213 protein-coding genes and 2 pseudogenes (2 of these 215 cut by a window edge) are annotated in these 226,468 nt (G+C 68.4%); 83 read left to right on the forward strand and 132 right to left on the reverse strand.

Features of this window, described 5'->3' with window-relative positions; translation table 11 throughout:
• The 3 genes from ACEL92_RS25270 to ACEL92_RS25280 all read right to left on the reverse strand — a co-directional run.
• A protein-coding gene (locus ACEL92_RS25270; RefSeq protein WP_374023295.1) for a hypothetical protein crosses the window boundary here: on the reverse strand, nt 1-44 show its 5' end (the start). 1,327 nt of this gene lie to the left of the window's left edge; 44 of the gene's 1,371 nt are visible here — the first part of the coding sequence; the start codon lies at nt 42-44; its stop codon lies beyond the left edge, outside the window.
• Between the two features lie 74 nt (nt 45-118).
• Entirely contained in the window at nt 119-340 is a 222-nt protein-coding gene (locus tag ACEL92_RS25275; RefSeq protein ID WP_374023296.1) for a hypothetical protein, read from the reverse strand.
• Nucleotides 341-368: 28 nt separating this feature from the next.
• Entirely contained in the window at nt 369-1,337 is a 969-nt protein-coding gene (locus ACEL92_RS25280; protein WP_374023297.1) for a sensor domain-containing protein, read from the reverse strand.
• Between the two features lie 160 nt (nt 1,338-1,497).
• Between ACEL92_RS25280 and ACEL92_RS25285 the strand changes: the two genes are divergently transcribed.
• Entirely contained in the window at nt 1,498-2,256 is a 759-nt protein-coding gene (locus ACEL92_RS25285) for a sensor domain-containing protein (RefSeq protein WP_374023298.1), read from the forward strand.
• A gap of 41 nt (nt 2,257-2,297) precedes the next feature.
• Entirely contained in the window at nt 2,298-2,726 is a 429-nt protein-coding gene (locus ACEL92_RS25290; RefSeq protein ID WP_374023299.1) for a hypothetical protein, read from the forward strand.
• Here the strand turns inward: ACEL92_RS25290 and ACEL92_RS25295 are convergent.
• On the reverse strand, nt 2,723-3,856 hold the full coding sequence (locus ACEL92_RS25295; RefSeq protein WP_374023300.1) for an FHA domain-containing protein: 1,134 nt from the start codon (nt 3,854-3,856) through the stop codon (nt 2,723-2,725). The two genes, ACEL92_RS25290 and ACEL92_RS25295, sit on opposite strands and share 4 nt — an antisense overlap.
• A 369-nt stretch (nt 3,857-4,225) precedes the next feature.
• Here ACEL92_RS25295 and ACEL92_RS25300 point away from each other — a divergent pair, with 369 nt between their 5' ends.
• The gene (locus ACEL92_RS25300; protein WP_374023301.1) at nt 4,226-4,702 is read left to right on the forward strand and encodes a DUF4333 domain-containing protein; all 477 of its coding nucleotides are present in this window, start codon (nt 4,226-4,228) and stop codon (nt 4,700-4,702) included.
• 18 nt (nt 4,703-4,720) lie between these two features.
• On the opposite strand, the gene ACEL92_RS25305 is transcribed toward ACEL92_RS25300, so the two are convergent.
• Together ACEL92_RS25305 and ACEL92_RS25310 are read right to left on the reverse strand one after the other, a co-directional pair.
• Entirely contained in the window at nt 4,721-6,298 is a 1,578-nt protein-coding gene (locus tag ACEL92_RS25305) for a PPE domain-containing protein (protein WP_374023302.1), read from the reverse strand.
• 91 nt (nt 6,299-6,389) lie between these two features.
• The gene (locus ACEL92_RS25310; protein ID WP_374023303.1) at nt 6,390-7,307 is read right to left on the reverse strand and encodes an oxygenase MpaB family protein; all 918 of its coding nucleotides are present in this window, start codon (nt 7,305-7,307) and stop codon (nt 6,390-6,392) included.
• Between the two features lie 84 nt (nt 7,308-7,391).
• Here ACEL92_RS25310 and ACEL92_RS25315 point away from each other — a divergent pair, with 84 nt between their 5' ends.
• Complete coding sequence (locus tag ACEL92_RS25315) at nt 7,392-8,054, forward strand: TetR/AcrR family transcriptional regulator (protein ID WP_374023304.1); 663 nt, start codon at nt 7,392-7,394, stop codon at nt 8,052-8,054.
• Between the two features lie 9 nt (nt 8,055-8,063).
• Here the strand turns inward: ACEL92_RS25315 and ACEL92_RS25320 are convergent, their stop codons facing one another.
• From ACEL92_RS25320 to ACEL92_RS25335, 4 genes are all read right to left on the reverse strand, one after another.
• The gene (locus tag ACEL92_RS25320; protein WP_374023305.1) at nt 8,064-9,413 is read right to left on the reverse strand and encodes a hypothetical protein; all 1,350 of its coding nucleotides are present in this window, start codon (nt 9,411-9,413) and stop codon (nt 8,064-8,066) included.
• A 2-nt stretch (nt 9,414-9,415) separates the two neighbouring features.
• Nucleotides 9,416-10,852, reverse strand: a complete 1,437-nt coding sequence (locus tag ACEL92_RS25325) for a condensation domain-containing protein (RefSeq protein WP_374023306.1) — start codon at nt 10,850-10,852, stop codon at nt 9,416-9,418.
• Nucleotides 10,853-11,171: 319 nt separating this feature from the next.
• Nucleotides 11,172-11,720, reverse strand: a complete 549-nt coding sequence (locus tag ACEL92_RS25330) for a hypothetical protein (protein WP_374023307.1) — start codon at nt 11,718-11,720, stop codon at nt 11,172-11,174.
• Nucleotides 11,720-12,301: a VOC family protein gene (locus ACEL92_RS25335; RefSeq protein WP_374023308.1), complete on the reverse strand. Its 582-nt coding sequence runs from the start codon at nt 12,299-12,301 to the stop codon at nt 11,720-11,722. Before ACEL92_RS25335 ends, ACEL92_RS25330 begins: the two co-directional genes overlap by 1 nt.
• A 112-nt stretch (nt 12,302-12,413) precedes the next feature.
• On the opposite strand from ACEL92_RS25335, the gene ACEL92_RS25340 reads away from it, so the two are divergent.
• The 3 genes from ACEL92_RS25340 (at nt 12,414) to ACEL92_RS25350 (ending at nt 17,533) form a co-directional block, all read left to right on the forward strand.
• Nucleotides 12,414-13,547, forward strand: coding sequence for an alpha/beta hydrolase (locus ACEL92_RS25340; protein ID WP_374023309.1), 1,134 nt, complete (start codon nt 12,414-12,416; stop codon nt 13,545-13,547).
• A 451-nt stretch (nt 13,548-13,998) separates the two neighbouring features.
• A complete protein-coding gene (locus ACEL92_RS25345; RefSeq protein ID WP_374023310.1) occupies nt 13,999-15,108 on the forward strand; it encodes an acyltransferase family protein in 1,110 nt (369 codons plus the stop codon).
• Between the two features lie 214 nt (nt 15,109-15,322).
• Nucleotides 15,323-17,533 carry an acyl-CoA dehydrogenase gene (locus tag ACEL92_RS25350; RefSeq protein ID WP_374023311.1) on the forward strand — a complete coding sequence of 737 codons (2,211 nt, stop codon included), beginning with the start codon at nt 15,323-15,325 and terminating at the stop codon, nt 17,531-17,533.
• 146 nt (nt 17,534-17,679) lie between these two features.
• On the opposite strand, the gene ACEL92_RS25355 is transcribed toward ACEL92_RS25350, so the two are convergent.
• The gene (locus ACEL92_RS25355) at nt 17,680-17,994 is read right to left on the reverse strand and encodes a hypothetical protein (protein ID WP_374023312.1); all 315 of its coding nucleotides are present in this window, start codon (nt 17,992-17,994) and stop codon (nt 17,680-17,682) included.
• A gap of 480 nt (nt 17,995-18,474) precedes the next feature.
• On the opposite strand from ACEL92_RS25355, the gene ACEL92_RS25360 reads away from it, so the two are divergent.
• Entirely contained in the window at nt 18,475-18,837 is a 363-nt protein-coding gene (locus ACEL92_RS25360; RefSeq protein ID WP_374023313.1) for an ATPase, read from the forward strand.
• 10 nt (nt 18,838-18,847) lie between these two features.
• On the opposite strand, the gene fadD2 is transcribed toward ACEL92_RS25360, so the two are convergent.
• Entirely contained in the window at nt 18,848-20,527 is a 1,680-nt protein-coding gene (gene fadD2, locus ACEL92_RS25365) for a long-chain-fatty-acid--CoA ligase FadD2 (RefSeq protein ID WP_374023314.1), read from the reverse strand.
• Between the two features lie 58 nt (nt 20,528-20,585).
• On the opposite strand from fadD2, the gene ACEL92_RS25370 reads away from it, so the two are divergent.
• Nucleotides 20,586-21,842 carry a DNA polymerase domain-containing protein gene (locus ACEL92_RS25370; RefSeq protein WP_374023315.1) on the forward strand — a complete coding sequence of 419 codons (1,257 nt, stop codon included), beginning with the start codon at nt 20,586-20,588 and terminating at the stop codon, nt 21,840-21,842.
• A gap of 6 nt (nt 21,843-21,848) precedes the next feature.
• Here ACEL92_RS25370 and ACEL92_RS25375 read toward each other — a convergent pair whose 3' ends face one another.
• On the reverse strand, nt 21,849-23,255 hold the full coding sequence (locus ACEL92_RS25375) for an MFS transporter (protein ID WP_374023316.1): 1,407 nt from the start codon (nt 23,253-23,255) through the stop codon (nt 21,849-21,851).
• Between the two features lie 129 nt (nt 23,256-23,384).
• On the opposite strand from ACEL92_RS25375, the gene ACEL92_RS25380 reads away from it, so the two are divergent.
• The 8 genes from ACEL92_RS25380 (at nt 23,385) to ACEL92_RS25415 (ending at nt 31,062) form a co-directional block, all read left to right on the forward strand.
• Nucleotides 23,385-23,969, forward strand: a complete 585-nt coding sequence (locus ACEL92_RS25380) for a TetR family transcriptional regulator (RefSeq protein ID WP_374023317.1) — start codon at nt 23,385-23,387, stop codon at nt 23,967-23,969.
• Nucleotides 23,970-24,025: 56 nt separating this feature from the next.
• Nucleotides 24,026-25,024 carry an ABC transporter substrate-binding protein gene (locus tag ACEL92_RS25385; RefSeq protein WP_374023318.1) on the forward strand — a complete coding sequence of 333 codons (999 nt, stop codon included), beginning with the start codon at nt 24,026-24,028 and terminating at the stop codon, nt 25,022-25,024.
• A 112-nt stretch (nt 25,025-25,136) separates the two neighbouring features.
• Nucleotides 25,137-25,811 carry an allophanate hydrolase subunit 1 gene (locus ACEL92_RS25390; protein WP_374023319.1) on the forward strand — a complete coding sequence of 225 codons (675 nt, stop codon included), beginning with the start codon at nt 25,137-25,139 and terminating at the stop codon, nt 25,809-25,811.
• Between the two features lie 15 nt (nt 25,812-25,826).
• Nucleotides 25,827-26,744: a 5-oxoprolinase/urea amidolyase family protein gene (locus tag ACEL92_RS25395; protein WP_374023320.1), complete on the forward strand. Its 918-nt coding sequence runs from the start codon at nt 25,827-25,829 to the stop codon at nt 26,742-26,744.
• Between the two features lie 394 nt (nt 26,745-27,138).
• Entirely contained in the window at nt 27,139-28,533 is a 1,395-nt protein-coding gene (locus ACEL92_RS25400) for an MFS transporter (RefSeq protein ID WP_374023321.1), read from the forward strand.
• A 77-nt stretch (nt 28,534-28,610) separates the two neighbouring features.
• On the forward strand, nt 28,611-29,762 hold the full coding sequence (locus ACEL92_RS25405) for a uroporphyrinogen-III synthase (RefSeq protein WP_374023322.1): 1,152 nt from the start codon (nt 28,611-28,613) through the stop codon (nt 29,760-29,762).
• A complete protein-coding gene (locus ACEL92_RS25410; RefSeq protein WP_374023323.1) occupies nt 29,753-30,526 on the forward strand; it encodes a sirohydrochlorin chelatase in 774 nt (257 codons plus the stop codon). The genes ACEL92_RS25405 and ACEL92_RS25410 overlap by 10 nt, the downstream gene beginning before the upstream one ends.
• A gap of 83 nt (nt 30,527-30,609) precedes the next feature.
• The gene (locus tag ACEL92_RS25415; protein ID WP_374023324.1) at nt 30,610-31,062 is read left to right on the forward strand and encodes a hypothetical protein; all 453 of its coding nucleotides are present in this window, start codon (nt 30,610-30,612) and stop codon (nt 31,060-31,062) included.
• Here the strand turns inward: ACEL92_RS25415 and nirD are convergent.
• Both nirD and nirB (ACEL92_RS25425) read right to left on the reverse strand, forming a co-directional pair.
• Nucleotides 31,059-31,415: a nitrite reductase small subunit NirD gene (gene nirD / locus ACEL92_RS25420; RefSeq protein ID WP_374023325.1), complete on the reverse strand. Its 357-nt coding sequence runs from the start codon at nt 31,413-31,415 to the stop codon at nt 31,059-31,061. The two genes, ACEL92_RS25415 and nirD, sit on opposite strands and share 4 nt — an antisense overlap.
• Nucleotides 31,412-33,991 carry a nitrite reductase large subunit NirB gene (nirB, locus tag ACEL92_RS25425; protein WP_374023326.1) on the reverse strand — a complete coding sequence of 860 codons (2,580 nt, stop codon included), beginning with the start codon at nt 33,989-33,991 and terminating at the stop codon, nt 31,412-31,414. The genes nirD and nirB (ACEL92_RS25425) overlap by 4 nt, the downstream gene beginning before the upstream one ends.
• A gap of 227 nt (nt 33,992-34,218) precedes the next feature.
• On the opposite strand from nirB (ACEL92_RS25425), the gene ACEL92_RS25430 reads away from it, so the two are divergent.
• From ACEL92_RS25430 to ACEL92_RS25455, 6 genes are all read left to right on the forward strand, one after another.
• Nucleotides 34,219-34,659 carry an Hsp20/alpha crystallin family protein gene (locus tag ACEL92_RS25430; RefSeq protein WP_374023327.1) on the forward strand — a complete coding sequence of 147 codons (441 nt, stop codon included), beginning with the start codon at nt 34,219-34,221 and terminating at the stop codon, nt 34,657-34,659.
• A gap of 262 nt (nt 34,660-34,921) precedes the next feature.
• Entirely contained in the window at nt 34,922-35,218 is a 297-nt protein-coding gene (locus tag ACEL92_RS25435) for a hypothetical protein (protein ID WP_374023328.1), read from the forward strand.
• A gap of 88 nt (nt 35,219-35,306) precedes the next feature.
• Nucleotides 35,307-36,134, forward strand: a complete 828-nt coding sequence (locus ACEL92_RS25440) for a hypothetical protein (protein WP_374023329.1) — start codon at nt 35,307-35,309, stop codon at nt 36,132-36,134.
• Between the two features lie 46 nt (nt 36,135-36,180).
• On the forward strand, nt 36,181-38,097 hold the full coding sequence (locus ACEL92_RS25445; protein ID WP_374023330.1) for a fumarate reductase/succinate dehydrogenase flavoprotein subunit: 1,917 nt from the start codon (nt 36,181-36,183) through the stop codon (nt 38,095-38,097).
• Nucleotides 38,097-38,843, forward strand: a complete 747-nt coding sequence (locus tag ACEL92_RS25450; RefSeq protein ID WP_374023331.1) for a succinate dehydrogenase/fumarate reductase iron-sulfur subunit — start codon at nt 38,097-38,099, stop codon at nt 38,841-38,843. Before ACEL92_RS25445 ends, ACEL92_RS25450 begins: the two co-directional genes overlap by 1 nt.
• 73 nt (nt 38,844-38,916) lie before the next feature.
• On the forward strand, nt 38,917-39,072 hold the full coding sequence (locus ACEL92_RS25455) for a hypothetical protein (protein WP_167374072.1): 156 nt from the start codon (nt 38,917-38,919) through the stop codon (nt 39,070-39,072).
• A 2-nt stretch (nt 39,073-39,074) separates the two neighbouring features.
• Here ACEL92_RS25455 and ACEL92_RS25460 read toward each other — a convergent pair whose 3' ends face one another.
• Together ACEL92_RS25460 and ACEL92_RS25465 are read right to left on the reverse strand one after the other, a co-directional pair.
• Nucleotides 39,075-39,563 (reverse strand): flavin reductase family protein, encoded by a 489-nt coding sequence (locus tag ACEL92_RS25460; RefSeq protein ID WP_374023332.1) that lies wholly within the window; start codon nt 39,561-39,563, stop codon nt 39,075-39,077.
• Nucleotides 39,564-39,569: 6 nt separating this feature from the next.
• Entirely contained in the window at nt 39,570-40,595 is a 1,026-nt protein-coding gene (locus tag ACEL92_RS25465; RefSeq protein WP_374023333.1) for an isopenicillin N synthase family dioxygenase, read from the reverse strand.
• 201 nt (nt 40,596-40,796) lie between these two features.
• Here ACEL92_RS25465 and ACEL92_RS25470 point away from each other — a divergent pair, with 201 nt between their 5' ends.
• On the forward strand, nt 40,797-42,632 hold the full coding sequence (locus tag ACEL92_RS25470; RefSeq protein WP_374023334.1) for an acyl-CoA dehydrogenase: 1,836 nt from the start codon (nt 40,797-40,799) through the stop codon (nt 42,630-42,632).
• 289 nt (nt 42,633-42,921) lie between these two features.
• Here ACEL92_RS25470 and ACEL92_RS25475 read toward each other — a convergent pair whose 3' ends face one another.
• Nucleotides 42,922-44,259 carry an acetyl-CoA C-acetyltransferase gene (locus ACEL92_RS25475; protein ID WP_073877597.1) on the reverse strand — a complete coding sequence of 446 codons (1,338 nt, stop codon included), beginning with the start codon at nt 44,257-44,259 and terminating at the stop codon, nt 42,922-42,924.
• Nucleotides 44,260-44,419: 160 nt separating this feature from the next.
• On the opposite strand from ACEL92_RS25475, the gene ACEL92_RS25480 reads away from it, so the two are divergent.
• The gene (locus ACEL92_RS25480; protein WP_374023335.1) at nt 44,420-45,784 is read left to right on the forward strand and encodes a 3-oxoacyl-ACP reductase; all 1,365 of its coding nucleotides are present in this window, start codon (nt 44,420-44,422) and stop codon (nt 45,782-45,784) included.
• Between the two features lie 19 nt (nt 45,785-45,803).
• Nucleotides 45,804-46,652, forward strand: coding sequence for a MaoC/PaaZ C-terminal domain-containing protein (locus ACEL92_RS25485; RefSeq protein ID WP_374023336.1), 849 nt, complete (start codon nt 45,804-45,806; stop codon nt 46,650-46,652).
• A gap of 4 nt (nt 46,653-46,656) precedes the next feature.
• Here the strand turns inward: ACEL92_RS25485 and ACEL92_RS25490 are convergent, their stop codons facing one another.
• From ACEL92_RS25490 to ACEL92_RS25500, 3 genes are all read right to left on the reverse strand, one after another.
• Complete coding sequence (locus ACEL92_RS25490) at nt 46,657-47,904, reverse strand: chloride channel protein (RefSeq protein WP_374023337.1); 1,248 nt, start codon at nt 47,902-47,904, stop codon at nt 46,657-46,659.
• Between the two features lie 16 nt (nt 47,905-47,920).
• A complete protein-coding gene (locus ACEL92_RS25495) occupies nt 47,921-48,571 on the reverse strand; it encodes a TetR/AcrR family transcriptional regulator (RefSeq protein WP_374023338.1) in 651 nt (216 codons plus the stop codon).
• A 63-nt stretch (nt 48,572-48,634) separates the two neighbouring features.
• Nucleotides 48,635-49,786 carry a glycoside hydrolase family 3 N-terminal domain-containing protein gene (locus ACEL92_RS25500; protein ID WP_374023339.1) on the reverse strand — a complete coding sequence of 384 codons (1,152 nt, stop codon included), beginning with the start codon at nt 49,784-49,786 and terminating at the stop codon, nt 48,635-48,637.
• A gap of 131 nt (nt 49,787-49,917) precedes the next feature.
• On the opposite strand from ACEL92_RS25500, the gene ACEL92_RS25505 reads away from it, so the two are divergent.
• From ACEL92_RS25505 to ACEL92_RS25520, 4 genes are all read left to right on the forward strand, one after another.
• Nucleotides 49,918-50,118 carry a DUF2613 family protein gene (locus tag ACEL92_RS25505; protein WP_374023340.1) on the forward strand — a complete coding sequence of 67 codons (201 nt, stop codon included), beginning with the start codon at nt 49,918-49,920 and terminating at the stop codon, nt 50,116-50,118.
• Between the two features lie 77 nt (nt 50,119-50,195).
• Nucleotides 50,196-50,369, forward strand: coding sequence for a DUF2613 domain-containing protein (locus ACEL92_RS25510; protein WP_065443914.1), 174 nt, complete (start codon nt 50,196-50,198; stop codon nt 50,367-50,369).
• An 85-nt stretch (nt 50,370-50,454) separates the two neighbouring features.
• The gene (locus ACEL92_RS25515; protein WP_374023341.1) at nt 50,455-54,660 is read left to right on the forward strand and encodes an alpha-(1->3)-arabinofuranosyltransferase family protein; all 4,206 of its coding nucleotides are present in this window, start codon (nt 50,455-50,457) and stop codon (nt 54,658-54,660) included.
• An 87-nt stretch (nt 54,661-54,747) separates the two neighbouring features.
• The gene (locus ACEL92_RS25520) at nt 54,748-56,193 is read left to right on the forward strand and encodes a lipase maturation factor family protein (RefSeq protein ID WP_374023342.1); all 1,446 of its coding nucleotides are present in this window, start codon (nt 54,748-54,750) and stop codon (nt 56,191-56,193) included.
• On the opposite strand, the gene ACEL92_RS25525 is transcribed toward ACEL92_RS25520, so the two are convergent.
• From ACEL92_RS25525 to ACEL92_RS25535, 3 genes are all read right to left on the reverse strand, one after another.
• The gene (locus tag ACEL92_RS25525; protein WP_374023343.1) at nt 56,190-56,690 is read right to left on the reverse strand and encodes a hypothetical protein; all 501 of its coding nucleotides are present in this window, start codon (nt 56,688-56,690) and stop codon (nt 56,190-56,192) included. The two genes, ACEL92_RS25520 and ACEL92_RS25525, sit on opposite strands and share 4 nt — an antisense overlap.
• 89 nt (nt 56,691-56,779) lie before the next feature.
• Nucleotides 56,780-58,150 (reverse strand): HNH endonuclease signature motif containing protein, encoded by a 1,371-nt coding sequence (locus tag ACEL92_RS25530; protein ID WP_374023344.1) that lies wholly within the window; start codon nt 58,148-58,150, stop codon nt 56,780-56,782.
• A 389-nt stretch (nt 58,151-58,539) separates the two neighbouring features.
• Entirely contained in the window at nt 58,540-60,186 is a 1,647-nt protein-coding gene (locus tag ACEL92_RS25535; RefSeq protein WP_374023345.1) for an acetolactate synthase large subunit, read from the reverse strand.
• A gap of 80 nt (nt 60,187-60,266) precedes the next feature.
• Between ACEL92_RS25535 and ACEL92_RS25540 the strand changes: the two genes are divergently transcribed.
• Nucleotides 60,267-61,685, forward strand: coding sequence for an NADP-dependent succinic semialdehyde dehydrogenase (locus ACEL92_RS25540; RefSeq protein WP_374023346.1), 1,419 nt, complete (start codon nt 60,267-60,269; stop codon nt 61,683-61,685).
• A gap of 12 nt (nt 61,686-61,697) precedes the next feature.
• Here the strand turns inward: ACEL92_RS25540 and poxB are convergent, their stop codons facing one another.
• Genes poxB through ACEL92_RS25555 form a run of 3 tightly spaced genes read right to left on the reverse strand, consistent with a single transcriptional unit; the run spans nt 61,698 to nt 64,997 of the window.
• A complete protein-coding gene (gene poxB, locus ACEL92_RS25545; RefSeq protein ID WP_374026385.1) occupies nt 61,698-63,413 on the reverse strand; it encodes a ubiquinone-dependent pyruvate dehydrogenase in 1,716 nt (571 codons plus the stop codon).
• A gap of 51 nt (nt 63,414-63,464) precedes the next feature.
• The gene (locus tag ACEL92_RS25550; protein ID WP_374023347.1) at nt 63,465-64,469 is read right to left on the reverse strand and encodes an alpha/beta fold hydrolase; all 1,005 of its coding nucleotides are present in this window, start codon (nt 64,467-64,469) and stop codon (nt 63,465-63,467) included.
• Nucleotides 64,470-64,478: 9 nt separating this feature from the next.
• Nucleotides 64,479-64,997, reverse strand: coding sequence for a cupin domain-containing protein (locus ACEL92_RS25555; protein ID WP_374023348.1), 519 nt, complete (start codon nt 64,995-64,997; stop codon nt 64,479-64,481).
• A gap of 258 nt (nt 64,998-65,255) precedes the next feature.
• Between ACEL92_RS25555 and ACEL92_RS25560 the strand changes: the two genes are divergently transcribed.
• Genes ACEL92_RS25560 through ACEL92_RS25570 form a run of 3 tightly spaced genes read left to right on the forward strand, consistent with a single transcriptional unit; the run spans nt 65,256 to nt 67,921 of the window.
• Nucleotides 65,256-66,461, forward strand: coding sequence for an alpha/beta hydrolase family protein (locus ACEL92_RS25560; protein WP_374023349.1), 1,206 nt, complete (start codon nt 65,256-65,258; stop codon nt 66,459-66,461).
• Entirely contained in the window at nt 66,458-67,051 is a 594-nt protein-coding gene (locus ACEL92_RS25565) for a carboxymuconolactone decarboxylase family protein (RefSeq protein ID WP_374023350.1), read from the forward strand. Before ACEL92_RS25560 ends, ACEL92_RS25565 begins: the two co-directional genes overlap by 4 nt.
• A gap of 42 nt (nt 67,052-67,093) precedes the next feature.
• Nucleotides 67,094-67,921, forward strand: a complete 828-nt coding sequence (locus ACEL92_RS25570; protein WP_374023351.1) for an MBL fold metallo-hydrolase — start codon at nt 67,094-67,096, stop codon at nt 67,919-67,921.
• An 11-nt stretch (nt 67,922-67,932) separates the two neighbouring features.
• Here ACEL92_RS25570 and ACEL92_RS25575 read toward each other — a convergent pair whose 3' ends face one another.
• From ACEL92_RS25575 to ACEL92_RS25610, 8 genes are all read right to left on the reverse strand, one after another.
• Nucleotides 67,933-68,598 (reverse strand): cupin domain-containing protein, encoded by a 666-nt coding sequence (locus ACEL92_RS25575; protein WP_374023352.1) that lies wholly within the window; start codon nt 68,596-68,598, stop codon nt 67,933-67,935.
• Between the two features lie 34 nt (nt 68,599-68,632).
• Nucleotides 68,633-69,193, reverse strand: coding sequence for a cupin domain-containing protein (locus tag ACEL92_RS25580; protein ID WP_374023353.1), 561 nt, complete (start codon nt 69,191-69,193; stop codon nt 68,633-68,635).
• 172 nt (nt 69,194-69,365) lie between these two features.
• Nucleotides 69,366-70,361, reverse strand: coding sequence for an AraC family transcriptional regulator ligand-binding domain-containing protein (locus ACEL92_RS25585; RefSeq protein WP_374023354.1), 996 nt, complete (start codon nt 70,359-70,361; stop codon nt 69,366-69,368).
• A gap of 261 nt (nt 70,362-70,622) precedes the next feature.
• Nucleotides 70,623-71,495: an alpha/beta fold hydrolase gene (locus ACEL92_RS25590; protein WP_374023355.1), complete on the reverse strand. Its 873-nt coding sequence runs from the start codon at nt 71,493-71,495 to the stop codon at nt 70,623-70,625.
• Nucleotides 71,496-71,667: 172 nt separating this feature from the next.
• Nucleotides 71,668-72,603 (reverse strand): R2-like ligand-binding oxidase, encoded by a 936-nt coding sequence (locus tag ACEL92_RS25595; protein WP_374023356.1) that lies wholly within the window; start codon nt 72,601-72,603, stop codon nt 71,668-71,670.
• The gene (locus tag ACEL92_RS25600; protein WP_374023357.1) at nt 72,600-73,286 is read right to left on the reverse strand and encodes a TetR/AcrR family transcriptional regulator; all 687 of its coding nucleotides are present in this window, start codon (nt 73,284-73,286) and stop codon (nt 72,600-72,602) included. The genes ACEL92_RS25595 and ACEL92_RS25600 overlap by 4 nt, the downstream gene beginning before the upstream one ends.
• 218 nt (nt 73,287-73,504) lie before the next feature.
• On the reverse strand, nt 73,505-75,202 hold the full coding sequence (locus ACEL92_RS25605; RefSeq protein WP_374023358.1) for an acyl-CoA dehydrogenase family protein: 1,698 nt from the start codon (nt 75,200-75,202) through the stop codon (nt 73,505-73,507).
• A 47-nt stretch (nt 75,203-75,249) separates the two neighbouring features.
• Nucleotides 75,250-76,254, reverse strand: a complete 1,005-nt coding sequence (locus tag ACEL92_RS25610) for a hypothetical protein (RefSeq protein WP_374023359.1) — start codon at nt 76,252-76,254, stop codon at nt 75,250-75,252.
• Here ACEL92_RS25610 and ACEL92_RS25615 point away from each other — a divergent pair.
• From ACEL92_RS25615 to ACEL92_RS25625, 3 genes are all read left to right on the forward strand, one after another.
• The gene (locus tag ACEL92_RS25615) at nt 76,253-76,387 is read left to right on the forward strand and encodes a hypothetical protein (protein ID WP_374023360.1); all 135 of its coding nucleotides are present in this window, start codon (nt 76,253-76,255) and stop codon (nt 76,385-76,387) included. The two genes, ACEL92_RS25610 and ACEL92_RS25615, sit on opposite strands and share 2 nt — an antisense overlap.
• Nucleotides 76,388-76,471: 84 nt before the next feature.
• Complete coding sequence (locus ACEL92_RS25620; RefSeq protein ID WP_374023361.1) at nt 76,472-77,452, forward strand: phosphotriesterase-related protein; 981 nt, start codon at nt 76,472-76,474, stop codon at nt 77,450-77,452.
• Nucleotides 77,445-78,917 (forward strand): AMP-binding protein, encoded by a 1,473-nt coding sequence (locus tag ACEL92_RS25625; RefSeq protein WP_374023362.1) that lies wholly within the window; start codon nt 77,445-77,447, stop codon nt 78,915-78,917. The genes ACEL92_RS25620 and ACEL92_RS25625 overlap by 8 nt, the downstream gene beginning before the upstream one ends.
• 49 nt (nt 78,918-78,966) lie before the next feature.
• Here ACEL92_RS25625 and ACEL92_RS25630 read toward each other — a convergent pair whose 3' ends face one another.
• Together ACEL92_RS25630 and ACEL92_RS25635 are read right to left on the reverse strand one after the other, a co-directional pair.
• Entirely contained in the window at nt 78,967-80,304 is a 1,338-nt protein-coding gene (locus ACEL92_RS25630; RefSeq protein WP_374023363.1) for a lipase family protein, read from the reverse strand.
• 130 nt (nt 80,305-80,434) lie between these two features.
• Complete coding sequence (locus ACEL92_RS25635) at nt 80,435-81,625, reverse strand: acyltransferase family protein (RefSeq protein ID WP_374023364.1); 1,191 nt, start codon at nt 81,623-81,625, stop codon at nt 80,435-80,437.
• Nucleotides 81,626-81,796: 171 nt separating this feature from the next.
• Here ACEL92_RS25635 and ACEL92_RS25640 point away from each other — a divergent pair, with 171 nt between their 5' ends.
• Nucleotides 81,797-83,074, forward strand: a complete 1,278-nt coding sequence (locus tag ACEL92_RS25640) for a DUF3068 domain-containing protein (protein WP_374023365.1) — start codon at nt 81,797-81,799, stop codon at nt 83,072-83,074.
• An 8-nt stretch (nt 83,075-83,082) separates the two neighbouring features.
• Complete coding sequence (locus tag ACEL92_RS25645) at nt 83,083-84,816, forward strand: hypothetical protein (protein WP_374023366.1); 1,734 nt, start codon at nt 83,083-83,085, stop codon at nt 84,814-84,816.
• 16 nt (nt 84,817-84,832) lie between these two features.
• Here the strand turns inward: ACEL92_RS25645 and ACEL92_RS25650 are convergent, their stop codons facing one another.
• Nucleotides 84,833-85,999, reverse strand: a complete 1,167-nt coding sequence (locus ACEL92_RS25650; protein WP_374023367.1) for a glycosyltransferase family 4 protein — start codon at nt 85,997-85,999, stop codon at nt 84,833-84,835.
• Nucleotides 86,000-86,218: 219 nt separating this feature from the next.
• Between ACEL92_RS25650 and ACEL92_RS25655 the strand changes: the two genes are divergently transcribed.
• The 4 genes from ACEL92_RS25655 (at nt 86,219) to ACEL92_RS25670 (ending at nt 89,617) form a co-directional block, all read left to right on the forward strand.
• Entirely contained in the window at nt 86,219-86,992 is a 774-nt protein-coding gene (locus ACEL92_RS25655; RefSeq protein ID WP_374026386.1) for a methyltransferase domain-containing protein, read from the forward strand.
• Nucleotides 86,993-87,088: 96 nt separating this feature from the next.
• Nucleotides 87,089-88,558, forward strand: a complete 1,470-nt coding sequence (locus ACEL92_RS25660) for an aldehyde dehydrogenase (RefSeq protein ID WP_374023368.1) — start codon at nt 87,089-87,091, stop codon at nt 88,556-88,558.
• 271 nt (nt 88,559-88,829) lie between these two features.
• Nucleotides 88,830-88,961: a hypothetical protein gene (locus ACEL92_RS25665; RefSeq protein ID WP_255360740.1), complete on the forward strand. Its 132-nt coding sequence runs from the start codon at nt 88,830-88,832 to the stop codon at nt 88,959-88,961.
• Between the two features lie 89 nt (nt 88,962-89,050).
• Complete coding sequence (locus ACEL92_RS25670) at nt 89,051-89,617, forward strand: TetR/AcrR family transcriptional regulator (protein ID WP_374026387.1); 567 nt, start codon at nt 89,051-89,053, stop codon at nt 89,615-89,617.
• Nucleotides 89,618-89,621: 4 nt separating this feature from the next.
• Here ACEL92_RS25670 and ACEL92_RS25675 read toward each other — a convergent pair whose 3' ends face one another.
• The 11 genes from ACEL92_RS25675 to ACEL92_RS25725 all read right to left on the reverse strand — a co-directional run bounded on the left by ACEL92_RS25675 (nt 89,622) and on the right by ACEL92_RS25725 (nt 102,352).
• Nucleotides 89,622-89,918 carry a hypothetical protein gene (locus ACEL92_RS25675; RefSeq protein ID WP_374023369.1) on the reverse strand — a complete coding sequence of 99 codons (297 nt, stop codon included), beginning with the start codon at nt 89,916-89,918 and terminating at the stop codon, nt 89,622-89,624.
• Nucleotides 89,915-91,408, reverse strand: a complete 1,494-nt coding sequence (locus ACEL92_RS25680) for a class I adenylate-forming enzyme family protein (protein WP_374023370.1) — start codon at nt 91,406-91,408, stop codon at nt 89,915-89,917. Before ACEL92_RS25680 ends, ACEL92_RS25675 begins: the two co-directional genes overlap by 4 nt.
• Before the next feature lie 60 nt (nt 91,409-91,468).
• Nucleotides 91,469-92,245, reverse strand: coding sequence for a crotonase/enoyl-CoA hydratase family protein (locus tag ACEL92_RS25685; protein WP_374023371.1), 777 nt, complete (start codon nt 92,243-92,245; stop codon nt 91,469-91,471).
• 107 nt (nt 92,246-92,352) lie between these two features.
• Complete coding sequence (locus ACEL92_RS25690) at nt 92,353-93,762, reverse strand: wax ester/triacylglycerol synthase family O-acyltransferase (protein WP_374023372.1); 1,410 nt, start codon at nt 93,760-93,762, stop codon at nt 92,353-92,355.
• A gap of 44 nt (nt 93,763-93,806) precedes the next feature.
• Nucleotides 93,807-94,988 carry an alpha/beta hydrolase fold domain-containing protein gene (locus tag ACEL92_RS25695; protein WP_374023373.1) on the reverse strand — a complete coding sequence of 394 codons (1,182 nt, stop codon included), beginning with the start codon at nt 94,986-94,988 and terminating at the stop codon, nt 93,807-93,809.
• Nucleotides 94,989-95,176: 188 nt separating this feature from the next.
• A complete protein-coding gene (locus ACEL92_RS25700) occupies nt 95,177-95,845 on the reverse strand; it encodes an SAM-dependent methyltransferase (RefSeq protein ID WP_374023374.1) in 669 nt (222 codons plus the stop codon).
• Between the two features lie 192 nt (nt 95,846-96,037).
• Nucleotides 96,038-96,361, reverse strand: a complete 324-nt coding sequence (locus tag ACEL92_RS25705; protein WP_374023375.1) for a Rieske (2Fe-2S) protein — start codon at nt 96,359-96,361, stop codon at nt 96,038-96,040.
• Nucleotides 96,358-98,871 carry a nitrite reductase large subunit NirB gene (nirB, locus tag ACEL92_RS25710; protein WP_374023376.1) on the reverse strand — a complete coding sequence of 838 codons (2,514 nt, stop codon included), beginning with the start codon at nt 98,869-98,871 and terminating at the stop codon, nt 96,358-96,360. The genes ACEL92_RS25705 and nirB (ACEL92_RS25710) overlap by 4 nt, the downstream gene beginning before the upstream one ends.
• 17 nt (nt 98,872-98,888) lie before the next feature.
• Entirely contained in the window at nt 98,889-99,242 is a 354-nt protein-coding gene (locus ACEL92_RS25715; protein ID WP_374023377.1) for a molybdopterin oxidoreductase, read from the reverse strand.
• A gap of 5 nt (nt 99,243-99,247) precedes the next feature.
• On the reverse strand, nt 99,248-101,359 hold the full coding sequence (locus tag ACEL92_RS25720) for a molybdopterin oxidoreductase family protein (protein ID WP_374023378.1): 2,112 nt from the start codon (nt 101,357-101,359) through the stop codon (nt 99,248-99,250).
• Between the two features lie 156 nt (nt 101,360-101,515).
• Nucleotides 101,516-102,352: an alpha/beta fold hydrolase gene (locus tag ACEL92_RS25725; RefSeq protein ID WP_374023379.1), complete on the reverse strand. Its 837-nt coding sequence runs from the start codon at nt 102,350-102,352 to the stop codon at nt 101,516-101,518.
• Nucleotides 102,353-102,440: 88 nt separating this feature from the next.
• Between ACEL92_RS25725 and ACEL92_RS25730 the strand changes: the two genes are divergently transcribed.
• Nucleotides 102,441-103,340, forward strand: a complete 900-nt coding sequence (locus ACEL92_RS25730) for an alpha/beta hydrolase (protein ID WP_374023380.1) — start codon at nt 102,441-102,443, stop codon at nt 103,338-103,340.
• A 7-nt stretch (nt 103,341-103,347) separates the two neighbouring features.
• Here the strand turns inward: ACEL92_RS25730 and ACEL92_RS25735 are convergent, their stop codons facing one another.
• Genes ACEL92_RS25735 through ACEL92_RS25745 form a run of 3 tightly spaced genes read right to left on the reverse strand, consistent with a single transcriptional unit; the run spans nt 103,348 to nt 106,857 of the window.
• A complete protein-coding gene (locus ACEL92_RS25735) occupies nt 103,348-104,652 on the reverse strand; it encodes an amidohydrolase family protein (RefSeq protein ID WP_374023381.1) in 1,305 nt (434 codons plus the stop codon).
• On the reverse strand, nt 104,646-105,836 hold the full coding sequence (locus ACEL92_RS25740) for a CoA transferase (protein ID WP_374023382.1): 1,191 nt from the start codon (nt 105,834-105,836) through the stop codon (nt 104,646-104,648). The genes ACEL92_RS25735 and ACEL92_RS25740 overlap by 7 nt, the downstream gene beginning before the upstream one ends.
• Nucleotides 105,837-105,852: 16 nt before the next feature.
• Nucleotides 105,853-106,857, reverse strand: a complete 1,005-nt coding sequence (locus ACEL92_RS25745) for a MaoC family dehydratase (protein ID WP_374023383.1) — start codon at nt 106,855-106,857, stop codon at nt 105,853-105,855.
• Nucleotides 106,858-106,866: 9 nt separating this feature from the next.
• Here ACEL92_RS25745 and ACEL92_RS25750 point away from each other — a divergent pair, with 9 nt between their 5' ends.
• Nucleotides 106,867-108,039: an acyl-CoA dehydrogenase family protein gene (locus ACEL92_RS25750; RefSeq protein ID WP_374023384.1), complete on the forward strand. Its 1,173-nt coding sequence runs from the start codon at nt 106,867-106,869 to the stop codon at nt 108,037-108,039.
• Nucleotides 108,040-108,158: 119 nt separating this feature from the next.
• A complete protein-coding gene (locus tag ACEL92_RS25755) occupies nt 108,159-108,644 on the forward strand; it encodes a CD225/dispanin family protein (RefSeq protein ID WP_374023385.1) in 486 nt (161 codons plus the stop codon).
• 18 nt (nt 108,645-108,662) lie between these two features.
• Here the strand turns inward: ACEL92_RS25755 and ACEL92_RS25760 are convergent, their stop codons facing one another.
• Together ACEL92_RS25760 and fadD4 are read right to left on the reverse strand one after the other, a co-directional pair.
• Nucleotides 108,663-109,610: an enoyl-CoA hydratase/isomerase family protein gene (locus ACEL92_RS25760; RefSeq protein WP_374023386.1), complete on the reverse strand. Its 948-nt coding sequence runs from the start codon at nt 109,608-109,610 to the stop codon at nt 108,663-108,665.
• Nucleotides 109,611-109,613: 3 nt separating this feature from the next.
• The gene (gene fadD4, locus ACEL92_RS25765; RefSeq protein ID WP_374023387.1) at nt 109,614-111,143 is read right to left on the reverse strand and encodes a fatty-acid--CoA ligase FadD4; all 1,530 of its coding nucleotides are present in this window, start codon (nt 111,141-111,143) and stop codon (nt 109,614-109,616) included.
• 259 nt (nt 111,144-111,402) lie between these two features.
• On the opposite strand from fadD4, the gene ACEL92_RS25770 reads away from it, so the two are divergent.
• Entirely contained in the window at nt 111,403-112,422 is a 1,020-nt protein-coding gene (locus ACEL92_RS25770; protein WP_374026388.1) for a diguanylate cyclase domain-containing protein, read from the forward strand.
• Nucleotides 112,423-112,438: 16 nt separating this feature from the next.
• Here ACEL92_RS25770 and ACEL92_RS25775 read toward each other — a convergent pair whose 3' ends face one another.
• From ACEL92_RS25775 to ACEL92_RS25785, 3 genes are all read right to left on the reverse strand, one after another.
• Nucleotides 112,439-114,268 carry a phosphoenolpyruvate carboxykinase (GTP) gene (locus tag ACEL92_RS25775; RefSeq protein WP_374023388.1) on the reverse strand — a complete coding sequence of 610 codons (1,830 nt, stop codon included), beginning with the start codon at nt 114,266-114,268 and terminating at the stop codon, nt 112,439-112,441.
• A 144-nt stretch (nt 114,269-114,412) separates the two neighbouring features.
• Nucleotides 114,413-116,002, reverse strand: a complete 1,590-nt coding sequence (locus ACEL92_RS25780) for a hypothetical protein (RefSeq protein ID WP_374023389.1) — start codon at nt 116,000-116,002, stop codon at nt 114,413-114,415.
• On the reverse strand, nt 115,999-117,081 hold the full coding sequence (locus ACEL92_RS25785; protein ID WP_374023390.1) for a hypothetical protein: 1,083 nt from the start codon (nt 117,079-117,081) through the stop codon (nt 115,999-116,001). The genes ACEL92_RS25780 and ACEL92_RS25785 overlap by 4 nt, the downstream gene beginning before the upstream one ends.
• A gap of 170 nt (nt 117,082-117,251) precedes the next feature.
• Between ACEL92_RS25785 and trmB the strand changes: the two genes are divergently transcribed.
• From trmB to ACEL92_RS25800, 3 genes are read left to right on the forward strand one after another with little or no spacing between them, the layout of a single operon-like run.
• On the forward strand, nt 117,252-118,043 hold the full coding sequence (gene trmB, locus ACEL92_RS25790) for a tRNA (guanosine(46)-N7)-methyltransferase TrmB (protein ID WP_374023391.1): 792 nt from the start codon (nt 117,252-117,254) through the stop codon (nt 118,041-118,043).
• A 9-nt stretch (nt 118,044-118,052) separates the two neighbouring features.
• Nucleotides 118,053-118,760: an NYN domain-containing protein gene (locus ACEL92_RS25795; RefSeq protein ID WP_374023392.1), complete on the forward strand. Its 708-nt coding sequence runs from the start codon at nt 118,053-118,055 to the stop codon at nt 118,758-118,760.
• A 60-nt stretch (nt 118,761-118,820) separates the two neighbouring features.
• Nucleotides 118,821-121,661 carry an MMPL family transporter gene (locus ACEL92_RS25800; RefSeq protein ID WP_374023393.1) on the forward strand — a complete coding sequence of 947 codons (2,841 nt, stop codon included), beginning with the start codon at nt 118,821-118,823 and terminating at the stop codon, nt 121,659-121,661.
• A 21-nt stretch (nt 121,662-121,682) separates the two neighbouring features.
• Here the strand turns inward: ACEL92_RS25800 and ACEL92_RS25805 are convergent, their stop codons facing one another.
• Nucleotides 121,683-122,831 (reverse strand): AI-2E family transporter, encoded by a 1,149-nt coding sequence (locus tag ACEL92_RS25805; protein ID WP_374023394.1) that lies wholly within the window; start codon nt 122,829-122,831, stop codon nt 121,683-121,685.
• Between the two features lie 146 nt (nt 122,832-122,977).
• Between ACEL92_RS25805 and ACEL92_RS25810 the strand changes: the two genes are divergently transcribed.
• Nucleotides 122,978-124,150, forward strand: coding sequence for a YbhN family protein (locus ACEL92_RS25810; protein ID WP_374023395.1), 1,173 nt, complete (start codon nt 122,978-122,980; stop codon nt 124,148-124,150).
• Here ACEL92_RS25810 and ACEL92_RS25815 read toward each other — a convergent pair.
• Nucleotides 124,147-124,698, reverse strand: a complete 552-nt coding sequence (locus ACEL92_RS25815) for a hemophore (protein WP_374023396.1) — start codon at nt 124,696-124,698, stop codon at nt 124,147-124,149. The two genes, ACEL92_RS25810 and ACEL92_RS25815, sit on opposite strands and share 4 nt — an antisense overlap.
• A 325-nt stretch (nt 124,699-125,023) precedes the next feature.
• On the opposite strand from ACEL92_RS25815, the gene ACEL92_RS25820 reads away from it, so the two are divergent.
• Nucleotides 125,024-128,065 carry an efflux RND transporter permease subunit gene (locus ACEL92_RS25820; protein WP_374023397.1) on the forward strand — a complete coding sequence of 1,014 codons (3,042 nt, stop codon included), beginning with the start codon at nt 125,024-125,026 and terminating at the stop codon, nt 128,063-128,065.
• The gene (locus ACEL92_RS25825) at nt 128,062-128,586 is read left to right on the forward strand and encodes an XRE family transcriptional regulator (RefSeq protein ID WP_374023398.1); all 525 of its coding nucleotides are present in this window, start codon (nt 128,062-128,064) and stop codon (nt 128,584-128,586) included. The genes ACEL92_RS25820 and ACEL92_RS25825 overlap by 4 nt, the downstream gene beginning before the upstream one ends.
• A 1-nt stretch (nt 128,587) precedes the next feature.
• Here the strand turns inward: ACEL92_RS25825 and ACEL92_RS25830 are convergent, their stop codons facing one another.
• Nucleotides 128,588-129,271, reverse strand: a complete 684-nt coding sequence (locus ACEL92_RS25830; protein ID WP_374023399.1) for a hypothetical protein — start codon at nt 129,269-129,271, stop codon at nt 128,588-128,590.
• A complete protein-coding gene (locus ACEL92_RS25835; protein ID WP_374023400.1) occupies nt 129,268-129,927 on the reverse strand; it encodes a hypothetical protein in 660 nt (219 codons plus the stop codon). The genes ACEL92_RS25830 and ACEL92_RS25835 overlap by 4 nt, the downstream gene beginning before the upstream one ends.
• A gap of 41 nt (nt 129,928-129,968) precedes the next feature.
• On the opposite strand from ACEL92_RS25835, the gene ACEL92_RS25840 reads away from it, so the two are divergent.
• A complete protein-coding gene (locus ACEL92_RS25840) occupies nt 129,969-131,954 on the forward strand; it encodes a M13 family metallopeptidase (RefSeq protein ID WP_374023401.1) in 1,986 nt (661 codons plus the stop codon).
• Here ACEL92_RS25840 and ACEL92_RS25845 read toward each other — a convergent pair.
• From ACEL92_RS25845 to ACEL92_RS25865, 5 genes are all read right to left on the reverse strand, one after another.
• Nucleotides 131,938-134,181 (reverse strand): molybdopterin-dependent oxidoreductase, encoded by a 2,244-nt coding sequence (locus ACEL92_RS25845; RefSeq protein WP_374023402.1) that lies wholly within the window; start codon nt 134,179-134,181, stop codon nt 131,938-131,940. The two genes, ACEL92_RS25840 and ACEL92_RS25845, sit on opposite strands and share 17 nt — an antisense overlap.
• Nucleotides 134,171-134,764, reverse strand: a complete 594-nt coding sequence (locus ACEL92_RS25850) for a TetR/AcrR family transcriptional regulator (RefSeq protein WP_374023403.1) — start codon at nt 134,762-134,764, stop codon at nt 134,171-134,173. The genes ACEL92_RS25845 and ACEL92_RS25850 overlap by 11 nt, the downstream gene beginning before the upstream one ends.
• Nucleotides 134,765-134,845: 81 nt before the next feature.
• Nucleotides 134,846-135,835 (reverse strand): L,D-transpeptidase family protein, encoded by a 990-nt coding sequence (locus tag ACEL92_RS25855; RefSeq protein ID WP_374023404.1) that lies wholly within the window; start codon nt 135,833-135,835, stop codon nt 134,846-134,848.
• 118 nt (nt 135,836-135,953) lie between these two features.
• Nucleotides 135,954-137,186, reverse strand: a complete 1,233-nt coding sequence (locus ACEL92_RS25860) for an MFS transporter (protein WP_374023405.1) — start codon at nt 137,184-137,186, stop codon at nt 135,954-135,956.
• Between the two features lie 134 nt (nt 137,187-137,320).
• Nucleotides 137,321-137,611, reverse strand: coding sequence for a metal-sensitive transcriptional regulator (locus tag ACEL92_RS25865; protein ID WP_374023406.1), 291 nt, complete (start codon nt 137,609-137,611; stop codon nt 137,321-137,323).
• A 125-nt stretch (nt 137,612-137,736) separates the two neighbouring features.
• On the opposite strand from ACEL92_RS25865, the gene ilvD reads away from it, so the two are divergent.
• On the forward strand, nt 137,737-139,452 hold the full coding sequence (gene ilvD, locus ACEL92_RS25870; protein WP_374023407.1) for a dihydroxy-acid dehydratase: 1,716 nt from the start codon (nt 137,737-137,739) through the stop codon (nt 139,450-139,452).
• Nucleotides 139,453-139,486: 34 nt separating this feature from the next.
• On the opposite strand, the gene ACEL92_RS25875 is transcribed toward ilvD, so the two are convergent.
• A complete protein-coding gene (locus ACEL92_RS25875) occupies nt 139,487-139,927 on the reverse strand; it encodes an SPW repeat protein (RefSeq protein WP_374023408.1) in 441 nt (146 codons plus the stop codon).
• A 361-nt stretch (nt 139,928-140,288) separates the two neighbouring features.
• Complete coding sequence (locus ACEL92_RS25880) at nt 140,289-140,945, reverse strand: O-methyltransferase (RefSeq protein ID WP_374023409.1); 657 nt, start codon at nt 140,943-140,945, stop codon at nt 140,289-140,291.
• Between the two features lie 147 nt (nt 140,946-141,092).
• Between ACEL92_RS25880 and mymT the strand changes: the two genes are divergently transcribed.
• On the forward strand, nt 141,093-141,239 hold the full coding sequence (gene mymT / locus ACEL92_RS25885; RefSeq protein WP_073877879.1) for a metallothionein MymT: 147 nt from the start codon (nt 141,093-141,095) through the stop codon (nt 141,237-141,239).
• A gap of 121 nt (nt 141,240-141,360) precedes the next feature.
• Here mymT and ACEL92_RS25890 read toward each other — a convergent pair whose 3' ends face one another.
• The 4 genes from ACEL92_RS25890 to ACEL92_RS25905 all read right to left on the reverse strand — a co-directional run bounded on the left by ACEL92_RS25890 (nt 141,361) and on the right by ACEL92_RS25905 (nt 145,640).
• A complete protein-coding gene (locus ACEL92_RS25890; protein ID WP_374023410.1) occupies nt 141,361-143,490 on the reverse strand; it encodes a glycoside hydrolase family 3 C-terminal domain-containing protein in 2,130 nt (709 codons plus the stop codon).
• Nucleotides 143,487-143,999, reverse strand: a complete 513-nt coding sequence (locus ACEL92_RS25895) for a TIGR04338 family metallohydrolase (protein ID WP_374023411.1) — start codon at nt 143,997-143,999, stop codon at nt 143,487-143,489. Before ACEL92_RS25895 ends, ACEL92_RS25890 begins: the two co-directional genes overlap by 4 nt.
• Nucleotides 143,996-144,745 carry a DUF2786 domain-containing protein gene (locus ACEL92_RS25900; protein WP_374023412.1) on the reverse strand — a complete coding sequence of 250 codons (750 nt, stop codon included), beginning with the start codon at nt 144,743-144,745 and terminating at the stop codon, nt 143,996-143,998. The genes ACEL92_RS25895 and ACEL92_RS25900 overlap by 4 nt, the downstream gene beginning before the upstream one ends.
• Nucleotides 144,746-144,845: 100 nt before the next feature.
• On the reverse strand, nt 144,846-145,640 hold the full coding sequence (locus ACEL92_RS25905) for a lysophospholipase (RefSeq protein ID WP_374023413.1): 795 nt from the start codon (nt 145,638-145,640) through the stop codon (nt 144,846-144,848).
• Between ACEL92_RS25905 and ACEL92_RS25910 the strand changes: the two are divergent.
• Both ACEL92_RS25910 and ACEL92_RS25915 read left to right on the forward strand, forming a co-directional pair.
• Nucleotides 145,633-146,763, forward strand: a pseudogene (locus tag ACEL92_RS25910) (sigma-70 family RNA polymerase sigma factor). The gene ACEL92_RS25905 and the pseudogene ACEL92_RS25910 sit on opposite strands and share 8 nt — an antisense overlap.
• Nucleotides 146,760-148,175: an alpha/beta hydrolase domain-containing protein gene (locus ACEL92_RS25915; protein ID WP_374023414.1), complete on the forward strand. Its 1,416-nt coding sequence runs from the start codon at nt 146,760-146,762 to the stop codon at nt 148,173-148,175. The pseudogene ACEL92_RS25910 and the gene ACEL92_RS25915 overlap by 4 nt, the downstream one beginning before the upstream one ends.
• On the opposite strand, the gene ACEL92_RS25920 is transcribed toward ACEL92_RS25915, so the two are convergent.
• Complete coding sequence (locus ACEL92_RS25920) at nt 148,172-149,305, reverse strand: dihydrodipicolinate reductase (RefSeq protein WP_374023415.1); 1,134 nt, start codon at nt 149,303-149,305, stop codon at nt 148,172-148,174. The genes ACEL92_RS25915 and ACEL92_RS25920 overlap by 4 nt on opposite strands.
• Nucleotides 149,306-149,413: 108 nt before the next feature.
• On the opposite strand from ACEL92_RS25920, the gene ACEL92_RS25925 reads away from it, so the two are divergent.
• The 4 genes from ACEL92_RS25925 to ACEL92_RS25940 all read left to right on the forward strand — a co-directional run bounded on the left by ACEL92_RS25925 (nt 149,414) and on the right by ACEL92_RS25940 (nt 153,612).
• The gene (locus ACEL92_RS25925) at nt 149,414-150,238 is read left to right on the forward strand and encodes a MarR family transcriptional regulator (RefSeq protein ID WP_374023416.1); all 825 of its coding nucleotides are present in this window, start codon (nt 149,414-149,416) and stop codon (nt 150,236-150,238) included.
• A 26-nt stretch (nt 150,239-150,264) separates the two neighbouring features.
• Complete coding sequence (locus ACEL92_RS25930; RefSeq protein WP_374023417.1) at nt 150,265-150,999, forward strand: pirin family protein; 735 nt, start codon at nt 150,265-150,267, stop codon at nt 150,997-150,999.
• A gap of 26 nt (nt 151,000-151,025) precedes the next feature.
• Complete coding sequence (locus tag ACEL92_RS25935; RefSeq protein WP_374023418.1) at nt 151,026-152,423, forward strand: YhgE/Pip domain-containing protein; 1,398 nt, start codon at nt 151,026-151,028, stop codon at nt 152,421-152,423.
• Between the two features lie 79 nt (nt 152,424-152,502).
• Nucleotides 152,503-153,612, forward strand: coding sequence for a phosphodiester glycosidase family protein (locus ACEL92_RS25940; protein WP_374026389.1), 1,110 nt, complete (start codon nt 152,503-152,505; stop codon nt 153,610-153,612).
• Here the strand turns inward: ACEL92_RS25940 and ACEL92_RS25945 are convergent.
• The 14 genes from ACEL92_RS25945 to fadD5 form a co-directional block, all read right to left on the reverse strand.
• Nucleotides 153,609-154,280: a YoaK family protein gene (locus ACEL92_RS25945; RefSeq protein WP_374023419.1), complete on the reverse strand. Its 672-nt coding sequence runs from the start codon at nt 154,278-154,280 to the stop codon at nt 153,609-153,611. The two genes, ACEL92_RS25940 and ACEL92_RS25945, sit on opposite strands and share 4 nt — an antisense overlap.
• Nucleotides 154,281-154,298: 18 nt before the next feature.
• Nucleotides 154,299-155,030: an Mce protein gene (locus ACEL92_RS25950; protein WP_374023420.1), complete on the reverse strand. Its 732-nt coding sequence runs from the start codon at nt 155,028-155,030 to the stop codon at nt 154,299-154,301.
• Complete coding sequence (locus tag ACEL92_RS25955; protein WP_374023421.1) at nt 154,997-155,551, reverse strand: mammalian cell entry protein; 555 nt, start codon at nt 155,549-155,551, stop codon at nt 154,997-154,999. Before ACEL92_RS25955 ends, ACEL92_RS25950 begins: the two co-directional genes overlap by 34 nt.
• Nucleotides 155,548-156,516: an RDD family protein gene (locus tag ACEL92_RS25960; protein ID WP_374023422.1), complete on the reverse strand. Its 969-nt coding sequence runs from the start codon at nt 156,514-156,516 to the stop codon at nt 155,548-155,550. The genes ACEL92_RS25955 and ACEL92_RS25960 overlap by 4 nt, the downstream gene beginning before the upstream one ends.
• Nucleotides 156,513-157,328, reverse strand: a complete 816-nt coding sequence (locus tag ACEL92_RS25965) for an Mce protein (protein ID WP_374023423.1) — start codon at nt 157,326-157,328, stop codon at nt 156,513-156,515. The genes ACEL92_RS25960 and ACEL92_RS25965 overlap by 4 nt, the downstream gene beginning before the upstream one ends.
• A complete protein-coding gene (locus tag ACEL92_RS25970; protein WP_374023424.1) occupies nt 157,298-158,848 on the reverse strand; it encodes an MCE family protein in 1,551 nt (516 codons plus the stop codon). Before ACEL92_RS25970 ends, ACEL92_RS25965 begins: the two co-directional genes overlap by 31 nt.
• Nucleotides 158,842-160,005: a virulence factor Mce family protein gene (locus ACEL92_RS25975; protein ID WP_374023425.1), complete on the reverse strand. Its 1,164-nt coding sequence runs from the start codon at nt 160,003-160,005 to the stop codon at nt 158,842-158,844. The genes ACEL92_RS25970 and ACEL92_RS25975 overlap by 7 nt, the downstream gene beginning before the upstream one ends.
• 23 nt (nt 160,006-160,028) lie before the next feature.
• Nucleotides 160,029-161,642, reverse strand: a complete 1,614-nt coding sequence (locus ACEL92_RS25980) for a virulence factor Mce family protein (RefSeq protein ID WP_374023426.1) — start codon at nt 161,640-161,642, stop codon at nt 160,029-160,031.
• Nucleotides 161,639-163,231 carry an MCE family protein gene (locus ACEL92_RS25985; protein ID WP_374023427.1) on the reverse strand — a complete coding sequence of 531 codons (1,593 nt, stop codon included), beginning with the start codon at nt 163,229-163,231 and terminating at the stop codon, nt 161,639-161,641. The genes ACEL92_RS25980 and ACEL92_RS25985 overlap by 4 nt, the downstream gene beginning before the upstream one ends.
• Nucleotides 163,228-164,268 carry a virulence factor Mce family protein gene (locus tag ACEL92_RS25990; RefSeq protein WP_374023428.1) on the reverse strand — a complete coding sequence of 347 codons (1,041 nt, stop codon included), beginning with the start codon at nt 164,266-164,268 and terminating at the stop codon, nt 163,228-163,230. The genes ACEL92_RS25985 and ACEL92_RS25990 overlap by 4 nt, the downstream gene beginning before the upstream one ends.
• Entirely contained in the window at nt 164,265-165,566 is a 1,302-nt protein-coding gene (locus tag ACEL92_RS25995) for an MCE family protein (RefSeq protein WP_374023429.1), read from the reverse strand. The genes ACEL92_RS25990 and ACEL92_RS25995 overlap by 4 nt, the downstream gene beginning before the upstream one ends.
• Before the next feature lie 2 nt (nt 165,567-165,568).
• The gene (locus tag ACEL92_RS26000; protein WP_374023430.1) at nt 165,569-166,438 is read right to left on the reverse strand and encodes an MlaE family ABC transporter permease; all 870 of its coding nucleotides are present in this window, start codon (nt 166,436-166,438) and stop codon (nt 165,569-165,571) included.
• Nucleotide 166,439: 1 nt separating this feature from the next.
• Complete coding sequence (locus ACEL92_RS26005; RefSeq protein WP_067270001.1) at nt 166,440-167,255, reverse strand: ABC transporter permease; 816 nt, start codon at nt 167,253-167,255, stop codon at nt 166,440-166,442.
• Nucleotides 167,256-167,608: 353 nt separating this feature from the next.
• The gene (gene fadD5 / locus ACEL92_RS26010) at nt 167,609-169,225 is read right to left on the reverse strand and encodes a fatty-acid--CoA ligase FadD5 (RefSeq protein WP_374023431.1); all 1,617 of its coding nucleotides are present in this window, start codon (nt 169,223-169,225) and stop codon (nt 167,609-167,611) included.
• A gap of 160 nt (nt 169,226-169,385) precedes the next feature.
• Between fadD5 and ACEL92_RS26015 the strand changes: the two genes are divergently transcribed.
• A complete protein-coding gene (locus ACEL92_RS26015; RefSeq protein WP_082968199.1) occupies nt 169,386-170,078 on the forward strand; it encodes a GntR family transcriptional regulator in 693 nt (230 codons plus the stop codon).
• A 31-nt stretch (nt 170,079-170,109) separates the two neighbouring features.
• Here the strand turns inward: ACEL92_RS26015 and ACEL92_RS26020 are convergent, their stop codons facing one another.
• From ACEL92_RS26020 to ACEL92_RS26030, 3 genes are all read right to left on the reverse strand, one after another.
• A complete protein-coding gene (locus ACEL92_RS26020) occupies nt 170,110-171,195 on the reverse strand; it encodes an IS630 family transposase (RefSeq protein ID WP_374023432.1) in 1,086 nt (361 codons plus the stop codon).
• Nucleotides 171,196-171,239: 44 nt separating this feature from the next.
• Nucleotides 171,240-171,680 carry an SRPBCC family protein gene (locus ACEL92_RS26025; RefSeq protein ID WP_374023433.1) on the reverse strand — a complete coding sequence of 147 codons (441 nt, stop codon included), beginning with the start codon at nt 171,678-171,680 and terminating at the stop codon, nt 171,240-171,242.
• Nucleotides 171,681-171,774: 94 nt separating this feature from the next.
• Complete coding sequence (locus ACEL92_RS26030; protein ID WP_374023434.1) at nt 171,775-172,266, reverse strand: acyl-CoA thioesterase; 492 nt, start codon at nt 172,264-172,266, stop codon at nt 171,775-171,777.
• A 14-nt stretch (nt 172,267-172,280) separates the two neighbouring features.
• Here ACEL92_RS26030 and ACEL92_RS26035 point away from each other — a divergent pair, with 14 nt between their 5' ends.
• Complete coding sequence (locus tag ACEL92_RS26035; RefSeq protein WP_374023435.1) at nt 172,281-173,390, forward strand: alcohol dehydrogenase catalytic domain-containing protein; 1,110 nt, start codon at nt 172,281-172,283, stop codon at nt 173,388-173,390.
• On the opposite strand, the gene ACEL92_RS26040 is transcribed toward ACEL92_RS26035, so the two are convergent.
• The 11 genes from ACEL92_RS26040 to ACEL92_RS26090 all read right to left on the reverse strand — a co-directional run bounded on the left by ACEL92_RS26040 (nt 173,391) and on the right by ACEL92_RS26090 (nt 183,519).
• The gene (locus ACEL92_RS26040) at nt 173,391-174,584 is read right to left on the reverse strand and encodes an enolase C-terminal domain-like protein (RefSeq protein WP_374023436.1); all 1,194 of its coding nucleotides are present in this window, start codon (nt 174,582-174,584) and stop codon (nt 173,391-173,393) included.
• Between the two features lie 30 nt (nt 174,585-174,614).
• Nucleotides 174,615-175,571 carry an alpha/beta hydrolase gene (locus tag ACEL92_RS26045; RefSeq protein WP_374023437.1) on the reverse strand — a complete coding sequence of 319 codons (957 nt, stop codon included), beginning with the start codon at nt 175,569-175,571 and terminating at the stop codon, nt 174,615-174,617.
• Nucleotides 175,568-177,088, reverse strand: coding sequence for a flavin-containing monooxygenase (locus ACEL92_RS26050; RefSeq protein WP_374023438.1), 1,521 nt, complete (start codon nt 177,086-177,088; stop codon nt 175,568-175,570). Before ACEL92_RS26050 ends, ACEL92_RS26045 begins: the two co-directional genes overlap by 4 nt.
• Nucleotides 177,070-177,798, reverse strand: coding sequence for an SDR family NAD(P)-dependent oxidoreductase (locus tag ACEL92_RS26055; RefSeq protein WP_374023439.1), 729 nt, complete (start codon nt 177,796-177,798; stop codon nt 177,070-177,072). The genes ACEL92_RS26050 and ACEL92_RS26055 overlap by 19 nt, the downstream gene beginning before the upstream one ends.
• Nucleotides 177,795-177,959 carry a hypothetical protein gene (locus tag ACEL92_RS26060; RefSeq protein WP_374023440.1) on the reverse strand — a complete coding sequence of 55 codons (165 nt, stop codon included), beginning with the start codon at nt 177,957-177,959 and terminating at the stop codon, nt 177,795-177,797. Before ACEL92_RS26060 ends, ACEL92_RS26055 begins: the two co-directional genes overlap by 4 nt.
• Nucleotides 177,949-178,713 (reverse strand): HpcH/HpaI aldolase/citrate lyase family protein, encoded by a 765-nt coding sequence (locus ACEL92_RS26065; protein ID WP_374023441.1) that lies wholly within the window; start codon nt 178,711-178,713, stop codon nt 177,949-177,951. Before ACEL92_RS26065 ends, ACEL92_RS26060 begins: the two co-directional genes overlap by 11 nt.
• Nucleotide 178,714: 1 nt before the next feature.
• Nucleotides 178,715-179,683 carry a zinc-binding dehydrogenase gene (locus ACEL92_RS26070; protein ID WP_374023442.1) on the reverse strand — a complete coding sequence of 323 codons (969 nt, stop codon included), beginning with the start codon at nt 179,681-179,683 and terminating at the stop codon, nt 178,715-178,717.
• Between the two features lies 1 nt (nt 179,684).
• On the reverse strand, nt 179,685-180,860 hold the full coding sequence (locus ACEL92_RS26075; RefSeq protein WP_374026390.1) for a cytochrome P450: 1,176 nt from the start codon (nt 180,858-180,860) through the stop codon (nt 179,685-179,687).
• 62 nt (nt 180,861-180,922) lie between these two features.
• On the reverse strand, nt 180,923-181,627 hold the full coding sequence (locus ACEL92_RS26080) for an NIPSNAP family protein (protein ID WP_374023443.1): 705 nt from the start codon (nt 181,625-181,627) through the stop codon (nt 180,923-180,925).
• The gene (locus ACEL92_RS26085; RefSeq protein WP_374023444.1) at nt 181,627-182,220 is read right to left on the reverse strand and encodes a hypothetical protein; all 594 of its coding nucleotides are present in this window, start codon (nt 182,218-182,220) and stop codon (nt 181,627-181,629) included. The genes ACEL92_RS26080 and ACEL92_RS26085 overlap by 1 nt, the downstream gene beginning before the upstream one ends.
• A 129-nt stretch (nt 182,221-182,349) precedes the next feature.
• Nucleotides 182,350-183,519 carry a CaiB/BaiF CoA transferase family protein gene (locus ACEL92_RS26090; protein WP_374023445.1) on the reverse strand — a complete coding sequence of 390 codons (1,170 nt, stop codon included), beginning with the start codon at nt 183,517-183,519 and terminating at the stop codon, nt 182,350-182,352.
• Between the two features lie 246 nt (nt 183,520-183,765).
• Between ACEL92_RS26090 and ACEL92_RS26095 the strand changes: the two genes are divergently transcribed.
• From ACEL92_RS26095 to ACEL92_RS26105, 3 genes are read left to right on the forward strand one after another with little or no spacing between them, the layout of a single operon-like run.
• Entirely contained in the window at nt 183,766-183,915 is a 150-nt protein-coding gene (locus ACEL92_RS26095; RefSeq protein WP_374023446.1) for a hypothetical protein, read from the forward strand.
• Between the two features lie 5 nt (nt 183,916-183,920).
• Nucleotides 183,921-184,487, forward strand: a complete 567-nt coding sequence (locus ACEL92_RS26100; RefSeq protein ID WP_374023447.1) for an SDR family NAD(P)-dependent oxidoreductase — start codon at nt 183,921-183,923, stop codon at nt 184,485-184,487.
• Between the two features lie 47 nt (nt 184,488-184,534).
• On the forward strand, nt 184,535-185,200 hold the full coding sequence (locus ACEL92_RS26105) for a DUF427 domain-containing protein (RefSeq protein WP_374023448.1): 666 nt from the start codon (nt 184,535-184,537) through the stop codon (nt 185,198-185,200).
• 34 nt (nt 185,201-185,234) lie between these two features.
• Here the strand turns inward: ACEL92_RS26105 and ACEL92_RS26110 are convergent, their stop codons facing one another.
• The 3 genes from ACEL92_RS26110 to ACEL92_RS26120 are packed head-to-tail and all read right to left on the reverse strand — an operon-like array spanning nt 185,235 to nt 188,232.
• Entirely contained in the window at nt 185,235-186,416 is a 1,182-nt protein-coding gene (locus tag ACEL92_RS26110; RefSeq protein ID WP_374023449.1) for an acyl-CoA dehydrogenase family protein, read from the reverse strand.
• Complete coding sequence (locus tag ACEL92_RS26115) at nt 186,416-187,336, reverse strand: LLM class F420-dependent oxidoreductase (protein ID WP_374023450.1); 921 nt, start codon at nt 187,334-187,336, stop codon at nt 186,416-186,418. Before ACEL92_RS26115 ends, ACEL92_RS26110 begins: the two co-directional genes overlap by 1 nt.
• A gap of 14 nt (nt 187,337-187,350) precedes the next feature.
• The gene (locus ACEL92_RS26120; RefSeq protein ID WP_374023451.1) at nt 187,351-188,232 is read right to left on the reverse strand and encodes an acyl-CoA thioesterase; all 882 of its coding nucleotides are present in this window, start codon (nt 188,230-188,232) and stop codon (nt 187,351-187,353) included.
• Nucleotides 188,233-188,326: 94 nt separating this feature from the next.
• Here ACEL92_RS26120 and ACEL92_RS26125 point away from each other — a divergent pair.
• The 4 genes and pseudogenes from ACEL92_RS26125 to ACEL92_RS26140 all read left to right on the forward strand — a co-directional run bounded on the left by ACEL92_RS26125 (nt 188,327) and on the right by ACEL92_RS26140 (nt 191,106).
• Nucleotides 188,327-188,802, forward strand: a pseudogene (locus ACEL92_RS26125) (SRPBCC family protein).
• 64 nt (nt 188,803-188,866) lie between these two features.
• On the forward strand, nt 188,867-189,685 hold the full coding sequence (locus ACEL92_RS26130; protein WP_374023452.1) for an SMP-30/gluconolactonase/LRE family protein: 819 nt from the start codon (nt 188,867-188,869) through the stop codon (nt 189,683-189,685).
• A gap of 13 nt (nt 189,686-189,698) precedes the next feature.
• Nucleotides 189,699-190,535 carry a thioesterase family protein gene (locus ACEL92_RS26135; RefSeq protein ID WP_374023453.1) on the forward strand — a complete coding sequence of 279 codons (837 nt, stop codon included), beginning with the start codon at nt 189,699-189,701 and terminating at the stop codon, nt 190,533-190,535.
• A gap of 28 nt (nt 190,536-190,563) precedes the next feature.
• Nucleotides 190,564-191,106 carry a TetR/AcrR family transcriptional regulator gene (locus ACEL92_RS26140; RefSeq protein WP_374023454.1) on the forward strand — a complete coding sequence of 181 codons (543 nt, stop codon included), beginning with the start codon at nt 190,564-190,566 and terminating at the stop codon, nt 191,104-191,106.
• On the opposite strand, the gene ACEL92_RS26145 is transcribed toward ACEL92_RS26140, so the two are convergent.
• From ACEL92_RS26145 to ACEL92_RS26180, 8 genes are all read right to left on the reverse strand, one after another.
• On the reverse strand, nt 191,103-191,453 hold the full coding sequence (locus ACEL92_RS26145) for a hypothetical protein (protein ID WP_374023455.1): 351 nt from the start codon (nt 191,451-191,453) through the stop codon (nt 191,103-191,105). The genes ACEL92_RS26140 and ACEL92_RS26145 overlap by 4 nt on opposite strands.
• Before the next feature lie 34 nt (nt 191,454-191,487).
• Nucleotides 191,488-192,828: an FAD-binding oxidoreductase gene (locus ACEL92_RS26150; protein ID WP_374023456.1), complete on the reverse strand. Its 1,341-nt coding sequence runs from the start codon at nt 192,826-192,828 to the stop codon at nt 191,488-191,490.
• An 18-nt stretch (nt 192,829-192,846) separates the two neighbouring features.
• Nucleotides 192,847-193,440 carry a DNA-3-methyladenine glycosylase I gene (locus ACEL92_RS26155; RefSeq protein ID WP_374026391.1) on the reverse strand — a complete coding sequence of 198 codons (594 nt, stop codon included), beginning with the start codon at nt 193,438-193,440 and terminating at the stop codon, nt 192,847-192,849.
• Nucleotides 193,441-193,458: 18 nt separating this feature from the next.
• Complete coding sequence (locus tag ACEL92_RS26160) at nt 193,459-194,403, reverse strand: aldo/keto reductase (RefSeq protein ID WP_374023457.1); 945 nt, start codon at nt 194,401-194,403, stop codon at nt 193,459-193,461.
• Nucleotides 194,390-195,142 (reverse strand): cysteine hydrolase, encoded by a 753-nt coding sequence (locus tag ACEL92_RS26165; protein ID WP_374023458.1) that lies wholly within the window; start codon nt 195,140-195,142, stop codon nt 194,390-194,392. The genes ACEL92_RS26160 and ACEL92_RS26165 overlap by 14 nt, the downstream gene beginning before the upstream one ends.
• A 99-nt stretch (nt 195,143-195,241) precedes the next feature.
• Entirely contained in the window at nt 195,242-195,832 is a 591-nt protein-coding gene (locus tag ACEL92_RS26170; RefSeq protein WP_068262525.1) for a TetR/AcrR family transcriptional regulator, read from the reverse strand.
• 39 nt (nt 195,833-195,871) lie between these two features.
• Nucleotides 195,872-196,612, reverse strand: a complete 741-nt coding sequence (locus ACEL92_RS26175; protein ID WP_374023459.1) for a glucose 1-dehydrogenase — start codon at nt 196,610-196,612, stop codon at nt 195,872-195,874.
• A gap of 16 nt (nt 196,613-196,628) precedes the next feature.
• Nucleotides 196,629-197,729 (reverse strand): diacylglycerol kinase, encoded by a 1,101-nt coding sequence (locus ACEL92_RS26180; RefSeq protein ID WP_374023460.1) that lies wholly within the window; start codon nt 197,727-197,729, stop codon nt 196,629-196,631.
• 109 nt (nt 197,730-197,838) lie between these two features.
• Between ACEL92_RS26180 and ACEL92_RS26185 the strand changes: the two genes are divergently transcribed.
• Nucleotides 197,839-198,735 (forward strand): alpha/beta hydrolase, encoded by an 897-nt coding sequence (locus ACEL92_RS26185; RefSeq protein ID WP_374023462.1) that lies wholly within the window; start codon nt 197,839-197,841, stop codon nt 198,733-198,735.
• A 10-nt stretch (nt 198,736-198,745) separates the two neighbouring features.
• On the opposite strand, the gene ACEL92_RS26190 is transcribed toward ACEL92_RS26185, so the two are convergent.
• Entirely contained in the window at nt 198,746-199,369 is a 624-nt protein-coding gene (locus tag ACEL92_RS26190) for a TetR/AcrR family transcriptional regulator (RefSeq protein WP_374023463.1), read from the reverse strand.
• Nucleotides 199,370-199,531: 162 nt separating this feature from the next.
• Here ACEL92_RS26190 and ACEL92_RS26195 point away from each other — a divergent pair, with 162 nt between their 5' ends.
• Nucleotides 199,532-199,657 (forward strand): hypothetical protein, encoded by a 126-nt coding sequence (locus ACEL92_RS26195; protein ID WP_007167223.1) that lies wholly within the window; start codon nt 199,532-199,534, stop codon nt 199,655-199,657.
• A gap of 66 nt (nt 199,658-199,723) precedes the next feature.
• On the opposite strand, the gene ACEL92_RS26200 is transcribed toward ACEL92_RS26195, so the two are convergent.
• Genes ACEL92_RS26200 through ACEL92_RS26210 form a run of 3 tightly spaced genes read right to left on the reverse strand, consistent with a single transcriptional unit; the run spans nt 199,724 to nt 202,584 of the window.
• The gene (locus ACEL92_RS26200) at nt 199,724-201,166 is read right to left on the reverse strand and encodes an NAD(P)(+) transhydrogenase (Re/Si-specific) subunit beta (protein WP_374023464.1); all 1,443 of its coding nucleotides are present in this window, start codon (nt 201,164-201,166) and stop codon (nt 199,724-199,726) included.
• Nucleotides 201,163-201,492, reverse strand: coding sequence for an NAD(P) transhydrogenase subunit alpha (locus tag ACEL92_RS26205; RefSeq protein ID WP_066949393.1), 330 nt, complete (start codon nt 201,490-201,492; stop codon nt 201,163-201,165). Before ACEL92_RS26205 ends, ACEL92_RS26200 begins: the two co-directional genes overlap by 4 nt.
• Before the next feature lie 9 nt (nt 201,493-201,501).
• Nucleotides 201,502-202,584, reverse strand: coding sequence for a Re/Si-specific NAD(P)(+) transhydrogenase subunit alpha (locus tag ACEL92_RS26210; protein ID WP_374023465.1), 1,083 nt, complete (start codon nt 202,582-202,584; stop codon nt 201,502-201,504).
• A gap of 414 nt (nt 202,585-202,998) precedes the next feature.
• Here ACEL92_RS26210 and ACEL92_RS26215 point away from each other — a divergent pair, with 414 nt between their 5' ends.
• Both ACEL92_RS26215 and ACEL92_RS26220 read left to right on the forward strand, forming a co-directional pair.
• Nucleotides 202,999-204,219, forward strand: a complete 1,221-nt coding sequence (locus ACEL92_RS26215) for an acyl-CoA dehydrogenase family protein (RefSeq protein ID WP_374026392.1) — start codon at nt 202,999-203,001, stop codon at nt 204,217-204,219.
• Entirely contained in the window at nt 204,212-205,036 is an 825-nt protein-coding gene (locus ACEL92_RS26220; protein ID WP_374023466.1) for a tyrosine-protein phosphatase, read from the forward strand. Before ACEL92_RS26215 ends, ACEL92_RS26220 begins: the two co-directional genes overlap by 8 nt.
• A gap of 3 nt (nt 205,037-205,039) precedes the next feature.
• On the opposite strand, the gene ACEL92_RS26225 is transcribed toward ACEL92_RS26220, so the two are convergent.
• From ACEL92_RS26225 to ACEL92_RS26255, 7 genes are all read right to left on the reverse strand, one after another.
• Nucleotides 205,040-205,900, reverse strand: coding sequence for an SDR family oxidoreductase (locus tag ACEL92_RS26225; protein WP_374023467.1), 861 nt, complete (start codon nt 205,898-205,900; stop codon nt 205,040-205,042).
• A gap of 53 nt (nt 205,901-205,953) precedes the next feature.
• Entirely contained in the window at nt 205,954-207,381 is a 1,428-nt protein-coding gene (locus ACEL92_RS26230) for an aldehyde dehydrogenase family protein (protein WP_374023468.1), read from the reverse strand.
• A 127-nt stretch (nt 207,382-207,508) separates the two neighbouring features.
• The gene (locus ACEL92_RS26235; RefSeq protein WP_374023469.1) at nt 207,509-208,438 is read right to left on the reverse strand and encodes an SAM-dependent methyltransferase; all 930 of its coding nucleotides are present in this window, start codon (nt 208,436-208,438) and stop codon (nt 207,509-207,511) included.
• Complete coding sequence (locus ACEL92_RS26240; RefSeq protein ID WP_374023470.1) at nt 208,438-209,379, reverse strand: class I SAM-dependent methyltransferase; 942 nt, start codon at nt 209,377-209,379, stop codon at nt 208,438-208,440. Before ACEL92_RS26240 ends, ACEL92_RS26235 begins: the two co-directional genes overlap by 1 nt.
• Nucleotides 209,380-209,408: 29 nt before the next feature.
• Complete coding sequence (locus ACEL92_RS26245; protein WP_374023471.1) at nt 209,409-210,350, reverse strand: class I SAM-dependent methyltransferase; 942 nt, start codon at nt 210,348-210,350, stop codon at nt 209,409-209,411.
• 76 nt (nt 210,351-210,426) lie between these two features.
• A complete protein-coding gene (locus ACEL92_RS26250; protein ID WP_374023472.1) occupies nt 210,427-211,062 on the reverse strand; it encodes a TetR/AcrR family transcriptional regulator in 636 nt (211 codons plus the stop codon).
• Nucleotides 211,063-211,064: 2 nt separating this feature from the next.
• Nucleotides 211,065-212,048, reverse strand: coding sequence for a pirin family protein (locus tag ACEL92_RS26255; protein WP_374023473.1), 984 nt, complete (start codon nt 212,046-212,048; stop codon nt 211,065-211,067).
• A 190-nt stretch (nt 212,049-212,238) separates the two neighbouring features.
• Between ACEL92_RS26255 and ACEL92_RS26260 the strand changes: the two genes are divergently transcribed.
• Nucleotides 212,239-213,639, forward strand: a complete 1,401-nt coding sequence (locus ACEL92_RS26260; protein WP_374026393.1) for a chloride channel protein — start codon at nt 212,239-212,241, stop codon at nt 213,637-213,639.
• On the opposite strand, the gene ACEL92_RS26265 is transcribed toward ACEL92_RS26260, so the two are convergent.
• The gene (locus ACEL92_RS26265; protein ID WP_374023474.1) at nt 213,636-214,181 is read right to left on the reverse strand and encodes a Dps family protein; all 546 of its coding nucleotides are present in this window, start codon (nt 214,179-214,181) and stop codon (nt 213,636-213,638) included. The two genes, ACEL92_RS26260 and ACEL92_RS26265, sit on opposite strands and share 4 nt — an antisense overlap.
• A 94-nt stretch (nt 214,182-214,275) precedes the next feature.
• A complete protein-coding gene (locus ACEL92_RS26270) occupies nt 214,276-215,187 on the reverse strand; it encodes a DNA-3-methyladenine glycosylase (RefSeq protein WP_374023475.1) in 912 nt (303 codons plus the stop codon).
• A 54-nt stretch (nt 215,188-215,241) separates the two neighbouring features.
• On the opposite strand from ACEL92_RS26270, the gene ACEL92_RS26275 reads away from it, so the two are divergent.
• Nucleotides 215,242-215,637, forward strand: a complete 396-nt coding sequence (locus ACEL92_RS26275; RefSeq protein ID WP_374023476.1) for a nuclear transport factor 2 family protein — start codon at nt 215,242-215,244, stop codon at nt 215,635-215,637.
• Here ACEL92_RS26275 and ACEL92_RS26280 read toward each other — a convergent pair.
• The 3 genes from ACEL92_RS26280 to ACEL92_RS26290 form a co-directional block, all read right to left on the reverse strand.
• The gene (locus tag ACEL92_RS26280) at nt 215,634-216,014 is read right to left on the reverse strand and encodes a DUF427 domain-containing protein (RefSeq protein ID WP_374023477.1); all 381 of its coding nucleotides are present in this window, start codon (nt 216,012-216,014) and stop codon (nt 215,634-215,636) included. The genes ACEL92_RS26275 and ACEL92_RS26280 overlap by 4 nt on opposite strands.
• A 65-nt stretch (nt 216,015-216,079) precedes the next feature.
• Nucleotides 216,080-217,105, reverse strand: a complete 1,026-nt coding sequence (locus tag ACEL92_RS26285; RefSeq protein WP_374023478.1) for an NAD-dependent epimerase/dehydratase family protein — start codon at nt 217,103-217,105, stop codon at nt 216,080-216,082.
• On the reverse strand, nt 217,102-217,608 hold the full coding sequence (locus ACEL92_RS26290) for a nuclear transport factor 2 family protein (RefSeq protein ID WP_374023480.1): 507 nt from the start codon (nt 217,606-217,608) through the stop codon (nt 217,102-217,104). Before ACEL92_RS26290 ends, ACEL92_RS26285 begins: the two co-directional genes overlap by 4 nt.
• Nucleotides 217,609-217,698: 90 nt before the next feature.
• Here ACEL92_RS26290 and msrA point away from each other — a divergent pair, with 90 nt between their 5' ends.
• Nucleotides 217,699-218,211, forward strand: coding sequence for a peptide-methionine (S)-S-oxide reductase MsrA (gene msrA / locus ACEL92_RS26295; protein ID WP_068079196.1), 513 nt, complete (start codon nt 217,699-217,701; stop codon nt 218,209-218,211).
• Between the two features lie 12 nt (nt 218,212-218,223).
• Here msrA and ACEL92_RS26300 read toward each other — a convergent pair whose 3' ends face one another.
• Complete coding sequence (locus ACEL92_RS26300; protein ID WP_374023481.1) at nt 218,224-219,549, reverse strand: cytochrome P450; 1,326 nt, start codon at nt 219,547-219,549, stop codon at nt 218,224-218,226.
• Between the two features lie 131 nt (nt 219,550-219,680).
• Here ACEL92_RS26300 and ACEL92_RS26305 point away from each other — a divergent pair, with 131 nt between their 5' ends.
• From ACEL92_RS26305 to ACEL92_RS26315, 3 genes are read left to right on the forward strand one after another with little or no spacing between them, the layout of a single operon-like run.
• Nucleotides 219,681-220,292, forward strand: coding sequence for a TetR/AcrR family transcriptional regulator (locus ACEL92_RS26305; protein WP_374023482.1), 612 nt, complete (start codon nt 219,681-219,683; stop codon nt 220,290-220,292).
• 38 nt (nt 220,293-220,330) lie between these two features.
• Nucleotides 220,331-220,543, forward strand: a complete 213-nt coding sequence (locus ACEL92_RS26310) for a molybdopterin-binding protein (protein ID WP_067755312.1) — start codon at nt 220,331-220,333, stop codon at nt 220,541-220,543.
• A gap of 3 nt (nt 220,544-220,546) precedes the next feature.
• Nucleotides 220,547-221,590, forward strand: coding sequence for a zinc-binding dehydrogenase (locus ACEL92_RS26315; RefSeq protein WP_374023483.1), 1,044 nt, complete (start codon nt 220,547-220,549; stop codon nt 221,588-221,590).
• Between the two features lie 3 nt (nt 221,591-221,593).
• Here the strand turns inward: ACEL92_RS26315 and ACEL92_RS26320 are convergent, their stop codons facing one another.
• Together ACEL92_RS26320 and ACEL92_RS26325 are read right to left on the reverse strand one after the other, a co-directional pair.
• On the reverse strand, nt 221,594-222,484 hold the full coding sequence (locus tag ACEL92_RS26320) for an alpha/beta fold hydrolase (protein ID WP_374023484.1): 891 nt from the start codon (nt 222,482-222,484) through the stop codon (nt 221,594-221,596).
• Between the two features lie 29 nt (nt 222,485-222,513).
• Nucleotides 222,514-223,677, reverse strand: a complete 1,164-nt coding sequence (locus ACEL92_RS26325) for a sulfotransferase (protein WP_374026394.1) — start codon at nt 223,675-223,677, stop codon at nt 222,514-222,516.
• A gap of 100 nt (nt 223,678-223,777) precedes the next feature.
• Between ACEL92_RS26325 and ACEL92_RS26330 the strand changes: the two genes are divergently transcribed.
• Together ACEL92_RS26330 and ACEL92_RS26335 are read left to right on the forward strand one after the other, a co-directional pair.
• Nucleotides 223,778-224,353 (forward strand): TetR/AcrR family transcriptional regulator, encoded by a 576-nt coding sequence (locus ACEL92_RS26330; RefSeq protein ID WP_374023485.1) that lies wholly within the window; start codon nt 223,778-223,780, stop codon nt 224,351-224,353.
• Nucleotides 224,350-225,453: a DUF1214 domain-containing protein gene (locus ACEL92_RS26335; RefSeq protein ID WP_374023486.1), complete on the forward strand. Its 1,104-nt coding sequence runs from the start codon at nt 224,350-224,352 to the stop codon at nt 225,451-225,453. Before ACEL92_RS26330 ends, ACEL92_RS26335 begins: the two co-directional genes overlap by 4 nt.
• A 249-nt stretch (nt 225,454-225,702) precedes the next feature.
• Here ACEL92_RS26335 and ACEL92_RS26340 read toward each other — a convergent pair whose 3' ends face one another.
• A protein-coding gene (locus ACEL92_RS26340; RefSeq protein ID WP_374023487.1) for an RND family transporter crosses the window boundary here: on the reverse strand, nt 225,703-226,468 show its final stretch. 2,093 nt of this gene lie beyond the right edge of the window; the window shows 766 of its 2,859 coding nt (coding positions 2,094-2,859); the start codon falls outside the window, past its right edge; its stop codon occupies nt 225,703-225,705.

Genomic DNA, 226,468 nt, shown 5'->3' on the forward strand with positions numbered 1-226,468 from the left:
AGGATCCGCGGGGAGCGGATACGCGGCGCGTGCCGATCCCCCATCCCTATCCCCTCGTTTCGGCGCCCACTGCGGGCCACCCGCGGCGATCCCGACCAGACCAGCAGAATGGTAGTCGCTACCACCAGCGCAGCAGAATCGTTCGCCGATTTTGCCCGTCATCGCCGAGGCGGCGCCGCCCGCGCTCGGGCCCGGCGGCGGGCGCCGATGGCGTTACCCGCGCGAGGGCGGCCTGCACGGACGTCGTGACGGAGGCGCGTCGAGTGTGAACCGATGGCGTCGAGTGTGCGTTCAGGGCGTGGATGCGCACGACGTTGGGAACGAGGCGCATTTTGATCATGATCCCTCCTTCGCGGCGAGTGAGGCGTTCAGCCGGTGGTGACGCGCTCGGCCATCCGCGTGGCGATGGTGATCGCTTGGTCGGTGCGGTTCTCGCCGCAGCTGCGTACGTCGATGACGATGTTGTTGCGCGCCGCCAGGGCCCGCTGGCACTGCCAGCCTCCAGCGCCCTCCTGGGTGTTGGTGATGCTGAGCACGCCGTCGCGGTTGCTGGCGGTGCCCGCTAGCCAGACGCTGGTCGGCTCCCGCCGGGTGGTCAGGTGCAGACTGGCGCCGTTGCACTTCGGCCACGCCTGGGCCTGTTTGGCGGCAAAGTCGTTGGCCGCCTTGGCGGTGGCGAAGTAGATGGCGGCGCTGTGGTTGAGGTGCCGGGAGCCGTCGCGGTCCTGCAGGGACTGCGTACGAACCCCGATCCAGCCGCTGCCGTCGAGTTCCGACTCCAGGGCGGGCGCCTGGATCTCGCCGCATTCGGGCCGGTCGGTCGTCAGCCCGCTGTAGGCGGTGTTGTCGTTGCCCGAGTCGGGCGCCGGTGCGATGTCAGTGGCGCCCTCGATGCTGTTGATGGTCGCGACGTCCAGCAGCAGGCCGGGCAGCGCCGACAACGGCACGGTGGGCGCCTCCGGCGCCGGACCCGGACCGACCGGCGCCGCGGACGTCGTCGACGCCGGCATCGCCGTCGAATTCGCCGCGTCATCCGGGCTGGCGGCCACGTTGATCGCCAACCCCGCGGCGGCCAGAGTGACCACGACCGCGGCCCCCACCGCGATCTGCGCCCAGGTGGGCCAGCGTCGCCGGGGCGCGGCGGCGAACGCCGGCGGGTAGCCGGGCCCCGGGGCCCAGGTGAGTGTTCGCGGCGGCACCGGCAGCATCGGCGGAATTCGCGGCATTGGTGGTGGGCCCGCGATCCCGAACGGCTGGCGGGACAAGACGGCGGTGACCTCCTCGCCGGGGGCTGGCGGAGTCATGTGGGCCATCGGCGGGTGCGGGTGATTCGACATGGGACGTCCTTTGGAATGAGGTGACTGCGCGGGCTGTCCCCGCGGCATGCCTCGAATTGAAACACAGCGGCAGGCGTAGCGCAATGTTTCTAACCGTTGCACTGCTCCGTTTTTATTGCTAGCGTTCCGCCATACCCGGACGATCTGGCAGGAGGGCCCGATGAGCACTGCATCGCTACAACACCACGCCGAACCGAGGCGCGGGCCGCGCCTGGCCCCCGCTGCTCGCTGGGTCCTCCTTGCGACCATCTGCCTGGTCCTCCTCCTGACCGGGTGCACCGCGACCACGACCGGGCACCCGGCGGCCGCCGCGGACCTGGGCCGCTGGCAACCGCCGGCAGTCCTGCCCCAGCACCTTGCCGATCTGCTGCTCAAGGAGAGCGACGTCAACACGATCGCGCATACCACCGGCATGGCGGTACGTAAGCCGGTCTCGCGGATGTGGCACGACGACGAGCTGGTCTCCAACCCCAGCTGCGTGGACGCCTACGCGCCCGCCGAAGCCACCGCGTACCGAGGCAGCAACTGGACGGCGCTGCAAGGGCAGATACTCGACGACGCCTCACCGGTTGTGCGCGAGCACGCGCTCATGCAGGTCCTGATCGGCTTTCGTGACGCCGATTCGGCCCGGCAATTCTTCGGCCAATCAAAAGCACGCTGGTCCGGCTGCGCCAACCGCTCCATCGTCGTCACCGCGCCCGGTCACGCCCCCACCACCTGGGATCTCGGCGAGCTGTCGGCCACTGACGACACCTTGGCCATCCTGCAAACCCAGCCCAGTGGCCGCGGCTCCACCTGCCAGCGCGCGATCGGGCTGGTCAACAACGTCATCGTTGACACGCTGTGGTGCGGGTTCGACACCACCACCCAGGCCAGCGACATCGTCGCCAAGACGACCGCCGTGATCTCCCAAGCGTGACGCACCCGTCGCACACCCAATCCCCCCCTTATGGAGGAATCATGTCCACCCCGCACCCCGACTACCGGCATCCTTACGGCCACCCCCGACCGCACGTGTACCCGCATCCCTATCCGCCGGCGCACTGCGCCTCGCGGCCCGGCTATCCGCCGCCGCCCCCGCCCGGCGACCAGCCGCTCTTCGCGGTGCGGGTCAGGAAACACACCGGCGCGGTGATTCTGATGTTCAACCAGACGTACACGGTCACCGGGACGCTGGCCCAGTGCGAGGCCGCGCTGGACAACGCCCTGCTGCACAACCTGCTGGCCGGGTGGTGGAGCGTGGCCTCCGTACTGATCTGGAACTGGGTTACCTTGCTCGAAAACCACAATGCGCGAAAGCATTTGCGGCGCCAGGCCGCCGCGCGGGCGTACACCGCCCCCGCCGCGCCGCCCTGGGTCCACTCCCCCGCACCGCCGGCGGCGCGTTAGCTGATCGTCAGCTGGGCGATGAGGTTCTCGATGGCCCGTGCGGCCTCGGGAGCGATGGGGCGCTCGGCTTCGGCGTCTTCGAGGACGGATACCGGCAACCCGGCGCCGTTGGCCGCCTCCTCGAGACTCAGCTCCGCCCGGTGGCGGGCGCCATAGAGCCGCTGGCCTAGGGTGGCCGCCGGCGAGCGCGCCGCGCGCATCATCAACTCGTTGTAGCTGCGCCGCACGCCGCTCAACGCCAGGATGACCGACGGGCTGCCTTTGGCATTGCGCGCGGCACTCGACGCCAGCCGCTCCAGCCGGCGTAGGTCAGCAAGGGTTTTGGTGGCCTTGGGGCTGAAGTCGGGATGGCCGGGGTCGGGCAATTCGGCGATGGCGGCGAGGAGGGTGTGCATGGCCAGTTCCACCGTCTCGGCCATCAGCGGCGCCTGAACCGAGTCGGTGAACGACTCGGTTGCCTCGTCGCCGCCGCCCGCAACGGGCCGGCCGGTTTGGACGGGACCGCCGGCGGGCGGCGGAGCCCCGCCCCGCCGGATGCGGGTGATGTGGCCGGTGGGCCAGTCCAGCACCTTCTCCAGCTTCTCCAGCGTGGCGCGCCGCGGCCAGCTGCGGCCCTTCTCGAAGTTGATCAGAGCGCCCGCGTTGATGATGCCGTCGCGGTCCAGGCTGCGCTGGGAGATCCCCAGCTGCTGACGGCGCTCGGCGACCGCGCTGCCCGCGCGGATGACACCGGGGTCGCTTTCGTTGTCCCACCATTGTTCGTCCTCGGCGTCGAAGGGACGCATGACCTGTGTCGACTCTTCGAGCGGTGCGTCCGATCGGCGTTGTGGGGTGAGGGTCACCGCCACCCCGTCGGGCGCCCCGAGACAGATGGTGGTGGCGCCGGTAACCAGAACCGAGCTGCGGCGTACGCCGTCGACGAACAGCCCGTTGGTGCTGGTGTCGAAGGCCTGCCAGCCGTCGCGGTGCGGCTCGAGCCGCACGTGCGACCGCGAGATCCGGTCGTCGTCCACCTCTATCGTGGCCCCCGGGTCGCGGCCGATGACGGCGACGCCCGCCCCGGGCGCCAGCGTGCGCGTCGACTGGCCGATCCGCACGGTGAGCGCGGTCGTCGGTTGATCGAAAGCCACAATCGCTCCTCGGTTGAGTGGGCGCCCCACTGCTGCGGTATGACTCGGTGCACCACTGCTGCATGCTACATCCGATCGGCGTGCACCCGTCTCGGTAAATCCACCCGTGCGGACCGGTGTCGCTGACTCCAGGCGCGCCTGCCACGCTGTTCGCGTTGCGCTGCGGAGTGTCTTCGCTGGTCAAGCAGGTCGGCTTGCGCTCTTCTGCCGCCTCTCCAGGACACCGCGACGCACCGTTTAAAACCGTTGCATTACGCTGACGCTTCGTTTACAGTTCAAGCAGTGGCGCGCGTTCCGCCGCCAGATACGGAGAGGGGCCCCTCGATGCAGCCGCAGCAACCCGTGACGCCACGGCACAGCCTCCAACCGATGCCGCCCGCTCGCTTCCACCAGCGGCTGCCCCTCGCTGGGGTCCCGCAGCAGGGGCCCCTGCCCCAACCGCAGCAGCCCCTCGGTGCGAACCTGTGGACGCCGACCGCCTTCCCTCCCGCCGGTGCAGCGCCGCGCCGCACGCGCCTGCCGCTCTACCTGGGCGCGGCAGCCAGTGTGGCCGCTGCCCTGGCGGCCATCGCCGGTTTCTTAACGCCGGGATTTCTTGTCACCAGGCAACTCGACGTCGCCGCCGTCCAGGCCGGCGTCGCGCACGTCCTGTCCGACCCGGCTGGTTACGGAGCGAGGAACGTCAGCGACGTCTCCTGCAACGACGGACAAAACCCGACCGTCACCAAGGGGGGCACCTTCAGCTGCCAGGTGACCATCGACCACCTCAAGCACGAGTTCGTGGTCACCTTCACCGACGACTCGGGCAGCTATGAAGTCAGCGCCCCGAAGGGCACCAAGGTCTAGCGCCGATCCTCGCGGGCGTTACCGCGCGTCGCCGCCGCCGTCGGCGTCCCAGCCCCCCGGCAACATGGGAATCCTTGGGCCGCCGCCAAACTCGTCATCGTCCAGGGTGGCCAATCCCGTTGCCGCGGCGGTCGTCTCGCGGCGGCCGGCGCCTGCGAACCCCAGCCTTCCGGACCCGCTCTCCGATACGGTCGCCGACGGATCGCCATCCGGGGCTCCCCAGTCGGGATCGACGTCGACGTTCATGTCCGCGAATTCGTCGCCGTAGTCGTGCCGCGTCGCACGCCTGCGCCGTCGCGCCCTGGCCTGTTCGCGTGCCGCCGCGGCCGCCGCGGCGGCCGCGCTATCCGGTTCCGGCGCCTTCCTTTTGGCGCTGGAGCTGGCACCGGCGCTCATCCCCGAGCCGAACCCGATGCCCGGCGGGGCGATGGCGTAGGGCGGCGCGAAACCCGCGGCGTGTGGCGGTGGTGGGGCGGGCGGCGCGGAGCTGGAGACCGTGGTCGCGGTGGGAGCGGGTGCGGACGCCGGGGCGGAGGCGGGAGCCGGCGCGGGCGCGGCGGTGGACGGTGCGATCGCGACGGCGGGCGTCGGGCCGGGTGGTGGCGCGGCCGCCGGCAGCGGCGCCGGCGCGACGGCGGGTGATGGCATGCCCGCCAGCCCCGCCAACCCGGCGAAGCCGCCGACGGCGCCGAAGGGCGCGGCCGCCAGCAGGAGCGCAGGGGCCAGCAATTCCGGCTGGCTGGTGAAGATTTCGAGGATGTGCGTCGGCCAGTCGAACAGCATGAGTTGGACGATGTACTGGAACGCCAGCGCCGGATTATGCACCAAGTAATAGCCGAACTGCTGGAAATCCTCGAGCAGTTCCAGCGCCCGAACCACCCAGAACATCGGGTCTCCCGCGTTCGTATAGGCGTCGTAGGGCAAGCCGTTGACGGTGCCCTGCGCGGGGTCCCAGTTGATGCCGAGGTTTTTCAGGATGTTGGCGATGAAGTCGTCGAGCGGGTTGTCGATCGTGGGGTCGTGTACGTCGCCGCCCGAATCTTGGGCGCTGGCATCGGATTTCACTATCTGCGGCGCTGGGTCGGTCTGCGGCGTGGACTGCACCGCGGCGGTGGACACCGCTTGGTAGGTGGTCATGGTGGTGGCCGCCTGAACCCACATCCGCGCGTAATCGGCCTCGTTGATCGCGATCGGAACCGTATTGATGCCAAAGAAATTCGTCGCTACCAGCGCCCCGTGCACGACGTGGTTGGTGGCGAGTTCCGGCAGCGTCGGCATGGCCGCCAGGGCCGCGGTGTAGGCGACCGCGGCCGTCTCGTGTTGGGCGGCGGCCACCGCGCTGTGCGCGCTGGCCTGCGTCAGCCATGCCAGGTAGGGCGCATGCGCCGCGACATACGACTCCGCGCTTGGGCCCTCCCACGAACCGGCCTGCGTCGCGGCCAGAATGCCGCTGAGTTGCGCTGCGGCCGAAGCGTATTCGGTGCTCAGTTCCGACCATGCCCCCGCCGCCGCAAGCAGCGACGCCGGACCGGGGCCGCTGCTGAGCAAGGCGGAGTGCACTTCCGGTGGCGAGGCCATCCAGATGGGCGCCGTCATAGGTACTCCTCGGGCTGGAGGTCTTACCAGGCAGAGGAGAGCTTAATGAAAATGATTGCCGTTATCAACTCAGGTGAGTTGGTCGGCCTCGCTAGACCAACGGACGCCCCGTCCTGATCCGGCGGTCGACGTCGGCCAGCAGCACGTTGAACGGAAACCGCCGAATGAACCGCGGCAAGCACCGGTTCACCAGCGCGAGCACCCCGATGAGCCGGTCGAACCGCCGTTGCGTGGTGGCGTCCCAGGGCAGCCGCATCTCGTCACGGAACCGCTGCGGCAAGAAGCCAGTGGTGATCAGCAGAGCGAGGCTGTCGGAGGCGCGCTGCAGGCGGCGCGGCAGCGTCAACCCCGGAATCCGGCTCGCGGCGATCGGATAAAGGTACTCACGCACGGCGTCGTCGATATGAACTTCGGCCAGCGACTCGTGCCAATACCGGTCGAACGCCGCGCGGTCCGGCGGCCACATCTCCGTTGGCACCTGCAACGTGGTGGCCAGCGCCATGCCTTCGCGGTAATGGCGGTCGGCGTTCTCGCCCTCCAGCTCGCCGATGAACATCCGATAGATGTCCACCCCGCCCTTGTACAGGCAGGCTCCCACCCACAGCTGCAGGGCGGGGTCGAAAGCGTTGTACTGCACCGGACTTTCGGGCGTGGAGTACACCTGCGCGTGGGCCCGGTTCACCGCGCGGCGAAAGGCGTCCTTCTGGGCGTCGCTGCCGCCGGTCGCCACGGCCAGATAGGTGAACGTGGTCCGCGCCCGCTTGATCGGATGCAGGTCGATCCGGCCGCTTTCGACCCTGCTTTCCATGACGCCGTAGCCGACACCGGGGCGCGCCAGCTGCATGATCACATTGGCCGGGCCGGCCAACAGCGCGACTCCCATCAACCCCTCGTCGATGCCCAACGCCCGCCGACGCCGGCCCCGCCGGGCGGGAGATCGCCGCGGGGCATCGGCGACGGGGCGCTCGACGTGCGGAGGCGGTTCGTGAACAGCCTCGTGTATTGCCATGGCCAGACCCCTCACCGCGGCGCCGCCCGGAAATGTGCGAACGCTCGTTTCCCGATATTGTCGTGGCCTCGGGTCGGTGTCAAGATGGTTGGCATGAACGCGACCTCGGGCGCGCGGCCGTACCGCGGCGTCGAGGCGACGCAGCGCCTGGCCACCCGCCGCAAGCGGCTGCTGGCCGCGGGCCTGGAGCTCCTCGGGGCGGAGCAGCAGAACATCTCCGCGGTCACGGTCCGCGGCGTGTGCCGCCAGGCCGGCCTGGCGGCCCGGTACTTCTATGAAAGCTTCGCCGACAAGGACGAATTCGTGGCCGCCGTATTCGACTCGGTAGTCGCCGAGCTCGCCGCCACCACCCAGGCCGCGGTGGCGGCGGTGCCGGCGCACGAGCAGACGCGCGCGGGGATGGCCAACATCGTGCGCACCATCGCCGACGACGCCCGCCTCGGACGCCTGCTGTTCAGCACGCAACTGGCTGACCCGGTGATCGTGCGCAAGCGCGCCGAATCCAGTGCGCTGTTCGCGATGCTGTCAGGCCAGCACGTCGGAGACATGCTGCGAGTGCCGGCCAATGACCGCATCAAGGCCGCGGCGCACTTCGTGGTCGGCGGCGTCGGGCAGACCATCAGCGCCTGGCTCGCCGGCGACGTCCGCCTCGACCCGGAGCAGCTCGTCGATCACCTGGCCGCCCTGCTCGACGAGCTCGCCGAGCCCAACCTCTACCGGCTCACCGAGTCGCGCGCGGACTCCTGACGCGCGGCCTCACACCGGGCAGGTGCTGCGCCACCCCGCGCTGGCGGTAAGCGAGAAGTCGCCCAGGACGCTCGAAATGTGCTGCCGCAACTGGGCTTCGGAATTATGCCGGCCCAGCTCGTAGGCCAGGAACGAGACGAAGACCCGGCCGTGCACCCTGCCCGACAGCAGCGCCAGCGCGCCGTTGGTGCGGTACATGGTCGCGGTGGTCACGCCCGGGTACACGGTCTTCATCGCGAAGCGGTCGGCCTCGGTGCCGTCCGGCCGGTTGACGGCCGGGTCCATCGACCCGAGGTTGGACGACACGACGGTGACGGCACTGCCGGTGACCACGCCGATCAGTCTGCGCATGACGCGTTGCGGAATCAGGGGAACGAGCGGCAGCAACGCCCAGCGCTCGTCGGGCTCATCCTCGTGGCGGGACAGCGCCTCCTTGATCCTGGCGCGGAGCGAACGCAGGTCGGTGGTCGCGGGCGTGGGGTCGACCGTGATGTCGACGTTGACGACGGCGTTGGCGCGGGTGTCACCCGGGGTGCGCTCGTTGACGGGCATTCCCACGTTGACGCTGCCGTCCACGGCAACCCGGCCCACGCGCCGGGCGAGATGGGCAGCCAATCCGGCCAGCAGCGCGTTACTGGTTCCCCCCAACGCGGTTGCGCGGGCGTCCCATTCGTCCGCATCGATGAAGATGGTCGCCGAGGGCAGGCCGAGGGGTTGGTCCGGCCCGGTGGGCGGCGCGGGCCGCTTGACGGCCGGCGCGGCCGCCGCGGCGTCGCGGCCGGCCCGGGCCATGCGTGCCGCCGCAACGACGGCGCGGCCGACATCGGCTGTGTCCCGCGCGGTTTGGCGTGCGTCCTCCCACACCGCCTGCCACCGGCTCCGCGAAGCGGCCGCGGGCCAGAGCATCGCCTCGTCGCGGCCGCACACCGCGTCCGCCAACGCCTCGCACAGCCCGACTCCGTCGGTGAGGCAGTGGGTCACCACCAGGCTCACCGCCGCGCCACCGTCGGTCAGCGGGAGCACCCCCAGGTGCCAGCCCGGGCCGTGCTCCGCGTCCGGCCGCTTAGCCGCCTGCTGGGTGAGCCAGGCATCGATTTCATCGCGGGCCCAGGGCGTCGCTTCGATCTCGAGGTCCGACGCATCGGTAGGTGCCACCCAGCGATGCCGACCGAACGGCAGGGGGGACCGTTCGATGCGGCGGCGCAAGCGGCCCCGACCGAGATGACGATGGAAGCTGCGTAGCCCGTCGACGTCGATCGGGCGGTCGTATACCCAGATCGCCTGCAACACACTGGTGGTGGCGGTCGCCCGCTCGCCCAGGAACAGGGTCTGGTCGGCCAGGTCCAGCAGGTTGCTCATCGCTAGGCCGCCTCGTCGTCGTTCTTGGTCGGCGCGACGATTCCCCGCTGGCCCCGGCCGGCATCGACGACGCGCGCGAACGTTTCGCCTAACGTCGCGATGTAACGGCCCACGGAGTCGCGCGCCGTCGCATTGTCGGGGAAGGACATCGTCACCGTGGTCTTCTCGGCGTGGCGGTTGATCCACATGTTGATCCCGCCGTGGGACAGGCTGTCGCCGTAGGTGCCGAAATTTGTCTCCGCCCACAACCCGGCCAGCGGGATCTTGCGAAAGTCGAGGAAGGACAGCATCATCGGCAACCGGGTGGGCAGCTTGATGCCGAGCTCGTCGGGTGTCGCCAACTCCAGCAGTCGCTCGACCGGAACACCGGCGAGGTCCTTGGCCGCATCGAAGGACTTCTGGGCGGCCCGGGCGGCCTCGGCGAAGGTGGTTCCCGCGGTCGGCACCGTGACCGGGACCAAACTGGCGAACCAACCCACCGTCATGGTGTCGATGCCAGGTGTCCGGGTGTCCCGGGCCGTGAACCCGTGATAGACGACGCCGCCGGCCAATTGCCGCTCGGCCAACGCGATGCAGGCGAGAACCCCGCCGATGAACCGGGCGCCGGCCGCGCAGCACGCGGCGTCGAAAGCCTCCGTGCCGGCCGCATCCAGCAGATCGACGGTCACCAGGTCGCCCCTGCTGTTGGTCCAGGTGTCTCCCAGCGGCAAAGGAAAGCTGGGCCATTCGCCGTCGGTGTCGCGGGCGAACGCGATCCAGTCCTTGATCTCCGAAGACGACAGGGTCAGCCCGGCGACCTTCTCGCGTTGGCGCGTGGTGTAGTCCTGGTAGCTTCTGACCTCCGGAAGCGCGGCCGTCCGCTGCCCCTGCACGAGTTCCCGATAGGCCAGGTGGATGTCGACGAAGATCACGCCCGCGGACAGGCCGTCGATGTGCAGGTGGTCCACGCTCGCGTAGAAGGTGAAGTAGTCGGCGTGCTGGACGATGCCGTAGGTGAAGCAACCCCATTCGAGCGTTCCGGGGGTGGTGGTCAGCACGTGGCTGCGCACCTGGTCGACTGTCCTGTGCCCGAACGACATCGGAACGAAGTCGATGACGCCGGGGTCCTCGATCACACGGCGCACGATGACACCGTTATCGAATTCATACCAGCTGTGGTAGGTGTCGTGCCGGCGGACGTGCGCGTTGACCGCGGCCGTCATCGCCGGGATGTCACACGCGCCGGGAATGTCCCAGGACACGATCATCAGACGGGGTAGCGCCCGGTTCATTGCCCTGCCATGGTGGGCGGCCCAGAGGTGTTGACACTGTTGGTAACTCGGAGGCAGATCGCTTCGGCGCGCGGCGTGAGCCGCTTGGCATGCGGAAGGTGAAGCCGTCCACATGGTGAGCGGCCCCTGGGCCGGCTGCCATTCGTAGATGTTTCCGAGCGCGACCATCTCCCTAGTCCCCGTTCTACGGTGCCGACGTTGCCTGCGGCATGGGAGGAGCCGGGAAGCCGTGCGGCAACGGATTTTCCGCGTAGCACAACTGGACCATCGTGCTGGGATTCTTGGGCGTGATTCCGTAGGTCGGGCTGAACCTACGGCGCCGCTTGCCCCCCTGTGTCGCTGCTATTGGACGTTAGTCGAGGAACGCGGTGATTCACGCGGATTGACCAAGATTCGCAATTGGCGCGTGTCGGCGCCGGTTCACCAGTATTCTTCTTCCCCTCGGTTGGACTCGGCCGCCGGTCCGGCAAGCCAAACCCCCACCGCCTCACGGCAATAGCGGCAGATCCCATAGCCGCATTCCCGGATCCAGCAACCAAAAGCGCTCCATGGTCAGGCGCATCAGCCGCAGCGCGCTGACGATCATGAACGCCGCCAGCGGCAGCTCGATCAGCAGCGCGGTGGTCAACGACAGCCAGAGATCGTTGGGGCCAGCGGTCATCAGGTCGAACCATGCGTCACACAACAGGAGGACCCCGGTGGTGAACGCGGCCGGAACCAGTACCTGACGACGCAGATAGCCCAGAACGGCCGTCGCCACCATGAACGCCATCAACAACACGTCGAAGCCCACCCAGGTAAGGGGCCAGTTGTGCGCGACGTAGTTCTCCGGCAGCGTCGTGGACAGATATCCCAGCCACGGAATCATCACCGCCGAGCCACCGCCCGTCAGGCTCAGGCGGATGCGTCGCACGCGGGCCAAAAAGAGCGGGTCGATGACGTCGCTCAGGGGCTGTTCCAGTCGGGAGATGAGCTGCCGACGCTGCTCCGGACTCAGGGCCGCGATCTGCGCGTCGGTCAGGATGCCGTCGGTCATCAGCGACCGGCGGCCACCGGAGGTCGGCGGTCCGCCGCGGTGCGGGGCACGGCCTGCGCATCGCTGGGATCGAATTCCTTGACCCAGCAGGCGAATTCGAGGGTGATGCCATCGGGGTCCTGGAAGTAGAAGGACCGGACGTATACCCCGGGGTGCACTGTCGCGGACACCTGCATCGGGCTCTCGTCATGGTTGAGCACCGGCCCGACCCGCACACCCTTGTCCTTGAGTCGCTGGCGGTAGGCGTCGAACTTCTCGGCGGGCACGTGGAATGCCAGGTGGTTCATGGTGCTCACCGCGCTGGTGATGTCGCCGATGCCGGGGATGGCGCCCGGCGACGAGATCCCGGGCACCCGGTCCGGGGCGTCGGCGAACCAGAAGAATGCGATGCAGTCACCGTTGCCGGCGTCGAAGAAAAAGTGCTGGCCGGCGCCGCCGGGCAGGTCGAGCGACTTGATCAACGGCATGCCGAGGACGTTGGTGTAGAAATCCACGGTGCGGGCCATGTCCGCGCAGACCAGCGCGACGTGGTTGATTCCCCCGAGTTCGAATTCCGTGTTGGTGTTTCGCGGTTTGATCATCGCGCGGCTCCCCTCGGGCCCGGGCTGGAAGTCCTGGCCAAGATGTGCTTGTTGAATCTAACATCAGCGGGAGTTTTCTTTCGAGATGTCGATTGCCGACAGGGCCGCTGAAATGACTCCTCACATCGCTGCCAAAGGCGTTGTCCGCGAATTCGTCGGGCTACCGTCGAGTACCGCCGGGCGCGCGGGGGCGGGCGGACATCCTTGCCAGGGGCTCTACCACCGCGGGGTGGGCCGCAAGCCGAAGGTGGCGATGATCGCCACGCATTATCAGATCGACTTCTCCGAGCACTACCTCGCCGACTACATGGCCACCCGCGGCGTGGGCTTCCTCGGCTGGAACACCCGGTTCCGTGGCTTCGAGAGCAGTTTCCTGCTGGACCATGCGCTGGTCGACATCGGCGTCGGGGTGCGCTGGTTGCGCGAGGTGCAGGGAGTGGAAACCGTTGTGTTGCTTGGCAACTCGGGTGGCGGCTCGCTGATGGCAGCGTATCAGTCGCAAGCGGTGGAGCCGAACGTAACCCCGCTGGACGGGATGCGGCCCGCGGCGGGCCTGACCGAGTTGCCGGCCGCGGACGGGTACGTGGCCGCCGCCGCCCACCCCGGCCGACCCGACGTGTTGACGGCCTGGATGGACGCCGCCGTCGTCGACGAGAACGATCCCGTGGCCACCGACGCCGACCTGGACCTGTTCAACGACCGCAACGGACCGCCGTATGCGCCGGAGTTCCTGGACCGCTACCGGCGCGCGCAGGCCGCGCGTAACCACGCCATCACCGACTGGGCCGAGAGGGAACTCAAACGCGTTCGCGCGGCGGGGTTTTCCGACCGCCCGTTCAGCGTCATGCGCACGTGGGCGGATCCCCGCATGGTGGACCCGAGTATCGAACCGACGAGGCGTCAGCCGAACATGTGTTATGCGGGGCACCCGGCGAAGGCGAACCGGTCCGCGCACGGCATCGCGGCGGCCTGCACGCTGCGCAGCTGGCTGGGGATGTGGAGCCTGCGGGTGGCACAGACGCGCGCCGAGCCGCACCTGGCCCGGATCACCTGCCCCGCGCTGGTGATCAACGCCGAGGCGGACACCGGTGTCTTTCCGTCCGACGCCCAGCGGATTTACGCCGCGCTCGCCAGCGAGGACAAGACGCAGGCGTCGGTGGACACCGACCACTACTTCACCACGCCCGGCGCCCGCGGCGAGCAAGCCGACCTGATCAGCGGGTGGATCACCAAGCGGTTTCGCTGAGAGCCCGGTGAAGGTCCCGGCCCTATTGGCTCCCGGCGGCGAAGATCTCGGCGCCTGCGAATCATCGATCGACTGCAGCGCCGCCGCCTAAAAGGGCACGTGGCGGGATGGTGCCCGGCGGAACTATAAGTTTTGCGTTTCGTTTGCAACGCGTCAGAAAGTATGTAAGCTGCCGATTAGCTCAACCCTTGGTATGGACCCGCCCCCGGGGCTCCGCCGCGGTAGCTGTTTACCTACAGATTGGCAGCCGAAACATGACCAGCGATGCACCGGGATATTCAGCCGCGCTGGATGATCGACGTCGATGAGCTCCCGTTCGGCCTCATCGACATCGGTTGATGACCACGTCACCGCGCGTCGAAGATTGCGTGCAAGCCGCGCAGGCGTCATGGTTCGGCCCAGCGACCCGACTGCTGGCGGTGCCGAATTCACCCGGGACAGCAACACGAGAATGAAACTCGGGCAGGTATTCGATCCGCGAAATAACGCACTGAACGCCTTCCGGCTAGCGCTGGCGATCTCGGTGATCCTCTGGCACTCCTTCGAGGTCACGGGCCGCGTCGTGTCGCCCGTGGCGGTTCGGCAGCTTCTTTCCGAGGTAGGAGTTGACGGATTCTTTGCCATCTCCGGGTTCCTCATCACGGCGAGCTGGCTCAGCCACCCGCGACTGCGGGACTATCTCGTTGCCCGCGCTGTTCGCATCCTCCCCGGGCTCTATGTCTGCCTGGTGGTGACCGCGTTCGTCATCGCCCCGATCGGTGTGTGGATTCAGGGCGGCTCGGTCGCGAAACTGCTGCTGTCCGCCGGGCCGATCAAGTACGTCCTGAAAAACAGCGCAGTGGTCTATCTCCAACCCAGTGTCGCCGGAACACCGCGGGGAGTCCCTATGGCGGGCTGGTGGGACGCCTCTCTTTGGTCCCTCGCGTATGAGCTGATGTGCTACCTCGCCGTTGCCGGTCTGGGTGTGGTGGGACTCGCGCGTCGCCGGTGGGTTTCTCCCGTGGCGCTTCTGCTGGCAGTCGTTGCGGCGACGTTCTTTCATTTCCCGCCGGAGAGCATTCGTCAGACGATTGTGCGCTGCGCCATTATGTTTTGCGCCGGAGCGTTGCTATATCACTTCCAAGACCTGATTCCCGCCCGGTGGTCGCTCGTCGCGGTGAGCGTGGTCGTTGTGCTGGCGAGTAGCGTGCTGCCCGATTATCGAGTGGTCGCCGCGCTTCCGCTGGCGTATGCCGTGATCGTTTCAGGCGCCCTGATCCACAACAAGCGCTTGAGGTTACGGACGGATCTGTCCTACGGCGTCTATATCTATGGATGGCCGACTCAGCAGTTGTTGGTCATTTGCGGGCTGGTCAGTCTGAATCCGTCCGTGTTTTTTCTCCTCGCGACGACAGCCACCCTGCCGTTGGCCGCGCTGAGCTGGTTCCTGGTGGAAAAGCGCGCGATTTCTCTGAAATCTCGTCTCAAGCGAAGGTGGTCTGCCCCGGTCCTTCGCGAAACTGGCGGCGACCGTGAGGCTTCTTCGCTGATCGGCTCAGCACGGGTCCCCGATAGCGCCTAGCGAACTTGGGTCGTCCCATGCGGATAGCCGCACCGGCCTACTGAAAGTGTCCCCTCCGGGGCTTGATTTCTCGATTGCGTAACCGCCGAAGGTGTAGACACGAACGGTGTGGCGGTCGGATCGGGCTGCTCAGGAGCGAATATCGTGACTCGGACCCTTCAATGCGACGGGATTTTGGCTGATGGACGCTAAAGCTGCAGGTAGAACGCATTCTGTGCGAGCAGGACATCTCGCGATAACCGCGGAGCACCAAGACCTGGCCGATTCGGTGCGGTCATTGGTCACCCGCATCGCGCCATCCGAGGCGTTGCACGCGGCGATGGAAACGCCGATCGACAATCCACCGCCGTACTGGCGGGCGGCCGCCGAACAAGGCCTGCAGGGTCTGCACCTCGCGGAGTCGGTGGGCGGGCAGGGTTTCGGCATCCTCGAATTGGCCGTCGTGCTGGCCGAGTTCGGCTACGGCGCGGTGCCCGGGCCCTTTGTACCGTCCGCGATCGCCAGTGCCCTGATCGCCGCCGACGACCCGAACGCGAAGGTGCTCTCCGAATTGGCGTCGGGCGCCGCCATCGCCGCCTACGCGTTGGACTGCTGCGGGCTGACCGCCACGCGCCAGGGTGACACGCTGGTGCTGCGCGGCGAGGTCCGCGCGGTTCCCGCGGCGGCGCAGGCCTCCGTGCTGGTCCTGCCGGTCGCGATCGACAGCGGCGAGGAATGGGTGGTGGTGCGCGCCGAGGAGCTCGAGATCGAGCCCGTGAAAAGCATTGACCCGCTGCGCCCCGTCGCCCACGTGCGGGCCAACGCCGTCGAGGTCGACGCGGACGCCGCGTTGTGCAACCTGAGCATGGCCACGGCGCACGCGCTGATGACGACGCTGCTCTCCGCCGAGGCGATCGGGGTGGCGCGCTGGGCGACCGACACGGCGTCGCAATACGCCAAGATCCGCGAGCAGTTCGGCAGGCCGATCGGCCAGTTCCAGGCCATCAAGCACAAGTGCGCGGAGATGATCGCAGACACCGAGCGGGCCACCGCGGCGGTGTGGGACGCAGCCCGCGCCATTGACGAAGCACGCGAAAACGGTTGGGACATCACCGGTTCGCACGTCGAGTTCGCGGCAGCCGTTGCGGCGACGCTGGCGCCGGCCGCCGCGCAACGGTGCGCGCAGGATTGCATCCAGGTACACGGCGGCATCGGCTTCACCTGGGAGCACGACGTAGGCGTGTATTACCGCCGGGCACTGATCCTCGCCGCCTCCTTCGGCCGGGGCTCGGAGTACCCGCAGAAGGTGGTGCACACCGCCACCAGCACCGGCCTGCGGGCGGTCGACATCGACCTCGACCCCGAAACCGAGAAACTGCGCGAGGAGATCCGGGCCGAAGTCGCCGCGCTCAAGGCGATCGAGCGCGAGCAGCGCAAGGTCGCCATCGCCGAGGGCGGCTGGGCGCTGCCGTATCTGCCGAAACCGTGGGGCCGCGCCGCAGGTCCGGTCGAGCAGATCATCATCGCCCAGGAATTCACCACCGGCCGGGTCAAGCGACCGCAGATGGGCATCGCGACCTGGATCATCCCGTCGATCGTCGCCTTCGGGACCGAGGAGCAAAAGCAGCGGTTCCTGCCGCCGACCTTCCGCGGCGAGATGATCTGGTGCCAGCTGTTCTCCGAGCCGGGCGCCGGCTCGGACCTAGCCGGGTTGAGCACCAAAGCGACCCGGACGGACGGCGGCTGGCGTATCACCGGCCAGAAGATCTGGACCACGGCGGCGCAGCTCTCCCAATGGGGAGCGCTGCTGGCGAGAACGGACCCCAGCGCCCCCAAGCACAACGGCATCACCTACTTCCTGCTGGACATGAAGAGCCCGGGCGTCGAGGTGAAGCCGCTGCGCGAGCTCACCGGGAACGCGATGTTCAACACCGTCTACATCGACGACGTGTTCGTGCCCGACGAGTGCGTGCTCGGTGAGGTGAACCGTGGCTGGGAGGTCAGCCGCAACACCCTTACGGCGGAACGGGTTTCGATCGGTAGCAGCGAGGCCAACTTCCTGGCCACCCTGGGCCAGTTCGTCGAGTTCGTTCGCGACGGACAGTTCGACCCGGTCGCCCAACACCGCGCCGGTCAGTTGATCGCCGAGGGCCACGCCGCCAAGGTGCTGAATCTGCGCTCGACGCTGCTGACGCTGGCCGGTGGGGATGCCATGCCGTCGGCGGCCATCTCCAAGCTGTTGTCGATGCGCACCGGCCAAGGGTATGCGGAGTTCGCGGTGTCCTCGTTCGGCACGGACGCCGCCATCGGCGAACCGGGCGAACGGCCCGGCAAATGGGGCGAGTACCTGCTGGCGAGCCGCGCCACCACCATCTACGGCGGCACCTCCGAGGTGCAGCTGAACATCATCGCAGAGCGGCTACTGGGCCTTCCTCGCGATCCCTAACTGCATTTGGGCTTTCGCCACGGGGAGGGGACCATGCCGACCTGAGGGGTGGTCAGGCCGGCATGGTTTTCCCCCCAACCCGTGGGCCGGTCAACCTAGGAGTGGATCGGCACGTCAGGTTGACCGGTAACCACGGGGAGGGTGGTTCACCACCACCAGTTCCACCAGTGACCGGGGGCCCAGAATCCGCGGTTGCCCGAACCCCATCCGGGGTGGCCTCCCCCGCCCCATCCGTAGCCACCCCATCCATGGCCGCCATGACCCCCGCCTGGACGGCCAGGGATGATGCCGGGCCCGCCGGGCCCACCGTGGGGGCCGGCGGTGGTGAAGCTGGTGTCGAAACCTGGTGCCGGGGCGGCCTGGGCCACGGGGCTGGCGCCCAGCAGCAGCGCTACCGCCACCGCCGATGCACCGACCGCGCCCACGGCCCCGCTGCGCAGCGATCGTGTGGAGATCGTCATCGCGAGAGCTCCTTCCAGGTCTGATGCCGACAAGCAAAACGTTAGCCAGATGTTTCCCGGCAAACAACATCGGCACACGCAATTCGGTCTGTGAATTATGTAACAATTCTTTCACAAGCCGCGGTATTCGGTAATTGACTTACGTCAGGATTCGTGGGATTACTGATCCACTGAGATGCGATAGTGCCATGTCAGATGCGATATACTGATATGCTTGTTCGCGCAATTCCGTATCGGCGGAGAACATGAATTCCGCGCGGTTTACGCCGCCATAGTGCGCCCGGGGTCGCACTGTCAGGCCGCGAATGGCGCCTCAATCAGCAACTTTCATAAATTTGCTGGAACTCCCGAGTCGGCGGCGCCCCGCACCGCCAACGGCCCGGCGGCGCGACTTCCGCGGTCGTCGGTGGAAGAATCAGTATTGACACACTCGAGCGCTGATTTACTGATTGGCCACTCATTCGGAGGACGGCAGCCACAGTGAACTTCAACCCCAGCCACATCGGACCCGGCGCCGGAACGTTTCGTCCGGGGCCGTCGGCCAGCCCGGCGGGAGACGCCGCGCCGACCGAGCGCCTCACCGGGCTCGGCGGGCAGAGCCCGCAGCGCATGGTCGGCCAGCCGGCGGGCAACCAGGCGGGACGGGTTCAGCGGACGCGCCGGACCGTCGACCTACCGGCGGCCACCCACCGCGCGCTCGACATCTGGCAGCGCGAAGCGGCCGACCGCCTGGGCGTCGCCAGGGTGACGGGGCAGGAGGTTCTCACCGCGCTCATCGAACAGCTTCTGGTTGACCCGAAGCTCGCGGCGCAGATCACCCGGGCCATCAAGGAGCGGCGCTGACCCCGAGGGGCTAGTCGACCTCCATCTCACGCAGCTCGCGCTTGAGGACCTTGCCCGTCGGGTTGCGCGGCAGCTCCTCGAGGAAGACCACCTCACGCGGCACCTTGTAACGGGCCAGGTGATCGCGCACGTATCCCTTGATGGTGTCCTCGTCGACGTCGGAGCCGTCCTTCTTGACGACGAAGGCGCGCAGCCGGTGGCCCCACTCCTTGTCCTCGACGCCGATCGCGGTCGCCTCGACCACCTCCGGGTGGCCGCTGATCAGGTCCTCGACCTCGGCGGGGAACACGTTCTCGCCGCCGGAGACGATCATCTCGTCGTCGCGGCCGCTGACGTACAGCAGACCGTCCTCGTCGAAGTAACCGACGTCGCCCGACGACATCAGGCCGTCGATGATCTGCTTGTGGCCGCCACCCGTATAGCCCTCGAACGGGAACGCGTTGCCGACGAAGATCCGGCCGACCTCACCCTGTGGACGCTCCTTGCCGTTGTCGTCCAGGATCTTGACCTTCACGCCCTTGACCACCGGGCCGACCGTCGCCGCGTTCTTCTCCAGGTCCTTCGGACCCGCGATCGTCGCGAACGCGATCTCGGTCGACCCGTACATGTTGTAGATGACCGGGCCGAGGTCCTTCAGTGCGCGGCTGGCGAGCTCGGCGCCCAGCTGCGATCCGGAGATGAAGACGATCTTCAGGCTGGACAGGTCCGGCTTCTTGTCCATCTTCTCGACCGCGTCGAGGATGCGCGACAGCATGACCGGCACCACGACCATCGCGGTGACCTTGTACTTCTCGATGTCCTCGAGCACCAGCGGCGGCTTGAACTTCCGGCGCAGCACCAGCGTCGAGCCCAGGAACATCGCGATGGTGCCGTGCAGAAAACCCAGCGCGTGGAACATCGGGGCGGGCAGCGACGTCACCTCGTTGGCCTTGAACGGCACGTGCGACAGGATGCCGCCGACGGGCGCCAGCGTCGGCGGGGTGCTGCGGTTGGCCCCCTTCGGCGTGCCGGTGGTGCCGCTGGTCAGGATGATGATCGACGAGTGCTTGCTCGCCTTGGGGGCGGGTTCTGTGCTGCTGCGCTTGATCAGGTCGGCCAGCGTTTCGTCCTTGCTGCCCGACGGCTCGTCCGCGTCGGGGTTGGTGCCCAGCGCGCGCAGGAAGCCCAGTTCCGGCTCCGCCTTGCTGACGGCCTTGGTGTACTCGTCGTCGTAGATGATCAGCTTGGCGCCCTCGCGCTCAGACACCTCTTTGATCTGCGGGCCGGAGAACTCGCTGTTGAGCAGGATGATGCGGGCACCGACCCGGGCGGCGCCGAAGTAGGCGATGAGGAACCAGCGGGTATTGCGGGCGAGGATCGCGACGCCGTCACCGCCCTTGACGCCCATCTCGATCAGTCCGTTGGCCACGGCGTGGGCTGCCTCGTCGAGCTGCTTGAAGGAGAACTCACCGTCCTCGTCGATGCACGCGGCGCGGTCGGGATGGCGGCGGGCATTCAGCGACGGGAGCATGCCGAACTCGCCCCACTTGTAGATGTCGTTGGCCATCGCGGCGTAGTTCTGCGGCGGCTCCAGCCGGAAAGCGCCCGCTTCGAAGATCTTGCGCACATAGTGCAATTCGGCTGAGCCGCGTTCCAGGTATTGCTGGACCTTGGCAACCGCCTGCCCGGGCAGGCCGATCAGATTAGGCATGGATCCACCCTATGTGACGTCCGTCGCATTCCGAGGGGTAAGTACCCATCCACTTACGATGATGAACATGAGCGGTCCGGCGTCACTCGAAGTGGCCGGCCGCCGGGTCGCCATCACCCATCCCGACAAGGTGGTCTTCGAGGTCCACGCAGGCAAGGGGCCGTTCACCAAGTTGGACCTGGTCCGCTACTACCTGTCGGTGGCCGACGGGGCGCTGCGCGGGGTGGCCGACCGGCCGATGATCCTCAAGCGTTTCGTGAAGGGCATCGCGCAAGAGGCGGTGTTCCAGAAGCGGGCCCCGAAGAATCGGCCCGAGTACGTCGACGTCGCCGAGCTGCACTATGCGCGCGGCACGTCGGCCGCCGAGGCCGTGATCCACGACGCCGCCGGGCTGGTGTGGGCGATCAACCTGGGCTGCGTCGACCTCAATCCGCACCCGGTGCGGGCCGACGACCTCGACCACCCCGACGAGTTGCGGGTCGACCTGGATCCGATGCCCGGGGTGCCCTGGCGGCGGATCGTCGAGGTCGCGCTGGTGGCGCGCGAGGTGCTGGAGGATTACGGCCTGGTCGCCTGGCCCAAGACGTCGGGGTCGCGCGGTTTTCACATCTACGCCCGGATCGCCCCGCGCTGGGAATTCCGGCAGGTGCGGCTGGCCGCGCAGACCGTGGCCCGCGAGGTCGAGCGGCGGGCGCCCGACGCGGCGACCAGCCGCTGGTGGAAGGAGGAGCGCGAGGGGGTGTTCGTCGACTTCAACCAGAACGCCAAGGACCGCACGGTCGCGTCCGCGTACTCGGTGCGCGCGACGCCGGACGCGCGGGTGTCGACGCCGCTGCTGTGGGAGGAAGTCGCCGGCTGCAAGCCCGAGGCCTTCACCATCGAGACCGTGCCGCGCCGACTCGCGGAACTGGGCGATCCGTGGGAGGGAATGGACGACGCGGTCGGGGATCTGAGTCGGCTGCTGATGCTGGCCGAGGAGATGGGGCCGCCCAAGCGGGCGCCCAAAGGCTCGGGCACGCGCACGGAAGGGGGGCGGGTCTCCTCCAAGCCGCTCATCGAGATCGCGCGCACCAAGACCAAGGACGAGGCGCTAGCCGCGCTGGACACCTGGCGCGGCCGGCACCCCGCCGCGTCGCGCCTACTGCAGCCGGCCGACGTCCTCGTCGACGGCATGCGCGGGCCGAGTTCGATCTGGTACCGCGTCCGGATCAACCTGCAGCACGTGCCCGCGGATCAGCGACCGCCGCAGGAGGAGCTGATCGCCGACTACAGCCCCTGGCAGGGGTACGGCGGCAGGCAGCAGCCGTCGAGTTGAACCGGTCTACACGCCGACCCGCGCCAGCGCGTTGGATGCGTTGCCCTTGCGCAGGTAGCAGTACCAGGTGATCACCAGCAGGGCCAGGAAGAACCCCACGTAGAACCGCAGGGCCGGCTCGATGCTGCCGAACTGCGACCTCGACCAGGCGTAGGCCAGCGGCACCACGAACCCGCCGAAGGCGCCCACCGCCGAGATGACGCCCAGCGCGCCCGCAGCCTGGCGGCGCATGTGCACCATGGTGTCCGGGTCGCCGCCGGCGAGCTGGCCCTTGATCACGAAGATCCGCGAGATCATCCGGTACGTCGAGCCGTTGCCGATGCCGGTCGCGACGAACAAGAACATGAAGCTGGCGAAGAACAGCGGCAGGTTCTTAGCGTTCACCGACCACAGCGCCGCCGAGGCGCCCACCGCGAGCATGACGAAGCTGGCCGCGGTGATGCGCGCCCCGCCGACCCGGTCGGCCAGCTTGCCGCCCAGGGGCCGGATGACCGAGCCGATGCCCGCACCGAGGAACGCCCAGGCCAACGCGATATCGCCGCGGCCGAACACCGTCTTGAGCAGGGTCGGGAAGGCCGCCGAGTAGCCGATGAACGATCCGAACGTGCCGATGTAGAGCAGCGAGAGGACCCAGGTGTCGGGGTGCCGCAGCGACTGCCACACCGGCTTCACGTCCGCCTTCGCCTCCGACAAGTTGTTCATGAAGAAGAACGCGCACACGGCGGCCACCACGGCCAGCGGCACGTAGAACAGGCCGGCGCGGGACAGCGCCACCCCGCCGCCGGCGACGACGATGGGCGGGATGATCTTCTGCACCACCGCGACGCCGATGTTGCCGCCGGCCGCGTTCAGGCCCAGCGCCCAGCCCTTGTCCTTCTCCGGGTAGAAGAAGGAGATGTTGGCCATCGACGAGGCGAAGTTGCCGCCGCCGAAGCCCGCGGTCGCCGCGATCGCGACAAGGACACCGAACGAGAGCCCGGGATGCCCGACCGCCCAGGCCAGCAGCGTGCACGGGATCAGCAGCAGGGCCGCCGAGATGGTGGTCCAGTTGCGGCCGCCGAAGATGGGGACCGCGAAGGTGTAGGGCAGGCGCAGCAGCGCGCCGACCCCACTGGGCACGGCGACCAGGCACAGCGCCTGGCTCGCGGTCAGCGCCCAGCCGGACGCGGACGGGTGTCCGTGGGGCCCCGCGGTCATCTGGACCACCACGATGCTCCACAACATCCACACGCTGAACCCGACGTGCTCGGCGAAGATCGAGAAGATCAGGTTGCGCCGGGCGATCGGCTTGCCCGTCGTTTCCCAGAACTCGGGGTCCTCGGGTCGCCAGTCGTCGATCCAGTGCCCGCCCCGGTGGCCGGGACGCGTGGGCGCAAGGCCCGGAACCGTCGGCTCGGCAGAAGTCGTAGTCACGCCCCGACGTTATGGAAGGTCTGTTACCGGTCTGCTTGAGTGCAGTTACGGCGGAGCTACGTGGATGTCGCAACGGCCGTTCCCCGCCTGTCAGATCTTTTTGTGCGCCGGGTGCGGGAGAATTGCCGCATGCCGGCGACTGACCAGCCCCTGGGGCTGCGGGAACGCAAGAAGATCAAGACCCGTCATGCCCTGCGGCGCGAGGCGTTCCGCCTGTTCGACGCGAACGGCTACGCCGCCACCACCGTCGAGCAGATCGCCGAGGCCGCCGAGGTGTCGCCCAGCACGTTCTTCCGGTACTTCGGATCCAAGGAGTCGCTGCTGCTGGCCGACGACCTCGATCCGCTGATCCTGGCCGCGTTCGAAGCCCAGCCGCCCGAGCTGTCGCCGAGCCAGGCCATCCGGCGGGCCTACGCCACCACGATGGCCGGCCTGTCCGCCGAGCAGCTCGAGTTCGAGAACACCCGGCAGCGGCTGATCTTCTCGATTCCGGAGCTCAAAGCCGCCCTCTACGACGAGTACCACCGCACCGTGAACGTCATGGCGGAGGCGATCGGCCGCCGGATCGGCCGTCCCGCAGCGGATTTCGAGGTCCGGGTGTTCGTCGGCGCGATGGTCGGCGCCATGATGACGGCCTACGACAGCGCGCCGAAAACGGCCGACACCATCTATCGGGCGCTGGACTTCCTGGACGCGGGCATGCCGCTGACCTGAGCGGGCAACCGCGCGGCGACGGGCGTTGCCGGCACCGAACGCGCTAATCTCACGCGATGCGACAGGGTTGGAATCGCCGGGGATTCTTGCAGCTCGCAGGGGTTGCGACGGCCGCGGCGGTCGCCGGGGCTCCCGCCGCCTGCTCGTCACGCAAGCCGTCGTCGGACAACTCCGGCGGCAAATCGGTGACCATCAACCACCTCTTCGGCCAGACCGTCATCAAGGAACCGCCCAAGCGGGTGGTCAGCGCCGGCTACACCGAGCAAGACGACCTGCTCGCCGTCGGCGTGGTGCCCGTCGCCGTCACCAACTGGTTCGGTGATCAGCCGTTCGCGGTGTGGCCGTGGGCCCAGCCCAAGCTCGGTGGGGCGCAGCCGTTGGTGCTGAACCTCGACAACGGGATTCCGGTCGACCAGATCGCCGGCCTCAAACCGGACCTGATCGTGGCCACCAACGCCGGGGTGGACGCCGACACCTATCAGAAGCTGTCCGCCATCGCCCCGACCGTGCCGCAGTCGGACGGCGACGCCTTCTTCGAGCCGTGGAAGGAGCAGGCCGCCGCGATCGGCCAGGCGGTGTTCCAGGCCGACCAGATGAAGTCGCTGATCGACGCCGTCGACCAGAGGTTCACCGCCGTCGGCAAGGAACACCCGGCCTGGACGGGCAAGAAGGCGCTGCTGATGCAGGGCACGTTCTGGCAGGGCACCGTGGTCGCGACCATGGCCGGTTGGCGCACGGACTTCCTGAACCAGATGGGGCTCGTAATCGCAGACAGTATCCTGCCTTTCGGCACGGACCACCGCGCCGTCATCCCGCGCGACCACGTCAAGGCGGTGCTCGACTCCGCCGACGTGATCATCTGGACCACCGAGAGCCCCGACGACCAGAAGGCGTTGCTCGCCGACCCCGACGTCGCGGCGTCACAGGCCACCGCGCAGAGCCGGCACATCTTCACCACCAAGGATCAGGCCGGCGCGATCGCCTTCGCCTCGCCGCTGAGCTACCCGCTGGTCGCCGACCAGCTGCCGCCGCTACTCGGCAAGATCCTCGGTTAGCTCCCGGCCGCGCCCGCGGCGTTTGAGCGTTTGCTAAGGCAGCTCTGGCAGTGTTCGAAAATCCCTCGCTCGCCCCTCGCCCGGCCCGAGCCGGCGGGGTTACCGTCGAGTAATGAGCGTGACGGACCTGACGGACAACGTGTCCAAGGAGCTGCCGACCGAACTGGTCGGCAACACGGTGCTGGACTTCGGCGACAGCGCGCTGATGCTGCAATGCGGCAGCACCGCCGAGGTATTGGCGTGGACGGCGCAGCTGCGCGCCGCGGCGTTGCCCGGCGTGGTCGACGTCGTCCCGGCCGCCCGGACGGTTCTGGTCAAGCTTGACGGCCCCCGGTTCCAGGGCGTGGTTCGTCAGCGACTGCGCAAGATGCGGGTCAACGCCGAGGAGGCCACCGAGCCGGATCGCCGCGCCGACGTGGTCATCGACGTCGTCTACGACGGCCCCGACCTCGCCGAGGTCGCCGAGCACACCGGGCTGACCGTCGCGCAGGTGATCGAGGCCCACACCGGCGGCCTGTGGCGCGTCGGATTCAGCGGATTCGCACCGGGTTTCGCGTATCTGGTCGACGGCGACGCGCGCCTGCGGGTGCCGCGCCGCTCGGAGCCCCGCACGTCGGTGCCCGCAGGCTCGGTGGGTTTGGCCGGCGAGTTCAGCGCGGTCTACCCGCGCCGGTCGCCGGGCGGCTGGCAACTCATCGGCCGCACCGACGCGGTCCTGTGGGACCTCGAACGGCCCGAGCCGGCCCTGCTGACGCAGGGCACGTGGGTTCAGTTCCGGGCCGTCTGAGGTAAGGACATCGCCGTGCCAACTTTGGAGATCCTTCGCACCGGACCGCTCGCCGTCGTCCAGGACCTGGGCCGGCCAGGGCTGGCCCACCTGGGGGTGAGCCGGTCAGGGGCCGCCGACCGGCGCGCCCATCAACTGGCTAACCGGCTGGTGGCCAACCCCGGTGACCGCGCCACCGTCGAGGTGACGTTCGGCGGTTTCGCGGCCCGGGTGCGTGGCGGCGCCGTCGACCTCGCGGTGACGGGTGCCGACACCGACCCGACCGTTGACGGAATCAAGTTCGGCACCAACAGCATTCAGCACGTTCGCGACGGGCAGGTGATCGCGCTCGGCACGCCGCGCGCCGGATTGCGGAGCTACCTCGCGGTGCGGGGCGGCATCGCCGTGCAGCCGGTGCTGGGATCGCGCAGCTACGACGTGATGTCGGCCATCGGCCCGGCGCCCCTGCGGGCGGGGGATCGGCTTCCCGTCGGGGAGCACACCCCCGACTACCCCGAACTCGACCAGGCTCCGGTGGCCGCGATCCGCGCAGATGTGATTGAACTGGCCGTGGTGCCCGGCCCGCGCGACGATTGGTTCGTCGACCCCGATGTCCTCGTGCACAACGATTGGGTGGCATCCGACCGCAGCGACCGCGTGGGCATGCGGCTGGTCGGCCGCCCCCTGCAGTACTGCTATCCGGATCGGCAGCTGCCCAGCGAAGGCACCGTACGCGGCGCAATTCAGGTGCCGCCCAACGGTTTACCGGTGATCCTGGGTCCCGACCACCCGGTTACCGGAGGTTACCCGGTGGTCGGCGTGGTGATCGACGAGGACATCGACAAGATCGCCCAAGTGCGACCCGGGCAGTCGGTGCGTCTGCACTGGTCACGCCCAAGGGTGCCGGTGGGCGCCCAGCCGCGATCCGCCCTCACCGGCTGGCCCTTTTCCTGATCGAAATGTATTCCAGCTCACATCAAGCCGTGGATCGGGAGCGAATCACCCGAAATCGGCGGCAATTTCGCGGCTTGACCTCCTACAGGTACTTACCAGAGAACTGGTAAACAACTAACAGGCGATTCCGGGTCGTTTGAGTTGACCCCTTCCCGCCCCGAGTGTGAGCATCGAAATTCACGGCGGGGCATGCCTCTTCATTCTCGGCGCCCATATTTCTCCCCGCTGCGCCAGTGAGCGACGCGGCACCTGGCGCGGGTAAAGCCGGATCCGCCGGTGACTGGACCTGACGAGAGGGAGTGTTATGCACGCCAGGTCGCGCGCCACCATGAGCGCGGGCCCGCCAACCCAACGCGCACAGTGGAATTCATCGTTGACGAAAGGTGACGATCGGATGGCCCGCAATCACCGCATCGCGGACTGGAATCCGGAAGACACGGCGGCCTGGGAGGCCGGCAACTCCAAGATCGCCCGCCGCAACCTGTTGTGCACCGTCGCCGGCGACCACGTCGCCTTCTCGATCTGGACGCTGTGGCCCGTCATGGCGCTGTTCATGCCCGAGCACGTCTACGGCTTCTCCGCCGGTGACAAGCTGCTGCTCGGAGCCGTCGCAACCCTGGTCGGCGGGCTGGTCCGGATCCCCTACACGCTGGGCATCGCCGCCTTCGGCGGTCGCAACTGGACCGCCTTCTCCGCGTTCGTGCTGCTGATTCCGACGGCAGGCACGATCGTGTTGTTGGCCAATCCCGGCCTGCCGCTGTGGCCGTTCGTGGTGTGCGCCGCGCTGACCGGGCTGGGCGGTGGCAACTACGCAGCCTCGCTGGCCAACGTCAACGCCTTCTACCCCCAGCGGCTCAAGGGATCGGCGCTGGCCGTCAATGCCGGCGTCGGCAACCTCGGGGTGGCGGTGATCCAGCTCGTCGGGCTCTTGGTGCTCGCCACGGCGGGACACGAGGCACCGTACTGGGTATGCGCGGTGTACCTGGTGATGCTGGCGGTGGTCGGCGTCGCGGCCGCGCTGCTCATGGACAACGTCGGCCACGGCACCGAGCTCAACACGATGCGCTCGATCCTTTTCGAGCGCGACACCTACGTGATCTCGCTGCTTTACATCTGCACCTTCGGTTCCTGGATCGGGTTCGCATTCGCCTTCGGCCAGGTGATGCAGGTCAACTTCCTGGCTAACGGGGAAGGCGCCAAACACGCGGCGCTGCACGCCGCGCAGGTGGCCTTCGTCGGGCCGCTGCTGGGCTCGCTGGCCCGGATCTACGGCGGCCGGCTGGCCGACCGCAAGGGCGGTACCCGGGTCACGCTCGGCGTGCTCGCCGGCATGACGCTGGCCGCCGGATTGCTCGTTGTCGTCAGCACGTTCGACGATCACGACGGCGGAGGCCGCTCGTCCAGCATGGTCGGTTACGTCGTCGGGTTCATCGTGCTGTTCGTCCTGTCCGGGATGGGCAACGGCTCGGTGTTCAAGTTGATCCCTTCCGTTTACGAGGCGCGCAGCCGGGCGCTCGCGATGGGCGAGTCGGAGCGCCGGCACTGGGCGCGCGCCAGGGCGGGATCGTTGATCGGCGTCTGCTCGGCGGTCGGCGCGCTCGGCGGCGTGGGCATCAACCTCGCGCTGCGCCAGTCCTACCTGGCCACGGGGACAGAGACGTCCGCCTATTGGGCGTTCCTCGGTTCCTACGTCGTGGCCGCGCTCGTCACCTGGCTGGTGTACGCGCGCCGGCCGACGCTGCCCGTCGACGCGGCCAGTGAGACTACAAACGCCCTGGCCCGCGTGTGAGCGTGGCCTCATTGTGGGCAATGCGCAAGCAATTGCCAGGTAACGCAACGGAAATCTGACAGGCATACACAGGAAATATGGCCCAGCCGGACTCCCCGCCGCTGACGGGTTACCGCATCGCGGTGACCTCGAGTCGGCGCTCCGAGGAGCTCTGCGCACTGCTCAGCCGCCAGGGCGCCGAGGTGTGCAGTGCGCCCGCGATCAACATGATCGCGCTGCCCGACGACGACGAATTGCACCGTAACACCGAGGCGTTGATCGCCCAGCCGCCCGACATTTTGGTCGCGCACACCGGCATCGGATTTCGCGGCTGGCTGGCCGCGGCCGAGGGGTGGGGGCTGGTCGGCCCGCTGCTGGACGCCCTATCGTCCGCCCGGATCGTCTCGCGCGGTCCGAAGGCGACCGGCGCGCTGCGCGCCGCCGGCCTGCACGAGGAATGGTCGCCGGATTCCGAATCCTCGCAGGAGGTGCTGGAATACCTGCAAAAGTCCGGGGTGGCCGGGGCGCGGGTTGCGGTCCAACTGCACGGCGCCGCCGATGCGTGGGATCCGTTCCCGGAGTTTCTGGGCGGCCTGCGCCTGGCGGGAGCCGACGTGGTGCCGGTCCGGGTGTACCGGTGGAAGCCAACACCGTTGGGCGGCACGTTCGATCAGCTCGTGCTGGGGGTCGCTGGCCGGCAGTTCGACGCGGTCACCTTCACGTCGGCACCCGCGGCCGCGGCGGTGCTCGAGCGCAGCCGTGAGCTCGACGTCGAGGACCGACTCCTGGGAGCGCTGCGCAGCGACGTGCACGCGATGTGCGTCGGCCCGGTGACCTCCAAGCCGTTGATCCGCAAGGGCGTGCCGACGTCATCACCGGAGCGAATGCGGTTGGGCGCCTTGGCCCGTCATGTCGCCGAGGAACTGCCGCTGCTGGGTTCGTGCACCGTGCAGGCGGCCGGCCACACGGTGGACATCCGTGGCACCTGCGTGCTGGTGGACGGGGCCATCAAGGTACTCTCGCCGTCCGGCATGGGGATATTGCGCGCGCTGGCGAAGCGCCCCGGCGACGTCGTCCCGCGGGCCGACCTGTTACGCGCGTTGCCGGGCAACAGCAACGACCCGCACGCCGTCGACACGGCGGTGCTGCGGCTGCGAACCGCCTTGGGCGACAAGAACATCATCGCGACGGTGGTCAAGCGTGGCTACCGGCTCGCGACCGAGCAACGGGTTAACTCCGCATGGCACTGATCCTGGTGGCGCACGGCACCCGCAGGCCCGAGGGCGTAGCAATGGTCGAAGACCTTGCCGCGCAGGCAAGTTCGCTGATCGGCTGGCCGGTAGAGGTCGCCTTCGTCGACGTGTTAGGGCCTACCCCCAGCGAGGTGCTGTCGCGGGCGCGGGCCACGGGCAGGCCCGCCATCGTCCTGCCGGCGTTCCTGTCGCGCGGCTACCACGTCCGCACCGACCTGCCGGCCCACGTCGAGCTGAGCGGGCACCCCAACACGGTCGTCGCACCGGCGCTGGGTCCCAGCGGCGAGGTCGCCCGTATCGTCGGCGACCAATTGGTCAAATGTGGTTGGCGCCCTGGCGATTCGGTGATCCTCGCGGCAGCGGGCACATCGGACTCCCGGGCCCGCGCGGACCTGCACACCACCGCGACGCTGGTGTCGGCGCTGACCGGCTCACGCGTGAGCCTGGCGTTCGCGGCCATGGGAGATCCGCAGCTACGGGACGCGGTGGACGAGGCGCGGCGCCGGGCCGGCCGCAGCGACGCGCGCGTCGTGGTCGCCTCCTACCTGCTGGCCGACGGCCTGTTCCAGGAACGGCTGCACGGCTGCGGCGCCGACCTGGTCAGCCGGCCGCTGGGCACCCATCCCGGCCTGGCACGCCTGATCGCGCATCGATTCCGCCGGGCCATGCCACCGGCCCTCGCCCGCACCGCTCGGCACGCGTCGCGCCGATCCAGCGCGCAGCGCTTGGTTCACGTCACGCGACCGAATTCCGCGGCCTGAGAAGGCCTGGCGGCGACGGCCGGGGGCGCGCCGACGACCCGGCGACGCTTGATCTTTAGCCCGATACCGGCGATCCTGGCACCATGCCCCGTCGCGAAGAGCCGCCGAGTGGGCTCCTTGACCCGGTCGCCAGAATGCTGCGGTTGCCGTTCGGCACACCGGAATTCATCGACCGGATCGTCACCGGCGGGGTCAACCAGGTGGGCCGTCAGACGTTGCGCATGCTGATCACCACGTGGGACGCCGCGGGTGGCGGCCCCTTCGCCGCCAGTGCGATAGCGTCCACCGGGATGGCCAAGACCGCCGAGACCGTGCAGAGCATGTTCGTCGGCCCGGTCTTCGGACCCCTGCTGAAACTGCTTGGGGCCGACAAGGCCGCCACGCGGGCATCGCTGTGCGCCTCGCAGTTGGTGGGCCTGGGCATCATGCGCTACGGCATCCGCTCCGAGCCGCTGCATTCGATGTCGGTCGACGCGATCGTCGACGCCATCGGCCCGACGATGCAGCGCTACCTCGTCGGCGACATCACGCGCTAGGCGGCGACCCGACCGACTTGAACGAAGCCGTCGGCGGTGACGCGTGCCGGGTACACCGGCACCGAGAAGTTCGGATCATCCAGGCAGGTACCGTCTTCCAGCGAGAAGGCCTGCTTGAGGATCGGCGACTGCACCGCCAGCCGTCCCCCGCGGTCCCCCACGATTCCCCGCGAGAGCACCGCCGCGCCGGAGAACGGGTCGACGTTGCCCACGGCGTACACCTTGCCGTCATCCAGCCGGAACAGCGCCGCCTGGGAGCCGTCGTCGAGCAGCACGCCAACCCCACGACCGGGGATCAGGCGGTCGTACTCGCAGGCCGTCGTCCACACCGCAATGTCGTTGAGAAGTGTCATGATTGTTCTCCAGCTCCCGTACGGATCTTCGGCATCCCAATGGAGACAGGGATTTTGCGTCCGGCGTGCTCGGTGAATTCCACCGTCGAGTCCACGGCGTCCGGGGCGTTGACGAACGAGACGAATCGCGACAGCTTGTCCGGGTCGTCCAGCACGCCCTTCCATTCACACTTGTAGTTCTGTACGTGCCGCTCCATGGCGGCCTCGAACTCGGCAGCCAGCCCCAGCGAGTCCTCGCAGACGACCTCGCGCACGTGGTCGAGTCCGCCCTCGAGCGAATCGACCCACGGCGCCGTTCGTTGCAACCGGTCGGCGGTGCGGATGTAGTACATGACGAACCGGTCGACGTAGCGGACCAGCGTCTCGGTGTCCAAGTCGCTGGCCAGCAGCTGGGCGTGCTTGGGCGTCATGCCGCCGTTGCCCCCGACGTAGAGATTCCAGCCCTTTTCGGTGGCGATAACGCCGACGTCCTTGGAGCGCGCCTCGGCGCACTCCCGAGCGCAACCCGAGACGCCCATCTTGATCTTGTGCGGGGCACGCAGGCCCCGGTACCGCAGCTCCAGGTCGATGGCCAACTGCACCGAATCCTGTTGGCCGTAGCGGCACCAGTCGGTGCCGACGCAGCTCTTCACCGTGCGCAGCGCCTTGCCGTAGGCGTGGCCGGACTCCATGCCACCGTCGACCAGTCGGCGCCAGATCTCCGGCAGCTGGTCCACCCGGGCGCCGAACATGTCGATCCGCTGGCCGCCGGTGATCTTGGTGTAGAGCCCGAAGTCCTGGGCGATCTGGCCGATCAGGATCAGGTGCTCGGGCTTGATGTCACCGCCGGGGACCCGCGGCACCACCGAGTAACTGCCGTTCTTCTGGATGTTGGCCAGGAAGTGGTCGTTGGAGTCCTGCAGCGAGGCCTGCTCGCCCTCGAGGATGTGATCCGAGCCGGTGGACGCCAGGATGGACGCGACCACGGGTTTGCAGATGTCGCAACCCTTTCCGCGGCCGAAGCGCTCCAACAGGCCGGAGAAGGTGCGGATCTCGGTGGCCGAGATGATCTCGAAGAGTTCCGCCCGCGACTGGCTGAAGTGCTCGCACAGCGCCTTGGACTGTTCCACGCCCTCGGCTTCCAGCAGCTGCTTGAGCAGCGGCACACACGAGCCACACGACGTGCCCGCCGCCGTGCACGATTTCAGCGACGGCACGTCGGCGCAGCCGTCGGCGATCGCGCACTTCAGGTCGCCCTTGGTGACGTTGTTGCACGAACAGATCTGCGCCGAATCCGGCAGTGCGCCGACTCCCAGCGCCGGTGCCTCGCCGGAAACCGGCGCGATCAGCGCGAGCGGATCCCCCGGCAGCTCGCTGCCGACCATCGGCCGCAGCACCCCGTACGACGAGGCGTCGCCGACGAGGACGCCGCCGAGCAGGGTCTTCGCGTCGTCGGACAACACCAGCTTGGCGTAGGTCCGCTTGACCGCGTCGTTGATGGTGACCTCGAGGCAGTTCTCGGTGACCCCCATCGCGTCGCCGAAGCTGGCGACGTCGACCCCGAGCAGCTTGAGTTTGGTAGACAGGTCGGCCTCGCCGAACTCCGCGGCACCGTCCAGCAGGCGGTCGGCCACCACTTCGGCGGAGGTGTAGCCGGGGCCCACCAGGCCGTAGCACCGACCCTCGATCGCGGCGACTTCGCCGACCGCGTAGATGTCCGGATCGCTTGTGCGGCAGGCCAAGTCGGTGAGCACCCCGCCGCGTTCGGCGAGCTCGAGGCTCGCCGCCCTGGCCAGCTCGTCGCGCGGGCGGATGCCGGCCGCGAAGATGACCAGTCCGGCGTCGATGACCGCGCCGTCGGTCAGGCGCACCCGCACCGACGAGACGCCGTCGGAGTGATCGATCGCTTCGATCGACTCGGTCCCGGTGCCCACGTGCACCGCGATGCCCAGCTCACCGATCATCTTGGCCAGCAACGCGCCGCCGCCCTCGTCGATCTGCTGGGCCATCAACCGCGGCATCATCTCGACGACGTGCGTCTGCAACCCGAACTGGCGCAGCGCATTAGCGGCTTCCAGGCCGAGCAGGCCGCCGCCGATGACCACGCCCGCGGGGGCGCGACCGGCCTCCACCGTCCGCTGGGCGTCGGCCCGGATGGCGTCGAGGTCGTCCAGCGTGCGGTACACGTGGCACGCCGGCAGGTCGTGGCCCGGCACCGGCGGGACGAACGCATACGACCCGGTGGCCAACACCAGCGTGTCGTAGCCGTGCCGCTGCCCGTCGGCCGTCACCACCGCCTTTGCCTGCCGGTCGATCTCGGTAACGCGCGCGTTCAGTACCAATCGAACCTGTTCGTCACCCGCGTAGTCGTTGCCCGGCAGCGCCAGCAGATTGCGGTCCCAGCTCTCGGTGTACGAGGTCAGCCCGACGCGGTCGTAAGCCGCATCCGCCTCCTCCGCGAAAACCGTGATGCGCCACAATCCCTCGGTGTCGCGCGCGCGAAGCGCCTCGACCAGCCGATGCCCCACCATGCCGTGCCCGACTACGACGATGTGACGGCCCGCACAGTGCGCGCGCGAAATCCCGTCTGCAGCCATGGCTTTGAGGTTAGCGGCCAGAAATTACCGCGGATTCGCCCAATGTGACGGTCCTATGACGAGGATCTCACAACTCACAGGGAGCCTTGTGAATATTCGTTCGCCCACGGCGAACGCCTAGGTGGAACTTTAGCGTGGTCGACTCATGTTTGTGTCTATAGCCGGCCGGAAGGGCGCCGGACACAGCAGATCCACAACAAAGCTCAAGGAAGCACAAGGAGATTGCCATGAGTAACGTCGCATTGTGGTCGCGACCGGCCTGGAACACCGACCGGTGGTTGCGCGACTTCTTCGGCCCGGCCGCAGCTGCGGACTGGTACAAGCCCGCCACCAGCGGTTTTCACCCCGCCGCCGAGATCGTCAAGGACGGCGACGACGCGGTCGTACGGGTTGAACTCCCCGGTGTCGACGTCGAGAAGGACGTCAATGTCGAGGTCGACCGCGGCCGCCTCGTGATCCGTGGCGAACGCCGCGACGAGCACGCCGAGGAGCAGGACGGGCGCACCCTGCGGGAGGTCCGGTACGGCTCCTTCCGTCGCTCCTTCCAGCTGCCGGCCCACGTCACCGGGGACGCCATCACCGCCTCGTACGACGCCGGCGTGCTGACCGTGCGGGTGGCCGGCGCGTACGCCGGAAACCAGGCGCAGCGCATCGAGATCACCAAGTAAGAGACACACAGCGATCCGGCGGCGCCATCGGCGTCGCCGGATTCGACTGTGGCGCAGCGGCTTCGGCCGGATCATGGCCGGCGGGCCAGCAATTCAATGCAGGGCGGGCGCCGGCGGGACGCGCTCAGCGAGGGCCCGACCGCTCGTGAGGTGTTTGGTCCTCGCTCGCCCGAAGCGTTCCGCCTGACACCCGGGCTGCGCCGTGGATAGTATTTGGAAAGCGTACTGTGATCCGTAACACCCGCCTGCCCGAGGAGATCCGTTGAGCACCACGACTGAACTCGCCGAACTTCACGACCTCATCGGCGGCCTGCGGAAGTGCGTCGGCTCGTTGAAGAGCCGCTACGGCGACAGCCCGGCGATGCGGCGGATCGTGATCGACGCCGACCGGATCCTGTCCGACGTCGAACTGCTCGACACCGACCTGTCCGAATTGGACTTGGCGCGCGCCACCGTGCAGCAGTCCGGCGAGAAGGTCGTCATTCCCGACACCCAGTACGACAGCGACTTCTGGCGCGATGTCGACGATGAGGGTGTCGGGGGTCACAACAGGTCCTGACAACCCCGAACAATCCAAGCCCCCCGGAAATGAGGGGGTGCTGTCTGTGTACCCTTCGACCAACAGCCCGTTCGAAGAGGAACACTAGATGAGCGCACCCACGGCGAACCGTCCTGCGTCCGGTGTCTTTTCACCCGCGCGCGCCCGCATCCCACAACGCACCCTACGCACCGACCGGTGGTGGATGTCGCCGCTGCGGATCGACCTGGGCTTCGCCGCGTTCCTCATCTACGCGACCGTGCGCGCGTTCCAGCAGGATTACTTCTTCGTCCCCAAGTACCACTACCTGACGCCGTTCTACTCACCCTGCGTGAGCAAGGCCTGCGGCGAGGCCGGCGACTTCTGGCCACAGATCCTCCCGGACGTGTGGTGGCTGCCGTACGCGGCGTTGACGCTGCCGTTCCTGCTGCTGTTCCGGCTCACCTGCTATTACTACCGCGGCGCCTACTACCGCACGGTGTGGCAGTCGCCCAGCGCCTGCGCGGTGGCCGAGCCACGCGTCCACTACACGGGCGAGACGAAGTTCCCGCTGATCGTGCAGAACACCCACCGGTACTTCTTCTACATCGCCGGCATCATCTCGGTGATCAACACCTACGACGCGATCATCGGTTTCCACTCCGACTCCGGCCCGCACGGCTTCGGGTTCGGCCTGGGCAACCTGATCATGGTCGGCAACGTCGTCATGCTGTGGGTCTACACACTGTCCTGCCATTCCTGCCGGCACGTCACCGGCGGACGGCTCAAGCACTTCTCCAAGCACCCTGTGCGGTATTGGATCTGGACCCAGGTCAGCAAGATCAACACCCGGCACAAGCTGTACGCCTGGGTCACGCTGGGCACCCTGATGCTCACCGACTTCTACATCGCGCTTGTGGCCAGCAACACCATCGGCGACCTGAGATTTGTTGGCTGAGAAGCCATTCGAACAACAATTCCGGACTTAGCTAGCGAGGGTTTTCATGGTTGAGGTCGAGCGGCATGCCTACGACGTAGTCGTCATCGGCGCCGGCGGCGCGGGGCTGCGTGCGGTCATCGAGGCGCGGGAACGCGGCCTCAAGGTCGCGGTGGTGTGCAAGTCGCTGTTCGGCAAGGCCCACACGGTGATGGCCGAGGGCGGCTGCGCGGCGTCGATGGGCAACACCAACCCCAAAGACAACTGGAGGACCCACTTCGGCGACACCATGCGCGGGGGCAAGTTCCTCAACAACTGGCGGATGGCCGAGCTGCACGCCAAGGAGGCGCCGGACCGCGTCTGGGAGCTGGAAACCTATGGGGCGCTGTTCGATCGCCTCAAGGACGGCAAGATCAGCCAGCGCAACTTCGGCGGGCACACCTATCCGCGCCTGGCGCACGTCGGTGACCGCACCGGCCTCGAGCTCATCCGCACCATGCAGCAGAAGATCGTCTCGCTGCAGCAGGAGGACTTCGCCGAGCTCGGCGACTATGAGGCGCGCATCAGGGTGTTCGCCGAGTGCACCATCACCGAACTGATCAAGGACGGTGACGCGATCGCCGGCGCGTTCGGCTACTGGCGCGAGACGGGCCAGTTCGTCCTGTTCGAGGCGCCCGCGGTGGTGCTGGCCACCGGCGGCATCGGCAAGTCGTTCAAGGTCACCTCGAACTCGTGGGAGTACACCGGTGACGGGCACGCGCTGGCGCTTCGGGCGGGCGCGTCGCTGATCAACATGGAGTTCGTCCAGTTCCACCCGACGGGCATGGTGTGGCCGCCCAGCGTGAAGGGGATCCTCGTCACCGAAGGTGTCCGCGGCGACGGCGGGGTCCTGAAGAACTCCGAGGGCAAGCGGTTCATGTTCGACTACATCCCGCCGGTGTTCAAAGGCCAGTACGCCGAGACCGAACAAGAGGCCGACCAGTGGCTCAAGGACAACGACTCGGCCCGCCGCACCCCCGACCTGCTGCCCCGCGATGAGGTCGCGCGCGCGATCAACTCGGAGGTCAAGGCCGGCCGCGGCAGCCCGCACGGCGGCGTGTTCCTCGACATCGCGTCCCGTTTGACGCCCGAGGAGATCAAGCGGCGCCTGCCGTCGATGTACCACCAGTTCAAGGAGCTGGCCGGCGTCGACATCACCAAGGAGCCGATGGAAGTCGGCCCGACCTGCCACTACGTGATGGGCGGCGTCGAGGTGGACGCCGACACCGGCGCGGCCACCGTCCCGGGTCTGTTCGCCGCGGGCGAGTGCTCCGGCGGCATGCACGGCTCCAACCGGCTGGGCGGCAACTCGCTGTCGGACCTGCTGGTCTTCGGGCGGCGCGCCGGCCTGGGCGCGGCCGACTACGTGCGGGCGCTGAGCAGCCGTCCGACGATCTCGGCCGAGGCCGTCGAGACCGCGGCGCAGCGGGCGCTGTCGCCCTTCGAGGCCCCGGCCAACGGCGCCCCGGCGGAGAACCCCTACACGCTGCAGCTCGAGCTGCAGCAGTCGATGAACGACCTGGTGGGCATCATCCGCAAGGCGGACGAGGTCTCCGAGGCGCTGGCCCGGCTGGACAAGCTGCGCGAGCGGTTCAAGAACCTGCACGTGGACGGCGGACGCCGGTACAACCCGGGCTGGAACCTGGCCATCGACCTGCGCAACATGCTGCTGGTCAGCGAGTGCGTCGCCAAGGCGGCGCTGGAGCGCACCGAAAGCCGCGGCGGCCACACCCGCGACGACCATCCGTCGATGGATTCGGGGTGGCGCAAGGTGCTGCTGGTCTGCCAGGCCGCCGGTGGCGACGAGGTGATCCCGGACATCAGCGTCACCCGCAAGGACCAGGTGCCGATGCGACCCGATCTGCTGGAGCTCTTCGAGATCTCCGAGCTGGAGAAGTACTACACCGACGATGAGTTGGCCGAGCATCCAGGACGGAGAGGCTAATGACCTACAACGCGACCATGCGCGTGTGGCGCGGTGACGATGCCGACGGTGCGCTGCAGGACTTCACGGTGGAGGTCAACGAGGGCGAGGTGGTGCTCGACATCATCCATCGCCTGCAGCAGACCCAGACGCCCGACCTCGCTGTGCGGTGGAATTGCAAGGCGGGCAAGTGCGGTTCCTGCTCGGCGGAGATCAACGGGGTGCCGCGATTGTTGTGCATGACCCGGATGTCCACGTTCGCCGAGGACGAGGTGGTGACCGTGACGCCGCTGCGGACGTTCCCGGTGATCCGCGACCTGGTCACCGACGTCTCCTTCAACTACGAGAAGGCGCGCGAGATCCCCGCCTTCGCGCCGCCGAAGGATCTGCAGCCGGGCGAGTACCGGATGGCGCAGGAAGACGTGCAGCGCTCGCAGGAGTTCCGTAAGTGCATCGAGTGCTTCCTGTGCCAGAACGTGTGCCACGTCGTCCGCGACCACGAGGAGAACAAGAAGGCGTTCGCCGGACCGCGCTTCCTGATGCGGATCGCCGAACTCGAGATGCACCCGCTAGACACGATGGACCGGCGCGACCAGGCGCAGGAGCAACACGGCCTGGGCTATTGCAACATCACCAAGTGCTGCACCGAGGTCTGCCCGGAGAACATCAAGATCACCGACAACGCGCTGATCCCGATGAAAGAGCGGGTCGCCGACCGCAAGTACGACCCGGTGGTGTGGTTGGGCAACAAGCTGTTCCGGCGGTGACCAGGCGTTAGCCCGCCCGGGACGCCGGGTACCCGCATATCGACCCAAACTCCGAAGAGGCAGCGTGGGAGATATGCGAGAAACTACCAGCGTCAACGAAATTCGAACCGCGATCCGGGAGTTGTCGGTCCGCGCCGACCTTGCGCGCAAGGAGGGCCGCCACGACGACGCCGCCGAGATCGAACAGCGGATAGCGGGCTTCCGGGCCGAACTCAGCCGCCGCCCGTAGTCTCAGGCGCCGAGGCGCCGAAACACACTGCGATGGAACACGATCGGCGCCACGTCGGCGTCGATGGTGACTTCATGCACCCGGAGCACCACGATCGTGTGATCCCCGGCCGGGATCAGCTGCTCGATGGCGCTCTCCAGCCACAGGCCGGTGCCCTTGATGAACACCGCGCCGCTCTCGCGGGACTCGGTCTCCAGGCCCGCGAACCGGTCCCCGGTCTTGGCGGCCAGCGTGCGCGCGGCCTCGTCGTGCGCCTCGCCGAGCACGCTGATGCCCAGCATGGGCAGGTCTTTGAGCTTGGGCCACGTCGTCGACGTGTTCTGCACGCAGAACGACACGAGCGGCGGATCCAGGGAGACAGGGACGAAGGTGCTGGCCGCCAGGCCTTCCCGCGTGCCCTGGACTTCGGCGGCGATGGCCACCACCCCCGAGGGGAAGTGGCCGAAGGCCTCGCGGAGTGTGGACGGTGTCAGATGCTTGTTCGAGTTCACCGGAATTCATTCGCCCCTTGAGCCGAGAACGGGATTCTCGTTCTCGACCCTACCTGCCGAATATCCGTGCGCCGAAGCCACATCGGGGTGCGCGCGCAACCTGCTCTTCCAGGCGTTGCGGCCGTAGACGGCGAAGATTGGATCCGCCGGATCGGGCACGCGGACGGCGCGCGCCCGCAGTTCGGGGGGCAGCGTCAGCACGGGGATCCGCGCGTCCAGGCGCGGGTTGAAGAAGTAGCGCACCGAGATCCGGTCCGTCGCCTGCCCGTCCAGGGTCACCCGGTGCTCCGTGGCCCGCAGGTAGCCCCCCGTCGCCACCTCCAGCAGCTCACCGATGTTGACGACGAAGGCGCCGTCCCTGGGCGGCACGTCGATCCACTCCTGGGTGTCCGGACGCCGGACCTGCAGCCCGCGGCTTCCCGGCTCGGCCAGCAGCAGCGTCAGCACGCCGGAGTCCTTGTGCGGGCCCACGCCCTGCGACGAGGCCGCGCTGCGCGGGTAGCGCACGATCTTGATCAGGGTGGCCGGCGTCTCGGCGAAGGCGGGGTCGAATACGTCGGGCGGGCTGCCCAGGCTTGCCGCCCAGTGCCGGAGCAGGGTGCGGGCCACCCCGGACAGCGCGTCGTCCCAGTCGGCGATGATCCCGGGCAGCTCGGGCATTGCGGCCGGCCACTGGTTGGGTCCCTGCAGCCACAGGTAGTCGGGCTTGCCGGGTCCCCCGACCGACGCGCGTTCCGGCCCGATGTCGATCTGCTCCCGCCAGTCCACCCGGCCGCGGGTCAGCTCGCCGCCCAGCCGCGTGTAGCCGCGGAAGTGCGGGCTGCGGACCATGGCGACCGCATCCTTCTCGGCATCGGTCAGTCCGAACAGCCTGCGCGCCGCCGCCAGCACCGTGCGGGAGAGCTCCTCGGCCACGCCGTGGCCGGTCAGGTAGAAGAAGCCCACCTCATGCGCGGCCTCGCGCAGCCCCCGCCGTAATTCGGCCCCCGACGTGCGCAGATCGACCACGGGCAGGGTGGTGATGCACGCCATAGTTTGAAATCCGTTTCCTTATCACTGCAGGTCAGAGGCCCCCCGCGGGGTTCCCAACCGGTTGGTTAATTAGATGATGAAATCTAGCTCACATTGACTTGCGTTGAACTGTCCGAGAGCGATATTTTAGCGGTGTTACTGGTGGGTAACTTAGAAGTAGTACCCAACCACAAGTGGCATTCTCAACGAGGAGGAACCGTAGTGAGCCACTACAAGAGCAACGTCCGTGACCAGGTGTTCAACCTGTTCGAGGTTTTGGGCGTTGAGAAGGCTTTGGGCGCCGGCGACTACAGCGATCTGGACGTCGACACCGCGCACGAAATGTTGTCAGAGATCAGCCGGCTGGCCGAGGGACCCGTCGCCGAGTCGTTCGTCGAGGGTGACCGCAACCCGCCGGTCTTCGACCCGAAGACCCACTCGGTGACGCTGCCGGAGTCCTTCAAGAAGTCGGTGCGCGCCGTCACCGAGGCCGGCTGGGACAAGGTCGGCATCGACGAGGTCCTGGGCGGCATGCCGATGCCCCGGGCCCTGGTATGGGCGCTGCACGAGCACCTGCTCGGCGCCAACCCCGCCGTGTGGATGTACGGCGGTGGCGCGGGGTTCGCCAACATCCTCTACCACCTCGGCACCGAAGAGCAGAAGAAGTGGGCCGTGATCTGCGCCGAGCGCGGATGGGGCTCCACCATGGTGCTGACCGAGCCGGACGCCGGTTCCGACGTCGGCGCGGGCCGGACCAAGGCGATCAAGCAGGACGACGGCTCGTGGCACATCGAGGGCGTGAAGCGGTTCATCACCTCGGCCGACTCCGACGACCTGTTCGAGAACATCTTCCACCTGGTGCTGGCCCGCCCCGAGGGCGCGGGTCCGGGCACCAAGGGCCTGTCGCTGTTCTTCGTGCCCAAGTTCCTGTTCGACTTCGAGACCGGCGAGCTGGGTGAGCGCAACGGCGTCTTCGTGACCAACGTCGAGCACAAGATGGGCCTGAAGGTTTCGGCCACCTGTGAGCTGTCCTTCGGCCAGCATGACGTGCCCGCCAAGGGCTGGCTGGTCGGGGAGGTGCACAACGGCATCGCGCAGATGTTCGAGGTCATCGAGCAGGCCCGCATGATGGTCGGCACCAAGGCCATCGCCACCCTGTCGACCGGTTACCTGAACGCGCTGGAGTACGCCAAGTCGCGCGTGCAGGGCGCCGACATGACGCAGATGACCGACAAGACCGCCCCCCGGGTGACCATCACGCACCACCCCGACGTGCGCCGGTCGCTGATGACCCAGAAGGCCTACGCCGAGGGTCTGCGTGCGCTGTACCTCTACACCGCGACCTACCAGGACGCGGCGGTCGCCGAGGCGGTGCACGGCGTCGACGCCGAGCTGGCCGTGAAGGTCAACGACCTGATGCTGCCGGTGGTAAAGGGCGTGGGTTCCGAGCAGGCCTACGCCAAGCTGACCGAGAGCCTGCAGACCTTCGGTGGGTCCGGCTTCCTGCAGGACTACCCGATCGAGCAGTACATCCGGGACGCCAAGATCGACTCCCTCTACGAGGGCACCACGGCCATCCAGGCGCAGGACTTCTTCTTCCGCAAGATCGTCCGCGACAAGGGTGTGGCGCTGGCCCACGTGTCGGGTGAGATCCAGAAGTTCGTGGACAGCGAGTCCGGCAACGGCCGGCTGAAGTCCGAGCGCGAGCTGCTGGCGAAGGCCCTGGCCGACGTCCAGGCGATGGCGGCCACGCTGACCGGTTACCTGATGGCGGCGCAGGAAGACGTGACCAGCCTCTACAAGGTGGGCCTGGGTTCCGTGCGGTTCCTGATGAGCGTCGGCGACCTGGTCATCGGCTGGTTGCTGCAGCGTCAGGCCGCGGTGGCCGTGCAGGCGCTGGACGCCGGCGCCAGCGGCGAGGAGCGGTCCTTCTATGAGGGCAAGGTCGCGGTGGCGTCGTTCTTCGCGAAGAACTTCCTGCCGCTGCTGGCCGGCACCCGTGAGGTGATTGAGACGCTGGACAACGACATCATGGAGCTCGACGAAGCCGCCTTCTGACAGGCAGATCAAAAGCCCCGCTTCCGCATGGGAGCGGGGCTTTTGATTGGGCGCAGGCGGCAGGCGGCACACAAAAAAGGCCGCCGCTGGATCCCCTCACTCCAGCGGCGGCCCTTCTCGTACGCCCGTCCACGCCGACCGGCGGCCGTTCCAGGGATGCCCCGTATTGCCGTCGGGGTCGGGGGGTCAGACCACAACACGGGGCCATCCGCGCACTCGGATACCCGACGGGCGGCGATTCCTAACCCGCTGTGACCGATCTCATGAATCCGCCCGCCCGGCGACGCGGTCAGGCCTCGAGGATCGCGGCCACGCCCTGGCCACCGGCGGCGCAGATGGAGACCAGCGCACGCAGCGGCTTGCCGCCACCCTTCTGCTCCGCCTTCTTCTGGGCCAGCTGCTTGGCCGCCTGGGCCAGAATCCGCCCGCCGGTGGCGGCGAACGGGTGCCCGGCCGCCAGCGACGACCCGTTGACATTGAGTTTGGACCGGTCGATCGAGCCGAGCGCCGCGTCGAGGCCCAGCCGCTCCTTGCAGTAGTCCTCCGACTCCCACGCCTGCAGGTGCGCCAGCACCACCGAGGCGAAGGCTTCGTGGATCTCGTAGAAGTCGAAGTCCTGCAGGCTCAGGCCGTTACGGGCCAACAGCCGCGGCACCGCGTAGGTGGGTGCCATCAGCAGGCCGTCGCGGCCGTTGACGTAGTCCACCGCCGCGGTTTCCGCGTCCACCAGGAAGGCCAGCGGCGTCAGCGAGTGGGCGGAGGCCCACTCCTCGGAGGCCAGCAGCGCGACGGAGGCGCCGTCGGTGAGCGGGGTGGAATTGCCGGCCGTCATCGTCGCGTCCCCGGACTTCACGCCGAACACCGGCTTGAGCTTCGCCAGCTTCTCCGCCGACGAGTCCGGGCGCAGGTTGTCGTCGCGGTACAGCCCGAGGAAGGGGGTGACGAGGTCGTCGAAAAAGCCGCGATCGTAGGCGGCGGCCATGTTGCGGTGGCTGGCCGCGGCCAGCTCGTCCTGGTCGACGCGCTTGATGCCCATCTGCTTGGCGGTGATCGCCTGGTGCTCGCCCATGGACAGCCCGGTGCGCGGCTCGCTGTTGACCGGGATCTGGATGCCCAGGTTCGCGGGCAGCGTGCCCACCAGCCTCAGCCGCTGGACGTTGGACTTGGACCGGCGCAACTTGAGCAGCGTGCGGCGCAGGTTGTCGCCCAGGGCGATCGGCGGGTCCGAGGTGGTGTCCACCCCGCCGGCGGCGGCGACGTCGTAGCGCCCGGACGCGATGCCGTCGGCCGCGGCGATGGCCGCCTGCAGCCCGGTGCCGCACGCCTGCTGCAGGTCGAACGCGGGCGTGTACGACGACAGCTCGGAGCCCAGCACGCACTCGCGGGTGAGGTTGAAGTCACGGCTGTGCTTGAGCACGGCACCGCCGACGACCACGCCCAGCCGCTCGCCGGCCAGGCCGAAACGGTCCACCAGTCCACCCAGAGCGGCGGTGAACATGTCCTGATTCGACGCCTCGGCGTAGGCGCCGTCGGACCGGGCGAACGGAATGCGGTTGCCGCCCAGCACGGCGACGGGTCGCCGCTGCGAACTGCGCTGGTTGCTTGCCTCGGAACTTGCAGGGGCCACTGTCTTCTCCGTGTATCTGCCGTGTATCTGCCGTCTATCGGTTTTGGTATGCCCGTCTGGGGCCATACTACCCACTGTTCTTACTCTGAAGTAAGTTCGTCCCCGATACGGTTGTGCTGTAGGCACACCCGACTTCGCAAGCACATGGAAGGTAGCTCCGGTGGCTCCCAAGGTCTCGTCCGATCTGTTTTCTCAGATTGTCAACTCCGGTCCTGGATCGTTTCTCGCCAAGCAGCTCGGGGTTCCGCAGCCCGAGACGCTGCGCCGCTACCGGCCCGGCGATCCGCCCCTGGCCGGCGCGCTGCTGATCGGCGGTGAGGGGCGAATCGTCGAGCCGCTGCGCGCCGCGCTGGACAAGGACTACGACCTGGTCGGCAACAACCTCGGCGGGCGCTGGGCCGACCAGTTCGGCGGCCTGGTGTTCGACGCCACCGGCATCACCACGCCGGAGGGGCTCCGCGGGCTGTACGAGTTCTTCACGCCGCTGCTGCGCAACCTGGGCCACTCCGCGCGCGTCGCGGTCGTCGGCACCACGCCCGACGCCGCCGCCAGCCCGCACGAGCGGATCGCGCAGCGCGCCCTGGAGGGGTTCACCCGCTCGCTGGGCAAGGAGCTGCGCAACGGCGCGACCGTGGCGCTGGTGTATGTGTCGCCCGACGCCAAACCCGCCGCGACGGGCCTGGAATCGACCATGCGGTTCATCCTGTCCGCCAAGTCGGCCTACGTCGACGGCCAGGTGTTCTACGTCGGCGAGGCCGACTCCACGCCGCCTGCAGACTGGGAGCGGCCGCTGGACGGCAAAGTCGCCATCGTGACCGGCGCGGCCCGCGGCATCGGCGCGACGATCGCAGAGGTGTTCGCCCGCGACGGCGCCCGCGTCGTCGCCATCGACGTCGAATCGGCCGCCGAGACGCTCGCCGAGACGGCGAGCCGGGTCGGGGGTACCGCCTTGTGGCTCGACGTCACCGCGGACGACGCCGTGGACAAGATCACTGAGCACCTGCAAGAGCACCACGGCGGGCACGCCGACGTGCTGGTCAACAACGCCGGCATCACCCGGGACAAGTTGCTGGCCAACATGGACGACGCCCGCTGGGACGCCGTGCTGGCGGTCAATCTCCTCGCCCCGCTTCGGCTTACCGAGGGGTTGGTGGGCAACGGCACCATCGGTGAAGGGGGCCGGATCGTCGGGCTGTCCTCGATGGCCGGCATCGCGGGCAACCGCGGGCAGACCAACTACGCCACCACCAAGGCCGGGATGATCGGCCTCACCCAGGCGCTGGCGCCGGAGCTGTACGCCAGGGGCATCACGATCAACGCCGTCGCGCCGGGTTTCATCGAGACCCAGATGACGGCCGCGATCCCGCTGGCGACCCGCGAGGTGGGCCGGAGGATGAATTCGCTGCTGCAGGGCGGCCAGCCCGTCGACGTCGCCGAGGCCATCGCCTACTTCGCCAGCCCGGCCTCGAACGCGGTGACGGGCAACGTCATTCGCGTCTGCGGCCAGGCGATGCTGGGCGCATAGCTGCGACGAGGAGAACGCGATGAACCAGCCAAGCGGATTGAAGAACATGCTGCGCGCGGCGGCCGGGGCGCTGCCGCTGGTGTCCCGCGGAAACGAGCTGCCCACGCGCACGGTGACCATCGAGGAATTGCCCATCGACCAGGCGAACGTGGCCGAGTACGCGGCGGTCACCGGCCTGCGCTACGGCAACAACGTGCCGCTGACCTATCCGTTCGCGTTGACGTTTCCCACGATGATGTCACTGGTGACCGGGTTCGACTTTCCTTTCGCCGCAATGGGTTCGGTGCACATGGAGAACCACATCACGCAGTACCGGCCGATCGCGGTCACCGACACCGTCGGTGTGCAGGTGCACGCGGAGAACCTGCGTGAGCACCGCAAGGGCCTGCTGGTCGACCTGGTGACCGACGTGAACGTCGGCAACGACACCGCGTGGCATCAGGTGACGACCTTTTTGCACCAGCAACGCACCAGCTTGTCCGACGAGCCCAAGCCGCCGCCGCAGAAGCAGCCCAAGTTGCCGCCGCCCAGCACCGTCGTGCGCGTCAGCCCCGGCCTGATCCGGCGCTACGCCGTGGTCGGCGGCGACCACAACCCGATTCACACCAACCCGATCGCGGCCAAGCTGTTCGGCTTCCCCACCGTCATCGCGCACGGAATGTTCAGCGCCGCGGCGGTCTTGGCCAACATCGAGGCGCGGCTGCCGGAGGCGGTGAAGTACTCCGTGCGGTTCGGCAAGCCGCTGGTACTGCCGGCCACCGCGGGACTCTATGTCGACGAAACCCATGACGGCTGGGACATCTCGCTGCGCAACATCGCCAAGGGCTACCCCTACCTGACCGGCACGGTTCGGGCGCTTCAGCACTGAAGCACTAGCCGGAATGTGTCGGGCCGCGGCCCTTGGCAAGGACTTTCAGCCCGTGGGCTCCCGTCGCCGTGAGCAGGAACACCAGGAACAGCCACAGCGGCGGCCGGGCGAGTTCCCAGACGAAGATCGCCGCCCAGATCGGTGAGCCCTGCGTCACCGCGAGCACGCCGGCGGCGCCGGCCAGCGACACCGCCGGCACGTGCAGGTGCGTCCCGACGGCCCAGTTGATCCCGAGCATCAGCGCCGCCCCGGCGGCCGCGCCGGTGGCCAGTGACGGCGTCAGCATCCCGCCGGCCCCACCGGCGCGCAGGAACAGCGCGGTCAGCAGGGGTTTCAACGCGAGGATCGCGAGCGCCGACACCAGCGTCATGCCGCTGGCCAGGCTGACCGTCAGGATGCTTCGGCCGTTGCCGGGCAGTTCAGGCCACCAGTGCGAGCAGATGCCCATCACCAGCCCGGCACCCGCGAGCGCGGGGACCAGCACCCAGTTCCGCATCGGCTTGGCCGGCCGGGCCGCCGCCATCAATCGGTTGAACGCCAGCCCCACCGCCAGCGCGACCGGCGCCAGCAGCAGCCCGTGGGCGGTCAGCAGGTAGGTCGACTCCCCGATCGGCCACTTTAGATTGGGCTCGTCGCGGGTGATGGCCGAACCCACGGCGACCGCCAGGCTGGAGGAGATGAACGCCGCGCCCACCGCCCGCGGCTGCCAGGTGTTGAGCAGGATCCGCACCGAGAACAGCGCGCCCGCCAGCGGAACGGCGTACACCGCGCCCAGCCCGGCGCCGGCCGCGCAGGCCAGCAGCACCTCGCGGTCGCGCGGGGACAGCCGCCGGAGCCAGCCGGTCCCGAAATCACCGAGGGCCGCGGCGAATTGGCGCGGGGCCCCTTCCCGGCCCAGCGACGCCCCCGATCCCACGAGCAGCACCTGCAGCATGGCATCCAGACTCCAGGGCAGCCGCGGTATCCGCGTGCGGCTCGAGATGGTTTCGGCCAGGGGCGGCACATCCGTCCGGCTCCGCAACAGCCACCACCCGATGCCCGCGAGTGCGCCGCCGATCATCGGTCCGACCGCGCGGCGCACCGGGCTGCTGGCCGCGACCCCGGCGAGCAGCGCGCCGAAGGAGTAGTTGTACGTAACGTGCTGTACGAAGCGCAGCACGAACGTCGTCGCCAATCCGGCCGCGCCGGCCAAAAGCCCGACGATGACCACGGCGCAGAAGAAGTCGACGTTGCGGGCGGGCGGTCGAGCCACATCACGAATGTAGGGGTTAGCGCTTGACGGCGCCGGTTCCGCCCTTCTTCGGCAACGCGGCGGCGGCCTCCCGCTCCTCCGGTGCGCCCCGCAGGCCGTGCCAGAACAGGTTGATCATCAGTTCGGCCGCCTCGTCGGCGTCGATGTCGCCGGTGCTGAGCTGGTTGGCCGTCGCCTCGCCCGCCCCCACCAGCGCCACGGCCATCATCTCGTGTTCGCGCTCGGTCCGCGGGGTGCGGCTGCCGGCCCGCACCAGCCCCGCGACCAGGTCGATGATCTGTTCACGCCCCTCGCGCACGATGTGCGCGAAGGCCTGGGAGCTGGTGGCCTGGGTGTACATCACGATCCACGACGCCCGGTTGGCGTCGATATAGCGCATGAACGCCACGATCGTGTTGCGCAGCAAGTCTTTCGGGCTCTGCGTGAAGTCGATGTCGGCGCGCACGGCGTCGATGAACCGGCCCATCTCCCGGTTCAGGCAGGCGCCGAACAGGTCCTCTTTGGAGCCGTAGTACAGGTACAGCATCGGCTTGGAGATCTGCGCCGCGGCGGCGATCGCGTCCATCGAGGTCTCGTGATAGCCGTTGACCGAAAACATCTGCACGGCGGCGTCGAGCATTTGTTGCTCGCGGACAGCGCGCGGTAACCGCTTGGTGCCACCCGCCATCGCTTGCCTCTCTAGACCGTCTATCTGACTCCAGGGTAAGCACGCCGCGGTGGCCGCACAGCCTTAGTGGCCACAGGCCGGGCTGCGGCCCTTCATGGTCGCGACCCGCCCCAGCGCCTCGTCGACCCGCTGCCCGGGCAGTTCGCCGGCGGCCACCGCCTTCTCCAGCCGGTCCAGGACCGCCGGCACCTCGTCGGTGGTGACCCAGAGCGCGACGTCGGCGCCGGCCTGCAGCGTGCGCAGCACGGCCTCGGCGACGCCGTACCGGTCGGAGATGGCGCCCATGCTGGACAGGTCGTCGGTGAACACCGGCCCGTTGAACGGCGGCGCGCCGTAGCCGACACCGTCGCGCAACAGCCGCACCGCCGCGGGACTCAGGCTCGCCGGGTCATCACCGGTGAGCCCGGGCACCTGCAGGTGGCCCAGCATCACCGCCACCGGGGCGGCCGCGACCAGCGTCCGGTAGGGCACCAGGTCGACGCCCTGCAGGTCGCTCAGCGGCGGGGTGACCACGCCGCCGGTGTGCGAGTCCCCGGAGCCGCGCCCGTGGCCGGGAAAGTGCTTGAGCACCGGCAGCAGCCCCGCGTCGCGCAGGCCTTGCGCGTACGCCCCGGCGTAGGCGGTGACGGTGTTGGGATCGCCGCCGAACGAGCGGTCCCCGATGACGCCGTCGGTGGCGTCGGTGACATCGACGACGGGGGCGAAGTCGATGGTGATGCCCAGGTCGCGCATCTTCTTGCCGCGATCGGCGGCCAAGTCGTGGACCTGGGCGGGCGTCTGGGTCTGGGCCAGTTGCCGAGGTGACGGCGCCGAGCCGATCAGCGACCGCAGCCGCGAGACCCGGCCGCCCTCCTCGTCGACGCTCACGGCCAGCGGGAGCGGTCCGGCCTTCGCCGCGATGTCGGCGAGCGGGCCCTTGAAGATCGACAGGTCCGTCCAGCTTCCGATGAAGATGCCGCCGACGTGGTAGCCGTTGACCACCGAGCGGGCGTCGTCGGCGTTCTTCACCCCCACCATCAGCAGCTGCGCCAGCTTGTCGCGGACCGGCAGCGTGGTGAGGTCACCGCAGGCCGGCGGCGCGGGCGCGGCCGCCGGCTTGCTGGCCGAGGTCGACGGGCCGGGTGGCCGGGCGGCGTGGTGAGCGCAGCCCGCCACCAGAGCCGACACGGCGGCGAGCACAGCCCCGACGACGGTCATGGTGCGCGAGAATGACATCGGGTCATGTTTGCACGGCGGCGTCCCGGCCTCCGGGTCTGGGGAGCGGCGAGGTTTTCTTGTTCGGCCGCGCGGGCATTCGTGGACAGGTGCTAGCTGGGCTAGCGGGGGGCGAGATCAAGGAGCCAGCGATGACCGGTTTCCCCTTGGCGGCTGCCGCCAGCATCGCGGTGGGCCTGACGGTCGGGGTCGCCACCACCCTCGGCGTCACGCCGGCCGTCGCCGACCACGGCGTGACCGCGGTACGGGTCCGTCCGGCCGCGCCGAACCCGCTCGAACCCCATTTGGTGCAATACGGCGACCGCTGCTTCCATGGCCACTGTCTGCCCTGACGAGCGCTGAGCGGGGTTCTGCTAGGTTGGCGCTAGGCCGCCGCCACGTTTGAAAAGATGCTGTTAAGGAGCCGTCGATGAACCGGATCATTGCGCCCGCCGCCGCGAGCGTGGTGGTGGGTCTGTTGCTTGGCGCGGCAGCGATCTTCGGGATCACGTTGATGGTGCAGCAGGACACGAAACCGCCACTCCCCGGGGGCGATCCGCAGTCGTCAGTGCTCAACCGGGTCGAGTACGGCAACCGTAGCTAGCGGCGATCGCAAGCGGGGCGACGCCGGGCGCAGCGGGTCGCCGCCGTTAGCTAGCCCGGCCACCGCGAGGGCCGCCACGCCGGCCTTGGGCTCGCCGGCCGCTCACGTCTCGCGCCGGTGGCTGTGGCTGGTCGGGGTGGTCGCACTGCTGTTGACCTTCGCCCAATCCCCGGGCCGGGTCTCCCCCGATACCAAACTGGACCTCACCGCCAACCCCCTGCGCTTCTTGGCCCGGGCCACCAACCTGTGGAACAGCGAGCTGCCGTTCGGGCAAGCGCAGAACCAGGCCTACGGCTACCTGTTCCCGCACGGCACCTTCTTCGCGATCGGCCACTTGCTCTCGGTGCCCGGGTGGGTCACCCAGCGGCTGTGGTGGGCGTTGCTCCTCACCGTCGGCTTCTGGGGGCTGTTGCGGGTGGCCGAGGCGCTGGGCGTCGGCAGTCCGGCATCGCGGGTGATCGGCGCCGCCGCGTTCGCGCTGTCGCCGCGGGTGCTGACAACCCTGGGGTCCATCTCGTCGGAGACCCTGCCGATGATGCTGGCGCCGTGGGTGTTGCTGCCGACGATCCTGGCACTGCGGGCGTCGGGCAACCGGTCGGTCCGGGCGCTGGCCGCCCAGGCCGGTCTGGCCGTCGCGTTGATGGGGGCGGTCAACGCGATCGCCACGCTGGCCGGCTGCCTGCCGGCAGTGATCTGGTGGGCGTGCCACCGGCCCAACCGGTTGTGGTGGCGCTACACCGGGTGGTGGTTGCTGGCGCTCGCCCTGGCGATGCTGTGGTGGGTGGTCGCGCTGGTGATGCTGCGCGCCATCAGCCCGCCCTTCCTGGACTTCATCGAATCCTCCGGCGTCACCACGCAATGGTCCTCGCTCACCGAAATCCTGCGCGGCACCGACAGCTGGACCCCGTACGTGGCGCCGACCGCGACCGCCGGCGCGCCGCTGGTGACCGGGTCGGCGGCCGTCCTGGCCACCTGCCTGGTCGCGGCGGCCGGGCTGGCGGGGCTGGCAAGTGCGGCGATGCCGGCCCGCGGGCGATTGGTGACGATGTTGTTGGTCGGCGTGGTGTTGATGGCCGCCGGCTACAGCGGCGGGCTCGGCTCGCCGGTCGCGCACGCGGTGCAAATGTTCCTGGACGCCGGCGGGGCGCCGCTACGCAACGTGCACAAGCTGGGGTCGGTGGTGCGCATCCCGATCGTGCTGGGCGTCACGCAGGTGCTGGGCCGCGTCCCGCTCCCCGGCCGGGTTCCCGCCGGGGGTTGGCTACGCGCGTTCGCCCACCCCGAGCGCGACCGCCGGGTGTCCGTCGCGATCGTGGTGCTGACGGCGCTGTTGGTGAGCACCTCCCTGGCGTGGACCGGCCGGCTGACCCCACCCGGCACCTTCAGCGCGATACCCCGGTATTGGCAGGAGACCGCCGACTGGCTCGACCGGCACAACACGGGCACCCCGGCGCCCGGCCGGGTGCTGGTGGCCCCCGGGGCGCCGTTCGCCACGCAGGTGTGGGGCACCAGCCACGACGAGCCGCTGCAGGTGCTCGGCGGCAGCCCGTGGGGCGTTCGCGACTCCATCCCGCTGACGCCGCCGCAAACCATCCGGGCGCTGGATTCGGTGCAGCGCCTCTTCGCCGCCGGACGCCCCTCGGTGGGACTCGCGGATGCCCTTGCACGCCAAGGCATTTCGTACGTGGTGGTGCGCAACGATTTGGATCCGGACACGTCGCGCTCGGCGCGCCCCATCCTGGTGCACCGCGCCGTCGACGGGTCCCCGGGCCTGCAGAAGGTGGCGCAGTTCGGTGAGCCGGTGGGTCCCGGCACCCTCGCGGGCTTCGTCGCCGACAGCGGCCTGCGGCCCCGCTATCCGGCCGTCGAGGTGTACCGGGTCACCGGCGGTTCGGGCGCCCCCTACTTCGCCGACGTCGACCGGATGCCCCGAGTCGAGGGCGGGCCGGAGGTGCTGTTGCGCCTCGACGAGCGGCGCCGGCTGCAGGGCCAGCCGCCGTTGGGTCCGGTGCTGATGTCCGCCGACGCGCGCGCCGCCAATATCCCGACGCCCTCGTTGACCGTCACCGATACCCCCGTCGCTCGCGAGACCGATTACGGCCGGGTGGACCAGCATTCGTCGGCCGTCCGGGCCCCGGGCGACGCGCGGCATACCTACAACCGGGTGCCCGACTATCCCGTCCCCGGCGCCGATCCGGCCGTCGGTGCGTGGACCGGGGGCCGGATCACGGTGTCGAGCTCGTCGTCGGACTCCACGGCGATGCCCGACGTCGCCCCGGCGACCGCGCCCGCCGCCGCCATCGACGGCGACCCGGCGACCGCCTGGGTGTCCAACTCGCTGCAGGCCGCCGTCGGCCAGTGGCTACAGGTCGATTTCGACCACCCGGTGACCAACGCGGCGCTCACCCTGACGCCCAGCGCCACCGCCGTCGGCGCCCAAGTGCGCCGCATCCTGGTCGAGACCGCGACCGGCAGCACCACCCTGCGGTTCGACGAGCCCGGCAAGCCGCTCGCCTCCGCCCTGCCCTACGGCGAGACCCCCTGGGTTCGGATCACCGCCGCGGGCACCGACGACGGCTCGCCGGGCGTGCAGTTCGGCATCACCGACCTTTCGATCACCCAATACGACGCGTCGGGATTCGCCCACCCGGTCGAGCTGCGGCACACGGTGCGGGTCCCCGGGCCGCCGGCCGGGTCCGCGCTCACCGGCTGGGACCTCGGTTCGGAGCTGCTCGGCAGGCCGGGATGCGCCACGGCGCCCGATGGCGTGCGCTGCGCGCCGTCGATGGCCCTGGCGCCCGAGGAACCGGTCAACCTCAGCCGCACGCTGACCGTTCCAGCGCCGATGTCGGTGACGCCGTTGGTGTGGGTGCGGCCACGCCAGGGACCCAAGCTGGCCGACCTGATCGCCGAGCCGGGAACCACGCGGGCGCGCGGCGACTCCGACATGGTCGACGTCCTCGGCTCGACGTATGCGGCGACCGACGGCGACCCGGCCACCGCGTGGACGGCGCCGCAGCGGGTGGTGCAGCACAAGTCCCCGCCCACGCTGACGCTGACCCTGCCGCGGCCAACCGAGGTCACCGGGCTGCGGCTGGTGCCCAGCCGGTCCGCGCTGCCCGCCCACCCGACGATGGTGGCGGTCAACCTGGGCGACGGCCCGCAGGTGCGCTCGTTGAAAGCGGGCGAACCGCAGACCCTTTCGCTGAATCCGCGGGTGACCGACAGCGTCACCGTGAGCCTGCTGAATTGGGACGACGTGATCGACCGCAACGCGCTGGGCTTCGACCAGCTCAAGCCGCCGGGGCTGGCCGAGGTGGCGGCGCTAGGCGCCGACGGCAGCCCGATCGCGCCCGCCGATGCGGCCCGCAACCGCGGGCGCGAGATCACGGTCGACTGCGAGCACGGCCCGGTCATCGCGGTCGCGGGCCGGTTCGTGCACACGTCGATCCGCACCACCGTCCGTGCGCTGCTCGACGACCAGCCCATCGCCGCGCGCGCGTGCGACCCCGACCCGGTCGCGCTGCCGGCGGGCCAGCAGGAGTTGCTGATCAGCCCGGGCGCTCAGTTCGTCGTCGACGGCGCCGAGCTGACCTCCGGGGCGCCCGCCCCGACCCCGCCCGCCGCGGTCGCGGTTCCGGTGTGGCGGGCCTGGGGGCCGGACCGGCGCGAGGTGCAGGCGCCGCCGTCGTCCACTTCGCGGGTGCTGGTCGTCCCCGAAAGCGTCAACCCCGGGTGGGTCGCGCGTACCAGCAGCGGGACTCGGCTGACCCCGGTGGCGGTCAACGGCTGGCAGCAGGGCTGGGTGGTCCCCCCAGGGAATCCCGGCACCATCACGCTGACCTTCCCGTCCAACGCGCCGTACCGCGCCGGGTTGGCGGTGGGGCTGGCCTTGCTACCGCTGTTGGCCATGCTGGCGCTGTGGCGGACGCGGAGCAGGCGGACCGGCGATGCGCCCGCCCAGCCGTGGAACCCGGGGGCGTTGGCGACGGTCGCGGTGGTGGCCGCCGCAGCGGTGATCGCCGGAGCGGCGGGCGTTGCCGTGGTCGGTGCGGCCTTGGGGCTGCGATACGCGCTGCACCGCCGGCGCTTGGACGGCGCCGCGATGGTGCTCAGCGCGGGCGGCCTGATCCTGGCCGGGGCGGTGCTCTCCCGGCATCCCTGGCGATCGGTGGACGGCTACGCCGGCCATTCCGCGAATGTCCAGTTGCTGGCTCTGATTTCGCTCGCGGCGCTCGCCGCGTCCGCGGTTACGCTGCCCGATCGGGCGCGGGCGTCGCGCGACGAATAGCCGCCGCGGGCATTGGCTAGCCGTTTACCGGCTGGTTGACTGGATATGCGGGTATCTGTGACCGCCACCGTCCGAGGAGTAACGGCCATGGGCTGGTTTTCCGCACCCGAATATTGGCTCGGCAGAGAGGTGCTCGAGCGGGGCGCCGCGGTGGTCTACCTGCTCGCGTTCGTCGCGGCCGCGGCGCAGTTCCGGGCGCTCATCGGGGAACACGGATTGCAGCCCATCCCGCGGTTCTTGGCCGGGCAGTCGTTTCGGCGGACCCCCAGCCTCTTTCATCTGCGGTACTCCGATCGCCTGTTCTCGGCGGTGTCGTGGTTCGGGGCGGCGCTGTCGGCGGCAATCGTGGCCGGCGCGGCCGATGCCGTCCCGCTGTGGGCCGCGATGTTGATGTGGCTGACGCTGTGGATGCTCTACCTGTCGATCGTCAACGTCGGCCAGACCTGGTATGCGTTCGGCTGGGAGTCGCTGCTGCTGGAAACCGGCTTTCTGATGATCTTTCTCGGCAATTCGCACGTGGCACCGCCGCTGTTGACGTTGTGGATGGCCCGGTTGCTGCTGTTTCGGGTCGAGTTCGGCGCGGGGTTGATCAAGTTGCGCGGCGACCCGTGCTGGCGCGACCTGACGTGTCTGTACTACCACCACGAAACGCAGCCCATGCCCGGGCCGTTGAGCTGGTTCTTCCACCACCTGCCGAAGCCGCTTCATCGAATCGAGGTGGCGGGCAACCACTTCTCGCAACTGATCGTGCCGTTCGGGTTGTTCGCGCCCCAACCGGTGTCCGGCGTCGCCGCGGCGATCATCGTCGTCACCCAGCTGTGGCTGGTGGCGTCGGGCAACTTCGCCTGGCTCAACTGGGTGACGATCCTGTTGGCGTGCAGTGCCATCGACGACTCATGGGTCGGTTGGGTTGGTGTGCCCCGTCATCCTGCGTTTGCGGCGACGCCGGTGTGGTTCACCGCGCTGGTGATCGTGTTCGCGGCGGCGGTGTTGTTCATGAGTTACTGGCCGGTGCGCAACATGTTGTCCTCTCGGCAGCGGATGAATATGTCGTTCAACTCCTTTCATTTGGTCAACACCTACGGCGCGTTCGGCAGCATCGGCCGCGTCCGCCGCGAGGTGGTGATCGAAGGCACCGACGAAGCTCACCTCACCGAGCAGACTGCCTGGAAGGAATACGAATTCAAGGGCAAGCCCGGCGCCGTGCGCCGACTCCCGCGCCAGTGGGCGCCCTATCACCTGCGGCTGGACTGGCTGATGTGGTTCGCCGCCATCTCCCCCGCCTACGCGCAGCCGTGGCTGACGCCGTTTTTGCAGCGGCTGCTGCGCAACGATCGGCCGACGCTACGTTTGTTGCGGCACAACCCATTTCCGGATGCGCCGCCGCGCTACGTGCGCGCGCTGCTGTACGAATATCGCTTCACGACGCCCGCCGAACTGCGCCGCGAGCGGGCCTGGTGGCATCGGACGCTGGTCGGCGGGTACGTCCGGCCGATGGCGCTGACGGCGGATTCTGGAACAGGACGAGGCTAACCGGGCGCGGGCCGGTCGAGTAATTCCAGGCGCGCGTCGAGCAGACGTGGGTAGTACCAGTAGTAGCCCGCGAGATATGCGAAGGCCACCGCCAACAACAGGCTTCGCAACGTGAAATGGCTTGCGTCGCCGATGAAGCCGATTATTTGCACCGCCACGAGGATCCAACAAGCGGCGATCATCGCTTTGGCGGAGCCCGCGACGGAGTCCCGCGCACGCTCGATCAGTTGCCTCGCCGCCCGACGCCTTGCCGGCTCGTCGGGAAGGGGGCCCGAACGCATCGCCTTGGACATTTGACGACATTCAGCCAATGACAGTGTTTCGAACGACGGGCGCAGCCCCGCCATGCGGCGCACCGAGCCGAGCGCCGTGGCCAGTCCGATGACCAGTGCGACGACCGCGTCGGTGATCCACCACGGTGCGCTGGTCCAGTGCGACGAGGAAGGCCCGCTGGGGTAATCGCCGATCATTACCAGCGGTGTCAGGCCCAGCATCACCACCAGGGCGTAGAGCGGCCACTGCAGCCACCAGGGTCTCAACGACAGCCACAACGACACAGACGAAACCTTATCGAAGCGCGGCCTGGTTATGCCGCGTCGTCATCATCGTTGTCTTCGCCGCGGAGCAGTTCTTCGGGGTGGTGGAAGGTGTTGGTGCGGGGTTGGCCGCGGTCGCGGTGTGGGGGTGGGATCCATTCGGTGTCACCTTTGGTGTTTTTGCGGGTGGTCCAGCCTCCGGGTTTGAGCAGGCGGTGATGGGGTCCGCAGGCGAAGGTGAGGTCGTCGATGTCGGTGCGCCGCGATTTCGCGTAGTCGGTGACGTGGTGGACCTCGGAGAGGTAGCCGGGCACGGTGCAGCCCGGTGCCGAACAGCCCCGGTCCTTCGCGTACAGCACGATGCGTTGCCCGGGGGAGGCCAGTCGCTTGGAGTGATACAGCGCTACGGGTTTGGCGTTGTCGAAGACGGCCAGGTAGTGGTGGGCGTGACGGGCCAAGCGGATCACATCGCTGATCGGCAGGCGGGTGTCCCCGCCGGTGCGGCCGGTGCCGGCGGCGGCCTGCAGGTCGGCCAGGGTGGTGGTGATGATGATCGAGGCGGGTAGGCCGTTGTGTTGGCCGAGTTTCCCGGAGGCCAGCAGGGCCCGGTTGGCTGCCAGCAGTGCGTCGTGGTGGCGTTGGGCCGCCGAGCGGGCGTCGCGTTCGATCGCGTCTTGGCTGGGGGCCCCGTCCACACAGGGGGTGTCGTCGAGCGGGTTGCACATGCCGGGGGCGGCGAGTTTGGCCAGCACGGCTTCCAGGGTGGCGCGGGCTTCGGGGGTGAGCAGGCCACGCAGCTCCGACATGCCATCGGCTTGCTGTTTGCCCAGGGTCAGGCCGCGCCGGCGCGCCCGGTCCTCGTCGCGGTAGGTGCCGTCGGGGTTGAGGCAGTCGGCGAGGTGATCGGCGAGCTGGGCCAATTGTTCGGGCCGGTAGTGGGTTCCGTGCCTGGCCAGGTCGGCCTCCACGGTGGCGCGGGTGGCCGCATCGACCCAGCCGGGTAGGTGGCGGAAGAATTTGCGGATCACCGCCACCTGCCCGCCGCCCAGTTTCCCCTGGCGTTGGGCGGCCGCCGTCGCCGGCAAGATCGGCGCCAGCGGTTCACCGGTCAACCCGCGCCGCGGCCCCAAATCGGTCGCTTCCTTGACCCGCTGTGACGCCTCGGCGCGGCTGATCAACGTGGCCTCGGCGATCGCATGCGCCAACGTGCCGCCCAACTCTTCCGGGCTGGCCTGGTGGGCCAGGTTGTTGATCAGCGGATGCTCGATGGCGGCGATGCGACGGCGGACGCGCTCGCAACGCTCCAAGAAGTCCAAGCATTGCTGGGCGTTGGACGCATCGAACGACAGCTCACAAGCCCGGTCCAAGTCGGCATCCAGCGCGTCGAAAACCTCGACCGCATTGTCAGGACTTGGACTCACACCGCCAAACTAGCCACCGGCACCGACAAAAAACCCGCCGAAAATCGCCACAGACGCACACTCGAAAAATTGGCGTGAAAAATTTTGGGCATTGGTTTGGTGCGAAGAATGAGGGGCCTTGGTCAGGCGCGAAAGATTTTAGGCATTGATGAGGCGCAAGAGATTTGGGAGGCAGACCGCCCACAGATCCTCGAGTGCCTGGTGCACGAAGGCGTCCGTCCGCTCGAGATCCTCCGGGCTCGGCCCGCCAGTGCATGCCAGCGATGAGGTGAGGACGACCACCAGGTTGCTACACCTCCCGCATCTGCAGCCAGATGTGGTGCCCGAACGTGGGCCAGATGCGCCAAATGCCGGACTGGGACCGCTCCTGGCCTGGCTGCGCCCGTGAACTACAGCGTCTCGTCCAGCTCGCCGAGCCGATCGGTCAACCGCAAATTCTCCGAGTAGTCGACCGGGCAGGCGATCACCGAGACACCGTCATCCGCTAACGCGGTCCGCAACGTCGGCAACAGCTCGTCGGCGCTGTTGATGCGATAACCCTTGGCGCCAAAGCTTTCCGCGTACTTCACCACATCGGGGTTGCCGAACTTCACGTAGTAGTGGGCGCCGAGTTCGAGGTCCATCTTCCACTCGATCAGACCGTAGCCGCCGTCCTCCCAGATCAACACCACCAGCGGTATTCGCTCGCGGACGGCGGTCTCGATCTCCTGCGAGTTCATCAGGAACGCACCGTCCCCGACGACCGCCAGCACCTTCGACTCGGGCCGTGCCAGCTTGACACCCAGCGCGCCGGGCAGCGCAAATCCCATGGTGGACAAGCCGTTTGACACCAGGCAGGTGTTGCACTCGTATGTCGGGTAGAGCCGGGCCATCCACATCTTGGTGGCGCCGGTGTCGACCAGGACGACGTCGCTGCGGCCCAGCGCCTCGCGGGTGTCGGCCACCACCCGCGCCGGGGCCAGCGGATAGCGCGAATCCTCTTGGCCGCGGCTGAACTCCTCGGCGAGCAGGCCGTGGCCGGGAACCTCCGGATCGGCCTCGTAGGCGTGGCCGTCCAGCCCGGCCGTCAGCGCATCCAACGAGGCGCTGATGTCGCCGATGATTCCGACGTCCACCGAATAGTGGGCATCGACCTCAGCCGGGAACCGGTGGATGTGGATGATCTTCTTGTCGGCCTGCGGGTTGATCCGGACGGGGTCGAACTCCTGCAGCTCGTACCCGACGGCGATCACCACGTCGGCGTTGTCGAAGCCGAAGTTCACGTAGTCATGCCGCATGAACCCCAGCGTCCCGATGCTGTTGGGGTGGTCATCGGGCATCACGCCCTTGCCGTGGAAGGTGTTGGCGACGGGGATGCCGAATTCCTCGGAGAACCGCACCAGGGCCGCGGTGGCGTTGCCGCGGGCGGCGCCGTGCCCGGCCAACACCACCGGCCGCTTGGCCTGGCGCAGGATGTCGACCGCACGTTCGACTTGCCCGGGTGCGGGCGCATCGGCGCGAACGACGTTGCGTGGCAACGGCACCAGGTCATAGTCGGTCTCGTCGCCGTCGATGTGCTCCGGCACGGCCAAGTACACCGCCGCCGGGCGTTCGGTCTCGGCGACCTTGAACGCCTTGCGGAACATCTCGGGGATGGCGCGCGCGGTCGGCACCCCGGCGGCCCACCGCGTGATGGGCGCGAACATCGACACCAGGTCGACGTACTGGTGCGACTCTTTGAACTCCCGGTCGTGCCCCACTTGGGCGGAGACGGCGACCAACGGGGTGCTGTTGGTGGTCGCGTCGGCCACCCCGAGTTGCATGTTGATGGCGCCGGGGCCCAGTGTGCTCGACACCACCGCCGCCCGCCCGGTGACCCGCCCATACATTTCGGCCATGAAGGCCGCGCCCTGCTCGTGCCGGGTGAGCACGTAGCGGATGCTGGACGAGGCCAGCGCCTGCACGAAGCGGATGTTCTCCTCCCCCGGCAGGCCGAAGACGACGGAAACACCCTCGTTTTCCAGGCACTTGACCATCAGCTCGGCGGCTTTACTCATCCGGCACCTCCCTTGAGGGGAACGATAGTGGCAGGCTGGGTGTTGAACCTCTTATCAACCCCGAAGCGAAGGATTGCAGCGTGCCCATCGCCACGATCAACCCGGCCACCGGCGAGACGGTGAAGACCTTCACCCCGGCGACCGACGAAGAAGTCGACGCGGCCATCGCCCGCGCTTACGCCCGGTTCCAGGACTACCGCCATAACACCACCTTTGCCCAGCGCGCGCAGTGGGCAAACGCGACCGCCGACCTTTTGGAGAAGGAGGCCGACGACGTCGCCGCGATGATGACCCAGGAGATGGGCAAGACGCTGGCCTCGGCCAAGGCCGAGGCGCTCAAGTGCGCCAAGGGCTTTCGCTACTACGCGGAGAACGCCGAGCAGCTGCTGGCCGACGAGCCGGCCGACGCGCAGGCGGTCGGCGCCAAGCGGGCGTACACCCGCTACCAGCCGCTCGGGGTGGTGCTGGCCATCATGCCGTGGAACTTCCCGCTGTGGCAGGCCGTCCGGTTCGCGGCGCCGGCGCTGATGGCGGGCAACGTCGGCATCCTCAAGCACGCCTCGAACGTGCCGCAGTCCGCGCTCTACCTGGCCGACGTCATCGCCCGCGGCGGCTTCCCGGACGGCTGCTTCCAGACGCTGCTGGTCTCGTCCAGCGCCGTCGAGCGCATCCTGCGCGACCCGCGGGTGGCGGCGGCCACCCTGACCGGCAGCGAGCCGGCCGGCCAGTCGGTCGCAGCGATCGCCGGCGACGAGATCAAACCCACCGTGCTCGAGCTCGGCGGCAGCGACCCGTTCATCGTGATGCCGTCGGCGAACCTGGACGAGGCCGCCAAGACCGCGGTCACCGCCCGGGTGCAGAACAACGGCCAGTCCTGCATCGCCGCCAAGCGGTTCATCATCCACACCGACATCTACGACGCGTTTGTCGACAAGTTCACCGAGCGGATGGCCGCGCTCAAGGTGGGCGACCCGAGCGACCCGGACACCGACGTGGGCCCGCTGGCCACCGAGTCCGGCCGCGACGACATCGTCAAGCAGGTCGACGAAGCGGCCGCGGCGGGCGCCACGATCCGCCTCGGCGGCAAGCCCATCGACGGGCCGGGATGGTTCTACCCGCCGACAGTGGTCACCGACATCACCAAGGACATGGCGCTCTACACCGAAGAGGTGTTCGGCCCGGTGGCGTCGATGTACCGGGCTAAGGACATCGACGAAGCGATCGAGATCGCCAACGCCACCACGTTCGGGCTGGGATCCAACGCGTGGACCAACGACGAGGCCGAGCAGCAGCGCTTCATCGACGACATCGAGGCCGGCCAGGTCTTCATCAACGGCATGACGGTGTCCTACCCCGAGCTGGGGTTCGGCGGGGTCAAGCGTTCCGGTTACGGTCGCGAACTCGCCGGCCTGGGCATCCGCGCGTTCGTCAACGCCAAGACGGTCTGGGTCGGAGAGTCCAACGAGGGCTCCGCATCGGGCGACGACAAGGTCGAGTAAGCAGGCGTGCCGTCAGTCAAGTATTCGTCGCGCAACGTTGGTCGTGATCAGGTCGAGCAGTTCGCCGTCGCGGCCGGCGAGGATTGTCCGAATGGCGTATAGCGAAAATCCTTTCGCTTGCTCGGCGGTGATCGCAGGCGGGATCGACAACTCCTGTCGGGCAGTCACGACGTCGACCAGGGCGGGGCCGTCGTGGCTGAGGGCGTCGGCGAGCGCGGACGGCAGGTCCCCGGGGTGTTCGATGCGACGACCGAGTAAACCAATTGATTCCGCGACGGCGGCGAAGTCGGGGTTGGTGAGCTCGGTGCCGTAATTCACGATGCCGGCGGCCTTCATTTCCAGTTCGACAAAACTCAGCGACGAGTTGTTGAAGACCACGATCTTGACCGGCAGCCGGTTCTGCACCAAGGTCACCAGCTCGCCGAACAGCATGGTGAGACCGCCGTCCCCGGCGAGTGCGACGATTTGCCGCCCGCGTTCGACGCTTTGGGCTCCGATCGCCAACGGGAGCGCACACGCCATGCTGCCGTGGTTGAAAGAGCCGAGCAGGCGGCGGTGGCCGTTCATCTGCAGGTAGCGAGCTGCCCAAATCACAGGTGACCCGACGTCGACGGTAAAGACGGCGTCGTGCGATGCGAGCCGATTGACCTGGTCGGCGACGTATTCCGGTCGGATTGGGGTGCGGTCCCGGTCATTGAGGGCAAGGCTGTCTATTCGGCGCCGCGTCTTGCGATAGTGGTTCAGGCAACGGTCCAAATGGTCACCGTTGTCATGCGGCTCCAGCAGCGGCTGCAATCCGGTGAGGGTGTCGGCAACGGAGCCGACGAGCGGGAGGTCGACCGGCGTGCGGCGGCCGATGTTGCGGCCGCGGATATCGACCTGGATGACATAGGCGTGGTCCGGATAGAACTGGGTGTAGGGGAAGTCGGTGCCGAGCAGTAGCAGAACTTCGGCTTCTTTGATGGCTTTGTATCCCGATGCGAACCCAAGCAGTCCGGTCATTCCGACGTCGTAGGGGTTGTCGTATTCGACGAATTCCTTGCCGCGCAGCGCGTGCACGATCGGCGCCTGTAGCGTGCGTGCGAGTTTGAGCAGTTGCCCGTGCGCGCCCGCGGCCCCCGCGCCGGCCAGGATCGTGACATTCTTTGCCGCATTGAGCCTTTCGGCGGCGTAGACGAGTGACGCAGTGTGGGGATGGACGACCGAGTGGGTGGGCAGCACCGGTCGGGTGACCCATTGCGGCGTGGCCGATTTGGCCGAGAACACTTCTCCCGGAACGACCACCACGGCCACGCCCTGTTCTTCGACAGCGGCACGGGCGGCCATCGCGAGGATTCTCGGTGCCATTTCGGGCGTGCTTGCCAGTTCGCTGTACACGCTGCATTCCGCGAACAGCTCTTGGGGATGGCTCTCTTGAAAGTACTGCGAGCCGATTTCGGCGCGCGGAATGTGTGCGGCGATGGCCAACACCGGTACGCGACTGCGCTGGGCATCGAACAGACCGTTGATCAGGTGTAAGTTGCCGGGTCCGCAACTTCCCGCACAGACCGCCAACCGTCCGGTGACGGCAGCATCTGCCGCGGCGGCGAATGCTGCCGTTTCCTCGTGTCTCACGAGCTCCCACGTGATCACGTCCGACCGTCGGATGGCGTCGGTCAGGCCGTTCAGACTGTCGCCGGGCAGCCCGTAGATTCTTCGCACGCCGCTTTCCTGGAGAAAGGCGATCATGCCTTCTGCGATTGTCGTCGCGTTGAACACGAGTTCCTCGATTCTCCAATGTTAGTGCGTGGCGTGGTTCGAGAGTTTCTCGGCGACGAAAGCGGCCACTTGGTCGGCGTATACATTTCCATGCGCCAGGGTCTGGTGCCCATAGGTCTCTACGCCGGCCGCGATGTCGACGGGGAGAATGGTCGGCGCCTCGCTCACCGCCGTCTCATTGTGACGCAGTTCGCGCGGGTTGACCTCGTCGTCGTCGAAGTTGATCCACAGCAACGGTACCCGGATGTGCCGAAGGAGCGGAACAGGGTCGTAGTCGCGCGACGCTTCGAGGGCATATGCCATGTCGCAGGGATCGGGGGCGCTGCTCATCCACGCGTCGATTTCCACCAAAGCGTCCGCGGCACAGCCGATGTGGTCGAGGCGAGTCGGTGTGGTGTACATCAGGGCCGAGACCGGCCAGGCCGCCTGAAACCCCGGCGATGCCCGGCCGACGTCGCCACTCGGCCAACCGGGGTCCGCCCGGATGGCTCGGGCAATCAATTCGCGCCACAACAGATTTCGTCCGCTTACCGGCGCTGGTTCGCACGCGATGGCGATCGCCGCGTCCATCCGGTCGGGGTACAGGCCCGCCCATAGAAAGGTGTGCATACCTCCCATCGACGTCCCGAGGACCAGCCGGAGGCGGTCAATACCCAGCCGTGTGCACAGCAGATGCTGAGCGCTGACCATGTCGCGGTACCCGTAGGCCGGGAACTTTCCAAAGAGACCGTCGCTGGGCTTACTGCTCAGACCGTGACCAAGCGCATCGGGCATCACGACGAACCACCGCCGCACATCCAGGGGTTGCCCCGAACCGAACATCGCACTGGCGAATTCTGCTCGGAGGAACTGTTCGCTGCTACCGGTCGTACCGTGAAGCAGCAGCACCGCGTTCACGATTCTGCCGCCGGCATCGCGTGCCGCCGAACCCATTGTGCGATAGCGTAATCGAGCGCCCGGCAGCGCGGTCCCGGCGGACAGGGGGAGTTCGTCGACAACCAGGGTGCCGTCGTGCGGTCCGTTCATGTCCCCGCGCTAACCACCCAGGGCGACACCCTTGGCCGCACCGCGCGCTTCGTCCCATGCGGGGCTGTCGACGAACCAGACGTCGTATTCAGCTTGGGCCGGTTCGAGCAGGGAGCGCTCGGCCCTGCCGTGGAAGATGTCGTCGACGAGCCGAAAGTAGTCGAACCGCTGGACTCCCGGAGCGATGACCGTGTAGAGGCGAGCGTCGTGCGCGCTGTCGCAGGCAAACGCATGCGCCATCAGCGGCGGCACCACGACAACGTCGCCACCTTTCAAGGTGCTTACCTTGTCCCCGGTGAGCATCTCCAGCTGCCCGGACACCACGACGAACAATTCCGACGACCGCGCGTGGCAGTGGGGTCCGACGCCCGCCGCGCCTTTGTCGAGGATGACGTCCAACACGCTTACCGCGCCGAACGCCGCCTGCGAGTCGACGACTAGGCCGATCGACGTCCCGGGTGCCGTGCGCAGCAGTTCCCGCTCTCGCACAGCGGGAATGGACTGCGGATCGAAACGCTCAACCGCCACGGCTGTCCTCCTGTTCTGGTCCAGACGCCGCTGCCCACGCCGCATTCGTCCGGGTTGCCCAGCCATGCTCGCAAGCCGCCGCCGCCGCGCGGGAGGCTCGCACGCGCCAGAAAGCGGTTGCGTCGCGCCAGTTGTGGCGGCGCCCGCCGCACCACTGCAACACTGACCCTGGCAGCGAGGTGATCGACCTCGGCGCCGCAGAGAATCGTTTCACACGATAGCGAAACTCGCTGGGCCGCAGCAGCTATGGAGGTGCTCGTGAAGATTGGTTTCAAGGACGACTCGTTTGCGTTCGAGCTGGTCCGCAATCTGGGCTTCATCTACTACGGCGGCAGCGATCTGGGTGAGATGATGGCCACCGCCGAGCACATCGTCGAGGGTGATTTCGAGAGCTGGTACACCAATTGGCACGCCCGCGGGGAGCGAACCCTGGACCGCGCCAAGAGCTCACTGGCCGGCGGCCACAACGTCAGCGCCCGGGAGAGCTTTCTGCGGGCATCGACCTATTTCCGGATGGCCGAGTTCTACCTGCACGGCAACCCTGAGGATCCGCGCATCCTGCTGGACTCCCGGGCGTCGCGGGAGGCGTACGCCAAGGCCGCCGAGCTGACCGGACCGACGTGGGAACCCATCGAAATCCCCTACGAGGGAACCACTTTGCCCGGCTACTTCTATAAGGTGGACAATTCCGGCGAGCCTCGCCCCACGCTGATCTTTCACGGTGGCTACGATTCCAGCATCGAGGAGCTGTTCTTCTACGGTGGGGCACCGGCCACCAGGCGCGGCTACAACTGTCTGACCTTCGACGGGCCGGGCCAGGGCGCCCCGGTCCGCGAGCAGAAACTGTTCTTCCGGCACGACTGGGAGAAGGTCGTCAGCCCGGCCGTCGACTACGCGCTGACCCGCTCCGATGTCGACGGCGATCGCCTGGCGCTGAAGGGAATGAGCCTGGGTGGCTATCTCGCCGCCCGCGCGGTCGCATTCGAACCGAGGCTCAAGGCCGCGATCTTCTTCGACGGTGTGTACAGCTTCGACGACTGCTTGCGCGGGCTGTTGTCGCCGGCGGCGGCTCAGGCGTTCGACGACAAGGACGCGTCCGAGTTCGACCAGATCATCGCCGACGAGATACGCACCAACACCATCCTTCGGTGGAATTTCACGCAGGGCACCTTCTCGTTCGGCACCGATTCCTATTACGACTTTGCGGTCGCCTGCCAGCAGATGACCCTGGACGGCGGCGTCGTGGAGCGCATCACCTGCCCCAGCCTGGTCATGGAGGCCGACGGCGACCAGTTCTTCCGAGGCCAGCCCGAACATGTCTTCGAGTCGCTGCGTTCGCCGAAGCAGTTCGCGCGGTTCACCGCCGAGGACGGCGCCGAGAACCACTGTCAGTCTGGGGCGTTGGCGTACAAGGACGAAGTTGTCTTCAATTGGCTCGACGACGTACTGAGCGCAGACCGATGACCGATTCAGCACTTGGCGGACGACTCCCGTTGATCGACCCGGCGACGTTGTCCGGTAATCAGCGCGCTCTGTACGACACGCTACGGTCGACGTTGGTCACGTGGGCAGACGCGAGCGGATTCCGCGGGATGACCGACGACGGGGAGCTGATCGGACCGTTCAATCCGTACCTGTACAGCACCGGCATCACCCCGGGCTTTCTGGCCTGGATGCAGGCCGACTCGGCACACACCACCCTGGACAAACAGACCCACGAGGTCGTCATCCTCACCGTCGGGGCGGTGTGGCAGTCCCCCTACGAGCTTTACGCACACTCGGCCGTCGCGCGAACCGTCGGCCTTTCAGAGCCGGTCATCGAGGGCCTATGCCGCGGCGAGAGCCCTGCCGGACTGACGCGCGGCCAACGCCTGGCACACCGATTCGCCCGACAACTCACCGAGCAACGCCGGGTCGACGACGAGCTGTACCGCGAGGCCGAGGAGCATTTCGGTGCCGCGACCCTGGTCGACCTCGTCTATCTGGTCGGCCTGTACCTGCTGACCTGCGCCCTGCTGAACGCCTTTCAGATCCCGAAACCCGCTGAGGCGTAGTAGATCCGACGCCGGATCCGACGCTGTCAAGGAGGAGCATCCGTGGCCCCGAAGATCGTCATCGAGCACACCACTTTCGGACTGATGGGTCCGCTGGCACATACCGCGACAACATCGATGTCCATTCACTGCGTGGTGTTTCACGTCGGCGAGCGGGTGATCCTGCTCGACACCGGATTCGGTACTCAAGAGATGGACGATCCGCAGGGTTTACTGGGCGCCGACGCCCTGTTCAAACTCGGTATCCTCATCGACCCGCGACTCACGGCCGCACACCGCCTGCAGGCGCGCGGCATCGAGCTCAGCCAGGTCACCGACATCGTCCTGACTCATCTCGACAACGACCACGTGGGAGGTCTGCACGACTTCCCCAACGCTGTCGTCCACGTTGCCGAGGAAGAGCTGAACGCCTACGACGGCACGCAGCAGCGCGGGCCCTACCGGCCCTACCAGGTGTCGCACCGCACTCGGTTCAAGACCTACCCGCCCACCGAGGAACGGTGGTTCGGCTTGCCGGCACGCAGCGTCGACCTGCCACAAGCCCTTGACGTCAAGCTCATTCCACTGCCGGGCCACACGGTGGGGCACTGCGGTGTCGCCTACCGCGAGAACAACGCGTGGTCTTTGCACGCCGGCGACGCGTACTTCGACCACAAGATGAACTTTCTCGCCCAGCCGCCGGGATTGCCGCTCGAGATCGCGTTTCAGACCGACTTCGCCAACCGCGTCGCCACACTGCGCAGGCTGCGGGAGCTACGGCTCGACCACGCCGACGACATTCACATGTTCTGCACTCACGACCAAAGCGAATACCTCAACTGGACAACTGGACGCGGCCAGCCGGACACGCTGATCGAGTACCGGGCCTAACGGCCTTCGGTCTAGCGTCGTCGCAGCACGACGATGGCTTCGTTAGACTTTCTGAATGACTCGAATACCGTTGCGGGCGCGCCGAATACGGCCGACAGCACCCGAGGGGGCAGCTTGCTGAGCGACTCGCCGATCCCGATGTTGTCCTTGGCTTCCGGGGCGCTGGTGTTCTGGATGATCACGATCTTCATGTCGTCCGTGCCGCGATTCTCGAAGTAGTGGAACGACCCCTGGGGCGCGAAAACGACGTCGCCAACATGCTGGTCGAACTTCTCGTGGTTGCCGTTCCCGTCCACGACGACCCAGGCCGCGACGCCTTTGGTGACCAAGTTGATCTCCCAGGCGCTGGGATGCCAGTGCGGCTCTCGGATACCTCCTGGATGCAATGTCAGAAGGACAACGCTGGCTTCCTGGCCCGTCAGTATCGGAAAGTTCTGCTCGTCGGCTTGCTGCAGCCAGCCCCCGTCATAGGTGTCGCGCGGCAGGGCACCCAGATGGCACAGGTGCGGTTGCGAGGTAACGGTCTCGGCCGGGACCCGGGGGTTGCCGAAACGTGCGGCGTCGCCGGCGACTTCCGCGGAGTCCGCCGTGACGAGGCGGTCAACGGCGACGCCGGTGGCGGCGGCAGCGCCGGCCAGACCCGCCCCGCCCAACACTGTGCGGCGGTTGATCGACATCGGCAGCGTCCTTTCCGCCGTCTTGCGTTGGTTGTTACCGTGCCCGCAGGATCGTGACCGCGGTGTCGTGCTTCGTGAACGAGCGGAACGTCTCAGCCGGAGCGCCGAAGACCGCGGCCAGCACCTCGGGCGGCAGCTGGCTGACCGACTCCCCGATGCCGATGTTGTCCTTGTCCTCAGCGGCGCTGCTGTTCTGGACGATCAGCACCTCGAGGTTCTCGGTGCCGAGGTTTTCGAAGTAGTGCAGCGAGCCCTGCGGTGCGAAGACGAGGTCGTCGACGTGAGCCTCGAAACCCTCCGAGTTGCCGTCACCGTCGACGAGCACCCATGTCGCGACCCCAGCGAGGATGAGGTTGAGCTCCCAGGCGCTGGGGTGCCAGTGCGGTTCGCGAATTCCACCGGGCCGCAAGGTGATCAGTTGGATGCTCGCCTGCTGCCCTGAGAGGACGGGGAAATTGTCCTCGTGCGCCTGTTGCTGAAAGCCACCGTCGTAGTGGATCGGGGGCAGCCCCGCCAGCCGAAACAAGTGCGATGCCGAAGTGATCGTCTCGTCCGGCAGGTGAGGGTCCCCGAATCGCAGGGCGTCGTCGGTCACGGGTCCTCGTTTGCATCGTCGTTATCAGGTTGCAGCGCAATATGTCTCGCACCCCTGGGGCGAGTGCCGTCACGTTAACTTTAAAAGCGGAGGCCCGCCCGGGCAGCTCGGCCCGACGAAACTGGCGCGCCGGGACCACCTTTTGGCGCGTCGGAGCCGCGGGCTCGTGGCCTCAATTACCGTGCCAGCGTCGCAAGGCTGCACGTAGCGCGCGGCTGTCGTTGAAGCCGACACGCGCCGCCACCGCCGATTTGCTCAGCCCGCTTTCCAATAACGCCTCGACCCGTTCGCGGCGCAGCGTATCGACGACGTCGCGCCAACTGGTGCCCTCTTCGCTCAGCCGGCGCTGCAGGCTGCGCGGGCTCATGGCCATCTTGTGCGCCGCGAGCCGCAATGACGGCTCCCCCTCGCTCAATTGCGCCGCGACGACCGGTTGAAGCCGGTCGGTCAACGTCGCGCTGGCCCCTTGTGCCTTAATGACGTCGGTGGCGTGCAGTTCGAGGACCGCCGCGAGCGTCGCATCCGCGTCCGGCAGGGGTTGCACAAGGTCGTCAGGTGCGAGCGTCATGAACGAAAGCTCGGTACGAAAATCGACTTCGCGAGCGCCCGTGATCGCGGCGATCCGCGACGCATTGGCCGGGGCGTCCGCCGAGAACCCGAGATGCGTTGGCCGGATCTCGCGTCCCGCCGCGTGCCTGGCAATCCTGAGCATGGTGCCCAGCGCGAATTGGCTCGCGACCGCGTCCACCACCGGGTCACCGGTGCGCACCTGGTAGACCACGGTCAGACCATCACGCTTGCCGCGCGCCAGCCCGACGTCGTTCGCGGCGGTGTTAAGCACGCCGATATGCCGCACAAACCCGGTGACCGCGTCCGCCAGGGTGGGCGCACTACGAAACATGTAGTCCGCCAGACGAAGATGTCCGAAACGCCAGCGACTGGCGATCGTGAATCCGAGGAGAGACTCGTCGGCTTCTTTGATGGCGAGTTGCCAGAGGCTCGTCAGCAACGCCACTGGCACACGCCTGGGGTGCCCCACCGGTCCGCCGGCCGGCAGGCGGGCCGTACCGGCCAGTACCAAGGAGCCGCCGGTGACCTCCTTCAGGCCGCCCACGACCAGGCGCCCCAAACCGGCGTCAACCGTCGGCTCCGCCCGCAGATCCTGCATCGGCCTAACCTTCCCGCAACTTCGCTGTTCTGCCAGAACACCACGGACGCAGGGTCTGCACAACCGCAGCGGCGTGGGACACCGTCCGCTAGCGCTGAGTTCATCGAAACGCCAAGATCGCGATGGCGCAAAACCATGCGCCCTGGGCGGGCTCAGGATCTAGCGCCCGCTTTTCACCGCAGCTCCACGGCCGGTCTGAGATCGCGCCGCTCCCGTCCCCACAAAGGAATCGGTCGAGCGCACCGCATGAGTGCACGCTGGTCATTCGTGCGAGCGCACGGCAGCCACGACGGCCCGGGGAGCCTCGGAATGCGGGTAGTGCCCCACGCCGGGCAGCTCGGTCACCTTGGCGTGCGGCAGGACCTTGGTTGCCAGGTCGAGGACCCGGCGGCCCGAAACCGGGTCGTCAACGCCCCACACCAGATGCATCGGGCCCCTCCACGCGGCCAGGGCCGCTTCCCACCGCCCGTGATGGACTTCGCGTTCGGAGTTGTACTTGATGAGCAGGTGCCAGAGCTTGTGGCCCCTGTCGCGAGAGATGCCCAGCCACAATTCGTCGAATTCGCTGTCGGTGAGCCGCGAACCGCGAACCGCGTCCAGCAGCGACCGCACCCTGGAGGCGCTGACGCAGGCGGCCAGCAGGGTCCCGACGACAGGCCGAATCAGCATTTTCTGCATGCGCGTCGGGCGGTATGCGCTGTAGACGATGCCGGCGTTCAGTACAACGAGGCGCGCGATCGCGAATGTCAGCTGCCCCCGATTGACGCGATCCACCAGTTCCTGGCTGGTAAGCACGCCGTAGTCGTGGACCACCAAACGCGCCGAGGTCACGCTCAGGTGCGCGAGGAGGTCCTCAACGGTGTCGGCGGCCTCGGACACGGAGTACTGGTAGGGACGTGGCTTGGCAGAGGCGCCGTAGCCGAGGAAGTCCAGCGTGATCACGTCATGGTCACGGGCCAGGTCGGCGGCGACGGCGGCAAAGTCGTACGACCACGTCGGAAATCCGTGCAGCATCAGCACCGTGGGTCCCCTGCCGCTGCGCCGAAACGCAATACGATGCCCGCGGCGGCTGGTGAACGTGTCGTTTTCGGCAATCCACCGCGCCGCGCCGATCTGCCGATCGCTGGCCGTCATCTACTGCCGTCCTCCTCATGGCCGCCGAACGCCCATGCTCGCAAGGCGACCCTTTCGGGCGGGAGGCTCGGTCACGCCACGAAGCGGCTCCGCGGTGCCAGTCTTTGCGCGGACCGGCGCACCCGTCGGCGCTGGCGATCAAATGAGGCCCACGCCCGCGGCTCGACGCGGATTAAATAGCCGCCAGCGCCTTTTCGTCCTCGTCGGCGAAGGTGTCTTCGAGCTGCAGCGGCGAGTAGTCGAGGTCGATCTCCTCCAGCGGCCGGCCGCGGGCGCTGGAGATGGTGCCGAATCGCCGCATGCCCTTGTCGGCCGCGTACTGCATGAACTCGTCCACCGAGAGGCCGAACGGCATCGGATCGTACAGCGAGAAGCCCTCTTCGATGAGGCGCAGCCCCAGCGGCATGAGCTCGTTCATGCGCGCCTCGAAGACGCCCCAGTTGGCGTCGTCGGCGGCGACGTGGCGGCGGCAGGTGAACGTGCCCCACGCCATGTGGCGCCGCTCGTCGTCGCCGATGCGGCGGACCAGCTCCTGCATGCCGGGGAGGATGCCGCGCTCCACGCAGATCTTGTGCCAGCCGAAGTAGCCCGTGAGCGCCAGCATGCCTTCGACCATGTGGTTGTAGGTGACCGAGGCCCGCACCTGGGCGGCCGGTGAGGGGTCAACCGACAAGGCGTTGAGGCAGTCCGGCAGTTCCTCGTAGAAGATCGTCCGGTAGGTGGGGATGTCGTCGAGGTATTGATGCAAGTCGTCGGTGACGCCGACGGCGTCGAGCCACATGCGGAACACCTGGACGTGCTTGGCCTCCTCGAACGCGAACTGCGTCAGGTACATCTCGTCGCCGAGGCGGCCCTCGATGCGCATCGCCGACATGAACGGCTGGATGTCCTCGGTCACCGCTTCCTCACCCGCGATGAACTCCGCGCACAGCCGGACGGCGTAGTGGCGTTCGTCGTCGGTCAGCCGCTCCCAGTCGGCGCGGTCGCGGGAGAAGTCGATGTCGGCAGGGTTCCAAAACTTCGCGTTGCCGCCGGCGAAGAGCCGCAACGGCAAGCTGTCCCAGTTGAGCCCGCCTTTGACCATCGAGCCCGAATGCGTGCGTGTCATGTGACCTCCTCGGATCGTTTCGGTTCGGGGGTGACGGCGGCATTCGCCGAGAACGCCGCCTCCAGGACCGCGACCAGCCGGCGCACGGCCAGTGCCGGCTGCTCCGGGGTGGGCTCGTCGAGCCCGAGAACCGGGTCCAGCCCGCGCATGTAGGGCGCCAGCGCCAGGTGCGGAAAGATCAAGAGCAGCAACGACAGCAGCGCGTCGGTGTCCGAGTCGGCGCGCAGATCGCCGCGGGCCTTCGCGTCGCGAACCAGCGGCCGCATCACTTCCAGGTAGTGCCGGTGGATGACGTTCTGCACGCTGACGCGGGCCTCGGTGTCGACTTCCAGGGTCGCCGCGGCGTGCAGCGCCCGCTCGTGCGGGTGGTCGGCGAAGTAGGCCACCCACGCGTCGAGCCAGTCGGTCAGAAAGTCGAAGAACGGCCGGCTCGGGTCCAGCTCGCGGATGCGGTCTTCCATGTACGCGCGGACCCGCTGGCTGCCGATGTCGGCGATGAACGCGAACAGGTCGCGCTTGTCCGCGAAGTACTGGAAGAGGCTGCCCTTCGCGACGCCGGCCCGCCGCGCGATGACGTTGAGGCTGCCGCGGGAGAAGCCGTGCGTCCCGAACTCTTGCTCCGCGGCGTCGATGATGGCGGCGCGCCGGGCGGCGTCCACCCGTGCCCAAGTCACCGTTGGCAATGCGGCCCCCTAACTTCGATGACCACTGGTCATATTACGGTGAGCTGCGTCACAGTCAAGAGGTTTCTTGGCGGCGGTCATACCCAGGTCCCGGTTGGAGGGCCACGCCCGCCGCCGAGTGGTGAACCCCGGCCTCGCGCCGGGCCTGCCGGTGTGCGCCGAACGTCACGCTGGCGTGACGCCGCCTTCCGCGCGCCACACCAGCGTGACGCGAGCGGCTAGGGCCGCATCTCGTACGCACCGTTGATCGGCTGGATGTGTTCCTTCCAGACCTGGTCGTAGCGCGCATGGTCGAACACCGGACGACGGATCATCCGCATCGCGAAACGGGCCTGCGCCTCGGTCGTGGCCGACTTGTCGCCCAGCTCGACGGCGTAGCTGTTGAAGTCGCGCACCAGCACGGCGAACATCTCGTCGATCAGCGCGTCGTCCACCCCGGACAGCGGGGCCTCCTCCAAGATCAGCTGGGCGTAGGGCACCGTGGCAAACAGCTGCCCAACCCCGAACGCGAAGTCGATGTCCTTCTGTTGCGCGGCGTCGGGGGTGGCGCTGGCCAGCATGTCGGCCAGCACGTCGATCTGCTCGCGCAGCAGCGCGACGTTGGGCAGGTGCGCATAGCTTTCGAACGGCGCCCGCCAATCGTGAAAGCGCACCTTGCCCAGTCCCCCGGTGGGGCCCTGGTTGAACAGGAACGAGTCGTCGACCGCGTCGTCGCGACGGCCGATCAACGGCAAGTCCCCGTTCGGCGCGAACAGGTAGTTGGGCATGAACTTGGCCAGCAACCCGATGTTGATGTGCACGGTGCCTTCCAGCCTTGGCAGCAAACCGATTTCGCGGGTCATGGCCTCGAAGATGGTGTCCTTCTCGACACCCTTGGCGGCGATCACGTCCCACAGCGCGGTGATCACCCGCTCGCCTTCACTGGTGATCTTCGCCTTGGTCAGCGGGCTGTAGAGCAGGTATCGGCGGTCGTTCGCCGACGCGCTGCGCATGTAGTCGCACGCGCGGGTGGCGACCAGCTTCATCGCGATCAGCCGGACGTACGCGTCGGTGAGCAGCCGCCGCACGTGGCTGAAATCGGTGACGACCGTGCCGTAGAGGATGCGATTGGAGGCGTGGGTGACCGCCTCGTACATGGCGTGGGTGCACATGCCGACGGCGCCCCAGCCCAGGTTGTACTTGCACACGTTGACGGTGTTGAGGGCGGCGTGAAAGGCCTCGGGGCCGCGGTGCAGGATGTCGGCCTCGGCAACCGGGTAGTCGCGCAGTGCGTAGTTGGCGACGAAGTTCTGGGAGTTGACCACGTTCTTGATCAGCTCGTAGCGGTCGTGCTGAGAGTCGGCGACGAAGAACACGTACTCGTCGGAACCCGCGATCTTGCCGAAGGTCGAGACCATCCGCGCCACGTTGGCGTTACCGATGTAGTACTTCTCGCCGCTCGCGCTCCACCCGTGTTCGGACGGCGTGAGGATCATGTCGGTCTGGTAGACGTCGGCGCCGTGCGTCTGCTCGGACAGGCCGAAGGCGAACACCTCGCCGGCCTCCAGCTGCGCGGCTGCCTTGCGTTTGGCGTCGGTATTGTCGCTCATCCAGATCGGACCCAGGCCCAGCGCCGTCACCTGGAACGGGTACCAGTAGTTCAGGCCGTAGAAGCCCACGATCTCGGCGAACTCGCTGATTCGGTAGGTGTCCCAGCGGCAGTCGTCGGCGCCGTACTCGGACGGGGTCAGCAGGGAGGCGAAGATGCGCTCGCGCCCGACGTGGTCCAAAAACTCTGAGTACCAAACCCGTTCGTGGTCGTCATGCTTCAGCCGCGCCTTGCCGCGCGATTCGAAGAAGTCGACCGTGGTGGCCATGATCTCACCCGAACGACGATCCGGGTACTGGCGCTGCAGGTTGTTGGGATTGAGCAACATGGCGGGCCTCCCTGGGTTCGGCCAAAGACGAGGGTGACGGTACGCCACTAACGCGGCTGCGGTACAGCCAACGAAACGCGTGGCGCCGTCATGCGGCCGCGGCCGCATTCGTGTCGATGCTCCGCGGCAAATACGGCAAGGCTCGCCGGCACGATGAGCAGTCCGAGCACCACGGCGGGCCAGTTCACCGTCCGCCCGCCCGCGATCTCGACGAAGAGCGCGATTGCCGGCACCAAGGCGAGCGCCGCGGTCACCAGTACCGGCGACAGCCGTTGAATTGCGTACTGGATCAAGAAGAGAGGCACCACCAGGGAGCCCAGCGCGGCCGCGATCGACGCACTCAAAGGCATCGACGGCGCTGGGATCGCCCCGGACGGAACCAAGACCAGCAAAGCAGCCGAAGCCACAACCGCCGTGGCGTAGTAGCGGTGCGCCATCACTTGCCGCACACCCGCGACGTCACGGCCCAGGCGGCGGGAAACGACGGCCACCCCGCCGGCGGCCAAGCCGTCGACGACACCGAGGGCGGCCGCGGCCAGCAGCGCCATGATTCCCCGGGAATCCGACCAGCCCAGGGCCGCCACCAGCGAGCTGCCCAGCCCGGCCAACAGGCACACCGCCCACCACTGAGCGCGACCAGGGCGCGTCGAAGCATTACCGCGAGCCGCCTGAAAGCCCGACCAGGCTGTCACCGAAAGGGGAGCGAACGAGGCGCCCAGGGTAAACACCACAACCGCACCGTAGATCGCCACACCCAAGAAGAAGGCGAGGAATGTGACTGCGGTCCATAGGTTTAACCACGCCAAGGGTCGGATGGCGGGTGTGCGCGACGCTGAATCCTGCCGCGCCGCCAGCCTTCCCAGCACCGTGCACGCGGCGGCGGCGATCGCCAAGATCAGCAGGCTGTCCGCGGGGCCATTCTGGTCCGCCCGGCGCGCGGGCTGGTCGGAAAGCAAACAGATCGGCGACGCGACGGCACGCGTGACGATCCATCGTGATCTTGACGGGCTGGTCGAGGGCGAATACGCGTTGCTCGTCGACGGATCGGACATGCGGCAGTGCTTTCACCTCGAGGTGCTGACGGTCCCGGACGTTCGACGCGAACTCGCCCATGCCGGACTGCGCTTGCTCAACAGGGCACCCGAGACGACGGAATGGCTCCAGGCGGTGCGTTCGCGGGCTTGATCCCACCCGCGCCGCCGGGCCCCGATCCGTCGTCGAGGAAACGGCCCTGTCGGTTTACCGCCGAGTCGACCTAGAGTCAGACACGTGTCAGCACTCAATACCGCCCGCGGCGCCATCGATACCGCCGACCTGGGCGTGACCCTCATGCACGAGCACGTGTTCATCATGACCACCGAGATCGCCCAGAACTATCCCGAAGCCTGGGGCGACGAGGACCGGCGCGTGGCCGACGCCATCGATCGGCTCAACGAACTGAAGTCCCGCGGGGTCGACACCATCGTCGACCTGACCGTGATCGGCCTGGGCCGCTACATCCCGCGCATCGCGCGCGTCGCGGCGGCCACCGATCTGAATATCGTTGTGGCGACTGGCCTTTACACCTACAACGACGTGCCGTTCTGTTTCCACTACCTGGGCCCCGGCGCGCCGCTGGACGGCCCCGAGATCATGACCGACATGTTCGTCCGCGACATCGAGCAGGGCATCGCCGACACGGGCGTCAAGGCCGGGATCCTCAAGTGCGCCACCGACGAGCCCGGAGTCACGCCGGGCGTCGAGCGGGTGCTGCGCGCCGTCGCCCAGGCGCACAAGCGCACCGGGGTGCCGATTTCCACCCACACCCACGCGGGGTTGCGCCGCGGGCTCGAACAGCAGCGCATCTTCGAAGAGGAGGGCGTCGACCTGAGCCGGGTGGTGATCGGCCATTCCGGTGACACCACCGATCTCGGTTACCTCGAGGAACTCATCGCCGCCGGCTCCTACATCGGGATGGACCGATTCGGCATCGACGTGTACCTGCCGTTCGAGGACCGGGTCAACACCGTGGCGCAGATGTGCGAGCGCGGGCACGCCGACAAGATGGTGCTCTCCCACGACGCGAACTGTTACTTCGACGCGATACCCGAGGACCTGCTGGCGGTAGCCGCGCCGAACTGGCACTACCTGCACATCCACAACGACGTCATCCCTGCGCTCAAGGAGCGCGGGGTCACCGACGAGCAGCTGAAAACCATGCTGGTCGACAACCCCCGCCGCATCTTCGAGCGGCAGGGCGCATATGAGTGAGCCGGTCCCGCCGATCGGCACCCAGATCGCGGCGCTGGCCGCGCTCGCGCCCGACGAGCCCGCCGTCACCTGCGACGGCCTGACGCTCACCCGCGCCGAGCTCGACGCGTCGACGAACCGGTTGGCTCGCGCCTACGCCGATCGCGGCGTGGGTGTCGGCGACTACGTGACCATGGTGTTGCCCAACTCCGTGGAGTGGATCCAGGCGGCCGTGGCGTGCTGGAAGTTGGGCGCAGTGCCCCAGCCGCTGTCGGCACGGTTGCCGGACGCGGAACTGCAGGGGCTACTCGACCTGCGCCCGCCCGCGCTGCTGGTCGGCCGCGAGCATCCCGAGATACCCAGCATCCCAACGGGTTTCACGCCGGGGCCGGAATGCTCGGACGCGCCGTTGCCGGAAGCGGTGTCGCCGGTGTGGAAGGCGATGGGATCCGGCGGCAGCACCGGCCGGCCCAAGCTCATCGAATCGGCGGGCGACACCCGGATACCGGCGGCCATCGGATATCCGCTGGGTGCGCAGCCCGGCGACACGACGCTGGTGCCGATCCCGCTGTCCCACAACACGGGGTTCACCACCGCGACCATCGCCCTGCTGATGCGCCATCACCTGGTGGTGATGAGCCGGTTCGACCCGCACCAGTTTCTGCGGCTGATCACCGACCACCGCGTCACGTTCCTGACGACGGTGCCGACGATCATGCAGCGGACGCTGCCCGTCTACCACGCCGATCCCGGGTCCTACGACCTGTCGTCACTGCGCCGCTTCTGGCATATGGGCGCACCCTGCCCACCGGCGATCAAGCAGGCCTGGATCGATCTGCTGGGCCCCGAGGTCGTCTGGGAACTCTACGGCGGCACCGAATTACAGGCACTCACCTTCATCTCGGGCGACCAGTGGCTGACCCACCGCGGCTCCGTCGGCGTGGTGGTCGCCGGGGAGATGCGGGTGCTCGACGACGAGGGCAACCCGTGCCCGCCCGGCGTGGTCGGCGAGATCTACATGCGGCCAGCCCCCGGCAGCGCGCCCACCTACCGCTACGTCGGCGCCACGGCCAAGTCTCGCGACGGCTGGGATTCCCTTGGGGATCTTGGCCATTTCGACGCCGACGGCTTCCTCTACCTGTCCGACCGCCGGGTGGACATGTTCACCGTGGGCGGCCGCAACGTCTACCCCGCCGAGATCGAGAACGCGCTGTCGGCGCACCCGGACGTGCTGTCCTGCCTTGTCGTCGGCGTGCCCGACCCGAACTCGGGCGACCTGGGCCAGGTTCCCTACGCGCTGGTGCACACGGCCGACGGTTCGGTGCTGGATTCCGCTGGCGTGCAGGCGTTTCTGCGCGAACGCATCGCGGGGTACAAGGTGCCGGCGTTCGTCGAATTCGTCGACACCCCACTGCGCGACGACGCCGGCAAGGCCCGCCGCTCGGCGGTGCGCGCCCAGATCATCGAGCGACTGCAGGCGCGGTGACCACCGGAGGATCGGTGGCTGTGCGCACGGGCCAACCCGGCCAAACCCGCTACGCCGCGTCGGATTTGGACAGCGGACGGAACCGGACGGGTCGTCCCAGGACCACCTTGGCCGTGATCGCGCCGAGCTTCAGCATGCCCAGGTAGGTGGACGGGTTGAACAGCGTCGGCCACACCGTACGGCTTTTGTTTTCGTCGATCGGACGTCCGGAGAACCGGTCGCGTAGCCACCTGAGGGCCATCGGCGAGGACAGCGGGTGAAGCAGCAGGTGACCGCAGAATCGATCGCGGTGATAGGTGACCGCCGCCCCCGCGGCGCCATACGTCTCGACGAGCTCATCGATGTCGTCGACGCTGATGATCCTGTCGTGCACCGCCTGGATCACCAGCAGGGGCAGTGCGGGTGGGGTCTTGCCGAGCTTGGTTTCGTCGAAGATGTGGCGCACCTCCGGCAGGTCCCACAGTTCGTCCGTGGAGATGTCGACGTAGGAGCCGATGTCGGCGTTGCGCAGCCGCCGAACCGCGCCCGCGGTGGTCAGCCTCCGCAATTCATTCAGCACCGCCCTACCCTCTTCGGTGGCGTGCTCGATGACGACCCGCTGCGCTTCCGGGAACACCTCGGTCAGCGCCGCGATCATCAGCGCGGCCAGTCCGGCGAAAAACGACCCGTTGAGCCGGCGCGCGACGCTTTCCGGGTCGGCGACCGGTGAGCCGAGCACCGCGCCGACGAGATTGAGTTCCGGCGCGTAGCGGGCGGCCGCCTCGGCTGCCCACGCGGAGGCGAAACCACCGCCCGAATAACCCCACAAACCCACCGGGGCGGTCGGCGACAAGCCCAGGGGTTCGCAATTCAGGGCCGCCCGGACACCGTCGAGAATGCGATACCCCGGCTCGCGGGGGGCGCCCCACATGCCGTGGCAGCCCTCGTGGTCGGGCACCGAGACCGCCCACCCTTCGGCCAGTGCCGCCGCCACCAGCAGGAACTCCGCCTGCGTGAACGCACCGATCGCCCCGGCGCCGCGCCGCAGCGCGTACGACGGGAAACACTGCGACGCCACCGCATCGATAGCGCACTGATACGACAACACCGGACACTGGGGATCGCGCTGCTCCGGCAGCAACACGGTGGTCACCGCGACCTCCGGATCGTCGTGCAGGTTCGTGCTGCGGTAGAGGAGTTGGGTGGCCGTCGAGCTTTGCGGCAGCAGGCCCAAAAAGCCCAACTCGACCGTGCGCGAACGCAGCACGGTGCCGCACTCGGCCTCCTCATAACCTGGCGGCGGTTGGTAGAACGGGTCGTCGTCCGGCAGCAGGGGACGCTCGCCCGGACGCGACTCCTCGAGCGGCGTGTCCGCCCTCAGCCGTGCCGTCATCATGTCGTTGTCCATCGTTCGAACGCCTCTCCCAGGACCTAAGCAACTGTTAACCCGCCGCTCTATACCGGGTGTTACCCAAAAATGAGGTTTCGAGACCTTCGGTACCGCATGGAGAGGAATTCGGGTGGCGGTCCGGACAGGTTCAGGGCGCGATCGCGTCGGCCTCCGCGTCGACACCCCGGGCGGCTTCGGCCGGCCTCTCGCGGCTCTCCCAGCGCCGCAACGCTTCCCGGCAGGGCGACTCGACCAGCCCGTAGCTGACCGCCGCTATCGCCCACCCGAAGATCAGCGTCAGCACCAGCACCGAGGGCATCCGGCCGGTGAATGCGAACGTTCCGAGCACCGGGAACACCATGGCCAGCGCGGCCAGGTGCCACACGAACAGGCCGTAGGACCACCGTCCCAGCGTCACCATCACGGTGCTGCCGAGCAGCCGGTGCGGCGTATCGATCCGGTCGAGCACCAGCGGGGCGACCAGTGCGAACGCCACCAGCGAGCCCGCCGCCGTCTTCACCGCGAACTGCGTTGCGGTGCCGGGGATCAGGCCCTCGGGGCCGGCCAGCGGGGAGGCCGCCACCAGGTAGGCCAGCACGGCGACAACCGCCATCACGACTCGGCCCGCCTTTTTCTGCGCCAAGCGCAGTAGCAGGCCGACCGGGCTGTGCACCCATTCCGCCAGCAGCATGCCCGCGGCGAACCAGGAGAAGAATGCCGGCGGCCAGTTGAGCGGGTTGGTGCCGGACCCGGAATGGATGGGTGCCCAGCCCCATGCCCAGCTCAGCGCGGCGAGCGCGGCGATCACCGGGACCCGTGCGCCGGCCGGCAGCCGCCGGGCCAGCAGCGCCAGGACCGGCAGGGCCAGGTAGAAGCTGACCTCGACGGAAAGGCTCCACATCTGGGTCAGCCCGCCTGTCAGGGTGAGGGGCACGTAGATCTGGGTGAGAGTCAGGTTGGCCAGCCACACCGTCGGGCTGGCGTGGTCCGCGTCGGGTAGCAACGTCAGGATCACGACGACCGCCACCACGTAGGCGGGCATGATGCGCACGGCCCGCGACCGCAAGTAGTGGCCCGTGCGGGGTCGTGGACGCAGGCCACGCGCCGCGGCCGCGTGTCCGCGCCACAACAGGAATCCGGACAACGCGAAGAACACCGCGACGGCCAGATCGAAGCGGCCGAACAGCCGCCCGGAGACACCGCTGGAGTGGCCGGTCTGGAAAGCGACGTGCGTGACCACCACACCCATGGCCGCGCACGCGCGCATCCCCTCCACCGCGGGCAGGAAGCTGCGGATCCCGCCCACCTGTCGGTCATCGGTCACCCCCACAGTTTGCATCTGCGGAGTGAGGGAACGAATGGGGAGACCCGAAGGACCGAGCAACAGGTTCGTAAGTCGGGCCCTTACGTTCTGCTGTTAGGGTCAAACGGGTTTGCCTCGGTGCTTGCTCAGGTCGGGGTGGGTCGCGGCCGACGGCGCATAGCGAGAGCACTAGGAGGGCACAGCAACGTGAACCGAGCAGTCATGTTGCGGTTCGCCGCATGCGGGATCATCGGACTGGGCGCCGCCCTGCTGATCGCCGCGCTGCTGTTGTCGACCTACACCACCAGCCGGATCACCAAGGTTCCGCTCGACATTGACGCCACGCTGATCAGCGACGGCAGCGGAACCGCGCTCGACGCCGCGTCGCTGTCGACCGATCACGTCGTCGTCAACCAGAACGTACCGCTGGTGTCCCAGCAGCAGATCAGCGTCGAATCGCCGGCCAACGCCGACGTGGTCACGCTGCAGGTCGGCAGTTCGGTGCGGCGCACCGACAAGCAGAAGGACAGCGGCCTACTGCTGGCGATCGTCGACACCGTCACCCTCAACCGCAAGACCGCGACGGCCGTGTCCGACGACACCCACACCGGCGGCTCGGTCCAGAAGCCGCGCGCCTTCAACGACGAAAACCCGCCCACCGCGATGCCGCTGCGGCACGACGGCCTGGCCTACCGGTTCCCGCTCCACACCGAGAAGAAGACGTACCCCTACTTCGATCCGATCGCGCAGAAGCCGTTCGACGTCAACTACGACAGCGAGGAAGACGTCAACGGCCTGACCGCATACAAGTTCACCCAGAACATCGGCTACAACGCCGACGGCAAGCTGGTGGCCCCCGTGACGTACCCGTCGCTGATGGCCGGCAACGAGGACGCCAAGCAGACCACGTCGGCGTCGATGTGGGGCATCCAGGGCGGTGACCCGAACGAGCAGATCACCATGACGCGCTACTACGCGGCGCAGCGCACCTTCTGGGTGGACCCGGTGTCGGGCACCATCGTCAAGGAGACCGAGCACGCCAACCACTACTTCGCCCGCGATCCGCTCAAACCGGAGCTGACGCTGGCCGACTACAAGGTCACCTCCAACCAGGACACGGTCGAATCGCAGGTGAACGCCGCCCGTGACGAGCGCGACCGGCTGTCGCTGTGGTCGCGGGTGCTGCCGATCACGTTCACCGCGGTCGGCCTGATCGCGCTGGTCGCCGGCGGCGTACTCGCCTCGTTCAGCCTGCGCACCGAGAGCGCCCTGACCGATCCCGGCCTGGACCGGGGCGACCAGGACTTCTTCGGCCGCAGCGGGCTCGAGGAACCGGTCCCCGGCGCCGAGGCCGAGACCGAGAAGCTGCCCACGCAGCGCCCCACCGCGCACGACGATCCCGGCGCGGAAGCGCCCACCCTGGGCTCCGACGAGCCGCCCGATTCCGGGCCGCCCGAGCCCACCAGTCCGCCCGAACGGGAATAGCCCGCCGCGTGCGCTGGACCCGGCCCGGGTACGCGCTGGTCTTGGCGCTGCTGGTGGTCGGACCGCTGCTCAAGCCCGGCTACCTGTTGCTGCGCGACGCGGTGTCCACGCCGCGCTCGTATGTGACGGATACCGCGCTGGGGCTGACCGCGGCGCCGCGGGCGACGCCCCAGGACTTCGCCCTGGCGCTGGCCTCGCACGTGCTAGACGGCGGCCTCGTGGTCAAGGCGCTGCTGGTCCTGGGGCTCTGGCTCGCCGGATGGGGCGCGGCCCGGCTGGTCGCCACGGCGCTGCCCGACGCGGGCATGGCCGGCCAGTTCGTCGCCACCACCCTGGCGATCTGGAACCCCTACGTCGCCGAGCGGCTGCTGCAGGGCCATTGGAGCCTGCTGGTCGGCTACGGCTGCCTGCCCTGGGTCGCAACGACCATGCTGACGCTGCGGACGGGCACCGGCTCGTTCTTCGGGCTCGCCTTCTGGGGCGCGCTCGCCGGGCTGACGCCGACCGGCCTGTTGCTCGCCGCGACGGTCGGGCTCGTGTGCGTCGCCGCCCCCGGGGCGGGCCGGCCCCGCTGGCTGTGCGCCGCGGTGGCTTTGGCCGTCGCATTCGTGGCGGCGCTGCCCTGGCTGACAGCAGCGGTCGTCGGCGCGTCGCTGGCCGCCCACACGGTCGCGAACACCCTGGGGGTCGCCGCGTTCGCGCCGCGCGCCGAGCCGGGCCTGGGCACGCTCGCCAGCCTGGCCGCCCTCGGCGGGATCTGGAATGGCGAGGCCGTGCCCATTTCGCGAACCACCGTGTTCGCGGTGGCGTCGGCCATGGCGCTGCTGGGCGTGGTGGCCGCCGGCCTGCCGACGGTGCTGCGGCGCCCGGCGGCGCGTCCGCTATTCGCGTTGGCGGCGGCGGCCGTGCTGGTGCCTGCCGCGCTGGCCACCGGCCCGGGCCTGCACCTGCTTTCCGCGGTGGTTGACGCCGTGCCCGGCTTCGGGGTGCTGCGGGACGGGCAGAAGTGGGTGGCGCTGGCCGTGCCGGGATACGCGCTGGCGGGCGCGGGCGCGGTGGTGACGCTGCAGAGGTGGCTGTGGCCGGCGATCACGGCGCCGGTCTGCTGCCTCGCGCTGATGTTCGCGCTGCCCGACCTCGCCTGGGGCGTGTGGGGTCAGGTGTCACCGGTGCAGTATCCGCGCGGGTGGGCCGCGGTGGCCGCCGCCATCAACGAACGGCCCGCGACGGTGGCGGTGTTGCCGGCCGGCACCATGCGCCTCTACAGCTGGTCGGGTCGCGCCCCGGTGCTGGATCCGTTGCCCCGCTGGGTGCGCGCGGACGTGCTGAGCACGGGCGACCTGGCTATCTCGGGGACCGTCGTCCCCGGCGAGGGCAGCCGCGCCCGGGCGGTGCAGCAGTTGCTGCTGGCCGGCCCCGACCCGGCTGCCCTGGCCCAGGCCGGGGTGGGCTGGCTGGTCGTCGAGGCGGACACCGCGGGCGACATGGGGGCGTCGGCCCGCACCCTCGATGCGTTGCCGCCGGTCTACCGCGACGACGACATCGCGCTCTACCGGATCGGCGGCGACACCGCCGGGGTGTCCGCCGGCGCGCGCACGGCGACGCTGATCGCGCATCTGGCGTGGCTGGCGGCGCTGCTGGTGGGCGGAGTCGGCACGCTGATCGGCGCGGGGCGCTCGCGATCAGTTGCGCGACACGTAAACGGTTGCGACGACACGCCGAAAAGCCGCGCCACCGAATAAGTCTCGAGGGGCGCGGTCAGCCCTGGCCACTGACCAGCCCGCTGACCGGCCGCCCGGTCCGCACGGCGTCGAGCACCGTGCGCATGGCGTCGGCGCTTTGCCGCCAGGAGAATTCGCCGCTTCGGGTGTGGGCCTTGGCGCCGAGCTGGTCGCGCAGCACCGGGTCGGAAAGCAAGTCCTCGAGGCGGTCCACCAGCTCGGCATGGGTGTCCACCAGGATCCCCGTCACCTCGTCGACGATCGAGTCCGACAGGCCCCCCGAGGATCGGTAGCCGATGGTCGGCACCCCGTGCTGGGCCGCCTCGACGACCGCCAGGCCCCAACCCTCCTTGCGTGAGGGCAACAGTTGCACCCAAGCGCTTTGCAGCACATGGTGTTTGGTCACGTCGTCGACGTGGCCGTGGAAGGTTACCGCGCCGGAGATGCCCAGTCGGCCGACGTGGTCGACGAGCCGCTGGCGCCACCAGCCGTCGCCGACGATGTCGAGGTGCAGGCCCGGCATCCGCGGCCGCAGCTGCGCGACGGCCTCGAGGGCGTCCTCGATCTGCTTGTGCGGCACCAGCCGCGACAGCACCACCACCCGTGGCGCGGCGGCGCGCGGGCCGGACAGCGTTCGGGCCGGGGCCTCGTCGAGGCCGTTGCGCACCACCGCGATGTGCGCGTTGTCGACCCCGAGCGTCACCAGGTCGCGCGCCGACGGCAGCGACACCGTCACGTACTGGTTGCGCCGGTTGAGCCGGGGCGACAGCCTCGATTCGATGAACCAGCCGAGCCGGCCGAGCACCGGGCCGGCCACCGGCCACTGTTCGCGGTGGCAGTGGTGCACCAGCACCAGCACCCGCCGGCCATACACCAGTCGGGCGAGGAACGGCAGGCCGTTCTGGGTGTCGACGACCACATCGGGCCGCACACGGCGCAGCGGCCCGAGTCCCAGCCGGGCCGCCGCCATCGCGAGCAGGGCCCAGACGTAGACCGAGTAGCGGCCGCCGGCGCGGTCGATGCGCACACCGTCGACCACCTCCCGGCGCGGCGCGCCAGGGTAACGGGCGGTGCGGAGCGTGACGGCGATGCCGGACGCGGCCAGCTGCGCGCCGATGCGCTGCAAGTAGGCCTCGCTGCCGCCGCCCTGCGGGTGCCCGGTATCGCGCCAGCACAGCAGGAGCACGGAGCGCAGACCAGACATCACGGGTCAGCCTAGCCCGGTGACGATGCACGCCGCCCCGCGGCGAGGGGGCGAGGGGGCGAGGCGGGCGGTCGAACTCAGCCCGGCGACGATGCACGCCGCCCCGCGGCGTGAGGTGGGGGTACCCCCAGCCGCGCTGGCGGCGAGGGGGCGAGTCGGGCGGTCCAACTCAGCCCGGCGGCGATGCACGCCGGCGCTGCGTAGGGTTGGCCGGTGGCCGTGACCCCGGATCCCACCCGCGTTTTCGGGCGGCGGGCGACCCTGGGCCGCGCGATCCGGCTGCTGTCCGAGTTCCGCTTCGAACAATCGGACCCCGCCCGGTTCTACGGCGCGCTGGCGACGGACACCGCAGCGATGGTGAGTGATCTTTGGCTGGCCACGCACGGCGAGTCCCCGGCCGGCCGCACCCTGCTCGACGTCGGCGGCGGCCCCGGTTACTTCTCGGCCGCGTTCGCCGACACCGGGATCCGCTACCTGGGCGTCGAACCCGACCCGAGCGAGATGCACGCGGCCGCGCCAGCGCCCGCCCGCGGCGCCGCTAACTTCGTGCGCGCTTCCGGCATGGCCCTGCCGTTTGCCGACGACTCGGTGGACATCTGCCTGTCGTCCAACGTCGCCGAACACGTGCCGCACCCCTGGCGGCTCGGCGCCGAAATGCTGCGGGTGACCAAGCCCGGCGGCCTGGCCGTGCTTTCCTACACCGTCTGGCTTGGCCCGTTCGGGGGGCACGAGATGGGCCTGACCCACTACTTCGGCGGCGCGCGCGCCGCCAGGCGCTATGCCCGCAAACACGGGCGTCCGGCCAAAAACAACTACGGGTCGTCGTTGTTCGCGGTGTCTGCGGCCGACGGCCTGACGTGGGCCGCGGACACCGGGGCGGCGGTGGCCGCATTTCCCCGCTACCACCCGCGATGGGCGTGGTGGCTGACCTCGGTCCCCGTGCTGCGGGAGTTCCTGGTGAGCAATCTGGTGCTCGTCCTGCAACCCCAATAGTGAAACGTGTTCTCGTTTGGCGTCGGCTTGGGTAGGGTGGCGCCCATGCGCGCCGGCGACGATGCAGCGCGGAGGCAATGAGGAGGAGCGGCGCAGATGGCCGACAGCACGACGGAATACGACAAGCTTTTCATCGGCGGCAAGTGGACCGAGCCGTCGACCGACGAGGTGATCGAGGTGCGCTGCCCGGCCACCGGCGAGTACGTCGGAAAGGTGCCGCTGGCGGCGGCCGCCGACGTTGACGCCGCGGTCGCCGCGGCCCGCGCGGCGTTCGACAACGGCCCCTGGCCCACCACCCCGCCGAAGGAGCGCGCGGCCGTGATCGCCAACGCGCTCAAGGTGATGGAGGAGCGCAAGGACCTGTTCACCCAGCTGCTCGCGGCCGAGACCGGCCAGCCGCCGACCGGCGTCGAGACGATGCACTGGATGAGCTCGATCGGGGCGCTGAACTTCTTCGCCGGCCCCGCCGTCGACCAGGTCAAGTGGAAAGAGATCCGCACCGGCGGCTACGGGCAGAGCATCGTGCACCGAGAGCCCATCGGCGTGGTGGGCGCGATCGTCGCGTGGAACGTGCCCCTGTTCCTGGCCGTCAACAAGCTGGGCCCGGCGCTGCTGGCCGGCTGCACCGTGGTGCTGAAGCCGGCCGCCGAAACCCCGCTCAGCGCAAACGCTTTGGCGGAGGCCTTCACCGAGGCCGGACTGCCCGAGGGCGTGCTGTCGGTGGTGCCCGGCGGGATCGAAACCGGGCAGGCGCTGACCTCCAACCCGAACGTCGACCTGTTCTCCTTCACCGGCAGCTCGGCCGTCGGCAAGGAGATCGGCCGGCGCGCCGCAGAGATGCTCAAGCCGTGCACCCTGGAACTCGGCGGCAAGTCGGCGGCCATCGTCCTCGACGACGTCGATCTGCCCTCGGCCATCCCGATGCTGGTGTTCTCCGGGATCATGAACACCGGCCAGGCGTGTGTGGCCCAGACCCGCATCCTGGCGCCGCGCTCGCGGTACGACGAGATCGTGGACGCCGTAAGCACTTTCGTGCAGGCGCTGCCGGTGGGCCTGCCGACGGACCCGGCCGCCCAGATCGGTTCGCTGATCTCCGAGAAGCAGCGCGCCCGCGTCGAGGGCTACATCGCGAAGGGCATCAAGGAGGGCGCGCGGCTGGTCTGCGGCGGCGGCCGCCCCGAGGGCCTGGACGACGGCTTCTTCGTCCAGCCCACCGTCTTCGCCGACGTCGACAACAAGATGACGATCGCCCAGGAGGAAATCTTCGGGCCCGTGCTCAGCATCATCCCCTACGACACCGAGGAGGACGCGATCAAGATCGCCAACGACTCGGTGTACGGGCTGGCCGGCAGCGTGTGGACCACCGACATCGAGCGCGGCATCGCCGTCTCGGAGAAGATCCGCACCGGGACGTACGGGATCAACTGGTACGCGTTCGACCCCTGTTGCCCGTTCGGCGGCTACAAGAACTCCGGCATCGGCCGGGAGAACGGCCCGGAAGGCGTGGAGCACTTCACGCAGCAGAAGAGCGTGCTCATGCCGATGGGCCACACGATCGAGGGCTGACCCCCCGCTCGCCGGCCGCGCACTCCCGCTGACCAGCGGTGAGTGCGCGTTCGGCGTTGCGCGACCCCCCGCGCCGCGCCCTGGCGGCGGATTATGCAATAAAGCATAGAAACCCGGCTTGGGACGCGCCCGCCAGTCACGCGCCCGGGCATGCCACAACGGTGTTTCCCGTGCGTCCGGTTTTACATAGGGCATAAAAGTTGCTTACTGGACCGTTGTCTTATATGCTTCTTAGCATAATCATGGTCGGCGCTTAGGCCGGGAGAGAATCATGTGGATCATCGAGCTGAACATCGGCGGCTATCAATTCACCCGCGAGATGCCTGACCTGAAGCGCCGGAATTTCCGCTTCAGCCCGCGCAGCATGCATTGGCCGGTACTGCGGCATTCACACGCTGCCTGACATTGGCCACGGGAGGCACGCGAGTGGCGACCACGAGCGAAGCAGTGCAGGACCTGACCGCGACGAAGCGCGGCGGCACGCGTAAGAAGATGTTGGCCAGCGCCGCCGAGGTCATGCGTGAGCGGGGCGCGGCGGGAGTGACCATCGACGCGGTGCTCGCCCGCAGCGGCGCGCCGCGTGGCTCCGTCTACTACCACTTCCCCGACGGCCGCAATCAGATCCTGATCGAGGCGTTGCGCTACTCCGGAGACTCGATCACAGCGCTGATCGACGACGCCGCCGAGCAGGGCGCCCGCGTGCTGCTGGGCAAGTTCGTCGACTTCTGGGAGCGCCTGCTGACCGAGGGCGGCTTCACCGCCGGCTGCCCCGTGGTGGCCGCGGCGATCGGCTCGGACGCCGACGACGCCACGCTTTCCGCCGAGGCCGCCGCCATCCTGGGCCGCTGGTGCGCCGCGCTGACCCGCGCGTTCACCCGCGACGGCTTCGAGGAGCCGTGCGCCGCCTCACTGGCGGTGATGTCGATCGCCTCGCTGGAGGGCGCCATCGTGCTGTCCCGCTCGACCGGCAGCATCGATCCACTGCGCCAGGTCGGCGAACAGCTCGAATTCCTCATCAAGGCAAGGGAATTCGTGCTGCGCAACAATATCGCGGAGTGACCGCTCAGTCGCTGGCCGGCAGCGGCTTGACCTCTTTGAGCTGCAGCGCGGTTTGGCCGACGCTCAGGCTCCCGGCGCCCGGCTTGGTCACCAGCACCTCGGCGCCGGTTTCGTCGACATAGCGCTTGCCCATCACGGTGCCCTCGGCGAAGTCCGGGTTCAACTCGCCGGAGCGCTCGGCGCCGATCGGCACCATCGGCGCACCGCCGCAACGCAAGTCGTCGAGGCTGTCGGCACTCCTGACGACTATCACCTGCGTGTCACACACCTGGCTGGCCAGGCGGGTTCCGTTCTTGATCATGCACGTAGCCCTTCTAGCATCTCGATGATCTCCCGGCGAAGAACCTTGCCGGTGGGGGTCGTGGGCAGCTCGTCGCGAAACACCACCCGGTCCGGGGTTCGCGAGCCGCGCAAGCTCTTTCGCACGTGCTCGCGCAAATCCTCGGGATCCGGATCGGCACCAGGGCGGGGCACCACCACCGCGACGATAGCCTGCCCCCACTGCGGATCCTCCACGCCGACGACGGCGACGTCCCGGACGTGCGGGTGCTCGACCAGCACCTCTTCCAGCTCGGCGGGCGCGATGTTCTCGCCGCCGCGGATGATGGTGTCGTCGCTGCGGCCGCCGATGTACAGGTAGCCGTCCTCGTCCACCATGGCGATGTCTTTGGTTGGGAACCAGCCGTTTTCGTCGAGCACCGAGCCGATTCCGGTGTAGCGTCCGGAAACCTGCTCGCCGCGCACGAACAGCTCGCCGGTTTCACCGGGTCCCAGCACGTTGCCGTCCTCGTCGCGAATCTCGATCTCGACGCCGGGGACCGGCTGCCCGACCGACGCCAGCCGCCTGGCCACCCGGGGCGTCTCCGCGGCCTGCGCCGCCCGGTGGTCGTCGGGGGTCAGCACCGCGATCGTTGAGCTCGTCTCGGTCAAGCCGTAGGCGTTGACGAAGCCCACATCGGGCAACAGTTCGAGGGCTCGACGGACCAGCGGCAACCCCACCTTGGAACCGCCGTACGCCAGGTTGCGCAGCGACGGCAGCTCGTGTCCGTCGGTCTCCAGCGCGGCGACGATGCGGTCCAGCATGGTGGGCACCACGGTCGCGGTGGTCACGTTCTCCGCGTTGATCAGCCGAACCCATTCCTGCGCATCAAAATTCGGGAGGTAGACCATCTTGCGGCCTGCGTACAGGTTGGACAGGGCGGCGCCCACCCCGGCGATGTGATAGGGCGGCACACAGATCAACGCGGCGTCGCTCTCGGCGGCCGACTCGAACTCGACCGTGCCGGTCACGTAGCTGGTCAGGTTGTTGTGCGACAGCTCGACGGCCTTGGGTTGCGAGGTGGTGCCCGAGGTAAAGAGCACGATCGCGACCGAATCCGGGTCGGCGAACTCCGCCGCCGGCTCGCTTTCCCGCGCGGCCGCCAGGAAGTCGTCGCTGGTCATCAGCCAGCCGGAAGCCTCGCCGACCATGTCCCGGTAGCGGTCGTCGACGATCACCAAGGGTTCAGGCAGCCGCTCGATCAGCGCCTGAATGCCGTCGGCGGACAACCGGTAGTTGATCGGGGTGAAGGGCAGCGCGGCCCGCGCGGCGGCGAAGATGAGGACCGGCAGCATGGCGCCGCCGGTGCCCACGTACGCGACGTGCTTGGCGCCCGATCCCGCGATCACGCCGGCGCCGCCGTCGGCCAGATCGCTGAGCTGCTGCGTCGTCAGCCGCACGTCCCCGGAGACCACCGCCGTGCGGTCGGGGTTGCTCGACGCGGCCATCTCGAGCAGCAGCGAAATGCTCATCCTCGGTCTTTCCGGTTCCCCGACGGTTTACAGAACTGAGCCACAGTGTAACTCGGCCGTTTAGGTGCCCGTCCAGCGCGGTGGGCGCTTCTCGGCGAAGGCGATCGCGCCCTCCTTGGCGTCGTTCGACGCGAACACCGGCGCCAGCAGCTTGTTCTGCTCGGCGAACATGTCCTGGGGGCTCCAGCCGCGGGACTCGACGATGATCCGCTTGGTGGCGGCCACCGCCAGCGGCCCGTTGGCGGCGATCTTCTCGGCCAGCGCGATCGCCTCGTCGAGCGCCTTGCCCGGCTCGGCCAACGCGTTGACCAGTCCGAGGGCGTGGGCGCGCTCGGCCGGCAGGTTGTCCCCGGTCAGCGCGAGTTCCATGGCGATGGCCGACGGGATCCGCTGCGGCAGCCGCAGCAGGCCGCCGCCGCCGGCGACCAGCCCGCGCTTGACCTCAGGGATGCCGAAAGCCGAGTCCTTGGAGGCGACGATCAGGTCGGTGGCCAAGGCCAGCTCGGTGCCGCCGGCCAGGGCGTAGCCCTCGACGGCCGCGATCAACGGTTTGGCCGGCGGGCGCTCGGTGAAGCCCATGCCGCGGCCCTCGACGATGGGGAGCTCGCCGCGCGCGAAGGCCTTGAGGTCCATGCCCGCGCAGAACGATCCACCGGCGCCGGTCAGGATGCCCACCGACAGACCGGTGTCGCCGTCCAGCCGGTCGACGGCCTCGGCCAGGCCGTTGGCCACCGCGGCGTTGACCGCGTTCTTGGCCTTGGGCCGGTTGATCGTGATGATCAGGATCCGGTCCCGTTGTTCGACCAGGACTTCGGGTTCGCTGGCTTCGTCGCTCACGGCCGCACAGCTCCTTCGGGTAGGGGTGGCTGCTTATCCGAGAAGATGGTAACTGCCGACGGAAACGGCATTGGCAGCAGTCGAGAGTCCCGTTTCCGGCAGGGCCCTCAGGCTGGCGCCATCGCGGCCTCGATGACCGTCAGCTCTTCGGAAAGCCCTGCGGCCCTGCGTATTTCGATGAAGTCAGCGACCATGGCCTCCGTCACCTCATGCGGGTCCTTGAGCGTGGCACCGTCGGAAAGCACCGAGATGTTGAGCTGGTCCACGTAGCTCCACACGGTGATGTTGAGGCCGCTGCCGGCGGTCAACGGGCCCACCGAGTAGATCTCGGTGACCAGCGCGCCGCCCACCCGGCCGCGCTCACGCGGACCGGGCACGTTGGAGATGTTCAGGTTGAGGATCTTGTTGTGCCCGTCGCGGCCGGCCGCCCACCGGAAGAAGGCCTGGGTGGGCGCCGGCGGCATGTAGGCCGCCCAGCGGCTGACCAGCTCCGGCCCCATCAGCTGGTTGCTCTCCTTGGCGGCGATCGCGTTCTCGTGACTGCACTGCACCCGCTCCAGCGGATCGTCGGAATTGGTCGGCAGGCCCACCAGCACACCGGTGAAGCGATTGCCCGAGATCCGCTCCGGCGAGAAGTCGAAGCTCATCGGCACCGACGCCAGCAGCGGAACGGCCTCGCCGTCGTAGCGCAGCTGCAGGGTGCGCAGCGCGCCGGTCGCCATGGCGAGCACCATGTCGTTGATCGTCGCGCCCAGCCGCTTCCCGGTCTCCTTGACGTCGGCCAGCGCCAGGGTGGCGGTGGCGAACCGGCGCTCCGGGGTGATCTTGTGGTTCATGAAGGTCGGCGGCGGTTCGAACGGCCGGCTCAACTCCGGGGACAGCTTGCGCGAGCTGCGGCGCACCCGGCCCAGACCCTGCGCGGTGTAGCGGATCGTCGCCGGGATCCGCCCGACGTGACGCAGGTGGTCGGCGAACGCCGAGCCCATCAACTGCCCGGTGCTGGGCGGCGGGTCGGACACATACGGGCCGCCCTCGGGCGCGGGCTGGATGTCCATGCCGCGGGCCAGCAGGTTGGCCGAGGCGACGCCGTCGGCCAGCGCGTGATGGATCTTGCCGACCACCGCGATGCGGTTGTTCGCCAGGCCTTCGACGAAGTACATCTCCCACAGCGGGCGGCTGCGGTCCAATGGCGTGCTGGCGATGCGCCCGATGGCCTCGTCCAGTTCGCGCCGGCCGCCCGGCGCGGGCAGCCGCCACGGGCGGATGTGGTAGTTCAGGTCCACGTCGCAGTGCTCCCGCCACATCGGGTGGTGGAGCTTGAACGGGATCTCGACGAGCTGATAGCAGAACGGCTCCAGCTTGCCCAGGCGGCCGCGGATGACTTCCCGGAAGGCGTCGATACCGAAGTCAAGGCGATCGGAATCGAGTTCGATCACAGCGGCTTTGATGGTGTGCATGTGCACGTTCGGCGTCTCGCTATAAAGCAAGACCGCGTCCCACCCGCTCAGCCGTTTCACCGCTGCCCCTTACCCATAAAGGGACCATACTCAGCGGGGGCGGTTCAGATAACCTCTTTGGCCGCGTTTGTCTTGGTGCGGTAAACCTGGTTGAGGAACAGCGAAGTCGCGTACGCCGCGGCACCCGCCCGTTCCCCGTCGATGAGGTCGTAGCCGTGGCCCGCGCCGGGCAGCTCCAGGTAGCCCACCATCGAATGCGATACCGCCCGCATCCGGTCCACGAAGCTGCGCGCCTGCTCGACGGGAATGACGGTGTCCTTGCTGCCGTGAATCACCAAGAACGGCGGCGCATTTCGATGCACGCGCGCTATCGGCGACGCGTCGCGGAAGACCTGGGGGTGGCGGTCCACCCTGCGCTGGACCACTACCCGCTCCAGGAAGTCGACGAACCGGTCCCGCTCGCGGGTCGACCGGTCTTCCCAGTCGTAGCGGCCGTAGATGCCGACGACGGCGTCCACCGAGGTGTCGGCCCCTTCGGGCAGCTTCGCGTGGTATTGCGGGTCGTCGGGGGTGAGCCCGGCCAACGCGGACAGGTGGCCGCCGGCGGAACACCCCGCCACCGCGACGAAATCGCGGTCGCCGCCGAACTTGTCGACGTTGGCGCGCGCCCACGCGATGGCCGTCTTGACGTCGATGATGTGCCGCGGCCAGCGGTGGTGCGGGGCGACGCGGTAATCGATCGCCAGGCACACCCACCCCTGCTCGGCCAACCGGGACATCAGGGCCGAGCCCTGACCCATCGCCTTGCCGTGCACCCAGGCGCCGCCCGGGACGAAGATGAGCACCGGCGCGGGCTGCGCGGGCAGGTCCTTGCGGCGCCAGACATCGAGCACCTGCGCGGGGTGGTCGCCGTAGTGGACCGCGCGGCGGTAAAGGTAGCGGCGCTGACGCATCGCGTCCCAGATCGGCGGCGTGCGCACCGCCGCGGGCCATTCCCGCTCCAGGTCGGCGGCCGAGACGATGCCCCGCAGGGCCGCGACGGACAGATCCTGAACGCTGGCGTCGTCAGGGCGCAGCGATTCGGCGGCTTCCTTCGCCTGACGCGGCTTGGTCAATCCCGACAGGAAATCGGGGGCGTGCCGGGCGCCCCAGATGCCCATCGCGGTGAGGCCGCCCAGGGGCTCGAGGTGCTTGCCGACGACTGGAAGCGAAGCTCCCGCGACGCTCAAGGCCAGGGCGTAGTCGCCGGGACGCGCCCGCAGCAACCATTTCGCGCACGATGTCATACTCGGCCTCCTTGCCGTCGTGTCAGGGCAGCGTACCCCCGGCGCCGGGTCCGAAACTGACGTTTGCGTCGACCCACCGCGCGCCGCCGACGAGACGCCCGGGCCGTGGTTGCCATGTGCCGATCCGACATGGTGGGAGCGGCGTCGGCGTTTGCCACTCGCGGGCGCGACGGCCGGCCGCGACACGCTCACATGGCCGCCAGGCACGCGATCACGCGACCGCCGATCAAACGGAAACCGCTCAGCGTCAGGCCGGCCTGCGCGGCGAGCGCTGCGGCACTGTCCACGCCGACCGACGCCCACCGAAACCAGGGGCCGACCTCGCACGCGGACTCCAGCCGCACCCAGCGCGCACGGATGCCGATGTTCTCGGCGTCGAACTCGGCGACACACCGCCCGCCTCGCGTCAGCAACTCGGCCGCCCGGCCCAGGATGCGGCACGGGTCCCCGCCGAGGCCGACGTTGCCGTCGACCAGCAATACCGTCTGCCAAAGACCCATGCCGGGCAGCGGGTCGAACACGTCACCCAGCAGGGCCGGCGCGCCGCCGCGGCCCGCCAGCCGGATCGCCGTCACGGAGCGGTCGATGCCCAGGGCCGGTATGCCCCGCTGAATCAGCCGGGCCACCAATCGGCCCGGCCCGCAACCCAATTCGATTGTCGGCCCGGTGCACATCTGGGTGACGGCTTCGTCGAAGGCTTCGTCGAAGGCGTCCTCAGATCCATCACCGGGACATACATCGTCGGGACATCGCACCCCCAACCATCGGTGCGCCGGGAGCGGCCGCAGCTCCCCGTCGTCGTGGCGAATCCAACATCGCTCGCCGTCGAGTGCCTGATCGTAGAGATGACCCAGCATTCACGTCCCTCGCGTCCTGCCCGACCGGGCGACCCTTGCTCGGTCCCGGTGAGGGACGTTGCGACGACGCACCAGCAACAGCCTGCACGCTGACGCATGCCGCGCTCGCCAGCATTCCACCGATACCCCGATCTTCGTTCGGCTAATCCACCGCCTTTGGGGTACGCGGCGGGGAGCGGAATGGTTCAGCAATCAAGCGTGAACTTTGCCGGGGACTGACAGGTGCACCGTCCCGTCGTCGGCGTGGACGGGATAGGCGGTGACCGGTTCCCCGCCGTTCGCGACCTCGCACCCGGACGCGAGCTCGTAGGTGAAGCCGTGCAACGGGCAGATGACCACCCGCGTGTCGATGAGCCCGTCGGCCAGCGGGCCGCCGCGGTGCGGGCACACGGCGTCCAGCGCGCGCAGCGAGCCGTCACGTAGCCGGAATACCGCGATCTGCCGTCCGTCGACGACGAACGTGCGGCCCTCCCCGAGGGGTATCTGGTCCACCGGGCCTAGGCTGACCTCGCTCATCGCACCGGCACCTGCGGGAGTGGAATGAGCGGCAGCGATGACCGGAACTGGTTGACCGTGGCGGGATTTCGGCCGTCGGCCCACGGGTCGCGGTAGGAGTCGACCGACTTCTGCATGTGTGCGTCCAGCTCGCCGGCGATGCCGTCGCTGTCGTCGACGACGATGCCCCGGATCCGGTCGATGCCCACCCGGGGCACGAAGTCATAGGTGCGCTCGAGCCAGTTGGCGTTCTCGCGGTAGTACTGCAGGAAGCGCCCGGTCAGCGTGATCACCTCGTCATGGGTGTCCACGGTGGCGAGCAGATCGCCTTTGCGGACGTGTGAGCCGGCCGCTCCGCCCACGTAGATCTGCCATTGCCCGCCCTCGATCGCGACGACACCGACGTCCTTGCACAGCGCTTCGGCGCAGTTACGCGGGCAGCCGGTCACGGCCAACTTCATCTTGCCGGGGCTGGGTATCCCTTGGAAGCGCTCCTCGATCGCGATGCCCAGCGCCGTGGAATCGCCGACACCGTATCGGCAGAAATCGCTTCCCACACAGGTTTTCACGGTGCGGAAGCTCTTGCCGTAGGCATACCCGGACGGCATCCCGAGATCCGACCAGACCGACGGCAAGTCCTCCTTGCGCACGCCGAGCAGATCGATGCGCTGGCCGCCGGTGAGCTTGATCATCGGGATCCGGTACTTGTCCGCGACGTCCGCGATCTTGCGCAGCTGCTCGGAGCTCGTCACCCCGCCCTTCAGCTGCGGCACCACGGAGAAGGTGCCGTCGCGCTGAATGTTGGCGTGTACCCGGTCGTTGATGAAGCGGCCGTCGCGCTCGTCGACGTATTCGTCGCCCCACATCATGTGCAGCAGTGAAGCCAGCGCCATCTTGGATCCGGCGTCCTCGCGACCTTCCGGTGCCAGCGCGGCGAAGACCGACGAGACCGAGTGCAATCCGAGCTCACGGATCTTGCGCATCAACTCCGGTTTCTCATAAGGCACGCCGGGCACGTACCAATTCGCTTCGGCGTCTTCGGAAACCGCACCATCGGCGGCCCACTCGACGATCTGGGCGACCAGGCCCTTGCACGAGCCACAGCCTTTGCCTGCCCGGGTTGCCGACATCACGCCCTCGACCGACGTCTGGCCGCCCTTGACGCAGCCGACAATGGTGGCTTTGTTCACGCCGTTGCAGTTGCACACCTGCGCGTCGTCGGACAATTCTGCGGCCCCGGTGGCCTCGTCCGGCGCGCCGCCGATGTCGAACATCAGCGAGACGCGCTCGGGTGGCAGCGGCAGCCCACGGTCGAAGGCCTGCATCAGGAAGGCCACCTTGCTGACGTCGCCGACCAGCGTGGCCCCCACCAGCTTGTCGTCGCGCACCACCACGGTCTTGTAGACGCCACGCCGGGGCTCGGAGTACTGCACGAACTCGTCGTCGTCGCGTTCGGGACTTTTGATCCCCATCGACGCCACATCCACACCGGCGACCTTCAGCTTGGTGGCGGTGCGCGAACCATGGTATGCCGCACGGGGATTGACGCCGGTTAGATGCTCGGCAAGCACGGTGGCCTGCTCCCATAGGGGCGCAACCAGGCCGTAAACCTGGCCGCGGTGTTGTGCGCACTCGCCCACCACGTAGATGTCGTCGTCGTCGACCGATCGCATGTGGTCGTCGACGACGATCGCGCGTTCCACCGTCAGGCCGGCACGCGCGGCCAGTCCGACGTTGGGCCGGATGCCCGCCGCCATCACTAGCATGTCGCAGGGCAGCCGGCCGCCGTCGGCGAACTCGATCGCCGTCGGCAGCCCGCCGTCGGTGAGCAGTCGGGTGGTTCGTTTGCCGGTGTGCACCTCGATGCCCACCGCCTCGACGAGGCGCCGCAGTATCCCGCTGCCCTGGTCGTCGAGTTGGGCGTTCATCAAGGCGGGGCCGCCCTGCACGACGCCGACTTGAAGGCCGCGGTTCTGCAACCCCCGCGCGGCCTCCAGACCCAGCAGTCCTCCGCCGATGACGGCGGCCTTGCTGCGTCCTTCGGCGAAGTCGATCATCGCCCGGCAGTCGTCGAGGGTGCGGAACCCGAACACGCCGGGGGTAAGCGTCTTGTCGTCCAGCCAGATGCCGTCCACCGGCGGGAAGAACGACCGGCTGCCGGTGGCCAGGATCAGCTTGTCGTAGCGCACGGTGGTGCCGTCGTCGGCGTGCACCAGATGCGCGAAGGGGTCGATGCGCACCACTCGCACCCCCGCCCGCACGTCAATGTCGTTGTCGGCGTACCAGTCCAACGGGTTGAGGTAAATCTCGTCGACGTCGTCGGAACCGGCCAGCACGTTCGACAGGAGGATCCGGTTGTAGTTGCCGTAGGGCTCGTCGCCGAACACGGTGATGGCGAATCGCTCGCCCCCGCCGCGGGCCAGGATCTCCTCGAGGGCGCGGGCGCCCGCCATGCCGTTGCCGATCACCACCAGGGCTGCCTGACGGATCGAATTGTGGCCGTTTGTCTCGGGTTTGGCCATGAGTGTCATGCGGCTTCCTTCGGTGACTAGATCTCGACCAGGCCGATGTCGACGAACACCGTGCCGCTGAATCCGTCGGGCGCGGCGACGAAGACCTCGAGTACGGTGTCGGCGAGCAGGTCTTCAACGACCCGCAGCGGCACGTGCACGGCGTCTTTGGCGCCGATCGGGAAGTAGCGCATCGGAGCGCCGTCGCGCATCAACACGATCGTGATCAGCTCGTCCGTGCTGTTCCCGCCGCGGAAGTAGACCAGCTGGGCAGTCGCGCCCGCCGGCACCACGTACCGCAGCGAGGCGTCGAGCAGCGCCGGCGCGTCGTAGCCCTTGCCGTCGAATGTGAAGGCGCCCTGCAGGAATCGAGGCGTGCTGTCGTCACCCATACGTTTCAATCTCCCTCCGTTGCTGTGACTGGCTCGGCGTCGGTGGCGGCCGCGGACACTGCGACCGCACAAACCTTGAACGACGGCATCCGGGAGTGCGGGTCCAGTTCCGGATTCGTCAGCCGGTTGATGCACGCCGCACCGCCCCAGTGGAACGGCGCGAAGACGGTGTCCGGCCGGATGCCGCGGTCCATTCGGGCGATCATTACGACCTCGCCCCGGCGGGTGGTCAAACGGACCTTCTCCCCCTCGGCCACTCCCACCCGTTGCGCCAGCGTGGGATGCAGCTGGGCCACCGGTCCGTCGTCGCCGTCGGCAAGGGCGGCGACTCTGCGGGTTTGGGTGCCGGATTGGTATTGGCGCAACACGCGCCCGGTCGTGAGGTAGTACGGGTAGTCGTCATCAGGCAGTTCCGCCGCACCCTGTTGTTCGGTCACATGAAAGTGCGCGCGCCGGTCGGGCGTCGGGAAGTCCTCGGCGAACAGCCGAGGGGTGTCGGGGTACATCGCGGACGGGCACGGCCAGAACACCCCGTGGCCGTCCGCGATTCGTTCGTAGCTGATCCCGCGGTAGTCGGCATTGCCGCCCTGGCTAGCTCGTGACAGCTCCTCGAATACCTCCCGAGGATCAGCCGAAAACCCTTGGACCCCCAGCCGCTTCGCCAGGTCGGCCATCACGTCGAGGTCGGAACGCACGTCGCCGGGCGCCGCGATCGCGGCACGACGCATTATGACGCGGCCCTCCAGATTGGTCATGGTGCCCGACTCCTCGGCCCATTGCGTGGTGGGCAGCACCACGTCGGCCAGTGCGGCGGTCTCGGACAAGAAGATGTCGGAGACCACCAAGAAGTCGAGCGCCTTGAGTTTCTCGGCCACGTGCAGCGCGTTCGGCGCCGACACCGCGATGTTGGATGCCAGGACCCACATCGCGCGGACGCCGCCGGAACTGCCTATTCCGCTGAGCATTTCGTACGCGGATTGGCCCGATGCGGGGAGGTCGGCGGGGTTGATTCCCCATACCCGTGCCACGTGGGCCCGCGCGACCGGGTCGTCGAGTCTGCGATATCCCGGAAGCTGGTCGCACTTCTGCCCGTGTTCGCGGCCGCCCTGCCCGTTGCCCTGGCCCGTGATGGTGGCGAACCCGCTGAACGGACGGCCTGGCAAGCCCAGCGCAAGAGCGAGATTGATGAAGGCTTGCGCCGTGTCGGTGCCGGAGCTGTGTTGCTCGGCGCCGCGGGCGGTCAAAATCATCGCGCGATCGGCCTTGGCGAGCATCCGCGCCGCGGCGACGATGTCGTTCTCGGGCACGCCGGTGATCCGTTCGACCCTGTCCGGCCAGTAGAGGCGCACGCCCCGGCGCACCGCCTCGAAGCCGGTGGTGCGTTGAGAAATGTATTCCTCGTCGATAAGGCCCTCGCGGGCAATGACATTGAGCATGCCGTTGGCCAGCGCCAGGTCGGTGCCGGGAACGGGCTGCAGGTGGAGGTCGGCCCGAGCCGCGGTCGCGGTGCGCCGCGGGTCCACGACGATGTGCTTGGCGCCGCGGTCACGGCCCTCGTCGAAGAACTGCATTGCCGGCGGCATAGTCTCGGCGGGGTTGCTGCCGACCAGCAGGATCACGTCCGCCTGCGCGATATCGGCCAGCGGGAACGGCAATCCGCGGTCGATGCCGAACGAGCGGTTGGTCGCCGCGGCCGCCGACGACATGCAGAACCGGCCGTTGTAGTCGATCGCCGAAGTGCGCAGCGCAACACGCGCGAACTTGCCTAACTGGTAGGCCTTTTCGTTGGTCAGTCCGCCGCCGCCGAAGCAGCCCACAGCACCCGGTCCGTGGTCGCGCTGCGCCCGCTGGAAGGCAGCGACGACCCGTTCCAGCGCCTCGTTCCAGCTGGCCCGTCGCAACGGAGAATCGCGGTCGCCGCGAATCAGTGGACTCATCAAGCGGTCCGGGTGATCCAGCAGGTCAGCCGCGGTCCATCCCTTTGCGCACAGCCCACCGCGATTGGTGGGAAAGTCACGCTGCGCAGCGAGCTCGACACGACCCCCCGATGTGTCGAGCGTGATCCCGCATTGCAACGAGCAATACGGGCAGTGCGTTTTCGTCGGCGCCGGCGCCATCGGCGATCACCGCTTAACTGAAGGGCCGGCGCGCATTCCGCCGGCCCCGCATTTCAGACCTCCCATGTCGCCTCCCGATCGGCCCTTCGTAGCCGAAGCTACGTGCGGCGTGTTTCGGAGGTATTGCGGTGGATTGTCCGAGGGACTACCGGGGCCTCACCGCGCCGAGCCGCTCCAGTAAGCCTCCAGCAGGTCGTTCACCCGGGCCGGGTCTTCCAGCGCCGCGAGGTGTGCGATGCCGTCGAGGACGCGAAACGACGCGCCGGGGATCGACTCCGCCATGGCCCGTGTCTCCGCGACGGGGAAGGTGGCGTCCTCGGCCCCGGCGACCACCAGGACCGGGGCCGAGATGGTTCGCAGCAGCGCGTGCTGGTCGGGCCGGGCGGGAACCACGCTGCGCACGGCCCAACGCGCCGAATCGATGTCGACCGCCCGCAGGCTGGCGCGCACGGTCTCGACGACGTCCGGGCGGGTGCGCAGCGTCGTCGGGCCGAGGAAGGCGCGCATGGCCGACCGCGTCAGCGGCGGCCGGATGCCGCCCAGCACCGCCGCCGCGCGCAACATGGCCGCGTATTTCGCCTTCTGCACGGCGCCGGCCTTCGACGCCGTGCAGTTCATCAGGACGGCGCGGTCGAGGCGATCGGAATGCCGGGCCGCGAACGTGGCGCCGATCATGCCGCCCCAGGAGTTCCCGACGAAGTGGGCCTTGTCGATGCCGAGCCCGTCCAGCAGGTCGACGACGCAGCGGGCGCAGTCGGTGAACGTGAAGGCTGACCGCAGCGGCTCGCTGCCGCCGTGGCCGGGCGGATCGATCAGCACCAGGCGGTGGCTGGCACCGAACCTCGCGGCCTGGCCGGCCCACAGGTCCCCGGTCATCAGCAGGCTGGGCCACAGCAGCACCGCCGGGCCGGTGCCCGGGCTGACCTGCACGCGGATCCTGCCGAGCGCGGTGTCGACGAACCGCGCGACGAGCCTCGGGGCGTTCGCGGTCACGTTGCCTCCCCAAAGTCTGAGCCGTCCGATCCAACGCATATCACTGATAGCAGGCCGCCGGGTTCTCCGCGTCGGTGATACTGATGCGGTGCCGAACACCGATGTTCACCCTGACCTGCGCCGGATCGCCCGATTCGCCCCGCGCCGGCTCGTCGGTCCTCGGACCCTGCCGCTGATGCGGGCCGCAATGGCGCTGCGCAACCGCCTCACCAAGCCCGTCCGCGACGTCGAGGTGATCACGCTGGGTTCGGGGGCCGGTGTGCGGCTGTTCCGGCCGGTCGGCGTGGCCGAACCGGCCCCGGCGCTGCTGTGGATCCACGGCGGCGGATACGTGATCGGCAGCGCCGAGCAGGACGACCGGCTCTGCAGAGGGTTCAGCCGCCGGTTGGGCATCACCGTCGCCTCGGTGGAATACCGCCTGGCGCCCGAACATCCGTATCCGGCTCCGCTGGAAGACTGCTATTCGGCGCTGACCTGGCTGGCCGGTTTGCCGTCGGTGGACCGGTATCGGGTGGCCATCGGTGGGGCCAGCGCCGGCGGCGGCCTGGCCGCGGCCCTGGCGCTGCTGGCCCGCGACCGCGCCGAGGTGAGCCCCGCGTTCCAGCTGCTGACGTATCCGATGCTCGATGACCGGAGTTCGGCGACCGCCCCGAGTTCGAACTACCGGCTGTGGGACAACCGCAGCAACCAGTTCGGCTGGTCGGCCTATCTCGCGGGCGCCGACCCGCGGGTCGCGGTGCCGGGACGCCGCGACGACCTCAGCGGGCTGCCGCCGGCCTGGATCGGGGTCGGCACGCACGACTTGTTCCACGATGAGGACCTGGCCTACGCGGAGCGGCTGACGGCCGCCGGGGTGCCGTGCCAGGTCGAGACGGTCCCGGGCGCCTTCCACGGCTTCGACCTCATCTTCCCCAAAGCCCAAGTGTCGCAGCGCTTTTTCGACAGTCAGTGCGCAATGCTGCGCGCCGCCCTGGCCACGGCGCCGTGATCGCCGGTCACATCGAGAAGTAGACGAGTTCGCCGCCGATGATGGTGGCCGCCACCATGCCGGCGTCCAGCTCGGCCAGCGCGGTCGCCGGCGGCTCGCTCAGCACACAGAGGTCCGCCGGTTCTCCGACCGCCACGGTGCGCGGCTGGCGCGGCCGGTCCGGCCTGCCCAGGAACATCGTCAAAGCCTCTCGGGCCGAGACACATTCGTTGGCGTTCAGGACGGCGCCGCTGGGGGTGGTGCGGTAGACGGCGGCGCGCATCGCCGTCCACGGGTCGCCGTGGCCGAACGGCATGTCGGTGGACAGGGCCACCGGCACCGTCGCCTCCAGCAGGGAGGCGACCCGCCACAGCTGCGGATGCTCAGCCGCGGGGACGTCGGCGAGGTAGTGATCGCCGCGCTCGGCGACGAGGTTGGGTTGCGTCACCACCGTGACACCGAGCTCGGCGAGGTCGGCCAGGTTGTCCTGGGGCACGATGGCGGCGTGCTCGATGCGATCGTCGGGATGGCTGCCGGCCGCGCGCAGGGCGGCGATGGTGACCACCAGTTGGGCCGCGGTCACGCAATGCACGGCGACGGGCCGTCCCGCGCGGTGGTGGCAGGCGATAAAGTCCGTCAGGGCGTCCAGGTCGAGGCGGTCGTCGTGCAGGATGATCTTGCCGGGGGACAGGAAACTCGGCCGTGGCCGGAATTCGCCGTGCCGGTGCGCCACCACGAGTGACACCATGTCGTCGGCGTCGAGGTCGGGGGTGGCGTCGGTGACACCGGTGACGCCGGTCGCGGTGATTCGCCGGCTCAGCTCCGCCAGGTCGCTCTCGCGCCGCTGCAGCAGGTCCGACCAGCCGTGGTCCGCGCTGCGCAGGCGACCGTCGGGATGGTCGGAAAGCCCGATCCGGCCTAGCGCCTCCGAGTTCAGGATCCACAGCACACCGCTGCGGTGCTGGATGCGCACCGGGGCGCTGCGCACGATGGCGTCCAGCGCGTGCCGGTCCAGATCGCCGGCGACCGACTCGTGGTAGCCGATGGCGCGAACCCAACCGTCGGGGCCCGGCGTCGCGTTCGACAGCAGTTGCGTCAGTTCGGCTTTCGTGCTGACACCGGGCGGCCCGACGAAGAACGAATCCAGCGCGGAGGCGGCCGAGCGCACGTGCACGTGGTGGTCGTGCAGGCCGGGCAGGACGGTGCCCCCGCCGGCGTAGAGCACGCCCTCGCCGCTCTCGGCAACCAGACCGTCCCCCATTTCGTCGATGCGCTCGCCGAGCCGGATATCGGTGGTCGTCCCGTCCAGCAGCGTCGCACGCCGAATCAGCATCGCGGGCAGCTCCTTTCGGCCGCCATCCGGCGCACGGCCTCGTTGTCGGCGCCCAGCCGCGCCGCCGGGTGCCCCGTAGGGGGAACTCGAGGGGGCGGCGCCGGCCGGTTCGACACCGACGCCTGCGTCGGCAGCACTGCATAGCCGGCGGCGACGGCGGCCATCGAAACCTCGATGAGTTCACCACCGCCGCGGCCCAGCGAATCGATGACCACCCGCGTCGCCTCCAGTCCCGTCAGCGGATCGGCGATGGCATCGGCGCAGAACACCGGCCCGTCGGCGGCGACGCCGACCAAACCACCGGCCACCGCGGCATCGTCACCGAATGCCGGCCTGGTGCCGCCATAGCCGTTGATGCGCAACCAGATTCGCCCGTGTCCCGGCTCGATGTCGTCCGGCCCGAGCCGGCGCCGGGCCAACGCCGCGGGTCGCGAGCCTTCGATAACGATGTCGGCGGCGGTGAGCAGCGCCCGCAATTCGTCCGCTTGGGCGTCGAAATCGACGCAATACGAAAGCTTTTCACCGTTCATCCAGTCGAAGAATGCCTGGTTGCCGCCGCGGGTGCCGTCGGGGCGGCGCGGGCTCTCGACTTTGACGACCGTCGCCCCGGCCAGGGCCAGCAGCTGCCCGCAGAGCGGGCCGGCCCACATGGAGGACAGGTCGGCGACCAGCAGGCCGCCGACCCCGCGCGCCGGTCCGCGGGCACCCCTCGGCCGGATCCGCGGCGCCGCGGCCACGGCCTCGCCCAGGGCCGCAGCCGGGATGTCGAGCAGGCTCGCGCGCTCGACAACGGCGGAGCGCGCATGCGTTGTCGCCCAGCGCCGCAACGCCGGCCACGGGTCCGCCCCCACGCGGTCGGTCTGCACCAGCGCGGGCACGGCGGCGGCGTCGTCGGGGCGCGACAGCGTGATCGCGCACCAACCGTCGGCGGCCGCCAGCAACCGGGTTGCGCCGCCGGCGGAGGCTCGGCCGCCGCGCGTCAGGCCCAGCAACGCGGCCCGCCCGGCGAGCAGGTCGGCTGCGTCGATCGCGACGCCCAACTGCTCGCCGACGGCCGTGGCCACCCGCTGGGCGTGGATGAGCACGTTCGCGCGGGAGAAGTCGGGCGGCCCGCCCGGCAGGCCGGTCAGGTAGGCCAGCCCGCTGCTCCCCCACGTCGACGTCGCCGAGCTCACGCCCCCCATTGTGCGCGTGGCGGTCTTAGAACTGGAGCGCGCTGAATCGCCAGTCCAGCACCGCCCGGTCCGGCTCGTCCGCCACGTCGCTCACGGCATGGACCAACGACCGCAGTCGCAGCTCGCCGCCCTGTCGGGTCGGCTCGGCGGACTCGATGTGCAACTCGCTGTAGAGGGTGTCGCCCTCGTGCACGGGACCGGTGTGATCGCAGGATTCCCAACCCAGCACCGTCACCAGGTTGGGCAGCATCCGGCTCGCCTGCGCGAGCGCCAGCCCGATGGTGTGCCCGCCGTACACCAGCCGGCGCCCGCCGACCCGCGAATCATGATGGGTGGCAGCGATATTCAGGGTGAGCCGGGCGAGCTCCGGCGCGCTGGTCACGACGTCGCCGGTGCTGTGCAGCACCGCGCCGGCCAGGCCCGGGTCGAAGTGCGGGCCGGGCACCTTGTCCCGGAACGCCTCGCCGTCCCAGTCCGCGGTCGGGTCGGCGGGGACCGACGCGTCGGCCCCGATCCTGGACAGGTCGTCGTGCGGCGCCCCGTCGGGCCGCCAATCGGGCCCGGCGGGCAGCATGCCGCATCGGTAGAAGTCGAGCACCGGCCGGTCGTCCTGGTCGACGGTGGTCATCCGCAGGGCCGCCATCCCGGTCGGCGCGCGGCCCGGCTTGGGCGAGTTCGCCCGCAGGCCAACCACTTCCGTGCGGGTGTAGAGGGAATCGCCGATGACCGGGAACCGGTGGAACCTCAGCCCGCGGTAGAACAGGTTGGCCTTGACGCGCTGGGTGGCCAGCGTCGACTGCCCGATCGCCACGTCGCAGACCAGCGCCGGATGCGCCAGCGGGCCGGCCAGGCCGGTGACGGCGCTGCAGAGCCCGGCGTCCAGGGCGAGCCGCAGCCGATCCCCCACGATCGCCTGGTGCGCGGCAGCCAACCCCGATGACAGCGTGGCCGCCGGTGCCCAGTCGAAGACCTGACCGACCGAGAGGTCGTCGAAGTAGGGTCCGCCCTCCCGCACATGCGCATATGTCACGGGGCCAATATGGCACACGTGAGAAGTGAGCTGAACGACGAAGAAGAGATGCTGGTCGCTACGGTGCGGGCGTTCATCGACCGCGACGTCAAACCGACCGTCCGTGAGGTCGAACACGCCAACACCTATCCCGAGGCGTGGATCGAGCAGATGAAGCGGATCGGCATCTACGGGCTGGCCATTCCCGAGGAGTACGGCGGTTCGCCCGTGTCCATGCCGTGCTACGTGCGGGTCACCGAGGAACTGGCCCGCGGGTGGATGAGCCTGGCCGGGGCGATGGGCGGCCACACCGTGGTGGCGAAGCTGCTGACTCTGTTCGGCACCGAGGAACAGAAGCGGGCCTACCTGCCGGCGATGGCGACCGGCCAGCTGCGGGCCACCATGGCGTTGACGGAGCCGGGCGGCGGTTCGGACCTGCAGAACATGACGACCACCGCCGTGCCTGTCGAGGGCGCCCCCGGCCGCCTGCGGATCAACGGCGCCAAGACATGGATCAGCAACGCCCGGCGGTCCGATCTGATCGCGCTGCTCTGCAAGACCGATCCGGGTGCCACGCCGCGCTATAAGGGCATCTCGATCGTGCTCGTCCAGCACGGCCCGGGCCTGACGGTCTCGCGCGACCTGCCCAAGCTGGGCTACAAGGGCGTCGAATCCTGCGAGCTGTCCTTCGACGACTTCTTGGCGCCGGAGTCGGCGGTGTTGGGCGGCCGGACGGGCGAGGGGTTTTCGCAAATGATGAAGGGCCTGGAGACGGGTCGCATCCAGGTCGCCGCCCGGGCGCTGGGCGTGGGCACCGCGGCGCTCGAGGACGCGCTGGCCTACGCCCAGCAGCGGGAAAGCTTCGGGCGGCCGATTTGGCAGCATCAGTCGGTGGGCAACTATTTGGCCGACATGGCAACCAAGTTGACCGCCGCCCGTCAGCTCACCCGCTACGCCGCCGAGCGGTACGACAGCGGCGAGCGCTGCGACATGGAGGCGGGCATGGCCAAACTGTTCGCCTCCGAAGTGGCGATGGAGATCGCGTTGAACGCCGTGCGGATCCACGGCGGCTACGGCTACTCCTGCGAATACGACGTGGAGCGCTACTTCCGCGACGCGCCCCTGATGATCGTCGGCGAAGGCACCAACGAGATCCAGCGCAACGTGATCGCCGGGCAGCTCGTCGCGCGCGGTGGCATCTGAGCGGGAGACCGGGAATGTGCGGGCTTGACGCCCTGGTGTGCTGTATATTTGCCTGACTTCTGGCACCCGCAAAGCGGCGCGGGAGTAAAAGTCACTGCGACGAAAGAAAGTCGGCTGCCATGAGTTATCCCCCAGGGCCCTACGAAGGCTCGCCGGAATGGCAGGGTCAGCAGCCGGAATGGCAGGGGCAGCAGCCGGAATGGCAGGGGCAGCCGCCGGGTGGGCAGGGCCAGCCACCGGGTTGGCCGGGACAGCAGCCGGGTTGGCCGGCCCAGCAGCCGGGTTGGCCGGCGCCGCAACCGGGCTGGCCGGGCCAGCAGGAGCCGGACAACTACCTCGTCTGGGCCATCCTGTGCACCGTGCTGTGCTGCCTGCCGTTCGGAATCGTGTCGATCGTGTACTCCACCAAGGTGTCCGGACTCTGGTCACAGGGACGGTACGCCGAGGCGCAGGCCGCCGCCGACAATGCCAAGAAATGGGCCATCATCGGCGCGGTCGCCGGTGGCGTGTTCGCCGTGATCATGGTGATCCTTTACGTGGCCATCGGCGTGATCGCCGTATCCAACCTGCCGTCGACCACCACCACGACGTATTCCGGCTTCTGACAACGCTTTAGGCGTTCGTTAGTCGCGGGTCGCGTCCACCAGGCTCCAGGCCAGCGCGGTGTCGGTGTCGATGGTGCGCCCGGACAGCACGAGATAGGCGGTGCGCCATCGGCCGATGCGGCGGGTGATGCTGAACGTCCCGCCGGCGCCGGGGATCAGCCCGAGCTGGAGTTCGGGTAGCCCGAATACCGAATCCACCCGCGCGACCACCCATCCACAGAACGACGCCATCTCCAGCCCGCTGCCCAGCACGCGGCCGTGCACCTCTGCCCGGCACGCGCGACCGAACCGGGCGGTGAGCGCGTCGAGCGCCAGCGCGGGGCTGTGCCTGGTGCGGGCCAGGTGAGCGCTCGCGGGGTCGGCGAAGGTGCCGAACTCGGCGAGGTCACCCCCGCTACAGAACGACGGTCCGTTGCCGCGCAACACGATCCCGGTCACGGAAGGGTCCAGTAGCGCGACGGTCAACGCCTCCAGCAGCGCCGCGCGGGCATCGGTGGAAAACGCATTGTGGCGCTGCGGCCGGTTGAACGCGATGCGCAGGGTGTCGCCGTCCCGCTCGGCCAGCACCGGGTCGGCGATGTCGGGCATCCGGGCGGGACCGCGTTCGCTGAGCCAGCGCGCGAATTCAGGACCGGCCTGCAAAGTCGAGTAAGCCAGCGATTCGGTCACCACGCCGGCCAGCGCCGGGCCGCCGGGTACCACCCCACGCAGCACGTCGTCACAGACGCTGCTGGCCAGCGGCCAACGGTGACAGCGCGCGGTCAGCTCGGCGAGCGCGTCCGGCACCGACTCGACGGTGATCACCCGACGATCGGCACAGTGGTCCTCGGTGAGGGTGAAAGTCGCTGCGTCCAGCCAGGATTCACAGCGGGCGAAGTCGGAAGCGGCGCCGTGCGCCACGATCATCCCCGGCGGCGCCGCGGGGCCGGCATCCGGCGGGCTCGCCAGGTCCACCACCTCGAGCATGGATCACACCGAGTATTTCTCGATCAGCCCGTTCTTGTAGAGCTTGCCGGTGTCGGTACGCGGCAGTTGCGCCTCGAACGCGATGGATCTCGGACACTTGTAGTGCGCCAAGCGGTCTCGCAGCCAGCCGAGCAGCTCGTCGCCGAACTCGTCGGTGGCGTCGCCCGGGTTCACGGTCTGCACGGCGGCCAGCACGCGTTGCCCCATCTCGTCGTCGGGTACCCCGAACACCGCCGCGTCCAGCACTTTCGGGTGGGTGACCAAGAGGTTCTCGGCCTCCTGCGGGTAGATGTTCACCCCGCCCGAGATGATCATGTGGTGGCGCCGGTCGGTCAGGTACAGGTATCCCTCCTTGTCGAGGTAGCCGATGTCGCCGACGGTGGCCCAGCCGTGTTTGTCGCGGGAGGCCGCGGTTTTCGTCGGGTCGTTGAGGTATTCGAACGACGAGCCACCCTCGAAGTAGATTTCACCGGCCTGCCCTGGCGGCAACTCGTTGCCGTTCTCGTCGAGGATGTGCACGGCGCCCCCCATGGGTTTGCCGACCGAACCGGGGTGCGCCAGCCACTCCTCGGCGGTGATCAACGTCGACCCGTGCGCCTCGGAGGAGGCGTAGTACTCGTCGATGATCGGCCCCCACCAGTCCATCATCTGCTTCTTGATCTCCACCGGACACGGCGCCGCCGCGTGCATCACCCGCTGCAGGCTGGACAGGTCATAGGAATCACGAACCGCCGCAGGCAATTTCAGCATGCGGGTGAACATCGCCGGGACGAACTGGCCGTGTGTGACGCGGTGTCGCTGGATGGCGTCGAGGCAGCCCTGCGCATCGAATTTCTCCAACACCACCGTCGTGACTCCGCCGGCCTGCGCGCTCATCGACCACACCGAGGGAGCCGTGTGATACAGCGGCGCCGGGCTGAGGTAGATCGAGTCCGGGGTCATCCAGAAGCTCACTAGCGTCGACATCATGCCGGGCGCCTCGGACGGCGGAACGTGCGGCAGTTCGCGTTTGATCCCTTTGGGGCGGCCGGTGGTGCCCGACGAGTACTGCAGCAGGTCGCCCTCGCGTTCCTCGTCGATCGGGGTATCGGGCTCGCCCGCAACGCATTCGGGGTAGCGCTGCCAGCCCCCGAGGTCAGCCTCTCCCTCTTCCACGGCGAAAAGCAGCAGCCCGGGCAGGCCGCCGGGAAGATGCTCGGCCAGGTTCTCGCACGTCTTGCGTAGCGCCGCCGACCCGATAATGCCCTTGGCGGCGCTGTTGTCGATGATGTAGGCGGCCTCGGCCGCGGTCAGGTGGGTGTTGATCGGCACGTAGTACAGGCCGCTGCGCCGCGCCGCCCACATCACCGCATGGATGTGTTCGTTGTTCTCCATCAGGATCGCGACGGCGTCGCCCTCCACGAGGCCGGCCCGCCGAAAGTAGTGGGCCAGCCGGTTGGCCCGCGCCTCGAGCTCGTCGAAGGTGATGACCGTGCCGGACGGGTGAAGAATGATGGCGGGCTTGCCGGTGCCCAGGTACTCGCGAATCTGCATGCGCAGACTGTACCGCCGAAAAACTTGACGGGTGTCAAGTGGTGGTGGGTCGACGACGGGTCCCACACCGCGGCACCCACTGCGATGACGCGATCAGCGCCCAGCAACGCAGATCGCCTTGGGGTACCCTTCCTTAAACGATGCCGGCCTTCGCTGCGGCCAGTTCCGTACGGAGGTTCGCGTGGACGAGCGCCTGTCCGCATCCGTGGCGTGCTGCACCCCGACCGGCCGACTCGGCGTCTACGACTATGTCGGCGGCATGGAGCGCCTGCTCGAGGCGGTGCAGGAATTGTCGTTGGCGCGCAGCCTCGCCGAAATCCAACGTATCGTCCGGTCCTCGGCGCGTGAACTAACCGGTTGTGACGGTGCCACTTTCGTGCTTCGCGACGGCAACAATTCCTACTACGCCGACGAAGACGCCCTGGCACCGTTGTGGAAGGGCAGCCGTTTCCCGATCGAGTCCTGCATCAGCGGTTGGGCGATGCTCAACCGCGCGGCCGCAGTAATCCCCGACATCTACCGGGATTCACGTATCCCGCATAGCGTCTACCGCGCGACATTCGTCAAGAGCCTCGTGATGGTCCCGATCCGCCAGCTCGACCCGATCGGGGCGATCGGCAACTACTGGGCCCACCGGCATCCACCTTCCGAGCAAGAGGTGCGCCTACTGCAGGCGCTGGCCGATTCGACATCGATCGCGATGGAAAGCGTCCAGGTGTACTCCGAACTCGAGCGGCGCGTACGCGACCGGACGGCCGAGCTGGAAAGCGCCCACGAGGAAATCAGTCGGCTCTCCGTGACCGACGAACTGACCGGCCTCAACAATCGTCGCGGCTTCTACCTGCTGGCCGAGCAGCAACTGCGCGGCGCCCACGACCTCGGCCACAACTGCGTGCTCGCCTTTCTCGACGTCGACGGGCTCAAGCGGGTCAACGACGAGCACGGTCATGACGCCGGGGACGCCCTGATCAAGGATGTCGCCGAGGTACTGCGCGGTATGCGGCGCGAGCCGGACATTGTCGCCCGCCTGGGCGGCGACGAATTCTGCGTCATGGTCACCGAAAGAGGCGGCGGGACAGCCGCGGTCAAAGAGCGGCTCGCGGAGGCGTTCCGTGCCTTCAATGAGACCAGCGACCGGCCCTACCGCATCTCCGCCAGTATCGGCCTGGTGCAGGCGCCCGTCGCCGAGCATGCCACCGTGGACCAGCTGCTGGCGCGCGCCGACGAACTGATGTACGCGGAGAAGAAGGCGAGCCCCGATTCGCGGCGCCGCGCGTGAGAACGGCTAGCGGCGCCTAGTCGGCGTCCGCCAGCCGCTGCTTGAGCGCCTCGAACTCGTCCTTCACGCCGGTGGGCAGCTTGTCGCCGACGAACTCGAACCACTCCTCGATCAAGGGCAGCTCTTCGCGCCACTCGGCGGGATTGACCGCGAGCGCCTTCGCGACGTCCTCGGCCCCGACGTCGAGGCCGTCCAGGTCCAGGTCAGCCGCGGTCGGCACGATGCCGATCGGGGTGTCCTGGCCGCCCGCCCGGTGCTCGATGCGGTCGACGATCCACTTCAGCACGCGGCTGTTCTCGCCGAAGCCGGGCCACAAGAACTCGCCCTTCTCGCCGCGGCGGAACCAGTTGACGAAGAACACCTTCGGCAGCTTTGACTCGTCGGAGTTCTTGCCCAGGTCGAGCCAGTGCTGGAAGTAGTCACCGACGTGGTAGCCCAGGAACGGCAGCATGGCCATCGGGTCGCGGCGCACCGTGCCGACCTTGCCCTCCGCGGCTGCGGTCTGCTCGCTGCCCATGGTGGCGCCCATGAAGACGCCGTGCTGCCAGTCGCGGGCCTGCGTCACAAGCGGCACCGTGGTCTTGCGGCGGGCGCCGAACAGGATCCCCGAGATCGGCACGCCCTGCGGGTCGTCCCACTCCGGCGCCAGGATGGGGCACTGCGACATCGGGGTGCAGTACCGCGAGTTCGGGTGGGCCGCTTTGGTTTCCGTCTCGCGGATGTACCAGTCGTTGCCCTTCCAGTCGATCAGGTGGTCGGGCTCGCCCTCCAGGCCTTCCCACCACACCTCGTTGTCGTCGGTCAAAGCGACGTTGGTGAACACGGTGTTGCCCGCGGCGATGGTGCGCATCGCGTTGGGGTTGGACTTCCAGTTGGTGCCCGGCGCGACCCCGAAGAAGCCGAACTCCGGGTTGACCGCGTACAGCCGGCCATCCTTTCCGAAGCGCATCCAGGCGATGTCGTCGCCCAGGGTCTCGGCGCGCCAGCCCGGGATGGTCGGCTGCAGCATCGCCAGGTTGGTCTTACCGCACGCCGACGGGAAGGCGGCGGCGAAGTAGTAGGCCTTGTTCTCCGGGGAGATCAGCTTGAGGATCAGCATGTGCTCGGCCAGCCAGCCCTCGTCGTGGGCCATCGCCGAGGCGATGCGCAGCGAGTAGCACTTCTTGCCCAGCAGGGCGTTGCCGCCGTAGCCGGAGCCGTAGCTCCAGATCTCGCGGGTCTCCGGGAAGTGGGTGATGTACTTGGTGTCGTTGCACGGCCACGGCACGTCCTTCTGGCCCGGCTCCAGCGGGGCCCCCACCGAGTGCAGCGCTTTGACGAAGAACCCGTCATCGCCCATCTTCTCCAGGGCGGCCTTGCCCATCCGGGTCATCGTGCGCATCGAGACGACGACGTACTCGGAGTCGGTGATCTCCACGCCCAGCTTGGGGTCGTCGGCGCCGAGCGGGCCCATGCAGAACGGCACCACGTACATGGTGCGGCCCCGCATGCAGCCGCGGTACAGGTCGGTCATCAGGGCCCGCATCTCGGCCGGGTCCATCCAGTTGTTGGTGGGGCCGGCGTCGATCTCGCGCTCGGAGCAGATGAAGGTCCGCGACTCGACCCGCGCGACGTCCGACGGGTCGGACAACGCCAGGTACGAATTGGGGTGCTTCTTCTCGTTCAGTTTCTTGAACGTGCCCGCCTCGACCAGCTCGGCGGCCAGCCGATCGAATTCTTCGGCGGAGCCGTCGGTGAACACCACGCGCTCAGGCTGGGTGAGCTCGGCGACCTCCCGTACCCACGACAGCAGCCCCTGATGGTTGGTGGGCGCGGTGTCCAAACCGGGAATGGTCGCTGAGGTCATCGAAATCTCCTGAATCCTTCTGCGTACTCGTGCATCTCTTCAATTGGGTTATGTGCTCGACCACACAGCTGCTTGAATGGTGGCGTTAACTACAGGTTATCGTGAGCACCTTGTCGGGGAAGCCTCGGGCAGGTATAAGCCTTCTCACAGCAACGATTCAGAAGAATTTCCCGCATCCTCATCACCGCTGGAAGAAGCCGGTTTTTCGGTTGCTTCGCCCGCCGCGGCCTTTTTCACGTCGGAATCGTCGGCCAAATCAGAATCGTCGGATTTAGATATACCCGCTTCGCCCAGTTCTGCACGCACCGCGTCCAGGGCCGCCAGCACCGTGGGCAGCTCCCGGTCCCGCGCGGCGGCGTCCCGCGACGCCGCCATGGCATGGGCGCGCAGCTCGCGGTCGATGGCGTTGACCTGGTCACTCACCTGCGCATTCTCGACCTCGTCCTGGGCCAGCACCGCTTTGCTCAGCACCGACTCGGCGACCAGGACGCGGGTGGCGACCAGCTCCTCGGCCACCGACCGCAGCGACGAGGTCACGTCGCCCGCCCAGCGGTCGAGCAGCGCCCGATCGCGCAGCAGGCTGCGAATGTGGATCACCAGCAGCGTGACCGCCAGGCCGATCGCCACGCAGGTGACCGCCGCGACCACCGACAGGGCGGGGCTGAGCCGAGCGGCCAGCCCGCTCATCAGCCGGCTCAGCGTCAGCGCCACGCCCAGGCCGAAGCCGGCGCCCAGCAGCATCATCAGCCAGGTCTCGTGCCGCCGGGATTTCAGTGGGGGCGGCGGGACGTCGACCGTCGGCAGCTGTTCGAGGGGCGGCAGAACCGTCGCGACACCCACCACGTGCGCGACATCCGCGAGATGGGTGGCGGTGCCCTCGTTCACCTCGGCGACCACCTCGTCCAGCCGGCCACGCGTGTGCGCCTCGAAGCTGGGCATGTCGCGCCGGGACAAGCCGGCCACGTCTTCCTGCAGCTCGGTGCGCACCGACGAACACCGGTTACGCGCGAAGTGGGACAGCTGGACGCGCGCCTGCTGGATCTGACCGCGCAGCGTGACTGTGCGCTCGGTCCTCGCCTCGCGCCGCTGCCGCAGGGCGGTGCTGCGCTCGTCGCGCAGCGCGTCCACCCGCGCGCGGCGCCCCGCGCCGTCGGCCTGTCGGTCGAACCGCTGCGCGACGGTGGTGAGCCGGGATTCCCAGGCCCGCAGCCGGTTTCGACGGGTGAGCTCGGGGTCCGCCAGCCGCGCCGAGACGGCCTCCACCAGGTCGTCGACGATCGGCTCGCCGAGGTCGGGCAGCGCGGCCGCACCCACCCAGGGCACCCCGGCGTAGCGCGGCGCGTGGGTGGCCAGCGTTTCGCGGTCGGCGGCCAGCACGTCACGCCAGCCCCGATGCACGTCGATCTTCGACACCACCGCCACCACCGCGTCGGTGTGCGCGGCCGCGGCGTCCAGCAGCGCGCAGTCGGACGGCGTGAGGTGCGCCGCCGCGGAGACGACGAACACCACGGCCAGCGGCACGTCGCCGGGCCCCAACTCCGTCGACTCGACGAACTTGTGCTCGGGCAGCCGTTCGCGCAGCGCCGTGGCCACCGCGCTCACCCCGGCCAGCCACGGTCCGGTCACCAACACCACGTCCCGGCGGTGCACGGCGGGGGCTTCCAGCTCCGGCGCGACGCTCGCCACCAAAGCGTCCACCTGGGCGACCGGGTCGTCGGGCTTGTCGGCGCTCACCGCCAGTCCCCCGGCAACGACCCGCAGGCCCGCGACCACAGCCGCATCGATCCCCGCGCGATGTCGGCGCCGCAGGCGCGGTGCAGCTCGCTGGAGGTCACGCGGCTGTAGCGCTGCCACCGCACCGCCCGCGGCAGGTGCGCGGATGGGTCGCGGTCCCAGTCGGCGGGCGCCGCGATGCCCGGGCCGAGCCCGGCCGCCTCGGCCAGGTCGACGGCCGCCGCCATCCGCGCGACCACGGTGTCGTCGTGGGACAGGAACGCGCCGATCCGCTCCGCGGGTTCGGCCGGGCCGACGGCCAGGACTTCCAGCTCCGCGACGGCGTCGCACACCCGCCGGTAGCGCGCCTCCGCGCCGGCGGCCGAGATCTGGGCCAGGGCGGCGTCGACCCCGCTCGTCCGGCGCAGCAGGGCCCGCAGCTGGGCGGCTGTCCTGCCCTGCCTCGCCGCGGCGACCCCGAGCGCGATGCCGAACAGATCCAAAGTGTCCAGCAGGCGCAGCCGGACGTCGGCCGGTAGGGGGTTGTCGGCCGCCAGGAACCGGGCGAACGAGCCGTCGAGGCACTCGGCCGCTCCGGGGTGCACGGCGAGCGTCTCCAGCGCCGCCCACAATGCGTCGTCAAGCCCGCCGAGCGCGGCCACCGCGAGCAGGCCACACATCGGCACCATGGGCGCACCGACCCGGGCGGCCAGGTCCGCGCAGCGGCTCCGCGCCGCCGCGATCGGCCCGTCCCCGCCCGAGAGGGACCCGGCCAGGTCCGCCTTGTTCAGCACAGCCAGCACCGGGCGTTCTGCGGCGGCGATCGCGTCGACGTCTTCCGGCTTGACCACCTCGGTGAGCACCTGCACGACGACGTCGGCCGGGCGGTCGCCGTCGGTGGTCACCGCGATCCCCGCGGCCGCGCCGGCGCGGTCCAGCGCGCGGGCGACGGTGTCGCGCCCCACACCCGGGCGCCCGCGGACGAGCACACCCAAGGGCGCGGCGGTTCGCCGCGCGATCGCCGCCACGCGCGGGTCGGGGTGGTCGGCGGCGAATCGCGCCAGCTCGTCGACGAACTCCTGGTGTCCTTGTCCCCTCATCGTCCCCTCATGTCTCGCGTTCGGTTCGATGGATCCGACCCGGGGGCCGATCGAGTCCCACCGAATGGTGGCACTTGCGTCACTTTGATGCGAGCCACCGTCTGAGTGTTACCAGCTGAAGGCAACTGTTGGGTATCAATCTGGACCAGGGGCGGCTACATCGCTGGTTTATGCGCCACCATGGACAAATGCATGCGCAACCCGGGGTGGGAGTGTTTCGCGTCGCGCCGCAGGAGCGATCGGACGACCGTCGCGACCAGCGCTATCTTCCGGCATCGACCTTCCGCTCCCGGCGGTCCGCGCTTTCCGACGCGCAGCGGCAGACGTGGGACCGGCTGTGGCCGGAGCTGGGCCTATCGGTCGGCAGCCCGGCGGGGGCGGGCGAAGGCGGCGGGGAGCCGCCGCTGGACACCCGGGCCTGGTTCGGCCGCGAGGCGCCGCTGGTGCTCGAGATCGGTTGCGGCAGCGGCACGTCGACGCTGGCGATGGCCAAGGACGAGCCCGATATAGATGTGATCGCGGTGGAGATCTACAAGCGGGGGTTGGCGCAACTGCTGTGCGCGATCGACCGCGAAGGGGTCGGCAACATCCGCTTGATCCGCGGCAACGGCGTCGACGTGCTGCAGCGGCTGATCCCCCCGCGCTCGCTGACCGGGGTGCGCGTCTTCTTCCCCGACCCGTGGCCCAAGGCCCGCCACCACAAGCGCCGGTTTCTGCAACCGGGGACGGTTGGCCTCATCGCCGATCGGTTACTCCCTGGTGGTGTCCTGCACGCGGCGACCGACCACCCCGGCTACGCCGAGCACATCGGCGCCGTCGGCGATGCCGAGCCGCGGCTGCGTCGCGCCGACCCCGCGGGCGGGCTCCCGATCTCGGTGGTACGGCCTACCACCAAGTACGAGACGAAGGCACACGCGGCGGGCAGCGCCGTCTCCGAATTCATCTGGCTACGACATGAGTAGGCGATGACCATGAGCCTGGCGGAAGAACAGACCGCGGCAGCAGAACCCTTGGCGGTGTTGTCCGACGACGCGTCGCTGGGCAGCTTCTCACCGCCGGGCGGCCGCGTGTTGCTGGTGTGGGACGCACCCAACCTCGACATGGGGCTCGGCTCGATCCTGGGCCGGCGGCCCACCGCCCTGGAGCGTCCGCGGTTCGACGCCCTGGGGCGCTGGCTGCTGGCGCGCACGGCCGAGGTCAGTGCGAGCAGGCCGGGCGTCGTGGTCGAGCCCGAGGCCACCGTCTTCACCAATATCGCGCCGGGCAGCGCCGACGTCGTGCGGCCCTGGGTGGACGCCCTGCGCAACGTGGGTTTCGCCGTGTTCGCGAAGCCCAAGATCGACGAGGACAGCGACGTCGACCGCGACATGCTCGCCCACATCGAGCTGCGGCGCAGCCAGGGGTTGGCGGCGCTGGTGGTGGCGTCGGCGGACGGGCAGGCGTTTCGTGAACCGCTGGAGGAGATAGCCCGCGGCGGAGTCCCCGTCCAAGTCATCGGATTTCGCGAACATGCGAGTTGGGCGCTAGCGTCGGATACCTTGGACTTTGTCGACCTGGAAGACATCAGCGGTGTGTTCCGGGAGCCGTTGCCGCGAATCGGCCTAGATTCGCTGCCTGACCAGGGAGCATGGCTGCAGCCGTTCCGGCCGCTGTCCGCTCTGTTGACCGCGCGTGTGTGACACTGGCTTGGAAACCGAATGACACCACGCGGGTCGTTGACGATCCAGTAAGGAGCTTGAGTGTTCGCCTGGTGGGGTCGAACTGTGTACCGCTATCGGTACATCGTGATCGGGGTCACGGTAGCTCTGTGCCTGCTGGGTGGGGTTTTCGGGATGAGCCTGGGCAAGCATGTCACACAGAGCGGCTTCTACGACGAAGGCAGTCAATCCGTGAAGGCCTCGGTGCTGGGCGACCAGACCTACGGCCGAGACCGCACCAGCCACATCGTCGCCACCTTCACCGCCCCCGAGGGCAAAACGGTGGACGACCCGGCATGGCGGGACAAGATCGTCGCCCAGCTCAACAAGTTCAAGACCGACCACGCCGACCAGGTCGTCGGCTGGGCCGGCTGGCTGGCCGCGCCCGACAGCACCAACCCCCTGATCAAGGGCATGGTCAGCGAGGACCGCAAGCACACCTTCGTGTCCATCCCGCTCAAAGGGGACGACGACGACACGATCCTCAACAACTACAAGGCCATCGCGCCCGATCTGCAGAAACTCGACGGCGGAACGGTGGCCCTGGCCGGCCTGGAGCCGATCGCCAACGCCCTGACCGGCACCATCGCCACCGACCAGCGGCGCATGGAAGTGCTGGCCCTGCCATTGGTGACGGTCGTGCTGTTCCTGGTTTTCGGTGGCGCGGTCGCCGCCGGCCTGCCGGCCATCGTCGGTGGGCTCAGCATCGCCGGCTCGCTCGGCATCCTGCGGCTCGTGGCGATGTTCGGCCCCGTGCACTTCTTCGCCCAGCCGGTGGTGTCGCTGATCGGCCTGGGTATCGCCATCGACTACGGGCTTTTTGTGGTGAGCCGGTTCCGGGAGGAGATCGCCGAGGGCTACGACACCGAGGCGGCCGTGCGCCGCACGGTGATGACGGCCGGGCGCACCGTGACGTTCTCGGCGGTGCTCATCATCGCGTCGAGCGCCAGCCTGCTGGTGCTGCCGCAGGGTTTCGTGCACTCGCTGACCTACGCCATCTTCGCCGCGGTGGGGCTGGCCGCGCTGCTGTCCATCACGTTCCTGCCGGCCTGCCTGGGCATCCTGGGCCGCCACGTCGACGCGCTCGGAGTGCGGACCGCGTTCCGGGTGCCGTTCCTGCGGAACTGGAAGTACTCGCGGGCCTACCTCAACTGGCTCGCCGACCGGCTGCAGAAGACCAAGACGCGCGAAGAGGTCGAGGCCGGCTTCTGGGGCAAGCTGGTCAACTGGGTGATGAAGCGGCCGCTGGCCTTTGCCATTCCGATCGCCGTCGGCATGATCCTGCTGGTCATCCCGCTGGGCAACCTGTCGTTCGGCGGCATGAGCGAAAAGTACTTACCGCCGGACAATTCGGTGCGGCTGGCCCAGGAGCACTTCGACAAGCTGTTCCCCGGATACCGCACCGAGCAACTCACGGTCGTCATCCAGAGCGCCAACCACAGCAAGGTCACCGACCAGCAGGTCGCCGACATCCGCAATCGGATCGCCGGCATCAACGGGTTCACCGACAAGACTTGGGAGGAGCGGCCCTGCCCCACGATCGCGGGTAACCCCTGCGTTGCCGGCCCGAACGGGACGACGGTGCCCAAGGACGATTCGGTGCGGGTGATCCAGAACGGCCTGGTCAACAAGAACGACGCCGCTAAGAAGATCAGCGAGCTGCGGGCGATAAGCCCGCCGAAGGGCCTCAACCTGTACGTCGGCGGCACCCCCGCGCTGGAGCAGGACAGCATCCACAGCCTCTTCGACAAGGCTCCGCTGATGCTGGTGCTGTTGCTCACCGCGACCATGCTGTTGATGTTCCTGGCGTTCGGGTCGGTGGTGTTGCCGATCAAGGCCGCGGTGATGAGCGCGCTGACGCTCGGGTCCACGATGGGCATCCTGACGTGGATCTTCGTCGACGGGCACCTGTCGCATTGGCTGAATTTCACCCCGACCCCGCTGATGGTGGTGCTCATCGCGCTGGTCGTCGCGGTCGGCTTCGGTCTGGCCACCGACTACGAGGTGTTCCTGGTGTCCCGCATGGTCGAGGCGCGCGAGCGCGGCATGTCGACCGCCGAGGCCATCCGGATCGGCACCGCGACGACCGGGCGTCTGATCACTGCTGCCGCATTGGTCTTGGCCGTGGTCGCCGGTTCCTTCGTGTTCTCCGACCTGGTGCTGATGAAGTACCTGGCGTTCGGTCTGATGGCGGCGCTCTTGCTGGACGCCACCGTGGTCCGGATGTTCCTGGTGCCGTCGGTGATGAAGCTGCTCGGGGACGACTGCTGGTGGGCACCGCGCTGGGCCAGGCGGCTGCAGAACAAGATCGGGCTCGGCGAGATCGACCTGCCCGACGAGCGCAAGCGACCGACCCTCAACGGCCGGCCCGCGCGGCCGCCGGTGGCGGCCAGCCTGGTCGCTGCCGCGCCGCGCCCGCCGCACGACCCCACCCATCCCGGGGCCCTCGAGCCATCGCGCGCCACGCGGCCGGGTTCGGCCGAACCCGCGGCACCCACGCCCGACGCCGCGCGCGTGCAGGCGCGCCCGGGTCAGCCGACGGAGGCGCAGACGACGCGGCTGTCCGTGCCGAACTCGGCCGGGGCCCACGAGCGTCCCGCCACTCCCGCGCCGCCGGCGCGACCCGCCGCCCCCGTCGCGCCACCGCAGCCACCGTCCAGCGGCCAGACGCGCGCGATTCCGGTGCCCGGCAAGCATTCTGACGACACCGCCGGTGATGCGGCCGAACCCACCACCGCCTTCCCGCGGCCCGAGGTCAACGACTCCGACCCGGCCACGGAAAAGATGAACTCCGCGGGTGACAACGGCGACGCGCGTCAGCGCCGGCGTGCCGGCGGCGGCCTGTCGGCGCAGGATTTGCTGCGCCGCGAGGGCCGGCTGTAGGCCTTTCCGACCGGTAGGCCTTTAGTCCGACGTGGTCGCCGGCTCGTCCGGCTCCGCCTGCAAGATCGCGCCGCCCCCGTCGGCCTCCTCGGTTTGCCTCTCGGCCTCGGCGGCCGGATCCTTCGCCAGCAGCACCTGCATCGCGTTGTTGAGGAACGCGACCGTCGGCACGGCCAGCAGCGCGCCGACGATGCCGCCGAGGACGCCGCCGGTCGAGATGGCCAGCACCACCCCGAGCGGGTGGATCGAGACCGCGCGGCCCATCACCAGCGGCTGCAGCACGTGTGCCTCGAGTTGGTTCACCGCGATCAGCAGACCCAGCGTGATCAGGGCGTAGACGACGCCCTTGGCCAGCAGCGCGACCACAACCGCCAGCAAACCCGAAATCAGGGCACCGACGAGCGGGATGAAGGCCCCCAGGAAGACCAGGGAGGCCAGCGGCAGCGCGAGGGGGATCCCCATGATCGCCAGCCCCGTACCCACCCCGGCCGCGTCCGTCAGCGCCACCAGGAAGGTGGCGCGCACGTAGCCGGTCAACGACCCGTAGCCGGCCCGGCCGGCCTCGCTCACCCGGTCCCTGACGTCGGCAGGGAAGATCTTGGATACGTAGGCCCAGATGTTGCGGCCGCCATAGAGGAAGAAGATCAGCGTGAACAGCACCAGCACCGCCGCGGTGACGAGTTCGGTGATGGTGGCCGCAGTGGACAGGGCGCCGCTTTCCAGCTTGGCCTGATTGTTGCGCAGCGCCTCGATCGTCGCGTTGCCCGCATTGTCGATCTGTTCGCTGCGCAGGTGCGCCGGTCCGTGGATCAGCCAATGCCGGGTCGACTCGATGCTGCGGGTGACCTGTTCGGTCAGGCCCGGCACACCGTCGATGAACTGCAGGACGACGAACGCCAGAATGCCGCCGAGGATGGAGAAGCCGCCGAACAACACCAGGGCGACCGCGCCGCCGCGGGGCAGACCGCGGCGGTCGAGCCAGTCGACGACCGGCAGCAGCAGCGCGCTGAGCAGCAGCGCCACCAGCACCGGGACGACGATCACCTCGAGCTTCTTCACCAACCACAGCAGCGCGATCAGCGCGACGAGGATCACCAGCAAACGCCAGGCCCAGGCTGCGGTCTTGCGGACAATGGGTTCAACCGAAGCGTCGTCGGTGTTTGCCGGCATGGGGATGAGCCTATCCGCAGCGGGGGACCCCCAAACGTCCCCGCGGCCGCCGCGCGCGGCTGCCCCGGCACGATCCGGTTACGAGGGCGACACGGTCGGCGTCGCGCGGCGATTCCCGCGCCACCTGCACCGTTACCCTAAATCCCGTGCCGCACCACGCACCCGCCCGCAATCTCGACTTCCCGCGCGAAGAGGCCCCGCGCGGGAAGTACTGGTGGCTGCGCTGGCTGATCCTCGGGATCGTCGCGGTCGTGCTTGCCGTGGAGGTGGCGCTCGGCTGGCATCAGCTCGCCAAGGCGTGGATGAGCCTGTACGAGGCGAACTGGTGGTGGCTGCTGGCGTCGGTGATGGCGTCGGCCGCGTCGATGCACAGCTTCGCGCAGATCCAGCGGACGCTGCTGCGCTCGGCCGGGGTGCACGTCAAGCAGTTGCGGTCGGAGGCCGCCGTCTACGCCGCCAACTCGCTGAGCACCACGCTGCCCGGCGGGCCGGTGTTGTCGGCGACGTTTCTGCTTCGGCAGCAACGGATTTGGGGCGCCTCGACGGTGGTGGCGTCGTGGCAGCTGGTGATGGCGGGCGTCCTGCAGGCCGTGGGGCTGGCGCTGCTCGGGCTGGGCGGGGCCTTCTTCCTCGGCGCGAAGAACAACCCGTTCTCGCTGCTGTTCACCCTCGGCGGCTTCGTGGCGTTGTTGCTGCTCGCCCAGGCCGTCGCGTCGCGGCCGGAGCTCATCGACGGGATCGGCTGCCGGGTGTTGTCGTGGGTCAACTCCGTTCGCGGCCGGCCCGCCGACACCGGCCTGGCCAAGTGGCGCGAGACGCTGGCGCAGCTGGAATCGGTAAGCCTGGGCCGGCGCGACATGGGGGTGGCGTTCGGCTGGTCGATGTTCAACTGGGTCGCCGACGTGGCCTGCCTGGGGTTCGCCGCCTACGCCGCAGGCGATCACGCCTCGGTCGCCGGGTTGACCGTGGCCTATGCCGCCGCGCGCGCCGTCGGCACCATCCCGCTGATGCCGGGCGGGCTGCTGGTCGTGGAGGCGGTGCTGGTGCCGGGGTTGGTCTCCAGCGGCATGTCGCTGCCGAACGCGATCTCGGCCATGCTGATCTACCGGCTGATCAGCTGGTTGCTCATCTCGGCCATCGGCTGGGTGGTGTTCTTCTTCGTGTTCCGGACCGAGAACGTCGCCGTGCCGGACGACGAGGAGTCGGCGGCGCCTAATTCCGCGCCGGCGGCGCCGCAGGGCCCGGCCGCCGACGATCCGACCGAGACCGCCCTGCAGGGCCCGGTACCGCCCGACCGGAGCCCGGAAACCGAGAGCTAACCGGCGGTGTTGCCCCGAGGCGGCCCCGACAACGGGTTGGCCGCCGCCGGCGGGACGGGCCCCGTGGCCGCCGGCGGGGACACCGGGGTGCCGCCCAGCGGCAGCGCGCCCGCCGCGTTACCCGGCAGGGCGGGCAGCCCGCCTGCCGCACCCTGCGCCTGCTGCATCATGCCCATCGCCTGGGTGGGCGAGATCGGCAGCTTGCACTGCAGCGACAGGTTGGTCAACGGCTGCGCGATCGACGTCATGTCCCCGGCCACCTTCGGGTTGGCCTCGAAGTAGGACTTCAGGCCGGTCATCGACTGGGGTCCCGCCTGCTGCTGCAGCATCGACGTCATCGTCTGGTTGGTCTCCGGGTGCGCGTCCAGGTAGTCGCCCATCGACTTGGACACCGAACCGATCGTGCGGGCGACTTCACTGGCCGAGCACGGGTCGCTGGCGCCCGTCGCCGGGGCACCCGCGAGGACCGCCAGGGCGGCGCACGGCACGGCGGTGGCGATCAGCCCGGCAACGATCTTGCGGCGCCCGGTCGCGGTGCCTCTGCCCATCGAAACTCCTTACGAGTTGCGGCGTCACGCGCAGCGCCGACGCCCGCAAACGGCTGCTATAGACGGCCCCATCGATCGCGGGGCACCCAGGGCCCCGCCGGCCACCCGACATCCTGCCATCGCCGGCATTCGCCCTGCCAGCCCGCGTGAAGCCGTGTGAGCAATATCCCGCCGGTAACCGGTTCACAACGACTTGGCAGCGTCTTGGCAACAAGCCTGTCGTTGCAGCTCAGGAACCCGAAAGCTGACATCATCCACAGCCCGCTGCGGTATCCTCGCCAGCACGCGTAAGCGAAACACGGGGAGTGAAGAAATCCAGCAGTTAATGATGCGCCTCAGCCGCAGCCTGCGTAAGTACCGCTGGTTGGTCTTCACAGGCTGGTTGCTGGCATTGGTTCCGGCGGTCTATCTCGCCTTGACCCAATCGGGGAACCTGACCGGCGGCGGTTTCGAGGTGGCCGGTTCGCAGTCGCTGTTCGTCCACGACCAGCTCGAGGAGCTGTACCACGACCAGGGTTCGTCCTCGCTCGCCTTGGTCGCGGCGCCGCGACCGGATGCCAGCTACGCCGACATCAACGACGCCGTCGCGCTGCTGAGGCGCACCGCCGCCGAGGTCCCCGGCGTCTCGGAGGTGCCCAACCCCACCCAGCGGCCGCCGCAGCCCGACCGGCCATACGTGCTGTCGCTGCGGCTGGACTCCCGCAACACCAGCGACGTCGCCAAGCAGTTGCGCACCAAGGTCGGCGTCAAGGGTGATCAGGCCGGGCAGACCGCGGACGGCCGGGTGCGCCTGTATGTGATCGGGCAGGGCGCGCTGTCGGCCGCGGCGGCGCAGAACACCAAGCACGACATCGCCGCCGCCGAGCGCTGGAACCTGCCGGTGATCCTGATCGTGCTGCTCGCGGTCTTCGGCTCGCTCGCCGCGGCGGCGATCCCCCTCGCCCTCGGCGTCTGCACGGTCGTGGTCACGATGGGCCTGGTCTACCTGCTGTCGGCCTACACCACCATGTCGGTGTTCGTGACCTCGACGGTGTCCATGTTCGGCATCGCGCTCGCCGTCGACTATTCGCTGTTCATCCTGATGCGCTTCCGCGAGGAGCTGCGCTCCGGCCGCGAGCCGAAGGAGGCCGTCGACGCGGCGATGGCGACCTCGGGGCTGGCCGTGGTGCTGTCCGGGATGACGGTCGTCGCCTCGCTCACCGGCATCTACGTGATCAACACCCCGGCGCTGAAATCGATGGCGACCGGGGCCATCCTGGCCGTCGCGGTCGCGATGTTGACGTCGACCACGCTGACCCCGGCGGCGCTGGCGACATTCGGCCGGTCGGCCGCCAAGCGGTCGGCGTTCCTGCACTGGTCGCGCGGACCGGAGGGCGGCCAATCGCGGTTCTGGAACCGCTGGATCGGCTGGGTCATGCGGCGGCCGTGGATGTCGGCGCTGGGGGCGTCGCTGGTCCTGCTCGTCATGGCCGCACCGGCGTCGTCGATGGTGCTGGGCAACAGCCTGCTGCGCCAGTTCGACTCGTCGCACGAGATCCGCGCCGGGGTGGGCGCGGCGGCCGAGGCCCTCGGCCCCGGCGCGCTCGGTCCGATCCGGGTGCTGATCACCTTCCCCGACGGCGGGGCCGCCTCACCCGAGCACGGCCAGACCATCGCCGCCGTCCAGCAGCGAATGACGCAGGCGCCCAACATCGTTTCCGTCGCGCCGCCGCAGTTCGCCGAGGACAACGGCAGCGCCATGCTGTCGGCGGTGTTGTCGGTCGACCCCGAGGACATGCGGGCCCGCGAGGCCGTCGGCTGGATGCGCGCGCAGTTGCCCAAGGTGCCCGACCGGGGAACCGCACGGGTGGACGTCGGCGGTCCGACCGCGCTGATCAAGGACTTCGACGACCAGGTGTCCAAGACCGAGCCGCTGGTGCTGGCCATCGTCGCGCTGATCGCGTTCGTGATGCTGCTCGTGTCGGTCCACTCGGTGTTCCTGGCGCTCAAGGGCGTGCTGATGACCCTGCTGTCGGTCGCGGCCGCCTACGGCAGCCTGGTGATGGTGTTCCAGTGGGGCTGGCTGAAGGACCTCGGCTTCGCCCAGATCAGCTCGATCGACAGCACCGTCCCCCCGTTGGTCCTCGCGATGACCTTCGGGTTGTCGATGGACTATGAGATCTTTTTGCTGACCCGCATCCGCGAACGCTTCCTGCACTCCGGCAACACCCGCGACGCCGTGGCGTACGGCGTGAGCACCAGCGCGCGCACCATCACCAGCGCAGCCCTGATCATGATCGCGGTCTTCGTCGGGTTCGCGTTCGCCGGCATGCCGCTGGTCGCCGAGATCGGCGTGGCCTGCGCGGTGGCGATCGCGGTGGACGCCACGGTGGTCCGGCTGGTGCTGGTGCCGGCGTTGATGGCGATGTTCGCCCAGTGGAACTGGTGGCTGCCGCCGTGGCTGTCCCGGGTGCTGCCGTCGGTCGACTTCGACCGGCCGTTGCCCGCGGTCGACCTGGCCGACGTGGTGGTCATCCCCGACGACATCTCGGCGCTGACGGCGCCCAACGCCGACCTGCGGATGGTGCTCAAGTCAGCGGCCAAACTCAAGCATCTGGCGCCCGATGCGATCTGCGTGACCGACCCGCTGGCCTTCACCGGCTGCGGGCGCAACGGGAAGGAAAGGCAGGGCGTCCAGCCGCAGGGAGCCGACGCCGAGCGCGGCCGGGACCCGGGTCAGATCCCCCACCAGGTCAACATCGACGACGTGAAGGCCGGCGTCGGGGCCGGTGATGACCGGAAGAACGGCAGCAACGGTCACATCAACGGCACCCCGGGGACCAGAAAACGGGTCGGCGGGCTGACGTCGCGCAACGGCATCGCCAAGGCGATCGTCGGGACGGACCGGCCCGTGCACCCGGTGACGTTGTGGCGGGGGCGGCTCTCGGTCGCCATCGACGCGCTGGAGAGCGAGACCGACGCCGACCGGCCCGTCTACGAGCGCCGCTGCCCGGTGGAAACCACCCACGTGCAGCTGCCCACCGGCGACCGGCTGCTGGTCCCGACCGGCGCCGAGACGCTGCGCCTCAAGGGCTACCTCATCATGTGCCGTAACAGCCGCCGCGATTACGCCGACTTTGCGGATATGGTTGAGACGTTGGAGCCCGAGACCGCCGCTGTGGTGCTGGCCGGCATGGACAGGTACTACTGTTGTCAGTCGCCCAGGCGGCAATGGATCGCCACCCAGTTGGTCCGTCGACTCGCCGATCCGGATCCCTGTGATTTCAATGACGAGCAGGGGTCGGAGGCCGACGCCCACTCGGACTGGGAGGAGATCAGGCAGCGCTGCCTCTCGGTGGCCGTAGCGATGCTGGAGGAGGCGAGGTGACGTTGGCACCTGACCGAGGCCCCGCAGCGCCCGACCGTCCGGCGACCGAGCCGCGCGGGCGTGACGCCGCGCCGGCCCAGGATCCCGACCAGCCGGTGGAGTTCTGGCCCACCTCCGCCATCCGTGCGGCGCTGCAGGGCGGCGACATCGCCACCTGGAAGCGGATCGCCGCCGCGTTGAAGCGCGACCCGTACGGGCGGACCGCCCGCCAGGTCGAAGAGGTGCTCGAAGGCACCCGGCCCTACGGCATCTCCAAGGCACTGTGGGAGGTGCTGGAACGCGCCCGCACCCACCTGGAAGCCAACGAACGCGCGGAGGTGGCCCGCCACGTGGGGCTGCTCATCGACCGATCCGGCCTGGCGGAGCAGGAATTCGCCTCCCGCATCGGGGTGAGCGCCGCCGAGCTCGCCGCCTACCTGGACGGCACCACCAGCCCGTCGGCGGCGCTGATGATCCGGATGCGCCGGCTGTCGGACCGGTTCGTCAAGGTGAAGTCGGCCCGCTCGGCCGAATCCAACTGATTCACCTGATCGGAAGCACGTCCGACACCAGCCAGGCGTCGCCTTGCTTGGTCAGCGCCACCCGCAGCGCGGGCGCCGACTGGCTCGGCTGTTGGCCCGGCGCGTTCTGGGTGACCCGCAGGATCACCGCGACGCTGGCCGCCGTCGGTCCCAGCGCCTCGACCCCGGCCGCCAGCGTGGCCGCCTGCGCGGTGACGTTGTGCTGGGCCAGTTCGGAGCTGGATTTCGTGTATTGCTCTTTGAAGGCGGCGGCGTGCTCGGGGACTATCAGCGCCGCGGCCCGGTCGATGGAGCTGTCCGGTGCGCCCGGGGTAAACGACGCCATCGCCTCCGCCATCCCGGTGGCGACCCGAACCACGTCGCGGGAATCGTCCTTGAAGGCGCGGTCCGACCGCGTCCAGTGCGTGTAACCGGTGACCACCGCGGCCACCAGCGCGGCCGTGCACAGGAAGACCACGGCCAACCGCAGGCCGGGCGCGTCGTCGTCGGTGCCGACGCTGACCGAATCCCGGCGCAGCAGCCAGAAATTGACCGCGACGCCCTCGACGATCAGCAGCACAAGCACCGAGCACGCCGAGACCCACCACAGCGGCCAGCCGAGGACGAGCCCGATCGCCAGCAACGCCGCGATCGCGGCAAGCGGGGCCAGGATGTCGAACGCCAGCAGGCGCCAGAGGTTTCTCATCGGATCGATTCCAGCCCCGAGATCATCAGCTTGCCGTCCACGTCGACCACGTCGAGGCGCAGATTCCAGTGCACGGTCTGCGGTTTGGCGCCGGCGTTCTCGCTGACCGACGTCGCGACCAGCATCACCGCGTCCAGCCGGCTGGCGAACGGCGGCAGCTTGGTGGTGACTATTTCTCTTGGCGGCCTCGGCCGCTCCGGCTGGGTGTCCAGGTCGCGGTGCACGGTCTCGATGGCCACCGCGTCGATCCGCCCGGCGCTCTTGGACTGCAGCTTCTCCACCACCTGCCGGTAGGGCTGCATGGCCGCGTCGAAGTCGGTGTTGAGTTCGCCGACCGTCCCGTCGTGCAGTCGTTGCAGGCTCGCGTCGACGTTCCCGCTGTTCATGTTGATCAGCACCCCCGTCCACTCGGCGGCGGTTTGCATGACGCGGGACAGGTAGCGGCGCTCGGCGGTGTCGTCGCGGTGCCCCGACCACAGGAAGAACCCGAACGCGATCGCCGCCACCGACAGCACCCCGAGGACGGCCGACGCGATGCCGTACGGTGAGAACATCGGGCCGCCGGCGGCATCGTCGTCACCGGCCTGTTCGGCCTCGGCGTCCTCCGCCTCTGCAACTTGCTCGTTGGTTGGCTCGGTTCGCTGGCCTTCGGACATGGCCCGATCGTCGCACCCGGCAGAGATGGAAGGATGGCGGGGTGACTGTAGGAGCCATCCGCTCGGGCATCGACCTGAGCCACGTCGACGCCAACACCCGCCCCCAAGACGACCTGTTCGGGCACGTCAACGGCCGCTGGCTGGCCGAATACGAGATACCGGCGGACCGGGCCACCGACGGCGCGTTCCGTCACCTGTTCGACCGCGCCGAGGAGCAGGTGCGCGACCTGATCGTCGAGGCCAGCCGGACCGGCGCCGCCCCGGGCACCGACCGGCAGCGCATCGGCGACCTGTACGCCAGCTTCCTCGACGAGGCGGCCATCGAGCGGCGCGGCCTGCAACCCCTGCTCGACGAGCTGGCCACCATCGACGACGCGGCAGACGCCGACGCGCTGGCGGCCGCGGTGGGTGCGCTGCAGCGCACCGGGGTGGGCGGCGGCGTCGCGATGTACATCGACACCGACGCCAAGAACTCGGCCCGGTATCTGGTGCACGTCACCCAGTCCGGCATCGGGTTGCCCGACGAGTCGTATTTCCGCGACGAGCAGCACGCCGAGGTGCTCGCGGCCTACCCCGGGCACATCGCCCGGATGTTCGCCCTGGTGTACGGCGGCCCGGCGGAGGCACACGAGGAGACGGCGGCCCGCATCGTGGCACTGGAAGCCAAGCTGGCCGCCGCGCACTGGGACGTGGTCAAGCGCCGCGACGCCGAGCTGTCGTACAACCTGCGTACCTTCGCGGACCTGCAGGCCGAGGGCAAGGGTTTCGACTGGGCCGGCTGGGCGACCGCGCTGGGCGGCTCACCGCAGTCCTTCGCCGAAGTCATTGTGCGGCAACCGGATTACCTCACCGCATTCGCCGATCTGTGGGCGAGCGGTGACCTGGAGGACTGGAAGCGTTGGGCGCGTTGGCGGTTGATCCGCGCGCGGGCGTCCTGGCTGACCGACGAGCTGGTCGCCGCGGACTTCGACTTCTATGGCCGCCTGCTCACCGGCGCCGAGCAGATCCGCGAACGCTGGAAGCGGGCCGTGTCGCTGGTGGAGAGCCTGATGGGCGATTCCGTCGGAAAGCTTTATGTGGAGCGGCATTTCCCGCCCGGGGCCAAGGCGCGCATGGACACGCTGGTGGACAACCTGAAGGCGGCCTACCGACTGTCGATCAACCAGCTGGATTGGATGACGCCGCAGACCCGGGAGCGGGCCCTGGCCAAGCTGGACAAGTTCGTCGCCAAGGTCGGCTACCCGGCGAAGTGGCGCGACTACTCCGCGCTGGTGATCGACCGCGACGACCTCTACGGCAACTTTCGGCGCGGCTATGCGGTCAACCACGACCGTGAGCTGGCCAAGCTCGGCGGGCCGGTCGACAAGGACGAGTGGTTCATGACGCCGCAGACGGTCAACGCCTACTACAACCCGGGGATGAACGAAATCGTCTTCCCCGCGGCTATTTTGCAGCCGCCGTTCTTCGACCCCGAGGCCGACGACGCCGCCAACTACGGCGGGATCGGCGCGGTGATCGGGCACGAGATCGGGCACGGCTTCGACGACCAGGGCGCCAAGTACGACGGTGACGGCAACTTGGTGGACTGGTGGACCGACGCCGACCGCGCCGAATTCGGAGCCCGCACCAAGGCTTTGATCGAGCAGTACGAGGTGTACACGCCGCGCGGGCTGGACGCCGGGCACCACGTCAACGGCGCGTTCACCGTCGGGGAGAACATCGGCGACCTGGGCGGGTTGTCGATCGCCTTGTTGGCCTATCAGCTGTCGCTGCACGGACAGCCCGCGCCCGTCATCGACGGCCTCACCGGCGTGCAGCGGGTGTTCTACGGCTGGGCGCAGGTGTGGCGCACCAAATCCCGTCCGGCCGAAGCGATCCGGCGGTTGGCCACCGATCCGCACTCGCCGCCGGAATTCCGCTGCAACGGCGTCGTCCGCAACATGGACGCCTTCTACGAGGCGTTCGGGGTGGCCGAGGGCGACGCGCTGTTCCTCGAGCCGCGGCGGCGGGTCAGGATCTGGAACTGACGGGCACGCCCACCGGCTCGATCCTGGCCGGCACGTGCTTGTGCCACGGCGTGCCGGCGTAGGGATCGCGCCATTCCGTCGAGGTGAGCGCGTTCGGGGCGACGCCCGGTATCACGGTCTGCCCGTCGGCGTCGACGTAGTCGAGGCCAAAACCGTTGGGCAGGGCCGCATGCCCGGCCAGCATGGTCTCGGTGATCTCGACGGTGGCCTCGGCGCTGCCGGCCGCCGTGCTGACGCGGGCGCGGCATCCGTCGGCGAGCCCGAGGGTTTGGGCGTCCTCGACACTGACGCGCAGCGCCCCGTCGGCGTCGCGTTTGCGCCAGGACGGGTCGCGGAAGATGTCGTTGGCGGTGTAGGCGCGGCGCTCGCCCACCGACAGCACGATCGGGAACTCACGCGTGGTGAGCCGCGGCGGCGCCTGGGTCAGCGCCGCCAATTCGGTGAGCATTTCCGGGATTTCCAGCGCGATCTTGTGATCGGCGTGGCTGATCAACGCGAAATCGTCCTCGTAGTTGTGGACCGTGAACGTCACCCCGGACGGGGTGTCGAGGATCGCGTCGAACAGTGCGTTGCCGTCCGCGTGGCCGGCGCGGCGCACCGCGTCGGGATAGGTCAGCGCGGTCTTCTGGGCGAGCCCCCACAGCGCCGCCGCACCGCGCAGGCCGTCGGGCAGCGTGGGCCCGAGCGTCTCGTACAGGACATAGGGCAGCAGCTTCGCGACCGTCGGGTTAGCGGTCGCGGTCAGGAACGCCTCGGTGTAGGCCTGCCGGCCCCGCTGGGCGGCCTCGGCCAGCGGCCGCAGGTCGGCGTCGTCCACCACGCCCAGCGCCCGCACCAGCCGGGCCCAGATCTCGGGCTCTGGCAACGTTCCGGGCAGCGGCTCGAGCAGGGGGCGACGCAGCTGAAAAGCGTTGTGCGGGAACTCCAGATTGAAGAAGGTGGCCTCGGGCTTCTCGAACTGGGATGCCGCGGGCAGCACGTAGTGGGCGAGTCGGGCGGTCTCGGTCATCGCGACGTCGATGACGACCATCAGTTCCAGCGCTTGGAAGGCTTCCCGGCAGGCCGCCGAGTTGGCCAGCGAGTGCGCGGGGTTGCTGCTCTCCACGATCATGGCCCGGAACCGGTCCGGGTGGTCGGTGAGGATCTCCTCGGGCACGACGTTGCTGGGCACCAGCCCGGCGATGATCGGGGCGCCGGTCACCGGCGTGCGGCCGGAGAACTGGCCGAACAGCGGCCCGAAGGCCGAATGCAGATGCTGGCCACCCTTTTTCGCGAAGTTGCCGGTGAATATCCACAGCAGCTTGTTCAGGTAAGAGCAGAGCGTGCTGTTGGGCGCCTGCTGCACGCCGAGGTCCTCGAACACCGAGACGCTGCTCGCGGTGCCGATGCGGCGGGCCGCCGCGCGCAACAGCTCCTCGTCGACCCCGCACCGTTGCGCGTAGTCGGGCACGGAGACCTCGCGCAGCGCGGTGCGGACGGCATCGACGCCATTGACGTGCTCGGCCAGAAATGCTTCGTTGCAAAGGTTTTCCTGAACCAGGACGGCGGCCAGTGCGGCCAGGCACCACGCGTCGGTGCCGGGCCGCACCCGCAGGTGGAAGTCGGCCATCTTGGCGGTGTCGGTGACCACGGGGTCGATGACGATCATCGACCGCGACGGGTCCTTGGCGATCTCGTTGAGCACCACGCGGGCGCGAGGGAAGCTCTGCGACATCCACGGGTTCTTCCCGACGAAGACGGACACTTCGGCATGCTCGAATTCGCCGCGGGTGTGGCCGCCGTACAGCTGTCCGTCGATCCACGCCTCACCGGTCTTCTCCTGCGCCAACGCATTTGAGCGGTACCGCGAGCCGAGGGCCTTGAGGAAGGCGCCGCTGTAGGCCCCGCCGAGGTGGTTGCCCTGCCCGCCGCCGCCGTAGTAGAAGATCTTGTCCCCGCCGTAGGCGTCGCGAATTTGCTTGAACCCCTCGGCAATCTCGACAATCGCGGTGTCCCAGTCGATCTCCTTGAAGCTACCGTCCGCGCGGCGGCGCAGCGGCGACGTCAGGCGAGCGCCGCTGTTCTGGTAGTGATCCAGCCGCAGGGCCTTGTTGCACGTGTACCCCTGCGACGCCGGGTGCGCCTTGTCGCCCCGGATCCGGGCCAGCCGGCGATCCTCGACCTGGACGACGATGCCGCAGTTGCACTCGCACAGGATGCAGGCCGTGGACTTCCATTCACCGGTCATCGCGGGACGTCCTTTCTACTCGCTCGGCCAGCAGCAGGTCGCGTAGCTGGCGGTGCACGACGTCAAGGGGTGCCAGGTCACGGCGCACCCGGGCCAGCACGATCGCACCCTCGAGCGCGGTGGTGGCCAGCACCGACAGGTCGGCGGCCCGCGGGCGCGGTATCCCGTCGGCGATGAGGCGCTGCGCAATCAGGTCGGTCCAGCGCTCGAACACCGAGGCCGCGCGTTCGACGACCGGCGCCATGCGTTCGCCGTCTTCCTCACCGGCTTCCACCGAGACGGCGACCACGGGGCAGCCCGCGCGGAAGTCGCTGTCGAGCAGCTGGTGGCGGTACTTGTCGATCAGCGTGTCGAAGAGCTGCGCGCCGCTGTCGGCCGCGGCGATGATCCCGGCGACGTGCTCACCAGCGTAGTCGACCGCCTCGCAGAGTAGCTGCGTGCGGCCGCCGGGGAAGTAGTGGTACGCCGAGCCCCGCGGCGCGCCGCTGTGCTCGAGTACGTCCGAGATCGCGGTGGCGTGGGCGCCCCGCTCCCTGATCAGCAGCGCGGCGGAGACGACCATCCGCTCGCGTGGACTGCGCATCGCCGCTCCTCAGGTCAACGGTATGTATGATGCTATACATAATTCCCGCGCCCGCGAAAGCCCCCGCGAAAAGACGCAGGACTAATTCATCCAATCGGCGGAGCCGTCGTTCTTTTTGTACGAGCCGCCGCTGGAGTTCTTCACGACGATCGGGTCGCCCGGACCGAAGTTGTCGAAGAACCACTTGGCGTTGGTGGGGCTGATGTTGATGCAGCCGTGGCTGACGTCGCGCTTGCCTTGGTCGTCCACCGACCACGGCGCGCTGTGCACGTAGTCGCCGACGTTGTCGAAGCGGACGGCGTCCTCCACCGTCACCTTGTAGCCGTAGGTCGAGTTCACCGGGACCCCGTAGGTCGAGGAGTCCATCACCACGGACGCCTTCTTGTCCTGCACGTAATAGGTGCCGTTGGGGGTCTGGTGGTTGCCCGACGTCATCCCCATCGACATCGGGAAGGTCTTCTCCACGGTGCCGTTGCGGGTGATGGTCAGCTGATGGGTCGCGTCGTCGGCCGTGGCGATCAGGGTGTCGCCGGTCTGAAAGGTGGTCACGGTGCCGCCGGCGTCGACGGTCACCGCGGTGTGCGCGGGCCAGAAATTGATCGGGCGCCAGCGCAGCTGCGTCGGGGTCATCCAGTAGAACTTGCCCGGGACGGGCGGGACCGACGAGACGTGGACGGCCCCGATCGCCGCGTCGGCATTATCGACCGTTCCGGGGAAGTTGATGATGATGGGCTGTCCGACGCCCACGGTCGAGCCGCCCTTGGGGACGATCGACGGAGGCCCGAACGGCGCCGTGCCGGTGAACGGGGCGGGGTTCTGCCCATCGGCCGAGGCCGCCGCCGGCTGTGCCGCCGGGGGCATCCACGGCAACGCCGGCGGGGGCGGCGGCGCGAACGGGTCGGGCGGCGGTGCGGGCGGGCCGGGCGGCGCCGCCACGGCGCCGGGGTCGGCGGGGGCCGGATCCGGATCCGCCATCGCCGGGGCGGCACTCAACACCAGCGCCAAGGTGACAGAAGCCAATCCGGCGGCGTTCAGGGCGGCCGACAGCCGCCCGCGCGTCCAGCCCGACATATGCATCCCTCCACATTCGAGTTCCTGACACAGTGTGGCATAGGACGCCTGCCAGCTAACAAATTCACGGCCGCGCGGAGGCCCGTTATACCGCCATTTTGGCCGTTGAGCTGGCTCGCTATGAATCGCGTGAGCTTGTCGGCGCAACGTCGAGCGCCTGACGGTTGGCGGCCGCCCCGACCAACGCGATGGCCATCAAACCCGCCGACGCGGTCAGCATCAGCACGACGCTGCGCTCGTAGAGCAGACCGCCCGCCAGCGCGCCCGCCATGATGCCCACCTGGAATGCCGTGACGTAGAGCCCCGACGCCCCGTCGGGGTCGTCGGCCCCGCTGCGCATGGCCGCGGACTGCATCATCGGCGACACGGCAGTGGCCATCGCGCCCCACAGCACGATCGCGGCCGTGCCGATCAGGGCCGCGGCCGCGGCGGGCCGGCCGCCCAGGGCAAGCGCGGTGAGCACCACGAACGTCGCCGTCAAGCCGGCCAGGCAGCCGATGATCGCGCCCTTGGGTCTGCGGTCCAGCGGCCGCGCCACCAGGCCGACGGCTATCACCCCAGCGACGCCGTAAGCGGCGAGCACCCACGCCAGGTTCGGCCCGCGCACGCCGACGACTTCGCGGATGATCTCGACGATGTAGGTGTAGGACACGAAGTGACCGGTCACGCCGACCATGGTGATGATGCTGACGATGATCAGCCGGCGGTTGCGGTGGTGGCGGGACCGCGGGCCCACGCACTTCAGCTGGTCCTCGGTGAGCACCATCTCCGGCAGCAGCGCCCGGGCGGCCACCGTGACGATTGCGGCCGCCACGGTCACACACACCACCGCCAGGCGCCAGCCCCACATCAGGCTCATGGCGGCGGTCAGTGGGCTCCCGACGACCAGCGCCAGGCTGGTGCCGAAGTAGATCGACATCGTCGCGCGGCCGGCGTGGCTCGGCGGCACCAGCCGCGTCGCGATCGGCGCGATGACCGACCACAGCAGGCCGTGCGTGATCGCACACAGCACCCGACCGGCGGCCAGCACCGCGAAGGTGGGCGCCAGGGCCGAGATCAACTGCGAGACGGTCAGGCAGGTCAGGCTCAGCACCAGCACCCGGCGGCGCGGCAGGTGCGCGGTCCAGCGCACCAGCGGAATCGTGGTCAACGCCGCCACCAGGGCGTACCACGACAGCAGGGTGCCGACCACGACCAGGCTGACGTGCAGGTTGCGGGAAATGGCCGGGAGCGCCCCGACGGGCAGGATCTCGGCGGTGACGTACGTGAACGCGGCGGCCGCCAACACCACAAGCTGGGCCGCGATCCGTGGGGTCCACGTTCGGGCGGCAGCGTTGATTTCGGCAGTCATGGGGTCGGTATCGGCCGGGTTACCCAGTTCCTGGGTTGTCGCGCCTAATGCGATCACACTGCCCTACCGTACGGACCGCAACTACGGCTCCCCCCTTATTGGGGCCGCGATCCGGGTCTCAACTCGGTCACCAATCAGGAACGAACCAGGCGCGCGATGGCGGCGGAGGCCTCGGCGAGCTTCTGGTCGGCGTCGTCCCCGCCGTCGGCCACGGCGCGGGTGACGCAGTGGTTGAGGTGCTCGTCGAGCAAATTCAGGGCGACCGAACGCAGCGCGCTGTTGACGGCGCTGATCTGGGTGAGGACGTCGATGCAGTACTTGTCTTCTTCGATCATCCGCGCGATGCCGCGCACCTGGCCCTCGATGCGTCGCAGCCGCTTGGCGTAGTTGTCTTTCTGCTGCGAATATCCGTGCGCGTTCGTCATCTGTCCTTACCCCTGCCCATCCGCGCCCGCCGCGCGTAGCGGGCCGGCGTCCCGAATCCACTTTATACCCCGCCCGGGTATGACCCGCACATTTGCCGTCCGGCCTGTTCACGCATACTTGCAGGATGGCCACTACACGCGATGCGACCGGAGTCACCGACATCAAACCGCGCAGTCGTGACGTAACCGACGGCCTGGAGAAGGCCGCCGCGCGCGGCATGCTGCGGGCGGTCGGCATGGGTGACGAGGACTTCGCCAAGCCGCAGATCGGGGTGGCGTCGTCGTGGAACGAGATCACGCCGTGCAACCTCTCGCTGGACCGGCTCGCCAAAGCGGTCAAGGAAGGCGTGTTCGCGGCCGGCGGCTTCCCGCTGGAGTTCGGGACGATCTCGGTGTCCGACGGCATTTCGATGGGCCACGAGGGGATGCACTTCTCGCTGGTCTCCCGCGAGGTGATCGCCGACAGCGTCGAGACCGTGATGCAGGCCGAGCGCCTCGACGGCTCGGTGCTGCTGGCGGGCTGCGATAAGTCGCTGCCCGGGATGCTGATGGCCGCCGCGCGCCTGGACCTGGCGGCGGTGTTCCTCTACGCGGGGTCGATCCTGCCGGGGCGGGCCAAGCTGTCCGACGGCACCGAACGCGAAGTCACCATCATCGACGCGTTCGAGGCGGTGGGCGCGTGCGCGCGCGGCCTCATGCCCCGGGAGGACGTCGACGCCATCGAACGCGCGATCTGCCCCAGTGAGGGTGCGTGCGGCGGCATGTACACGGCCAACACGATGGCCAGCGCCGCGGAGGCCCTCGGCATGTCGCTGCCCGGCAGCGCGGCCCCGCCGGCGACCGATTACCGCCGCGACGGATTCGCGCGCCGCAGCGGTGCGGCCGTCGTCGAGTTGCTGCGGCGCGGCATCACCGCCCGCGACATCCTCACCAAAGAGGCGTTCGAGAACGCCATCGCGGTGGTCATGGCGTTCGGCGGCTCGACCAACGCCGTGCTGCACCTGCTGGCGATCGCGCACGAGGCCGACGTGCAGCTCTCGCTCGACGACTTCAGCCGGATCGGTTCGAAGGTGCCCCACCTTGCCGACGTCAAGCCGTTCGGCCGCCACGTCATGTCCCACATCGACCAGATCGGCGGCGTGCCGGTGGCGATGAAGGCGCTGCTGGATGCGGGCCTGCTGCACGGGGATTGCCTGACGGTGACAGGCCGGACCGTCGCCGAGAACCTCGCCGAGATCGACCCGCCCGACCCGGACGGCAAGGTGCTGCGGGCGCTGGACAATCCCATCCACCCGACCGGCGGCATCACCATCCTGCGCGGATCGCTGGCGCCCGAGGGTGCGGTGGTCAAGTCGGCCGGCTTCGATTCTGACGTGTTCGAGGGCACGGCAAGGGTTTTCGACGGCGAGCGGGCCGCGCTGGACGCCCTCGAGGACGGGACGATCACCAAGGGCGACGCCGTGGTGATCCGTTACGAGGGCCCCAAGGGCGGTCCGGGGATGCGCGAGATGCTCGCCATCACCGGCGCCATCAAGGGCGCCGGCCTGGGCAAGGACGTGCTGCTGCTGACCGACGGCCGGTTCTCCGGCGGCACGACCGGACTGTGCGTGGGGCACATCGCGCCGGAGGCGGTCGACGCCGGGCCGATCGCCTTCCTGCGCGACGGTGATCCGATCCGCCTGGACGTGGCGAACCAGGTGCTGGACGTGTTGGTCGACGGGAGCGAATTCGATTCCCGGCGAGCCGGTTTCACTCCCCCACCGCCGCGCTACAAGACGGGCGTGCTGGCCAAGTACGTCAAGCTGGTGAGCACGGCGGCGAACGGTGCGGTCTGCGGCTAGCCCCGATCGCCGCCTTGCTCAACGGGTTTGGGATCTATGCGTGGGTGGCCGCCGCGCGCGTGCGCCTGCCGAAGTAGGTGGCGTTGAGGCCCAACAGGGTCAGCAACGCACCCGCGACCACGTTCGACCACATCGTGCCGGCGGTCAGCGCGACGCCTGGCAGGATCCACGGCGAGGCGATGACCCACACGCCGAGCACCGGCATCGTCCAGGTCAACCCGTGCGCGCGGTCGAGCGCCGTGGCGAACCCGTACGCCAGGAAGGCCGCGGCGATGCCGGCGATCAGGTTGGACGTGGCAAGCGATCCCGTGGCGCTAAACCCGACCAGCCACGGTGACGCGGCCACATACAGGCCCGTCAGCAGCGCCAGCCCGAAGGTGACGTGTGCACTCATCGACTCGGCAACGCGGTCATAGCTTGCGCGCAAAGCCAACAGGTCGGGGTGGTGATCGATTGATGAATGGACTGTACTCATTTTGTGACCTTTCTGTTATGCAGCAAGCCCGTTGTGCGACAAGCACTGTGGGCCGTCTGCACCCATCCATCTGCCGTCAAGATTACGCTCGATCACGGCCTGATTCGACCGCCCGCGTGGCGTCGAGAGGACATGGACGCCGCGGACGCCCGCCTGAACGCTCCGGTCGCGCAGGCCGGCATCGGCGTCGCTGGGACGCGCTTCGGTGATGACGCACAAGGCAAACGCCAACCCGGGGTGTCGGCGACGAGTTGCCAACGCCGGCAAGGCGATCGAAACCAAGCTGTTCGGCCTGAGCTGACCGCGCTGGGCTACGTCGACGCCGGCGCAGTGACGCGCGTGCGGTCGCCGACCTCAGCCCTTAGCGCACCAGCGCGAGCGCGAAGCCGTCCCAGCGCTTGGCCCCGACCGTTTGGATCACCGCCGTGTCCAGTCGCGGGTGCTCGCCCATCCGCTGCAACGTCTCGCGGACCGCCTGCGCCTGTGCATTGTGCTGCGGATCCAGGATCTGTCCCTCGCGAACGACGTTGTCCGCCACGATGAGTGCGCCGGGGCGGGCCAGCCGGACCGCCCAGTCCAGGTAGGCGACGTAGTTCTCTTTGTCCGCGTCGATGAACACCAGGTCGAACGGGCCGCCGTTCAAGGTCGGCAACGTCTCGAGCGCCGCGCCGACGATCACCTCCACCCGGTCGGCGACGCCCGCCCGCTCCACGTTGGCTCGGGCCACCTCGGCGTGCCTGGGCTCGTATTCCAGGGTCACCACCCGGCCCTGCGGGCCGGCGCCGCGAGCCAGCCAGATGGTGCTGAAGCCGCCCAGCGTGCCGATCTCGAGGATGCGGCGCGCCTGGATAGCGCCGGCCAGCAGGCTCAGGAACTTGCCCTGCTGGGCCGACACGGCGATCTGCGGGAGGCCGGCGGCGTCGCTGGCCTCGACCGCCGCGCTAAGTGCCGGATCGTCACCGATCACGGTGTCGTTCAAAAAGTCGTCGACGTCTTGGGGCGTTGGGTTCTGGGTCATCCCACCAAGCTAGCCGCGCGGCGCGGCGCCAGCCGCGGCGGCATCGGACCGGTCGCGGTCGTTTACGTATACCCATGGGGGGTATATAGTGAGCGGCGTGGTCGATCACAGCCGTAAGGGATCACAACAGAGAAATGGGTGAGTGAAATGGCAAATTACGAAGCAGGCACCGAGCTGACCTGCGGCCACGAGGGTTGCGGTTGTCGCGTTCGCATCGAGGTCCCCTGCCACTGCTCCGGATCGGGCGAGCCGTACCGCTGCACCTGCGGCGACGAGCTGACCCCGGTCAAGTAGTCGGCGCCATCTGAGGCTCGCGTCGAGTGTGCGTTCACGGCCGCGACACGCCGGGGGACGAAACCCCGAGCGCACCGCCAAAGCCGTGAACGCACACTCGATGCGGCCGGCAGCGTCGCGATCAGCGCCCGAACGTACGGTCGGCGAGCTCGACCGTCGCGGTCAGCTGAGGTGTGATCGCCGACGTGCTGACCGCCACCCGATAGTCGCCCCCATCGATGCGCCAGCGTCTCATGCCGCCGTCGTAGCGGGCGAGCAGGCGCGGGTCCGCCTCGACGGTCACGCGGCAGCCGGCACCCGGTTCCAGCTCCACCCGTTCGAATCCCAGCAGCCGCAGGCATGGCCCGCCGGGGCCGTCGGTGAGATACAGCTGCGGGACGTCGGCCCCCGCGCGGTCGCCCGCGTTGACCACGCTGAAGCTGGCGGTCACCGTGTCCCCGCCCGTGACATCTAGGTCCCGGTAGTCAAAACTGGTGTAGGACAGGCCATGTCCGAAGGCGAACGCCGGCGTCGCTTTGGCGGCGGCAAACCAGCGGTAGCCGACGTCGGATCCCTCGACGTACTCGATCGTGCTCGGCTCCCCCCACGAAGCGCCCAGGCCGGGCAGTTCCGGGCGCGGCGTCTGGCGCAGGTCAGCCGGAAAGGTGATCGGCAGGCGCCCCGACGGATTAACCTGCCCCGCAAGGACTTCCGCGATGGCTTGGGCGCCGGCCTGACCCGGGTACCAGGCCTGCATGATGGCCCGCACCGAGTCGCGCCAAGGCATGGTCACCGGGTTGCCGGTCTCGAGCACCACGACGGTGTTCGGGTTCGCGGCGGACACGGCGGCGACCAGCTCGTCCTGTCCCTGCGGCAGCGACAGGTCGGCGATGTCGAACCCTTCCCCCTCGGCACGGACGGCGAATACGATCGCAATGTCGGCGCGGCGCGCCGCGAGCACCGCCTCCGCGGGGCTGATGCCGGGGTCGAAGTCGATCTGGGCGTGCGGCAACAGCTTTCGCAGCTCGTCGAGCGGGACCGACGGCAGCAGGTAAAGCTTACGCAGCCCGGCCTCCAGCCCCGTGCCGCCGATCGGTATCACCGCCGCGTAGCCGCCCGGCGGGACGACGACGCTCGAACCGTAGCCGGCCGGCACGCCCACGTTGGCGTACCCGCCGACGACCGCGATGCGGGCGGTGGACTCCGGCGCCAGGGGCAGCAGCCCGTGGTTGCTCAGCAGCACGATCCCCTGCCGGGCGATCCGCAACGCGATTTCGTTGTGAGCGGGCAGATCCGGTGGGGCCTGGGCATCGGCCCGGTCCACGCCGACCGCGAACATCGACCGCAGTATCCGCCGGACCATGTCGGAGAGGCGTTCGTCGCTCAGCCTGCCGTCGGCGTGGGCGGCCCGCAGGGGCGCACCGAAGGCTTCGCTCTGCCACAACAGCGCGTCGATCTGCGCCCCGCATTCTTGGTCGAGGCCGCCGAGCGCGCACTCCCAGGACGGCGTTGCCCCCCAGTCGGACATGACCCAGCCCGGGTATCCCCAGGCGCCCTTGAGCACCCGGTTGATCAGGACGTCGTTGGCGGCGGCGTAGGTGCCGTTGACCTTGTTGTAGGCGGTCATCACGGCACCGGGTTGCGCGCGCTCGATGGCCACTTCGAAGGCCAGCAGGTCGGATTCGCGATGCGCGTCGGGGTCGATGACGGCGTCCATGAAGTGCCGATTGGTCTCGTTGCAGTTCAGCGAGTAGTGCTTGACGGTCGAGATGACGCGTTGTTGCTGGATGCCGTCGATCGACTCCGCGGCCATCGTCGCGGTCAAAAGCGGGTCCTCGGAAAGGTATTCGAAGTTGCGCCCGTTCCGCGGGTCGCGCGCGAGGTTCATCGCCCCGGCGAGCTGCACGTTGAACCCGCGGCTGCGGGCCTCCCGGCCGATCACCTCGCCCGCGGCGCGGGCGAGGGGTGGATTGAAGCTGGCCGACAGCGCCAGCCCGGCGGGCAGCGCGGTGGCGGTGTCCCCCGGGCGGTAGCCGGGATTGGTCACGCCCAGGCCGGCGTCGCTCATCAGCAACGCGGGGATTCCGAGCCGGGGGACGCCGGGAACGTAGCCGGCGCTCATCGGGACGCCCGGCGGAATGCGCTCGTCGCGCACCGGCCACATGTCACCGGCCCCCATCACGCCGACCAACAGCGAGAACCGCTCGTCGTCGGTCAGCTGGGCCTCGACCTCACGCGCCCGAACATCCGCATCGTCAGCCGACGAGCTCACCGCACGCCCTCTTTGGCGTAGACGACCCGCAGCACATGCCCAAGTTCGGGCCCCATCACCAGCTCCGCCAGCTCGCCGAACGTCGCGACGAACTCAGGGCCGTGCGGCGGCTCGGCCCGGCACAGGTGGTGGGCGACCTCGTGAAGCACCACCAGTTCGCGCAGCGCCCAGTCGGCGGTGTCACGGTCGGGGACCGCGATAACACCTGTGCCATCGCGGAATTCATAGTGTGCCGCGGTGGCGGCCCGTCGCGGCCGCACCCGCAACGGCGCCACGGAGGGCCAACGGCGGCGCACCGCCGGCAACGCAAGCACCTGGTCAACATAGCGCTGCGCGGCGCCAACCGAGCCGAATCGCCCCTCGGGCGGCAGCGTGAGCTGCGCACCGAAGAAGTCCACGGCGGGCGACCCGTGCTCGGCGGCACGGTCGAACAGCGTCCGGACGAACTCCTCGGCCGCGTACACCTTGGCGCGTTGGGAGTCCCTGTTGGCGGAGCGCCCCGGGCTCACCGGCCCAACGGCGTGCGCGCGCCGGGCAGTTCGGGGCTGCTGCCCAGCCGTGCCCGCCGACCGGCCCGGTCCCCCGCGCGCCGCGCGGCCGAGGAATAGCCCGCCGTCGCCCGGCTGACCTGATACGTGCCCCGCGCCTTCGACGCGCTGCGGTAATAGTCATGCAGCTCGATGTCCTTGTCGCGCAACGCAATCGCGGTCCCCGGCGGCCGACGGCGGTCCTTGGTGGCCTCGCGCCGGGCCTCCTCGCGGGCCTCCGCCAGACGCTGGCCCACGCGCGCCCCGAAGGCCAGCTGGAAGTTCAGCCGCGCGGTGATGGTGGGCGTCGGCCGGTGCGCGCCCGAGGCCAAGTAGGCGTCCGAGGCCCGCACCATCTGGACCACCAGGCTGGCGTACAAGGCGTGGGTGGCGTCGATGTCCTCGGCGAAACCGTAGGCGTAGACGAACGTCGAATTCGATGCCACGTCACAGCGCACGTCGTTGGCCATCGCGATCAACACGAACAGCTGCACATAGGTCCGCAATCCCTTCGTGCCGGCTTCTCCGATGGTGATGGTCCGCTGGGTCGGCGCCTGCGCCGGCGATCGGTTCGCCGCGTGGGACCGCGCCACCGCCAGGTCGATGGAGGACGCCGTGGCCAACCGTTGCGCGGCGCTCATGAAAGCGTCCGCCTCATGCGGATTGTCGGTGCCTTCGGCCTGACGCAGCAGCGCGGCGATGCGGGCCAGCATTTTGTCGTCGGTCAATGCGCCACTCCTCTTCCCCCAAGCGGGCGATACCCCCACTGCACCGTCGTCGGCGCGGGTCATATGCGCCAAAATACGGGAGCGTTACGACACGTCCGCCTCAGAGCCGGGCGGTGATCCAGGAGACCACGTCACCCAGCACCTGGTCGCGCTCCGGCTCGTTGAAGACCTCGTGGTAGAGCCCGGGGTAGACCTTCAGTTCGACGTCGGTGGACCCGACACACTCGACCAGGCGCCGGCTGCCTTCCACGGGTATCAGGCGGTCGTCGGAGCCGTGCACCACCAGCAGCGGCGCCGTCAGCGCCGGCGCCCGTTGCGGCATGGTCTCACCGACCTGAAGCAGGGCGCGACCGATGCCCGCCGGAACCTTCCCGTGGTACACCAGCGGATCGCACTTGTAGGCCGCCACCACCTCGGGGTCCCGGGAGATGGCGTCGACGTCCAGCTCCTGCGCGGGGAGTCCGGGCACCAGGGCACCGAGCACGCGGGCGGCCAGCGCCATCAGGGGCGACACCTGATCCTGGGCGGCCACCGCGGGCCCCGACAGCACCATCAGGTCGTAGTTGTCGGGCCGTTCGACGCCGTAGGCGAACACGATGCCGCCGCCCATGCTGTGCCCGAGCACGATGGATTTGAGGCCGGGATGCTCCCGGGTGGCGATCCGCACCAGGCTGTCGAAGTCCGCCGTGTACTCGGAGATGTCACGCACCAGCACCCGCTTGCCACCCGAACGGCCATGCCCACGATGATCCAACGCGTAGGTGACCAGGCCCGCCTCGCCGAAACACTCCGCGACGTGGTCGTACCGGCGGGCATATTCGCCGAGACCGTGCGACAGCACCACGACCGCCCGCGGCGCGGTGTCCGGTGTCCAGACGTCGTAGACGATGCGCACTCCACCGAATCCGTCGAAGTTCCGTTCGGCTCGGTTCACTGTACGGTCCTAGTCATTACGGGCAGCGTAATGGCTCCCGATGCAGGTCGCCCTGCCAGACACTGTCGTAGGCTCTCCCATCGTGGGACTGCTCGCGCAAAACGCCGCAAACTCCGACCTTGACCCCCCGGTCGGTGGTGACTTCTCGGCGCACGCCGAGCCGTACCGTCGTGAGCTGCTGGCCCACTGCTACCGGATGACCGGGTCGCTGCATGATGCCGAGGATCTGGTGCAGGAAACGTTGTTGCGCGCGTGGAAGGCCTACGAGCGCTTCGAGGGCAAGTCCTCGATGCGGACGTGGCTGCACCGCATCGCCACCAACACCTGCCTGAGCGCGCTGGAGGGCAGGCAACGCCGGCCGCTGCCGACCGGGTTGGGCGCCCCCAGCTCCGACCCGACCGCCGAACTGCACGAGCGGCACGAGGTGCCCTGGCTGGAGCCACTCCCGGACCTGACGAACGACCCGGCCGACCCGTCGGTCATCGTCGGCTCGCGCGAGTCGGTCCGGTTGGCGTTTGTCGCTGCGCTGCAACACCTCTCACCCCGGCAACGGGCGGTGCTGTTGCTGCGCGACGTGTTGCAGTGGAAGGCGGCCGAAGTGGCCGACGCGATCGGCACCACCACGACCGCCGTCAACAGCTTGCTGCAGCGCGCCCGGTCCCAGCTCGACGCCGTCGGGCCCAGCGCGGGCGACCGGTTGGCGGCACCGGATTCCCCGGAAGCCCAGGACCTGCTGGCGCGCTACATCGCCGCCTTCGAGGCCTACGACATCGACCGCCTGGTCGAGCTGTTCACCGCCGAGGCCATCTGGGAGATGCCGCCGTACACCGGCTGGTATCGGGGTGCGCGCGACATCGTCACCCTCATTCACCAGAACTGCCCCGCCGAGAACCCCGGCGACATGCGCCTCCTGCCGCTGGTCGCCAACGGGCAGCCCGGCGCCGCCATGTACATGCGCGCCGGCGATCGGCACGTGCCCTTCCAGCTGCACGTGCTCGACGTGCGCGGTGACACGGTGTCACACGTGGTGGCGTTCCTCGACGGGAGGCTGTTCGCGAAGTTCGGCCTGCCGGAGGAGTTATGACATACATCGACGTCACACCCGCGTCCGGAAATGCGCTCCTGCTGCTGGGCGCCTTCGACATCGGCAGCGTCGGCTACGCCGCCGAAGAGTTCTTCATCTCCGGCACGGCCTCGTCCTACACCCCGAAGGGCGAGCTCGGGCCCGACGGTCGCTGGGACGTAATCCCAAGTGAGACAGCCGATTACACCACCCGGATCGTGGCTCTCACGCCCACTGATCCGACCCGTTTCAATGGCACCGCGCTGGTCGAGTGGCTCAACGTGAGCGGCGGCATCGACGCGCCCGCCGTCTGGATGATGGCGCACCGTGAAATCGTCCGGGCGGGCTACGCCTACGTCGCCGTCTCGGTGCAAAAGGTGGGGATTGACGGCGGAGCCAGCCTGCTCGGGGTGGACATGTCGCTGAAGACCCAGGATCCGGCCCGCTACGGGAGCTTGCACCACCCGGGCGACGCCTTCGCGTTCGACATCTTCTCCCACGCAGGCGAACTCGTCCGGGATCGGGGCGACGGCATCCTGGGCGGGCTGCATCCGCAGCAGGTCATCGGGATCGGCGAGTCGCAGTCGGCGATGTTCCTCACCACCTACGTCAACGCCGTCGATCCGCTCGCCCGGGTTTACGACGGCTTCTTGGTGCACTCCCGATTCGGGCCCGCCGCGCCGCTGGACGGGGTCTCGCTGATCGAAGGGTTGGAGTCCTCCCGCAGGCCGCAACAGGCGGTGAAGTTCCGTCCGGACCTGCGCGTCCCGCTGCTCACGGTCATCACCGAAACCGACCTGTTCGGCCATGTGCCGCTGGGCTATTACTCCGCGCGGCAGCCCGACAACGACTTGCTGCGGGTCTGGGAGATCCCCGGCGCCGCCCACGCCGACAACTACACCATTCAGGTGGCGCCGATCGACTCCGGTTCGGCCCCGCTCGCCGACATCGTGGCCGCCTACGCGCCGACCAACATGCTGATGGGTCAGCAACTCGACCACTACATCAACTTCGGCCCGCAACACCACTACGTGGTGCAGGCGGCGGTCGCCGCGCTTGACGGGTGGGTGCGAACCGGCGAGCCGGCGGCGTCCGCCGCGCCGATAGCCATGCGCGAATCCGAGTCGCCCCAGCTGGTGCTCGACGCCAACGGCCTTGCCCGGGACGGCATTCGCAGCCCCTGGGTCGACGTACCGATCGCGCGCACGTCCGGGGTGACCACGGACGAAAACCTGATGGCCGCGATCTTCGGGTCCGGCGAACCCTTCGACATCGACACGGTGCGCCGCCTTTACCCGGGCGGCAAAACGGAGTACCTGGAGCGCTTCACCGCCGCGCTCGACGCGGCCATCGACTCTCGCTTCATCCTGCCTGCGGACCGCACCGAGATCCTGGCGCTGGCCGACGCGACGTATCCGGGCGACGGGGCCTAGAACAGCCGGCTGTCCGGCGCCGGCCCCGGCACCGGGCGGACCAGGCCGGCGCCGGTGATCAGCGGCAGGTCCAGCGCCGAGAGCAGACCGGGCGGGGCCGCGCACACCGCCGGGATGGTGTTGACCATCCGCGAGGCGCCCGCGATGCGGGCACCCAGGTCGTGGTCGTGGTCTTCGGCCATTTCGAATTCGCACCGCATGCTGGGCGATCCCTCGATCTCCACCCGATAGAGGCCGCGCCCGGTGGCCTGCCCGTACCCGAGGTCTTTCGGCGGGATCGAGATGTGGGGCTGCGGCCAGTCCGGCGCGATGTCGTCGTGCATCCGAGTGACGTGGTCGAGGACGAAAGTTGGCTTGCCGCCGACGTATCCGGTCAGCGTGGAGCGCATGGCCGCGATCGTCCCGGCGGCGATGTGGCCGGTGGGCGTGTCGAAGGACTCGGCGGCGGCAAGGCGTTCGTTGCTCTCCTCGATGTCGTCGATCTTGACGCCCAGGCCGGCGGCGAGCTGATGCAGGACCGGACCCCAGCCGAAGGAGAAGATCCCCGGCTGGGCCGCGAACGCCTGGTACTCCGGGGGCTTGCCGAACCCCAGGATCTCGTACACCGCGGCCCGATCCGGGTAGGTGGCGTAGTTGAACATCTCGGTCACCCGGACCGATTCGATGACCCGCGAGACGCCCGTGAGCACAAGCGGCAGAACGTCGTTGGCGAACCCGGAATCGATGCCGGTGGTGAAGAACGACGCGCCGCCGTCGAGCGCGGCCTGGCGCAACGGATCGGTGAACGCCGCGTCGACACCGTCGGGAAAGACCAGCGGCACAACAGAACACGACACCACGTTCTTGCCGGCGCGCAGGATCGAGACCATGTCCCCGACGGCCTCCAGCGGCCGCAGGTTGGCGCCGGCGGCGTACACCACCGCGTCGGCGTCGCCAGCAAGCAGCGCCGACGGGTCCTGGGTGGCCGTCACCCCGACCGGCGCGACGCCGCACAGCTCCCCCGCGTCGCGCCCGGCCTTGGCGTCGCTGTGCACGACGAGGTCGACCAGCTCCAACTCCGGGTGGTCGATCACGCCGCGCAACGCGATCACGCCCATCGAACCGGGGCCCCACACACCGACCTTGATCACCGCGGATCGTCTCCTAATATTTGGATGTATATTTTCAGAATTTGGACGGATGGTAGGGAGCTGGACATCGGTACGTCAACCGCCAAGTCGCCGCCGACCGGCCGCGTCATGGACGTGCTTGCTGCGCTGGCCGATTCGCCGTCGGGGCTGACGTCGGCCGAGGTGGCCAAGCGCTGCGCGATCAGCACCTCCACCTGCGCCCTCGTGCTGGCCGAACTGGAAGGACGCGCCTGGGTAGCGCGCCACGAAGATCGCCGCTACGTGCTGGGTAGCGGCCTATTCGGCCTCGTCCACGGGCTGCGGGCGCAGTTCCCGCTGCTGGACCGGGGCCGCGGCGCCCTTAGGTTCCTGCATGCGACGCTCGGGGCGGGCTGCTCCATGTCCAGGATCGGCGAGCGGCACCTGACCACCGTGGACGCGGTTGGCCACGGGACCGACGGCGGGCAAGCCGTCGGCCAGCGCTTCCCCATCGACCCGCCGTTCGGCCTGGTCGCCATGGCCTGGCGCGACGACGAATTCGTCCGGGCCTGGCTGCATCGGGTGATGCCGCGGCTGAGCCGGGCGGAGGTCGCCGAACACCAACGGGTGCTCGCCGACATTCGCGCCCGCGGGTACGGCGCGTGGCGGTTCGACGACACCCACCAGTCACTGCACGATCGGCTGGCTGACGTGCTGGCGTCACTGGACCCGACGGCACGGGTGACCCGCCAGCTCACCACCCTGATGACGATGGCGACGCTGCACTCCGTCACCGATGCGCTCGAAACCGATTTGTCCGCAGTCGAATTCGTGGTGCTGCCGATCTTCGGGCCGCACGGCCAGCCGGAGTACCAGATCGAGATCCACCTGGGCCGCTCCGCCGGGCTGACTCTGCCCGAGCTCGACGCCGCGCTTGCGCAGGCCCAGGGGATGCTCGCCGCGACCGCGTCCTGAATGCGGCGGCCGATTAGGCTGGCCGCATGGCTGCCCACGCGGACGTTCGGCGAGCGGCCGAGCGGGCCGTCACCACCACGCCCTGGCTGACATCGCGGCACTCGTTTTCGTTCGGTGATCATTACGACCCGGACAACACCCACCACGGGGTTCTGCTGGTGAACAACGACGACATCGTCGCGCCTGGAACCGGATTCGGCACCCACCCGCACCGGGACATGGAGATCGTGACGTGGGTCATGCAGGGTCGATTGGCGCACCGCGACTCCATCGGCAATCACGGTGTGATCTATCCGGGCCTGGCCCAGCGCATGTCGGCGGGCAGCGGGATCCTGCATTCGGAGGCCAACGACTCCTCCACGGAGCCAGTGCATTTCGTGCAGATGTGGGTGGTGCCAGACGAGGCGGGCATCGACCCCGGCTATCAACAGTACGAGATCGGCGCGGACCTGTCGGACCGCACACTCGTGACGGTCGCCTCGGGAATCCCCGGTCAGGACGGAGCCATCGCCCTGCACAACCACGGCGCGGCGCTGCATGCCGCGCGGTTGCAGGCCGGTGACGCGGTGATACTTCCGCCGGCGCCGTATGTGCACCTCTTCGCGGCGCGGGGCGCGATCACCTGTGAGGGCGTCGGCGCCGTGCGGGAGGGTGACGCGGTTCGGTTCACCGACGCCGGCGGCGCACGGGTGACGGCGAGCGAGCCGTCGGAACTACTGGTCTGGGAGATGCACGCGAAATTAGGCGACGCGAGCCCATAGAGTGTGCGTGACAGACAGGAGCCGGCATGTCTCAATCGCGACCGCAGCACGCGGCGCCCAACCCCGACCGGAACATCAAGGCGGTGCGGACCGTGCGGTTCTGGGCGGCGCCGCTCGTCATCACGCTGGCGCTGATGTCGGCGTTGTGCGCGCTCTACCTCGGCGGCATCTTGAACCCGATGACCAACCTGCGGCACTTCCCCATCGCCGTGGTGAACGAGGACGCCGGGCCGGCCGGCGCGGAACTCACCGGCCGCTTGGTCAACGGCCTGGACAAGAACAAGTTCGATGTCCGCGTCCTCGGTCGCGACACCGCAAAACGCGAGTTGAACACCGGACACGTGTACGGCTCGGTGCTGATACCGCCCAGCTTCTCGTCGAAGCTGCGCGATCTGGCCGCCAGCGCGGTGGTGCCCGGCCCCGCGGAACGGCCGGTGATCACGATCTCGACGAATCCCCGGGCCGGCACCCTCGGCTCCAGCATCGCCGCCCAGACGCTCAACATGGCCATGGGCGAGGCGAATGGTGAAGTGGGAGAACGACTCCTCGCCCAGGTCAATGCGCAGACCGGTGGCGCACCGCTGGCCGGGGCCGCCGAAGAGGGCCTTTCCACCCCGATAGAGATCGAGTCGACCGTGTACAACCCGCTGCCCAACGGCACCGGCAACGGGTTGTCGGCCTTCTACTACGCGCTCTTGCTGCTGCTCGCGGGGTTCACCGGCAGCATCGTGGTCAGCACCCTGGTCGACGCGTTGCTCGGTTACGTACCAGCCGAATTCGGCCCGGTGTACCGCTTCGCCGAGCAGGTCAGGATTTCGCGATTTCAGACGCTGTTGCTCAAGTGGGCGATCATGGTGCTGCTGGGCCTGCTCACGTCCGCGGTCTATCTCGCGATCGCGCACGGGCTCGGCATGCCCATCGACCTCGGCTGGCAACTCTGGGCGTTCGGGGTGTTCGCGATCGCCGCGGTGGGCATCACCTCCAGTTCGTTGCTCTCCGTGCTGGGCACCGGCGGCCTGCTGGTCAGCATGTTGATCTTCGTGATCCTCGGGTTGCCCTCGGCCGGCGCCACCGTGCCGCTGGAGGCGACGCCGACGTTCTTCCGCTGGCTGGCCGAATTCGAGCCCATGCACCAGGTCTTCCTGGGCACCCGGTCGCTGCTGTATTTCAAGGGGCAGTCGGACACCGGGATCTCGCAGGCGCTGCTCATGACGACGATCGGCCTCGTCATCGGACTGTTGCTCGGTGGCATCGTCACGCACCTGTACGACCGCAAGGGATTCCACCGCGTTCCGGGCGCCGTCGAGATGGCGATCGCCCAGGAACATCAGGCCCAGCACACGGCGCGCCAGGGCAAGCACGACCGGACGGTAGCCGCCACCGAGCCTGAGCCCTCAAGCGAAAGCCCAAGCGAGCAAACGTAATTCGACCGCCGCCGGAGCGTCACCCACCCGTTATCTAGATTGACAGTGTGACGGATGTGACTGATGATGTTTCTGTTGCATTCAGATTCGGGTGGAAAGGGCGATCGTGCTGACCCGAGGCGCCAGCTTGCGCCGGCTGGTGGCCGGCTGCACGGCCATCGTCGCCGCTGTCGCCCTCGCGTGCACCACCGGCCAACCGGTCGCGCACGCCGCCGACGGCCGCGACCTGCTGGCCAACGCCATCAACACCACCAAGGGCTCCTATCTGGTCTACAACTTCGGTCCCGGCCATCCCGCACCGATGCTCAACGCCGGCGGCAGTTGGTACGAGATGAACAACGGCGGCCATCTGATGATCATCAAGAACGCCGCGGGTCGGCTCTCACCCCACCTGCTGGTAGACACGCACCAGGGCGACCAGGCCCGCTGCGAGAACAACCCCGGCGCCCGCACCGGTGAGGGACTCTGGCAGGCCTCGGAACTCTATGCGCCGCTGCAGGCGTGGCAGCGGATGGGCCAGCCCACGATCGCGATCAACGCCAACTTCTTCGACGTGCGCCCGCAGAAGGCCGGCTCGTGGCGACAGACCGGGTGCAGCTCGCCGCTGGGCGCCTTCGTGGACAACACCAACGGCCAGGGCCGCGCCAACCAGGCCGTCACCGGGACCGTGGCCTACCCCGGCAAGCAGGGCCTCTCGGGCGGCGGTGAAAGCTGGAGCGCCCTGACGACGATGATCCTGCCGTCGGGCGGCGCGCCCTATGTGGTGTGGCCCAGAAGCAAGAGCGACTACGACTCCGCCACCCCGGTAGTCCAAGACCTGCTCAACAAGAACGAGCGGTTCGTCGCGGTATCCGGGATCGGGCTGCTCGCGCCCGGCAACACCGGGCAGCTGCACGACGGCGGGCCCAGCGCCGCGCGAACGGCATTGGCGTACGCGCGGCAGAAAGACGAGATGTACATCTTCGAGGGCGGCAGCTACACCCCGGACAACATGCAGGACCTGTTCCGCGGGCTGGGCAGCGACAACGCGATTCTGCTCGACGGGGGCGGGTCGTCGGCCATCGTGCTGCGCCGCGACACCGGCGGCATGTGGGCCGGCGCGGGCTCGCCGCGCGGGTCGTGCGACACCCGGCAGGTGCTGTGCGATTCCCACGAACGAGCACTGCCCAGCTGGCTGGCCTTCAACTAGCTCGGCCCGAAGCGGAAGATCAGCAGGCTGGCCGCCACCACCGCCGCCGTGACCGCGAACACGGGTGCGACGACGAACCGCGACATCGACGCCCCCAGGAACGCGCCGGCGCACATGGTCAGCACGACGCTGAGACGCAACGTCTGACGCGCGCCGGAGCCTCCGGCCAGGCGACTGTCCAGACCGAGGCTGACGATCGTCGACGTCAGCACCGTGGTGGACAGCTCCTGGATGCCGAACTGGCGGGCGCTCGAGTGCTGCAGGCCGAACGTGACCGCCAGGGCACCGATCACGATCAGCTTGGTGTTGTTGTGGTACTGCAGGATTCCGGCACCCGCCAGGATCGCCAGGACCACCAGAAGGGTGATCTCCGTTGCCAATACGGTGGTGATCCACTGCCGCGTCCGGTCGGCGAAGTGCCGCGATATCCGGCCGCTGAGGACCGTGGTGCACACGAACGTGGGCAGGGCCACCACGACCGCGGTCAGGTCGATGCTCGTCCTGGGTGCCAGCCAAAAGCCCAGGAAAATCACGTTTCCCGTCATGTTGGCGACGAACACGTGGCCGAGCACCAGGATGCTGATCGAGTCCGCCAGGCCGGTGGCGAAGGTCAGCAGCAACAGCGCCGCGACGGTCGATCGCTCCGACACCGGCGAAGTAACGGCCATGGGTCGTAGCAGACCGCGCTAGACGTGCGGCGTCAAATCCAGCGACGTGATGGTCGTCATCCTGGTCACCAGCCAGCGGCTCTGCGCGCGCTTGAGGAACAACCGGTAGGACAGGTACTTCAGCGACGGCACATTCTTGGTCAACGGGCTGGTCGACGTCGTGTTGGTGTACACGATGACGACGGCGTTGGCGTCGTCGATCGATTCGACCGCCGCGCCAGTGACATCGGTGTGGTTGGTGATCTTGGCCTGCTTGTTGGGCGCCACGATGGCGTCGACGAACTTGCGGTACTGCGCCTCGAAATCACCGCTGAGGTACCCCGACGCGCGGTCGGCGAGGGTGTCCATGTTCTCCGGTGTGTAGGTCCACAGCGTGGTGATCGCGTTGGCCGCGGTCCGCGCCACCTTGAGTTTCGTTGCCGCGGCAGCCCGGTCGCTCAGGTACGGCTGCACGGTCGCGCCGGCGAATGCCGCGGAACCGACGAACAACGCGGCGGCCACGGCGACGGTGATGGCCAGCCGCTTACCGGCCAGCATCTTGCGCCGCCGGCGTGCGGCGGGTTGGCCCCCGGCAGCCTCGGCGTCGCCCTCGGCGGCCTCGGCGTCATCGATGGCGGGCGATTCCTCTGCGGCCGAGGCTGTTTCGTCGGTGCTGTCGGCCTGGTCGCGCTCTTCGGTCGCCGCGTCGTCCGAAGCGGCGGCGCTGCCTTCGGCGGTCAGATCACCTGCTGCAGGTTGCTGATCTTCCACTGCTTTCCTTCCTGCGTGGCGGTCGCCGTCCACCGGTTGGCGTTTTCCCAGATTTGTTTACCGTCGGGCGATTTGGCACTCACGGCGGTGGCCACGATGGTGGTGACGCTGCCGTCGTCGTTCCATCGCTCCACTCCCGCGTCCAGTACGGTGCCGGTGGCCGGTTCGGCGCGGGCCACCTGCAGCAAGATCTCGTTCGCCTTGTCGCGGTATTCCTTGGCGAAGTCGCCGGTCGCCTGGGCCAGCACCCGCGTCACGTAGTCGTTGGCGTGGAACGGATCGATGGAGGTGAACTGCGTCATGAAGCCGGTGACGTAGCTGAGCACCTCGCGATTCTTCGAGGCGGCGCGCTCGCGGGATTCATGGTCGACGAGCATCAGGCTGCACACCGTGATCGCGGCCGCCATGAACACCGCGGCGACGGCGCTGGCCAGCGGCAGGCCCCACGGCCGCCCCGGCGGCAGCGGGTGGGGAACCAGCAGTGGCCCCTCGCCGGGCCGAAACTTGCGGCGCGGGCTCATTTTCCGGCGCCCGGCGGTTTGGGTTTGGTCAGCACCGTGAGGTCGTCGACAAGCCAACCGCCGCCGCCTTTGACAAAAGCCACCCGAACGGTGGCGGAGATGTAGCGTTCGTCGGGCGCCGCGCCGCGGCGGCCCTGCATGAACAGCAGCATCGTCGCCCGGTCGGGGGCCGCCGACTGGATCGCGTGGTCGGTCACCCAGTACTCGTTGATAACCGGGTTGCCCTTCTGCACCATGTCCTGCTGCGCCGCCAGCTGGGTCCGGTACTTGTCGGAGGCCAACGACAGGGCGCGGGCGAAGTCGTCGTGCAACGATTTCGGGTCGTAGGTCAGCATCTGCGCGACGATCTTCGGCCCCTGCGTGTCCAGCTGTGCCCGCGTCCGGTCGGTGGCCCGGTCCGGGGCGAACACCGCCGCGTAGCTCATCGCCGCACCGGCGATGCACAGCCCCGCCGCACCGGCCACCAGGGCCGTCGTCCACCGCCGCGCGTTGAACGCCGGCTCGTCGGCGTCGGGGCGGCGCACTTCGGTGCGCAGCAGCATGTCGGCGAAGGTGCGGCGGCCCGAATCCCACAGCGGCCAAAGCCATCCCACCACCGAGACGGTGTCGAGCAGGTGCGCCACATCGCGAAGCAGCAGGCCCCACGGCCCGATGGGCTCGCCGTCGCGCCGCGCCACCGCGATGCCGAACAGCGCCCGCCCGAGGCTCCAGCCGATGACGGTCGGCAGCAGCAGCCGGTTCACCAGGACCAGCAGTATGACGACTCCGATGACCGCAATGCACAACCACCACCACACGCCGCCCGGCGCAACGGTGAACCAGGTGACCGCCATCGTGGCCACCACCGCGGCACCCGGCAGGACGTCGACCGCGAGCGCACCGGCCCGAATGTGCCAGGGCGCCAAGGCAGTCCGCGGGCGGTGCTGGACGGCCGTGGCCGGTGGCTTGTCGACCACCACCGTCACTTCGTCACCTGGTCGAGCTTGGCTATCTTGTATTGGCCTTCGGAGTGGGCCATTTTCACCCGCAGCCGGTAGCCGGTTTCGTTCTGCGTCTGATCGTTGGCGACCTTGACGCGGACCGCGACGAGCACCTCCACCGAGCCGTCGGGGTTGTTGCGCTCGACGGCCGCCCGCATATCGGACACCTGGACGTGGACGTTGGCGGCCTGGTACGCCTGCACGAGCATGCTGGTGTAGAGCAGGGCCTGCGAGCGGAAAGCGTCTGTGCCGCAGTCGATGATCTTCTGTTCACTGGCCGCCATCGCGTTGGTGTCGGGGGCCTGGGTCGCCGAGACGCAGTCGACGGCGGCCTTGAGCGCGGCGGCGTTGTTGCGGGCTATCGCCTGGCTTTCGTGGTGGTAGCGCAACGCGAGGTAACCGCCGGCACCGAGGCCGGCGGCGCACAGCACGAGCGCGGCCGCGATGCCGGCCAGCCAGCCGCGACCCATCCGCGACGGCCGGCGGCCGACGGCCTGGCCGGGTTCTGCGGCGGGCCGCGACGGCTCGTCGGCCGCGGTGTCGGGGGCGCCCTGTTCGGTCGCGTCCTCGGTTTGCGCCGTCGCGTCCTCGGTCTCCGCCGGCTCCTCGGCGGTCACGCCGGCAGCCGTCGGCTCGGCAACATCGTCGGGTGCGGCGGAATCGTCGGGCGCCGCGTCGGCGTCGATCGGGTCGACGGCGGCCGCCGGGTCCTGGTTCTTCGGACGCCGTCCGCGCAGGCGACGAAACTTCGGCATCGGTGGGGGGTTCAGCCGGCTGGTGCCAGCATCTCCTTCCATCCGTCGTCTCCTGTTCTGGCCGAGTTCTCGACGGAGTATTTAACTCCATCCGGCCCTACCAGTTCACCGCTTTGGGGACTGTAGGTCGCCACCGGAGGCCCGCTGGGCGTGTAGACACACGGGTTGGGCTGCTGGCCGTTGCACTGCACGGTACCCGACCCCGGCCGCGACAACGGGTCGCTGGTCGGCGGGGGCGTCCCAGGCACCCGGTCCGAGGGCGCCGGGTTCAGCCCGGTGTCGATCGACGGCGCCGGGATCACCTGTCCGGGCTTCACCGGCTGGTCGCAGCGCGCCGCCGGCGCGGGGCAGGTCACGATCTGGTTGGGGTCGCCGTACCAGGGGTTGGTACCCGCGGGCACGTACGGCTTCGGGTCGCGGCACTCGCGGGGTGTGGCCGCCCGCTTGCCCTCGACGTCCGTGCACGGGATGTTGCGCGACCCGCGCACGCTGTTGGCCGGGGTGTCCATCGGGATCTTGCAGTAGGTGCCCGTCGGCAGCGGCTGCATGCTGGTGTCAGCCGGGGACCGCCATTCCGATGCCGGGATGAAGCCGGTCAGGCAGGGCGGCGGCTGGTTGATCGACAACGCCAGGTCCAGCGCCGCCATGTTGGGGAACGGCGCGGCCACCGTCTGGGCGATCGACGCGCCCTGGGGCAGGAACACCAGGACCTGCTCGACGCCGGTGTGGTAGCGCTTGAGCAGGTCGAACACCACCTCGAGGTTCGCCAGCGTCTGCGGCAGCGACTCCCGCACGTCGTTGAACACGTCGTTGACCTGATCGGCAGTCGGCGCCGCCTGGCGCAGCACGCTTCGCAGGTGCGCGTCCTCCCGGGCGGACTGCGCGCCCAGCCGGTTCAGGTTGCGCGCCCAGCGTTCGATGGCGTCGCCCGACTTGACCTGGCTGTCCAGCACCGGGCCCGAGTTCTGGATGATGTCGTTGACGTCGGTGATGTTCGTCTTGAAATCACCGACGATCGCCTGGGTGGAGTCCACCAGCCGCTGCAGGGCGGGACCCAGGCCGCCGACGGACTGCGCCGTCTCGTCGAGCAATTGGCCGATCTTGTCCTTGGGCAGCACGGCCAGCCCGCGGTTGGCCGTGTCCAGCGCGGGCCCGATTTCGGCGGGCACCGTGCCCTTCGTGATCGTCTGGCCCTCCGACAGGAACTTGCCCGGATTGCCGGTCGATTCCAGGTCCAGGTACTGCTCACCGACGGCTGACACCGAGTGCACGTTGGCCGTCGCGTCGATCGGGATCTTGTAGCGGCTGTCGATGCTCATCGTCGCTTCGGCGCCGCGCTCGGTCGGCTCGACGTCGGTGACCTTGCCGATGGTGATGCCGCGATACGTCACGTTCGCCGTCGGGTACAGGCCGCCCGAGGCGGGCAGCTCGGCCTTGAGCGTGTAGCGACCGATGCCGGCCAGGCTGGGGAGCTGCAGGTAGTACACCCCGAGCACGAGCAGCGAGATGACCGTCAGGATTCCGAACGCGATCAGCTGGCGTCTGATGAAAGGAGTCAGCAATTCCTGTCCCCCCTTTCCACCAGTGGGCCGCCGGGCGCGTCGTTCGGGTTCGGCGTGTAGCGCACGTCGGGAATCATCGTCTCGGGGTCACGCCCGAACGACTGCTCGAGCGCGCGCAGGGCGCCGGACAATCCGGTACCGGTGAGGAACGCGTTGTCGACGGAGCTGTACGTCACGTCGAGCGTCAGCGAGATGTTGAGGTAGTCACCCCGGAAGATCTTCGGCACGGTGTCGATGTCGAACGGCTGGGTGAGGATCAACTTCAGCGCGCCGACCAGATACGGCGAGGCGCGCCCCAGCTCCTTCAACGGGCACTGCAGCGCCTGCAGGTCGGTGTGCAGCGGCCCGCGGGCTTCTGACAGATACTGGTCGGCGGCCTGGCTCAGCCGGCCCACCGCGTCGACGGCGTTGATCAGCAGGTTCTTGGTGTCCGCGAAATGCTTGATCAGCGGCGGGATGTCGGTGAGCACCCGGTCGAGGACGTCGGCGCGGGCACCGACATAGGTCAGCAGCCGGTTGGTCGAGTCGATCGCGTGGGTGATGTCGTCGCGCTGCTCGTTGAGCTGGCTGGTGAAGGTGTCCAGCTTGCCGAGGAAGGACCGGATCGCCTCGCCCCGGCCGTTGAAGATGTTGTAGACCTCGTTCTGCAGCACCTCCAGGTTGGGGATGCCGCCACCGCGCAGGATCAACGACAGGCTGGCCAGCGTCTGCTCGGTGGTGGGATACGAGGACGAGTTTTTCAGCGGGATGGTGTCGCCGTTCTTCAGCATTTCCCGCGACGGGTTCGGCGGCGCGGCCAGCTCGACGTGCTGGGAACCCAGCAGCGAGGTCTGGCCGATCTTGGCGATCGCGTTCTTGGGCAGCTTGGTGTTCTTGTCGACGCCCAGCGTCAGGGTGGCGATCCAGTTCTTCAGCTCGATCTTTTTGATCGACCCGACGAAGACGTCGGCAACCATCACCTTGCTGTTGCCGTTGATCGCCAGCGTGTCCGGCACCTGCACGTAGATCGTCATGGCGCCCGAGCCGCTGCCGGGACCGCCGGGGATCGCGACGTTGGAGATGCCGCGCCAGCCGCATGAACTCAGCACCAGCGCCGCCACCAGCAGGACCAGCGCCTGCCAGGACCCGCGGCGGATCACACCAAGCGTGCGCCTCACTGGTTCTCTGTTCGGCTTGCTCCTCACTGGCCACCCCCGATGTCAGCCGGAACCGCGGGCCCACCCGCGTTGGGCGCGGGCGCCGCGACCGGCGCCGGTGTCGGGGCGACCGGACCCGGGGCCACGTTCGGCCCGGGTGGCGGCGGCTGGATGGGCACCGGCGCGTTCAGGCCGATGGGCGGCACGATCGGGTTCTCGTCGTACGCGTTGGGCGGTCCCGGCGGCGTCTGCAGGTTGGACTGGACGGGCGCGATGTTGGGGCCTCCCATGAGCTCGGACAGCGAGTCCGGGGTCATCAGCCCTGCCGTGATGGGCCCGACCTGTTGGCCCTGCATGCCGGGCGCGACGATCCAGCCGGGCTGGGTGTTGCGGTGCGACGTCGGGGTGTCCGGGACCCAGATGCCGGGCACGGTGGTGTCCTTATATCCGTTCGGTGGCTGCAGCCGAGGCTCGGAATAGGCCACCTCTTTGGGCAGGGTCTCGGCCGTGCTGAACAGGTTCACACCGAACGGCAGGTAGTTGAACTTGATCGCATCGAGGATCGGCGCCAGGTACTGCGCGCACAGCTCGGCGGACTCCTGATACCCGAGCCGGCTGCCCGCCTGGATCGAGCTGCAGATGAACTGCATCGGGTTGGCGAAGTTCGTGATCGCCGGGATGGCGACCACCGACCCGTGCGACGGGTGATAGATCTGGTTGATGTTCGCCGCGGCGGTCGGCAGGACGTGCAGCGCGGTCTCCAGCCCGTTCAGCGGGTCCGGCTGCAGGATCGTGTTCGTCACCGTGGCCAGGTTGTTGATGTCGTAGGTCAGCACCTCGCGGTTCTTGTCCAGGAACGGGCGCACGGTGGATAGCAGGCTGTCGAACTGCTCGATCGCGTTGGCCAGGTCCGTGTCGTTGTGCGCGAGCCGGGTGGTGAAGTCGGCCAGGTTCTGGTTCAGCGCGACGAACTGCTGGTCGTCTTTGTGCAGCGCGTTGACGAACAGCGCCAGGCTCTTCACCACCGCGAAGAAGTCGCCGCGCCCCTCGTTCAGCGCCGTCAACGCCCGCGACAGGTTGCTTAGCGTCGTGTTGATCTCCTTGCCCTTGCCGGCCAGGCCATTGGCGTAGGACTCGATGACCTCACCGAAGGGGCCGGTCGGCTGTTCGGGCGTGGGGCCCAGCTTGGAGATGATGTTGGTGATGCTGTTGCGCAGCTGGTCCCATTCCACCGGGACCTGCGTGCGCTCCTCGGGGATCACGGCGTTGTTGGCCAGCACCGGTCCGCCCTTGTAGGGCGGCTCCAGCTGGATGGCCCGGGACGCCACCAGCGTCGGATTGAGGATCACGGCGTTGGCGTTGGCGGGAACCCGGTACTTGTTCTCGTAGTGGAAGGTGACCTTCATCTTGTCGCCGGCCGGCTCGATCTTGTCGATCGCGCCCACCCGCAACCCCATGATCTGCACCTTGTCACCCGGGTAGAGGGCGTTGGCCGCCGGGAAGTAGGCCACCACGGTGTTGTTGGTCAGCTTCTGGTAGAGCCGCCAGCCGACGAACCCGACGACCAGGGCCAGCACGATCACCAGCGATCCGATGATCACCGTCGCCCGGGTCAGCTTCGGTAGCCGGATGTTCCGGATGTCAAAGGCGGTGCTCAATTCTGGCTACCTCCCCCGGCAGCGCCGCTGCCGCCCGTTCCGCCCGGGTTGATGAAGGGCGCCGGCAGCTGGTTGCCCGGCCCGGGTGGGGCCGCCGGTCCCGGCGGGAAGCCCGGCGCGAACGTCGACGGCGGCGGCGTCGGCCCGGCCGGCGCCAGGTTCTCGGTGCGCGCGCCCGGCGGCGCCTGCGTGGGCAGCGGCACCGGTGTGCCCGGGACGTCCGGCGGCGGGTCGCCCGGCCGCCCGGCGATCGGGATGCCCGGCGTCGGCGGCAGACCGCCGGGGTTCGGCGGCGAGGTCATCACGTCGACCGGCGCCGGGAAGCCCGGCCCGCCGAACGGTCCGATCCCCCCGCCGGCGCAGGGTAGCGGGTTCCACGGCCGCGGCAGACCCTCGTCGCCGATGGTCACGTTGCCGCCCGGGTTGGCCGGGGTGTAGGAGCAGGGCGATCCGGGCGGAACGGCCGGCAGCGGGTGCTCCGGAGTGCCCTCCAGCACCGGGGGCGCCGGCGGCGGCGCGCCGTTGGGCAACCGGGTGCCGTTCGGGTCGGGCCACCGGAATTCGGGCAGCCCGGCGCTACGCCAGAAGTTCTCCGGGTCGATGCCGCGCTTCTTGAAGGCGGCGTCCACCCACGGCTGAATGATCTGGTACAGCGCGAGGTTGTGCAGGACCACCTTGAAGAACGGCCCCGACGCGATCGCCTCGTTCAGGGACGGCAGGAACTTGCCCACCTCGGTGAGCCCCGCGGCGACGTCGTCCTTGCGTTCCTTCAAGATGTCGCTCACCGTGCGCAACTGTTCGAGCACATGGTTTAGGTTCGGGTTGTCGTTGATGAAGCCCTTGACCTGTTCGGAGAAGGCCGCGACGTTCGCCAGCAGCGCGTTGATGGCCTGGCCGCGCTCGTTGAACGCGACCAGCAGGTTCTTCGCGTTGACCAGCAAGCGGTCGACCTGGTCGCTGCGGTCACCGAGGACGCTGGCCACCTGGTTGGCCTGGGCCAGCAGATGCTTGACCTCCTCGTCGCGCTTGCCGATGGTGTCGGAGAACTTGGCGACGCCGTCCAGCGCCGCGCTCAGGTGCGGGTAGGTCTGGTCGATGGTCTGCGACAGCACGTGCAGCGATTCCTTGACCGTGTCGATGTTCCAGCCCTGGGCGGCCTTCGTGACATCGAAGAACGCGTCGTAGATCTGATACGGCGTGGTGCTTTGACCGATCGGCAACGAGTCGCCGGGCCTCAGTTTCTGGTTCCCCCGGGCCTCGACGTCCAGGATCTTCTTCCCGAGGATGGTGTCGGTCTTGATGGCCAGCCGGCTCTCGGTGCCGATGGTCGCGGTGCCCATGTTGAATTTGACCAGGATGTGGTCGCCGTCGATGTTGATGGCCTCGACCTTGCCGACGTCCACGCCGGCGATGCGCACCTTGTCGCCGACGCCGATGCCGCCGGTGTCGGTGAACTGGCCGTAGTAGTGCGGTTTGGCCATCAGCATCGGCACGCTGGTGAAGCTCTGGCCGACGCCGATGACGAGCAGCGTCACGATGATGCCCATCAGCCCGATGCGAACCCGGTTGGGTGGTTCCAGTGTCCTCATTGCGGGGTGCACCTACCCGTCGGCTGCTGGAAGAGCCGGACCGTGCGGACCGGGCCGCCGGCCTGCAACCCGTTGATCTTGAGGGTGATGTCGCAGGCGTAGAAGTTCACGAAGTCGCCGTAGGAGCCGATGGCGCGCCCGATCATGTTCAACGCGGGGGGCACCTTCTTCAGGTAGTCGTTGAGCCCATCGCGCTGGTCGATGAGGGGCTGCTGGATCGCGTCCAGGTAATTGAGCGTCTTGTGCAGCAGCCCGCGGTCCTCGGCCAGCAGATCGGCGACCGTCCCGGCGGCGTTGCTGATGTGCGCGGTCCCGCCCGCCAGCTGGTCGCCGTGGTCCTTCAGTCCGGTGATGAGCACCTCGAGGTTGTTGACCGTCTGGTCGAACTGCTGCCGGTGCCGGACGGTCGTGTCCAGGACGATATTCAGGTTCTTGATGACCTCGCCGATCGCCTGGTCGCGCTCGCCGAGCTGGTTGGTCAGCTGCGCGGTCTGGTCGAGGATGTCGTTGATGGTGCCGCCCTGACCCTGGAACACCGTGATCAGCGCGGTCGCGATGGTGTTCACCTTCTGCGGATCCAGTGCACGGAACAGCGGTTTGAACCCGCCGATCAGGGCGTCGAGGTCCAGCGCCGGCGAGGTCCGCGACATCGGGATGAAGCCACCCGGCGGCAGCACCTTCTCGGCGCCCTCACCCTCGCCGCGCTTGAGCTCCAGGTACCGGTTGCCGATGAGGTCGAGGTAGCGGATCTGCGCGGTCGTGGACTGGTACAGCGGCACCGAGCGGTCGACGTTGAACTTGACCCGAGCCCGCTTGCCGCCGTCGGCCAGCTCAACCGTGTCGACCTTGCCGATCTCCACGCCCGAGGCGCGGACGAACTGGCCCGCCCGCAGCCCGCTGACGTTGGTGAATTCGGCCGAGTACGAGTTCGTGCTGTCGAACCGCATCTGCCCGAATACGACGATGATCATCACAGTGAAGACCAGCAGCACCAACGAGAAGATGCTGAGCCTGACGATGGTTCCGGTGATTTTCATGGGTTGATCGTGTTGTCCCCTACTTGGCGGCCCCAGACGTACTCGATGGCGTACGGCGAGCCGGTGTCGAGGTGGTTGTACGGCGCGATGCTGTTGCCGCTGTCTATCACCAATTCAGGTGCGGGCCACAGGTCGTGGGTGATCGGCTGCCAGCAACCGGGTGCGCCCCCCGGTCCGCCGCGCGCGTTGATCCGCGGCAGGTTCTCCGGGTAGGTGTACGGGTTCGGCGCGCCGCCGACGAGCCCGGCGAGCCCACCGACCAGGCTGGCGAGGGTGGCCACCGCCGATACGGGGTTGGCCAGCAGTCCCAGCCCGGACAGCGCCTCGGTGTGGGCGCTCAACGAGTAACCGTTGCCGCCGAGGAACGACGAGGCCTTGGGCTCGACGTCGTGGTAGTTGCGCAGCGTGCAGAAGATCTCCGGGCTGTAGGTGTCCAGCAGCTGGGCCGAGGGCACCAGGTCCTCGGCACCCCGCGCCAGGTACGGGCCGCCCCGGTTGAAGAGGTCGGCGCCGGTGTTGCCGAAGCCGGCCGCCGACAACAGGGCCTGGTCTAGGTCCTTCTGCTGCGCGTTGATCGTGCGCGAGGTGATGACCGCGTTGTTCAGGAAATCGATCAGGTCGGGCGCGGCGTTGGCGTAGGTGTCGCCCAGCCCGGCCAGCTGCTGAATGTCGTGGCGCGCCTGCGGCATCTGCGGGTTGACGTCATCGAGGATCGCGTTGGCGTTGACCACCGACTGCCCGAATCGATCACCCAGCCCGGTCAGCGCCTGGGCGGCGGCGCTCAGCGTCAGGTTGAGTTTGACCGGATCCACCTTCTCCGCGATCGAGGTGACGGTCTGGAACAGCGTGTTGATCTCCGTCGTCACCGACCGCGCGTCGATCACCGTGTGCGGGTTGAGCTTCTGCGGCGACGGGCTCTTCGGCGTCGTCAGCGACACGTACTTGCCGCCGAACACCGTGGTTGCCTTGATGTCGGCGTTGACGTTGGACGGGATCAGCGACAGGTACCTGGGGTAGACGTCCAAGGTGAACTTCGCGGCCGGCTTGCCGTCACGCACGGTCTCCGAGATGCTTCCGACGCGGCCGATCTCCACCCCGTTGTAGGTGACCTTCGAGCCGGGATCCATCACCAGCCCGGCCCGCGAGGCCAGCATCGTGAGCTTGGTCTTGGGGGTGAAGTCGCCCCGGAACTGTCCGTAGACAAGGACCAGCGCCACGAGGGCGATGATCAGCGCTGCGGCGCCCGCCAGTTTGTACGGCGGGTTGCGGGGTTTGTTGACCTTCACGGGTGACGTCATGGCTACACCGTGAGGGCGAAGTTGGGGTTGACACCGTAGAGCGCCAACGCGGCTGCCAGAACGACGACCTGGACCGAGACCAACGAGAAACGCATCGATCGGCCGACGGCCTCTCCGACGCCGACGGGTCCGCCGCCGGCGTTGTATCCGTAGAAGCAGTGCGTGATCATCACGACCGCCGTGATGATGATGGCCTCGAGGAACGACCAGAACACGTCGTCGGGACGCAGGAACGTCCGGAAGTAGTGCTCGTAGGTTCCGTTGGATTGGCCGTACAGGACCGTGGTGGTGATCTGCGGCGAGAGGAACGACATGATCATGGCCAGCGAGTAGAGCGGAATGATGACGACCAGCCCGGCCATGATCCGAGTGGTGGCCAGGAACGAAACCGACTTGATGCCCATGACTTCCAGGGCGTCGATCTCTTCGCTGATGCGCATGGCGCCCAGCTCGGCGGTCGCGCCGGCGCCGACGGTGGCGGCCATGGCGATGCCGGTGACGACGGGGGCGGCGATGCGGACGTTGATCAACGCGGCGAAGAAGCCGGTGAACGCCTCGACGCCGATGTTGCCCAGCGAGGCGAAGCCCTGAATGGCGACCAGCGAGCTACCGGACAGGGTCACGAAGCCGACGATCGCGACGGTGCCGCCGATGACGGCCATGGCGCCGGTGCCCATCCCGATCTGGGCGATCAGCCGCAGCGTCTCCTTGCGGTAGTTGCGCAGCGCGTGCGGGATGTGGCCCAGGGCCACCGCCCCGAACCACGCCATCTGGCCGACGTCGTCGAGGCCGCGGGCCGCGGCACCGCCGTAGCGGTTGAGGTTTTCGGCTGCCCGCGGGAAGCGGGCGCGCAATACGGCAGCGGTCGACATGTCAGTGGCCCGTTCCGAATCGCACGCCGATGGTCGTTAGCACCACGTTGACCGCGTACAGCGCGACGACGCAGAGCACGACGGTCTCGTTGACGGCGGTGCCCAGGCCCTTCGAGCCACCCCGCACGGTCAGGCCGCGGTAGCAGCCGACCAGCCCGGCGATCAGGCCGAACGTCGCGGCCTTCACGGTCGCGATGACGACCTCCGGCAGACCCGTGATCGTGGTCAGGGTGGCGAGGTAGGCGCCGCCCGACACGTTTTGCAGGTAGACGCCGAACAGGTAGCCGCCGACCAGGCCGACGGTGATCACCAGGCCGTTGAGCAGGGTGGCGACCAGGGTCGCGGCGATCACCCGCGGGACCACCAGCCGGTGGATCGGATCGATGCCGAGCACCTCCATGGCGTCGATCTCCTCGCGGATGGTGCGGGCGCCGAGGTCCGCGCAGATCGCCGTCGACCCGGCGCCGGCCACCACCAGCACCGTGGTGAGCGGGCCGAGCTGGGTGACCGCACCGATCGCCGCGCCGGCGCCGGACAGGTCCGCGGCCCCGAACTGGGCCAGCAGCACATTGAGCGTGAAGATCAGCAGGACCGTCAGCGGGATCGACACCATGATGGTCGGCAGGAAAGCCACCCGCATGATGAACCAGCACTGGAGGACGAATTCGCGCCATTGGAACGGCCAGCGGAACAGTGCCCGGCCGGTGAGGACGCACATCCGGAAGAATCCCCCGATAAGCGTCAGCGGGGTCTGCAGTTGGTCGCGTACGTAACCGACCAAGTAGGGGCCCCGTCGACTCGCCGACGTTGAAGTCACCGCTGCCCCCTCCAGCTGATACCGCCCGCCTCTCGGCGCGGCGGCGAATCGTGTCGCACGCCTGTCCCCCTCACCGTCCGCCGCAAGCGGGCGGTGCCCCCAACGCGGCCGGGGGTACCCCCACCCCTCGCCGTCTTCCGTAACCGGGAGGCAGCCCCAACGCGGCCGGGGATGCCGCCGTTTCTCCCCGACCCAACGTGTGTGACCATCGGCTCCCTACTGACAAGTAGTAACGGAGACCACAGGAATGTACCCGATGGCCATGCACGTGTGAACTGCATCTGCACAATTAACCCTTCGTCAACAGCGGGCAAACGTTACAGGTTCCGCCAGCCTTCCTCTCTGATCGTGAATTACCTTGCACGGGAATGCTTTTCATCGATATTGGCGGTTCCGTACCGGATCCGTAGCTCAGTCTTGAGCACCTTACCGGCGGGGTTGCGCGGCAACGCATCGACGATCTCGAGCGCCTTGGGATGCTTGTAGCGCGCCAGCCGCTCGGTCAGGAACTCCTCGAGCTCGTCGAGCCGCAGCTGGCCGCCGGCGACGGCCGCGACCGCAATGGGGACCTCGCCCCACTTCTCGTGGGTGCGCCCGATGACCGCGACCTCGACGATGCTCGGGTGGCTGGCCAGGACGTTCTCCACCTCGGCGCAGTAGATGTTCTCGCCGCCGGAGATGATCATGTCCTTCTTGCGATCCACCACCCAGACGTAACCCTCCTCGTCCATCCGGACGAGGTCGCCGGAGTGGAACCACCCGCCGGCGAACGCCTCCGCGGTGGCCTCCGGGTTGTTCCAGTAGCCGCTCATCAAAGTTGGTGCGCGGTAAACGATTTCGCCGACCTCGCCGGTCGGCACGTCGTTCATGTTCTCGTCGACCACGCGGGCGGCCACGGTCGGTATCACCTTGCCGACCGAGCCGCGTTTACGGATCGCGTCCTCGCCCGGCAGCATGCAGGTGACCGGAGACATCTCGGTCTGGCCGAACGCGGCCAGGATCTGGGTGCCGGGGAACGTCGCCGACATCTCGCGCAGCAGCGCATCGGGCGCCGGCGCGGCCCCCCAGGACATCACCCGCAGCTTCAGGTCGCGGGGCCGCGCCCGTTGCTCGGCGCAAACCGCCTGCCACTGCGCGGGCACCAGGAACAGGCCGGTGACCTTCTCTTCGGCCAGCACGTCGAGCAGTTGCCCCGGCTCGAACGCGCCGAGCGGGTAGATCACCGTCGGGGTGCCGAGCAGCAGCCCGGTCAGCATGTTGCCGATGCCCGCGATGTGGAAGAACGGGACGCCGACGAAACCGACGTCGCTGTTGATGTCGGCGCCGTTGGTGTACAGGCCCGTCATGGTCTGACCGGTCAGGTTGGTGTGGGTGAGCACGGCGCCCTTCGGGCGGCCTGTGGTGCCCGAGGTGTACATGATCAGCGCCGGCGAATCGTTCGGAATGTCGACGGGCTCATGCCTGGCGCCCTGCTCGCCGATCAGGTCTTCGTAGCCGAGCAGGCTCTCGTCGCCCGCGCCGCCGGCTACGACGATGGTGTCCAGCAGCCGCTCGACCTCGCGCACCCCCGCGGCCACCGGAGCGAGCACCGTCTCGGTGATCATCACGCGGGCTTCACAGTCCTGGACCAGGAAGGCGATCTCGGCGGGAGTTAGCCGGAAGTTCAGCGGCACGGCGATGGCGCCCAGCATGTTGACCGCGAGCACCGACTCGACGAACTCGGTGCGGTTGAGCATCAACACCATGACCCGGTCGCCGAAGCCGACTCCCCGCCGGCTCAACGCATCGGCCAGCGCCGCCACCCGCTGCCGCAGGTGCCCCCACGTCACGGTCTTGCCCAGGAACCGCAGCGCCGGGGCGCCCGGCTGCATCAGGGCGTGCCGTTCGAGTTGGGTCACCCAGTTCTGGCGCCGGGACAGATACGGCTGCTCCGTCCCCTGCGTCAGATGGCTCGCTAATTGCGCGGTCACTCCGGCCTTCCCCTTCACTCGCGCACCGCTTGCGCCAGGTTGATATTTGATAAAACATGGTGTTGTCTGGGTCACATTATGGCCTGAAAGCCCTGCTGACAAGCCCCGACAAAAGTTTCAAACCAACCTCCGCGACGCCCCGAAAGCCCTGGCAGCCCCCGTGAACGCACCGATCTCCACGCGACTGAGGCGCCGACGGCCCCTGCGCCGGGCACAGTTGTCCGACGAGGTCGCGGGTCACCTTCGGGCGGCGATCATGTCCGGGGCGCTGCGGCCGGGGACGTTCATCCGCCTCGATGAGACCGCGGCCGAGCTCGGCGTCAGCGTCACGCCGGTGCGCGAAGCCCTGCTGAAGCTGCGCGGCGAGGGCATGGTGCAGCTGGAACCGCACCGCGGCCACGTCGTGCTGCCCCTGACGCGCCAGGACGTCGAGGACATCTTCTGGCTGCAGGCCACCATCGCCAAGGAGCTGGCCGCCGCGGCCACCGACCACATCACCGACGCCGAGATCGACGAGCTCGAACGCATCAACGAGGCGCTCGCGGCGGCCGTCGGGTCCGGCGACGCCGAGACCATCGCGGGCATCGAGTTCGCCTTCCATCGGGTCTTCAATCAGGCGAGCGGGCGGATCAAGCTGGCCTGGTTCCTGCTCAACGCCGCGCGCTACATGCCGGTGCTGGTGTACGCGGCCGATCAGCAATGGGGCGCCGCCGCTGTGGACAACCACCGGCAGCTGATCGCCGCGCTGCGCCGGCGCGACGCCGCCGCGGTGATCGAGCACACCGTGTGGCAGTTCACCGACGCGGCGGCAAGGCTGACGGAGATGCGGGACCGCACCGGGATCTTCGACTAGCGGCGGTCGCAAGCGCGGCGAAGCCGGGCGACTAGTGTTGTGAGTCGTTAATTCGTCGGCAGTAGTTAGCGACGGATTCGAGGATTTGGTCTGCGGTCTTGGTCCAGACGTAGGGGCGGGGGTTGTCGTTCCAGGTTTGGATCCAGGTGCGGATGTCCGTGTTGAGTTGGCGTACTGAGGTGTGGGTGCCGCGGCGTAGTTTCTTGGTGGTCAGTTCGGCGAACCAGCGTTCGACCAGGTTGAGCCAGGAGGCACTCGTCGGGGTGAAGTGCAGTACGAAACGCGGATGTGCTGTGAGCCAACGCTTTACCGCGGGCGTCTTATGTGTCGAAGCGTTGTCCAGTACGACGTGGCAGTCGAGGTCGGCGGGCACCTCGGCATCGATCTTTTTCAAGAATGCCAGGAATTCCTGAGCGCGGTGTCGGGAGTGCAGCGAGCCGATGACCTTGCCGGTCGCCAGGTCGAGTGCGGCATACAGGCTCGAGGTGCCGTGACGGACGTAGTCGTGGCTGGCCCGTGCTGGTGTGCCCGGCAGCATCGGAAACACCGGCGCGGTGCGGTTGAGTGCTTGAATCTGAGTCTTCTCGTCCACGCAGAGCACCAGGGCCCGCTCCGGGGGATCCATATACAACCCGACGATGTCGCGGACCTTTTCGACGAACAGCGGGTCCTTAGACAGTTTCCACGAATCCTGTTTGTGCGGAGCCAATCCGAACGCCCGCCAGATCCGCGACACCGCTGATTGCGACATCCCCAGTTCAGCGGCCAACGACCGCGTCGACCAGTGCGTGGCATCGCGAGGAGTGCTCTCCAGCGTCGCGGTGATCACCGCTTCGACCTGCTCGTCGGCAACCGTGCGTGGCCGGCCGGGCCGTGGTTCATCGAGTAAACCTTCCAGCCGCAAGGTCACAAACCGCGTTCGCCACTTCCGGGCGCTGCTGATATGCACATCGAGCTTGGCAGCGATGGCGGTATTGCTCATTCCCTCGGCGGCGGCCAACACGATTCGTGACCGCGTCGCCAACCCGTTAGCACTGGTCGACCGCCGCGACCACGCCAACAACTGGGAACGCTCGTCCTCGGTCAGATCCACCACAGGCGCGACAGGATTCGGCACCCACCAATTCTAAAACACTACATGTGAATTATTGACTCACGACACTAGCCCGCTGCCAGCTGTTCGGCGCGCCGCTTGAGGCTTTCGGCGAGGTGGTCCAGGACGTTGCCGACGAGCTGCTTGACCATCGGCGCCGGAACCGGCATCGAGGTCTCGACGTCCAAGTCCACGGTCAGCAGGCTCGACGTGCCCATCTCCACCACGCTGAACAACTGCTCCTGCTTGGTGAAGAGGTCGCCCTGCTGCAGGACGGTCTGGATCTGGTTCTCCCCCGGGTAGTACACGGCCTGGATGAACACGCTCTGCATGCCTTGGTAGTCGGTGTCGAGCCGCAGCTGACTGGGGCGCCCGTCGTCGTAGCGGGCAAGCACCCAGAGGCCCTTGATCTCCTCGTTCCACTGCGGATAAGCCTCGAAGTCCGCGACGATCGCCATGATCAAGGCGGCGTCGGCGTTGATCTCGACGGTCTTGCTCATAACTGGCATTGGCGAAGCATAGCCGGGTGCGCGACGCGTTCCGACGGTGCGGCCCGGGCGGTGATTTCTCGCGAAAGCCGCGGCGCCCCGGGCACTCTCGGGCCTACCGGTCGACGCGCGCCGTGGACAGCAACGACCGGACGGGGTCGGGGATTTCGACCGGCTTGCGGGTGGCGCGATCGACGTAGACGTGCACCCAGTGGCCCAGCGCGGTGATGGGCTGAGCCTGTCCGTCCCGCGCCGCCCGGAACAAGCCGAGCCGGTAGGTGGCGCTGCTGCGGCCCAGCCGGGTCACCGCCACCCCCACGGTGAGGCCCTCGGGGAAATGCAACTCGGAGAAGTACCGGCAGCCCGACTCGGCGACGATGCCGAGTGCAGGCGTGGTGAGCGGGTCCAGCCCGGTGCCGGTGTTGATCCAGGCGTTGATGGCGGTGTCGAACAACTGGTAGTACACGGCATTGTTGAGGTGGCCGAACATGTCGTTGTCGGCCCACCGGGTTCCCACCGGCCACAGCACCGGGAAGTCGTCGCTGGTGAGTCCGTCCGGTGCGGGCGGCACAGCCGGAGCCGGCGAGGCCGGGGGTTCGGAAGCCATGGTTGTATTCCAGCATGGTTCAGATTCGGGGAGCCGTGCTGGACCGGATCGGTCTGGCCCGCCCGTACGCCGACTCCCGGCCGATCCGCGTCGTCGATCTCGACCTGGATCCGCCCGGCAGTGGTGAGGTGATGGTCCGCATCGAAGCCGCCGGCGTGTGTCATTCGGACCTGTCGGTGGTCGACGGCAACCGGGTGCGTCCGGTGCCGATGCTGCTCGGTCACGAGGCGGCCGGAATCGTCGAGCAGATCGGCGACGACGTGTCGGATCTGGCGATCGGCGAGCGGGTGGTGCTGGTGTTCCTGCCGCGGTGCGGCCACTGCGCGGCCTGCGCGACCGGGGGTCTGACACCGTGCGAGCCGGGCAGCGCGGCCAACGCCGCGGGGACGTTACTGGGCGGGGACATCCGGCTCAACCAGGCCGGCCACCGCGTGTATCACCACCTGGGGGTGTCGGGATTCGCGACGCACGCGGTGGTCAACCGCGCCAGCGTGGTCGCGGTGCCACCCGACGTGCCAGCCGAGGTCGCCGCGTTGCTGGGCTGCGCGGTGCTGACGGGCGGGGGCGCCGTGCTCAACGTCGGCGATCCGCAGCCGGGCCAGACGGTCGCCGTCGTCGGCCTGGGCGGTGTGGGCATGGCGGCGGTGCTCACCGCGCTCACCTACGACGGCGTGACCGTGGTCGCCGTCGACCAACTGCCGGACAAGCTGACCGGCGCGCGCGCCCGCGGCGCGCACGAGGCGTACACGCCGCAACAGGCCGTCGAAGCCGGCGTGAAAGCCGCCGTGGTCATCGAGGCCGTCGGCCATCCCGCCGCCCTCGAGACGGCCATTGCCCTCACCGCTCCGGGCGGCCGTACCGTCACCGTCGGGCTGCCGCCGCCGGACGCACGAATCTCGTTGTCGCCGTTGGGTTTTGTCGCCGAAGGACGATCGCTGATCGGTAGTTACCTGGGTTCGGCGGTGCCCAGCCGCGACATCCCCCGGTTCGTCGCGCTGTGGCAATCGGGCCGGCTTCCGGTGGAGGCGCTGGTGTCCTCGTCGATCCGGCTGGATCAGATCAACGAGGCGATGGACAACCTCGCCGACGGCACCGCCGTGCGGCAGCTCATCAAATTCGACTGACTACCGCGGGTGTAACGGCGCGACGGGCTCCACAGCCGTGTCCGGCAGGCGGTGTTCTTCGATGTAGTCCCAGCGGATTTGGTAGCCCAGTCCGGGAGTCGACGGTATCTCGACGAACCCGTCCGCGGTGAGCGGGTCGCACGGCGCCGTCAGGTAGGGCGGCGCGGCGTCGTAGCGGGCGCCGGGCCCGAGCAGGCCGCGCTCGTAGTACTCGCAGACGTCTTCGCTCGTGGCGCCGAGCACCTGCAGGTTGCCGAAGCCGCTCATGTGCAGCTCGCATCGCACGCCGACCGCCTCGCACATCCCTGCCAGCTTCATCACGCCCGTGATGCCTCCGCGCAGGACGTCGATGCGGCTGATGTCGGAGGCGTGGCGCAGGATCCAGTCCGCCCGGGTGAAGATGCCGCCCTCGGCGATCTCGGGAGAGCAGATCGGGATGTCGAGTTCGTCGCCAAGTCGCCGGTAGGACTCCACCCGGTACTCCGGCATCGGGTGCTCGTACCAGTAGAAGCTCAGACGCTCCAGCTCGCGCCCGACCCGCAGCGCGTCCTCGTAGGTGTGGTAGGTGCCCCAGGGGTCGAACATCAGCACCATCTCGTCCCCCACCGCCGCACGCACCTCGCGACACACCCGGATGTCCCAGTCCACATACGACGGCCGCGGCAAGGCGAAACGACCCGTCGCCGGATTCCAGTAGTGATAGGGGTGAATCTTGTAGGCGCCGTAGCCCTGACCTTTGCATTCGACGGCGTGCGCGGCGTACGCCTCGGGCGACCCGAGATTGTTGAAACTGCTGGCGTAGGCCTTGACCCGGTCTCGGGCGCCGCCCAGCAATTTGCGGACCGGCAGCCCGGCGACTCGGCCGGCCAGATCCCAAAGTGCGAGATCAATTACGCTGCAGACGTTTTCGGGTAGCTTGGCCGCCCACAGTTGCCGCCATATCTCGGCCCGGTCGAGCGGGTCCTGGCCAGACAGCAGCGGGCTCAGGAATTGGGTGATGATCGCGCGGTCCCCCGGCAGCAGGCCGTCCTGGTCCCCGTGGAAGTGGCCGCCGAAGTAGTAGCCCTCGATGCCCTCGTCGGTGGTCACCTTGGTCACGGTCTGCACCACGCGGTAGTCGGTCATCAGCTGGCCGAACGAGATTCGGTCGACGCGTGTCTCGAACGGCACGACCTGGAGGCCGGTGATCTTCATGGCAGCACATTCTGCCGACGGCCCCAGCCCTCAGCGTAGAGGCGAAGGTCCCGCGCCGCTGCCGTGCAAGGCGCTGCCGAGGGCGTGGGCCTGCAGCGCGAACAACCGCTCGGACGTCGGCGAATCGGGCAGCAGCGAGTCGAATCCGTGGCAGGTGCCGGCGAACACGTGCAGTTCGACCGACACCCCGGCGTGCAGCAGGCGCAGCGCGTAGTCGACCGCCTCGTCGCGGAAGGGATCGATCTCCGCGCACGTGATCAGCGCCGGGGCGAGCCCGTCGAACCCGTCCCGCCGCGCGGGCACGGCCGAGTCCGGCCTGGCCGTTCCGCCCAGGTAGTGGCCCCACATCAGGTCGGCGGCCTCACCGTCGAACGCCGGGCTGCTACGGAACTCCTTCTTGGACGGGGTGACTCGATCGTCCAGCACCGGCTGGTGCAGCAACTGGAAGACGACCGGGGGGAGTGACCCGTCGGCCGCCGCCTGCGCCAGGCACGCGGCCAGGGTGGCGCCGGCGCTGCTGCCGGCGACGGCGATCCGGGTCGGATCGATGCCCAGCTCGCCGGCATCGGTTACCACCCACCTCAGCACCGCGCTGGCGTCGGCGAATGCGGCCGGGTAGGGGTGTTCGGGCGCGAGGCGGTAGTCGACCGACACCACCGTGCAGCGGCCGCGGCGGGCGAGTTCGACGCACTGTCGATGGTCGGTGTCCAGGTTTCCCAGCGCGAACCCACCTGCATGGCAGTAGACCACCGCGGGCGCCGGTGGGGACCCGCCGCGATAAATCCGTACCCGCACCGGCGGCTCGGCCGGCGCCGTCTCGTCGCCGATCTGGACACCCCCCACATCGGTCTGTTCCGCGGCGGCCCGGCGACGCTCGTTGAACGGGTCGCGGATGAGTGCGATTGAGCAGTAGGAAAAGTCGGTACGGGTGGTCGCAATGGCCCGCAGTGCGGGGTCAAGCCGGTCGGCGCCATCCAGTTCCGTCATCGCGTTCCGCCCTCCGCCGCGGTCAATGCCCCCGACGGGGAATCGGCGGTGGGTTCGAATCGGAAGTCGGCTGGCCTGAACCTCCGGGTCATGCCCCAAAAACTGCGCGCGCTGCGCGGCCATTGCGTCACCACGCGGCCGTTCGGGGCACGGAAGTAGTTGCTGCACTGGGTGGTCCACACGGTGCCGACCATCCAGCGGTCGATCTTGGCGAGGAAGTCGGTGAGGGCAGCGGGCCGCACCGCGATGTAGGTCTTGCCCTTGCGCCGCAGGTGTTTCAGTGCCCGCACGATGTAGCGCGCCTGGGCCTCGAGCATGAAGATCACGCTGTTGGATCCGACATTGGTGTTCGGGCCGTACAGCATGAAGAAGTTGGGAAACCCGGGCACGGCCATCCCCAGGTAGGCGTGTGCCCCGTCGCGCCAGGCCTCGCGCAGGGTGGTGCCGCCCTCCCCGGACACGTCCAACTCGCCCAGATAGTCGGCGGCGGCGTAGCCGGTGGCGCATACCACGACGTCGACCTCGCGTTCGGTGCCGTCCTCGGTGACCAGCGACCGGGCGCGCAGGTACCGCGCCGGACTGGTCAACACCTCGACATTGGGCCGGGTCAGCGCGCGCAGGTAGTCGGAGGAGAAGACCAGCCGCTTACAGCCCAGGGGGTGGGTCGGCGTGAGCTTGCGGCGCAAATCCTGGTCGGGGACCGCATTTTCGAGCAGGCGCAGGGCGACCGCCTTGAACTCCTGGGTCTTGTCGCTGCCGTTCTCGATCACCGATATGTTGGCTTCGCTGCGCAGCCACAGCCGGGTCCGGTACAGCTTCTTGGCCCCCGGCACGTGGGCGAATACCCAGCGCTCGCGCCGCGTGTAGTGCCGGTCGGGCTTGGGCAGGATCCAGGTCGGCGACCGCTGCACCGAATAAACACGGCCGGCCACCTTGGCCAGTTCGGGCAACAGCTGCGACGCCGTGGACCCCGTGCCGAGCACGGCAATCCGCTTGCCCTCCAACGGGATCGAGTGGTCCCAGCGTGCCGAGTGCAGCACGGTTCCGGTGAACGGCTCCTGCTCCACGAGATCCGGCAGGAGCGGGCGAGTGAACAGGCCGACGGCGGAGACCACGACGTCGAAGTGATGCAATTGCCCCTCGCTTGTGGTCAAGCACCACCGCCGGGCGTCCTCCTCCCACCGCGCCGACCGGATGTCGGTCCGCAGCTTCAAATGTGGGCCCAGGCCGTATTTGTCGGCGCACCGCTGGAAGTACGCCAGTATCTCGGGCTGGGCCGACCACAGCCGCGACCAGTCCGGGTTCAGGTCGAACGAGTAGGAGTACAGGTGCGATTTGACATCGCACGCCAGCCCCGGATACGTGTTGATCCGCCAAGTGCCGCCGACCCCGTCTTCCCGGTCGAAGATGGTGAAATCTTTAAACCCGGCCCGCGAGAGCAGGATTCCGAGCGCCAATCCGCCCGGACCCGCGCCGATGATGCCGACCGTGGGGCCGGTCATCGGATCTGCACGCATTGGCCGCCGTCGACGACCAGTTCGGCGCCGGTGATGAACGACGCCTCCTCGGACACCAGGAACGCCACCGCGTCGGCGACCTCGCGCGGCTGGCCGATCCGCCCGAAGGCCGACGACGCGGCCAGCCGCAGCTGAGTGGCGTCGTCGAGCATCGGGGTCGCGATCGGTCCGGGGAACACGGCGTTGACCCGGATTCCCAGCGGGGCGAGTTCGGCGGCGGCGTTCTGGGTCAGGCCGCGCAACGCCCACTTCGCCGAGCCGTAGGCGGCGTGGTGCGGGAAGGGTCTGATGGCGCCGGTGCTGCAGATGTTGACGACGGCGGCGCCGGTGGCCGCCCGCAGGTGCTCCAGCGTCACCTGGATGCCTAGGAAGGCGCCCAAACAGTTGACCCGCCAGGACCTTTCGAAGGCGTCGGCCGTCTCGTCGGCCAGCGATGCCCGATGCAGCACGCCGGCGTTGTTGACCAGGGTGGTCAGCGCGCCGAAGCGGTCGATCACGGCGCGCACGGCCGACCTCCACATTGGCTCCGACGTCACGTCGAGATCGATCGCGATCACCCCCTCGTCACCCAGCTCGCCCACCAGGCCGGTCAGCTCGTCGGCGCGCCGGTCGCACGCGGCCACCGAGTAGCCGCTGACGCGCAGCCGGTTGGCGATGGCCCAGCCCTGCCCGCCGGCCGCGCCGGTGACCAGGGCGACGCGTTCGTTCATGACGGCGTGACCTCGGGGGTGTCGGACGGGCGGTGCAGCCCGCACGGGGCATCCCGGAACATCTTCCCGACGCCCTCGTGTCCGGCGAAAACTCTTTCGCAGAACAGGAATTCAGCGCCGTCGGCGAGCAGTTCGACGATCGCGGCCCGGTCATCCGTCATGCTTCGCCTCCCGCAGGTGCTCGGCGGCGCCCCGGCGCAGGGCGTGCGACTCGGCCGTCAGCGTGATCATCGACAGCCCCAGCTTCGCCATGGCCCGGCCCGTCGTGCCGTCCCCGGCGTGTATGCCGGTCACCAGCCCGGCCGCGGTGGCCGCGCGGTGGGTTTGCACGATGGCGTCCAGGACGACCCGATGCCCGGTCGCGCCAACCACATCCACGCCCAGCGAGAGCGCCAGATCGGCGGGCCCGATATAGAGCCCGGCGAGCCCGTCGACCGCGCAGATCTCGTCGAGGCCGGACAGCGCCGCGGCGGTCTCGATCATGGCGAAAACGCTGACCCGGGATTCCAGCATGGCGGTGTCGCGGCCCAGGCTGGCGCGCAGCGGGCCGAAGCTGCGGACGCCCGCGGGCTGGTAGCGGGTGGCTGCCACCGCCGCGGCGGCCTCGTCCGCCGACTCGACCATCGCGATGACGACTGCGTCGGCGCCGGCATCCAGCACCCGACCGATCGGTGCCGCGTCGGCGTTGGGTAGCCGCACCACGGTACCGATCGGCAGGTGTTCGGTTCGGCGCAGCATGGCGGCGATGTCGGCGTCGTCGAGGTAGCCATGCTGGGCGTCGAAGCCCACGTAATCATAACCGGCCCTGGCGAATTCCTCCGGACCGAGCAGCGTAGGGCTGGTGATCCAGCCGCCCCATATCGGGCCGCCCCGGTGCAGCGCCCGCTGCAACGCGCTGCGCGAGTCGTCGGTCACGTCACACTCCGATCGCGATCTTGATGCGCTCGGCGACGGGCCGGCAGGCCAACTCGAAGGCACTCTGCACCTCGTCGACGCCGAACGTGTGCGTCAGGTAGGTGGCGAGCAATTCGGGATGTTCGGCGGCGAACTTGCCGGCGAGCTCCAGCACCCGCCGCCGGTCCAGCGTCACACCGGATTTCAGCGTCAGGTTATTGCGCAACATGGCGCGCATGTTGATGGGATAGGCGTCGTCGTCGGCGACACCGAAGTAGAAGACCGTGCCGCCGGGTGCCGCGGCCTCGATGGCGTGGCCGAGCGTCGCCACCTGGTGGCCGACCGCCTCGATGACCACGTCGGCGCGGTCGCCCGCGGAAAGTTGACTCACCCACCGATCGCTGGTGGCGCGCACCGGGTCATCGACGCCGAACGCCGTTGCCACGCTTGACCTGTCGACGGGGTCGACCCCGGTGACGCGCCGGGCGCCGGCCGCCTTGGCGACGTAGGAGAACAGCAGGCCTATCGATCCCTGCCCGATGATCGCCACATGCCTGTCGGCGAGATCCGGCAGCTGCTCGCAGGCGTAAAGGACGCACGCCAGCGGTTGCAGGCCGACCGCCTGCGCCGGAGTCAGCGCGGGGTCGTACGGCGCCAGGCCATCGCCGTCGCTGACCACGCGCTCCATCATGCCGTTGAACCCTGACGCCCAGCCGACAACTCGGTCGCCGGGGCAGTGCGCGGGATGGCGGCTGGCGATCACCTCGCCGGCGACTTCATGGATGGGAAAGCCGTCCTTTTCGGCCGCGCTGATCCCGTCGTCGCCCGGAAGGCGGCCGCGGGCACCGCGAAACGCCGGCAGGTCGCTGCCACACACGCCTGCCGCCATGAACCGCAGCAGGACCTGGCCGTCGGCGAGGCACTCGGGCGTCTTCTCCGCGATCGTCGTCCGCTCGAACTGGTAGGGCGCGATGATCCGGTAGGACCACACGTCAGACCTCCACCGGGATGTTGTTCCAACCCCATTGGAAGCTGGAGGGCAGCCGCCTGGCCGCTTCCGCCTGAATGGTGAAATCGGGCACCCGGCGCAACCACTCTTGCAGCAGCACAGCGACTTCCAGCCGGGCGAGGTGGTAGCCGATGCAGAAGTGCTGCCCGCGGCCGAAGGCCAGCGAGCGGCGGATGGGCCGGTCCCAGATGAATGCGTCGGGATCGGGGTATTCCCGTTCGTCGCGGTTGGCCGAGGCGAGCAGCGTGATGACGCGCTGCCCGGGGCGGATGGTCTGGCCGTGGAGCGTAAACGGCTTCCGCGCGGTTCGGGCAAACCACTGCGCCGGCGCGCAGAACCGGATCATCTCCTCGCGCGCGACGGGCACGGCGGTCTCGGGGTCGGCGCGCACCGCGGCCAGTTGGTCGGGCCGCCGGATGAGCTCCCACAGCCCGTGGGCGACGATCTTGGGCACCGTCTCCGTGCCACCGATGAAGATGCAGAGCATCTGAGTGGCGACTTCGACGTCGTCGAGCGGGCTGCCGTCGGGCAGGCGGTAGCCGAGCAGGCCGTCGACGACGGCGAGCGGCTCGCCCGACCGGTCGGCGCGGCGGCGGCGCACCGCGGGCAGCAGGTACTCGAAATAATTGGGCCGCGCCTCGGCGGTGTCCACTCCGACACCGGGCTCGGCCAGGCTGCCTGCGTTGACGGCGGCCAGCACCTCTGGCGCGAGATCCGGTGAAATTCCGAGTAATTCGCACACGACGGACGCCACGACGATGCCGCCGTAGTCCTGGGTCAGGTCGAACGAACCGCGCGGCAGCAGCTCGTCGAGCCGCTCGTTGGCCAGCCGGCGGATCCGCGCCTCCCAGCCGGCGACCGATCTGGGGCGCAGCGGCTGGGAGTGGGCGCGCCGGATCTGGGCGTACAGGTCCGTGTCGAACACCGCGTGGAACGGCAGCGGGTGCAACGGCGGGTCGGCGACCGGCCCGGTGTTGTGCTTGGCCAGGACGGACGCGGCGGGCAGGGTGCCCTCGGACGCGACGAACGTGCCGTCGTTGACCTCCAGCACCTGCCAGATGTCCTCGAACCGGGACAGCGCGAAGGTGTCCCACCGCGGCATGTAGTAGACGGGATGGTGGTCGCGCAGGATCCGGTAGTACGGCAGCGGATTCGCCATCACCCGCGCGTCGAAAGGGTCGTAGGCGAAGTCGGTGGAGTCCAGGTCCTCTGGCTGCCCCGTCACTGCAGCGGTGAGGGCGGTAGGGCCTGCAGGATCGAGTCCTCCCAGCCGTCGCGCAGGGCGGGCGCCACGCTCATCCAGGTGACGATCTCGGCGGGCGGGCTGTCTTTCCACGAGGGATAGTGGTTGGCGAAGCAATCCCAGCCGCCGTCCAACGCCCAGTAGTGGATGACCTCGTTGTAGCGGAAGGTCGTCGTGAACGAGCCGAGCCAGCGCTTGCCGGTGCGTTCCGACCAGGGGACGTAGAGGCGCTCGAGTTCGCGGATGTAATCGTCTTGACGCCCCGGCTTGGTCTGCATGATCTCCTGAATCACCAGCGGCGCAGTGAAATCGGCCTCGCGTAATTGGGCGAGGGTCTTGTTGCTGGGCCCGGGGTACATGATTCGTCCCTCACCCACGGCGCCGATGTCGGCCAGGAAGGCCGACCATTTGCCCGCCGCCGCCTCGTGGCTGCCGCCGCGCGCCTGGGCGGCCCCGATTCGTGCGTAGTCGGCAAACCCGTCGATCTCCCAGATGATCGTCACCTGCGGCCAGTGACCGTTGTACGGCGTGGTCTCCCAGATCGCGAACAGCCGCGCACCGAGCTCGTCCATCATCGGCCGGTAGGTGTCGCAGAAGACCTCGGTGAAGTGGTCGCTGCGCCCGGTGCCGAGCGCGACTGTCTCGTGCAGATAGAGCAGCGTGTGGCCAAAGTACTTCTTCATCAGTCGAGCCGGACCAACCCCGAGTCGCCGCGCCCACAGGTTGCCAAGTCGCAGAGCAGCGTCTCGGTGGAATAGACCGCGGCGCAATCGATTCCGGCCGCCGCCAGCGCGTGGCCCTTGAACCTGCGCGCGGCCGCGCTGAGTGCGTACTGCGCGCGGGCCACCCCGCGATCCACCCGCAGTGGCCATCCGGTCGGCGCTTGGCCCCACAACGCGACTTCGGTCAGCCGGTCGTCCAGCGATTCGAACACGCGGTCGCGCACCCGCGCGTCCGCCGCAAACGCCTCGGCGCTCACCGCCAGGCTTTCACTCTTCGTGCCCGCGGCCATGGTGGCGAAGTACTCCTCGGAGTCCAGCGCCTGCACGCCGAGGATCCGCAGCGACCGGGCGTCGCTGCCGTCGGGCAGTAGCACGGTCACCTGCCACCCGGCCATCGCCCGGTCGTAGAGCCACCCTCCTGCCGATTGGACGACATCGACGGCGCTCGCCGCCATGACGTCGAGCCGGTATCGCAGACAATCTCGGTCCGCGCGGCTGGCCCGGGCGGCCTTGACCCGGCCACCATGGCTGATGTCGAACGTTGAAGTGACCATGCAATCCGTTCCTCACCGCCGCACCGAAACTGGCGCTGACCGCAACGCTTGTCCTGGGCTGTGCCGCCTCGCGCGGCTCACCGGACAGCGTGACACTTAGGAGCAATTTTGTAAAGGTGCGACCGGTGGTCACGAGCCGCGGCGCGCCTTGAGTTCGGCGAGTACTTCCTCGGTGTGCTGCCCGAGTTCCGGTGCCGCAGAACGCGGCGCCCAGGGGGTGCCGTGAAAATCGGCCGGGGTGGCGACCATCGCGACGCCGGCTTCGCCGTCCGGCACGTCGACGATGCCGCCGGCGGCGTGGAACTGCTCGTCGGCGACGACGTCTTCCAGGCTGTTCACCGGCGCCCAGAAGAAGTCGGGCTCGGCGGCGAAGGCCTGGGCCCATTCGTCGAGGGTCCGGGTGGCGAAGATGGCGTCCAGCTCGGTGATCAACTCCGTGGCGTTGACGAAGCGCGCGTAGGCGTCGCCGAAGCGGGGATCGTCCAGCCATTCCGGGTGGCCGACGGCGCGGCACAGCGGGGGCCAGTGCCGGTCGCCCTCGAGCCCGACGATCCAGAATCGCCGGCCGTCGGCGGTCGCGTAGTTGTTCATGCAGGGATTGCCCATCGATTCGCGTTGTCCGACGGCGATCGGCTGACCGGTCAGCAGATAGGTGTTGAGGTCGAAGCTCACGGTGTACGCGCCCTGGCGGTACAGCGACGTGGTGACCAGCTGGCCGGTCCCGGTGCGCTGCCGGGCCACCAGCGCGGCGCAGATCGCCGCGGCCAGGGTCATGCCGGCCGAGTGATCACCCATTCCTCCCCGCTGGAACGGCGGGGTGTCACCGGGGCGGGTGAGCAGGTGCGCCACGCCGGCGCGTGACCAGAAGGCGGCCACGTCGTAGGCGGCCCGGTCGGCGTCGGGCCCGGTTTCGCCGTAGCCGGTGATCAGGCCGTAGACCAGCCGAGGGTTGCGGGCGGCCACGGATTCGAAATCCAGCCCCAGCCGTTGCAGCGCGCCGGGCCGCACGTTGGTGACGAAAACGTCGGCGTCGCCGAGCAATTCGAATGCGGTGCCGCGGTCCGCCTCCTGCGCGAGGTTCAGCACGACACTGCGTTTGGAGCGGTTGTCCATCTCGAACGGCGGGTTGACGCCGAGGTCGCAGCCCAGCATCCGGCCGAACAGGCGCCCGGGGTCACCGCTCGGCGGCTCGATCTTGATGACGTCGGCGCCCCAGTCGGCCAGGATGCCGCCGGCGGCCGGCCCGGCCACCCACACCCCGAGCTCGACGACCGCGATGCCTTCCATTGGTCCCGCCATGCCTAAGTTCCTACTCTGCGCTCTCCGAATGTCACGCCAGCGTGACGCTGCATAGTGAGTGCCACGCTAGCGTGACATTCGGTGGCGATTGCGCCGAAGCGCACGCCTCCTCGGGATTACATGCCCGGTAGCGGGAGCCTTGACCTGCCGACCGATGATTCTGCGCGCCGCGGTGTATCGGAATAGATGCGAGCAGCTGCGCGGCTGCGCGGCTTGCCGATCGACCCAACGAGAAAGGAGACGATCGTGGCCACAATTTCGGGCAAAGCGATTCTAGTCACCGGTGGCAATCGCGGCATCGGGCGCGCGCTGACCGAGGAGGCTTTGCAGAGGGGCGCGGGACGGGTGTACGTGGGCACCCGAAAGGCTTTGGCGGACAACGGCGACCGCGCGTGACGCCGTTGACCCTGGACATCACCGACAAGACCCATCTCGAGGCGGCGGCCGGGCGGGTGGACTCGCTCGATATCGTCATCAACAATGCCGGCGTTGCGCTCTACGATGATTTGACCGACCCCTCGGCGCTTCAGCAGCATCTGGCGGTCAACCTTTTCGGCACCTACGCCGTCATCCAGACCTTCTTGCCGCTGTTGGTCCGTTCCAGAGGATCGATTGTCAACAATCTCTCCGTGAACGCGTTGGCCCCTTTGCCGCTCATCCCGGCCTACTCCGTCTCCAAGGCTGCCGCGTTCTCCATGACGCAGTCGCTGCGTGCCATCCTGGCCGGACGGGGAGTGCGGGTACATGCCGTGCTGACCGGGCCGGTGGACACCGAGATGACCCGCGGCCTCGACATACCGAAAGCCTCGCCGCAATCCGTGGCCCGCGCCATCTTTGACGGGGTGGAGAACGACGATGACGAAATCTTCCCCGATCCGCTGTCGAGGTCGTTGGCCGATCTCTGGGGCGGGAGCGCCACGAAGGTGCTCGAGCGCCAGTACGCGGCGCTGCTCGATGCGGACCAGTGACCCCGTCCCCGCCATCATCCCGGCGGTCGAAGGTCTAGCCTCACATCATGAGCCTGGTTGCCGGACGTGGTCCGCTCAGCAGTGATCCGGCCGGGCGATTCTCGCCCCCACTGCCGGGCGACGTCGTCTTCATCGAGCCTCATCCGCGTCGCGTGCAAGCGTTCCAGGATGGCCGCCTGGTGATCGACACCGAAGGGGCGCTGCTGGTGCACCGGCGGGGCCGACCGCTCAGTTACGCCTTCCGCGCCGGGGACGTCGGCGACCTGCCCACCGAACCCGAGCCGGAGGCGCCGGGCTACGTACACGTGCCCTGGGACGCCGTCGACACCTGGCTGGAGGAGGGCCGCGAACTCGTCCACTACCCGCCCAATCCCTATCACCGCGTGGACTGCCGCCCCACCAGGCGCCGCCTGCGCGTCTCGGTCGCCGGCGCGGTGCTGGTGGACACCGACGACACCGTGATCCTGTTCGAAACGTCGCTGGCGCCGCGGCTTTACGTCGACCCGGCGCACGTCCGCACCGACCTGCTGCGCCGCTCGGACACGCTGAGCTATTGCAATTACAAGGGGTTTGCCACCTACTGGTCCGCGGGCGGCGTCGAGGATGTCGCGTGGAGTTACCCTGATCCCCCGCCGGAAAGCCTGCCCATCAAGGGGTGTTTCAGCTTCGACCTCGCCCGGGCGGATGTGGTGGCCGAGCTGCCACACACTTGAGCCGCGAAAGTGCAACTTTCGCGGCGGAGTGGAGCTAGCCGCCGTAACTGGGGCGTCCCAGCTTGAGCTCGTGCTGGGCGATCATGTTGCGGAAGACTTCTAAGGTGCCGCCGTAGATCCCGAGCGGCAGCGCCAGCCGGTAAAGGTGTTCTGCCGCACCGTCGGTGGCGGAACCTGTGGTCTCGGTGGGCAACGCCGACGCTGTCCCCAGGATGTCCATCAGGTCCGGGGTGACGTCGCGCATCGTCTGCGCGATCGCGACCCGCCCGAACATCCCGGGCGCCGACAGCGCCGCCTCCATCCGCGCGACGCCGCGCCCGAGCCGGTATTTCACCGAGTCGTCGTCCAGCGGGCGCCGCCCGTCGGGGCCGGGTTGCGCGGCGGCCGCCGCGACGGCGTCGACGACCTCGGCCATCAGGTCGCCGTGCGCCGACATCGCCGCAATGTATTGCAGGCCATGATCTTCCGGGTCCACGATGCCGTGCTCGGAGTCCAGCGCCGCGCGCATCACCGTCCAACCGCCGTTCACCTCGCCGATGCGGTAACGGTCGTCGACGCGGACGTCGCTGTAGTAAACGATGTTGGTGCGGTCTCCGTCCAGGGTGCGGATGCCCTGGATCTCGATCCCGGGCGTGTCCAGCGGCACCAGGAACATGGTGAGGTTCCTGTGTTTGCGCCCCTGCGGGTCGGTGTTGGTGAGCAGGAAGACGTACCGGGCGTTCTGCGCGTTCGACGTGAACATCTTGGAGCCATTGATGATCCAGCTAGATCCATCCGCCTCCCGCACGGCGCGTGTCTTGCAGGTGGCGACGTCGGAACCGCCTTCGGGCTCGGTATAGCCCAGGCAGAGCCGGATCTCGCCGGAGAGCACACCGGGCACGACCTGCTCGGCGAGTTCCGGCGCTCCGAATTCGCGCACGAGCCGCGCGACCACGGACGTGGTGCCCCAGTGATACCACGGCGTATGCGCCCGGGCGATCTCGAGCTGAAAGATGCGCCGGCGGACCGGGCTGAATCCGCCCTCGGACTCCAGCTTCCAATCCGATTCCAGGTAGCCGGCCTCACCCAACGCCAAATGCACGTGTTCGTCGAAGTTTTCGCCGAACTCCAGCTGCCGGTGCAGCACTTCGTCGGTGACGATCTTGGCGATAAACGCCCGGGTCTCGTCGCGGAAGGCCTGGTCCTCGGGTGAGAGTTCGACGCGGGAGAAGTCCATCAGGCGGCGTCGATCACCAGGGTGCGGAAGCGGTCGAGGGTCTCGAGCGCATGGGCGATGCTGTCGCCCGGCAGGTGGACGCTGACCCACGTCACGCCCAGCTTGGCCAGCTTTTCCAAGCCGTCGAGGTAGGCGTCGGCGTTGAAGTCGTCGTCGGTGACGCTGCCACCCGCGAAGTTGGTGAAGGTGATGTCGATCGTCGACCAGTCCCGGCCCGCGGCATCACAGCGGCGCCGCAGGTCGTCGACGCCCTCGCGCAGGCGTTCGGCCGAGTCGATCACGGCGGTGCCCGCCGTCTGGGCCAGTTGGGGCGGCGCGGGAAACGGGCACCAGCCGTCGCCGTACTGCGCCACCCGCTGCCGCGCCGACGACGTGTTACCGCCGATCCAGATCGGCGGGTGCGGGTCGCTGACGGGCCGGGGGTGCGCGGTGATCCCGCGGGCACTGAAATGCCGTCCCTCGAAGGCGATGTCGTCGCCGGTCCAGACCGCCCGGATCACCTGCAACGCTTCCTCGAACAGCTCCGCACGTTCGTCGTAGCTCACGCCGAGGGCGGCGAACTCGCGCTTTAGGTAACCCACGCCGACCGCGAGCGTGAACCGGCCGCCGGAGAGCAGATCCAGCGTGGCGCCGGACTTGGCCACCACGAACGGGTTTCGGTATGGCAGCACCACGATGTTGGGGATCAGCCGCAGCGTGCTCGTGGTGGCGGCCGCAAAACCCAGCGCGACAAAGGGATCCAACGCGTCATGACCGCCGGCCTCCAGCCAGCGCTGCGACGGCGCCGGGTGATCGGTGAAGCCGAACCCGTGAATGCCGGCCGCTTCGGTGGCGGCAGCCACCTTCGCGATGCCGTCCCCGCTCACCAGCTCCGGGTTGTACGGGTGGCTGTGCATGGGGTGGGTGATGGTGAAGCGCATGACGCGACCAGCCGCTAGAACCGTGCGCGGGAGTCGATCGCCGTGTCGCTGGTGCGCAGCGGGCGGATCAACGCCTCTTGGGCGAAGGAGCACAACAGCTCGCCCTCCTCGGAGTGCACCGTGCCGCGCACATAGGACATTCCCGCGCCGACCTGGGTGCTCTCGTGGGTGTAGAGCAGCCAGCCGTCCCAGCGCACCGGTTCGTGAAACACGACGGAGATGGTCATCGGTGCGGTGGACACGGTCAGGTGGGCCTGTGCGGTGCCGATGCCCGCGTGCGCCCGCATCGTCGTGGAGATGCCCAGGTGGCCGGTGAAGTACGCGAGCAGCGCCTTGGCCAGGTCGTCCCGTTCCGGGATCGGGTCGTAATGCAGCCACGCGTACAGCTCCGGGGGCCCGACCTCGTCGGGGCTGTTGACATCGACGACGTCGACCAGGCGCAGTTCACGGCCGACCATCGGCATCGGCGAGGGGTTGGCACCGGCAGGCCCGGTCACGTCGGGGCGCGGCAGGTGATGGCGGATGACGTCACCGGTCGGGACGTCGGCCAGCACCGTGATGCTCAGGCAGCGCCGCCCGTTCTGCTGCACGGCGACCACGGCGGTGGCGGTGGACCGTCCCTCGGCGACGACGTCCAGGACGAGCTCGATGGGCGGGCCGACGGTCACGGCGCGGGAGAAGACCGCGTGGGCCGAGCGCACCGATTTGTCCGGAAATCGCTTGGCCACCGCGACAATCGCCTGGGCGAGCACCTGCGTGCCCTCCACCACCTGCCGTTCGTCGCCGCCTGCGATGCCGGTGTCGCCGGTGAACCGGTCCTGCCCATCGGCCTGCACGTCGAACAGATCAAGGAGCCCCTGAACCGTCCACTCAGTCTGCTCAGATTCGGTAGTCAAATCGGCCCCATCTCTCGTTGGCAGCTCATCGCACAGCGTGACACTTTGACTAAGATTTGTAAAGCTTGGCTAACAAAGGCAGGGAGGCAACGCATTGGGCATCGTGACCAGCACCTCGGAAACCGTGTTCACCCAGTCCGCCGAGACCGTCTACGACTTCGTCACCAACCCGGAGAATTGGACGAAGACCTACCCGGGCAGCGCGCACATCGGCAAGCTGCCGACGCTGCCGCTACGGGTCGGCGACACCTGGGAGGAGGCGGGCCCCGACGGGGACCGCATCTTCACCTGGCAACTGGCGGCCGCCGTGCGCCCGGCGCTCTTCGTGTTCACCTCGATCGGGCGACTGGGCCACGATCGCGACGGGAACGGCGGGCTCGAGGGCCGGATCACCGTGGCGTACCGGTTCACCAGACCTGGGCAGGACGTCACGCTGTTCTCGCGGACCATGACGATCGAGGCGGCCAAGCACGCCCCCTGCCGGATCAGCTCTTTCAGCAGGTCAATCCCGCGAAGATCGATGCGTACCACGAGGCGGTCGCGCGCGAACTCGCCAAGTCACGAGATTGACACCGATACCCGCAGTGCATGACACTTTGGCGGTGTTTTGTAAAGCGGTGAAGGGGGTGCGCGGATGATTCCCGAACCGCTGGCCAACAGCTTCTGCTTCGGCGAAGGCCCGCGCTGGTTCGAGGGTCTGCTGTGGTTCTCCGACATGCTGGGCGAGGCCGTGCACACCTCCACCATGGGTGGGTCGGTGACCACGCTGCCGCTGCCCGGGCACTCGCCGTCGGGCCTGGGTTTCCGACCCGATGGATCGCTGCTGATCGTGTCGGCCGAAGACCGCAAGGTGCTCCGCTACGACGGTGAAACCGTCGACCCCATCGCCGATCTCGCCGACCTGGCGCCGGCCAACCTCGGCGACATGGTCATCGACGACGCGGGCCGCGCCTACATCGGATGCCAGGCGTTCAGCGGCGGCTGCATCATCCGGCTGGACCCGGACGACAGCGCCAGCGTCGTCGCCGAAGACCTCGACTTCCCCAACGGCATGGTGATCACGCCCGACCGGCGGACCCTGATCGTCGCCGAGTCGATCGGCCGGCGGCTGACGGCGTTCACGATCGACGAGGACGGCGGGCTGGCCGACCGCCGCGTTTTCGCCGAGGGCCTCGACGGCCCACCCGACGGCATCGCGCTTGACGCCGACGGCGCGGTGTGGGCGTCGATGACGCTGGCCCACCAATTCGAGCGGATCATCGAGGGCGGCGCCGTGACCGACCGCATCGACATGGGTGAGCGCGTCGCCATCGCCTGCGCGCTCGGCGGCCCCGAGCGCAGGACACTGTTCTTGTTGTCCAGCACGGACGCCCATCCGCAGCGCCTGGTCGGGACCCGGCTGTCCCGGCTGGACGCCGTCACGGTGACCACCCCCGGCGCCGGCCTGCCCTGACGAGAGGTTGACGATGACCGACTCTTACTACGAGCTCGTCGACGGCGCCGACCCGCTGGGGGAAAAGTTCCGGGCCACCGACCTGGCGCGCGGCACCTGGTCGGCCGCGATCCAGCACGGCGGGCCGGTGTCCGCGCTGCTGGTCCGCGCCCTAGAGCGGTGCGACCAGCGCGACGACACCCGGCTGTCCCGCGTCGTGATCGACCTGCTGGGCGGGGTGCCCGCCGAGGGTGACCTCTGGGTCAACGCGCAGGTGCAGCGCGGCGGCAAACAGATCGAGCTGGTCGGTGCCGAGATGCTGGCGCCCGGTCCTGACGGCGCGCCCCGCCCGGTCGCCCGCGCCAGCGGCTGGCGGTTGCAGACGCTGGACACCCGGGAGGTGGCCCACGCCGCACCCGACATGCCCGCGCCGCGCAGCGAGGCGCGCGACCGCAACCTGACGGCGCGGGACTGGGACCGCAACTACGTGCACAGCCTGGACTGGCTGTGGCTGACCGAACCGCTGAGCGAGGGGCCGGGCGAGTCGTGGATCCACCCGACCGTGGACCTGGTGACCGGCGAGAGCATGACACCGCTGGAGCGCCTGTTCGCCGTCGCCGACTGCGCCAACGGCATCGGCAGCAAGCTGGACATCAGCCGGTGGACGTTCCTCAACACCGATCTGGCCGTGCACGTGTTCCGGGTTCCCGACGGGGACTGGATCGGCATTCGCGCCGAGACCAACTACGGCCCGGACGGCATCGGCACCACGGTCGGCACCTTGTTCGACGAGCAGGGCGCCGTCGGGGCCATTCAGCAGTCCGTCCTGGTGCGCCCCCGCCCGCCCAAGTCCGGCCGGCAGGCGAAATGACCTTCCATCACTTCGTAGAGTTGCAGATATGAGCCGGCCGGCCCAGACCGTAGAGCCCGACACCTCGACGCGTCAGCGCATCCTCGACGCGACCGCCGAGGTGCTCGGCCGCAACGGTAAGACCAAGCTCAGCCTTTCCGACGTCGCCGCCCAGGCCGGGGTCTCCCGTCCGACGCTCTACCGCTGGTTCGCGTCCAAAGAGGAGCTGCTGTCGGCCTTTTCGAGCTACGAGCGGCAGATCTTCGAGAGCGGCCTGGTGCGGGCCACCGCGGGCCTGAAGGGGGTCGACAAGCTCGACGCCGTGCTGCGGTTCATCGTCGAGTACCAGCACTCGTATTCCGGCGTCCGCATGGTCGACGTCGAGCCCGAGCACACCATCGCCCAGTTCGGCGGCGTCATCCCGCAGATGCGGGAGGGCCTGCAGCGGCACCTGCCCGGACCCAATGCCGCGGTGAAGGCGGCAACCGTGATCCGGATCGCGATCTCGCACTACATCGTCCGCAGCGACGACGCCGACCAGTTCCTGGCGCAGCTGCGCCACGCGGTCGGCATCAAGCCGCCATCCGATTAGTCGAGCTGCACCGCGACCCGGACGCGGCCCTTCTCGTCTCGGCTGGCGATCGCGTGTCCGGTGCGGTCGACGCCGTCGAAGTTGAGCAGGGTGATCGGACCGCCGTCGCCGAGGAAGTTTCGCCACCACGTCTTGCTATCGGGCGACATGACGTTGATGACGATGCCATCGCCGGAGCGGCGGTACCCGACCGGGGTCTGGATCGTCTTGCCCGAACGCCTGCCGACGTAGCGAATCTTGATCAGCCCGCGTCGTACCAGTCGGCCGACGACGGGCGCGTCGATCATCCCGCCGAACAGATTGTTGACGATTCCGGAGATGGGCGTGTCGAAGATTCCGGATGCCATGTAGCCCAGCGTATGTCAGCCGGCACAAGAACGATCAGTCGAACAGCACCGCCGCATTGAGGTAGCCGGTCGGGTCCAGCGCGGCTTTGATCGTCCGCATCGCGGCGATGTCCGCGGGCTCGCGCGACATGCCCAGGTAGGGCCGCTTGCGCGTGCCGACGCCGTGTTCGGAGCTGACGTTGCCGCCGGATCGTGCGATGAGTTCCATCATCGGCCCGTACAGCGCCTGCTCCCGCTCGACCGGGCAGCGCAGCACGTTGAGATGCAGATTGCCCTCCCCGATGTGGCCGAACAGCACGGGGAGCGCCTCCGGCGCGTGGGTCCCGACCAAATCGACTGCCTGCCTGGCAAATTCGTCGATCGACGACAGAGGCAAGGAGACGTCGAACTTGAGTGGCGGCCCGTACACGCCGAGTACCTCGGCGAGCGATTCACGCACCTGCCACAACCGTTGCTGCGCAGCGACATCCACGCCGACCGCGGGTTCGCAGCACATTCGCGCGCCGTCGAGCAGGTCGGCGAGCCGGTCGGTCGGGTCGTCGTCGGCGGCCAACTCCACCAGCAAAAGCCAGCCCCCTTCGACCGGGGCGCCGACCCCGAGGTGCTCGCCGGTCAGCGCGGCGGCCCGCCGGTCGATCAGTTCCAGCGCCGCAATGCCCTCGGCATCCCGGAACGTCCGGCCCGCGTCCACCAGCGCCGCCAGGTCGTCGAACCCGCAGACCGCGGTCACCCGTCGCGCCGGGGTGGGGTGCAGGCGCAGCTCCAGCGAGGTGATCACGCCGAGCGTGCCCTCGGCGCCGACGAACAGCGCCGACAGGTCGTAGCCGGTGTTGTCCCGGCGCACCCGGCTGTGGCGGCGCAGCAGCGAGCCGTCGGGCAGCGCCACCTCTAGGCCGACGACCTGTTCGCCCATGTTGCCGTAGCGGACCGTGCGCAGTCCGCCGGCGTTCGTCGACGCCATCCCCCCGACGGTCGCGGTGTCCCGCGCGGCCAGGTCCACGCCGAACAGCAGGCCTGCGGCCCCCGCGGCGCGCTGCACCGCGGCCAGCGTCGCGCCGGCGCCCGCCCGGACACGGCGCTCGACGCCGTCGACAGGGGCGAGGGTGTGTAACCGCTCGGTGGACAGCAGCACGTCGTCGTGCTCGGGAACGGTGCCGGCCACCAGCGATGTGCGGCCGCCCTGCACGGTCACGTGCGCCCCGGCGTCCCGGCAGAGTCTCAGCACCTCGGCGACCTGCTCGGCCGAACCCGGGCGCACCAGCGCACTGGCCCGCCCCCGATAGCGACCGGTGTGGTCGACGCTGCGGCCCGCGAGCACGTCCGGATCGGTGACGACGTGGGTCGGTCCGACCACCTCGGCCAGGCTACGCAGCATGCCCGCGGTTATAGCACCTCACGCCGCTGCCCGAAAACAGCCCTCGAAATGGCCGTTTTCAATTCCAACGGTCTGCATGAACGAGTGGGCGACCACGGGCCCGACCAGGCGAAAACCCGCTTCCCGCAGTGCGACCGAAAGCCGGTGCGACTCCGGACTCACCATCCGCCCGTCGCCGAAGCTTCGGAGCCGATGGTGCCTGCGCGGCTGATGTTGCCACGCCAGTCGCGACAGCGAGTCTGTCGATAGCAGGCGGGCGTTGTGTAGCGTGGCCTCGATCTTGCCTCGATGGCGGATGATCGAGGTGTCGGTCATCAACCTTTCGACGTCGGCGGGCGTCATTCTTGCGACCGCCGCCGGGTTGAATCCGTCGAACGCCTTGCGCAGGTTGTCCCGTTTGTCGAACACGGTCACCCACGACAGGCCGTTCTCGAAGTAGGTCAGCACCAGCGCCTCGAAGAGCAGGGCCTCGTCGTGTGTCGGCGTTCCCCACTCGTGATCGTGGTACGCGGTCAGGTCGCGGCCCGTTTCGGTGGCCCATCGGCAGCGGGTGACGCCGTCGGGGCCGGGGATCACGCTGGCAAGGTGGGTCGGCACGCCGACGCCGGCCATCGCTCTCACTCCACGACCCTAGCCCCGCGGCACCTCGGCGAAGCCTGGCTCGCCGGCGTCTACAACGGAATTGAACCGGATTCGGGTGTCGAGCCGTTCGTTGATCTCCTGCATGGCGCTGTCGGGAAGCGCTGTGACATCGAAGTTCTCGCGGATGCGTTCCCGTGAAACGGAGGCGGTGAGGACGGCGCTGCCGCGCTGAATGCCCCAGGCCAGAAGCACTTGGGCGGGCGTCTTGCCGAGCCGTCGAGCGATCGATACCACGAGAGGGTCATCGAGCAGCCGCGGTTCCAGCGCGTGACCGAGCGAGGCGAAGGCCAACAGGATGATGCCGTCGGTCTCGCGCATCCGGTGCAGCTCCCACTGGGGGTGATAGGGATGCGACTCGACTTCCACGACCGCCGGCTTGATGCGGGCCGTCTCGAGAATCGTTCGGGTGCCCTCGGCGTCGATGTCGGACAGGCCGATCGCCCGCGTAAGACCTTGGTCGACAAGGGCTTCCATCGCCGCCCAGGTTTCGGCCAACGTGACCCCGTCGTCGTAGACGACGGCCCCATGGATGTCGCGGGGGTCTTGGTCGTCTCCCGGCCGGAACGCGAACGGGGTGTGCACCAGATACAGATCCACCGCGTCCAGCCCGAGCCTGTTCAGGCTCGCCCGCAGGGCGGGCTCCACCCGTTCCGGTCGATGATTGTTGTTCCACAACTTCGTGGTTACGAACAATTCCTCGCGTCGGACCGTGCGTTGCGCGAAGAGGTCTTTGAGCGCCGCGCCGACCTCGGCTTCGTTGCGGTACCGCTCGGCGGCGTCGAGGTGACGGAAACCCGCTTGGACCGCGGCCGTGACGGCGGCACGGGTCTTGGTGTTGTCGGAAAGCGATGTGCCGAACCCGAGCGCCGGGATCGCACCGCTTCCATCGTTTAGGGCGAACCTGCGCTGACTGAGACTTTCATTCGGGGTCATGGCCTTCGGCCTCCTTTGTTTTCGGCGGATCGCCAGGCTTGGTCAGCAGGGCGACGGCTTCGGACGTCGTCCAGACTGCGCTGGCAAGGAATTGGAAATTCACCAAAGCGGCGAGGTAGCCATCGCATTCGGGCAGGCGCGGGCCCGCCGTGGCGTCTTTGACGACGGCGACCTCGAAGCCCTGCTCGATGAGCTCGCGCAGGTGTCCTTCGACGCACAGGTTGGCGGCCATTCCCGCCAATACGACTTGGCTGACGCCGCGTTTGCGCAGCTGCAGCACCAGGTCGTTCGATTCGGGACCGACGATCTTGTGGGGTGAGGCGATGACGGTCTGGCCGTCGTGAATGTGGTGCCGGTACGCCGGCAGGAAGTCGGCGCCGGAGTCGACGAATCCGTCCGTTGCGTAGGCGCTTTGGCGCGCGAACATGCCCACGTAGTCCATGAACTTCTCGAGCGGATCGCCGAACCGCCACTGCTTGTCGGTGGGAAAGAAGTAGTGCGGTGACACGGCGACGGTGATGCCCGCCCGCTTCGCGGCGTCGAGCAACTCGCCGATATGGGCGACGACGTCGTTGTCGCGGACCCCGTCGCCGAACACCTGCCATGCGGCTCCCGCCGGGCTCAGGAAATCGATCTGCGGATCGGTGAGAACCAGCGCGGCGCGATCGGGGTCGAGCACGAAGCCGGAAGCGGGCAGCTCGGGCGTCTGCGGGTCGGCGTCTCTGGTTGGCTCTGGCATGCCACGTCCTCACGGTCCGAAGGGGTAGGCCTCCGATAATAAATGACCAGTCGTCTATTTAACAAGCGTCGCCCGCGAACGATTCCGCCGCCGACCGCATCAGTGCAGAAGCGCCGGGACCGTGGTCGCCTCGAATCGGTCGTACGGGGCCCTACTGCGGGTCACCTTCCCCCGCAGGGCCGCACCTTCCCACGCCTCGATCAGTTGGGAGGCCAGCTCGGGAGCGGCGAGATCGCGACGGACGCCGCCGGAACGACGCTGTCCGGACCGTACACACTCGGTGAGGGCAGCGCCCCAGCGATCGAGAATGCGCACGAGTTCGGCGCGCACCGGTTCGCTCGAACCGCCCAGCTCGAGCGACAGGTTGCCGATCAGGCAGCCAAGCAGGAAGTCGCCGGCCTCGTGCTCGTCGGCAAGGGCGTGGAAGAAGCGGGTGATCCGGTCCTGTGCCGGCCCGGCTTCATCGAGGATCGGCAGCAGGCGCGCCTCGATGTCGGCCCAGTAGTGCTCGAGGATGGCCGCCGCGAACGCTTCCTTGCTCGGGAAGTACGCGTAGAACGACCCTTTGGGGACACCCGCCGCGTCGGTGATGTCCTTGACGCCGCTCGCGGAAAATCCGCGCGCGTGCACCAATTCGAGCCCCGCGGCCAGGAGGCGGCGGCGCACCTCGGGATTCGGCGGGCGCGGCATTCCTCGATCTTAGCCGACCGGTCGCCTATCTTCGCAGGGCTAGAACTCCTTGTGCGGCACGTCGGTCACCAGGCCGCCGTCCATCACGAACTCGCTGCCCGTCGCGTAGGACGACTCGTCGCTGGCCAGAAACAGGATGAACGTCGAGACCTCCCGCGACTCGGCCGGGCGACCGAGCGGAATCGTCACCATGTCCTCGGGCAGGTGCTGGGTCATCGGGGTGCGGATGAAGCCGGGGTGCACCGAGTTGACGCGGATGTTGTGCGGCGCCAGCTCCAGGGCCGCGGACTTCGCCAGCCCGCGTACCGCCCACTTGGAGGCGACGTACGGGTGCACCATGGGCGCGCCGCGCAGGCCCTCGATGGACGACACGTTGATGATCGAACCGCCGCCCGCCGCGATCATCGGCTCGACCGCCACCCGCATGCCCAGGAAGGTTCCGGTCAGGTTGACGTCAATCACCTTCTGCCACTTGGCCAGATCGAAACTCTTCAGCGGTCCGAGCGCGACGGTCCCGGCGTTGTTGACCAACACGTTGAGCTTGCCGAACTCGCTGATCGCGGTCTCGACCGCGGCATCCCACTGGTCGGGCTGGGTGACGTCGAGGTGGACGTAGCGGACGGCGTCACCGATTTCGTCGGCAACCGCCTTGCCCTCGTCGTCGAGGATGTCGCCGATCACCACCTTGGCGCCCTCAGACGCCAGCAGCCGCGCGTGCTCGGCGCCCATCCCCCGGGCGCCCCCGCTGATCAGCGCAACCTTGCCTTCTACCCGTCCCACAGGGACTCCTTTCGATTTAGCTGCTCACCAAAGTGGTTGGTGCGTAAAGGCCTTTGCCGGTGACCAACGGCAGGTCGAGCGTGGTCCGAATGCCGGGTGGCGCGGCGATGACCGCGGGGATGGCGTTGACGATGCGGCCCGCGGCGCCGGCGATCGCGGCGTGGTTGTGGTCGCCCTTGCGGCTGCTCGGGATGATGTCGACGGCGTACGACGGCTCCCCGGTGATCTCGACGCGGTAGGAGCCGTCGCCCGCGGCGGGTCGAGGCAGGTCCGGGCGCAGGTCGGGCCGCAGCCGGGTGACGTGCTCGATGACGATCGCGGGGTGGCCCTTGACCATGCCGCGGATCTCGAACTGCAGCACGGCCACGGTGCCCTTGGCGACCCGGCCCACCGCGATGTCGAAATCCTCCGGCGCCGGCTCGCGCTGGTAGGACTCGGTGATCTCGTCGACCTCGATACCCAGGCCGGCGGCCAGCTGACGGATCGCGGTACCCCAGGCGATGGACAGGATGCCCGGTTGCAACAGCATCGGGACCTCGTCCATGGGACGGGCAAACCCCATGTAGCGCATCACCTCTGCGCCGTCGTAACTCGCGTAGTCGTGAATCTCCATGCAGCGCACCTGTTCGACGCGCTGGCAGGTCCCGGCGAGCGCGAACGGGATCAGGTCGTTGGCGAATCCCGGGTCGACGCCGCTGATGAAGATGCTCGAATTACCTTGCTGGGCAGCGTCTTCGACGCGCCTGATGTATTTGTCGGGCATCACGCCCCAGGGGTATTGCAGCAGCCCGGGTGACGAGCCGACGACGTTCACGCCGGCGGCCAGGATGCGCATGACGTCGGCCATCGCCTCGGGCAGCCGGGTGTCGCCCATCGCGCAGTAGACGACGCACTCGGGCTTGGTGGCCAGCAGGGCGTCGAGGTCCGAGACGGCCGCGACCCCGGTGACGACCCCGGGTTCGAGGGCGACGCCGCAGAGTTCGCCGGCGTCCTTGCCAAGCTTCTCCGGGGTGGACACGCACACGCCGGTCAGCTCGAACTGCGGGTTGGTGATCAGCTCGGCCAGGGCCAACCCTCCGACGTTTCCGGTACCGACGTGCGCGACGCGGATCGCCATGAGAGTCTCCGTCCGTTGAGCGCTCCAAACGTTTCTAGACAGTAGTCCATAAATTCTTTGCCGCATACCGGCGGACTGGATGCGATCGCCCGGGCAGAATGACTAGCCGATGACACAACGCGAAGACGTCCGATTCCCGTCCGGTGGCGATCTGATCAGCGCCTGGCTCTACCGGCCGGCGGGCGGCGAACGCGCGCCCCTGCTGGTGATGGCGCACGGCCTGGGCGGGGTGCGAAGCATGCGGCTGGACGCGTACGCCGAACGCTTCAGCGCGGCCGGTTATGCCTGTCTGGTGTTCGACTACCGCAACTTCGGCGACAGCGAGGGCCGCCCCCGCCAACTGCTCGATGTCGGGCTGCAGCTCGCCGACTGGGCGGCGGCGGTCGCCTACGCGCGCACCCTTCCAGGGATCGACTACGCACGAATCGCATTGTGGGGCACCTCGTTTGCCGGCGGCCACGTGATCGCCACGGCGGCCCGACTGCCGGGCATCGCCGCCGCGGTCGCCCAGTGCCCGTTCACCGACGGCATCGCGTCGGCGCGCACCATCAGTAACCCGCTGGTCTTGGCGCGGGTCAGCCTCCTGGCGGCGCGCGACCTGGTGGCCGCCCGGCTGCGCAAGCCCCCGGTCATGGTGCCGGCCGTCGGAAGACCGGGCGATGTTGCCTTGATGAGCACCCCCGACGCGTACCCCGGCTTCCTCAGGCTCGTGCCCGAGGGCGTGGAGCTGACCAACGAGGTGGCGGCCCGCATCGCGTTGAAGATCATGGCCTACCGTCCCGGCCGGGAGACCGCGAAGATTCCCTGCCCGATCCTGTTCTGTGTGTGTGAAGCCGACTCGGTGGCGCCGGCGGCGGCGACGCTGCGCTATGCGGCCAACGCTCCGCGGGGTGAGGTCAAGCTGTATCCCGAGGGCCACTTCGCGATCTATGTCGACGACGCGTTCGAACGTGTCGTCGCCGACCAGCTCGCCTTCCTGGACAAGCACCTCAAGGGCGCGGCGTAGCCGGGCGAGCTCAAGGGCCGAGCGGGGAGCTCGTGCGGATCGCTTCGTCACGGATCAGGCCGCGCAACAGCGCGGTGCTGAATTCCGCGGCGATCTCCTTGGCGCTGCGACGTCCGCTGGGCCTCAACCACCGGTAGGCGCCGAGTGTCATGCCGATGTATCCGAGTGCCAGGACGTGCGAGTCGCACTGATAGAACTCCCCGCTGGCAATCCCCCGGTCGATGAGGCCGTGGACGTGCTCGTAGACCTGGGTCTCCTTCTCCCGGACCGCGGCGACCTGCTCCTCGGTGAACCACTCGGTGATATACGGCTGCTCCTGGAAGTACACGGCGGCACCTTCGGGATGGGCAGCGATCTGGTCGAGCAGGCGCACGGTGTACTGGTACAACGCCTCTCGCGCCGTCATCGAGGGGTCGTCGTGCACGGCGGCCAGCGTGCGCTCGGCGGCCTGCTGGTAGATGTCGTACAGGATCAGGGACTTGCTGGCGTAATAGTGGTAGACCGTCGCCTTGTTCAGGCCGATCACGTCGGCGACGTCGTCCATCCGGGTGCCGTGGTAGCCGCGCGCGGCGAACAGCTTGGTGGCGACGGCCAGCAGCTCCTCGCGTCGCGTTAGTCCGTTCTCGGATGGCATCTGCCCTCGCTATCGTCACTGCCGGGCGGGATCTTGGGGTGCCGGGCAAGGCCATTATCAATCAACTGGTTGGACAGTTTAGGCAAACGCCAGGTGTCGCCCCGACACACATGGGACTAGACTCGCTATCAAAGCTCAAGTCGCGAATGGAGGGGTGGCCTCATGGATCCGAGCCCGGACTACGACGCTAGCGACGAGATCGAATTCTTCTTCCGCTACGTCCCGTGGGGCCTGCGCGGGGTCGTCGACGGAAACGGCTACCCGCCGCCCGCCTACCCGCCGGTCTAGCTGTACTGCATCTAGCCCGTCTGGCGGTGACCCGCAGCGCCCGCTCCGCCGCGCTCGCGATCACCGCTAAAGCGCCTTCAGTTCCTCGGCGACCTCGGTGACCGATTTCTTCGCGTCCCCGAACAGCATCGTCGTCCCGTCGGCGTAGAACAGCGGGTTGTCGATGCCCGCGAACCCGGAGTTCATCGACCGCTTCAGCACGATCACCGACTTGGCCTTGTCCACGTTGAGGATGGGCATGCCGTAGATCGGGCTCGACTGTTCGTTGCGGGCCGCCGGGTTGGTGACGTCGTTGGCGCCGATGACGATCGCGACGTCGGTGCGGGCGAACTCGTCGTTGATGTCGTCCATGTCCTTCATGGCGTCGTAGTCGACCTCGGCCTCGGCCAGCAGCACGTTCATGTGCCCGGGCATCCGGCCGGCGACCGGGTGGATCGCGTACTTGACCGGCACGCCCTTGTCCTCCAGCAGCGACGCCATGTCCTTGACGGCGTGCTGGGCCTGCGCCACGGCCAGGCCGTAGCCGGGGACCACGATCACCTGGTTGGCGTAAGCCATCTGGATCGCCGCGTCGGCGGCCGACGTCGACTTGACGTGCTTGTCCCCGCCTTGACCATCGGGGCCGCCGCTGACGACCACACCGCCGAAGCCGCCGGCGACGATCGCCGGGATGGAGCGGTTCATCGCCTTGGCCATCAGGTTGGTCAGGATCGAACCGGAGGCGCCGACGATCATGCCGGCCACGATCATCGCGGTGTTGTTCAACGCCAAACCCGCCGCGGCGGCCGACAGCCCGGTCATCGCGTTGAGCAGCGAGATCACCACGGGCATGTCAGCGCCGCCGATGGGCAGCACCACCATCAGGCCGAGCACCCCCGCGGCCGCCAGCAGGCCGACCATCCACCACAGTGATGTTCCGGCGGCTACCCCGCCGGGAGTGCCGGGATGCGCGCCCAGGCCGATGACCACCGCGGCAGCCACCGCGCCGGCCAGCAGCAGCAGGTTGATCGGCTGCTGGGCCTTGCCGAAGCCGATCGGCGATCCGGAGATGATCTCCTGCAGCTTGCCGAACGCGATGATCGAGCCCCAGAACGAAATCGAGCCGATGATCGCGGCGAACAGCGACGCGACCACGATGTGCACCGTCGGCGACTCGCCGTGCTGAAAGGCTGAAAAGCCTTTGGTCTCAATGAATTCCGAGAGCGCGATCAGCGCGACCGTGCCGCCGCCGACGCCGTTGAAGAACGCCACCAGCTGCGGCATGGCGGTCATCTTGGTCAGCCGCGCGGGTGGCACGCCGAGCACCACGCCCACCACCAGACCGGCGATGATCAGCACCCAGGACTCGGTATGGCGGATCTTGATCAGCGTCGCGGCCACGGCGATGGCCATGCCGACCGCCGCGATCAGGTTGCCCCGCACCGCGGTCTTGGGACCGGTCAGGCCCATCAGGCCATAGATGAAGAGGGCGAACGAGATGATGTAGAGAACGGTGACCAGGTAGTTCATTTCGCCGCCAGGTCTTCGGTCTTCACGGGCGCGGCCTTCTTCTTGCCCTTGAACATGCCGAGCATCCGGTCGGTGACGATGAAGCCGCCGATGACGTTCAGCGTCCCGAACACCACCGCGACGAACAGGATGATCTGCACCGCCAGCGAGGGGTGCTCAACCTCGCCGAAGACCACCAGCGCGCCCAGCACCACGATGCCGTGAATGGCGTTGGTCCCTGACATCAGCGGGGTGTGCAAGGTGTTGGGCACCTTGGAGATGACGGCGAACCCGACGAACCCGGACAGCACCAGGATCGCCAGATTGGCCAATAGCTCGTCGTACATGTAGTCCTCTCAGGCCCGCGTGACACAGGAGGCCGCGACAACCTCGTCGTCGAAATCGGGGGCCAGCTTGCCGTCGGTGATCAACAGGTCCAGTAGGGCCGTGATGTTCTTGCTGTAGAGCTCGCTGGCATGCTCGGGCATCGTTGCCGGCAGGTTCAGCGGCGAGGCGATGGTCACGTCGTGCTTGACGACCGTCTGCCCCGGTTCGGTGAGTTCGCAGTTGCCCCCGGTCTCCCCGGCCAGGTCGACGACCACGCTGCCGGGCTTCATGGACTCCACGGCCGCGGCTGTCACCAGGCGCGGCGCGGGACGCCCCGGGACGAGCGCGGTGGTGATCACGACGTCGAACCCGGCGATCGCCTTCTCCAGGGACTCCTGTTGCTGTGCGCGTTCGGATTCGGTGAGCTCGCGGGCGTACCCCCCCTCGCCGGCCGCGTCGATGCCGAGGTCGAGCCACTGGGCGCCCACGGAGCGGACCTGGTCGGCCACCTCCGGGCGCACGTCGTAGCCGGAGGTGCGCGCGCCCAACCGCTTGGCCGTGGCGAGAGCTTGCAGCCCGGCGACCCCGACACCGAGCACCAGCACGCTCGCCGGTTTCACGGTGCCGGCCGCCGTGGTCAGCATCGGGAAGAACCGGGTCGACTCCGACGCGGCCAGTAGGACGGCCTTGTAACCGGCCACGTTGGCCTGCGACGACAGCGCGTCCATCACCTGGGCCCGCGAGATGCGCGGAATGGCCTCGAGCGCGAACGCCTGCACCCCCGCCTCGGTGAGCGCGCCGATCGAGTTGTCGGCGTTGCGCGGCGCCAGGAACCCGATCAGCGTCTGCCCGCGGCGCAGCCTGCCGACCTCTTCTGTGGTCGGCGGCGCAACCTTCACGACGATGTCGGCGGCCCAGGCGTCCCCGATGCTGGCGCCTGCCTCGGTGTAAAGCTGGTCGGGAAGCAGCGCCTTCTCGCCCGCACCCGACTCGACCACCACCGCCACACCGCTGCTGATCAGCGACGCGACCGCCTTGGGAACCAGCGCGACCCGCCGCTCGTCGGCGCCAGACTCGGCGACCACCCCTACCGTCGTCTGCGCATCTGTCATGGCGCGTACATCTGCTTTCCCGTTTCCTGCCGATTGGATGTGCCGCTGACTGGCCACACGCTTCGCTACCTTAACGCCTGCCGGTTTTCGGCCGGGACGTGCGATCGACCGGGGCGGGATACGCCCCAGCGGCCGATCGACTCCCGTCGATGGTTCGTTACGCGCGGCGCACGCAGTACCGCCCGCCGCGTTGTGGAGTCACACGGCGGCGTTGTGGCCGGCCGCGGTATCGACCGCGACATATAAACGGTTGCGACGACGCGCCGGCGCGGCTCGCAATGGTTTATGACTGGCGACCCAGAACGGTTACCGCCACCCGAACAAGCACATCTTCACCGCGGCGAAAGCAACGCGCTGGCCACCAGAAACGAGCCATCTCAACACGTGTCCTATCGTGGCGGCATGGACTTCGCGATGTCGGCCAAAGCCAACGACTACCACAAGCGATTGTCCGACTTCATGACCGAGTACGTCTTTCCGGCCGAGGCCGACTACGAGAAGTACCGGCACGAGGCCGGCCCGAACGATCACACCGTCCCGCCGATCATCGAGGAACTCAAGACGAAGGCCAAAGCGGCCGGCCTGTGGAACCTGTTCCTGCCTGCCGAGTCGGGCCTGACCAACCTCGAGTACGCGCCGCTGGCCGAGCTCACCGGCTGGAGCCTGGAGATCGCGCCCGAGGCGCTCAACTGCGCGGCGCCCGACACCGGCAACATGGAGACCCTGCACCTGTTCGCCACCGAGGAGCAGCGCAAGCAGTGGCTGGAGCCGTTGCTGGCCGGCGAAATCCGCAGCGCCTTCTCGATGACCGAGCCCGCGGTCGCCAGCAGCGACGCACGCAACATCGAGACGTCCATCGTCCGCGACGGTGGCGACTACGTGATCAACGGACGCAAGTGGTGGACGTCCGGCGCGGCGGACCCGCGCTGCAAGATTTTGATCGTGATGGGCCGCACCAACCCGGAGGCGGCCAGCCATCAGCAGCAGTCGATGGTGCTGGTGCCCATCGACACCCCGGGCGTGACGGTGGTCCGCTCGACCACCGTTTTCGGCTACCAGGACCAGCCCGGACACTGCGAGATCATCTACGACAACGTGCGGGTGCCGGCCACCAACCTGCTCGGCGAGGAGGGCGGCGGCTTCGCGATCGCCCAGGCCCGGCTGGGACCGGGCCGCATCCATCACTGCATGCGCGCCCTCGGTGGCGCCGAACGCGCGCTGGCCCTGATGGTGGACCGGGCCAGCAAGCGGGTGGCGTTCGGCCGCCCGCTGGCCGAGCAGGGCGTGGTGCGGGAGGCAATCGCCAAGTCGCGCAACGAAATCGACCAGGCCCGGCTGCTGTGCCACAAGGCGGCGTGGACCATCGACCAGCATGGCAACAGAGCCGCCCACACACTCGTCTCACAAATCAAGGCGGTGGCGCCACAGGTGGCCTGCGACGTGATTGATCGCGCGATCCAGGTGCACGGCGCCGCCGGCGTCAGCGAGGACACGGTGCTGGCTCGGTCGTACGGCTGGCACCGGGCCATGCGTCTCTTCGACGGCCCCGACGAGGTGCACATGCGGACCATCGCGCGCGCCGAACTCGGCAAAGAGAAATCCCCCCTCGCCGCGGCGGTCACCACGCATGACTGAAACACTGCGGGAACTGTCCGGCGCGTGGAACTTTCGCGATGTCGCCGACCAGACGCCCGGGCTCCGGCCCGGCCGGGTGTTCCGCTCCGGTGAGCTGAGCCGCCTTGACGACGCGGGCCGCGCGACGCTGCGCGAGTTGGGTATCACCGATGTCGCCGATCTGCGCGCCGCCCGGGAGGTCGCCCGCCGCGGCCCGGGACTGGTTCCCGACGGCGTGGACATCCACCTACTGCCATTCCCCGACCTCGGCGACGAGGAGCCCAGCGACGACGACGCACCACACGAAGCCGCGTTTCGGCGGCTGTTCGAGGGCGATCCCGACCAATCCGACGAGGCCGTCAACGAAGCCGCCGTCCGCCACATGATCGACGAATACCGGCAGTTCCCGTTCCGCAACGGAGCGCAACGCGCTGTGCGACATGTCTTTTCGTTACTGGCGGACGGACGTTCGGTGCTCACCCACTGCTTTGCGGGCAAGGACCGCACCGGTTTTGTGATCGCCACGGTGCTGGAAACGGTCGGCATCGACCACGACACCATCGTCGCCGATTACCTGCGCAGCAACGCCGCGGTCCCGCAACTGCGGGACCACATCTACGCGATGATCCAGCAGCGTTCCGACGTCGAGCTCACCCCGGAGGTCGTCACGTTCACCAAGGCGCGGCTGGCCGACGGTGTGCTCGGCGTCCGCCCGGAGTATCTGGCCGCCGCGCGCCAAGCCATCGACGAGGCGCTCGGCTCGCTCGATGCGTACCTGCGCGAGGCAGGCGTTCCGCAGGCGGATGTGGACCGCCTGCGCAACGAACTGCTCGTGTGACCGCTACAGCTTGAAGTTGGCCTGCTTGGCCGCGGAGAGGTCGTCGATCTCCGACCAGTGCGCGGCCACGTCCTCCACCGTCGGCGGCTTGTCGAAGTTGGCACCCTCGTTCTGGAAAAGCGCCACCCGTTGCACCTTGCCTCCGCCGACGACGAATACCGAAGCATTGTTGGGGTTTTCCTCGGTGCACAGGTAGGCCACCACCGGCGCGACGTACTCGGGCGTCAGCTTCTCGAGCACCTCCTTGGGCAGGATGTCCTCGGTCATCCGGGTGGCCGCGATCGGCGCGACGGCGTTGGCGTGAATGTTGTACTTGGCGCCTTCCTGGGCCAGCGTGTTGATCATGCCGACCAGGCCGAGTTTGGCGGCGCCGTAGTTGGTCTGACCGAAGTTGCCGAACAGGCCGCTGGTGGAGGTGGCGACGACGACCCGGCCGTAGCTCTGCTCCCGGAAGTGCGGCCACGCGGCGCGCAGGACGTTGTACCCGCCGTAGAGGTGTACCTTGAGCACGGCGTCCCAGTTCTCGTACGTCATCTTGTGGAAGGTGCCGTCGCGCAGAATGCCGGCGTTGCTGACCACACCGTGAATGGCGCCGAACTCGTCGAGCGCCGTCTTGATGATGTTGGCGGCGCCGTCGGGATCGGCGACGCTGTCATAGTTGGCGGCCGCCCGCCCGCCCGCGTCCCGGATCTCCTTGACCACCTCGTCGGCCATGTTGTGGCCGGCGCCGGTACCGTCGCGCGCACCGCCGAGGTCGTTCACGATGACGCTGGCGCCTTCGGCGGCCAGGGTCAGGGCGTATTCACGGCCCAATCCCCCACCGGCTCCGGTGACGACGATGACGCGATCCTGCACTCCGGGCATCAGGTTCCTCTCTGAAATGAAATACAGCTTCTAGTAAGGGATTTGGAGCGGTGTCAGAACATCCTGCGCGCCATCTTCATGGCGCGCTCGGTGTACGGCGGGTAGATGAAGCTCGACAGGTCCGGCCGCGTCGGCTTGGTCAGCACCGACTTGCGGTGGCTGAACTCCTCGAAGCCGTACCGGCCGTGGTAGGCGCCCATGCCGGACGCGCCGACCCCACCGAACGGCAACTTGGCCGTCGAGACCTGGAAGGCCAGGTGGTTGACCAGCATGCCGCCGGCCGGCACTTCCTTGATCACGCGTTCGCGGGTCTCCCGCGTCTTGGTGAAGAGGTAGGCGGACAGCGGCTTGGGCCGTGCGTTGACGAAACGTATTGCCTCGTCGAGGGATTGGACGGTGACGACCGGCAGCACCGGTCCGAAGATCTCGTTCTGCATCAGCGGGCCGTTCGGGTCGGGGTCGACCACCACGGCCGGCTGGATGCGCAGGCTGGAGGCGTCACAGGCCCCGCCGACCGCCACCTTGCCGTCCCCGCTGGCCAGATAACCGCTGATCCGGTCGAACTGACGCTGGTTGACGATCCTCATCCCGTTGGGCTTGTCCGCCGTGAACTTGGTGATGGCGGCGCCGATCTTGCTCACCAGCTCATCGCGAATCTTGGCGTCCGCCAACACATAGTCGGGGGCGACGCACGTCTGGCCCGCGTTCAGCAGCTTCATCCACGCGATCCGTTTCGCGGCGACATCGACGTCGGCGTCGGCCGCCACGATCACCGGGCTCTTGCCGCCCAGCTCCAGGGTGCACGGGGTCAGGTGCGGCGCGGCACCCTCGTACACCTTGCGGCCGACCTCGGTGCCACCGGTGAACAACAGTCGGTCGAGGCCCTGTGCGATCAGCTCCTGGCTGACCGAGCCGTCGCCCTCGACGACGGCGATCGCGTCGTTGTCGAGGTACCTGGGCACCAGTTCGGCCATCAAGTGCGCGGACGCCGCGGCGATCTCCGAGGGCTTGAGGATGACGGCGTTGCCGGCGGCGATCGCGCCGGCGGCGGGGCCAAGGGTCAGGTAGAACGGGTAGTTCCAGGCGCCGATGATCAGCACGGTGCCGTAGGGCTCGTATTCGATCCACCCCCGGCCGGGCAGCTGCGGCACCTCGAGCAACTGGTACCTGCGGCGCGTCCACCGGCGCACCCGCTTTGCCGCGAACTTTGCCTCGCCGGCGGTGGTCGCGACGTCGGCGATGAACGCCTCGAACGGGCTGCGGTCCAGGTCCTTGGCGAGCGCGTCGGCGATGGCCGCCTCGTTCTCTTCCATCAGCTTGGCCAGCTGCAGCAGCTGCCGCTTGCGCCAATCGATGTCGCGGGTGCGCCCGTTGGCGAACGTCTTGCGGAGCCGGGCCACCGTGGCCGGGACGTCTACTGGCTGAGCGGTCGGCGCGCCGTTGGTGGCGGATGTCGTGGGTGTAACCGATTCGGTGGTCATCGTTGTCCTTCCCCTGCTTCGGTCATCCCGGGCGCGCCGCTGCTCGTCGCACAAGCGCTCATGGGTGATAACCGCGATCCTAACCATCCGGTTGGGAGAGCAGTAGAAAGGATGTGGCTGCGGCCGGTCAGGGTTTGGTGGCGGTCACATAGGTGACCACAAACGGCCGGCCATCGGGCTGCGGCGGGCGTCCCAGCCGGAGCGCCTCTTCGTGCCCGTCGACTATCCGGGTGGCCCAGCCGCGCGCGCTGAACCAGTCCGCACAGTCGGGCCTCTCCCCGTCCTCGAACCACAGGTCGAACGGGTTGAAAGAGATGTCTTGTCCGCGGGCTTCGCGCTTGGCGCGCAATTCGGCGAACCTGGCCTCGGCTTCGCGGCGCCGTTCCGGGTCGATGCCGAAGTCTTCGACCGAAACCTGGCTGCCCGATGCGCTCAGCCCGTCGATCGCGACGAACAGGGCTTCTTGCGCCGCCACCGGCAGGAACGGCAATAGACCCTCGGCCAGCCATGCGGTCGGCTGACTCACGTCAAAACCCTTGTCTCGCAATGCCCGTGGCCAGTCGTGGCGCAGGTCGACGGGCACCGGCCGCCGGTCGGCGAGCGGCGTCGCACCGTACTTGGCGAGCGTCTCGCCCTTGTACTCGAGCACCTTGGGCAGATCGATCTCGTATACGACGGTGCCGGCCGGCCAATCCAACCGGTAGGCGCGCGAATCGAGACCGGCGGCGAGCAGCACCACCTGTCGAATGCCGGCCTGTGCGGCGGCGGCGAAGTAGGCATCGAAGAAGTGGGTGCGCACTGCCTGCGAGTCGATCATGTTGTGAGACCGGACCGAGAAGTCTTCGTCTTCCGGGTCGTCCGGATCCCCCGCCCACCACGCGGCCACCTGCTCGCGGACCCCCGCCAGTTCGGGCGTGGAGACCAGCGGCTCGGCGAACTGGTCACGGATGAGCGGCTCGTCGCTGGCGGTCTCGGCCGCGCGGGCCAAGGCGACCATCACCGCGGTGGCGCCGACGCTGGTGGCGATGTCCCAGGAATCGTCCAGCGAGCGCGGCATTACAGCCGCTCGGCGACGACGAAGTCGGAGAAGGCGTCCTTGTCTTCGTCCAGCTCGACGCTTTGCACTCTGCGGTTGAGGCGGTGCATCTCGTCGATCGAATTTTGCGCCGTGGCGCGCCAGCCGTGCTCGTTGAGCCACTCGGTGAGGTCGGCACGGTGCTCGTCGCGGTACATCAGCTCGCCGACGTCAACGGTCTCCTCCAGGCCCAGCTCGTCGGCCACCTTCTTGAAGCGTTCCCGCATCTTCTGGCGACGCTCCTCGGCGTGCATGGGTGCGGTTTCGGCCGAGACGCGGCTGCCGGCCGGGCTCAGCTCACCGATCTGGGTGAACAGCTTGTCCTGGGCCTCGGCGGGCAGGTACATCAACAACCCCTCGGCGAGCCAGGCGGTCGGCTTGCTCGGGTCGAAGCCGGCGGCGCGCAGCGCGGCGGGCCAGTCATCGCGCAGGTCGATGGCGACCTCGCGGCGGTCGGCGGACGGGGTGGCGCCGGCTTCGGCCAGCGTGCCCGATTTGTAGTCCAGCACCTGCGGCTGGTCGATCTCGTAGACGACGGTGCCGGCCGGCCAGTCCAGCCGGTAGGCCCGGGAGTCCAGCCCCGACGCGAGGATCACCACCTGCCGGATGCCGGCGGCGACGGCGTCGGCGAAGTAGGAGTCGAAGAAGTGGGTCCGCACCGCCTGGTAGCCGCGCATGTGCTGGATGCGCGCGGCGGATTCCTCGTCGATGGCCTCGACCTTGGCCACCACCTCCGGGTCGAGCATGGCCTCCCACAGGACCGCGGCACCGGCGTTGTTGACCAGCAGCCGGGCATAGGGGTCGCGGATCAGCGGATCGGGCTGCTCCGTTTCGATGGCGCGCGCGGCGGCGACCATGACCGCGGTGCTGCCAACGCTGGTCTTGATGTCCCAGGTGTCGTCGTGCGTGCGCAGTGAACTCATCGGGTTGCTCCTCGGGTCCTTGGCGGAGGTCAGGCGGTCGGGTCGCCGCGACGCGCCCGCAGCAGGATGCTGCGCACCGCGTCGTCGACCAGGTCGTCGGGTACCGGACGGCCCAGGCGGGCCATCTCCTCGTGGTTGTCCACGGCCTGCAACTGCCAGCCGTGATCGGCCAGCCATTGGGCCGCGTCCGAACGGTCGGGCTCGTAATAGGTCAGCGCCTGCACATTGACGTCGAGGCCGAGCCGCTCGCGCATCCGCAGCCAGCGCTGCGAATTGCTCCGCTTGTTCAGGCCGAACACCTCGATGGCGACCTGGCTGCCGGGGGCGCTCAGGGCGGTGAACATTTCGAAGAGGCGGTCTTGCGCGTCACTCGGCAGGTATGGGAGCAGGCCCTCGGCCAGCCAGGCCGTCGGTTGGGTGCGGTCGAATCCCGCCGCTGCCAATGCCGCCGGCCAGTCGTCACGCAGGTCGACGGGGACCGTGCGGCGGCTGGCGGTGGGGGTGGCGCCGTGCCGCTGCAGGATTCCGGTCTTGTACTCCAGCACCTTGGGCTGGTCGATCTCATACACCGCGGTCCCGTCCGGCCAGTTCAGGCGGTAGGCCCGCGAGTCCAGTCCCGCGGCCAGGATGACCACCTGCCGGACTCCGGCCCGCGCGGCCTCGTCGAAGTACTCGTCGAAGAAGTGCGTGCGCACGGCCTGGTAGTCGATGCCGATGCGGTGCGCGCGGCGGCCGGGCTCGTCGCCGTCGAGCCAGGCCAACTCGGGGTCGGCGAGCCGTTCCCAGGCCGGCCCGGCCGACGACACCAGGATGCGCGCGAAGTCGTCGCGGATGAGCGGGTCACTCCCGGCGGTTTCCGCCGCGCGCGACGCCGCGACGCCCAGCGCGGTGGCACCGACGAGTTCGGTGATGGCCCAGCTGTCGCCGGCGGTCCTCAGGGAAGGCGGTAACGACTCATCCAGATCAGTCATGACCTGACCATGCTACCGGGATAAGTTAGTTAGCCTATACGCTTTGTGCGCAACTTCACTGCCGGCCGCAAGCGGTCTAGGCGCTGGACCGTCGGAACGCTCCCTCGAGTAGCCGCCGCATCATTCCGGTGATGGACAGCAGGGCGTCGGGGCCTTGAACGAAGCCCGCGTACAGACCCACGCCGCACATCAGCACGAGCAATGCCTCGATCAACGCCGGCGCGTCGACGTCGGCCGGGACCTCGCCACGTTCCATACCGTCGTTGACGACGCGAACGAGGAATTCCCGGCAGATCCGCACGGAGTCGTTCTCCGTTGCTTTCCACTCCGGATGCCGCTGCGACTCGAGCACCCCGGAGATAATCAACGCCGAGCCGGCGGGATTTTCGGAATTGGCGCGCACCGCCGCAGAGATGAATGCGGTCAGCTGCCCGACCAGTGTGGTCTCCCGCTCGGCCTGTTTGATCCCCGCTCCGATGATGGCTTCGTTGGTTTGCTCCAACAATTCCCGATACAGGACCCGTTTGCTGGAGAAGTAGTGGTTGATCGCAGGCCGGGTCAGGTCGGCACGGGCGGCGATGGCCTGGAACGTCGCCCCGTCGTATCCCCGCTCGCTGAACACCAGGCGAGCTGCCTGCATGATCCGCCGTCGCGTCTCATCGGCCTTTGCGGCTGGGGGGCGTCCGGGCCTGCGGCTCACCCCTGAAGACATCGTTAAAGTGTGCCATTGCCATGGTGTGGCATTAGCGCATTTGGCGGAATGCTGCCGAACTTCCCAGCCTGATAGTCCTGCACCGCCTCGACCAATTCCGCCCGCGAGTTCATCACAAAAGGCCCGTAGTGGAATACCGGCTCGCGAATGGGTTGGCCGCCCAGCAGCAGCACATCCATGGCGGTCGTGCGCGACGATTCCTGCGCCTGGTTGGCGCCCACGGTGATGCGATCCCCGGGGCCGAGCACGGCCAGTTGGCCCTGCCGAATCGGGTGAGCGACCGGACCGACGTACCCGCTACCGGACAACACATAGACGAGCGCGTTGAAGTCGCGCCGCCACGGCAGGTTCAGCCGGGCGCCGTTTTCGATGGTCGCGTGCGCGAGAGTGATCGGCGTGTGGGTGATCCCGGGTCCCCGGTGACGGTCGACCTCGCCCGCGATGATGCGGACCAGCGCCCCGCCGTCGTCGGAGGCGATCAATTTCGCGTCGCCACCTTCGATGGCCTGATAGCGCGGGGGCGCGAACTTGTCCCGCTTCGGCAGGTTCACCCACAGCTGGACGCCGTGGAAGAGGCCACCGCTATCGACCAGTTCCGCGGGCGGCGTTTCGATGTGCAGGATGCCCGAACCGGCGGTCATCCACTGCGTCGCGCCGTCGGTGATCAACCCGCCGCCCCCGTGGGAGTCCTGGTGGGCGAATTTGCCGTCGATCATGTAGGTGACCGTCTCGAACCCGCGGTGCGGGTGCCAATCGGTGCCCCTCGGCTCACCGGGTTGATAGTCGACCTCGCCCATTTGATCCATGTGCACGAAGGGGTCCAGCACGGCGGTGCTGACCCCGGCGAAGGCCCGGACGACGGGAAAACCCTCCCCCTCGTAGCCGCGCGGTCCGGTGGTCACCGACCGGACCGGGCGCTCAGTCTCTGCCGGCGCGGCGGCGCCGATGCGTGGCAACGCCAGGGTGTTGGCGGTGATGGCGGGCATATAACCTCCCTAAATCGGAACTACACGTATAACCGGACCGCAGTCCAGTTATTTCCCGGGTGCGTCGGGGCGGCGCTGCATAGGATGACGAGGTGCTTGGGGGACCGCAGCCACGGCCGTGTGTGGGGTCCGCGCCGTGAGCGACCAGACGGATGGCGAAACCCCACCCACCGAGGCCCCGGTGGCGTCGATGCGCGGCGCGGGCGGACGATTCGGCGCCTCGATCAGGAAGTCCGGCTACCTGCAGAAGTGGTTGTTGCTCGGGGTCATGATCGGCGTCGTCGCCGGCCTGGGAGCCGTCGTCTTCTATCTGGCGCTCAGGTACACCAGCGAGTTTCTCCTCGGCCACCTTGGCGGCTACCACATCCCGACGCCGGTCGGTGAGGGCGGCGGCGGTCGCGGGGACAGCGGCTTCCGCCGCGCCTGGGCGATCCCGTTGGTGACGACGGGCGGGGCCTTGCTTTCGGCCTTCATCGTCGCGAAGCTCGCGCCGGAGGCCACCGGGCACGGCACCGACCAAGCCATCGAGGCGGTGCACGGCGATCCGCGTGCCATCCGCTTTCGGGCGGTGCTGGTGAAGATGGCCGCCAGCGCGCTGACGATCGGGTCGGGCGGTTCAGCCGGGAGGGAGGGTCCGACCGCGCAGATATCGGCGGGTTTCTGCTCGCTGCTGGCGCGGCGGCTGCACTTGTCCGATGACGACGGCCGGATCGCGGTGGCGCTGGGCATCGGCGCGGGCATCGGGGCGATCTTCGCCGCGCCGCTCGGCGGGGCGGTGCTGGCCGCGTCGATCACCTACCGGGACGACTTCGACTATCGCTGCCTACTGCCTGGATTCATCACGTCGGGAACGGCCTATGCGGTGCTCGGCGCTTTCCTGGGCTTCGATCCGCTGTTCGGCTACATCGACGCCGAGTACCGGTTCGAGAGGGCGTGGCCGCTGTTGTGGTTCGTGGTCATCGGCCTGGTCGCCTTCGCAGTCGGGTATCTGTACGCCCGCACCTTCCACGCCGCCGTCCGACTCACCCACCGGCTGCCGGGGGGTCCGGTCCTCAAGCCCGCCATCGGCGGGCTGCTCGTCGGGCTGCTGGGGCTGCTCATCCCGCAGATCCTTAGCAGCGGCTACGGCTGGGCACAACTGGCGGCCGACCGCAGATCCCTACTGGCCATCCCGTTGTGGATCGTCGTGCTGCTGCCGATCGCCAAAATCATCGCCACCTCGTTGTCGATCGGCAGCGGCGGATCCGGCGGTCTGTTCGGGCCGGGGATCGTGATCGGCGCGTTCGTCGGGGCGGCGGTGTGGCGACTGGGCGAAGTCTCCGGCCTGCCCGGCGTGCCACCCGATCCCGGGGTCTTCGTCGTGGTCGGGATGATGACCTGCTTCGGCTGCGTCGCCCGCGCCCCGCTGGCCATCATGATCATGGTCGCCGAGATGACCGGTTCATTCTCGGTCGTACCGGGGGCGATCCTGTCCGTCGGCATCGCGGCATTGCTGATGTCGCGCACCAACGTAACGATCTACGAGGCACAGCGCCTCAACCGCGAGACCGCCGCGGCCGAACACGGGCGCCGAGTCGAGGGAGACCGCTAGGAACTGCGAGCGGTACTCGCCGCGTCCTTTTCGGTGGTCGTGCCCTCGTGGGTCAACTTCCCCCCCGCGCTCTCCAGGTGCGCCCGCACGAACCACTGGAACTTTTCCAGGTTCCCGGCCTGATCGATCAGCAGGTCCTGCGTGACCGGGTCGAGCTCCTCGGTCTCCTCGATGTACTTGCGAATGTCCTCGATGACGCCGGTGTACACGAGGTCGAGCGCCGCGAGGTGAGCCTGGACGGTATCGCGGCCGACCGAATAGTCGTCCCAGGTGCGGTCTTTGATGATGGCCCCCGGAGTGCCCTGCGGTGACCCGCCCAGGGCCGCGATCCGCTCCGCGACGTCGTCGGCGAAACGGCGGACCGCGTCCACCTGCGGGTCGATCATCTCGTGCACGCCGATGAAGTTGGGCCCCACCACATTCCAGTGCACGTGCTTGAGGGTCAGGTGAAGATCGTTGTAGGTGCTCAGTTGTTTTTGCAGCAGTTCGGTCAGCCGCGCTCCCTGTTTGTCGGTGAGCCCCGGAATGGTGAACTGTGTCATCGATTTCCTCCGTTTCGCACACGGTCACGTCTTCGACGTTGGTTACCCGATGGCCGTTACCGAAAACCCGGGGCCGACGAGGCGATGACCACGTTTAGCGGTCGCTGATGTGCTGCACCGGCAGGCGGGCGCCCCGCCGCGGCTCGTAGGCCAATCCGCTGGCCTCGAGCAGGCGGACCACCCGGTGGCGGTGCGGCCGCATGGGCTCGAGCAGCTCGAGCATGCCGGCGTCGTCGACCGGTCGGCCGATCAGCGTCCAGCCGACCATTTTCGGGATGTGATAGTCGCCCACCGAGAGCGCGTCGGCGTCACCGAACGCCCGTTGCGCCGTCTCGGCGGCGGTCCATTCACCCACGCCCGGCAACGACATCAGCGCCTCGCGGGCCTGCGCCGCCGGCCGGGCTGCCAACCGTTCCAGGGAGGCGGCCCGCCGCGCGCACGTCACGACGGTCCGCGCACGTCCGGGGTCGACATTGGCGCGATGGAATTCCCACGACGGGATGTACCGCCACGCCTCGGCCGACGGCGGCACCCGCATTCTGGCCGGCGCCGGTCCCGGCGCGGGCGACCCGTACTTCGACACCAGCAGGCGCCACGACCGGAACGCGTCGGCACCGGGCACCCGCTGCTCGATGATCGCGGGGATCAGCGCCTCGAGCACTCGCCCGGTGCGTCCCAGGCGCAGGTGCGGGACCCGGCGGTGCGCGGCGGCGACGGTCGGGTCGTGGGGCGTGAAATCCGAGGCGTCGTCCTCGAGGCCGAGCAGCGCGGGCAGGCCCTCCACGAACTCCGGCGCCCCGTCCCCCCACGCGACGCAGTGGGCGGCGTTCACGGCGGCCCGGCTGATCCGGGCGGTGACCGGTCCGCTGGGCAACAGGCTGGTTCGCCAGATGGCGCCGTCGCCGGCCACCTGGAAACAGGGGTCCCCGGGTCCCCGTCGAAGCGGCGCCAACGTATGCCCGAAGCTGGCCGCGCCCGGGAAGGTGACAGTGCGCGCGCTCTCCACCGACCGACTCTCTGATTGACCGTTAACGATGTGCCAAGTCAGTATTGCGATGTGATGACGCCGTTCGATGACCCACAGGGCGAACTGGCTTGGATGTTCCTACAGAGTACGAGCGACGGGGGCGACCTCGACGAGGGCTTCTCGCTGCTCAGCGACGACTTCACCTACTGGACGCTGTTCACGCGCTCCTCGTGCGACAAGGAGACGTTCCGGCGGGCGATCGAGCGACGCAAAGAACGACTCGAGGTCACCATCGACCTGGTGCGCTGCGTCAACGAGGGAGAGACCGTGGTGGTCGAGGCGCACGCCAGCGGTACTACCACCGACGGCGTCGAATACGACAGCCCGTTCGTCTGCGTCTTCGACACCCGCGACGGCTTGATCGTCTCGATGCGCCTGTACAGCGACACCCGGGCACACGAGGCCGCGCTTCCCGGGTGGACTTACTAGGAAGCCGACACGCTGATTTCGGCCTTGTTCGGGTAGAAGGCGACGTGCCCGGCGATCGCCGCGACCGCCGGGTAGGGCTGCTCGTAGGTCCAGATGACATCCTCGACGGTGTCGCCGGCCGAGCCCGTGACGCTGTAATAGCTGGCCTCACCCTTGAACGGGCAGTAGGTGCTGGTGTCCGTGCGGGTCAGCCGGTCCTGCACCACGTCGCTCATCGGAATGTATTGGACCGCAGGCAAACTGGCTTCCCGCAGTTCCAGGGCGGCCGTGGTGTCGGCAACCAGCTCGCCGTTGACGCGAACCTGCACCCGGCCCGTCGTCGGCTCGATGGTGATCGGGTGGCCAGCGCTGGGCTCTTTGATTTCGGGGTGGCTCATGGTTTCCTCCTAGACGCCGATTGAGATTGCAACGCGGCACGCCGTCAGAGACTTCCCGATCAGCCCTATTCGGGCTGCGCGGCCGGGCTGGTCTTTTTGGGGGTGCGCATGGCGGCCCAGAACCGCGCCGCCTCACGGATCGATTCCTCGACCGGGCGCGGCTGCCAGCCCAATTCCCGCTTCGCCTTGCTGCTGTCCACGTCGGCTTCGGCGCGCATCATTCGCACCGAGGCCAGGCTGAGTTCGGCGTCCTTCCCCGTGAGCCGCGCCTTGAGCGTACCGGCGGCGGCCAGGGCATAGAGCATCGGGACGGAAATCGAGCGTTGCGGCGGTGGCACGCCGGCCTCGTCGGCCGCGATGCGGACCACGTCGTTCAACGCGATCATCCGCTCGGAGACCAGGTATCGCTCACCGATGCGCCCGCGCTCGGCCGCCAGGATCATGGCCCGCGCCGCGTCGTCGACGCCCACGACTTCCAGTTGGATGCCGTTCATCAAAAAGGGCAGCTTGCCGAACACCGCGCCGGCGATGAACGCGCCGTGCGGCGTGCCGCCCCAGTCGCCGCTGCCGTAGGTCGTCGACACGCACATCGCGACGGCGGGCAAGCCCGCCTCGGCCACGTACCGCAGCACCAGATTTTCGGCCTCCAAACGCGATTGGACGTAGGGAGTCAGCCGTCGGGACCGGATCACGTCGTCCTCGGTCGCCACGTGCCCATGTCGCCGGCCCACCGTCGCGTAGGTGCTCGTGAAGATGAACCGGCGCAGGTCGGGTTGGTTGACGGCGACGTCGAGAACGTTGCGCAGGCCTTCGACATTGGTGCGGAACAGCGGCGTCGGGTCGCGCAACCATGCGCGGGTGTCGACGACGCAGTAGTAGACGTCGTCGACGCCGTCCATCGCCGCACGCAGCGTGGCGTCGTCGAACACGTCCCCGTGGAACCGGGTCAGCTCGAGGTCGTCGATGGAGCGGGTGTTGGCGTTCGGGCGCACCATCGCCCGCACCTGGAACCCGTCGGCCACGAGCTGGCGGGTGACATGCGACCCCAGGAAGCCGTTGGCGCCGATGACCAGCTTGGGCTTGGTGCTCACTGGGCTCCTCCGTTCTCCCGCATCCACCGCGCCGCGTCTTCGTCGAGCGTGCCCAGCGCCTGGGCCTTGCGGCACCACTTCATTCCGGCCCGCAGGAAGCGCAGTGGGTTGTAGATGTCTTCCTGGCGGCGCCACAACCCGTCGCCCGCGTACGTGACGATGGAGATGTTGGTCGCGCTGATGACGCTCCCGTCGCCCGGGTCGCGCATGGGGTTGTCCAGTTCACAGATGATGCGGCCGGTGGGCTCATCGATGACGGACCACAGCGAGGGAAACGCCACCATGTGGCTGCCGGGGTACGTCGTCATCGTGCGCTTGATCCACTGGCGGACCTCGTCGCGGCCGTGCATGGTGCCGGCCGCGTGCTCGACGTACTCGACGTCGGGTGTGTACTGCTCGACCCAGGCGTCCCAGTCGTGTGTTTCGGCGGCCCGCGCCACGGTCTGCTCGAACTTCTCGAAGGCGGCGGACAGTTCGCTGCGGGAGAACGTAGGAGTCGTCATGCTGCGCCACTTCCCGGAATCGTCGCGACGTTGCGGCTCATCGGCGGAGTGTAGCCTGGGCGGCATCGTGGCCGGTTAGGAGGACGAGCAATGGCAACCGAAAAAGCGATACTTGCCGGCGGCTGTTTCTGGGGGATGCAAGAACTCATCCGCAAACAGCCGGGGGTGGTTTCGACGCGGGTCGGTTACACCGGCGGCGACGTCCCCAATGCGACCTACCGCAACCACGGCACGCACGCCGAGGCCATCGAGATCGTCTACGACCCGGCGGTCACCGACTACCGCACCATGCTCGAGTTCTTCTTCCAGATCCACGATCCGACAACGAAGGACCGTCAGGGCAACGACCGTGGGCCCAGTTACCGGTCGGCCATCTTCTACCTCGACGAGGAGCAGAAGCGCATCGCGCTGGACACCATCGCCGACGTCGACGCGTCGGGGTTGTGGCCCGGCAAGGTCGTGACCGAAGTCAGCCCGGCCGGAGATTTTTGGGAGGCCGAGCCCGAGCACCAGGACTACTTGCAGCACTACCCCAACGGGTACACCTGCCACTACATCAGGCCGGGCTGGAAACTGCCGCGGCGGGCCACCGCGGACCAGTAGGCGGCTCCCGGCTCAGCGCCGGTGCACCACGATCCGGCCGCCGTCTTTGGGCGTGTAGGCGACGCCACGGCCGTGCCACCGCTCCCCGGGCGCCGTCGTGGTCTCGATCGTGAAGTGGTGCAACACCGTTCGCAGCACTACGTCCATCTCCATGTTGGCGAACGCCGCCCCCACACAGCGGCGGGTGCCACCGCCGAACGGGATCCACGCGAAGGCCGACGGCTTGGTCCCGATGTACCGTTGCGGGTCGAAGCGCTCCGGATTCCCGAACACGTCGGGGTTTTCATGGATCTGCGCGATGCTCACCAGGATTGACATGCCCCGCGGAATGACCCACTCCCCGAGCTGGTAACGCGGCGGGTAGACGCGCCGCGCGGCGAAATCGATCACCGTCCGCGCCCGCTGGACTTCCAGGATGGCCGCCTGACGCAACTCCTGTCCGCCGCCGTCGGCCTCTTCGGCCAGCGCGGCCAGCACGTCTGGGTGTCGCGTCAGCCGCTCGAACGCCCAGCCCAGGGTGGAGGCGGTCGTTTCGTGGCCGGCGGCCAGCAACGTGAGCAGTTCGTCGCCGATGTCCTTGCGCGACATGACCGAACCGTCTTCATAGGTGCTGCGCAACATCAACGCGAGCACGTCGCTGCGCTCGTCGAAGTTCGGATCGGCCCGCTCCGATTCGATCAGCCTGTCGATCACGGCGTCATACCGGCGCCGCCATTCGTCCAGGCGCCCCCACGGGGTGAAGCGCCCGTAATTGCGTCGCGGTTTGGGCATGGTCGCCATCCGCGAACCCAGCGTGACCCACGGCGGGATGAGGCGGCGCAGCTCGTCGAGCTCGGCGCCCTCGGCCCCGAAGACGGCACGCAGGATGGCGTTGAGCGTGATGCGCATCATCGACGGCAGCGTCGGGAACGCCTTACCCTCGGGCCATTCGGCGGTCTCCCGGAGGGTCTCTTCTTCGATGATCGACTCGTACTTCTTCATGCTCTTGCCGTGGAACGGTGGCGCCAACAACCGGCGCCGCCTGCGGTGGTCCTCGCCGTCGAGCGCGAACACGGACCCCGAGCCGAACAACCGGCTGAGGTTGGGCTGGATGTTGCCCAGCTCGTCGGGGCTGGTGGTGAAGATCTGCTTGGCCAGTTGCGGGTCGGCGACCACCACGACCTCGCCGTACATCGGCAGGTTCAGCGCGAAAACGTCGCCGTAACGACGGGCCAGGCGCTGGATCATCCCCCGACGCGACACGGCGAAACCCAGGCCCTGCAACAGTTTTGGCAGCCGGGTCGCCGGGGGCAGCCGGACGGGGGCGGAGGCCGCGGGGGCGGTGACGACTTCACTCATGGCGGGCTGCTCCCCATCATCTCCCCCGAAAATCGGGGCGGTACCGCGGTGTACCAAGACCTTTCCCGATACGGTACTCTGTAGTACCAACCTCTGACAAGAGGGGTCCTGCCTGACGGAAGGGGCCGCCCGTGACCGCAGCGGCGACAGCGACGGCTGACGAAGCGGTCCTTGGCGACCCATTCCGGCTGAGGCTGCTCGACGGCCTCGCCGCCTCCATCGCCGAGCGCGGTTACCGCGCCACCACCGTCGCCGACGTGGTGCGTCACGCCCGCACCTCCAAGCGCACCTTCTACGACCAGTTCGCCAGCAAGGACGAGTGTTTCCTCGAGCTCCTCGGGACCGATATCGAAAGGCTCGGTGAGTGCATTGCGGCGGCCGTCGATCCCGAGGCCGACTGGCATCAGCAGATCCGCCAGGCGGTCGAGGCGTACGTCAGCTACATCGAGTCCCGGCCGGCCATCACGCTCAGCTGGATTCGCGAGCTGCCCTCGCTCGGCGCCGCCGCCCGCCCTGTGCAGCGCCGCGGGCTGCAGCTGCTGTCCAGCCTGCTGATCGACCTCAGCGCCAGTCCCGGTTTCCAGCGGGCCGCGCTGCCTCCCCTGACCGCACCGTTGGCGGTCATCCTGCTCGGCGGTCTGCGCGAACTGACCGCCCTCGCGGTCGAAGACGGAAACCCGGTACGGGGCATCGTGGAGCCGGCCGTCGACGCCTCCATAGCCCTGCTCGGCCCGCGCCAGTAGGGTCGATCGCAGACGCCAACCGAACGAAGGACCTTGCGATGCGGCTATCGACCCGGAACCAACTCAAAGGGACCATCACCGAGGTCGACCTCGGCAGCGTGATGGCGATCGTGAAGGTCAAGCTCGACGGCGGTGAGCAGATCGTCACGTCCTCCGTCACCAAGGACGCCGCGATCGATCTCGGGCTCGAGGCCGGGCAGCCGGCGACCGTGTTCATCAAGTCCACGGAAGTCACCATCGGGGTCGACTAGCCGATGGCCTCGACGATGCGCGCCGAGCGCTTCTACGCGGACACCAAAACCGTTGCCCTCGAAGACGTTCCGATCCCCGAGCCGGGCCCCGGCGAAGTTCTCGTCAAGGTCGCCTTCTGCGGCATTTGCCACTCGGACCTGAGCCTCATCAACGGCACCTTCCCGGCGCAGCAACCCGTGGTGACCCAGGGGCACGAGGCGTCGGGCACCATCGCGAAACTGGGACCGGCAGTGACCGGCTGGAAAGAGGGCGACCGCGTGGTCGTTCCCGCCGGCCGGCCGTGCCAACGCTGCGCGAACTGCCGCCGCGGCGATGTGGTCAATTGCCTGCGGATCCAATTGATGGCGTTCGCCTACGACGGGGCGTGGGCCGAATACACCGTGGCGCAAGCGATGGGCTTGACGCGCGTGCCCGACAACGTCCCGCTGGAGCAGGCCGCGATCCTGGCCGACGCCGTGTCCACGCCGTTCGGGGCCGTCGTCCGCACGGGGAAAGTGGCGGTCGGTGAGTCGGTCGGCGTGTGGGGCGTGGGCGGGGTCGGAACCCACATCGTCCAGCTCGCGCGGCTGGTCGGCGCCGCACCCATCATCGCCGTCGACATCAATCCCGCAGTGCTGGAACGGGCGTTGACCCTCGGCGCGGATTACGCGTTTGACTCTCGCGACGACGGGCTCCGGGACACCATCGCGGAAGTCACCGGCGGGCGGCTCCTGGATGTGGCCTTCGACGCCGTCGGGCTTGCGGCGACGTTCGAGCAGGGGCTCGACTGCCTCACGCCCGGTGGCCGGCTGGTCGGCGTCGGGATGAGCGCCGAGGCGCCGACCGTCGGCCCCACCTCCCTGTTCGGGTTGACTCACAAGCAGGTGCTCGGACATCTGGGGTATCAGAACGTGGACATCGAGACGTTGGCGAAGCTGGTTTCGACTGGGCGCCTTGACGTTTCGAGGTCGATCAGCGAGATCGTCGCCCTTGAGGACGTCGCGGAGGGCATCGAGAAGCTCGAGCGCCAGGACGGCAACCCCATCCGCATCCTTGTGCAGCCCTGACGCCTATCCTTCGCCGCGCAGGAAGGTGCGAACCCGGTCGAGCACCAGTTCCGGGCGCTGGTCGATGATCCAATGTCCGACGCCATCGACCAGCTCCACTTTGAAATCGCTGATGTGGTCGGAATATCCGTCGGTGAGGTTTGGCCTGATCACCGGGTCGCGGGTGCCGGTCAACCAACGGACCGGCACCTCGACACGCGCGTCGTCGTACTCGCCGCGCATCCAGCGCAGCATCTCCTGGGTCTGGAAGCTGCGATACCACCGAGAGCCCGCCTCCGCGTGGCCCGGCTGGCGCATGCACTCGGCGTAGATGCGAAGGTCGTCCTCGGGCAGTGCGTAGCCGCCACCCACCCACGAGCCGAGCACGCGGCTCGCCTTCGAGTTGAGATTGCCGATCATCCGAGGCCCGACGACCGGAAGCGAAATCGGGATCTGATACCAGAGCCGCCAAACATTGCGCGCCGCACGCAGATCGCGCTTCACCCAGGGCGCCACCGTGTTGATCCCGAAGAACCCGCTCACTTTGTCTGGGTGGCGCAGCATCATGATGAACGCCGCCGGTCCGCCCCAGTCGTGGGCGACGAGCTTGACCGTCGCCACACCGAGGCGATCCAGGACGGCCGCCAGATCGTCGGCCATCTCGGTCTTGGTGTAGCTCGAGCGGGGCGCCGAGCTCCAGCCGGCGCCGCGCAGGTCGGGGCACAGCACCCGATAGCCGTCGGCGGCCAGCGGCCCGATCAGGTTGTGCCACTCCCACCAGTTCTGCGGGAAGCCGTGCACCAGCATCACCGCCGGCCCTTCGGCCGGGCCGGAGTCCGCGACGTGGATCGTCACACCCCCTCCGAGCTCCACATACCTGTGTTCGACACCGTCCAGCGCGGGCATAGTGACCATGGAGTGAGAAGGTAGCCGCCTGCCGCGGGTTAGGCCAGAAAGCGCTCGACATAAGGCGCGAACCGGTCGCGCAGGTCGGCCTCGTCCAGCCCGAACATCGCGCAGGACGTCGCGACGGATCCGAGCCGGCCGCGCCGATGACCCGTCAGGTACTCGTCGATCGCCGTCCCGGCTTCATCGCTGAACGGCTCGCCGGCCAGCGCATATACCCGGTCGGCGACGCCGGTTTGGTCGGCCATGAAGTCGTCGAACCGGACGTCGATCGACCGTTCGGGCCCGATGGTGTCGCGATCGCGGACGAACGCGGTCAGCATGTCGTCCAGGCGGTCGATCCACGATGCCGCGATCTCCTCCACCGGGACGCGCGAGCGGTGCATGCGCGCCGAGTAGGTGATCATCGCGATCATCGACAGCGCCACCGGCACCGGGTCGCGGTGGGTGAAAACGACGACGCTGCCGGGGAAGACCCGGTCGAGCACCGGCACCTGCTCAAGATGCTGGGGCGACTTGAGCAGCCAGCGCCTGCCGCCGCGCAGGAACTGCATGGCCTTGAGTTGCCGGGCGAGGTATTCGTAGTGCGGCGTCTGATCGTGGGTCTGGTAGTAGTCACGCCAGCGCGGCACGTCGGCCAGCGTCTCGAAGAGCATGGTCGAAAAGTCGTTGGCCAGCAGCTGAATCTCTTCGTGGACGTGGTCAGTGGTCATCTCGTGCATCAGCGGGAAATTGGGCATCACGGTGTTCATCACGCCGACCGCGACGTCCATCCGCGCCCGCCGCGGGTCCGGCTCGATCCCGGCCTCGGTCGGCAGCGGGAACGGTTCGACGCTTTCCCAGTACGGCATGGTGCGGAAGGTGGGCGGGGCCGCCAGGAGGTTGTGCAGGTGGGTGGTGCCGGTGCGCGGCAGTCCGGCGATCACCACCGGTGGCTGCAACTCGATGTCGTCGATTTCGGGATGCCGCCGCAACAGGTCGGTCAACAACAGCCGGTTCTTCAGCAGTTGCAGCAGTTGGCCGTAGAAATTCACCCTGCCCGCGTCGTGGAGGCCGTCGATGTCACGCAGCGCGGCGAGTAAGACGCCGAGCCGCTCGCAATAGTCCGGCGGGCCGAAGTCGTGCAGGCCGGTGTCCGCCGCGGCCCTGGCGTGCAGCGCCTCGGCGTCCAGTGGGCAATCCGGTGCCAGCGAGGCCATCATGTCGAGAATCTGCTGGCCCTCGGGGCTGAAGCGGGGCCGGGCGAGGTCGTCAAGGCGAACGGTGTTGGTCACGGCGACTTATGTTACTCTCGGTTTCGTAATGGTAGTGGATTTTGGTCGGCCCCGTGACCCGCGCATCGACGCCGCCGTGCTCAGCGCGACCGTGGAACTGCTCGCCGAGACCGGGTATGCCGGGCTGTTGGTCTCCGCGATCGCCGAACGTGCCGGCACCAGCAAGCCCGCGATCTACCGGCGCTGGCCCAGCAAAGCGCACCTGGTCCACGAGGCGGTGTTCCCCGTCGGCGCCGCCACCGAGCTGCCCGATACCGGGTCGCTGCCCGAAGACCTGCGCGAAATGGTCCGTCGGGCAATGGTTTTCCTGACAACTCCGGCGGCCAGGGCCGCCCTGCCCGGGTTGGTGGGCGAGATGGCAGCGGACCCGACCCTGCATTCGGCGCTGCTGGAGCGGTTCGCCGGCGTCATCGGTGGCGGTCTCGCCGAGTTGCTGGACCGGGCGGCGCGCCGCGGCGAGGTCCGGCCCGACGTGACCGCCACCGAACTCACGGACGCCATCGCCGGTATCACACTGATGGGCCTGCTCACCCGCGTCTCTGAACTCGACGACGGGTGGATCGATCGCACAACCACGTTGCTCCTGAAGGGAATCCGCGCATGACCCACGAAACGACGGCCGCCTGGCAGGAGCTGCTCGGCACCCTGGGCACCCTTGACCGCTCCTTCCTGGAGGGCGATCGCGCGGTGGTCGACGACCGGCACGTCGCCGACGGTTATCGCATGCTCGCCAGCACGCTCGGCGTCGCCTTCGACGCGTATCTCTTCACCGAACCCGGCCGGCCGCAGTTCGTGGCGGTGAACACGCCGTTCCGTCGTGACCGGCGCTGGGGCGGCGACAACACCGACGCCTACTACTACATGTGCCCGGTCGATCCGCAGCGCCGCTATCGCATCCGCGGCAACAAGGGTGACAGCGTCTACTTTTCGGTGACGGCCTACAACGAGCCGTCACCGGGCGCGTGGTCGGACCGGGTGGTCGCGATCGTCCGCGACAGTGATCTCGACGTCGACGCCGACGGCAACTTCAGCTTCGAGTTCGGGCCCACTCCCGACGCCGCCGTGCTGATGACCCGCGACTACCAGGCCGACCCGCTGACCGGCCGACCCGTCACCTGGCGGATCGAGGCGCTCGACGGGCCGGATCCGATTCGGCACGGGGATGCCGAGACGGCCGCGCGGTTGCGGGCGGCGACGACCTGGTTGCGCACGATGTTCGCCATCGTGCCGCTGGCCGTCGGGACCCGCGTGGCAGACCAGCATGCCCTGGGACACGAAACCGTCCACGCAGCAAATGAATTCGCCGAACCGTACCAGGTACCCGACGCCAACTTCGGTTGGTCGGCGCGCGACGCCTGTTACTCCTACGGCAGCTTCGTGCTTGACGAGGACGAAGCGCTGGTCATCACGCACCGCCCTCCGTCATGCAGGTTTTGGAACCTGGTGGTGTGGAACCAATTCATGGCCACGTTCGGCGCGGCCGACGCCCGCTGCTCGATCAACGGTCACAGCGCCGCGCTCAACAGCGACGGCACGGTGACGGTCGTGCTGTCCCGCGCAATGACGGACCATCCGAATTCGCTGACAACGCTGGGCTATCCGCGAGGCAACCTCGCCTTTCGCTGGTTTCTCGCCGATGAGGTGCCGCAGCGGCCCACGGTCGAACTGGTGAAGCTACCTCGCCGAAGTCGCGGTGCGCGCTGATCGCGGCAGGGCGGTCACGGTCTTCGATGGTCGTGGCGCCGGTGATGACTTTCTCGACCGCGGCCAGCGGGCTGCCGAAAGGGTCATCAGCTCATCGGGAGCCGGCGGCTCATCATTCGGACAACGAATTCCGATGCGTTCAGCAAGGCTTGACAGCTGAAGGCCAGGCGACTCGGTGTCCCTGGCCAGGGGGCCGACGGGGTATGCCAGAACGCGTCCCACGCCCATCAGGATTATGAATATTACTGTTCATCCGGCCACCGCAGCGTGCGAGGGTTGAAGCGCCGATGTTGGCTGTGGCCCGGGGGCCTGCCTGCGCACCCGCAGCGGCCACCAGAACCATCGGCCCAGCAGCGCGGCGATGGTGGGTGTCATCAACGACCGCACCACAACGGTGTCGAACAGCAGTCCGAGTGCAATCGTGGTGCCCCCTTGGCCGATTTCGGTGAGGTCGCTAGTGCCTAAGGACGCCATGGTGACGGCAAAGACGAGGCCCGCTGAGGTGACCACGCCGCCGGTAGCGCCCATGGTGCGAATGATGCCGGTGTTGATTCCCGCGTGGATTTCTTCCTTGAATCGCGATACCACCAACAGGTTGTAGTCCGAGCCCACCGCCAACAGGATGATGATCGAAAACGCCAGTGTCATCCAATGCATGTCCATGCCAATCAAGTACTGCCAGACCAACACCGACAAGCCGAACGACGTCGCTAGCGAAATCACCACGGTGCCGACGATGACCACCGCGGCGATCAGGGCGCGGGTGATGATCAACATGACCAGAAAGATCAGTGTGGCGGCGCCGGCAGCCGCGATCAGCAGGTCCCACTTGGCGCCGACCTGAATGTCTTTGAAGGTGGCCGCAGTACCGCCCAACCAGAACTTCGCGTCGGCCAGCGGCGTGCCCTTGACCGATTCCTGAGCCGCTTTCAGTTCGGCGTCTACAGTAGAGATTCCTGCCGGGGTGGCAGGGTCGACGTCGTGGGTGATGATGTACTGGGCCGACATGCCATCG

It is taken from the genome of Mycobacterium hainanense, assembly GCF_041890355.1.
GTDB lineage: Bacteria > Actinomycetota > Actinomycetes > Mycobacteriales > Mycobacteriaceae > Mycobacterium > Mycobacterium hainanense.

Bases quoted from the DNA above. Each gene is read 5' to 3' on its own strand.
- ACEL92_RS25275 (WP_374023296.1), bottom strand. From the start codon at position 340: ATGATCAAAATGCGCCTCGTTCCCAACGTCGTGCGCATCCACGCCCTG.
- ACEL92_RS25280 (WP_374023297.1), bottom strand. From the start codon at position 1,337: ATGTCGAATCACCCGCACCCGCCGATGGCCCACATGACTCCGCCAGCC.
- ACEL92_RS25285 (WP_374023298.1), top strand. From the start codon at position 1,498: ATGAGCACTGCATCGCTACAACACCACGCCGAACCGAGGCGCGGGCCG.
- ACEL92_RS25290 (WP_374023299.1), top strand. From the start codon at position 2,298: ATGTCCACCCCGCACCCCGACTACCGGCATCCTTACGGCCACCCCCGA.
- ACEL92_RS25300 (WP_374023301.1), top strand. From the start codon at position 4,226: ATGCCGCCCGCTCGCTTCCACCAGCGGCTGCCCCTCGCTGGGGTCCCG.
- ACEL92_RS25305 (WP_374023302.1), bottom strand. From the start codon at position 6,298: ATGACGGCGCCCATCTGGATGGCCTCGCCACCGGAAGTGCACTCCGCC.
- ACEL92_RS25310 (WP_374023303.1), bottom strand. From the start codon at position 7,307: ATGGCAATACACGAGGCTGTTCACGAACCGCCTCCGCACGTCGAGCGC.
- ACEL92_RS25315 (WP_374023304.1), top strand. From the start codon at position 7,392: ATGGTTGGCATGAACGCGACCTCGGGCGCGCGGCCGTACCGCGGCGTC.
- ACEL92_RS25320 (WP_374023305.1), bottom strand. From the start codon at position 9,413: ATGAGCAACCTGCTGGACCTGGCCGACCAGACCCTGTTCCTGGGCGAG.
- ACEL92_RS25325 (WP_374023306.1), bottom strand. From the start codon at position 10,852: ATGGTCGCGCTCGGAAACATCTACGAATGGCAGCCGGCCCAGGGGCCG.
- ACEL92_RS25330 (WP_374023307.1), bottom strand. From the start codon at position 11,720: ATGACCGACGGCATCCTGACCGACGCGCAGATCGCGGCCCTGAGTCCG.
- ACEL92_RS25335 (WP_374023308.1), bottom strand. From the start codon at position 12,301: ATGATCAAACCGCGAAACACCAACACGGAATTCGAACTCGGGGGAATC.
- ACEL92_RS25340 (WP_374023309.1), top strand. From the start codon at position 12,414: ATGACTCCTCACATCGCTGCCAAAGGCGTTGTCCGCGAATTCGTCGGG.
- ACEL92_RS25345 (WP_374023310.1), top strand. From the start codon at position 13,999: ATGAAACTCGGGCAGGTATTCGATCCGCGAAATAACGCACTGAACGCC.
- ACEL92_RS25355 (WP_374023312.1), bottom strand. From the start codon at position 17,994: ATGACGATCTCCACACGATCGCTGCGCAGCGGGGCCGTGGGCGCGGTC.
- fadD2 (WP_374023314.1), bottom strand. From the start codon at position 20,527: ATGCCTAATCTGATCGGCCTGCCCGGGCAGGCGGTTGCCAAGGTCCAG.
- ACEL92_RS25370 (WP_374023315.1), top strand. From the start codon at position 20,586: ATGATGAACATGAGCGGTCCGGCGTCACTCGAAGTGGCCGGCCGCCGG.
- ACEL92_RS25380 (WP_374023317.1), top strand. From the start codon at position 23,385: ATGCCGGCGACTGACCAGCCCCTGGGGCTGCGGGAACGCAAGAAGATC.
- ACEL92_RS25385 (WP_374023318.1), top strand. From the start codon at position 24,026: ATGCGACAGGGTTGGAATCGCCGGGGATTCTTGCAGCTCGCAGGGGTT.
- ACEL92_RS25390 (WP_374023319.1), top strand. From the start codon at position 25,137: ATGAGCGTGACGGACCTGACGGACAACGTGTCCAAGGAGCTGCCGACC.
- ACEL92_RS25400 (WP_374023321.1), top strand. From the start codon at position 27,139: ATGGCCCGCAATCACCGCATCGCGGACTGGAATCCGGAAGACACGGCG.
- ACEL92_RS25405 (WP_374023322.1), top strand. From the start codon at position 28,611: ATGGCCCAGCCGGACTCCCCGCCGCTGACGGGTTACCGCATCGCGGTG.
- ACEL92_RS25410 (WP_374023323.1), top strand. From the start codon at position 29,753: ATGGCACTGATCCTGGTGGCGCACGGCACCCGCAGGCCCGAGGGCGTA.
- ACEL92_RS25415 (WP_374023324.1), top strand. From the start codon at position 30,610: ATGCCCCGTCGCGAAGAGCCGCCGAGTGGGCTCCTTGACCCGGTCGCC.
- nirD (WP_374023325.1), bottom strand. From the start codon at position 31,415: ATGACACTTCTCAACGACATTGCGGTGTGGACGACGGCCTGCGAGTAC.
- nirB (WP_374023326.1), bottom strand. From the start codon at position 33,991: ATGGCTGCAGACGGGATTTCGCGCGCGCACTGTGCGGGCCGTCACATC.
- ACEL92_RS25430 (WP_374023327.1), top strand. From the start codon at position 34,219: ATGAGTAACGTCGCATTGTGGTCGCGACCGGCCTGGAACACCGACCGG.
- ACEL92_RS25440 (WP_374023329.1), top strand. From the start codon at position 35,307: ATGAGCGCACCCACGGCGAACCGTCCTGCGTCCGGTGTCTTTTCACCC.
- ACEL92_RS25445 (WP_374023330.1), top strand. From the start codon at position 36,181: ATGGTTGAGGTCGAGCGGCATGCCTACGACGTAGTCGTCATCGGCGCC.
- ACEL92_RS25450 (WP_374023331.1), top strand. From the start codon at position 38,097: ATGACCTACAACGCGACCATGCGCGTGTGGCGCGGTGACGATGCCGAC.
- ACEL92_RS25455 (WP_167374072.1), top strand. From the start codon at position 38,917: ATGCGAGAAACTACCAGCGTCAACGAAATTCGAACCGCGATCCGGGAG.
- ACEL92_RS25465 (WP_374023333.1), bottom strand. From the start codon at position 40,595: ATGGCGTGCATCACCACCCTGCCCGTGGTCGATCTGCGCACGTCGGGG.
- ACEL92_RS25485 (WP_374023336.1), top strand. From the start codon at position 45,804: ATGAACCAGCCAAGCGGATTGAAGAACATGCTGCGCGCGGCGGCCGGG.
- ACEL92_RS25495 (WP_374023338.1), bottom strand. From the start codon at position 48,571: ATGGCGGGTGGCACCAAGCGGTTACCGCGCGCTGTCCGCGAGCAACAA.
- ACEL92_RS25500 (WP_374023339.1), bottom strand. From the start codon at position 49,786: ATGTCATTCTCGCGCACCATGACCGTCGTCGGGGCTGTGCTCGCCGCC.
- ACEL92_RS25505 (WP_374023340.1), top strand. From the start codon at position 49,918: ATGACCGGTTTCCCCTTGGCGGCTGCCGCCAGCATCGCGGTGGGCCTG.
- ACEL92_RS25510 (WP_065443914.1), top strand. From the start codon at position 50,196: ATGAACCGGATCATTGCGCCCGCCGCCGCGAGCGTGGTGGTGGGTCTG.
- ACEL92_RS25520 (WP_374023342.1), top strand. From the start codon at position 54,748: ATGGGCTGGTTTTCCGCACCCGAATATTGGCTCGGCAGAGAGGTGCTC.
- ACEL92_RS25535 (WP_374023345.1), bottom strand. From the start codon at position 60,186: ATGAGTAAAGCCGCCGAGCTGATGGTCAAGTGCCTGGAAAACGAGGGT.
- poxB (WP_374026385.1), bottom strand. From the start codon at position 63,413: ATGATCGCCTTTCTCCAGGAAAGCGGCGTGCGAAGAATCTACGGGCTG.
- ACEL92_RS25550 (WP_374023347.1), bottom strand. From the start codon at position 64,469: ATGAACGGACCGCACGACGGCACCCTGGTTGTCGACGAACTCCCCCTG.
- ACEL92_RS25565 (WP_374023350.1), top strand. From the start codon at position 66,458: ATGACCGATTCAGCACTTGGCGGACGACTCCCGTTGATCGACCCGGCG.
- ACEL92_RS25575 (WP_374023352.1), bottom strand. From the start codon at position 68,598: ATGTCGATCAACCGCCGCACAGTGTTGGGCGGGGCGGGTCTGGCCGGC.
- ACEL92_RS25585 (WP_374023354.1), bottom strand. From the start codon at position 70,361: ATGCAGGATCTGCGGGCGGAGCCGACGGTTGACGCCGGTTTGGGGCGC.
- ACEL92_RS25590 (WP_374023355.1), bottom strand. From the start codon at position 71,495: ATGACGGCCAGCGATCGGCAGATCGGCGCGGCGCGGTGGATTGCCGAA.
- ACEL92_RS25595 (WP_374023356.1), bottom strand. From the start codon at position 72,603: ATGACACGCACGCATTCGGGCTCGATGGTCAAAGGCGGGCTCAACTGG.
- ACEL92_RS25605 (WP_374023358.1), bottom strand. From the start codon at position 75,202: ATGTTGCTCAATCCCAACAACCTGCAGCGCCAGTACCCGGATCGTCGT.
- ACEL92_RS25615 (WP_374023360.1), top strand. From the start codon at position 76,253: ATGCGGCAGTGCTTTCACCTCGAGGTGCTGACGGTCCCGGACGTTCGA.
- ACEL92_RS25610 (WP_374023359.1), bottom strand. From the start codon at position 76,254: ATGTCCGATCCGTCGACGAGCAACGCGTATTCGCCCTCGACCAGCCCG.
- ACEL92_RS25625 (WP_374023362.1), top strand. From the start codon at position 77,445: ATGAGTGAGCCGGTCCCGCCGATCGGCACCCAGATCGCGGCGCTGGCC.
- ACEL92_RS25630 (WP_374023363.1), bottom strand. From the start codon at position 80,304: ATGGACAACGACATGATGACGGCACGGCTGAGGGCGGACACGCCGCTC.
- ACEL92_RS25635 (WP_374023364.1), bottom strand. From the start codon at position 81,625: ATGCAAACTGTGGGGGTGACCGATGACCGACAGGTGGGCGGGATCCGC.
- ACEL92_RS25650 (WP_374023367.1), bottom strand. From the start codon at position 85,999: ATGTCTGGTCTGCGCTCCGTGCTCCTGCTGTGCTGGCGCGATACCGGG.
- ACEL92_RS25660 (WP_374023368.1), top strand. From the start codon at position 87,089: ATGGCCGACAGCACGACGGAATACGACAAGCTTTTCATCGGCGGCAAG.
- ACEL92_RS25665 (WP_255360740.1), top strand. From the start codon at position 88,830: ATGTGGATCATCGAGCTGAACATCGGCGGCTATCAATTCACCCGCGAG.
- ACEL92_RS25670 (WP_374026387.1), top strand. From the start codon at position 89,051: ATGTTGGCCAGCGCCGCCGAGGTCATGCGTGAGCGGGGCGCGGCGGGA.
- ACEL92_RS25675 (WP_374023369.1), bottom strand. From the start codon at position 89,918: ATGATCAAGAACGGAACCCGCCTGGCCAGCCAGGTGTGTGACACGCAG.
- ACEL92_RS25680 (WP_374023370.1), bottom strand. From the start codon at position 91,408: ATGAGCATTTCGCTGCTGCTCGAGATGGCCGCGTCGAGCAACCCCGAC.
- ACEL92_RS25695 (WP_374023373.1), bottom strand. From the start codon at position 94,988: ATGACATCGTGCGCGAAATGGTTGCTGCGGGCGCGTCCCGGCGACTAC.
- ACEL92_RS25700 (WP_374023374.1), bottom strand. From the start codon at position 95,845: ATGCTGGGTCATCTCTACGATCAGGCACTCGACGGCGAGCGATGTTGG.
- ACEL92_RS25705 (WP_374023375.1), bottom strand. From the start codon at position 96,361: ATGAGCGAGGTCAGCCTAGGCCCGGTGGACCAGATACCCCTCGGGGAG.
- nirB (WP_374023376.1), bottom strand. From the start codon at position 98,871: ATGACACTCATGGCCAAACCCGAGACAAACGGCCACAATTCGATCCGT.
- ACEL92_RS25715 (WP_374023377.1), bottom strand. From the start codon at position 99,242: ATGGGTGACGACAGCACGCCTCGATTCCTGCAGGGCGCCTTCACATTC.
- ACEL92_RS25720 (WP_374023378.1), bottom strand. From the start codon at position 101,359: ATGGCGCCGGCGCCGACGAAAACGCACTGCCCGTATTGCTCGTTGCAA.
- ACEL92_RS25735 (WP_374023381.1), bottom strand. From the start codon at position 104,652: ATGCTGATTCGGCGTGCGACGCTGCTGGACGGGACGACCACCGATATC.
- ACEL92_RS25740 (WP_374023382.1), bottom strand. From the start codon at position 105,836: ATGGGGGGCGTGAGCTCGGCGACGTCGACGTGGGGGAGCAGCGGGCTG.
- ACEL92_RS25750 (WP_374023384.1), top strand. From the start codon at position 106,867: ATGGCACACGTGAGAAGTGAGCTGAACGACGAAGAAGAGATGCTGGTC.
- ACEL92_RS25755 (WP_374023385.1), top strand. From the start codon at position 108,159: ATGAGTTATCCCCCAGGGCCCTACGAAGGCTCGCCGGAATGGCAGGGT.
- ACEL92_RS25760 (WP_374023386.1), bottom strand. From the start codon at position 109,610: ATGCTCGAGGTGGTGGACCTGGCGAGCCCGCCGGATGCCGGCCCCGCG.
- fadD4 (WP_374023387.1), bottom strand. From the start codon at position 111,143: ATGCAGATTCGCGAGTACCTGGGCACCGGCAAGCCCGCCATCATTCTT.
- ACEL92_RS25770 (WP_374026388.1), top strand. From the start codon at position 111,403: ATGGAGCGCCTGCTCGAGGCGGTGCAGGAATTGTCGTTGGCGCGCAGC.
- ACEL92_RS25775 (WP_374023388.1), bottom strand. From the start codon at position 114,268: ATGACCTCAGCGACCATTCCCGGTTTGGACACCGCGCCCACCAACCAT.
- ACEL92_RS25785 (WP_374023390.1), bottom strand. From the start codon at position 117,081: ATGAGGGGACAAGGACACCAGGAGTTCGTCGACGAGCTGGCGCGATTC.
- trmB (WP_374023391.1), top strand. From the start codon at position 117,252: ATGCGCCACCATGGACAAATGCATGCGCAACCCGGGGTGGGAGTGTTT.
- ACEL92_RS25795 (WP_374023392.1), top strand. From the start codon at position 118,053: ATGAGCCTGGCGGAAGAACAGACCGCGGCAGCAGAACCCTTGGCGGTG.
- ACEL92_RS25805 (WP_374023394.1), bottom strand. From the start codon at position 122,831: ATGCCGGCAAACACCGACGACGCTTCGGTTGAACCCATTGTCCGCAAG.
- ACEL92_RS25815 (WP_374023396.1), bottom strand. From the start codon at position 124,698: ATGGGCAGAGGCACCGCGACCGGGCGCCGCAAGATCGTTGCCGGGCTG.
- ACEL92_RS25820 (WP_374023397.1), top strand. From the start codon at position 125,024: ATGATGCGCCTCAGCCGCAGCCTGCGTAAGTACCGCTGGTTGGTCTTC.
- ACEL92_RS25830 (WP_374023399.1), bottom strand. From the start codon at position 129,271: ATGAGAAACCTCTGGCGCCTGCTGGCGTTCGACATCCTGGCCCCGCTT.
- ACEL92_RS25835 (WP_374023400.1), bottom strand. From the start codon at position 129,927: ATGTCCGAAGGCCAGCGAACCGAGCCAACCAACGAGCAAGTTGCAGAG.
- ACEL92_RS25845 (WP_374023402.1), bottom strand. From the start codon at position 134,181: ATGACCGGTGAATGGAAGTCCACGGCCTGCATCCTGTGCGAGTGCAAC.
- ACEL92_RS25850 (WP_374023403.1), bottom strand. From the start codon at position 134,764: ATGCGCAGTCCACGCGAGCGGATGGTCGTCTCCGCCGCGCTGCTGATC.
- ACEL92_RS25855 (WP_374023404.1), bottom strand. From the start codon at position 135,835: ATGTCGGGCTGGACGCGCGGGCGGCTGTCGGCCGCCCTGAACGCCGCC.
- ACEL92_RS25860 (WP_374023405.1), bottom strand. From the start codon at position 137,186: ATGACTGCCGAAATCAACGCTGCCGCCCGAACGTGGACCCCACGGATC.
- ACEL92_RS25865 (WP_374023406.1), bottom strand. From the start codon at position 137,611: ATGACGAACGCGCACGGATATTCGCAGCAGAAAGACAACTACGCCAAG.
- ilvD (WP_374023407.1), top strand. From the start codon at position 137,737: ATGGCCACTACACGCGATGCGACCGGAGTCACCGACATCAAACCGCGC.
- ACEL92_RS25875 (WP_374023408.1), bottom strand. From the start codon at position 139,927: ATGAGTACAGTCCATTCATCAATCGATCACCACCCCGACCTGTTGGCT.
- ACEL92_RS25880 (WP_374023409.1), bottom strand. From the start codon at position 140,945: ATGACCCAGAACCCAACGCCCCAAGACGTCGACGACTTTTTGAACGAC.
- mymT (WP_073877879.1), top strand. From the start codon at position 141,093: ATGGCAAATTACGAAGCAGGCACCGAGCTGACCTGCGGCCACGAGGGT.
- ACEL92_RS25915 (WP_374023414.1), top strand. From the start codon at position 146,760: ATGACATACATCGACGTCACACCCGCGTCCGGAAATGCGCTCCTGCTG.
- ACEL92_RS25925 (WP_374023416.1), top strand. From the start codon at position 149,414: ATGGACGTGCTTGCTGCGCTGGCCGATTCGCCGTCGGGGCTGACGTCG.
- ACEL92_RS25930 (WP_374023417.1), top strand. From the start codon at position 150,265: ATGGCTGCCCACGCGGACGTTCGGCGAGCGGCCGAGCGGGCCGTCACC.
- ACEL92_RS25935 (WP_374023418.1), top strand. From the start codon at position 151,026: ATGTCTCAATCGCGACCGCAGCACGCGGCGCCCAACCCCGACCGGAAC.
- ACEL92_RS25945 (WP_374023419.1), bottom strand. From the start codon at position 154,280: ATGGCCGTTACTTCGCCGGTGTCGGAGCGATCGACCGTCGCGGCGCTG.
- ACEL92_RS25955 (WP_374023421.1), bottom strand. From the start codon at position 155,551: ATGAGCCCGCGCCGCAAGTTTCGGCCCGGCGAGGGGCCACTGCTGGTT.
- ACEL92_RS25965 (WP_374023423.1), bottom strand. From the start codon at position 157,328: ATGGAAGGAGATGCTGGCACCAGCCGGCTGAACCCCCCACCGATGCCG.
- ACEL92_RS25985 (WP_374023427.1), bottom strand. From the start codon at position 163,231: ATGAGGACACTGGAACCACCCAACCGGGTTCGCATCGGGCTGATGGGC.
- ACEL92_RS25990 (WP_374023428.1), bottom strand. From the start codon at position 164,268: ATGAAAATCACCGGAACCATCGTCAGGCTCAGCATCTTCTCGTTGGTG.
- ACEL92_RS25995 (WP_374023429.1), bottom strand. From the start codon at position 165,566: ATGACGTCACCCGTGAAGGTCAACAAACCCCGCAACCCGCCGTACAAA.
- ACEL92_RS26000 (WP_374023430.1), bottom strand. From the start codon at position 166,438: ATGTCGACCGCTGCCGTATTGCGCGCCCGCTTCCCGCGGGCAGCCGAA.
- ACEL92_RS26025 (WP_374023433.1), bottom strand. From the start codon at position 171,680: ATGCCAGTTATGAGCAAGACCGTCGAGATCAACGCCGACGCCGCCTTG.
- ACEL92_RS26030 (WP_374023434.1), bottom strand. From the start codon at position 172,266: ATGGCTTCCGAACCCCCGGCCTCGCCGGCTCCGGCTGTGCCGCCCGCA.
- ACEL92_RS26035 (WP_374023435.1), top strand. From the start codon at position 172,281: ATGGTTCAGATTCGGGGAGCCGTGCTGGACCGGATCGGTCTGGCCCGC.
- ACEL92_RS26040 (WP_374023436.1), bottom strand. From the start codon at position 174,584: ATGAAGATCACCGGCCTCCAGGTCGTGCCGTTCGAGACACGCGTCGAC.
- ACEL92_RS26045 (WP_374023437.1), bottom strand. From the start codon at position 175,571: ATGACGGAACTGGATGGCGCCGACCGGCTTGACCCCGCACTGCGGGCC.
- ACEL92_RS26050 (WP_374023438.1), bottom strand. From the start codon at position 177,088: ATGCGTGCAGATCCGATGACCGGCCCCACGGTCGGCATCATCGGCGCG.
- ACEL92_RS26055 (WP_374023439.1), bottom strand. From the start codon at position 177,798: ATGAACGAACGCGTCGCCCTGGTCACCGGCGCGGCCGGCGGGCAGGGC.
- ACEL92_RS26060 (WP_374023440.1), bottom strand. From the start codon at position 177,959: ATGACGGATGACCGGGCCGCGATCGTCGAACTGCTCGCCGACGGCGCT.
- ACEL92_RS26075 (WP_374026390.1), bottom strand. From the start codon at position 180,860: ATGGCGAATCCGCTGCCGTACTACCGGATCCTGCGCGACCACCATCCC.
- ACEL92_RS26080 (WP_374023443.1), bottom strand. From the start codon at position 181,627: ATGAAGAAGTACTTTGGCCACACGCTGCTCTATCTGCACGAGACAGTC.
- ACEL92_RS26085 (WP_374023444.1), bottom strand. From the start codon at position 182,220: ATGGTCACTTCAACGTTCGACATCAGCCATGGTGGCCGGGTCAAGGCC.
- ACEL92_RS26090 (WP_374023445.1), bottom strand. From the start codon at position 183,519: ATGGCGGGACCAATGGAAGGCATCGCGGTCGTCGAGCTCGGGGTGTGG.
- ACEL92_RS26105 (WP_374023448.1), top strand. From the start codon at position 184,535: ATGAGCCTGGTTGCCGGACGTGGTCCGCTCAGCAGTGATCCGGCCGGG.
- ACEL92_RS26110 (WP_374023449.1), bottom strand. From the start codon at position 186,416: ATGGACTTCTCCCGCGTCGAACTCTCACCCGAGGACCAGGCCTTCCGC.
- ACEL92_RS26115 (WP_374023450.1), bottom strand. From the start codon at position 187,336: ATGCGCTTCACCATCACCCACCCCATGCACAGCCACCCGTACAACCCG.
- ACEL92_RS26130 (WP_374023452.1), top strand. From the start codon at position 188,867: ATGATTCCCGAACCGCTGGCCAACAGCTTCTGCTTCGGCGAAGGCCCG.
- ACEL92_RS26135 (WP_374023453.1), top strand. From the start codon at position 189,699: ATGACCGACTCTTACTACGAGCTCGTCGACGGCGCCGACCCGCTGGGG.
- ACEL92_RS26140 (WP_374023454.1), top strand. From the start codon at position 190,564: ATGAGCCGGCCGGCCCAGACCGTAGAGCCCGACACCTCGACGCGTCAG.
- ACEL92_RS26145 (WP_374023455.1), bottom strand. From the start codon at position 191,453: ATGGCATCCGGAATCTTCGACACGCCCATCTCCGGAATCGTCAACAAT.
- ACEL92_RS26150 (WP_374023456.1), bottom strand. From the start codon at position 192,828: ATGCTGCGTAGCCTGGCCGAGGTGGTCGGACCGACCCACGTCGTCACC.
- ACEL92_RS26155 (WP_374026391.1), bottom strand. From the start codon at position 193,440: ATGGCCGGCGTCGGCGTGCCGACCCACCTTGCCAGCGTGATCCCCGGC.
- ACEL92_RS26160 (WP_374023457.1), bottom strand. From the start codon at position 194,403: ATGACCCCGAATGAAAGTCTCAGTCAGCGCAGGTTCGCCCTAAACGAT.
- ACEL92_RS26165 (WP_374023458.1), bottom strand. From the start codon at position 195,142: ATGCCAGAGCCAACCAGAGACGCCGACCCGCAGACGCCCGAGCTGCCC.
- ACEL92_RS26170 (WP_068262525.1), bottom strand. From the start codon at position 195,832: ATGCCGCGCCCGCCGAATCCCGAGGTGCGCCGCCGCCTCCTGGCCGCG.
- ACEL92_RS26180 (WP_374023460.1), bottom strand. From the start codon at position 197,729: ATGGCGATCCGCGTCGCGCACGTCGGTACCGGAAACGTCGGAGGGTTG.
- ACEL92_RS26185 (WP_374023462.1), top strand. From the start codon at position 197,839: ATGACACAACGCGAAGACGTCCGATTCCCGTCCGGTGGCGATCTGATC.
- ACEL92_RS26190 (WP_374023463.1), bottom strand. From the start codon at position 199,369: ATGCCATCCGAGAACGGACTAACGCGACGCGAGGAGCTGCTGGCCGTC.
- ACEL92_RS26195 (WP_007167223.1), top strand. From the start codon at position 199,532: ATGGATCCGAGCCCGGACTACGACGCTAGCGACGAGATCGAATTCTTC.
- ACEL92_RS26200 (WP_374023464.1), bottom strand. From the start codon at position 201,166: ATGAACTACCTGGTCACCGTTCTCTACATCATCTCGTTCGCCCTCTTC.
- ACEL92_RS26205 (WP_066949393.1), bottom strand. From the start codon at position 201,492: ATGTACGACGAGCTATTGGCCAATCTGGCGATCCTGGTGCTGTCCGGG.
- ACEL92_RS26210 (WP_374023465.1), bottom strand. From the start codon at position 202,584: ATGACAGATGCGCAGACGACGGTAGGGGTGGTCGCCGAGTCTGGCGCC.
- ACEL92_RS26215 (WP_374026392.1), top strand. From the start codon at position 202,999: ATGTCGGCCAAAGCCAACGACTACCACAAGCGATTGTCCGACTTCATG.
- ACEL92_RS26220 (WP_374023466.1), top strand. From the start codon at position 204,212: ATGACTGAAACACTGCGGGAACTGTCCGGCGCGTGGAACTTTCGCGAT.
- ACEL92_RS26225 (WP_374023467.1), bottom strand. From the start codon at position 205,900: ATGCCCGGAGTGCAGGATCGCGTCATCGTCGTCACCGGAGCCGGTGGG.
- ACEL92_RS26230 (WP_374023468.1), bottom strand. From the start codon at position 207,381: ATGACCACCGAATCGGTTACACCCACGACATCCGCCACCAACGGCGCG.
- ACEL92_RS26235 (WP_374023469.1), bottom strand. From the start codon at position 208,438: ATGCCGCGCTCGCTGGACGATTCCTGGGACATCGCCACCAGCGTCGGC.
- ACEL92_RS26240 (WP_374023470.1), bottom strand. From the start codon at position 209,379: ATGAGTTCACTGCGCACGCACGACGACACCTGGGACATCAAGACCAGC.
- ACEL92_RS26245 (WP_374023471.1), bottom strand. From the start codon at position 210,350: ATGACTGATCTGGATGAGTCGTTACCGCCTTCCCTGAGGACCGCCGGC.
- ACEL92_RS26250 (WP_374023472.1), bottom strand. From the start codon at position 211,062: ATGTCTTCAGGGGTGAGCCGCAGGCCCGGACGCCCCCCAGCCGCAAAG.
- ACEL92_RS26255 (WP_374023473.1), bottom strand. From the start codon at position 212,048: ATGCCCGCCATCACCGCCAACACCCTGGCGTTGCCACGCATCGGCGCC.
- ACEL92_RS26260 (WP_374026393.1), top strand. From the start codon at position 212,239: ATGCGCGGCGCGGGCGGACGATTCGGCGCCTCGATCAGGAAGTCCGGC.
- ACEL92_RS26265 (WP_374023474.1), bottom strand. From the start codon at position 214,181: ATGACACAGTTCACCATTCCGGGGCTCACCGACAAACAGGGAGCGCGG.
- ACEL92_RS26275 (WP_374023476.1), top strand. From the start codon at position 215,242: ATGACGCCGTTCGATGACCCACAGGGCGAACTGGCTTGGATGTTCCTA.
- ACEL92_RS26280 (WP_374023477.1), bottom strand. From the start codon at position 216,014: ATGAGCCACCCCGAAATCAAAGAGCCCAGCGCTGGCCACCCGATCACC.
- ACEL92_RS26290 (WP_374023480.1), bottom strand. From the start codon at position 217,608: ATGACGACTCCTACGTTCTCCCGCAGCGAACTGTCCGCCGCCTTCGAG.
- msrA (WP_068079196.1), top strand. From the start codon at position 217,699: ATGGCAACCGAAAAAGCGATACTTGCCGGCGGCTGTTTCTGGGGGATG.
- ACEL92_RS26300 (WP_374023481.1), bottom strand. From the start codon at position 219,549: ATGAGTGAAGTCGTCACCGCCCCCGCGGCCTCCGCCCCCGTCCGGCTG.
- ACEL92_RS26310 (WP_067755312.1), top strand. From the start codon at position 220,331: ATGCGGCTATCGACCCGGAACCAACTCAAAGGGACCATCACCGAGGTC.
- ACEL92_RS26315 (WP_374023483.1), top strand. From the start codon at position 220,547: ATGGCCTCGACGATGCGCGCCGAGCGCTTCTACGCGGACACCAAAACC.
- ACEL92_RS26320 (WP_374023484.1), bottom strand. From the start codon at position 222,484: ATGGTCACTATGCCCGCGCTGGACGGTGTCGAACACAGGTATGTGGAG.
- ACEL92_RS26325 (WP_374026394.1), bottom strand. From the start codon at position 223,677: ATGATGGCCTCGCTGGCACCGGATTGCCCACTGGACGCCGAGGCGCTG.
- ACEL92_RS26330 (WP_374023485.1), top strand. From the start codon at position 223,778: ATGGTAGTGGATTTTGGTCGGCCCCGTGACCCGCGCATCGACGCCGCC.
- ACEL92_RS26335 (WP_374023486.1), top strand. From the start codon at position 224,350: ATGACCCACGAAACGACGGCCGCCTGGCAGGAGCTGCTCGGCACCCTG.